Annotated in this window: 200 protein-coding genes, 1 tRNA gene and 1 pseudogene (2 of these 202 only partly in view); 119 read left to right on the top strand and 83 right to left on the bottom strand. The window is 55.6% G+C overall.

The features are described from left to right. Window positions 1-611 carry the 3' portion of a histidine ABC transporter ATP-binding protein HisP gene (gene hisP, locus AOY23_RS10265; RefSeq protein ID WP_054179305.1) on the top strand. It extends 163 nt beyond the left edge of the window, so only the last 611 of its 774 coding nucleotides appear in the window; its start codon lies beyond the left edge, outside the window; the stop codon is at window positions 609-611. A 23-nt stretch (window positions 612-634) separates the two neighbouring features. Here hisP and AOY23_RS10260 read toward each other — a convergent pair whose 3' ends face one another. The 6 genes from AOY23_RS10260 to yfcG all read right to left on the bottom strand — a co-directional run bounded on the left by AOY23_RS10260 (window position 635) and on the right by yfcG (window position 4,186). Further along, a complete protein-coding gene (locus tag AOY23_RS10260; RefSeq protein WP_054179304.1) occupies window positions 635-1,195 on the bottom strand; it encodes a helix-turn-helix transcriptional regulator in 561 nt (186 codons plus the stop codon). A gap of 14 nt (window positions 1,196-1,209) precedes the next feature. Continuing rightward, on the bottom strand, window positions 1,210-1,461 hold the full coding sequence (locus AOY23_RS21750) for a hypothetical protein (RefSeq protein WP_072170976.1): 252 nt from the start codon (window positions 1,459-1,461) through the stop codon (window positions 1,210-1,212). 209 nt (window positions 1,462-1,670) lie between these two features. Further along, complete coding sequence (locus AOY23_RS10255) at window positions 1,671-2,180, bottom strand: GNAT family N-acetyltransferase (protein WP_054179303.1); 510 nt, start codon at window positions 2,178-2,180, stop codon at window positions 1,671-1,673. Between the two features lie 57 nt (window positions 2,181-2,237). After that, window positions 2,238-3,131 (bottom strand): TIGR01777 family oxidoreductase, encoded by an 894-nt coding sequence (locus AOY23_RS10250; RefSeq protein ID WP_054179302.1) that lies wholly within the window; start codon window positions 3,129-3,131, stop codon window positions 2,238-2,240. 18 nt (window positions 3,132-3,149) lie between these two features. After that, window positions 3,150-3,512 (bottom strand): dihydroneopterin triphosphate 2'-epimerase, encoded by a 363-nt coding sequence (gene folX / locus AOY23_RS10245; RefSeq protein WP_054179301.1) that lies wholly within the window; start codon window positions 3,510-3,512, stop codon window positions 3,150-3,152. A gap of 44 nt (window positions 3,513-3,556) precedes the next feature. After that, window positions 3,557-4,186, bottom strand: coding sequence for a GSH-dependent disulfide bond oxidoreductase (gene yfcG / locus AOY23_RS10240; protein ID WP_054179300.1), 630 nt, complete (start codon window positions 4,184-4,186; stop codon window positions 3,557-3,559). A 137-nt stretch (window positions 4,187-4,323) separates the two neighbouring features. Here yfcG and yfcF point away from each other — a divergent pair, with 137 nt between their 5' ends. Genes yfcF through yfcD form a run of 3 tightly spaced genes read left to right on the top strand, consistent with a single transcriptional unit; the run spans window position 4,324 to window position 6,172 of the window. Beyond that, the gene (gene yfcF, locus AOY23_RS10235; RefSeq protein WP_054179299.1) at window positions 4,324-4,968 is read left to right on the top strand and encodes a glutathione transferase; all 645 of its coding nucleotides are present in this window, start codon (window positions 4,324-4,326) and stop codon (window positions 4,966-4,968) included. A 52-nt stretch (window positions 4,969-5,020) separates the two neighbouring features. Continuing rightward, complete coding sequence (gene yfcE, locus AOY23_RS10230; RefSeq protein ID WP_054179361.1) at window positions 5,021-5,572, top strand: phosphodiesterase; 552 nt, start codon at window positions 5,021-5,023, stop codon at window positions 5,570-5,572. Between the two features lie 57 nt (window positions 5,573-5,629). Then, window positions 5,630-6,172: an NUDIX hydrolase YfcD gene (gene yfcD, locus AOY23_RS10225; protein ID WP_152958514.1), complete on the top strand. Its 543-nt coding sequence runs from the start codon at window positions 5,630-5,632 to the stop codon at window positions 6,170-6,172. Window positions 6,173-6,176: 4 nt separating this feature from the next. Here the strand turns inward: yfcD and AOY23_RS10220 are convergent, their stop codons facing one another. Next, a complete protein-coding gene (locus tag AOY23_RS10220) occupies window positions 6,177-7,196 on the bottom strand; it encodes a LacI family DNA-binding transcriptional regulator (RefSeq protein ID WP_054179297.1) in 1,020 nt (339 codons plus the stop codon). A gap of 216 nt (window positions 7,197-7,412) precedes the next feature. On the opposite strand from AOY23_RS10220, the gene AOY23_RS10215 reads away from it, so the two are divergent. From AOY23_RS10215 to AOY23_RS10195, 5 genes are all read left to right on the top strand, one after another. Next, complete coding sequence (locus AOY23_RS10215; RefSeq protein WP_054179296.1) at window positions 7,413-7,856, top strand: PTS sugar transporter subunit IIA; 444 nt, start codon at window positions 7,413-7,415, stop codon at window positions 7,854-7,856. 80 nt (window positions 7,857-7,936) lie between these two features. Next, a complete protein-coding gene (locus AOY23_RS10210; protein WP_038156654.1) occupies window positions 7,937-8,209 on the top strand; it encodes a PTS sugar transporter subunit IIB in 273 nt (90 codons plus the stop codon). A 20-nt stretch (window positions 8,210-8,229) separates the two neighbouring features. Further along, entirely contained in the window at window positions 8,230-9,618 is a 1,389-nt protein-coding gene (locus AOY23_RS10205; protein ID WP_054179295.1) for a PTS ascorbate transporter subunit IIC, read from the top strand. Beyond that, complete coding sequence (locus tag AOY23_RS10200) at window positions 9,618-10,445, top strand: transketolase (protein WP_054179294.1); 828 nt, start codon at window positions 9,618-9,620, stop codon at window positions 10,443-10,445. The genes AOY23_RS10205 and AOY23_RS10200 overlap by 1 nt, the downstream gene beginning before the upstream one ends. Next, window positions 10,438-11,391 carry a transketolase family protein gene (locus tag AOY23_RS10195; RefSeq protein WP_054179293.1) on the top strand — a complete coding sequence of 318 codons (954 nt, stop codon included), beginning with the start codon at window positions 10,438-10,440 and terminating at the stop codon, window positions 11,389-11,391. Before AOY23_RS10200 ends, AOY23_RS10195 begins: the two co-directional genes overlap by 8 nt. Window positions 11,392-11,465: 74 nt before the next feature. Here AOY23_RS10195 and pta read toward each other — a convergent pair whose 3' ends face one another. Both pta and ackA read right to left on the bottom strand, forming a co-directional pair. Continuing rightward, entirely contained in the window at window positions 11,466-13,604 is a 2,139-nt protein-coding gene (gene pta / locus AOY23_RS10190; RefSeq protein WP_054179292.1) for a phosphate acetyltransferase, read from the bottom strand. An 80-nt stretch (window positions 13,605-13,684) separates the two neighbouring features. Continuing rightward, on the bottom strand, window positions 13,685-14,887 hold the full coding sequence (ackA, locus tag AOY23_RS10185) for an acetate kinase (RefSeq protein ID WP_054179291.1): 1,203 nt from the start codon (window positions 14,885-14,887) through the stop codon (window positions 13,685-13,687). Window positions 14,888-15,222: 335 nt separating this feature from the next. Between ackA and yfbV the strand changes: the two genes are divergently transcribed. The 4 genes from yfbV to AOY23_RS10165 all read left to right on the top strand — a co-directional run bounded on the left by yfbV (window position 15,223) and on the right by AOY23_RS10165 (window position 18,843). Further along, on the top strand, window positions 15,223-15,678 hold the full coding sequence (yfbV, locus tag AOY23_RS10180) for a terminus macrodomain insulation protein YfbV (RefSeq protein WP_054179290.1): 456 nt from the start codon (window positions 15,223-15,225) through the stop codon (window positions 15,676-15,678). Window positions 15,679-15,756: 78 nt separating this feature from the next. After that, on the top strand, window positions 15,757-16,251 hold the full coding sequence (locus AOY23_RS10175; protein WP_054179289.1) for a YfbU family protein: 495 nt from the start codon (window positions 15,757-15,759) through the stop codon (window positions 16,249-16,251). Between the two features lie 11 nt (window positions 16,252-16,262). Then, window positions 16,263-16,922: a sugar phosphatase gene (locus tag AOY23_RS10170; RefSeq protein WP_054179360.1), complete on the top strand. Its 660-nt coding sequence runs from the start codon at window positions 16,263-16,265 to the stop codon at window positions 16,920-16,922. 88 nt (window positions 16,923-17,010) lie between these two features. Beyond that, complete coding sequence (locus AOY23_RS10165) at window positions 17,011-18,843, top strand: SLC13 family permease (RefSeq protein WP_054179288.1); 1,833 nt, start codon at window positions 17,011-17,013, stop codon at window positions 18,841-18,843. A 32-nt stretch (window positions 18,844-18,875) separates the two neighbouring features. Here AOY23_RS10165 and yfbR read toward each other — a convergent pair whose 3' ends face one another. Together yfbR and alaA are read right to left on the bottom strand one after the other, a co-directional pair. After that, the gene (gene yfbR / locus AOY23_RS10160) at window positions 18,876-19,475 is read right to left on the bottom strand and encodes a 5'-deoxynucleotidase (protein WP_054179287.1); all 600 of its coding nucleotides are present in this window, start codon (window positions 19,473-19,475) and stop codon (window positions 18,876-18,878) included. An 81-nt stretch (window positions 19,476-19,556) separates the two neighbouring features. Then, entirely contained in the window at window positions 19,557-20,774 is a 1,218-nt protein-coding gene (gene alaA, locus AOY23_RS10155) for an alanine transaminase AlaA (RefSeq protein ID WP_054179286.1), read from the bottom strand. Window positions 20,775-21,717: 943 nt separating this feature from the next. On the opposite strand from alaA, the gene lrhA reads away from it, so the two are divergent. From lrhA to nuoN, 14 genes are all read left to right on the top strand, one after another. Beyond that, window positions 21,718-22,659 (top strand): transcriptional regulator LrhA, encoded by a 942-nt coding sequence (lrhA, locus tag AOY23_RS10150; RefSeq protein WP_054179285.1) that lies wholly within the window; start codon window positions 21,718-21,720, stop codon window positions 22,657-22,659. Between the two features lie 625 nt (window positions 22,660-23,284). Further along, on the top strand, window positions 23,285-23,731 hold the full coding sequence (gene nuoA, locus AOY23_RS10145) for an NADH-quinone oxidoreductase subunit NuoA (protein ID WP_038156626.1): 447 nt from the start codon (window positions 23,285-23,287) through the stop codon (window positions 23,729-23,731). Window positions 23,732-23,746: 15 nt separating this feature from the next. Further along, complete coding sequence (gene nuoB / locus AOY23_RS10140) at window positions 23,747-24,421, top strand: NADH-quinone oxidoreductase subunit NuoB (RefSeq protein WP_002913178.1); 675 nt, start codon at window positions 23,747-23,749, stop codon at window positions 24,419-24,421. A gap of 88 nt (window positions 24,422-24,509) precedes the next feature. Continuing rightward, on the top strand, window positions 24,510-26,315 hold the full coding sequence (gene nuoC, locus AOY23_RS10135) for an NADH-quinone oxidoreductase subunit C/D (protein ID WP_152958504.1): 1,806 nt from the start codon (window positions 24,510-24,512) through the stop codon (window positions 26,313-26,315). A gap of 2 nt (window positions 26,316-26,317) precedes the next feature. Then, the gene (gene nuoE, locus AOY23_RS10130) at window positions 26,318-26,818 is read left to right on the top strand and encodes an NADH-quinone oxidoreductase subunit NuoE (RefSeq protein ID WP_054179284.1); all 501 of its coding nucleotides are present in this window, start codon (window positions 26,318-26,320) and stop codon (window positions 26,816-26,818) included. After that, complete coding sequence (nuoF, locus tag AOY23_RS10125) at window positions 26,818-28,155, top strand: NADH-quinone oxidoreductase subunit NuoF (RefSeq protein ID WP_054179283.1); 1,338 nt, start codon at window positions 26,818-26,820, stop codon at window positions 28,153-28,155. Before nuoE ends, nuoF begins: the two co-directional genes overlap by 1 nt. A gap of 31 nt (window positions 28,156-28,186) precedes the next feature. Then, window positions 28,187-30,913, top strand: coding sequence for an NADH-quinone oxidoreductase subunit NuoG (gene nuoG, locus AOY23_RS10120; RefSeq protein WP_054179282.1), 2,727 nt, complete (start codon window positions 28,187-28,189; stop codon window positions 30,911-30,913). Then, complete coding sequence (nuoH, locus tag AOY23_RS10115; protein ID WP_038156615.1) at window positions 30,910-31,887, top strand: NADH-quinone oxidoreductase subunit NuoH; 978 nt, start codon at window positions 30,910-30,912, stop codon at window positions 31,885-31,887. The genes nuoG and nuoH overlap by 4 nt, the downstream gene beginning before the upstream one ends. 14 nt (window positions 31,888-31,901) lie before the next feature. Continuing rightward, window positions 31,902-32,444, top strand: a complete 543-nt coding sequence (gene nuoI, locus AOY23_RS10110) for an NADH-quinone oxidoreductase subunit NuoI (protein WP_038156613.1) — start codon at window positions 31,902-31,904, stop codon at window positions 32,442-32,444. An 11-nt stretch (window positions 32,445-32,455) separates the two neighbouring features. Further along, window positions 32,456-33,013, top strand: a complete 558-nt coding sequence (gene nuoJ / locus AOY23_RS10105) for an NADH-quinone oxidoreductase subunit J (RefSeq protein WP_054179281.1) — start codon at window positions 32,456-32,458, stop codon at window positions 33,011-33,013. Then, complete coding sequence (gene nuoK, locus AOY23_RS10100) at window positions 33,010-33,312, top strand: NADH-quinone oxidoreductase subunit NuoK (protein ID WP_038156609.1); 303 nt, start codon at window positions 33,010-33,012, stop codon at window positions 33,310-33,312. Before nuoJ ends, nuoK begins: the two co-directional genes overlap by 4 nt. Beyond that, window positions 33,309-35,150, top strand: coding sequence for an NADH-quinone oxidoreductase subunit L (gene nuoL, locus AOY23_RS10095; protein WP_054179280.1), 1,842 nt, complete (start codon window positions 33,309-33,311; stop codon window positions 35,148-35,150). The genes nuoK and nuoL overlap by 4 nt, the downstream gene beginning before the upstream one ends. A gap of 41 nt (window positions 35,151-35,191) precedes the next feature. Next, window positions 35,192-36,721, top strand: a complete 1,530-nt coding sequence (gene nuoM / locus AOY23_RS10090) for an NADH-quinone oxidoreductase subunit M (protein WP_054179279.1) — start codon at window positions 35,192-35,194, stop codon at window positions 36,719-36,721. Window positions 36,722-36,727: 6 nt separating this feature from the next. Continuing rightward, entirely contained in the window at window positions 36,728-38,185 is a 1,458-nt protein-coding gene (nuoN, locus tag AOY23_RS10085) for an NADH-quinone oxidoreductase subunit NuoN (protein WP_054179278.1), read from the top strand. Between the two features lie 45 nt (window positions 38,186-38,230). On the opposite strand, the gene AOY23_RS10080 is transcribed toward nuoN, so the two are convergent. Both AOY23_RS10080 and rnz read right to left on the bottom strand, forming a co-directional pair. Further along, on the bottom strand, window positions 38,231-39,235 hold the full coding sequence (locus tag AOY23_RS10080; protein WP_054179358.1) for a chemotaxis protein: 1,005 nt from the start codon (window positions 39,233-39,235) through the stop codon (window positions 38,231-38,233). Between the two features lie 79 nt (window positions 39,236-39,314). After that, on the bottom strand, window positions 39,315-40,232 hold the full coding sequence (rnz, locus tag AOY23_RS10075; RefSeq protein ID WP_054179357.1) for a ribonuclease Z: 918 nt from the start codon (window positions 40,230-40,232) through the stop codon (window positions 39,315-39,317). 54 nt (window positions 40,233-40,286) lie between these two features. Between rnz and AOY23_RS10070 the strand changes: the two genes are divergently transcribed. The 8 genes from AOY23_RS10070 (at window position 40,287) to menE (ending at window position 48,188) form a co-directional block, all read left to right on the top strand. After that, a complete protein-coding gene (locus AOY23_RS10070) occupies window positions 40,287-40,748 on the top strand; it encodes a GNAT family N-acetyltransferase (protein WP_054179277.1) in 462 nt (153 codons plus the stop codon). A gap of 42 nt (window positions 40,749-40,790) precedes the next feature. Further along, on the top strand, window positions 40,791-41,096 hold the full coding sequence (gene elaB / locus AOY23_RS10065; RefSeq protein ID WP_054179356.1) for a stress response protein ElaB: 306 nt from the start codon (window positions 40,791-40,793) through the stop codon (window positions 41,094-41,096). An 86-nt stretch (window positions 41,097-41,182) separates the two neighbouring features. Beyond that, window positions 41,183-42,475: an isochorismate synthase MenF gene (menF, locus tag AOY23_RS10060; RefSeq protein WP_054179276.1), complete on the top strand. Its 1,293-nt coding sequence runs from the start codon at window positions 41,183-41,185 to the stop codon at window positions 42,473-42,475. A gap of 83 nt (window positions 42,476-42,558) precedes the next feature. Next, window positions 42,559-44,229 (top strand): 2-succinyl-5-enolpyruvyl-6-hydroxy-3-cyclohexene-1-carboxylic-acid synthase, encoded by a 1,671-nt coding sequence (menD, locus tag AOY23_RS10055; RefSeq protein ID WP_054179275.1) that lies wholly within the window; start codon window positions 42,559-42,561, stop codon window positions 44,227-44,229. Then, window positions 44,226-44,987 (top strand): 2-succinyl-6-hydroxy-2,4-cyclohexadiene-1-carboxylate synthase, encoded by a 762-nt coding sequence (gene menH, locus AOY23_RS10050; RefSeq protein ID WP_054179274.1) that lies wholly within the window; start codon window positions 44,226-44,228, stop codon window positions 44,985-44,987. Before menD ends, menH begins: the two co-directional genes overlap by 4 nt. Before the next feature lie 14 nt (window positions 44,988-45,001). After that, window positions 45,002-45,859, top strand: coding sequence for a 1,4-dihydroxy-2-naphthoyl-CoA synthase (gene menB / locus AOY23_RS10045; protein ID WP_054179273.1), 858 nt, complete (start codon window positions 45,002-45,004; stop codon window positions 45,857-45,859). Next, window positions 45,859-46,824 (top strand): o-succinylbenzoate synthase, encoded by a 966-nt coding sequence (gene menC / locus AOY23_RS10040; RefSeq protein ID WP_054179272.1) that lies wholly within the window; start codon window positions 45,859-45,861, stop codon window positions 46,822-46,824. The genes menB and menC overlap by 1 nt, the downstream gene beginning before the upstream one ends. Then, on the top strand, window positions 46,821-48,188 hold the full coding sequence (gene menE, locus AOY23_RS10035; RefSeq protein ID WP_054179271.1) for an o-succinylbenzoate--CoA ligase: 1,368 nt from the start codon (window positions 46,821-46,823) through the stop codon (window positions 48,186-48,188). Before menC ends, menE begins: the two co-directional genes overlap by 4 nt. A 10-nt stretch (window positions 48,189-48,198) precedes the next feature. Here the strand turns inward: menE and katA are convergent, their stop codons facing one another. Then, complete coding sequence (gene katA, locus AOY23_RS10030) at window positions 48,199-49,647, bottom strand: catalase KatA (RefSeq protein WP_054179270.1); 1,449 nt, start codon at window positions 49,645-49,647, stop codon at window positions 48,199-48,201. Window positions 49,648-49,920: 273 nt separating this feature from the next. On the opposite strand from katA, the gene AOY23_RS10025 reads away from it, so the two are divergent. The 6 genes from AOY23_RS10025 (at window position 49,921) to yfaU (ending at window position 56,113) form a co-directional block, all read left to right on the top strand. After that, window positions 49,921-50,463 carry a YfaZ family outer membrane protein gene (locus tag AOY23_RS10025; protein ID WP_054179269.1) on the top strand — a complete coding sequence of 181 codons (543 nt, stop codon included), beginning with the start codon at window positions 49,921-49,923 and terminating at the stop codon, window positions 50,461-50,463. Between the two features lie 93 nt (window positions 50,464-50,556). Beyond that, a complete protein-coding gene (locus tag AOY23_RS10020; RefSeq protein ID WP_054179268.1) occupies window positions 50,557-51,753 on the top strand; it encodes a nicotinamide mononucleotide deamidase-related protein YfaY in 1,197 nt (398 codons plus the stop codon). A 204-nt stretch (window positions 51,754-51,957) separates the two neighbouring features. Next, on the top strand, window positions 51,958-52,740 hold the full coding sequence (locus AOY23_RS10015) for an IclR family transcriptional regulator (protein WP_054179267.1): 783 nt from the start codon (window positions 51,958-51,960) through the stop codon (window positions 52,738-52,740). A gap of 13 nt (window positions 52,741-52,753) precedes the next feature. Continuing rightward, window positions 52,754-53,959, top strand: a complete 1,206-nt coding sequence (gene rhmD / locus AOY23_RS10010; protein ID WP_054179266.1) for an L-rhamnonate dehydratase — start codon at window positions 52,754-52,756, stop codon at window positions 53,957-53,959. Window positions 53,960-54,007: 48 nt separating this feature from the next. Beyond that, window positions 54,008-55,294: an MFS transporter gene (locus tag AOY23_RS10005; RefSeq protein ID WP_054179265.1), complete on the top strand. Its 1,287-nt coding sequence runs from the start codon at window positions 54,008-54,010 to the stop codon at window positions 55,292-55,294. Window positions 55,295-55,309: 15 nt separating this feature from the next. Continuing rightward, window positions 55,310-56,113, top strand: coding sequence for a 2-keto-3-deoxy-L-rhamnonate aldolase (gene yfaU, locus AOY23_RS10000; RefSeq protein ID WP_054179264.1), 804 nt, complete (start codon window positions 55,310-55,312; stop codon window positions 56,111-56,113). Between the two features lie 40 nt (window positions 56,114-56,153). Here the strand turns inward: yfaU and glpC are convergent, their stop codons facing one another. Genes glpC through glpA form a run of 3 tightly spaced genes read right to left on the bottom strand, consistent with a single transcriptional unit; the run spans window position 56,154 to window position 60,212 of the window. Next, window positions 56,154-57,344 (bottom strand): anaerobic glycerol-3-phosphate dehydrogenase subunit GlpC, encoded by a 1,191-nt coding sequence (glpC, locus tag AOY23_RS09995; RefSeq protein WP_054179263.1) that lies wholly within the window; start codon window positions 57,342-57,344, stop codon window positions 56,154-56,156. After that, window positions 57,341-58,600, bottom strand: a complete 1,260-nt coding sequence (gene glpB / locus AOY23_RS09990; RefSeq protein ID WP_054179262.1) for a glycerol-3-phosphate dehydrogenase subunit GlpB — start codon at window positions 58,598-58,600, stop codon at window positions 57,341-57,343. Before glpB ends, glpC begins: the two co-directional genes overlap by 4 nt. Continuing rightward, complete coding sequence (gene glpA, locus AOY23_RS09985; RefSeq protein WP_054179355.1) at window positions 58,590-60,212, bottom strand: anaerobic glycerol-3-phosphate dehydrogenase subunit A; 1,623 nt, start codon at window positions 60,210-60,212, stop codon at window positions 58,590-58,592. The genes glpB and glpA overlap by 11 nt, the downstream gene beginning before the upstream one ends. Before the next feature lie 278 nt (window positions 60,213-60,490). On the opposite strand from glpA, the gene glpT reads away from it, so the two are divergent. Together glpT and glpQ are read left to right on the top strand one after the other, a co-directional pair. Then, complete coding sequence (gene glpT / locus AOY23_RS09980) at window positions 60,491-61,846, top strand: glycerol-3-phosphate transporter (RefSeq protein ID WP_054179261.1); 1,356 nt, start codon at window positions 60,491-60,493, stop codon at window positions 61,844-61,846. 11 nt (window positions 61,847-61,857) lie between these two features. After that, window positions 61,858-62,928, top strand: coding sequence for a glycerophosphodiester phosphodiesterase (glpQ, locus tag AOY23_RS09975; protein ID WP_054179260.1), 1,071 nt, complete (start codon window positions 61,858-61,860; stop codon window positions 62,926-62,928). Between the two features lie 80 nt (window positions 62,929-63,008). Here the strand turns inward: glpQ and yfaE are convergent, their stop codons facing one another. The 4 genes from yfaE to ubiG form a co-directional block, all read right to left on the bottom strand. Beyond that, window positions 63,009-63,263, bottom strand: coding sequence for a class I ribonucleotide reductase maintenance protein YfaE (gene yfaE, locus AOY23_RS09970; RefSeq protein ID WP_054179259.1), 255 nt, complete (start codon window positions 63,261-63,263; stop codon window positions 63,009-63,011). Then, on the bottom strand, window positions 63,263-64,393 hold the full coding sequence (nrdB, locus tag AOY23_RS09965) for a class Ia ribonucleoside-diphosphate reductase subunit beta (protein WP_054179258.1): 1,131 nt from the start codon (window positions 64,391-64,393) through the stop codon (window positions 63,263-63,265). The genes yfaE and nrdB overlap by 1 nt, the downstream gene beginning before the upstream one ends. 99 nt (window positions 64,394-64,492) lie before the next feature. Continuing rightward, a complete protein-coding gene (nrdA, locus tag AOY23_RS09960; RefSeq protein WP_054179257.1) occupies window positions 64,493-66,778 on the bottom strand; it encodes a class 1a ribonucleoside-diphosphate reductase subunit alpha in 2,286 nt (761 codons plus the stop codon). Between the two features lie 345 nt (window positions 66,779-67,123). Next, complete coding sequence (gene ubiG, locus AOY23_RS09955; protein WP_054179256.1) at window positions 67,124-67,852, bottom strand: bifunctional 2-polyprenyl-6-hydroxyphenol methylase/3-demethylubiquinol 3-O-methyltransferase UbiG; 729 nt, start codon at window positions 67,850-67,852, stop codon at window positions 67,124-67,126. 158 nt (window positions 67,853-68,010) lie between these two features. Here ubiG and gyrA point away from each other — a divergent pair, with 158 nt between their 5' ends. Both gyrA and rcsC read left to right on the top strand, forming a co-directional pair. Continuing rightward, window positions 68,011-70,647, top strand: a complete 2,637-nt coding sequence (gene gyrA / locus AOY23_RS09950) for a DNA topoisomerase (ATP-hydrolyzing) subunit A (RefSeq protein ID WP_054179255.1) — start codon at window positions 68,011-68,013, stop codon at window positions 70,645-70,647. Window positions 70,648-70,765: 118 nt separating this feature from the next. Further along, window positions 70,766-73,612, top strand: a complete 2,847-nt coding sequence (gene rcsC, locus AOY23_RS09945) for a two-component system sensor histidine kinase RcsC (RefSeq protein ID WP_054179354.1) — start codon at window positions 70,766-70,768, stop codon at window positions 73,610-73,612. A 51-nt stretch (window positions 73,613-73,663) separates the two neighbouring features. On the opposite strand, the gene rcsB is transcribed toward rcsC, so the two are convergent. Both rcsB and rcsD read right to left on the bottom strand, forming a co-directional pair. Further along, window positions 73,664-74,314, bottom strand: a complete 651-nt coding sequence (gene rcsB / locus AOY23_RS09940; RefSeq protein ID WP_038156553.1) for a response regulator transcription factor RcsB — start codon at window positions 74,312-74,314, stop codon at window positions 73,664-73,666. A gap of 16 nt (window positions 74,315-74,330) precedes the next feature. Further along, window positions 74,331-77,009: a phosphotransferase RcsD gene (gene rcsD, locus AOY23_RS09935; protein ID WP_081005602.1), complete on the bottom strand. Its 2,679-nt coding sequence runs from the start codon at window positions 77,007-77,009 to the stop codon at window positions 74,331-74,333. Between the two features lie 794 nt (window positions 77,010-77,803). Between rcsD and AOY23_RS09930 the strand changes: the two genes are divergently transcribed. The 6 genes from AOY23_RS09930 to mgtE all read left to right on the top strand — a co-directional run bounded on the left by AOY23_RS09930 (window position 77,804) and on the right by mgtE (window position 85,045). Continuing rightward, entirely contained in the window at window positions 77,804-78,925 is a 1,122-nt protein-coding gene (locus AOY23_RS09930; RefSeq protein ID WP_054179253.1) for a porin OmpC, read from the top strand. Between the two features lie 103 nt (window positions 78,926-79,028). Further along, window positions 79,029-80,081, top strand: a complete 1,053-nt coding sequence (apbE, locus tag AOY23_RS09925) for an FAD:protein FMN transferase ApbE (protein WP_054179252.1) — start codon at window positions 79,029-79,031, stop codon at window positions 80,079-80,081. 74 nt (window positions 80,082-80,155) lie between these two features. Further along, window positions 80,156-81,220 (top strand): bifunctional DNA-binding transcriptional regulator/O6-methylguanine-DNA methyltransferase Ada, encoded by a 1,065-nt coding sequence (gene ada / locus AOY23_RS09920; RefSeq protein WP_054179251.1) that lies wholly within the window; start codon window positions 80,156-80,158, stop codon window positions 81,218-81,220. After that, entirely contained in the window at window positions 81,220-81,870 is a 651-nt protein-coding gene (alkB, locus tag AOY23_RS09915) for a DNA oxidative demethylase AlkB (protein WP_054179250.1), read from the top strand. Before ada ends, alkB begins: the two co-directional genes overlap by 1 nt. Window positions 81,871-81,944: 74 nt before the next feature. Further along, entirely contained in the window at window positions 81,945-83,588 is a 1,644-nt protein-coding gene (locus tag AOY23_RS09910; protein WP_054179249.1) for a multidrug ABC transporter permease/ATP-binding protein, read from the top strand. A gap of 20 nt (window positions 83,589-83,608) precedes the next feature. Next, entirely contained in the window at window positions 83,609-85,045 is a 1,437-nt protein-coding gene (mgtE, locus tag AOY23_RS09905) for a magnesium transporter (RefSeq protein ID WP_054179248.1), read from the top strand. Here mgtE and AOY23_RS09900 read toward each other — a convergent pair. After that, window positions 85,008-86,255: a SulP family inorganic anion transporter gene (locus AOY23_RS09900; protein ID WP_054179247.1), complete on the bottom strand. Its 1,248-nt coding sequence runs from the start codon at window positions 86,253-86,255 to the stop codon at window positions 85,008-85,010. The genes mgtE and AOY23_RS09900 overlap by 38 nt on opposite strands. Window positions 86,256-86,511: 256 nt before the next feature. On the opposite strand from AOY23_RS09900, the gene mqo reads away from it, so the two are divergent. Further along, window positions 86,512-88,164 (top strand): malate dehydrogenase (quinone), encoded by a 1,653-nt coding sequence (gene mqo, locus AOY23_RS09895; RefSeq protein WP_054179246.1) that lies wholly within the window; start codon window positions 86,512-86,514, stop codon window positions 88,162-88,164. A gap of 42 nt (window positions 88,165-88,206) precedes the next feature. Here the strand turns inward: mqo and eco are convergent, their stop codons facing one another. The 6 genes from eco to AOY23_RS09865 form a co-directional block, all read right to left on the bottom strand. Next, on the bottom strand, window positions 88,207-88,698 hold the full coding sequence (gene eco / locus AOY23_RS09890) for a serine protease inhibitor ecotin (protein ID WP_054179245.1): 492 nt from the start codon (window positions 88,696-88,698) through the stop codon (window positions 88,207-88,209). Between the two features lie 183 nt (window positions 88,699-88,881). Next, a complete protein-coding gene (ansB, locus tag AOY23_RS09885) occupies window positions 88,882-89,928 on the bottom strand; it encodes an L-asparaginase 2 (protein WP_054179244.1) in 1,047 nt (348 codons plus the stop codon). Window positions 89,929-90,098: 170 nt separating this feature from the next. Next, window positions 90,099-90,338 (bottom strand): DinI family protein, encoded by a 240-nt coding sequence (locus AOY23_RS09880; RefSeq protein WP_054179243.1) that lies wholly within the window; start codon window positions 90,336-90,338, stop codon window positions 90,099-90,101. A gap of 126 nt (window positions 90,339-90,464) precedes the next feature. After that, window positions 90,465-90,541 (bottom strand) — tRNA-Pro (locus AOY23_RS09875). A 75-nt stretch (window positions 90,542-90,616) separates the two neighbouring features. Next, entirely contained in the window at window positions 90,617-92,377 is a 1,761-nt protein-coding gene (gene yejM / locus AOY23_RS09870; RefSeq protein WP_054179242.1) for an LPS biosynthesis-modulating metalloenzyme YejM, read from the bottom strand. 19 nt (window positions 92,378-92,396) lie between these two features. After that, window positions 92,397-92,624, bottom strand: coding sequence for a YejL family protein (locus AOY23_RS09865; RefSeq protein WP_049847909.1), 228 nt, complete (start codon window positions 92,622-92,624; stop codon window positions 92,397-92,399). Between the two features lie 133 nt (window positions 92,625-92,757). Here AOY23_RS09865 and yejK point away from each other — a divergent pair, with 133 nt between their 5' ends. Further along, the gene (gene yejK, locus AOY23_RS09860) at window positions 92,758-93,765 is read left to right on the top strand and encodes a nucleoid-associated protein YejK (RefSeq protein WP_054179241.1); all 1,008 of its coding nucleotides are present in this window, start codon (window positions 92,758-92,760) and stop codon (window positions 93,763-93,765) included. A 51-nt stretch (window positions 93,766-93,816) separates the two neighbouring features. On the opposite strand, the gene rplY is transcribed toward yejK, so the two are convergent. Both rplY and AOY23_RS09850 read right to left on the bottom strand, forming a co-directional pair. Further along, window positions 93,817-94,101, bottom strand: coding sequence for a 50S ribosomal protein L25 (rplY, locus tag AOY23_RS09855; protein ID WP_054179240.1), 285 nt, complete (start codon window positions 94,099-94,101; stop codon window positions 93,817-93,819). Between the two features lie 128 nt (window positions 94,102-94,229). Then, window positions 94,230-95,063 carry a helix-turn-helix transcriptional regulator gene (locus tag AOY23_RS09850; RefSeq protein ID WP_054179239.1) on the bottom strand — a complete coding sequence of 278 codons (834 nt, stop codon included), beginning with the start codon at window positions 95,061-95,063 and terminating at the stop codon, window positions 94,230-94,232. A gap of 97 nt (window positions 95,064-95,160) precedes the next feature. On the opposite strand from AOY23_RS09850, the gene AOY23_RS09845 reads away from it, so the two are divergent. Beyond that, entirely contained in the window at window positions 95,161-96,051 is an 891-nt protein-coding gene (locus tag AOY23_RS09845) for an SDR family oxidoreductase (RefSeq protein WP_054179238.1), read from the top strand. Here the strand turns inward: AOY23_RS09845 and AOY23_RS09840 are convergent. Beyond that, complete coding sequence (locus tag AOY23_RS09840; protein WP_054179237.1) at window positions 96,043-97,800, bottom strand: DNA repair helicase RadD; 1,758 nt, start codon at window positions 97,798-97,800, stop codon at window positions 96,043-96,045. The genes AOY23_RS09845 and AOY23_RS09840 overlap by 9 nt on opposite strands. Before the next feature lie 150 nt (window positions 97,801-97,950). Here AOY23_RS09840 and rsuA point away from each other — a divergent pair, with 150 nt between their 5' ends. The 3 genes from rsuA to AOY23_RS09825 all read left to right on the top strand — a co-directional run bounded on the left by rsuA (window position 97,951) and on the right by AOY23_RS09825 (window position 100,550). After that, window positions 97,951-98,658, top strand: coding sequence for a 16S rRNA pseudouridine(516) synthase RsuA (rsuA, locus tag AOY23_RS09835; RefSeq protein WP_054179236.1), 708 nt, complete (start codon window positions 97,951-97,953; stop codon window positions 98,656-98,658). A 15-nt stretch (window positions 98,659-98,673) separates the two neighbouring features. Continuing rightward, window positions 98,674-99,870 (top strand): Bcr/CflA family multidrug efflux MFS transporter, encoded by a 1,197-nt coding sequence (locus AOY23_RS09830; RefSeq protein ID WP_054179235.1) that lies wholly within the window; start codon window positions 98,674-98,676, stop codon window positions 99,868-99,870. A 335-nt stretch (window positions 99,871-100,205) separates the two neighbouring features. Further along, the gene (locus AOY23_RS09825; RefSeq protein WP_054179234.1) at window positions 100,206-100,550 is read left to right on the top strand and encodes a YejG family protein; all 345 of its coding nucleotides are present in this window, start codon (window positions 100,206-100,208) and stop codon (window positions 100,548-100,550) included. A gap of 3 nt (window positions 100,551-100,553) precedes the next feature. Here AOY23_RS09825 and yejF read toward each other — a convergent pair whose 3' ends face one another. The 9 genes from yejF to AOY23_RS09780 all read right to left on the bottom strand — a co-directional run bounded on the left by yejF (window position 100,554) and on the right by AOY23_RS09780 (window position 112,175). Next, window positions 100,554-102,143 carry a microcin C ABC transporter ATP-binding protein YejF gene (gene yejF, locus AOY23_RS09820; protein ID WP_054179233.1) on the bottom strand — a complete coding sequence of 530 codons (1,590 nt, stop codon included), beginning with the start codon at window positions 102,141-102,143 and terminating at the stop codon, window positions 100,554-100,556. Window position 102,144: 1 nt separating this feature from the next. Then, window positions 102,145-103,170, bottom strand: coding sequence for a microcin C ABC transporter permease (locus tag AOY23_RS09815; RefSeq protein WP_054179232.1), 1,026 nt, complete (start codon window positions 103,168-103,170; stop codon window positions 102,145-102,147). Next, complete coding sequence (locus AOY23_RS09810) at window positions 103,170-104,264, bottom strand: microcin C ABC transporter permease YejB (protein ID WP_054179231.1); 1,095 nt, start codon at window positions 104,262-104,264, stop codon at window positions 103,170-103,172. Before AOY23_RS09810 ends, AOY23_RS09815 begins: the two co-directional genes overlap by 1 nt. An 8-nt stretch (window positions 104,265-104,272) precedes the next feature. After that, entirely contained in the window at window positions 104,273-106,078 is a 1,806-nt protein-coding gene (locus AOY23_RS09805; RefSeq protein WP_054179230.1) for an extracellular solute-binding protein, read from the bottom strand. A 70-nt stretch (window positions 106,079-106,148) separates the two neighbouring features. Beyond that, window positions 106,149-107,711, bottom strand: coding sequence for a cyclic di-GMP phosphodiesterase (locus AOY23_RS09800; protein ID WP_054179229.1), 1,563 nt, complete (start codon window positions 107,709-107,711; stop codon window positions 106,149-106,151). A gap of 165 nt (window positions 107,712-107,876) precedes the next feature. Next, complete coding sequence (gene mepS / locus AOY23_RS09795; RefSeq protein ID WP_054179228.1) at window positions 107,877-108,446, bottom strand: bifunctional murein DD-endopeptidase/murein LD-carboxypeptidase; 570 nt, start codon at window positions 108,444-108,446, stop codon at window positions 107,877-107,879. A 418-nt stretch (window positions 108,447-108,864) separates the two neighbouring features. Further along, window positions 108,865-109,578, bottom strand: a complete 714-nt coding sequence (locus AOY23_RS09790) for a phosphatase PAP2 family protein (protein WP_054179353.1) — start codon at window positions 109,576-109,578, stop codon at window positions 108,865-108,867. Window positions 109,579-109,621: 43 nt separating this feature from the next. Further along, window positions 109,622-110,599 carry a CobW family GTP-binding protein gene (locus AOY23_RS09785; protein ID WP_054179227.1) on the bottom strand — a complete coding sequence of 326 codons (978 nt, stop codon included), beginning with the start codon at window positions 110,597-110,599 and terminating at the stop codon, window positions 109,622-109,624. Window positions 110,600-110,717: 118 nt separating this feature from the next. Next, window positions 110,718-112,175, bottom strand: coding sequence for a mannitol dehydrogenase family protein (locus tag AOY23_RS09780; RefSeq protein ID WP_407830014.1), 1,458 nt, complete (start codon window positions 112,173-112,175; stop codon window positions 110,718-110,720). Window positions 112,176-112,390: 215 nt separating this feature from the next. Here AOY23_RS09780 and uxuA point away from each other — a divergent pair, with 215 nt between their 5' ends. Further along, window positions 112,391-113,581, top strand: coding sequence for a mannonate dehydratase (gene uxuA / locus AOY23_RS09775; protein ID WP_054179225.1), 1,191 nt, complete (start codon window positions 112,391-112,393; stop codon window positions 113,579-113,581). 45 nt (window positions 113,582-113,626) lie between these two features. Here the strand turns inward: uxuA and yeiP are convergent, their stop codons facing one another. Further along, the gene (gene yeiP / locus AOY23_RS09770) at window positions 113,627-114,199 is read right to left on the bottom strand and encodes an elongation factor P-like protein YeiP (RefSeq protein WP_054179224.1); all 573 of its coding nucleotides are present in this window, start codon (window positions 114,197-114,199) and stop codon (window positions 113,627-113,629) included. 135 nt (window positions 114,200-114,334) lie between these two features. Here yeiP and AOY23_RS09765 point away from each other — a divergent pair, with 135 nt between their 5' ends. Beyond that, the gene (locus AOY23_RS09765) at window positions 114,335-114,601 is read left to right on the top strand and encodes a YkgJ family cysteine cluster protein (RefSeq protein WP_054179223.1); all 267 of its coding nucleotides are present in this window, start codon (window positions 114,335-114,337) and stop codon (window positions 114,599-114,601) included. 23 nt (window positions 114,602-114,624) lie between these two features. On the opposite strand, the gene copM is transcribed toward AOY23_RS09765, so the two are convergent. From copM to AOY23_RS09750, 3 genes are all read right to left on the bottom strand, one after another. Further along, a complete protein-coding gene (gene copM, locus AOY23_RS09760; RefSeq protein ID WP_054179222.1) occupies window positions 114,625-114,975 on the bottom strand; it encodes a CopM family metallochaperone in 351 nt (116 codons plus the stop codon). A 79-nt stretch (window positions 114,976-115,054) separates the two neighbouring features. Beyond that, a complete protein-coding gene (locus tag AOY23_RS09755) occupies window positions 115,055-116,518 on the bottom strand; it encodes a Cu(+)/Ag(+) sensor histidine kinase (protein WP_054179221.1) in 1,464 nt (487 codons plus the stop codon). Further along, entirely contained in the window at window positions 116,508-117,191 is a 684-nt protein-coding gene (locus AOY23_RS09750) for a copper/silver response regulator transcription factor (RefSeq protein ID WP_054179220.1), read from the bottom strand. Before AOY23_RS09750 ends, AOY23_RS09755 begins: the two co-directional genes overlap by 11 nt. Before the next feature lie 159 nt (window positions 117,192-117,350). On the opposite strand from AOY23_RS09750, the gene AOY23_RS09745 reads away from it, so the two are divergent. From AOY23_RS09745 to AOY23_RS09715, 7 genes are all read left to right on the top strand, one after another. Next, window positions 117,351-118,736 carry an efflux transporter outer membrane subunit gene (locus AOY23_RS09745; RefSeq protein WP_054179219.1) on the top strand — a complete coding sequence of 462 codons (1,386 nt, stop codon included), beginning with the start codon at window positions 117,351-117,353 and terminating at the stop codon, window positions 118,734-118,736. A gap of 31 nt (window positions 118,737-118,767) precedes the next feature. Then, the gene (cusF, locus tag AOY23_RS09740; RefSeq protein ID WP_054179218.1) at window positions 118,768-119,127 is read left to right on the top strand and encodes a cation efflux system protein CusF; all 360 of its coding nucleotides are present in this window, start codon (window positions 118,768-118,770) and stop codon (window positions 119,125-119,127) included. 66 nt (window positions 119,128-119,193) lie between these two features. Beyond that, window positions 119,194-120,471 carry an efflux RND transporter periplasmic adaptor subunit gene (locus tag AOY23_RS09735; protein ID WP_054179217.1) on the top strand — a complete coding sequence of 426 codons (1,278 nt, stop codon included), beginning with the start codon at window positions 119,194-119,196 and terminating at the stop codon, window positions 120,469-120,471. A 10-nt stretch (window positions 120,472-120,481) separates the two neighbouring features. Further along, window positions 120,482-123,649 carry a Cu(+)/Ag(+) efflux RND transporter permease subunit SilA gene (gene silA, locus AOY23_RS09730; protein ID WP_054179216.1) on the top strand — a complete coding sequence of 1,056 codons (3,168 nt, stop codon included), beginning with the start codon at window positions 120,482-120,484 and terminating at the stop codon, window positions 123,647-123,649. A 50-nt stretch (window positions 123,650-123,699) separates the two neighbouring features. Beyond that, window positions 123,700-124,467, top strand: a complete 768-nt coding sequence (locus AOY23_RS09725; protein WP_054179215.1) for a MipA/OmpV family protein — start codon at window positions 123,700-123,702, stop codon at window positions 124,465-124,467. Continuing rightward, a complete protein-coding gene (locus AOY23_RS09720) occupies window positions 124,467-125,153 on the top strand; it encodes a response regulator transcription factor (RefSeq protein WP_054179214.1) in 687 nt (228 codons plus the stop codon). Before AOY23_RS09725 ends, AOY23_RS09720 begins: the two co-directional genes overlap by 1 nt. After that, the gene (locus tag AOY23_RS09715; protein ID WP_054179213.1) at window positions 125,122-126,483 is read left to right on the top strand and encodes a sensor histidine kinase; all 1,362 of its coding nucleotides are present in this window, start codon (window positions 125,122-125,124) and stop codon (window positions 126,481-126,483) included. Before AOY23_RS09720 ends, AOY23_RS09715 begins: the two co-directional genes overlap by 32 nt. Before the next feature lie 11 nt (window positions 126,484-126,494). Here AOY23_RS09715 and setB read toward each other — a convergent pair whose 3' ends face one another. Then, a complete protein-coding gene (gene setB / locus AOY23_RS09710) occupies window positions 126,495-127,676 on the bottom strand; it encodes a sugar efflux transporter SetB (protein ID WP_054179212.1) in 1,182 nt (393 codons plus the stop codon). A gap of 372 nt (window positions 127,677-128,048) precedes the next feature. On the opposite strand from setB, the gene fruB reads away from it, so the two are divergent. The 3 genes from fruB to fruA are packed head-to-tail and all read left to right on the top strand — an operon-like array spanning window position 128,049 to window position 131,816. Continuing rightward, on the top strand, window positions 128,049-129,179 hold the full coding sequence (gene fruB / locus AOY23_RS09705; protein WP_054179211.1) for a fused PTS fructose transporter subunit IIA/HPr protein: 1,131 nt from the start codon (window positions 128,049-128,051) through the stop codon (window positions 129,177-129,179). Continuing rightward, window positions 129,179-130,117 (top strand): 1-phosphofructokinase, encoded by a 939-nt coding sequence (gene fruK / locus AOY23_RS09700; protein WP_054179210.1) that lies wholly within the window; start codon window positions 129,179-129,181, stop codon window positions 130,115-130,117. Before fruB ends, fruK begins: the two co-directional genes overlap by 1 nt. Window positions 130,118-130,133: 16 nt before the next feature. After that, window positions 130,134-131,816, top strand: a complete 1,683-nt coding sequence (gene fruA / locus AOY23_RS09695; protein ID WP_054179209.1) for a PTS fructose transporter subunit IIBC — start codon at window positions 130,134-130,136, stop codon at window positions 131,814-131,816. A gap of 67 nt (window positions 131,817-131,883) precedes the next feature. Here fruA and nfo read toward each other — a convergent pair whose 3' ends face one another. Both nfo and AOY23_RS09685 read right to left on the bottom strand, forming a co-directional pair. Further along, complete coding sequence (gene nfo, locus AOY23_RS09690) at window positions 131,884-132,741, bottom strand: deoxyribonuclease IV (protein ID WP_054179208.1); 858 nt, start codon at window positions 132,739-132,741, stop codon at window positions 131,884-131,886. 72 nt (window positions 132,742-132,813) lie between these two features. Then, the gene (locus tag AOY23_RS09685; RefSeq protein ID WP_054179207.1) at window positions 132,814-133,863 is read right to left on the bottom strand and encodes a YeiH family protein; all 1,050 of its coding nucleotides are present in this window, start codon (window positions 133,861-133,863) and stop codon (window positions 132,814-132,816) included. Between the two features lie 102 nt (window positions 133,864-133,965). Between AOY23_RS09685 and yieE the strand changes: the two genes are divergently transcribed. Further along, on the top strand, window positions 133,966-134,832 hold the full coding sequence (gene yieE, locus AOY23_RS09680; protein ID WP_054179206.1) for a DNA-binding transcriptional regulator YeiE: 867 nt from the start codon (window positions 133,966-133,968) through the stop codon (window positions 134,830-134,832). A gap of 147 nt (window positions 134,833-134,979) precedes the next feature. Beyond that, the gene (locus AOY23_RS09675) at window positions 134,980-136,449 is read left to right on the top strand and encodes an amino acid permease (RefSeq protein ID WP_054179352.1); all 1,470 of its coding nucleotides are present in this window, start codon (window positions 134,980-134,982) and stop codon (window positions 136,447-136,449) included. A gap of 96 nt (window positions 136,450-136,545) precedes the next feature. Here the strand turns inward: AOY23_RS09675 and fghA are convergent, their stop codons facing one another. Then, window positions 136,546-137,382, bottom strand: a complete 837-nt coding sequence (gene fghA / locus AOY23_RS09670) for an S-formylglutathione hydrolase (RefSeq protein WP_054179205.1) — start codon at window positions 137,380-137,382, stop codon at window positions 136,546-136,548. Between the two features lie 139 nt (window positions 137,383-137,521). On the opposite strand from fghA, the pseudogene AOY23_RS09665 reads away from it, so the two are divergent. The 7 genes and pseudogenes from AOY23_RS09665 to mglC all read left to right on the top strand — a co-directional run. After that, window positions 137,522-138,668, top strand: a pseudogene (locus AOY23_RS09665) (YbfB/YjiJ family MFS transporter); the annotation flags it as partial. A gap of 103 nt (window positions 138,669-138,771) precedes the next feature. After that, a complete protein-coding gene (gene folE / locus AOY23_RS09660) occupies window positions 138,772-139,440 on the top strand; it encodes a GTP cyclohydrolase I FolE (RefSeq protein ID WP_038154795.1) in 669 nt (222 codons plus the stop codon). 15 nt (window positions 139,441-139,455) lie between these two features. Then, entirely contained in the window at window positions 139,456-140,613 is a 1,158-nt protein-coding gene (yeiB, locus tag AOY23_RS09655; RefSeq protein ID WP_054179203.1) for a DUF418 domain-containing protein YeiB, read from the top strand. A gap of 153 nt (window positions 140,614-140,766) precedes the next feature. Then, entirely contained in the window at window positions 140,767-141,792 is a 1,026-nt protein-coding gene (gene galS, locus AOY23_RS09650) for an HTH-type transcriptional regulator GalS (protein WP_054179202.1), read from the top strand. Window positions 141,793-142,077: 285 nt separating this feature from the next. Continuing rightward, entirely contained in the window at window positions 142,078-143,073 is a 996-nt protein-coding gene (gene mglB / locus AOY23_RS09645; protein ID WP_054179201.1) for a galactose/glucose ABC transporter substrate-binding protein MglB, read from the top strand. A 99-nt stretch (window positions 143,074-143,172) separates the two neighbouring features. Next, the gene (mglA, locus tag AOY23_RS09640) at window positions 143,173-144,693 is read left to right on the top strand and encodes a galactose/methyl galactoside ABC transporter ATP-binding protein MglA (protein ID WP_054179200.1); all 1,521 of its coding nucleotides are present in this window, start codon (window positions 143,173-143,175) and stop codon (window positions 144,691-144,693) included. Window positions 144,694-144,708: 15 nt separating this feature from the next. Next, window positions 144,709-145,719 carry a galactose/methyl galactoside ABC transporter permease MglC gene (mglC, locus tag AOY23_RS09635; RefSeq protein WP_054179199.1) on the top strand — a complete coding sequence of 337 codons (1,011 nt, stop codon included), beginning with the start codon at window positions 144,709-144,711 and terminating at the stop codon, window positions 145,717-145,719. Between the two features lie 46 nt (window positions 145,720-145,765). On the opposite strand, the gene AOY23_RS09630 is transcribed toward mglC, so the two are convergent. The 5 genes from AOY23_RS09630 to AOY23_RS09610 all read right to left on the bottom strand — a co-directional run bounded on the left by AOY23_RS09630 (window position 145,766) and on the right by AOY23_RS09610 (window position 149,634). Then, window positions 145,766-146,683, bottom strand: coding sequence for an SIR2 family protein (locus tag AOY23_RS09630; protein WP_054179198.1), 918 nt, complete (start codon window positions 146,681-146,683; stop codon window positions 145,766-145,768). After that, on the bottom strand, window positions 146,683-147,405 hold the full coding sequence (gene sanA, locus AOY23_RS09625; protein ID WP_054179197.1) for an outer membrane permeability protein SanA: 723 nt from the start codon (window positions 147,403-147,405) through the stop codon (window positions 146,683-146,685). Before sanA ends, AOY23_RS09630 begins: the two co-directional genes overlap by 1 nt. A 125-nt stretch (window positions 147,406-147,530) precedes the next feature. Next, complete coding sequence (cdd, locus tag AOY23_RS09620) at window positions 147,531-148,415, bottom strand: cytidine deaminase (RefSeq protein WP_054179196.1); 885 nt, start codon at window positions 148,413-148,415, stop codon at window positions 147,531-147,533. Between the two features lie 128 nt (window positions 148,416-148,543). Next, window positions 148,544-149,239: a CidB/LrgB family autolysis modulator gene (locus AOY23_RS09615; protein ID WP_054179195.1), complete on the bottom strand. Its 696-nt coding sequence runs from the start codon at window positions 149,237-149,239 to the stop codon at window positions 148,544-148,546. Beyond that, complete coding sequence (locus tag AOY23_RS09610; RefSeq protein ID WP_054179194.1) at window positions 149,236-149,634, bottom strand: CidA/LrgA family protein; 399 nt, start codon at window positions 149,632-149,634, stop codon at window positions 149,236-149,238. Before AOY23_RS09610 ends, AOY23_RS09615 begins: the two co-directional genes overlap by 4 nt. 232 nt (window positions 149,635-149,866) lie before the next feature. Between AOY23_RS09610 and dusC the strand changes: the two genes are divergently transcribed. Then, entirely contained in the window at window positions 149,867-150,814 is a 948-nt protein-coding gene (gene dusC / locus AOY23_RS09605) for a tRNA dihydrouridine(16) synthase DusC (protein ID WP_054179193.1), read from the top strand. On the opposite strand, the gene AOY23_RS09600 is transcribed toward dusC, so the two are convergent. Further along, complete coding sequence (locus AOY23_RS09600; RefSeq protein WP_054179192.1) at window positions 150,811-151,389, bottom strand: DedA family protein; 579 nt, start codon at window positions 151,387-151,389, stop codon at window positions 150,811-150,813. The genes dusC and AOY23_RS09600 overlap by 4 nt on opposite strands. A gap of 176 nt (window positions 151,390-151,565) precedes the next feature. On the opposite strand from AOY23_RS09600, the gene AOY23_RS09595 reads away from it, so the two are divergent. Then, window positions 151,566-152,153 (top strand): Yip1 family protein, encoded by a 588-nt coding sequence (locus AOY23_RS09595; RefSeq protein ID WP_054179191.1) that lies wholly within the window; start codon window positions 151,566-151,568, stop codon window positions 152,151-152,153. A gap of 163 nt (window positions 152,154-152,316) precedes the next feature. Then, a complete protein-coding gene (pbpG, locus tag AOY23_RS09590; RefSeq protein WP_054179190.1) occupies window positions 152,317-153,261 on the top strand; it encodes a D-alanyl-D-alanine endopeptidase in 945 nt (314 codons plus the stop codon). 2 nt (window positions 153,262-153,263) lie between these two features. Here the strand turns inward: pbpG and dld are convergent, their stop codons facing one another. Continuing rightward, a complete protein-coding gene (gene dld, locus AOY23_RS09585; RefSeq protein WP_054179189.1) occupies window positions 153,264-155,000 on the bottom strand; it encodes a D-lactate dehydrogenase in 1,737 nt (578 codons plus the stop codon). Between the two features lie 187 nt (window positions 155,001-155,187). Between dld and bglX the strand changes: the two genes are divergently transcribed. The 8 genes from bglX to AOY23_RS09545 all read left to right on the top strand — a co-directional run bounded on the left by bglX (window position 155,188) and on the right by AOY23_RS09545 (window position 164,853). Further along, complete coding sequence (gene bglX, locus AOY23_RS09580; protein WP_054179188.1) at window positions 155,188-157,485, top strand: beta-glucosidase BglX; 2,298 nt, start codon at window positions 155,188-155,190, stop codon at window positions 157,483-157,485. 169 nt (window positions 157,486-157,654) lie between these two features. Then, the gene (locus AOY23_RS09575; protein WP_054179187.1) at window positions 157,655-159,640 is read left to right on the top strand and encodes an Hcp family type VI secretion system effector; all 1,986 of its coding nucleotides are present in this window, start codon (window positions 157,655-157,657) and stop codon (window positions 159,638-159,640) included. Beyond that, window positions 159,637-160,314, top strand: coding sequence for a DUF2931 family protein (locus AOY23_RS09570; RefSeq protein WP_054179186.1), 678 nt, complete (start codon window positions 159,637-159,639; stop codon window positions 160,312-160,314). Before AOY23_RS09575 ends, AOY23_RS09570 begins: the two co-directional genes overlap by 4 nt. Continuing rightward, entirely contained in the window at window positions 160,314-160,997 is a 684-nt protein-coding gene (locus AOY23_RS09565) for a DUF2931 family protein (protein WP_054179185.1), read from the top strand. Before AOY23_RS09570 ends, AOY23_RS09565 begins: the two co-directional genes overlap by 1 nt. Before the next feature lie 112 nt (window positions 160,998-161,109). Further along, a complete protein-coding gene (osmF, locus tag AOY23_RS09560) occupies window positions 161,110-162,027 on the top strand; it encodes a glycine betaine ABC transporter substrate-binding protein OsmF (RefSeq protein WP_054179184.1) in 918 nt (305 codons plus the stop codon). Window positions 162,028-162,034: 7 nt separating this feature from the next. Beyond that, window positions 162,035-163,192, top strand: a complete 1,158-nt coding sequence (locus tag AOY23_RS09555; protein WP_054179183.1) for an ABC transporter permease — start codon at window positions 162,035-162,037, stop codon at window positions 163,190-163,192. Then, window positions 163,185-164,132, top strand: coding sequence for an ABC transporter ATP-binding protein (locus AOY23_RS09550; RefSeq protein ID WP_054179182.1), 948 nt, complete (start codon window positions 163,185-163,187; stop codon window positions 164,130-164,132). The genes AOY23_RS09555 and AOY23_RS09550 overlap by 8 nt, the downstream gene beginning before the upstream one ends. Continuing rightward, window positions 164,116-164,853, top strand: a complete 738-nt coding sequence (locus tag AOY23_RS09545; RefSeq protein WP_054179181.1) for an ABC transporter permease — start codon at window positions 164,116-164,118, stop codon at window positions 164,851-164,853. Before AOY23_RS09550 ends, AOY23_RS09545 begins: the two co-directional genes overlap by 17 nt. Here AOY23_RS09545 and AOY23_RS21730 read toward each other — a convergent pair. After that, a complete protein-coding gene (locus AOY23_RS21730) occupies window positions 164,828-164,941 on the bottom strand; it encodes a protein YohO (protein ID WP_072170975.1) in 114 nt (37 codons plus the stop codon). The genes AOY23_RS09545 and AOY23_RS21730 overlap by 26 nt on opposite strands. Before the next feature lie 74 nt (window positions 164,942-165,015). Then, window positions 165,016-165,747 carry an HTH-type transcriptional regulator MlrA gene (mlrA, locus tag AOY23_RS09540; RefSeq protein WP_054179180.1) on the bottom strand — a complete coding sequence of 244 codons (732 nt, stop codon included), beginning with the start codon at window positions 165,745-165,747 and terminating at the stop codon, window positions 165,016-165,018. A 226-nt stretch (window positions 165,748-165,973) separates the two neighbouring features. On the opposite strand from mlrA, the gene AOY23_RS09535 reads away from it, so the two are divergent. From AOY23_RS09535 to AOY23_RS09525, 3 genes are all read left to right on the top strand, one after another. Then, the gene (locus AOY23_RS09535; protein WP_054179179.1) at window positions 165,974-167,662 is read left to right on the top strand and encodes a sensor histidine kinase; all 1,689 of its coding nucleotides are present in this window, start codon (window positions 165,974-165,976) and stop codon (window positions 167,660-167,662) included. Further along, the gene (gene btsR, locus AOY23_RS09530) at window positions 167,656-168,375 is read left to right on the top strand and encodes a two-component system response regulator BtsR (protein ID WP_054179178.1); all 720 of its coding nucleotides are present in this window, start codon (window positions 167,656-167,658) and stop codon (window positions 168,373-168,375) included. Before AOY23_RS09535 ends, btsR begins: the two co-directional genes overlap by 7 nt. A 102-nt stretch (window positions 168,376-168,477) precedes the next feature. Continuing rightward, window positions 168,478-168,942, top strand: a complete 465-nt coding sequence (locus AOY23_RS09525; RefSeq protein WP_054179177.1) for a YehS family protein — start codon at window positions 168,478-168,480, stop codon at window positions 168,940-168,942. A 40-nt stretch (window positions 168,943-168,982) separates the two neighbouring features. On the opposite strand, the gene artJ is transcribed toward AOY23_RS09525, so the two are convergent. From artJ to AOY23_RS09495, 6 genes are all read right to left on the bottom strand, one after another. Next, window positions 168,983-169,714, bottom strand: a complete 732-nt coding sequence (gene artJ, locus AOY23_RS09520; protein WP_054179176.1) for an arginine ABC transporter substrate-binding protein ArtJ — start codon at window positions 169,712-169,714, stop codon at window positions 168,983-168,985. Window positions 169,715-169,906: 192 nt separating this feature from the next. Next, window positions 169,907-170,575: an arginine ABC transporter permease ArtM gene (gene artM, locus AOY23_RS09515; RefSeq protein WP_054179175.1), complete on the bottom strand. Its 669-nt coding sequence runs from the start codon at window positions 170,573-170,575 to the stop codon at window positions 169,907-169,909. Continuing rightward, on the bottom strand, window positions 170,575-171,291 hold the full coding sequence (gene artQ / locus AOY23_RS09510; RefSeq protein ID WP_054179174.1) for an arginine ABC transporter permease ArtQ: 717 nt from the start codon (window positions 171,289-171,291) through the stop codon (window positions 170,575-170,577). Before artQ ends, artM begins: the two co-directional genes overlap by 1 nt. A gap of 7 nt (window positions 171,292-171,298) precedes the next feature. After that, complete coding sequence (artI, locus tag AOY23_RS09505) at window positions 171,299-172,030, bottom strand: arginine ABC transporter substrate-binding protein ArtI (RefSeq protein WP_054179173.1); 732 nt, start codon at window positions 172,028-172,030, stop codon at window positions 171,299-171,301. A gap of 19 nt (window positions 172,031-172,049) precedes the next feature. Further along, window positions 172,050-172,778, bottom strand: coding sequence for an arginine ABC transporter ATP-binding protein ArtP (gene artP / locus AOY23_RS09500; RefSeq protein ID WP_054179172.1), 729 nt, complete (start codon window positions 172,776-172,778; stop codon window positions 172,050-172,052). A gap of 233 nt (window positions 172,779-173,011) precedes the next feature. Continuing rightward, window positions 173,012-173,527, bottom strand: coding sequence for a lipoprotein (locus AOY23_RS09495; RefSeq protein ID WP_054179171.1), 516 nt, complete (start codon window positions 173,525-173,527; stop codon window positions 173,012-173,014). A gap of 114 nt (window positions 173,528-173,641) precedes the next feature. Here AOY23_RS09495 and AOY23_RS09490 point away from each other — a divergent pair, with 114 nt between their 5' ends. Together AOY23_RS09490 and AOY23_RS09485 are read left to right on the top strand one after the other, a co-directional pair. Beyond that, window positions 173,642-173,965, top strand: coding sequence for a heavy metal-binding domain-containing protein (locus tag AOY23_RS09490; RefSeq protein ID WP_054179170.1), 324 nt, complete (start codon window positions 173,642-173,644; stop codon window positions 173,963-173,965). Then, window positions 173,962-174,786, top strand: coding sequence for an N-acetylmuramoyl-L-alanine amidase (locus tag AOY23_RS09485; protein ID WP_054179169.1), 825 nt, complete (start codon window positions 173,962-173,964; stop codon window positions 174,784-174,786). Before AOY23_RS09490 ends, AOY23_RS09485 begins: the two co-directional genes overlap by 4 nt. Before the next feature lie 410 nt (window positions 174,787-175,196). Here the strand turns inward: AOY23_RS09485 and AOY23_RS09480 are convergent, their stop codons facing one another. The 4 genes from AOY23_RS09480 to poxB all read right to left on the bottom strand — a co-directional run bounded on the left by AOY23_RS09480 (window position 175,197) and on the right by poxB (window position 180,511). Beyond that, complete coding sequence (locus AOY23_RS09480) at window positions 175,197-176,210, bottom strand: NAD-dependent epimerase/dehydratase family protein (protein ID WP_054179351.1); 1,014 nt, start codon at window positions 176,208-176,210, stop codon at window positions 175,197-175,199. 87 nt (window positions 176,211-176,297) lie between these two features. Further along, window positions 176,298-177,740 (bottom strand): SDR family oxidoreductase, encoded by a 1,443-nt coding sequence (locus AOY23_RS09475; RefSeq protein ID WP_054179168.1) that lies wholly within the window; start codon window positions 177,738-177,740, stop codon window positions 176,298-176,300. Window positions 177,741-177,752: 12 nt separating this feature from the next. Beyond that, window positions 177,753-178,754, bottom strand: a complete 1,002-nt coding sequence (gene ltaE / locus AOY23_RS09470; protein WP_054179167.1) for a low-specificity L-threonine aldolase — start codon at window positions 178,752-178,754, stop codon at window positions 177,753-177,755. A 38-nt stretch (window positions 178,755-178,792) separates the two neighbouring features. Further along, the gene (gene poxB / locus AOY23_RS09465; protein ID WP_054179166.1) at window positions 178,793-180,511 is read right to left on the bottom strand and encodes a ubiquinone-dependent pyruvate dehydrogenase; all 1,719 of its coding nucleotides are present in this window, start codon (window positions 180,509-180,511) and stop codon (window positions 178,793-178,795) included. A 152-nt stretch (window positions 180,512-180,663) separates the two neighbouring features. Here poxB and AOY23_RS09460 point away from each other — a divergent pair, with 152 nt between their 5' ends. Beyond that, window positions 180,664-181,098, top strand: a complete 435-nt coding sequence (locus AOY23_RS09460) for a DoxX family protein (protein ID WP_054179165.1) — start codon at window positions 180,664-180,666, stop codon at window positions 181,096-181,098. A gap of 48 nt (window positions 181,099-181,146) precedes the next feature. On the opposite strand, the gene hcr is transcribed toward AOY23_RS09460, so the two are convergent. The 4 genes from hcr to aqpZ all read right to left on the bottom strand — a co-directional run bounded on the left by hcr (window position 181,147) and on the right by aqpZ (window position 185,647). Beyond that, a complete protein-coding gene (hcr, locus tag AOY23_RS09455) occupies window positions 181,147-182,115 on the bottom strand; it encodes an NADH oxidoreductase (protein ID WP_054179164.1) in 969 nt (322 codons plus the stop codon). A gap of 10 nt (window positions 182,116-182,125) precedes the next feature. Next, window positions 182,126-183,778: a hydroxylamine reductase gene (gene hcp / locus AOY23_RS09450; RefSeq protein WP_054179163.1), complete on the bottom strand. Its 1,653-nt coding sequence runs from the start codon at window positions 183,776-183,778 to the stop codon at window positions 182,126-182,128. 145 nt (window positions 183,779-183,923) lie between these two features. Next, window positions 183,924-184,823, bottom strand: coding sequence for a LysO family transporter (locus AOY23_RS09445; RefSeq protein WP_054179162.1), 900 nt, complete (start codon window positions 184,821-184,823; stop codon window positions 183,924-183,926). Window positions 184,824-184,951: 128 nt separating this feature from the next. Next, entirely contained in the window at window positions 184,952-185,647 is a 696-nt protein-coding gene (gene aqpZ / locus AOY23_RS09440) for an aquaporin Z (protein ID WP_054179161.1), read from the bottom strand. 403 nt (window positions 185,648-186,050) lie between these two features. Between aqpZ and AOY23_RS09435 the strand changes: the two genes are divergently transcribed. The 3 genes from AOY23_RS09435 to macB all read left to right on the top strand — a co-directional run bounded on the left by AOY23_RS09435 (window position 186,051) and on the right by macB (window position 190,899). Further along, window positions 186,051-187,709, top strand: a complete 1,659-nt coding sequence (locus AOY23_RS09435; protein WP_054179160.1) for an ATP-dependent endonuclease — start codon at window positions 186,051-186,053, stop codon at window positions 187,707-187,709. A gap of 134 nt (window positions 187,710-187,843) precedes the next feature. Continuing rightward, window positions 187,844-188,959: a macrolide transporter subunit MacA gene (gene macA / locus AOY23_RS09430; protein WP_054179159.1), complete on the top strand. Its 1,116-nt coding sequence runs from the start codon at window positions 187,844-187,846 to the stop codon at window positions 188,957-188,959. Next, window positions 188,956-190,899 carry a macrolide ABC transporter ATP-binding protein/permease MacB gene (macB, locus tag AOY23_RS09425; protein WP_054179158.1) on the top strand — a complete coding sequence of 648 codons (1,944 nt, stop codon included), beginning with the start codon at window positions 188,956-188,958 and terminating at the stop codon, window positions 190,897-190,899. Before macA ends, macB begins: the two co-directional genes overlap by 4 nt. Window positions 190,900-190,966: 67 nt before the next feature. On the opposite strand, the gene cspD is transcribed toward macB, so the two are convergent. After that, the gene (cspD, locus tag AOY23_RS09420) at window positions 190,967-191,188 is read right to left on the bottom strand and encodes a cold shock-like protein CspD (protein WP_038154727.1); all 222 of its coding nucleotides are present in this window, start codon (window positions 191,186-191,188) and stop codon (window positions 190,967-190,969) included. A 321-nt stretch (window positions 191,189-191,509) separates the two neighbouring features. Here cspD and clpS point away from each other — a divergent pair, with 321 nt between their 5' ends. Further along, window positions 191,510-191,830 (top strand): ATP-dependent Clp protease adapter ClpS, encoded by a 321-nt coding sequence (gene clpS, locus AOY23_RS09415; protein WP_054179157.1) that lies wholly within the window; start codon window positions 191,510-191,512, stop codon window positions 191,828-191,830. Between the two features lie 30 nt (window positions 191,831-191,860). Continuing rightward, complete coding sequence (gene clpA / locus AOY23_RS09410; protein ID WP_054179156.1) at window positions 191,861-194,137, top strand: ATP-dependent Clp protease ATP-binding subunit ClpA; 2,277 nt, start codon at window positions 191,861-191,863, stop codon at window positions 194,135-194,137. 124 nt (window positions 194,138-194,261) lie between these two features. On the opposite strand, the gene infA is transcribed toward clpA, so the two are convergent. The 5 genes from infA to trxB all read right to left on the bottom strand — a co-directional run bounded on the left by infA (window position 194,262) and on the right by trxB (window position 200,072). Then, window positions 194,262-194,480 (bottom strand): translation initiation factor IF-1, encoded by a 219-nt coding sequence (gene infA, locus AOY23_RS09405; protein ID WP_001040187.1) that lies wholly within the window; start codon window positions 194,478-194,480, stop codon window positions 194,262-194,264. A gap of 271 nt (window positions 194,481-194,751) precedes the next feature. Beyond that, window positions 194,752-195,456, bottom strand: coding sequence for a leucyl/phenylalanyl-tRNA--protein transferase (gene aat, locus AOY23_RS09400; protein ID WP_054179155.1), 705 nt, complete (start codon window positions 195,454-195,456; stop codon window positions 194,752-194,754). Between the two features lie 43 nt (window positions 195,457-195,499). Next, a complete protein-coding gene (gene cydC / locus AOY23_RS09395; protein ID WP_054179154.1) occupies window positions 195,500-197,221 on the bottom strand; it encodes a heme ABC transporter ATP-binding protein/permease CydC in 1,722 nt (573 codons plus the stop codon). Continuing rightward, window positions 197,222-198,988, bottom strand: coding sequence for a heme ABC transporter permease/ATP-binding protein CydD (gene cydD, locus AOY23_RS09390; protein ID WP_054179153.1), 1,767 nt, complete (start codon window positions 198,986-198,988; stop codon window positions 197,222-197,224). It abuts the gene before it with no gap. 115 nt (window positions 198,989-199,103) lie between these two features. After that, a complete protein-coding gene (trxB, locus tag AOY23_RS09385; RefSeq protein WP_054179152.1) occupies window positions 199,104-200,072 on the bottom strand; it encodes a thioredoxin-disulfide reductase in 969 nt (322 codons plus the stop codon). Window positions 200,073-200,636: 564 nt separating this feature from the next. Between trxB and lrp the strand changes: the two genes are divergently transcribed. From lrp to AOY23_RS09355, 6 genes are all read left to right on the top strand, one after another. Beyond that, window positions 200,637-201,131: a leucine-responsive transcriptional regulator Lrp gene (gene lrp, locus AOY23_RS09380; RefSeq protein ID WP_002439523.1), complete on the top strand. Its 495-nt coding sequence runs from the start codon at window positions 200,637-200,639 to the stop codon at window positions 201,129-201,131. Between the two features lie 134 nt (window positions 201,132-201,265). Beyond that, on the top strand, window positions 201,266-204,811 hold the full coding sequence (locus tag AOY23_RS09375; RefSeq protein ID WP_054179151.1) for a DNA translocase FtsK 4TM domain-containing protein: 3,546 nt from the start codon (window positions 201,266-201,268) through the stop codon (window positions 204,809-204,811). Window positions 204,812-204,917: 106 nt separating this feature from the next. Beyond that, entirely contained in the window at window positions 204,918-205,529 is a 612-nt protein-coding gene (gene lolA / locus AOY23_RS09370; RefSeq protein ID WP_054179150.1) for an outer membrane lipoprotein periplasmic chaperone LolA, read from the top strand. Window positions 205,530-205,537: 8 nt separating this feature from the next. After that, on the top strand, window positions 205,538-206,881 hold the full coding sequence (rarA, locus tag AOY23_RS09365) for a replication-associated recombination protein RarA (protein ID WP_054179149.1): 1,344 nt from the start codon (window positions 205,538-205,540) through the stop codon (window positions 206,879-206,881). Window positions 206,882-206,974: 93 nt separating this feature from the next. Then, the gene (gene serS / locus AOY23_RS09360) at window positions 206,975-208,267 is read left to right on the top strand and encodes a serine--tRNA ligase (RefSeq protein ID WP_054179148.1); all 1,293 of its coding nucleotides are present in this window, start codon (window positions 206,975-206,977) and stop codon (window positions 208,265-208,267) included. A 288-nt stretch (window positions 208,268-208,555) separates the two neighbouring features. Next, on the top strand, window positions 208,556-209,704 hold the full coding sequence (locus tag AOY23_RS09355; protein ID WP_054179147.1) for an MFS transporter: 1,149 nt from the start codon (window positions 208,556-208,558) through the stop codon (window positions 209,702-209,704). A gap of 58 nt (window positions 209,705-209,762) precedes the next feature. On the opposite strand, the gene pflA is transcribed toward AOY23_RS09355, so the two are convergent. The 4 genes from pflA to ycaO form a co-directional block, all read right to left on the bottom strand. Further along, window positions 209,763-210,503, bottom strand: a complete 741-nt coding sequence (pflA, locus tag AOY23_RS09350) for a pyruvate formate lyase 1-activating protein (protein ID WP_038154709.1) — start codon at window positions 210,501-210,503, stop codon at window positions 209,763-209,765. Between the two features lie 203 nt (window positions 210,504-210,706). After that, the gene (gene pflB / locus AOY23_RS09345) at window positions 210,707-212,989 is read right to left on the bottom strand and encodes a formate C-acetyltransferase (protein ID WP_054179146.1); all 2,283 of its coding nucleotides are present in this window, start codon (window positions 212,987-212,989) and stop codon (window positions 210,707-210,709) included. Window positions 212,990-213,040: 51 nt separating this feature from the next. Then, window positions 213,041-213,901, bottom strand: coding sequence for a formate transporter FocA (gene focA, locus AOY23_RS09340; protein WP_054179145.1), 861 nt, complete (start codon window positions 213,899-213,901; stop codon window positions 213,041-213,043). A gap of 398 nt (window positions 213,902-214,299) precedes the next feature. Further along, window positions 214,300-216,066 carry a 30S ribosomal protein S12 methylthiotransferase accessory factor YcaO gene (gene ycaO, locus AOY23_RS09335; protein WP_054179144.1) on the bottom strand — a complete coding sequence of 589 codons (1,767 nt, stop codon included), beginning with the start codon at window positions 216,064-216,066 and terminating at the stop codon, window positions 214,300-214,302. A 136-nt stretch (window positions 216,067-216,202) separates the two neighbouring features. Here ycaO and AOY23_RS09330 point away from each other — a divergent pair, with 136 nt between their 5' ends. The 13 genes from AOY23_RS09330 to kdsB all read left to right on the top strand — a co-directional run. After that, window positions 216,203-216,895, top strand: a complete 693-nt coding sequence (locus AOY23_RS09330; protein WP_054179143.1) for a DUF421 domain-containing protein — start codon at window positions 216,203-216,205, stop codon at window positions 216,893-216,895. Window positions 216,896-217,058: 163 nt separating this feature from the next. Then, entirely contained in the window at window positions 217,059-218,144 is a 1,086-nt protein-coding gene (gene serC / locus AOY23_RS09325) for a 3-phosphoserine/phosphohydroxythreonine transaminase (protein WP_054179142.1), read from the top strand. A gap of 71 nt (window positions 218,145-218,215) precedes the next feature. After that, window positions 218,216-219,502 carry a 3-phosphoshikimate 1-carboxyvinyltransferase gene (gene aroA / locus AOY23_RS09320; RefSeq protein WP_054179141.1) on the top strand — a complete coding sequence of 429 codons (1,287 nt, stop codon included), beginning with the start codon at window positions 218,216-218,218 and terminating at the stop codon, window positions 219,500-219,502. Between the two features lie 143 nt (window positions 219,503-219,645). After that, window positions 219,646-220,404, top strand: coding sequence for a metalloprotease LoiP (gene loiP, locus AOY23_RS09315; protein WP_054179140.1), 759 nt, complete (start codon window positions 219,646-219,648; stop codon window positions 220,402-220,404). Window positions 220,405-220,578: 174 nt separating this feature from the next. Next, window positions 220,579-221,265: a (d)CMP kinase gene (gene cmk / locus AOY23_RS09310; protein WP_054179139.1), complete on the top strand. Its 687-nt coding sequence runs from the start codon at window positions 220,579-220,581 to the stop codon at window positions 221,263-221,265. 121 nt (window positions 221,266-221,386) lie between these two features. Then, entirely contained in the window at window positions 221,387-223,060 is a 1,674-nt protein-coding gene (rpsA, locus tag AOY23_RS09305; RefSeq protein ID WP_038154692.1) for a 30S ribosomal protein S1, read from the top strand. A 152-nt stretch (window positions 223,061-223,212) separates the two neighbouring features. Then, the gene (gene ihfB, locus AOY23_RS09300; RefSeq protein ID WP_049848543.1) at window positions 223,213-223,500 is read left to right on the top strand and encodes an integration host factor subunit beta; all 288 of its coding nucleotides are present in this window, start codon (window positions 223,213-223,215) and stop codon (window positions 223,498-223,500) included. A 205-nt stretch (window positions 223,501-223,705) separates the two neighbouring features. Then, window positions 223,706-225,970: a ComEC family protein gene (locus tag AOY23_RS09295; RefSeq protein ID WP_054179138.1), complete on the top strand. Its 2,265-nt coding sequence runs from the start codon at window positions 223,706-223,708 to the stop codon at window positions 225,968-225,970. A 36-nt stretch (window positions 225,971-226,006) separates the two neighbouring features. Beyond that, window positions 226,007-227,755 carry a lipid A ABC transporter ATP-binding protein/permease MsbA gene (gene msbA, locus AOY23_RS09290; RefSeq protein WP_054179137.1) on the top strand — a complete coding sequence of 583 codons (1,749 nt, stop codon included), beginning with the start codon at window positions 226,007-226,009 and terminating at the stop codon, window positions 227,753-227,755. Further along, window positions 227,752-228,735: a tetraacyldisaccharide 4'-kinase gene (gene lpxK / locus AOY23_RS09285; RefSeq protein WP_054179136.1), complete on the top strand. Its 984-nt coding sequence runs from the start codon at window positions 227,752-227,754 to the stop codon at window positions 228,733-228,735. The genes msbA and lpxK overlap by 4 nt, the downstream gene beginning before the upstream one ends. A 40-nt stretch (window positions 228,736-228,775) precedes the next feature. Further along, a complete protein-coding gene (locus tag AOY23_RS09280; RefSeq protein WP_054179135.1) occupies window positions 228,776-230,005 on the top strand; it encodes a winged helix-turn-helix domain-containing protein in 1,230 nt (409 codons plus the stop codon). Window positions 230,006-230,059: 54 nt separating this feature from the next. Next, the gene (gene ycaR, locus AOY23_RS09275; RefSeq protein ID WP_054179134.1) at window positions 230,060-230,242 is read left to right on the top strand and encodes a protein YcaR; all 183 of its coding nucleotides are present in this window, start codon (window positions 230,060-230,062) and stop codon (window positions 230,240-230,242) included. Next, window positions 230,239-230,686: the 5' portion of a 3-deoxy-manno-octulosonate cytidylyltransferase gene (gene kdsB / locus AOY23_RS09270; RefSeq protein ID WP_054179133.1), read on the top strand. The gene runs 299 nt beyond the window's last position; 448 of the gene's 747 nt are visible here — the first part of the coding sequence; it begins with the start codon at window positions 230,239-230,241; its stop codon lies off the right edge, out of view. Before ycaR ends, kdsB begins: the two co-directional genes overlap by 4 nt.

Raw genomic sequence — 230,686 nt, 5'->3', positions numbered from 1 at the left:
AAAAGCCGAGCGAAGGCTCGATTGTGGTGAACGGCCAGAATATCGGCCTGGTGCGTGACAAAGACGGTCAGCTAAAAGTCGCTGACAAAAACCAGCTCCGCCTGCTGCGTACGCGCCTGACGATGGTGTTTCAGCACTTCAACCTGTGGAGCCACATGACGGTGCTGGAAAACGTGATGGAAGCGCCGGTGCAGGTTCTCGGGTTGAGCAAGCAGGAAGCCCGCGAGCGGGCGGAAAAATATCTGGCGAAAGTGGGTATCGACGAGCGTCAGCAGACTAAATATCCGGTGCATCTTTCTGGCGGTCAGCAACAACGCGTTTCCATTGCCCGTGCGCTGGCGATGGAGCCGGAGGTGCTGCTGTTTGACGAACCCACGTCTGCGCTCGATCCTGAGCTGGTGGGCGAAGTGCTGCGTATTATGCAGAAGCTGGCCGAAGAGGGGAAAACGATGGTCGTGGTGACGCACGAAATGGGATTTGCCCGCCATGTCTCCTCGCATGTGATTTTCCTGCATCAGGGGAAAATCGAAGAAGAAGGGCACCCGGACGATTTGTTCGGCAACCCGCAAAGCCCACGCCTGCAACAGTTCCTGAAAGGCTCGCTGAAATAACACACGATAGCCCGCGGGTCGGGCTATTCTTTCTGACTGCGGGAGCGGTTTCGTTCGAGTTGCTTGACGTAATGCAGAATGCTTTGCGCTTCCATCGACGAGCGCAACTGTAGCGCCAGATTGAGGCTGTCAAGTACGCGAGCATTTGCCACCAGCGGCGAGTCCTCCACAATACGGTTTTCACTCACCAGCCATTCCACCACTTTACGCCAGCTCCAGAGCGGCGAATTGCCCTTCACGCGCTGTACCGGGGCGGGAAACTGACCGCGGCCTCGTGCGCCATCTTTCAGCAATGCAACAGCCTGGCGGGAAAGCCCGGTTCGTTCTGCGATATCGCTGAGCCCGACCAACGTTGTGTCAACCGACTCCACACGGGCAGCAATGCCCGCAGATTCAATGTCATGGACAGCAGACAGAATGGCGCTGCTCAACGTTTCGCTTTCACGATCGAACTCCAGATACACTGAAGTGCCATAAAAGCACACCAACGCATCGTCACAGCCATTCGCGAACAGGGCATCTTCTAGCCCCGGGGTGCAGTTGGTCACGCCTGAAAGCGTCAGGGTGAAGTTAAACAATGGCATAGCGGATAACTCCTTTAAAATTGATAAGCCTGATGACCGGTACACGCCGGTGAGCAACGATCCACCATGCGCATGATCTGCCTGGCATGGTTGACGCAATTTCCCGGTGTGGACCAGACACTCATCATATGTTCCTTGTGCTGCGGTATGCTGCAGCATAAACGTCCAAAGCAGTGAGCGCTTTTTCCGCCGGGGTGGAAAACCCAGCCGCGAAGAATCGCATAATGAATTGCCGCCCGAATATGTTTGTCTGGATGTTCCTTCATCGTTTTGTTTCCTGCGCAGTGTGAAGTGATTGTTGACGTGTGTCAACACCGTTAGTGCAATTAATCACGCGAGAAACATTTATCGCTAAAGATTTTTAGCGTTCCGGAAACGACTTCACATTTGGTCAGAAACAACGGGAGCAATTTTGCGTTTTTGCGAGCCGTATTCCACGCGTTATCTCAGGAATACGGCGACAGTCATGAAGGGATTAAAATGCAGTACTTTCCAGGCGATACACCCAGTCGTCATAGTGCACGCCGTCAATCTCGTACGCCTTTTCCAGCATCTGCGTACGCACGAAACCGCACTTCTCCAGCACGCGCACTGAGCCAATATTATCGGCCAGCACCCAGGCATTGAGCGCCTTGATGCCCGCCTGAGTAAAGGCGTATTCGCAGAGCGCGCGCACCGCTTCGCTGGCAATGCCTTTCCCCTGCGCCTGTGGGATAAACATATAACCAATATCCGCCTCTTCACGGTACTGCGGGCTGATTTTCAGGCCGATATCGCCCAGTGCGGTTGGGTCGTCATGGGTGCGGACCACAAAGGTATGCGGCGCGTTCAGGCGGGTGGCGAACAGCAGGCGGTTATCTTTTTCCGGCGCGATGCTGGCGATATAGCGCATCACCGACGGGTCTTCGCGCAGCGCACGAAAAAAACGCCAGTCGGTGGTCTGGAAGGGTGAAAGGATAAGCCGGGTGGTGGTGATTATCGCCATAACGTCGCCATTCTGATGCGTTGGCCTTTCACTGTATCATGAGCCCGTTGCGCGCAATCAACCCACCACATCTGACAGGGCTTCTTCTAAGTCATACCAGCGGAACGCGAAGCCAGCTTCTTCCAGCCGTTTTGGCAGCGCACGTTGACCACCAAGTACCAGCACGGAGGATTCTCCCATCATCAGGCGTATTGCGGTGGCTGGCGCGCGCAAAACGGCCGCGCGGTGCAGCACATGACCCAGCGTGTGGGCGAACTGCTCATTACGCACCGGGTAGGGCGATACCATGTTGAACGGGCCACGCAGATCGTTGTCCAGCAGCCAGAGAATGCCGTTCACCATATCGTCGATGTGGATCCACGCCAGATATTGCCTGCCGTTACCCATCGGGCCGCCGAGGCCGAGTCTGAAAAGCGGTAGCATTTTCGCGAGGATCCCGCCTTTGGGGGCCAGCACCACGCCGGTACGCAGCAGGCAAACGCGGGTGCGGTCGCTTTGCGCGCCACTGGCGATTTGCTCCCAGCGGGCGCAGAGCTTATGAGTAAATTCGTTGTGCGGCGGTTCTTCTTCCGTGACCACCACTTCTCCGAGATCGCCATAATAACCGGCGGCTGAACCGCTAATCAGCACCGCCGGCGGCGTTTCGCTGGCATGAAACAGGTCGACCAGCTTCTGGGTGATGTGCCAGCGGCTGTTGCAGAGCCGTTGCTTTTGTTCGTCAGTCCAGCGTTTATCCGCAATGGGTTCACCGGCGAGATTGATAACCGCGTCGATGCCATCCAGATTCTGTCGTTCGTCGAGCCCTTTCCACAGCGCAACACGATCTCCCAGCAGGTTGTGCGCCTTTTCCGGGTTTCGTGTGACCACCGTGACATCATGCCCCAGCGCGAACAGCCGGGGGATCAGATAGCGTCCAATGAGTCCGGTACCACCGGTGATTAGAATTTTCATGCAACCTCCCGGTTGCGCTTAACGTCGCCAGCTCATCGTCATGGAAACCGAATCGGCGTACCGCAGCGCATGAAGTTTGTCGATCTCTACTTCAGCATAAGTGACCCAGTGATGTTCGCGTGCGATGTCGAGCACATCCTGAGTTAATTTTTCCAGCAATGAGAAACGGTTATCTTCAATGTGCCGGATAATACTTTTGGTGATCGTGCGGTAATTCAGCGCATCATTAATGTCTTCGCTGTTACGCGCTTTGTCGGCAGGGTAGTGGATCACGACATTGACTATCACATCCTGACGATTGGCGATCTCCTCTTCCTTGATGCCGATAAAAGTACGCAAGCGCAGGTTTTTAATACGAATCATGGCGTCTGGCTGAGACATTGCAGGCTTCCTCTGTAGCATGGTTGCCGCCATGATACATCATCTTATCCGGCTTGCGCTTTTTGCAGCGCCCGGACGGTTGCCGGTCGGGTGCGGATGCGCTCAAACCAGTTTTTTACCGCCGGAAAGTTTTCCAGATCAATACGCTGGCGCACATGCGCGTTCACCCACGGCCAGCAGGCGATATCGGCAATGCTGTACTCTTCACCGCCCATCCACGGCGAGGTTTCGAGCCGTTTGTTAAGCACGTTGTACAGGCGCTGCGTCTCGACCTGAAAACGTTCAATGGCATACGGCACCGGCTGCGGCGCGAAGTGGTTAAAGTGGTGATTCTGCCCCAGCATTGGCCCCAGACCGCCCACCTGCCAGAACAGCCATTGCAGCGTGGTAAACCGTGCGCGTGGTTCCTGACTGAGCAGCTTGCCTGTTTTTTCCGCCAGATAGAGCAGAATCGCGCCCGACTCGAACAAACTCAGCGGCGCACCGTCATCCACCGGCAGATGATCGACAATCGCCGGGATCTTGTTATTGGGCGACACCTCAAGAAACTCCGGGCGAAACTGCTCGCCTTTGCTGATATCCACCCGAATCAGGCGATAAGTCAGTTCTGCTTCTTCGAGGAACAGGGCAATTTTGTGTCCGTTGGGGGTTGGCGCGTAATACAAGTCAATCATCATCACTCCCGTGAATAAGCCGACGAGTTGAAACAAGGAGTATAGAAGCTCATTGAAGAGTGTGAGTTTTGATCAAGTGACAGCGTGCGAAAGAGGCGATATGGTGAAAGAAAACCCTATAGCCCGTTGAGGATACTATGAGCAAACCCGTCATTACGCTGTGGTCCGATGCCAGTTTTTTCTCGCCGTATGTCATGTCCGTCTACGTTGCATTGCAGGAGAAGGGCTTACCGTTCACCCTGAAAACGGTCGATCTGTCTCGCGGTGAACATTTACAGACGCAATGGAAAGGCTTTTCCGTCACCCGCCGCGTACCGTTACTGGAAGTGGATGCTTTTGAACTGAGCGAATCCTCGGCCATCGCCGAATATCTTGATGAGCGCTTTGCGCCGCCGCAGTGGGAACGTCTCTATCCTCATGATCTGGAAAAACGTGCTCGCGCCCGGCAGATCCAGGCGTGGCTGCGCAGTGATCTGATGCCCATTCGCGAAGAGCGCTCAACCGACGTCATCTTCGGCGGCGTGAAAAAACCCGCGCTGAGTGCGGCAGGGCAGGAAAGTGCGGAGAAATTATTCAGCACCGCCGGTGATCTGCTGGCGCACGGTAATCCCAATCTGTTCGGCGAATGGTGTATTGCCGATGCTGATCTGGCGCTGATGCTCAACCGCCTGGTGCTTAACGGCGACGAGGTGCCTGAACGTCTGGCGGATTACGCTACGTTCCAGTGGCAACGCGCCTCGGTACAGCGCTGGGTGGCGCTTTCCGCTAAACGCGCGGGCTGATAGGCTCCGAAAAATCCGTTAAAATAAGGCGGTTTTTGTGGAGAAAAAGCGTATGAAACTGATGTTTGCCTCGGATATTCACGGTTCGTTGCCCGCCACGGAGCGCATGCTTGACCGCTTTGCGCAAAGCGGAGCGCAGTGGCTGATATTGCTCGGTGACCTGCTGTATCACGGGCCGCGCAATGCCTTGCCGGAAGGCTATGCGCCCTCCGACGTCGCTGAAAAACTGAACGCGCAGGCATCACGCATCATTGCTGTACGCGGCAACTGTGACAGCGAAGTCGATCAGATGCTGCTGAATTTCCCCATTACCGCCCCCTGGCAACAGGTGCTGACCGGGCGTCAGCGCCTGTTTCTGACCCACGGTCATCTCTATGGGCCGGACAACCCACCGGCGCTTGCCGCTGGCGATGTACTGGTTTCCGGTCATACTCATATTCCGGTCGCGGAAAAACGCGGCGACGTCATCCATTTCAATCCCGGCTCGGTCAGCATTCCGAAAGGGGGTTTTGTCGCCAGCTACGGAATGCTGGAGGACGATTATTTGCAGGTTTTAGCACTCAATGACCAACAGGTTATTGCACAGGTAGCGATTAACCCGTAACTTACCCGCAACCGTAAAACGCGCCGTGAGAGCGCTTTGACAGAAGGTTTCCCGATGGTGGATCAGAGTTCTTTGGCAAGCACAGAATGGGTGGATATCGTGAGTGAAGACAATGAGGTGATTGCGCAGGCCAGCCGCGCACAGATGCGCGCGCAGTGTTTACGCCATCGCGCCACCTACATTGTGGTTCATGACGGCATGGGGAAAATTCTGGTGCAGCGCCGCACCGAGATTAAGGATTTCATGCCTGGCATGCTGGATGCTACCGCTGGTGGCGTGGTGCAGGCCGATGAACAACTGCTGGAATCCGCGCGTCGTGAAGCGGAAGAAGAGCTTGGCATCGCCGGGGTGCCGTTTGCGGATCACGGTCAGTTCTATTTTGAAGACAAGAACTGCCGCGTGTGGGGCAGTCTTTTTAGCTGCGTATCGCACGGGCCGTTTGCCCTGCAGGAAGAGGAAGTCAGCGAAGTATGCTGGCTGACACCGGAAGAGATCACCGCTCGTTGTGATGAATTTACCCCTGACTCACTGAAAGCACTGGCGCTCTGGATGAGCCGCAACGCCAGCAGTGAAACGGCGAAGGCCGAGGAAGCGGAGTAAACCGTCAGCAGCTATCGCGCAGACACAGTTTTGACGCGATAGGCGCACGCTGCGTCCAGTTCCCGTCATTCAGGCGCGCCAGCAGGGCGCGTCCGGCTTCGACGCCAATTTTGCGGTGCGGAACCGCCATGGTGGTCAGCGGCGGCTGGCACACCCGGCTGACGTCGCTGTCGCCAAATCCCACAATCGCTAAGTCGTCCGGCACTTTAATGCGCCGACGCTGACATTCATACAGCGCCCCACACGCCAGTTCATCCGACACGCAGACCAGCGCATCCAGTTCCGGCCAGGCCAGAATAAACTCCGGCAACTGCGCCGCACCCGTGGAGAACGTCGGCGGCTCGGCAGCGTTGATCACCCGGTTCGGCGACATATGGTGGCGCATCATGGCTTTGTACCAGCCCTGAAGATGCTGCTGGAAAATCCACTGTTCCTGATTGGCGCACAGCAGACCGATGTTCTGATAGCCGCGCTGAATGACGGTTTGTGTCAGTTCAAACATGGCGGCGACGTTGTCGATACCGATGTTCATATCGATAGGATCGGCGCGGGTCGCGCCCATTTCAATCACTGGAATCGAGGCGTTTTTCAGCCACTGGCGCACCGTGTCACTGTGCTCTACGCTCAGCAGCACCGCCGCGGCAATGTTGGACGCCAGCAGCGTCTCCAGTAGTTTTTCTTCCTGTTCGACACGATGACGCGACTCCGCCAGCATGATCTGATACCCGGCGGGCTGTAACACTTCCTGCAGCCCGGCGAACATTTCCGAGCAGCCTGACTCGCCAAGATTCGGCACCACCATTGCAATCGTCCATGACGAGGCGGAGGCGAGGGCGCTGGCGGCGAGATTGGGCATATAACCCAGCGTCTCGACCGCCGCTTCAATTTTTTCTCGTAGCTTGTCGGAGACCTGTTCAGGCGTGCGCAGCGCTCGGGACACCGTCATCGTTCCCACACCGGCAAGTTGCGCGACATCCGCAAGGGTGACTTTGCCAGTACTACGACGTTTTCGGGTAAGTGACATGCTTCATCCTGACTGAAATCACAACATAAAGTGCATGCAGTATACGCCGGAAATCCCTCTTTTTGCTGCGTAATTGCGCAATGATTGTATTTTGATAGCGCTATCACAATTTTGTGGTGTGATTTTTTGGTAGCGCTATCTTTGTGATTATCATCACGGTTAGTCGCCTCACCCTTGCATAAAGTTTGTTCACCTTGTTAGTGAAAGGAGAACGGAATGCTAAGTCAGTGGATCCATGACGGGACGATGTTACTTGAGGAGTCGGTCGCTGACTGGAAGCAGGCGGTTGAGCTCTGCGCCCGTCCGCTGCTGGATAATGGAACCATCACGCCCGACTACGTGACCGCAATCATCGCGCAGCATCAGAAACTCGGGCCGTATTACGTGCTGGCGCCGGGGCTGGCGATGCCGCATGCGCGTCCCGAAGAAGGCGCCAGAGGGATGGGATTGTCCCTGCTGAAACTAAAACAGGGGGTGTCGTTCGGGGCGGGGGAATTCGATCCGGTCGACGTGATTGTGATGCTGGCAGCGCCCGACAGTCACAGCCATATTGAAATGATCTCAGCGCTCGCCGAGTTATTCTCAAGTGAGGATGATTTACTGCAATTACATCAGGCAAAAAGCCAGGAGGAAATAAAAACAATTATTTCACGCTTCTGATTCAGACCCGTACCCGACAATGATTTCATGACGCGTTATTGCGTCGTGTACTCGTACTCTACCCAAAAAAGGTGACAATAATGAAAATCATGGCGATTTGCGGCTCCGGCCTGGGCAGCAGTTTTATGGTCGAAATGAATATTAAAAAAGTACTCAAGAAAATAAATATTGAGGCTGAGGTAGAACACTCCGATCTTTCCTCTGCCACTCCCGGTGCGGCTGACCTGTTTGTGATGGCAAAGGATATCGCCGCCAGCGCCAGCGTCCCGGACCATCAACTGGTGGTGCTCAATAATATTATCGATATCAACGAGCTCGAAGCAAAACTGAGCGATTATTTTAACAAACAATAATGTCAATAAGCGAGGCGGATATGTTTATCCTTGAAACGCTGAATTTTGTTGTTGATATTTTAAAGGTGCCCTCTGTACTGGTGGGGTTAATTGCGTTAATTGGTCTCGTTGCGCAAAAGAAATCCATTTCTGATGTCATTAAAGGCACCATTAAAACTATTCTTGGGTTTATTGTTCTGGGGGGTGGCGCCTCCGTATTAGTGGGTTCGTTAAATCCGTTAGGCGGTATGTTTGAACACGCGTTTAATATTCAGGGTATTATCCCGAATAATGAAGCGATCGTGTCCATTGCACTGGAAAAATACGGGGCATCGACGGCGCTGATCATGGCCTTCGGGATGGTGGCTAACATCATCGTCGCCCGTTTTACGCGACTGAAATACATCTTCCTCACCGGCCATCACACCTTTTATATGGCGTGCATGATTGGTGTGATCCTGACGGTGGCAGGCTTTGAAGGAGTCGGTCTGGTCTTTACCGGTTCGCTGATCCTCGGTCTGGTGATGGCGTTTTTCCCGGCGCTGGCGCAGCGTTATATGAAGCGCATCACCGGGAACGATGACATCGCGTTCGGTCACTTCGGTACCCTCGGTTACGTGCTTTCCGGCTGGATTGGCAGCCTGTGCGGCAAGGGCTCCCGCTCTACCGAAGAGATGAACCTGCCGAAAAACTTAAGCTTCCTGCGCGACAGTTCGATCTCCATTTCACTCACCATGATGATTATCTACCTGATCATGGCGGTGAGCGCCGGACGCGAATATGTCGAAGGCCAGCTCAGCGCCGGTCAGAACTACCTGGTTTACGCCATTATCATGGCGATCACTTTTGCTGCTGGTGTGTTCATCATTCTGCAGGGCGTGCGGTTGATCCTCGCGGAAATCGTTCCGGCATTTACCGGTTTTTCCGAAAAACTGGTGCCGAACGCCCGTCCGGCGCTGGATTGCCCGGTGGTCTATCCCTATGCGCCTAACGCGGTGTTGATCGGCTTTCTGTTCAGCTTCCTTGGCGGGCTGGTGGGGCTTTTCCTGTTAGGGCAGATGAAACTGGTGCTGATCCTGCCGGGTGTGGTGCCACACTTCTTCACCGGGGCGACCGCGGGCGTGTTTGGTAACGCCACCGGCGGTCGTCGTGGTGCGATGCTGGGCGCGTTTGCTAACGGTCTGCTGATCACCTTCCTGCCGGTTCTGCTGCTGCCGGTACTTGGTGCGCTGGGCTTTGCTAATACCACCTTCTCCGACGCGGATTTCGGTGCCGTCGGGATCCTGCTCGGTAATCTGGCGCGTTATCTCTCGCCACTGGCTATCACCGGGCTTGTCGTCGCGCTGTTCGTCATTCTGGTGATTTACAACGTGGTGAGAGGTAAATCTACGGGCAACGGCGCCCGACAGGACACAGGAGCGAAATCATAATGTCTGCTGAACTTATTCGACTGGCCCGGGACATCCGCGTGGCGACGCTGAAATCGCTGACGCAGCTCGGTTTTGGCCACTACGGCGGCAGCATGTCGGTTATCGAAACGCTGGCGGTACTCTACGGCGATGTGATGCGCATCGACCCCGCCGATCCGGACTGGCCTGAGCGCGACTATTTTGTTTTGTCGAAAGGGCATGCAGGACCGGCGCTCTACAGCACACTGGCGATCAAAGGCTATTTCCCGGTGGAAGAGTTGAGTACGCTCAACCAGAACGGCACGCGGTTACCGAGCCACCCGGACAGGCTGAAAACCCGCGGCGTCGACGCCACGACCGGTTCACTTGGTCAGGGAATTTCTATTGCTGCCGGAATGGCGCTGTCACACAAGCTCGCCGGGCGGCCAAACCGTGTCTTCTGCATCGTGGGTGATGGCGAGCTGAATGAAGGGCAATGCTGGGAAGCGTTTCAGTTTATCGCCCATCACAAGCTCAACAACCTGCTGGTGTTCGTCGACTGGAACAAACAGCAACTGGATGGCGAACTGGATACGATCATCAACCCGTTCGATCTGGAAGGGAAATTTCACGCTTTCGGTTTTGATGTGCACACCGTGAAGGGCGATGACATCCCGGCATTGCAGGCGATTGCTAAACCGGTGCTGGCAGCGGATGCGCGGCCACGGCTGGTGATCCTCGACAGCATTAAAGGGCAGGGCGTGCCGTATCTGGAGCAGCTAAGCAATTCTCACCATCTGCGTCTTACCGAGGAATCGAGAAAGGCGCTTAACGAGACCATTGAGCAACTGGAGGCCACGCATGATTAAGGTCGCCCCGGTCGGGGGTAAAGACGCAACCGAAATGCGCAAAGTGTACGCCGGGTTTGTCACTGAGCAGATCAAGGCGGAGAGTGGCATTATCGCGCTGGAAGCGGATCTGATGAGCTCGATGGCGATGGACGGCGTGCAGCGCCAGTTCCCGGATCACGTGATTAACTGCGGGATCATGGAAGCGAACGTGATAGGCACTGCGGCAGGGTTGTCGCTGACCGGACGGAAGCCGTTTGTGCATACCTTTACCGCGTTTGCCAGCCGCCGCTGCTTTGACCAGTTGTTCATGGCGCTGGATTATCAGCGTAATAACGTCAAAGTCATCGCCTCGGATGCGGGCGTGACCGCCTGCCATAACGGCGGCACGCATATGTCGTTCGAGGACATGGGTATTGTGCGCGGGCTGGCGCATTCGGTGGTGATCGAGGTGACGGATGCGGTGATGTTTAAAGACATCCTCAACCAGTTGATCACCCTGGAGGGCTTTTACTGGGTACGTACCATCCGTAAGCAGGCGCCGACCGTTTATGAGGAAGGCTCCAGTTTCACCATCGGCAAAGGCAATGTGCTGCGCGAAGGCGACGATATTACGCTTATCGCCAACGGTATTATGGTGGCAGAGGCGCAGGAAGCGGCACGGCGACTGGAGCGCGACGGTATCAGCGCGGCGGTCATCGACATGTTCACGCTCAAGCCCATCGACCGCATGCTGGTGAAGAATTACGCTGAGAAAACCGGGCGTATTGTCACCTGCGAAAACCACAGCATTCACAACGGGCTGGGGTCGGCGGTGGCGGAAGTGCTGGTGGAAACCTGCCCGGTGCCGATGCGGCGTGTGGGTGTGAAGGAACGTTACGGGCAGGTCGGCACGCAGGAGTTTCTCCAGCATGAATATGGCCTGACGGCGGATGATATTGTGAAGGCGGCGAGGGAACTGCTGTAAATAAAAAAGGCGACCTGATGACAGCGTCGCCTTTTTATTGCCCGGTAAGCGCGAGCGCCACCGGGCTTTTTAACTTACTGCTGAGACGACTGAATCGCGGTCAGTGCGATGGTGTAGACGATATCGTCTACCAGCGCGCCACGGGACAGGTCGTTAACCGGTTTGCGCATACCTTGCAGCATTGGCCCGATGGAGATCAGGTCGGCAGAACGCTGTACCGCTTTGTAAGTGGTGTTACCGGTGTTCAGATCCGGGAAAATGAACACGGTAGCGCGACCGGCAACCGGTGAGTTCGGCGCTTTGGATTTCGCCACGTCAGCCATAACGGCGGCATCATACTGCAGCGGACCGTCGATCATCAGGTCAGGACGTTTTTCCTGCGCCAGACGAGTCGCTTCACGCACTTTTTCTACATCGCTGCCCGCACCAGAAGTGCCGGTGGAGTAGGAGAGCATCGCCACGCGCGGTTCGATACCGAAAGCAATTGCTGAGTCGGCAGACTGAATCGCAATTTCGGCCAGCTGTTCTGCGGTCGGATCCGGGTTAATCGCGCAGTCGCCGTAGACATAAACCTGTTCCGGCAGCAGCATGAAGAACACGGAGGAAACCAGTGAGCTGCCCGGTGCGGTTTTGATCAGCTGCAGCGGCGGACGAATGGTGTTCGCGGTGGTATGAACGGCACCGGAAACCAGACCGTCAACTTCGTCCTGCTCAAGCATCAGCGTGCCCAGCACCACGTTGTCTTCCAGTTGCTCACGGGCAACCGCTTCGGTCATGCCTTTGCTCTTACGCAGCTCAACCAGACGCGCGACATAGCTTTCGCGGACCACATCCGGATCGACGATTTCGATGCCTGAGCCCAGTTCAACGCCCTGGTCAGCCGCCACGCGGTTGATAGCTTCCGGGTTACCCAGCAGCACGCAGGTTGCGATACCACGTTCGGCACAGATTGCCGCCGCTTTCACGGTACGCGGTTCGTCGCCTTCCGGCAGCACGACACGTTTACCGGCTTTACGCGCCAGCTCGGTCAGCTGATAACGGAACGCTGGCGGAGAGAGGCGACGGCTGCGTTCGGAAGTCGCAGACAGGGAGTCAATCCACTCGGCATTGATGTAATCAGCAACGTATTCCTGCACGTTCTCGATACGCGTGGTATCGTCTACCGGCACTTCGAGGTTGAAGCTCTGCAGGCTCAGTGAGGTCTGCCAGGTGTTGGTGTTAACCATAAATACCGGCAGGCCAGTGGCGAAGGCGCGCTCGCACAGTTTGGCGATCGGCGCGTCCATGTCATAGCCGCCAGTCAGCAGCAGCGCACCAATCTCAACACCGTTCATCGCGGCGAGGCAGGCGGCAACCAGCACGTCAGGACGATCGGCAGAGGTCACCAGCAGTGAGCCCGGGCGGAAGTGTTCCAGCATGTGCGGAATGCTGCGCGCACAGAAAGTCACGGATTTCACACGACGGGTCGCAATGTCACCTTCGTTGATAATGGTGGCATCCAGGTGGCGCGCCATGTCGATAGCACGGGTGGCGATCAGATCAAAGCTCCACGGCACCACGCCGAGGATCGGCAGCGGGCTGGAATCTTTCAGTTGCGCCGGATCGATTTTCACGACTTTCGCTTTGGTCGAGTCGTCAAAAATCTCGGACAGGTCAGGGCGGGTACGGCCCAGTTCATCAACCGGCGCGTTCAGTTTGTTGATAATCACGCCAGTGATGTTGGTGTTCTTGGAACCACCGAAGCTGCTGCGGGTCAGTTCGATACGCTCTTTCAGCTGTTCCGGGGTGTCGGTGCCCTGAGACATCACGAAGATAATTTCCGCGTTCAGCGTTTTCGCGATTTCATAGTTCAGAGACTGTGCAAACTGGTGTTTGCGGGTCGGAACCAGACCTTCAACCAGCACCACTTCCGCGTCTTTGGTATTCGCGTGGTAGTTCGCGATGATCTCTTCCATCAGCACATCTTTCTGATTGCTGGAGAGCAGAGATTCAACGTGGCTCATTTTCAGCGGTTCAGCTGCAGGCAGGTTCGATTTTGCCCGCACGATGGTGGTGGTCTGGTCAGGCGCATCGCCACCGGCACGCGGTTGAGCGATCGGCTTAAACACGCTCAGGCGTACGCCTTTACGTTCCATTGCACGGATAACACCGAGGCTGACGCTGGTCAGGCCGACGCTGGTTCCGGTTGGGATGAGCATAATAATACGGGACACGATTTATCCTCTTTCGTTACCGCCGACACGTTTCGGCGGGTTACAAAACAGCACCGCCAGCGTTGGCTGGCGGTGTGGAATCAGGCGGTAAGACGGCTGGCGTCTTGCGCGATAACCAGTTCTTCGTTGGTCGGAATGACCACAGCCGGACGGGTGCCTTCTTTGTTGATGAAACCAGACTTGCCGAAACGGGCAGCCAGGTTACGTTCGTGATCAACCTCGAAGCCAAGCACGCCCAGTTTGCCCAGGGACAGTTCACGAACCATCGCCGCGTTTTCACCGATACCACCGGTGAAGACGACCGCATCCAGACGACCATCCATCAGCGCTGTGTAGGAGCCGATGTATTTCGCCAGACGGTGGCAATACACGTCCATTGCACGTTTAGCGTCTTCTTTGCTCTGGTAGTTGTCTTCAACATAACGGCAGTCGCTGGTGACTTCGGTCAGGCCCAGCAGGCCGGATTCTTTGGTCAGCAGCTTGTTAATCTGATCAACGCTCATGCCCAGGGTGTCGTGCAGGTGGAACACGATAGCCGGATCGATATCACCGGAACGGGTACCCATCACCAGACCTTCCAGCGGGGTCAGACCCATGGAGGTATCGACGCATTTGCCGTTGCGGATCGCGCTGACAGAACCGCCATTGCCGAGGTGGCAGGTGATGATGTTCAGTTCATCAACCGGCTTGTTCAGCAGCTTTGCGGCTTCCTGAGTCACATAAAAGTGGCTGGTGCCGTGCGCGCCGTAGCGACGAATGCCGTGTTTTTTGTACAGGCTGTACGGCAGAGCGTACAGGTAGGACTCTTCCGGCATGGTCTGATGGAACGCGGTGTCAAACACAGCAACGTTCTTTGCTCTCAGTTGCGGGAAGGATTTAAAAGCTTCGGCGATACCAATCAGGTGAGCCGGGTTATGCAGAGGTGCGAAAGAGGCCGCATCTTTGATACCCTGAACTACGGAATCATCGATCACCACGGAGCGGGTGTATTTTTCGCCGCCGTGAACAATACGGTGACCAATTGCCGTCAGCTGTGCGGACAGTTCTGGTTTTTGTGCCAGAATAGTGTTAACGATAAAGTTCAGCGCTTCACTGTGAGCGGCGCCTGCACCTAAGGCCGCTTCTTGTTTGCTGCCGTCCATTTTCCATTTAATACGGGCTTCAGGAAGATGGAAACACTCGGCTAAACCAGAGAGGTACTCGTCACCGTTCAGCGCATCGATGATCGCAAATTTCAGTGAGGAGCTACCGCAGTTCAGAACCAGTACTAACTTACTCGACATGGAAGTACCTTTTGATACGTGGCTAAAAAAACGTCAAAGAGTCACAAAGCGTAGCGCAGGATGACATCGACATTTATGATTAACATCATGCCTTGGGTGTTTTAAGGCAGAAGGAAAATAATACTTATTGATTCTACGTCATTTTGCACAATTTTCAGCCAGCGGCAGAATGTGCGATAATTTGACAAACCTGATGCGTGGGTCTACGCCCATCTCAGGCTGGCACAGGATACCCGATCGCAGGGGACAATGACAAAATCTTTTGAACGTTGTCATACAGAGTTGTGAGTTTGCACATTTTTTTTAATGTTTGTTCGTGAAGTTGAGGTAACGCCATGTCGACACCAGACAATCGCCCGGTAAATTTTTTCAATTTGTTCCGACGGGGGCAACACTACGCGAAGACGTGGCCAATGGAAAAACGTCTCGCCCCGGTTTTTGTTGAAAACCGCGCCATTCGGGCTACGACATACGCCACACGCCTCATGCCGCCAGTGGCGGTCTTCACGCTGTGCTGGCAAATCGCGCTTGGCGGGCAGTTAGGCCCGGCGGTCGCCACGGCGCTGTTTGCGCTGAGCCTGCCGATGCAGGGATTATGGTGGTTAGGGAAGCGTTCCGTGACGCCGCTTCCGCCCACCATTTTGCACTGGTTTTATGAAGTGCGTGGCAAATTACAGGAAGCCGGACAGGCGCTCGCGCCGGTGGAAGGGAAACCGGATTACCAGGCTTTAGCTGACACGCTTAAGCGCGCCTTCAAACAACTGGATAAAACTTTCCTTGATGATTTGTAATTGAAGCGAAAAAACGCATATAAAGAAGACACAGAATATGTGTCTTTTTTTATGCCCTACGCGCAACAGGAGTCAAAAATGGAAATGACCAACGCTCAACGCCTTATCTTGTCGAATCAGTACAAGATGATGACGATGCTCGATCCAGACAATGCAGAAAAGTATCGTCGTTTGCAGACGATCATTGAGCGCGGCTATGGGTTACAGATGCGGGAGCTGGATCGCGAGTTCGGTCAACTGACCGAAGATACCTGCCGCACCATCATCGATATTATGGAGATGTACCATGCGCTGCACGTCTCCTGGGCCAATCTGAAAGATCCCAGCGTCATTGATGAGCGTCGCGTGACGTTTCTCGGTTTTGACGCGGCCACGGAAGCGCGTTACCTCAGCTACGTGCGCTTTATGGTGAATACCGAAGGCCGCTACACCCATTTCGATGCCGGTACGCATGGGTTCAACTCTCAGACCTCAATGTGGGAAAAATATCAGCGTATGCTGGCTGCCTGGCACGCCTGCCCGCGCCAGTATCATCTGAGCACCAATGAAATCGACCAGATTATTAATTCCTGATGGAGGCGTGTGTGCACTGTAAAGGTTTTCTGTTTGATCTGGATGGCACGCTGGTAGATTCTCTGCCGATTGTTGTGCGGTCATGGTGTCACTGGGCAGACCGCCACGGCCTTGCCCATGATGACGTCCTGAATTTTATCCATGGTAAACTGGCCGTCGCGTCAATACGTCACTTCTTACCCGGTAAGAGCGAGGCGGAAATCCAGGCCGAATTCACTTACCTGGAAAACATTGAAGCCACCGACACCGACGGAATTGTGCCGTTGCCTGGCGCACTGGCGCTGCTGAATCAGCTCAATGAAGCCGGTATTCCGTGGGCCATTGTCACTTCTGGCACACGCCCCGTAGCGCATGCGCGCCACAAAGCGGCCGGATTGCCGACGCCGGAAGTGTTCGTCACCGCCGAGCGCGTGAAACGCGGCAAGCCGGAACCGGATCCGTACCTGTTGGGGGCCGAGCTGCTGGGGTTGTCGCCGCAGGCGTGTGCGGTGGTGGAAGATGCGGGTGCGGGCGTGTTATCCGGGCTTGCTGCCGGGTGTCACGTCATTGCCGTTAATGTTCCTGCCAACGCGCCACGCTTACAGGAGGCCGATTTTATCTTGACGTCGCTGGAACAACTGGTTATCACCAAAAACGCTGACGGCTGGGTAAACGTGACATTAAAAGCATAATCCTATGATATAGCCCCGGATTGGCGGGGCTTTTTTATGGCACTATTTTCTTCACTACTTTCATCCCGACATCTGACAAGGACACGTTGTGAACGGTGAACTTATTTGGGTGCTGTGCCTGCTGGCGGTTGCCGTGGTGTTATTCGCCACCGGCAAAGTGCGCATGGATGCGGTGGCACTGCTGGTGATTGTCGCGTTTGTGCTGAGCGATACACTGACCCTGAGCGAAGCTTTTTCTGGCTTCAGCGATCCGAACATTATTCTTATCGCAGCGCTGTTTATCATCGGTGACGGCCTCGTGCGCACCGGTGTCGCCACCAAAATGGGGGCCTGGCTGGTCAAAGTGGCCGGAGACAGCGAAACCAAAATGCTGGTCTGCCTGATGCTGACCGTCGCCGGGCTGGGCGCGTTTATGAGCTCGACCGGCGTGGTGGCTATTTTTATCCCCGTCGTGTTGAGCGTCTCGATGCGCATGGGGATCTCCCCGTCCCGCCTCCTGATGCCGTTAAGTTTTGCCGGGCTTATCAGCGGCATGATGACGTTAGTCGCGACGCCGCCCAACCTCGTTATTCACAGTGAATTGATCCGTGAAGGATTTGACGGGTTCAGGTTCTTTAGCGTCACGCCGCTGGGGCTGGTGGTCCTGCTGATGGGGATTGTCTACATGCTGCTGACGCGCTTTATGCTTAAAGGCGAAAAGCAGGACACCGCGGGTGATGGCTGGAAACGGCCGTCGTTTCGTGATCTCATCCGTGAATACCGGCTGACCGGCCGTGCCCGGCGTCTGGCGATCCGCCCCGGCTCGCCGATGATCGGCCAGCGACTTGACGATCTGCGCCTGCGTGAACGCTACGGCGCCAACGTTATCGGTGTGGAACGCTGGCGACGTTTTCGCCGGGTGATCGTCAACGTAAACGGCGTTTCTGAATTCCGCGCCCGCGATGTGCTGTTGATTGATATGTCGGACGCTGACGTCGACTTGCGCCAGTTTTGCAGCGAGCAACTGCTGGAGCCGATGGTGCTGCGCGGCGAGTATTTCTCCGACCAGGCGCTGGACGTGGGGATGGCGGAAGTGTCGCTCATCCCGGACTCTGAGCTGCTGGGCAAAACCGTCCGTGAAATCGCCTTTCGTACCCGCTACGGCCTGAATATTGTCGGCCTGAAACGCGGCGGACAGGCGATGGATGGCGCAGTCGTGGACGAACCGTTGCAACTTGGTGACATCATGCTGGTGGTGGGGAACTGGAAACAAATTAGCCTGCTGGCGCAGAACGGACGCGATTTCGTGGTGCTCAATATGCCCATCGAAGAGAGTGAAGCCTCTCCGGCGCACAGCCAGGCGCCGCACGCCATTTTCTGCCTGGTGCTGATGGTGGCGCTGATGCTCACCGACGAAATCCCCAATCCGATCGCGGCGATTGTGGCCTGCCTGCTGATGGGGCGCTTTCGCTGTATTGACGCCGAAAGCGCCTACAAAGCCATTCACTGGCCGAGCATTATTCTCATTGTTGGCATGATGCCCTTCGCTCAGGCGCTGCAAAAAACCGGCGGCGTCGATTTGATCGTCCGTGGATTGATGGATATCGGCGGTCAGCAGGGACCGTATCTGATGCTGGCCTGTCTGTTTGTGATGTGCGCGGTGATCGGCCTGTTCATCTCTAACACCGCCACGGCAGTGCTGATGGCGCCCATTGCGCTGGCGGCGGCAAAAACAATGGGCGTCTCGCCTTATCCGTTTGCAATGGTAGTGGCGATGGCCGCCTCGGCAGCTTTTATGACGCCGGTTTCGTCACCAGTGAACACGCTGGTGCTTGGACCGGGAAATTATACATTCAGTGATTTTATGAAGCTGGGCATTCCGTTCACCGTGCTGGTGATGGTGGTCTGTGTGCTGCTGATCCCGGTGCTGTTTCCGTTCTGAGAGGAGTGCCGGGCAGCGCGCCCGGCAGCCGGTTAAAGCGGTGAATCCTGACTGATTTCGTCCAGCGAGAGATGGAAACTCGGGACGAAAACCTGCATGAAATAATCCATTTCCTCGCTGCGTCGCGACTCCAGCGTTTTCTCCAGGCGCGCTTTGGCCAGTAAAAACTCATTGTTGCCCGCAGACAACTCTTCCAGACATTTCAGGTAGGCGCAGAGCGCGTCCGCCTGCTTGACAATGGATTTCTCTTCCGCGCTGTACTGGCGGTCATCAATCAGTGGTTCGAAGATATCGCGCAACTCGGCCGGGACCATATCGACCAGCTTTTGCTGGGCAATTTTTTCGATGGCTTTATATTCCTGGGCGATTTGCGAATTGAAATACTTCACCGGGGTGGGTAAATCACCGGTGAGAACTTCTGAAGCATCGTGATACATCGCCAGCAGCGCAATGCGATCGGCATTCACCTGACCACCGAACTTACGGTTTTTGATTGCCGCCAGCGCATGCGCCACCATGGCGACCTGCAGACTGTGCTCGGAGACGTTCTCCGTGCGGACGTTACGCATCAGCGGCCAGCGATTGATTAACTTCAGGCGTGAAAGATGGGCAAAGAAGTGACTCTGGCTCATAGCGATCCTTAATCAATAACAGCGTTGGGAATATTGTGCGCAGAGATGACCGCCGGATGCAAACCCCGGCGGTCAGGAAGATTACAACTGATGATACCCGGAGAGGAAACGACCAAAGCGGGTGATAGACATTTCCAGTTCGTCGAGGCGGGGCAGGGTCACGATGCGAACGTGATCCGGCCACGGCCAGTTAAACGCCGTGCCCTGAACCAGCAGCACTTTTTCCTGTAACAGGAAATCCAGCACCAGTTTCTGGTCGTCGTGAATATTGAAGCGTTTGGCATCAATTTTCGGGAACATATAAAGCGCGCCTTTCGGCTTCATGCATGAGACGCCAGGGATTTCGTTAATCAGTTCCCATGCGCGGTTACGCTGTTCGTACAGGCGGCCGCCAGGCATGATGAACTCGCTGATGCTCTGGTAACCGCCGAGCGCGGTCTGAATGGCGTGCTGTGCCGGAACGTTAGCGCACAGGCGCATCGAGGCCAGCATCTCCAGCCCTTCGATATAGCCTTTGGCGTGTTTTTTCGGCCCGTTAAGCACCATCCAGCCCTGGCGGAAACCGGCAACGCGGTAGGTTTTCGACAGGCCGTTAAAGGTAATGGTCAGCAGATCCGGCGCCATCGCCGCAATAGAATGATGCTCGGCATCATCGTAAAGAATTTTGTCGTAAATCTCGTCAGCGAAGATAATCAGATTATGCTGACGGGCGATTTCCACGATCTCCATCAGCAGTTCTTTGGAATAGACCGCGCCGGTCGGGTTATTCGGGTTGATTATCACGATCCCACGGGTGCGTGGCGTGATTTTGGCGCGAATGTCGTCGAGATCCGGGAACCAGTCGGACGACTCATCACAAAGATAATGTACCGCTTTACCGCTGGAGAGCGACACGGCGGCGGTCCACAGCGGGTAGTCCGGCGCCGGTACCAGCATCTCGTCGCCGCTGTTCAGCAGCGCCTGCATCGCCTGGACGATCAACTCGGAAACGCCGTTGCCGATGTAAATGTCCTCAACGGTTACATCACGCATGCCACGCGCCTGATAATGCTGCATGATGGCTTTACGGGCGGAATAGAGACCTTTTGAATCGCAATAGCCCTGCGCCGTTGGCAGGTTACGAATCACATCAACCAGAATTTCATCAGGGGCGTCGAAACCGAAAGGCGCCGGATTACCGATATTCAGTTTGAGTACTTTATTGCCTTCTTCTTCAAGACGCTTTGCTTCCTTGAGAACCGGGCCACGGATGTCATAACAGACATTATCAAGTTTGCTGGATTTTTCGATGGGGGACATGAATCGTTGACCTTTTAGCTATTATTGTGACTCCCTGCCGTGGAAGTCAGCACCGAATAATGTACTCCCCGCACCGGGCTTTTTGAAGGGTCAACAGACGAAGATTTTGTGAAAAATGGTCAATTATTCTGCTCTGTTTCTCTGTTATGGCATGCGGATATGGCGATATGTGGCGTGGTATCGCCTTATGCCTGGCGTTACGTGCTAATAACTGATGATTTCATTGGATTATGTGCTGAATAAAAAATATGACGTCATTCAGACTCTGTGCCAGGATGGGAAAACGTGGTCGTAAGAGGAAAAAAGGGAATTATTACCTTTATTGCCATTTTGTCTGTTATTGCTGAAACATTGTCTGTAAAGGTAATGTTAATAATTAAATAATTAAATAATTAAACAATTAATCATCATTTATTAAATGCAACCAGTGTTGATTTGCCTGGTTATTTAGATTAAAGAACTTTGAAAACTATAAGAAAATTTGTGTTAGTATCTTCTCAATACACTTATAAATATAGTGTCTTTAGGTTAGGATACAGATGTTAATTATTCAGTCTGATGGCGTTACGCCGCGTAGAAACTGAAAGTGAACATACATAACTCTTTGTTATTGATAGTATTTTGTTTGATTGTAACTGGGGATTAGTTCTTTTCTCTTTATGGCATCATGCCTGGATTTTTTGCGAAACCTGCATGTTTACTAAAAGGTAAATGCAATTATGAAGGAACTTAAGAACTACAAAAACCACTGTGAAACAAAAAAATAGCTAAGGGGTCTGTTCACACCAGAGCAGGCAGGCATATTCAATGCAATAACGCTCTTTTCAGGCGGTCGACGGGCCAGTTTCATCGCTCGGCGACGCGATTCAAATGGAATTGCCTGAAGTTTTGAGCACAGCATTAACTGGGCAGGTCAGCACGAGCAACCTGTATGTGAAGAATCATGATAACTGCAAATCGTCCGATACTGAATCTCGACCTCGATCTGCTGAGAACGTTTGTTGCGGTCGCTGATCTGAATACTTTCGCTGCGGCAGCGTCTGCGGTAGGTCGTACTCAGTCCGCCGTCAGCCAGCAGATGCAGCGTCTGGAGCAACTTGTGGGGAAGGAGCTGTTCGCCCGTCACGGGCGTAATAAGCTGCTGACGGAACACGGCATTCAGCTTCTGGGGTACGCGAGGAAGATCCTTCGTTTTAACGATGAAGCATGCACATCGTTAATGTTTAGCAATTTACAAGGCACGTTGACGATTGGCGCATCTGATGAGTCAGCCGATACGATCCTCCCTTTCTTACTTAATCGAATCAGTTCGGTATATCCCAAGCTGGCACTTGATGTTCGCGTAAAACGCCACGCGGAAATGGCAGATATGCTGCGCAATAACGATGTGGATTTGGCGTTGACGTCGCACCGCCTGGTGCCGTTCGACAGCCATATTCTGCGCACGTCGCCGACGTTATGGTATTGCGCCGCTGAATATGTCATGCAAACCGGTGAGCCTGTGCCGCTGGTGCTGCTTGATGATCCGAGTCCGTTCCGTGACCTCATTCTTGAGGCGCTGGATGCGGCGCACATTCCCTGGCGTCTGGCTTATGTGGCCTCCACGCTGGCAGCGGTGCGCGCGGCGGTGAAAGCCGGGCTGGGCGTCACGGCGCGTCCGGTGGAAATGATGAGCCCTGAACTGCGTGTATTAGGTAAAGCCGACGGGCTTCCGGTCTTACCGGATACCGAATATTTGCTGAGCCGGAATCTGTACAGCGCGAATGAGCTGGTGGACGTTATATTTCAGTCCATTAACCAGCAGCATAATCCCTGGTATCGCTACGACTCGTATACTCCGGAAGGAGGAGACGATACCCGCGCGCTTGAGCCGGGTTTTGAGTGAGCGTCTGGCTGAATTCTGGTAACAAATTGTAATTCTCATACTGCGCCACAGTTTTGCATTTTTTGCACTGTGGCCAATTTTTTGCATGGCTTTCCTGAGCGTTTCCCATGTTTTGACGCTTTATCAAGTTGTTTCAGCGAGTTAACCCCCATCCTCCACGCTTTACGTTTCTTTATTTCACCATCTCCGTTAGAGCTGCTAATGTTAAAAAAACGGTGGGATTGTTGCTGTTTTTATTAGGCAATTAACAAAACCGTGTCACAGATCAAGAAAATACTCCTCATTAGGGGGAGGAATCGTGAAGAAATCCTGTCAAAATAGAACGGTAATTCTCGTTTACACATGGGACGGACACGATTCAACAACAGTAAATTCTGACAGCGATTCTGATTTTTTACGCAAAATCGCATTAAATGTTAATGAAATGGGTCTCGTGTAAATTAATGTGAGGATACTTTTGTTAAAGTTGACAAAAGGTTATAGAAAGGAGTAAAAACTCCAGCGTTTAGCGGCCTGAAATCACTGCAGGCATCTTAGTTGGGTTTTTTGTTCCTCCCCATGAATCGACGTGATGTTCATCTGCCAGTAAGAGCAGCGTTTTTGACGTCACCACTTTGGTTAAGCAATGCGTATGTCAACATCCACTGAAGTCATCGCTCATCACTGGGCATTCGCTATATTTCTCATCATCGCCATTGGCCTTTGTTGCTTCATGCTGATTGGTGGTTGGTATCTTGGTGGTCGCGCACGCGCGCGTAGTAAAAACACCCCCTTTGAATCGGGTATCGACTCTGTTGGCTCTGCCCGCTTACGCCTCTCCGCGAAGTTCTACCTCGTTGCCATGTTCTTCGTCATCTTCGATGTTGAAGCCCTGTATCTGTACGCATGGTCAACCTCCATCCGCGAAAGCGGCTGGGTAGGCTTTGTTGAAGCCGCCATTTTCATTTTAGTGCTGCTGGCTGGTCTGGTTTACCTCGTTCGTATCGGCGCGCTGGACTGGACGCCTGCACGTTCCCGTCGCACGCTGGTAAATCCGGAAACAGAAAGCGCCACTAACCGTCATACGCAGTAAAAGCGAGGCAATAAGATGGATTATACGCTCACCCGCATAGATCCTAACGGTGAGAACGACCGTTACCCCCTGCAAAAACAGGAGATCGTAACCGACCCCCTGGAGCAAGAAGTCAACAAGAGCGTGTACATGGGGAAACTCGAACACGCGCTGCACGACATGGTCAACTGGGGCCGCAAGAACTCAATCTGGCCGTATAACTTTGGCCTGTCCTGCTGCTACGTTGAAATGGTGACGTCATTCACTGCGGTGCATGACGTTGCGCGTTTTGGCGCCGAGGTACTGCGTGCTTCTCCGCGCCAGGCTGACCTGATGGTCGTCGCCGGGACCTGCTTCACCAAAATGGCCCCGGTTATTCAACGCCTGTATGACCAGATGCTGGAGCCGAAATGGGTGATTTCCATGGGCGCCTGCGCCAACTCTGGCGGCATGTACGACATCTACTCTGTTGTGCAGGGCGTTGACAAGTTTATCCCGGTTGATGTGTACATTCCTGGCTGCCCGCCACGCCCGGAGGCCTACATGCAGGCACTGATGCTGCTGCAGGAATCCATCGGCAAAGAGCGTCGTCCGCTCTCCTGGGTAGTGGGCGATCAGGGGGTTTATCGCGCTAACATGCAGTCCGAACGCGAGCGTAAACGCGGCGAACGCATTGCTGTCACGAATCTGCGCACACCCGACGAGATTTAACTTGCGCCTGCGGGCTGTGGATTTCCCCTTCGCAGATCACAATAAATAACGCGAAGCCACGCCCGACAGTCACCACGGACCTTTTGCAATGGTGAACAATATGACCGATTTAACCGCGCATGACGCCGCCAGCTGGCAAACTCAGGATCACCTTGACGATCCTGTCATCGGCGAACTGCGCAACCGTTTTGGGCCGGATGCCTTTACTGTTCAGCCAACCCGCACCGGGGTACCCGTTGTTTGGGTGAAACGCGAACAGTTGCTGGAAGTGGGCGATTTCCTCAGGAAACTGCCGAAACCTTACGTCATGCTGTTTGATTTACACGGCATGGACGAACGTCTGCGTACTCACCGCGAAGGTTTACCTGCCGCGGATTTCTCTGTTTTCTATCATCTGATTTCAGTAGACCGCAACCGCGACATCATGCTCAAGGTGGCGCTGTCTGAAAACGATCTGCATGTGCCCACCTTCACCAAACTTTTCCCGAACGCCAACTGGTACGAGCGGGAAACCTGGGAGATGTTCGGCATCACCTTCGAAGGCCACCCGAATCTGCGCCGCATCATGATGCCGCTGACCTGGGAAGGGCATCCGCTGCGTAAAGATTATCCGGCGCGCGCCACCGAATTCGATCCGTTTGAGCTGACGAAAGCCAAGCAGGATCTCGAAATGGAATCCCTGACCTTCAAACCGGAAGAGTGGGGGATGAAGCGCAGCACCGAAAACGAGGACTTCATGTTCCTCAACCTCGGGCCGAACCACCCGTCTGCGCACGGGGCGTTCCGTATTATTCTGCAGCTTGATGGCGAAGAGATTGTCGACTGCGTCCCGGACATCGGGTACCACCACCGTGGCGCCGAGAAAATGGGCGAGCGTCAGTCCTGGCACAGCTACATTCCGTACACCGACCGTATCGAATACCTCGGCGGTTGTGTGAATGAAATGCCGTACGTACTGGCGGTGGAAAAACTGGCGGGGATCACCGTCCCGGATCGCGTTAACGTTATCCGCGTCATGCTCTCTGAGCTGTTCCGCATCAACAGCCACCTGCTGTATATCTCCACCTTTATTCAGGACGTCGGGGCGATGACGCCGGTGTTCTTCGCCTTTACCGATCGTCAGAAAATTTACGATCTGGTCGAAGCGATCACCGGTTTCCGTATGCACCCGGCGTGGTTCCGCATCGGCGGCGTCGCGCACGATCTGCCGCGCGGCTGGGATCGCCTGTTGCGTGAATTCCTCGAGTGGATGCCGAAGCGACTGGATTCCTACGAGAAAGCCGCGCTGCGCAATACCATCCTCAAGGGCCGTTCTCAGGGCGTTGCCGCGTATAACGCGAAAGAAGCGCTGGAGTGGGGCACTACCGGGGCTGGCCTGCGTGCGACCGGTATCGGTTTCGACGTGCGTAAATGGCGTCCATACTCAGGTTATGAAAATTTCGACTTTGAAGTTCCGGTGGGCGGCGGCATTTCTGACTGCTACACCCGTGTGATGCTGAAAGTTGAAGAGCTGCGCCAGAGCCTGCGCATTCTTCAGCAGTGCCTCGATAACATGCCGGAAGGCCCGTTCAAAGCGGATCACCCGCTGACGACGCCGCCGCCGAAAGAGCGCACGCTGCAACATATCGAAACCCTGATTACCCACTTCCTGCAGGTTTCGTGGGGCCCGGTAATGCCGGCCAACGAATCCTTCCAGATGGTTGAGGCAACCAAGGGAATTAACAGTTACTACCTGACCAGCGACGGCAGCACCATGAGCTACCGCACCCGTATTCGTACGCCAAGTTTTGCGCACCTGCAGCAAATTCCGGCGGCGATCCGCGGCAGTCTGGTGTCTGACTTAATTGTCTATCTGGGTAGTATCGATTTTGTTATGTCAGATGTGGACCGCTAATTATGCACGAGAATCAACAACCACAAACCGGGGCTTTTGAGCTGAGTGCGGCAGAGCGTGAGGCCATTGAGCACGAGAAGCACCACTACGAAGACCCGCGTGCGGCGTCCATTGAAGCGCTGAAAATCGTTCAGAAACAGCGTGGTTGGGTGCCGGACGGCGCTATCTATGCGATCGCTGACGTGCTGGATATCCCGGCCAGCGACGTAGAAGGCGTTGCCACGTTCTATAGCCAGATCTTTCGCCAGCCGGTGGGTCGCCACGTGATCCGCTATTGCGACAGCGTGGTGTGTCACATCACGGGCTATCAGGGCATTCAGTCAGCCATCGAACGCCATCTGAAGATCGCTCCGGGCCAGACCACCTTTGATGGCCGTTTTACCCTGCTGCCGACCTGTTGCCTGGGTAACTGCGACAAAGGGCCGACCATGATGATTGACGACGACACGCACAGTCATCTGACGCCGGACGCCATCCCTGACTTGCTGGAGCGGTATAAATAATGAAAAACATTATTCTGACTCCTGAAACGCATCCGCTGACATGGCGTCTGCGTGATGACAAACAGCCGGTATGGCTGGATGAGTATCAGAGCAAAAACGGCTATGCCGGTGCGCGTAAAGCGCTCGCGGGCATGGCACCGGACGAAATCGTCAACGCGGTAAAAGACGCTGGCCTGAAAGGGCGTGGCGGCGCGGGCTTCTCCACCGGTCTTAAGTGGAGCCTGATGCCGAAAGACGAATCCATGAACATCCGTTACCTGCTGTGTAACGCCGATGAAATGGAACCGGGCACCTACAAAGACCGCCTGCTGATGGAGCAACTGCCGCACCTGCTGGTGGAAGGCATGCTGATCTCCGCGTTTGCGCTGAAAGCGTACCGTGGCTACATCTTCCTGCGCGGTGAGTACATCGAAGCGGCGGCTAATCTGCGTCGTGCGATTGCAGAAGCCACCGAAGCGGGGCTGCTCGGCAAAAACATTCTCGGCACCGGATTCGACTTCGAACTGTTCGTGCATACCGGGGCAGGGCGTTATATCTGCGGCGAAGAGACGGCGCTGATTAACTCCCTCGAAGGCCGCCGCGCGAACCCGCGCTCTAAGCCGCCATTCCCGGCCAGCTCCGGCGTATGGGGCAAGCCGACTTGCGTCAATAACGTCGAAACGCTGTGTAACGTCCCGGCGATTCTGGAAAACGGCGTCGAATGGTATCAGAACATCTCGAAGAGCAAAGATGCTGGCACCAAGCTGATGGGCTTCTCCGGTCGCGTGAAGAATCCGGGCCTGTGGGAACTGCCGTTTGGCACCACCGCGCGTGAAATTCTCGAAGACTACGCGGGCGGCATGCGTGACGGCCTGAAATTTAAAGCCTGGCAGCCGGGCGGCGCGGGAACTGACTTCCTGACCGAGGCGCACCTCGACCTGCCGATGGAATTTGAAAGCATTGGTAAAGCGGGCAGCCGTCTGGGTACGGCGCTGGCGATGGCCGTTGACCACGAGATCAACATGGTGTCGCTGGTGCGTAACTTGGAAGAGTTCTTCGCACGCGAGTCCTGTGGCTGGTGTACGCCATGCCGTGATGGCCTGCCGTGGAGCGTGAAGATCCTGCGCGCTATCGAACGTGGCGAAGGCCAGCCGGGTGATATCGAAACGCTTGAGCAGCTGTGCCGCTTCCTCGGCCCGGGCAAAACCTTCTGTGCGCATGCGCCAGGTGCGGTTGAGCCGCTGCAGAGTGCGATCAAATATTTCCGTGACGAATTCGAAGCAGGCATCAAGCAGCAGTTCAGCAATACCCATCTGATTGATGGGATCCAGCCGAACCTGCTGAAGACGCGCTGGTAATCAAAGCTTTATTAATTTTGGAAGCATGCTAATGGCTACGATCCATGTAGACGGCAAAGAATACGAGGTGAACGGGGCGGACAACCTGCTACAGGCTTGTCTCTCGCTTGGCCTTGATATTCCTTACTTTTGCTGGCATCCGGCGCTGGGAAGCGTTGGGGCTTGCCGCCAGTGTGCGGTGAAGCAATATCAAAACGCGGAAGACACGCGTGGCCGCCTGGTGATGTCCTGTATGACACCGGCATCTGACGGCACCTTTATCTCTATTGATGACGACGAAGCGAAACAGTTCCGCGAGAGCGTGGTCGAGTGGCTGATGACCAACCACCCGCACGATTGCCCGGTCTGTGAAGAGGGCGGCAACTGCCACCTGCAGGATATGACCGTCATGACCGGTCACAGCTTCCGTCGCTATCGTTTCACCAAGCGTACTCACCGCAATCAGGATCTGGGGCCGTTCATCTCACACGAAATGAACCGCTGCATCGCCTGCTACCGTTGTGTGCGTTACTACAAAGATTACGCGGACGGCACCGATCTGGGCGTCTATGGCGCGCATGACAACGTCTACTTTGGTCGTCCGGAAGACGGTACGCTGGAAAGCGAATTCTCCGGTAACCTGGTGGAAATCTGCCCGACCGGCGTGTTCACCGACAAAACGCACTCCGAGCGTTACAACCGTAAATGGGACATGCAGTTTGCGCCAAGCATCTGCCAGCAGTGCTCCATCGGCTGTAACACCAGCCCGGGTGAACGTTACGGCGAACTGCGCCGCATCGAAAACCGTTACAACGGTACCGTTAACCACTATTTCCTCTGCGACCGCGGTCGTTTTGGCTACGGCTATGTGAACCTGAAAGACCGTCCGCGTCAGCCGGTTCAGCGTCGTGGCGACGATCTGATCACTCTTAACGCCGAACAGGCGATGCAGGGCGCGGCAGATATTCTGCGCCAGTCGAAGAAAGTGATCGGTATCGGCTCCCCGCGCGCCAGCATCGAAAGCAACTTCGCGCTGCGCGAACTGGTGGGCGCGGAAAACTTCTATACCGGTATCGCCAAAGGCGAACAGGCGCGTCTGCAACTGATGCTGAAAGTGCTGCGTGAAGCGGGCGTTCATACGCCGTCCCTGCGCGAGATCGAATCTTACGATGCGGTGCTGGTGCTTGGCGAAGATATCACCCAGACCGGCGCACGCGTTGCGCTGGCAGTACGTCAGGCGGTGAAAGGCAAAGCGCGCGAAATGGCAGCGGCACAGAAAGTGGCTGACTGGCAGATTGCCGCCATCCTTAACATCGGCCAGCGTGCGAAACATCCGCTGTTCGTCACCAACGTCGATAACACCCGTCTGGACGACATCGCCGCGTGGACCTACCGCGCACCGGTCGAAGATCAGGCGCGCTTAGGTTTCGCCATCGCCCACGCACTGGACAACAGCGCCCCGGCGGTCGACGGTCTGAGCAATGACCTGAAAGGCAAAGTGGACGTTATCGTTCAGGCGCTGGCGGGTGCGAAAAAGCCGCTGATTATCTCCGGAACGAACGCCGGTAGCGCGGAAATGCTTCAGGCTGCAGCGAACGTTGCCAAAGCGCTGAAAGGCCGTGGCGCCGACGTCGGTGTGACGATGGTCGCCCGCGCGGTTAACAGCGTCGGTCTCGGCATGATGGACGGGGGTTCGCTGGAAGACGCGCTCGATGAACTGGAAAGCGGCGCCGCCGATGCGGTCATCGTGCTGGAAAACGATCTCCACCGCCACGCTTCTGCCGCGCGCGTTGACGCTGCGCTGGCAAAAGCGCCGCTGGTAATGGTGGTTGACCATCAGCGTACCGCGATCATGGAAAAAGCCCATCTGGTGCTTTCCGCCGCGAGCTTTGCCGAAAGCGATGGTACGGTCATCAACAACGAAGGCCGCGCACAGCGCTTCTTCCAGGTGTATGACCCGGCGTACTACGACAACAGCAACGTGATGCTGGAAAGCTGGCGCTGGCTGCATTCGCTGCACAGCACCGTAGAAAACCGCGAAGTCGACTGGACGCAGCTTGACCACGTGATTGATGCCGTCATTGAAAAACTGCCGCAGTTCGCTGGTATCAAAGATGCCGCGCCGGACGCGACTTTCCGCATTCGTGGTCAGAAACTGGCGCGTGAACCGCATCGTTACAGCGGTCGTACAGCGATGCGCGCGAACATCAGCGTTCATGAACCGCGTCAGCCGCAGGATAAAGACACCATGTTCGCCTTCTCTATGGAAGGGAACAACCAGCCATCCGCGCCGCGTTCTCAAATTCCGTTCGCCTGGGCGCCGGGCTGGAACTCCCCGCAAGCCTGGAACAAATTCCAGGACGAAGTGGGCGGCAAACTGCGTCATGGCGATCCGGGTGTGCGTCTGATTGAAGCCTCCGAAAGCGGGCTGGATTACTTCACCACCGTACCGGCAGGTTTCCAGGCGGAAGAGGGTAAATGGCGTATCGCGCCGTACTACCATCTGTTCGGCAGCGATGAACTGTCCCAGCGCTCACCGGTCTTCCAGAGCCGCATGCCGCAGCCGTATATCAAGCTCAACCCGGCGGATGCCGCGAAACTGGGCGTGAATGCGGGCGCGACGGTGGCCTTTAGTTACGAAGGTCAGACGCTCCATCTGCCTGTCGTCCTTTCTGAAGGGCTGACGGCAGGGCAGGTAGGATTACCGATGGGCATGCCGGGTATTGCGCCGGTACTGACCGGGGCGCGAATTGACAATCTGCAGGAGGCCAAAGCATGAGTTGGTTAACACCGGATGTTATCGACATTCTGTTAAGCGTCCTGAAAGCGGTTGTCATTCTGCTGGTGGTGGTCACCTGCGGCGCGTTCATGAGCTTCGGCGAGCGTCGTCTGCTCGGCCTGTTCCAGAACCGTTATGGACCGAACCGTGTTGGCTGGGGTGGTTCACTCCAGCTGGTGGCGGACATGATCAAGATGTTCTTCAAAGAGGACTGGACGCCGCGCTTCTCGGACCGCGTGATCTTCACGCTGGCGCCGATGATTGCCTTCACCTCGCTGCTGCTGGCCTTTGCGATTGTTCCGGTCAGCCCGAGCTGGGTGGTGGCTGATCTCAACATCGGAATCCTGTTCTTCCTGATGATGGCAGGCCTGGCGGTGTACGCCGTGCTGTTTGCTGGCTGGTCGAGTAACAACAAATACTCGCTGCTGGGCGCAATGCGTGCTTCCGCGCAAACGCTGAGCTACGAAGTGTTCCTCGGTCTGTCGCTGATGGGCGTGGTGGCGCAGGCGGGGTCATTCAATATGACCGATATCGTCAACAACCAGGCGCACCTGTGGAACATCATCCCGCAGTTCTTTGGCTTTGTGACTTTCGCTATCGCGGGCGTGGCAGTGTGCCACCGTCACCCGTTTGACCAGCCGGAAGCCGAGCAGGAACTGGCGGACGGCTACCACATTGAATATTCCGGTATGAAATTCGGTCTGTTCTTCGTGGGCGAATATATCGGCATCGTCACCGTGTCCGCGCTGATCGTCACGTTGTTCTTTGGCGGCTGGAATGGTCCGTTCTTACCTCCGTTCATCTGGTTTGCGCTGAAAACCGCATTCTTCATGATGATGTTCATTTTGATCCGCGCATCATTGCCGCGTCCGCGTTATGACCAGGTAATGTCCTTCGGCTGGAAAGTGTGCCTGCCGCTGACGCTGATCAACTTGTTGGTAACGGCGGCTGTCATTCTCTGGCAGGCGCAATAAGGGGTGAAAAGACCATGACCTTAAAAGAATTATTGGTAGGCTTCGGCACCCAGGTTCGCAGTATCTGGATGATCGGCCTGCATGCTTTCGCCAAACGCGAAACGCGCATGTATCCCGAGGAGCCGGTTTATCTGGCGCCACGTTATCGCGGACGCATTGTTCTGACGCGCGACCCGGACGGTTCCGAGCGCTGCGTCGCCTGTAACCTGTGTGCGGTAGCGTGTCCGGTAGGCTGTATTTCTCTGCAAAAAGCCGAGACCAAAGACGGCCGCTGGTATCCGGAATTTTTCCGCATCAACTTCTCACGCTGCATTTTCTGCGGTCTGTGTGAAGAAGCGTGCCCGACCACGGCGATTCAGTTGACCCCGGACTTTGAGCTGGGCGAATACAAGCGTCAGGATCTGGTGTACGAGAAAGAGGATCTGCTGATTTCCGGTCCGGGCAAATACCCGGAATATAACTTCTACCGGATGGCGGGTATGGCAATCGACGGCAAAGATAAGGGCGAGGCGGAAAACGAAGCCAAACCTATCGACGTCAAGAGCCTGTTACCGTAAGGAGAGGGGCAATGGAATTCGCTTTTTATATCTGTGGCCTTATCGCCATCCTGGCTACTCTGAGGGTGATTACCCACACCAATCCGGTACACGCTTTGCTGTACCTGATTGTTTCGCTGCTGGCGATCTCCGGGGTGTTCTTTTCGCTGGGCGCTTACTTCGCCGGTGCGCTGGAAATCATCGTCTACGCCGGGGCCATCATGGTGCTGTTCGTTTTCGTGGTGATGATGCTCAACCTGGGCGGTTCTGAAATCGAACAGGAACGCAAATGGCTGCAGCCGCAAATCTGGATTGGCCCGGCTATTCTGTCAGCGGTACTGCTGGCGGTGATCGTGTACGCCATTCTCGGCATTAACGATCAGGGCATCGATGGCAACGCCATCAGTGCGAAAGAGGTCGGCGTTACGCTGTTCGGGCCGTACGTCCTGGCGGTAGAACTGGCGTCCATGCTGCTGCTGGCGGGTCTGGTTGTCGCCTTCCACGTCGGGCGTGAAGATCGCGCCGGTGAAGTGCTGAGCAACCGCACTGACGATCGCGCGACGAAAAGAAAAACGGAGGAAAACGCATGATCCCCTTAACCCATGGACTGATCCTCGCCGCGATCTTATTCGTTCTCGGTCTTACTGGTCTGGTTATCCGCCGCAATCTGCTGTTTATGCTGATTAGCCTGGAAATCATGATCAACGCCGCCGCGCTGGCGTTTGTGGTTGCTGGTAGTTACTGGGGCCAGACCGACGGTCAGGTGATGTATATCCTCGCGATTAGCCTTGCGGCTGCGGAAGCGAGTATTGGCCTGGCGCTGCTGCTGCAGCTCCATCGTCGCCGCCAGAATCTGAACATCGATTCAGTAAGTGAGTTGCGTGGATGAACATGCTTGCCTTAACCATAATTTTGCCATTGATTGGCTTCGTGCTGCTGGCTTTCTCCCGTGGCCGCTGGTCGGAAAACCTGTCCGCCACGGTCGGTGTGGGTTCGATTGGCCTGGCGGCGCTGGTCACCGCGTTGGTTGGCGTTGATTTCTTCAATAACGGCCAACAGGCGTTCAGCGTTCCGCTGTGGACCTGGATGTCCGTCGGCGACTTCAACATCGGCTTCAACCTGGTGCTGGACGGCCTGTCGCTCACCATGCTTTCGGTGGTCACCGGCGTGGGCTTCCTGATCCACATGTTCGCCTCCTGGTATATGCGTGGTGAAGAGGGGTACTCTCGCTTCTTCGCGTACACCAACCTGTTCATCGCCAGCATGGTGGTGCTGGTACTCGCCGACAACCTGCTGCTGATGTATCTCGGCTGGGAAGGCGTGGGCCTGTGCTCTTACCTGCTGATCGGTTTCTATTACACCGATCCGAAGAACGGCGCGGCGGCTATCAAAGCATTTGTAGTAACCCGTGTCGGTGACGTTTTCCTCGCGTTCGCGCTGTTCATTCTCTACAACGAGCTGGGCACCCTGAACTTCCGCGAGATGGTTGAACTGGCTCCGGCGCACTTTGCTAACGGCAATAACATGCTGATGTGGGCCACGCTGATGCTGCTCGGTGGTGCGGTCGGTAAATCCGCTCAGTTGCCGTTGCAGACCTGGCTTGCTGACGCGATGGCGGGCCCGACGCCTGTCTCCGCGCTGATCCACGCGGCGACCATGGTGACCGCGGGCGTCTACCTGATTGCCCGTACGCATGGCCTGTTCCTGATGACGCCGGAAATTCTGCATCTGGTTGGTATCGTTGGTGCGGTCACGCTGGTGCTGGCAGGTTTTGCGGCGCTGGTACAGACCGACATCAAACGCGTGCTGGCCTATTCCACCATGAGCCAGATTGGCTACATGTTCCTGGCGCTGGGCGTACAGGCGTGGGATGCGGCGATTTTCCACCTGATGACCCACGCGTTCTTCAAAGCGCTGCTGTTCCTGTCGTCTGGCTCGGTGATCCTCGCCTGCCATCACGAACAGAACATCTTCAAAATGGGTGGCCTGCGTAAGTCGATTCCGCTGGTGTATGTCTGCTTCCTGGTGGGGGGCGCCGCGCTGGCTGCGTTGCCGCTTATCACCGCAGGCTTCTTCAGTAAGGACGAAATCCTTGCCGGTGCGATGGCGAACGGTCACATCAATCTGATGGTGGCAGGTCTGGTCGGGGCGTTTATGACCTCGCTCTATACCTTCCGCATGATTTTCATCGTCTTCCATGGCAAAGAGCAGATCCACGCACACGCAGGGAAGGGGATTACCCATCATCTGCCGCTGATTGTGCTGCTGATCCTCTCCACCTTCGTTGGCGCAATGATTGTGCCGCCGCTGGCGGGTGTACTGCCGCAGACGACAGAACTTGAACACGGCCGCGTACTGACTCTGGAGATCACCTCCGGCGTGGTAGCGATTGCGGGCATTCTGATCGCCGCCTGGCTGTGGCTGGGTAAACGCACTCTGGTTACCGCGGTTGCCAATAGCGGTCCTGGCCGTCTGCTGGGAACCTGGTGGTTCAATGCGTGGGGCTTCGACTGGCTGTATGACAAAGTCTTTGTGAAGCCATTCCTGGGCGTTGCATGGCTGCTGAAGCGCGATCCGCTGAATGCGCTGATGAACATTCCGGCAATTCTGTCCCGCTTTGCAGGCAAAGGTCTGCTGTTCAGCGAGAACGGTTATCTGCGCTGGTATGTCGCATCCATGAGCATCGGCGCCGTGGTGGTATTGGCGCTGTTGATGGTATTGCGTTGATTTCAAGTACTGAATTTAGAATATAAGGGACATACGCAGCTATGTTATTACCTTGGTTAATTTTAATCCCGTTTATCGGCGGCTTCCTCTGCTGGCAGACCGAACGCTTCGGTGTGAAGGTGCCACGCTGGATCGCGCTGATTACAATGGGACTGACGCTGGCGCTTGGCCTGCAACTGTGGTTGCAGGGCGGCTACTCTCTGACCCAGTCCACCGGTATGCCTCAGTGGCAGGATGAGTACAGCAGAGAGTGGATCCCGCGCTTCGGCATCAACATTCACCTGGCTATCGACGGTCTGTCGCTGCTGATGGTGGTGCTGACCGGTCTGCTCGGTGTGCTGGCGGTGCTCTGTTCCTGGCGTGAAATCGAGAAATACCAGGGCTTTTTCCACCTCAACCTGATGTGGATCCTGGGCGGCGTTATCGGCGTGTTCCTTGCCATCGACATGTTCCTGTTCTTCTTCTTCTGGGAAATGATGCTGGTGCCGATGTACTTCCTGATCGCGCTGTGGGGCCACAAAGCGTCAGACGGTAAAACGCGTATCACGGCGGCGACCAAGTTCTTCATCTACACCCAGGCGAGTGGTCTGGTGATGCTGATTGCCATCCTGGCGCTGGTGTTTGTGCACTACAACGCTACCGGCATCTGGACGTTCAGCTACGAAGATTTGCTGAAAACCCCGATGTCTCACGGTGTGGAATATCTGCTGATGCTGGGCTTCTTCATCGCCTTCGCGGTGAAAATGCCGGTGGTACCGCTGCACGGCTGGCTGCCTGATGCGCACTCCCAGGCGCCGACAGCCGGTTCCGTTGACCTCGCGGGGATTTTGCTGAAAACCGCGGCTTATGGTCTGCTGCGCTTCTCGCTGCCGCTGTTCCCGAACGCCTCTGCCGAGTTTGCGCCGATTGCCATGTGGCTCGGTGTGATTGGCATCTTCTACGGCGCGTGGATGGCCTTTGCACAAACAGATATCAAGCGTCTGATCGCTTACACCTCCGTATCGCACATGGGCTTTGTACTGATTGCCATCTACACCGGCAGCCAGCTGGCCTATCAGGGCGCGGTGATCCAGATGATTGCGCATGGTCTGTCCGCGGCGGGTCTGTTCATCATCTGCGGTCAGTTGTATGAACGTCTGCACACCCGTGACATGCGCATGATGGGCGGTCTGTGGAGCAAAATTAAATGGCTGCCTGCGCTGTCGTTGTTCTTTGCCGTGGCGACGCTGGGCATGCCGGGTACCGGGAACTTCGTGGGCGAATTCATGATCCTGTTCGGCAGCTACCATGTGGTGCCGGTCATTACCGTGATTTCAACGTTCGGTCTGGTCTTTGCGTCGATTTACTCTCTGGCGATGCTGCATCGCGCTTACTTCGGGAAAGCGAAGAGTGAAATTGCGGCGCAGGAGCTGCCGGGGATGTCGCTGCGCGAGCTGTTTATCATCCTGTTGCTGGTCGTGCTGCTGGTGCTGTTGGGTTTCTACCCACAGCCGATTCTGGATACTTCGCACGCTGCAATGGGCAATATCCAGCAGTGGTTTGTTAATTCTGTTTCTACTACAAGGCCGTAAATCGCCATGACAATAACTCCACAACAACTGATTGCGCTGCTACCGCTGCTGATCGTCGGCTTGACGGTGGTGGTTGTGATGCTCTCCATTGCGTGGCGACGCAACCATTTTCTCAATGCCACGCTGTCGGTCATTGGGCTGAACGTCGCGCTCGTGTCGCTCTGGTTTGTCGGGCAGGCTGGCGCCATGGACGTCACGCCGCTGATGCGCGTTGACGGTTACGCCATGCTCTACACCGGGCTGGTGCTGCTGGCGAGCCTCGCCACCTGTACCTTTGCCTATCCGTGGCTTGAGGGCTACACCGACAACAAAGACGAGTTCTACCTGCTGGTGCTGATTGCGGCGCTGGGTGGGATCCTGCTGGCGAACGCGAACCATCTGGCAGCGCTGTTCCTCGGGATTGAACTGATCTCTCTGCCGCTGTTCGGTCTGATTGGTTACGCGTTCCGTCAGAAACGCTCTCTGGAAGCGAGCATCAAATACACCATCCTCTCCGCCGCCGCGTCGTCATTCCTGCTGTTCGGTATGGCGCTGGTATATGCGAACTCCGGCAACCTGTCGTTCGTCGCGCTCGGTAAGAGCCTGGCGGACAACACTCTGCATGAGCCGTTGCTGCTGGCAGGGCTGGGGATGATGATCGTTGGCCTTGGCTTCAAACTGTCGCTGGTGCCGTTCCATCTGTGGACGCCAGACGTGTATCAGGGGGCGCCTGCGCCGGTCTCCACCTTCCTGGCGACCGCCAGCAAGATCGCCATCTTTGGCGTGGTGATGCGTCTGTTCCTGTATATGCCAGTCAGCGACAGCGAAGCCGTTCGCGTGGTGCTGGGCATTATCGCCTTTGCTTCTATCATCTTTGGTAACCTGATGGCGCTGAGCCAGACCAACATCAAACGTCTGCTCGGTTACTCCTCCATCTCTCACCTCGGCTACCTGCTGGTGGCGCTGATTGCATTGCACAGTGGCGAGATGTCGATGGAAGCTGTCGGCGTTTACCTGGCCGGTTACCTGTTCAGCAGCCTCGGCGCGTTTGGCGTGGTGAGTCTGATGTCCAGCCCGTACCGTGGCCCGGATGCAGATTCCCTGTTCTCCTACCGTGGTCTGTTCTGGCACCGTCCAATTTTGTCGGCGGTGATGACAGTCATGATGCTGTCGCTGGCGGGTATCCCGATGACGCTCGGCTTTATCGGTAAATTCTACGTGCTGGCGGTGGGTGTGAATGCGCACTTGTGGTGGCTGACGGCAGGTGTGGTGATTGGTTCTGCTATCGGTCTCTACTACTACCTGCGTGTCGCGGTGAGTCTGTACCTGAGCGCGCCGCAGCAACTGAATCGTGATGCACCGACCAACTGGCAGTACAGCGCCGGGGGTATCGTGGTGCTGATTTCCGCCCTGCTGGTGCTGATCCTCGGTATCTGGCCGCAGCCGCTAATCAGCATTGTCCAGCTGGCGATGCCGATGCTGTAAAAACAAAAAAACCCGCTCCGGCGGGTTTTTTAATGGGAGCTTCGGTTACGCGATTTGCCGACGACTGATCAGCGGTCCGCCGGTTTTCTGGTCAGCCCTCTCCAGTACTTCTTCAATCACTGACGACAGCTCGTTGATTTCAAATTTCGCCACGTAGCCATCGGCATGCACTTTGCGGATGTGGTCTTCGTTGGCATTACCTGACAGCGAGGAGTGGATCACCACCGGAATGTGCTTCAGCCGCTCATCGGTTTTGATTTTGCGTGTTAAGGTAAAGCCATCCATTTCCGGCATTTCGAGGTCGGTAAGCACCAGCGCGATTTTATCGGAGATTGGTATGCCAGCCGCCTGCGCTTCTTCCGCCAGCTTCTCGATTTTTTCCCATGCTTCTTTGCCGGTGACATGCATTTGCGCCGGGATATCCATCGCCTTCAGCCCTTTTTCGAGCATCGCGCGCGCCACTTTGGAATCTTCAGCGACAATCGCCGTCGCGCCCGGTTTGATCTTCAGTTTTGGCGCGTCGAGATGCGTTGCGTGGAGATCGTGATCGGCAGGGACGATGTCATACAGGATCTGTTCCACGTCGATAACCATCGCCAGATTGTTGCTGTCTTTGTCATCATCCAGACAGGCGATACTGGTGATGTACTGACCGTTAACCGCTTTTTCCGCCGTGTGGATCTGCGTCCAGTCGAGGCGAATAATGTTTTCAACCGATTCCACGGCAAACGCCTGCACGCTGCGCGCATATTCGGTAATCAGCAGAATGTTGAGTCCGTTGACGGGCTTGCAGCCAGCGACCGACGGCAGGTCGATGACCGGAATGATTTGATCGCGGATGTTTACCATGCCCAGCACGGGATGCTTAATACCGGCGGGTTTGGTGTAGGCGGGCATAGGGACGATTTCGCGCAGTTTGAAAACGTTGATGCCAAACAGTTCTGATTTTTCACCCTGCACGGTTTCACCAAGACGAAACAGCAACAGCTCAAAGCGGTTAGACAGGGTGAGATTCGCCCTGTCGTCGATATCTTTCTGGAAATTATCCATCATGCCCTCAGAAGAAAGGAAAATGCTCTACTCCTGAGTTATCGGCATACGCGGATAAAAGTGCAGCGCCTTTTACGCATTAAAGCGAAATTGTCATAAAGTCTTCCGCCAGCAGCGTGTCAGCGAAGCGTGACCGGGATTCGTCCAGTAAACGCTGGCATCCTTCGGCGTCATAGCGCGAGCTGACGTGGGTGATGACCAGCCGTTTGACGCCCGCTGCTTCCGCCAGGGCGGCAGCCTGAAACGTGGAAGAGTGCCCGCGGCTGTTGGCTTTTTCCTCCATCGCCACCTCGAGCGTGGCTTCATGCACCATCAGGTCGACGCCGCGCGCTAAATCCAGCGCCGCCGGGCAAGGGGCGGTATCGCCAAAAATTGCCAGTGTCCGGCCCGGCGTGGCGGGGCCGAGATACTGTTTGCCGTCGACAGTGCGGCCGTCTTCCAGCGTCACTGTCTTGCCCTGTTTGAGCAACTGGAACAACGGACCGGGCGGCACGCCGTCTTTCGCCAGCGCCGCCGCATTCAGCGTGCCGGGTTTGTCATGCTCCTCAATGCGATAGCCATAACATTCCAGCGGATGGTTAAGCGGAAACGCCGTCACTTTGTAGTGTTGATCATCAAACACAAGTCCGGACGAAATTTCTTCGACAGTTAGCGGGTAGTCGGTCCACGAGCCGCTGAGTCGCAGCGCCACCTCAACAAACTCTTTCAGCCCTTTGGGGCCATACAGTGTTAACGGCAGCGAGTTCCCCTGCATCGAGCGGCTGCACAGCAGACCGGGCAAGCCGAACAGGTGATCGCCGTGCAGGTGCGTAATAAAGATTTTATTCAGTTTGCCAGGGTGCAGATCCGTTTTCAGGAACTGGTGCTGCGTGCCTTCGCCGCAGTCAAAAAGCCAGGTCTCTGACACCGTAGGCTGTTGCAAATTCAGTATTATCGACGTCATATTACGGGTACGGGTCGGCACGCCGGCGGATGTCCCCAGAAAAATCAATTCCAAAACCGTTTCCCCATTACCGCATTCACGAAAGTAAACAGTATAACGGAGCACAACATGATTCAGTGGCAGGATCTTCATCATTCCCAACTTTCCGTTCCGCAACTTTACGCGCTGCTGCAACTGCGCTGTGAAGTGTTTGTTGTAGAACAAACGTGCCCGTATCAGGACATCGATGGCGAAGATCTGGTGGGAGAAAACCGACACATTCTCGGCTGGCGCGGCGATCAACTGGTGGCGTATGCGAGGATTCTGAAAAGCGACGATGAGCTGGAGCCGGTGGTCATTGGCCGCGTGATCATCAGCCCGGCCGCGCGGGGTGAAAAACTCGGTTATCTGCTGATGGAGCAAACGCTGGAAAGTTGCCGCCAGCACTGGCCGCAGAAGGCGTTGTACCTCGGCGCGCAGGCGCATTTACAGGGATTTTACGGTCACTTTGGCTTTGTGGCGGTAACCGATGTGTATGATGAAGATGGCATTGCGCATATCGGCATGGCGCGCGAGGTTGCCCCTCTTTGACTATAGTTAGCGGACAGGCTCAAAAAAATGGGAGAAAAAGTAATGTCTTATCATTCTTATGATTCACGTATTGATGATGACCTGACCCTGCTAAGTGAAACGCTGGAAGAGGTATTACGCTCCTCCGGCGACCCGGCTGATCAGAAGTATATCGAGCTGAAGGCACGTGCCGAACAGGCGCTGCACGAAGTGAAAACCCGCGTCAGCCAGGCATCGGATACCTACTACTACCGTGCCAAACAGGCAGTTTACCGTGCGGATGATTACGTGCATGATAAACCGTGGCAGGGGATCGGTGTCGGTGCCGCCGCCGGGCTGGTGCTGGGTCTGCTGCTGGCTCGCCGCTGATCGACGGAACCTCCCTAATTCGGGGTACTGCTCTTTTTCTCTAGTACCCTGTATAGTATGTGGTTTTTAGTTTTGGGGAGGTTCACGTGCAATCCATATCCGCTGCGCTGGAGGATCTGCAGGCCATCGTCGCCGCCGGTTTTCCGGATTCGCCAGGTGTGCGCGTTTTTGACGTCTCCTTCCCGCTGAATGACTCTTTCGACCCGCTCTCCTGGCTGTGCAGCCAGCGCTGCTGGCCGCAATTCTACTGGCAACAGCGTAATGGCGATGACGAAATCGCCGCACTGGGCGCGGTAAAATCCTTCACGTCACTCGCCGACGCCAGCCATTTCCTGCAGACGCCGGAACTTCCCGACGATTTACGTATTTGCGGAATGAATGCGTTCAATCCACAGCAGGGGGCATTGTTCCTGCCACGTCTCGAGTGGCAACGCAATGGTGGCAACGCATCCCTGCGGCTGGTGCTTTACAGCGATCATTCGCTGCGCGACGACGCGGCGCAGGCGCGTGAGTTTATTGCTTCCCTGCGCGAGGGGAAACTTCTGCCGCCGCTGCAGGTGACCCTGCAGACGGAACGACACCAGCCCGATCATCCGCAATGGATACAACTGGTCAGCGACGCGATCGCGACCATCGCCAGCGGCGCGCTGGACAAAGTCGTGCTCGCCAGAGCGACCGATCTTGTCTTCACCGACGCCCTCAACGCCGGATCAATCATGGCCGCCAGCCGCCGTCTGAATCTGCGTTGTTATCATTTTTATCAGGCTTTTGATGCCAGTCACGCTTTCCTCGGATCTTCACCCGAGCGGTTGTGGCGTCGCCGTGGCAAACTGCTCCGCACTGAAGCGCTGGCTGGCACGGTGGCGAGCCACCCGGACGAGGCGCAGTCGCAACTGCTCGCCGACTGGCTGATGAAAGACGATAAAAACCAGCGTGAAAATATGCTGGTGGTGGAAGACATTTGCCAGCGCTTACAGACAGCCGTGCAGACGCTGGAGGTGCTACCGCCGCAGGTGGTCACGCTGCGCAAAGTGCAACATCTGCGGCGCTGCATCTGGACGGAACTGGCGCACGCGGATGACGAGCGCTGTCTGCACTTACTGCAACCGACCGCTGCCGTCGCAGGTTTGCCCCGTACACCAGCCCGCGCGTGGATCGAACAGCATGAGCCTTTCACCCGCGAATGGTATGCCGGCTCGGCGGGGTATCTGTCCCGCCAGCAAAGTGAGTTTTGCGTGGCGCTGCGCTCGGCAAAAGTCGACGGCAAAACGTTACGTTTATACGCGGGTGCCGGGATAGTGAGCGGTTCCGATCCGGAACAGGAATGGCAGGAAATCGATAATAAAGCGGCTGGTTTGCGGACGTTACTATTTGATTGAATAATCATTGAGACGACTCATATCAAAAACCCATCCTTCCGTATTATCTATACTGAGTCGCAATATTGATACCGGACAAACTCATGTCAGTAAGCGCATTTAACCGACGCTGGGCGGCGGTGATCCTGGAAGCATTAACTCGCCACGGCGTGCAGCATGTTTGCATCGCGCCTGGCTCGCGGTCGACACCACTGACACTGGCGGCGGCAGAAAATCGCTCACTCATTCACCATACCCATTTTGACGAACGCGGGTTGGGGCATCTGGCGCTGGGGCTGGCGAAAGTCAGTAAACAGCCGGTGGCCGTGATTGTCACCTCCGGCACGGCGGTGGCGAATCTCTATCCGGCGTTGATTGAAGCAGGTCTGACCGGGGAAAAACTGATCCTGCTGACCGCGGATCGCCCGCCGGAACTGATTGACTGCGGCGCGAATCAGGCGATTCGGCAGCCGGGCATGTTCGCGTCACACCCGACGCAAGCCCTCTCGTTACCGCGTCCGAGCCAGGATATCCCGGCGCGCTGGCTGGTTTCCACTCTCGATAATGCCATCGCTCAGCAACACGCAGGCGGTGTGCATATCAACTGCCCGTTTGCCGAACCATTGTATGGTGAGCTGGATGAGACCGGCCTCGACTGGCAGCAACAACTGGGTGACTGGTGGCAAAGCGACAAACCGTGGCTGCGGGAAGATATTCAACTGGAGAGCCAGAAGCAGCGCGACTGGTTTTTCTGGCGGCAGCGGCGTGGCGTGGTGGTTGCCGGGCGAATGAGTGCCGCCGAAGGTAAGCGGGTGGCCGAATGGGCGCAAACGCTCGGCTGGCCGCTGATTAGCGACGTGTTGTCGCAAACGGGGCAGCCGCTGCCCTGCGCGGACCTCTGGCTCGGCAATGCCCGTGCGGTGGCGGAACTGGCGAAGGCGCAAATCGTGGTACAGCTTGGCAGCAGTCTGACCGGCAAACGCCTGCTGCAATGGCAGCAAACCTGCGAACCGCAGGAATACTGGCTGGTCGATAACCTGACCGGACGGCTTGATCCGGCGCATCATCGTGGGCGTCGTCTGGTCAGCAGCGTTGAGCGCTGGCTGGAACTGCACCCGGCAGAAAGTCGCAGGCCATGGAGCACGGAAATCCCGCAGTTATCAGCGCTGGCCTGGGAAGCGGTCGTGGCAAAACGCGACGCGTTCGGCGAAGCGCAACTGGCGCACCGTATCCGCGACTATTTGCCGGAGCAGGGGCAACTGTTTGTCGGCAACAGCCTGGTAGTACGCCTGATTGACGCGCTGGGCCAGCTTCCGGCCGGATACCCGGTCTACAGTAACCGCGGCGCCAGTGGCATCGACGGGCTGATTTCCACCGCGGCTGGCGTTCAGCGCGCCAGCGCCAGACCTACGCTTGCCATCGTCGGCGATCTTTCCGCCCTCTATGATCTCAACGCGCTGTCGCTGTTGCGGCAGACTTCCGCGCCGCTGGTGCTGATTATCGTCAACAACAATGGTGGGCAGATTTTCTCTCTGCTGCCGACGCCGCCAGAGGCGCGCGAGCGTTTTTACAGCATGCCGCAGAACGTCCATTTTGAGCATGCCGCCGCCATGTTTGGTTTACGCTATCACTGCCCGCAAGACTGGCAGGCGCTGGAATCCGCGCTCGAGGGGGCATGGGGCGCGCCGGTCACCACGGTTATTGAGCTGGTGGTCAACGACACGGACGGCACGCAGACGCTGCAACAGCTGCTGGCACAGGTCAGCACGCTATGACCCTGCATGCTGTCGCCCGGCGAGGCGATCCGGCGCAGCCATGGCTGGTCTTTCTGCATGGCTTTTCCGGCGACTGCCGCGAGTGGCAGGAAGTGGGCGAGCGGCTGAGCGACTACTCACGTTTGTACGTTGATCTCCCCGGTCACGGCGGTTCTGCGGCGGTGACGGCACAGGATTTCACTGACGTGCGCAAACTGCTTCACGCCACGTTAGTTAGTTACAACATACTAAATTACTGGCTGGTGGGATATTCGCTCGGCGGCCGCATTGCGATGGACTATGTCTGCCAGCCTGATGTGAGCGGTCTGGCGGGCATCATCGTTGAAGGCGGTCACCCTGGCCTGCAACAGCCTGAAGCGCGCGCGGAACGCCTGCGCTCCGACAACGCCTGGGCCGCGCGTTTTCGTACCGAGCCGTTGCGCCAGCTGTTTCACGACTGGTATCAGCAGCCGGTTTTCGCCACCCTGGCGGCGGAACAGCGTGAGGTGCTGGTGGCGCTTCGCGCGCAAAATAATGGTGTTGCGCTGGCTGCCATGCTGCAGGCCACATCGCTGGCAGTGCAGGACGATTTACGTCCGGCATTACGTCAGCGCGACTATCCTTTCTGGTACTTATGTGGCGAGCGCGACAGCAAATTTCGGGCGATTGCCGAAGAGCTGGCTGCGCCTTGCTTCCTGATTCATAACGCCGGACACAACGCGCACCGGGAAAACCCCGATGACGTGACCGAACGTCTGGCTCAGATATTGCGTCTCTGACTAAAGGACTCTCTATGATCTACCCTGATGAAACAATGCTTTACGCGCCGGTTGAATGGCATGACTGTTCCGAAGGCTACACCGACATTCGTTATCAGAAGTCGACGGACGGCATTGCCAAAATCACCATCAACCGCCCGCAGGTTCGTAACGCATTTCGTCCTCTGACCGTCAAAGAGATGATTCAGGCGCTGGCGGATGCACGTTACGACGACAATATCGGCGTCATCGTTTTGACCGGGGAAGGCGACAAAGCATTCTGCGCCGGTGGTGACCAGAAAGTGCGTGGTGACTACGGCGGTTATCAGGACGATTCCGGTGTTCATCACCTGAACGTCCTCGATTTCCAGCGCCAGATCCGCACCTGCCCGAAACCGGTGGTGGCAATGGTCGCCGGTTATTCCATCGGTGGCGGCCACGTGCTGCACATGATGTGCGATCTGACGATCGCTGCGGAAAACGCCATTTTCGGCCAGACCGGACCGAAAGTCGGCTCCTTCGACGGCGGCTGGGGGGCTTCCTATATGGCGCGCATTGTCGGTCAGAAGAAAGCGCGTGAAATCTGGTTCCTGTGCCGTCAGTACAATGCGCAACAGGCGCTGGATATGGGGCTGGTCAACACCGTTGTGCCGCTGGCGAGTCTGGAAAAAGAGACCGTGCGCTGGTGCCGTGAAATGCTGCAAAACAGCCCGATGGCGCTGCGTTGCCTGAAGGCGGCGCTGAATGCGGACTGTGACGGGCAGGCGGGGCTGCAGGAACTGGCGGGCAACGCCACCATGCTGTTCTACATGACGGAAGAAGGTCAGGAAGGGCGCAACGCGTTTAACGAGAAGCGCCAGCCGGACTTCAGCAAATATAAACGGAATCCGTAATGCGTTGCGTACAGCTTTATCGCTGGCAGATCCCCATGGACGCGGGCGTGGTACTGCGGGAACGGCGACTGAAAACCCGCGATGGTCTCGTGGTTCGTTTAACAGAAGGCGAACGCGAAGGCTGGGGCGAAATCTCTCCTTTGCCGGGGTTCAGCCAGGAAACGCTGGAAGCCGCGCAGGAAGCCGCCATCGACTGGCTGAAAGCCTGGCGACAGGGTTCAGCGCTGCCACTCCCGTCATTACCGTCGGTCGCGTTTGGCCTGAGCTGCGCGCTGGCCGAGCTTGAGGATGCACTGCCGCAGACGGCGGATTACCGTGCGGCGCCGCTGTGTACCGGCGATCCTGATGATCTGGTACTCCAGCTTGCTGATATGCCGGGTGAAAAGGTCGCCAAAGTGAAAGTGGGGCTGTACGAAGCCGTGCGCGACGGGATGGTGGTGAACCTGTTGCTGGAAGCGATCCCTGATTTGCATCTGCGTCTTGATGCCAATCGCGCCTGGACGCCGCTGAAAGCACAGCAGTTCGCCAGATACGTTAACCCGGACTACCGCTCGCGCATCGCATTTCTTGAAGAGCCGTGCAAAACCCGCGACGATTCTCGCACGTTTGCCCGTGAAACAGGCATTGCCATTGCCTGGGACGAAAGCCTGCGGGAGGCGGATTTTGCGTTCGTCGCAGAGCCTGGTGTGAAGGCGGTGGTGATCAAACCGACGCTGACCGGCAGCCTCGAGAAAGTGAAAGCACAGGTCGCCGCCGCGCATCAGCTCGGACTGACGGCAGTTATCAGTTCTTCGATAGAATCCAGTCTGGGGCTGACGCAACTGGCGCGCATCGCCGCCTGGCTGACGCCGGACACTATTCCGGGGCTGGATACGCTAAACCTGATGCAGGCGCAGCTGCTGCGTTGCTGGCCGGGGAGCGAGTTGCCCTGTCTTGACAGCACCATGCTGGAGCCGCTGTTGTGACGTTTACCGACTGGCCGTGGCGTCACTGGCGCGCGGTACAGGGCGACAGCCCGGCGTTGCGGCTGGATGACGTCACGCTGAGCTGGAAGGTACTCTGTCAGCGGGTGGATCGGCTGGCGAGCGGTTTTCAGCAGCAGGGCGTCGCGGAGGGCGATGGCGTCATGCTGCGCGCCCGCAACAGCGAGCAGACGCTGCTGGCCTGGCTGGCGCTGCTGCAGTGCGGCGCGCGCATTCTGCCGGTCAACCCTAAACTGCCCGCCGGGCAACTGGCGTCGCTGACTCCCGGCCTGACGCTGACGTTTTTGCTGGATATGGAAAACGGCGCGCAGACATACTCGCTCACGCCATTGCGACTTGTTGAACATGCGGGTGATTTCGCGCTGCCATGGCAGCCGCAACGCTTCGCCTCCATGACGCTGACCTCAGGATCTACCGGCTTACCCAAAGCGGCAGTGCATACCTGCGCCGCGCATCTGGCGAGCGCACAGGGCGTGCTGTCGCTGATCCCTTTTCAGCAACCGGACTGCTGGTTACTTTCGCTGCCGCTGTTTCATGTTTCCGGGCAGGGCATTGTCTGGCGCTGGCTGCTTTCCGGTGCACAACTGGCCGTCAGTGAGCGCCCGCTCGCACAGGCGCTGGATGGCTGTAGTCATGCCTCGCTGGTGCCGACCCAGCTCTGGCGGTTGCTAAAAGATAACGCGTCCCTGACGCTGCGCGCGGTGCTGTTGGGTGGTGCCGCTATCCCGGTGGATCTCACCGAACAGGCCAGCAGTCAGGGTATCGCGACATTCTGTGGCTACGGGCTGACGGAGTTTGCCTCGACGGTCTGCGCCAAAGTGGCAGACGGCGGAGATGATGTCGGCGTACCGTTACCCGGCAGAGAGGTCCGTCTCGTTGACGGCGAGGTCTGGCTGCGAGCGGACAACATGGCGGCGGGTTACTGGCGCGACGGGCAACTGACGCCGCTGGTCAACGACGAAGGCTGGTTTGCGACTCGTGATCGCGGTGAGTGGCGCGACGGTCGGCTGGTGATTGCCGGGCGGCTGGATAATCTCTTTTTCAGTGGTGGCGAAGGCGTGCAGCCAGAAGCGGTGGAGCGGGTGATCGCCCGTCATCCGCAGGTGCGTCAGGTGTTTGTCGTGCCGCTGGATGACGCCGAATTTGGTCAGCGCCCGGTCGCGGTAGTCGAGTGTGAATCAGCGGACGTGCTGCCTGCGCTGGCTGGCTGGGCGAAAGATAAACTGGCGGGATTTCAGCAGCCCTGTCGCTGGCTGGCCCTGCCGGAGAACATAAAAAACGGCGGGATAAAAATCTCCCGCCGTGCGTTACAACACTGGGTTGCGGCTCAGTGCCACGAAGAGTAACGGGAGCCGTTTACTGCCCGGCTTTCAGTGCCGCCAGTGCTGCGGCGACACCAGCACCGTACTCCGGATGAACTTCACTGAACAGGCCAATCTGGCGCTGCTGAATGAATTCCGGCACGTCTTTCATATCATCCGCAATACGCGCGAACATGCGTTGATGCTCTTCATCGCTCAGCAGTTCATACAGCTTGCGCGGCTGGCTGAAATAGTCAGTATCTTCACGTTGGTTCCAGTGATCGGCGGCGCCTTCCAGGCTTAACGGCGGTTCACTGAAATCCGGCTGCTCCTGGAAAACGTTGAAGCTGTTCGGCTCGTAGGTCGGGCCGTTGCCGCTATTGCCATCAATGCGCATCGCGCCATCGCGATGGTAGTTGTGGAACGGGCAGCGTGGCGCGTTCACCGGGATCTGATGGTGATTCACGCCCAGACGATAGCGGTGCGCGTCGCCGTAGGAGAAGAGGCGGCCCTGCAACATGCGGTCCGGCGAGAAACCAATGCCCGGCACGACGTTGGCAGGCGACATCGCCACCTGCTCAACTTCAGCAAAATAGTTGTCCGGGTTGCGGTTCAGTTCCAGTTCGCCGACTTCAATCAGCGGATAGTCGCCGTGCGGCCACACTTTGGTCAGATCAAACGGATTGTATGGCACGGTGGCGGCTTCTGCTTCCGGCATGATCTGCACATAAAATTTCCAGCGCGGGAATTGACCTTTTTCGATGGATTCGAACAGATCGCGCTGAGAGCTTTCACGGTCTTCCGCTACCAGGCGCTTCGCGTCGTCATCCATCAGGTTGGCAATGCCTTCCACGGATTTCAGGTGGAATTTCACCCAGAAACGTTCGTTGTGGCTGTTGATAAAGCTGAAGGTATGGCTACCAAAACCGTGCATGTTGCGGTAGGAGCGCGGCAGGCCGCGGTCGCTGAAATCGATGGTGAGCTGGTGCAGTGATTCCGGCTGATGGGAAAAGAAGTCCCATTTATAGGTCGGGTTGCGCAGGTTAGTGCGCGGGTCACGTTTAACAACGTGGTTCAGGTCAGGGAATTTCAGCGGGTCGCGGAGATAAAACACCGGGGTGTTGTTACCGACCAGATCCCAGTTACCTTCTTCGGTATAAAACTTGATGGAAAAACCGCGAATATCGCGCTCGGCATCGGCAGCACCGCGTTCACCGGCCACGGTGGAGAAGCGGATAAACAGGTCGGTGGTTTTGCCAATGTCGGAGAACAGTTTTGCGCGGGTGTAGCGGGTGATGTCATGGGTGACGGTGAATTTGCCGTAAGCGCCGGAACCTTTGGCATGCATACGACGTTCAGGGATCACTTCACGGTCGAAATGGGCCAGTTTTTCCAGGAACCAGACGTCCTGCAATAACATGGGCCCGCGCGGACCGGCGGTCGCGACGTTATTATTATGTGCGACCGGCGCGCCTGCTGCTGTGGTAAGTCCTTTCTTGCTCATCTTTATCTCCCGACAAACGTTAGAGAAAATGTTAATTTCCGTTTAATTTCGGGACTTAATTTAAGTAAAATTCCGAATCAGGTTATTGATCCTGGGCAACATGTCTGTTCTGTCGAATCCATTCCCGTTTGCTTTCGCAATGCCAAAAAAATGAGTAACTAATTACATTAGCGATGTTTTTTCGCTTTATTAGTTCATTGATTCTTCGCGTTTCAGTTGTACAATCCATCGGTTTTGGGACGTTAACTTTCTTTCTTATCCGGAATACAAAAAATGAATAAAAAAGCATTAGTTGGATTAGCTGCGCTGATGAGTATTTCAGCCGCAGCCAATGCGGTCAGCATCAGCGGGCAAGCAGGCAAAGACTACACCAACATTGGCGTCGGGTTTGGCACCGACACGTCCGGGCTGGCGTTAAGCGGCAACTGGACGCACAACGATGACGATGGTGATGTTGCGGGTCTGGGTCTCGGCCTGAACGTACCGGTAGGACCGTTCCTGGCCACCGTCGGCGGTAAGGGGATTTACACCAACCCGAACGCCGGTGACGAAGGCTATGCGGCGGCAGTGGGCGGCGGCCTGCAATGGAAAATCGGCAGCAGCTTCGGCCTGTTTGGTGAGTACTACTATTCGCCGGATTCGCTCTCCAGCGGCATTGACAGCTACGAGGAAGCCAACGCTGGTGCGCGCTGGACCATCATGCGCCCGATCACCGTAGAAGCGGGTTACCGTTACCTGAATCTGGCCGGTAAAGACGGTCATCGTGATAACGCTGTGGCCGACGGTCCGTACGTGGGCGTCAGCGCAGGGTTCTGATCCTCCGGCGCGGCGCTCTGCCGCGCCAGTTTTCTTTTTTTCCAGCCCGCTGATTGCGCTATAGTAAGCCGTCCTCTTTTGCTGGAGAAAACGATGATCAACGTGGAGATGCTGTCCACTGGCGACGAAGTGCTGCACGGGCAAATCACAGATACCAATGCCGCCTGGCTTGCAGATGTCTTTTTTAATCAGGGATTACCGCTAACGCGCCGCAATACGGTGGGTGATAACCTTGATGATCTGGTTGCAATTTTGCGCGAGCGTAGCGAACACGCCGATGTGCTGATCGTCAACGGCGGACTTGGGCCGACCAGTGATGACTTAAGCGCGCTGGCCGCCGCACAGGCAAAAGGCGAATCGCTGGTGCTGCACGAAGCCTGGCTTACGCACATGGAAACGTTCTTTTCCGAGCGTGGGCGGGTGATGGCGCCGAGCAATCGCAAACAGGCGGAAATTCCCGCCAGTGCGGAACTGGTCGATAACCCGGTCGGGACTGCCTGTGGTTTCGCGGTACAACTGAATCGCTGCCTGATGTTTTTCACCCCTGGCGTACCGTCCGAATTTAAAGTGATGGTGGAGCGCGAGATTCTGCCGCGTCTGCGCGCGCGTTTTGCGCTGCCGGAGCCGCCGCTCTGCCTGCGTCTGACCACGTTTGGCCGTTCTGAGAGTGATCTCGCTCAGGCGCTCGATCCGCTCCCGTTACCACCGGGCGTCACAATGGGCTACCGTTCGTCGATGCCGATCATCGAACTGAAACTCACGGGACCGGCGAGCGAGCGTGAAGCGATGCTGGCGCTGTGGCCTGAGGTCAAAAAAGTCGCCGGTGAAAGCCTGATTTTTGAGGGCACCGAAGGGCTGGCGGCGCAGATTTCCCGCCGCCTGCAGGAGAAACAGCTCAGCCTGACGCTCAGCGAGCAGTTTACCGGCGGGTTGATTGCTCTGCAGTTAAACCGGGAAGGTGCGCCGCTGCTGGCGAGTGAAGTGGTGCCGCCTCAGCCGGAAACGCTGGCGCAAACGGCGCACTGGACGGCGGAACGTCGCGTGAACCATTTTGCTGGTGTCGCGCTGGCGGTGAGTGGGTTGGAAACGGACCACCTTAATTTTGCGCTGTCGACGGCGGAAGGCACATGGGCGCTGCGCGTGAAGTTCAGCACTAACCGCCACAATCTGCAAACCCGTCAGGAAGTGGGGGCGATGATGGCGCTGAACATGCTGCGCCGCTGGCTCAACGGTCAGGAAATTGCCAGCGAACATGGCTGGATCACTGTCGTTGAATCCCTCTCTTTCTAATCATTCCTGCCCGCCGGGACGTTCGTCCCGGCGTGATGTTGTCCAGCCCACTGTACTCCTCATGAAAAATTCTGTGCGGACGATCGCATTTTAGCGGTGCGATCTGTCTGGCCTGCTGGAACAGACCCGCAGTTTGACGCCGCTCACAAATTAGCCGCCTGACAATCGCAACACTGATTCCAGTATTCAGGATTGGAGTCCAGTATGTTGGAATCAAGCAAAGTTCCGGCGCTCACCCGCGCCATCGAAATTCTCGATCTCATCGCTCGTCGTGGTCCGTGCAGTGCGGCAACCATCATTGATGAGCTGGGGATCCCAAAAAGCACCGCATATCTGCTGTTGGGCGAGCTGAAAAAACAGCGCTTCCTCAGCATGGACATCCAGGACAACTATTGCCTGTGGACCAAACTGGTCGAGCTGGCCGGGCATGCGGTCAGCCGGATGGACCTGCGTGAGCTGGCACGCCCACGACTGACACGGTTGATGGATGAGTGCGGACTGCTCTGCCACCTGGGGATTATCGATCGCGATAATGCCTACTACATCCTCAAAATCGAGTCTCCGGCAACCATCAGCGTTCGCTCGCATGAAGGCAAAAGCCTGTCACTGAACCGTTCCGGGATTGGCAAATGCCTGCTGGCCTGGCAGTCAGCTCAGGCGCAGGAAACAATTATCGGCGGGCTGGCGTGGGAAAAAACCACCCTGACCACCATCACCGACGCTCAACAGTTCAAAGAAGAACTGGCACGGATCCGCGCCCGCGGCTGGAGCTATGACAACGGCGAAGATTATCCCGATGTACGCTGTGTGGCGGCTCCGGTGTTTAACGCCAGCAACGAACTCACGGCAGCAATTTCTGTTGTCGGCACCCGTTTGCAAATCAACGAAGACAATCGTGATTACCTCGCCGGTAAGGCGATTGCCTGCGCAAAAGACATTTCCCGCTTGCTGGGATGGAAAAGTCATTTTGAACAACAAGCCTCATAAGAAGGAAAACATCATGACCCTACCAAAAATTAAACATGTCCGTGCCTGGTTTCTCGGTGGTGCCACCGCAGAGAAAGGCGCCGGTGGCGGCGATTATCACGACCAGGGCGCCAACCACTGGATTGACGACCACATCGCCACGCCGATGAGTAAATACAAACAGTATGAGCAGTCGCGCCAGTCATTTGGCATTAACGTTATCGGGACGTTGATCGTGGAAGTGGAAGCCGACAACGGACAGACGGGCTTTGCTATTTCGACTGCCGGGGAAATGGGCTGCTTTATCGTCGAAAAACACCTCAATCGCTTTATCGAAGGTAAATGTGTCAGCGATATCAAGCTCATCCATGATCAGATGCTTGGCGCAACCATGTACTATTCCGGTTCCGGCGGTCTGGTGATGAACACCATTTCCTGCGTGGATCTGGCACTGTGGGATCTGTTCGGCAAAGTGGTCGGGCTGCCAGTGTATAAGTTGCTCGGTGGCGCAGTACGCGATGAGATCCAGTTCTACGCCACCGGTGCGCGCCCGGATCTGGCGAAAGCGATGGGCTTTATTGGCGGCAAAATGCCAACGCACTGGGGTCCTCACGACGGTGATGAAGGTATCCGCAAAGATTCAGCGATGGTGGCGGAGTATCGTGAAAAATGCGGCCCGGATTTCTGGCTGATGCTCGACTGCTGGATGAGCCAGGACGTCAACTACGCCACTAAACTGGCCCATGCCTGTGCGCCGTCGAATCTTAAATGGATTGAGGAATGCCTGCCGCCGCAGCAGTTTGAAGGCTACCGTGAACTTAAGCGCAATGCGCCTGCGGGGATGATGGTGACCAGCGGCGAGCACCACGGCACGCTGCAATCCTTCCGGACACTGTCGGAAACCGGCATCGACATCATGCAGCCAGACATTGGCTGGTGCGGTGGCTTAACCACACTGGTGGAAATTGCCGCCATCGCCAAAGCCCGCGGTCAACTGGTCGTGCCGCATGGTTCGTCCGTCTACTCACACCATGCCGTTATCACTTTCACTAATACGCCGTTCAGTGAATTCCTGATGACCAGCCCGGATTGCTCGACTCTGCGTCCGCAGTTTGATCCCGTCCTGCTGGATGAACCGGTACCGGTGAATGGCCGTATTCACAAAAACGTGCTGGATAAACCGGGTTTCGGTGTCGAACTGAATCGCGACTGCAATCTTAAGCGTCCATACAGCCACTAATACGGTCATGCCGCGCCCGGCGCGCGGCCATCCTCTGAGGATATTGTAATGAGCACTTTACTGGACAGCGTTGTGAAGAAAAACCGGGCGCGATTGATCCCGTTTATGCTGGCGCTTTATGTGCTGGCATTTCTCGACCGTTCGAACATCGGTTTCGCTAAAGAGACCTATCAACTGGATACCGGGTTAAGCAATGAAGCCTATGCGCTGGGCGCCGGGATCTTCTTTGTGGTGTACGCCTTTCTCGGCGTGCCAGCCAACCTGCTGATGCGCAAGTTTGGCGCCCGATACTGGATTGGCGGCACCACACTGGTGTGGGGATTCTTATCTGCCGCCATGGCATGGGCCGATACTGAAAGTAAATTCCTGCTGGTTCGCACCTTGCTGGGCGCGGCCGAAGCGGGCTTTTTCCCGGGCATGATTTACCTGACTTCCCAGTGGTTCCCGCAGCAAAACCGCGCCAGCATTATGGGGTTGTTTTACATGGGGGCGCCGCTGGCATTGACGCTGGGATCGCCGTTGTCCGGTGCATTGCTGGAAATGCACGGTTTTATGGGCAATCCCGGCTGGTTCTGGATGTTTGTGATTGAGGGGCTGCTGGCGGTGGGCGCAGGGGTATTTACCTTCTTCTGGCTGGATGACACACCGCAACAGGCGCGTTTCCTGACCGCAGCGGAAAAACAGGCGCTGATAAGCCAGCTCGCCAGCGAAGAGGAGACAAAAGTCACTTCTTGTCTGTCGGACGCGGTACGCCACGGGCGTGTCTGGCAACTGGCGATTATCTATCTGACCATTCAGGTGGCGGTGTATGGCCTGATCTTCTTCCTGCCGACTCAGGTTGCGGCACTGCTGGGGACGAAAGTCGGCTTTGTGGCATCCGTGGTGACCGCGATCCCATGGGTAGCGGCACTGTTCGGTACCTGGTTCATTCCACGCTACTCAGATCGTACCGGCGAACGTCGCAACGTGGCGGCATTGACCCTGCTGGCGGCAGCGATTGGTATCGGCGTATCGGGTCTGGTTTCACCAGTACTGGCGATTGTCGCGCTGTGCGTGGCAGCCATTGGTGTGATCGCGGTGCAACCGGTGTTCTGGACGATCCCTACACAGATGCTGTCTGGCACCGCCCTGGCGGGGGGTATTGGCTTTATCAATCTGTTCGGCGCGTTTGGTGGTTTTCTGGCGCCGATCATGCGTGTGCAGGCGGAGACGTTTTTTGCCAGCAACGCGGCCGGGCTGTTGACGCTGGCTTGCGTAGCCATTATCGGCACGGTGATCATTTTCTCGCTGAGCGTTACCCGTGCTATGCCGCAACCTGACGGCACACAACATTAACGGAAAAGGATGACTATGAACGCGATTTTAGCAAACCCGTTTAAGGCCGGATTACGCAGGGGAGAACCGCAGATCGGCTTGTGGTTAAGCTCAACAACGTCATACATGGCGGAGATTGCCGCCACATCGGGTTACGACTGGCTGTTAATTGACGGTGAACATGCGCCGAACACGATTCAGGATCTTTATCACCAGTTGCAGGCCATCGCCCCTTATGCCAGCCAGCCGGTGATCCGCCCGGTCGACGGTAACCGCAGCCTGATTAAACAGGTGCTGGATATCGGTGCGCGCACGTTGTTGATCCCGATGGTGGACAGCGCAGAACAGGCGCGGGATATCGTCTCGGCTACCAGGTATCCACCCGTTGGCGTGCGTGGTGTCGGGGCGGGCGTTGCCAGGGCGGCACGCTGGGGACGAGTCGAAAACTACATGGCGCAGGCCAATGAAGAGCTCTGTTTACTGATTCAGGTGGAAAGCAAAACCGCGCTGGATAATCTGGATGACATCCTGACAGTAGACGGCATCGATGGCGTGTTCATTGGCCCGGCCGATCTCTCTGCTTCGCTGGGTTACCCGGACAATCCAGGACACCCGGATGTGCAGCGCATTATCGAACAGTCGATTCGCCGGATCCGTGCTGCCGGTAAGGCGGCAGGTTTTCTGGCGGTAGAGCCTGCGATGGCGCAAAAATGCCTGGCATGGGGCGCGAACTTCGTCGCTGTGGGCGTTGATACGCTGCTCTATACGCAGGCGCTGGATAACCGTCTGGCGATGTTCCGGCCTGCGGCACAGAATGGGACCGAAAAGGAGAGTTACTAGCAAGACTGTCCGCCAGCCTCGTGCTGGCGGACGTTTACGCTCAGGCAAGCGCCTGCGCAAGCAGCGTAATCGGATGTTCACAGCGCTTGCTGGTGGACATTTCAATCTGCCATTTACAGGTTTCGCAATCGGTGATCACCAGGTCCGCGCCGCTCTCTTCAATCTGTTGAAACAGCGGTGCGCCGATGGCCTGCGAGGTGGGGTAGTTCTCAGATTTAAAGCCGTAGGTTCCGGCGATCCCGCAACACTGCGAATCCAGCACCGTCAGTTCGAGACCGGGGATCTGGCGCAGCAGTTCCAGGGTGTACAGCGACCAGCCCATTTTTTCCATATGACACGGGGTGTGATACACCACTTTCAGCGGCAATGGCTTCAGCGGTAGCGTCTGCCCGGCGTCCAGCTTGCGCCAGATCCAGCGCGTCGCCAGCTCAATGTGCTGACGCAGCCCGCTGTTATCGACATCCAGCAGATGCGGGTATTCGTCGCGCAGGGTAAACGTACAGGTCGATGAAGTGGCAATGACCGGGATTTGCTTGTCGATGATCGCTTCACGCATTGAGGCGACGTTGGTGAGTGCCTGCTTGCGCGCTTTATCGGTAAAACCGTTGGCAATCAGCGGCACGCCACAGCATTTCTCTTTACTTAACAACTGCACGCCGGTGCCCATCGCATTGAGCACGCGGATCATGTCTTTGCCGAGTTGCGGCTGGTTGTAATTGACGTAACAGCCGTGGAAAAACGCCACCTGATCGGCAAATGTGCTCTGTTCGGCAGCCACGCTGCGATACCAACGGCGGAAGGTGCCGAAGCCGTATTTCGGCAGTGTGCGGCGGTGATCGATTTTCAGCGCGATATCCAGCAACTGACGCACCGGTTTGAGCCCGGTGGTGGCGTTGATGATCGGCGCAAAGGGCGTGGAAAGCGTACCCATTAAATCGGTATGACTGAGGATCGTGTCGCGCAGCGTCGGTTTTTGCCGACTGTACTGCGCCCGGGCGCGCTGGATGATATCGCCAATTTTCACGTCAGACGGGCAGGCGACTTCGCAGCGTTTACAGTTAATGCAATATTTCAGCGCGTCGTCATACAGCGCACCGTCTTTAATGCGCAGACGTTCACCGTCCGGGCCTGCCTGTTTTGGCCCCGGATAGCTCGGCTTGACCCGGCTTACCGGGCAGGCGGTCGTGCAGACGGTGCACTTAATGCAGCTTTCGAAGCGAGTATCGTTCATGACTGGCCTCCTGCCTGGGAAAGGATTTGTCGGGCCGCATGCTGAGCCGTGATGGCGCTGACGCCACCGCCGCAGCCGAGCTGGATGGCGTCAAAACCGCCGATCAGCGATCCCACTGCGAACAGGTTCGTAAACGTGGTGCCGTTCTGCGACGGGTGCAGATTGTCGTCGGTCACCAGACCGAAACGTTGCCAGGGCTGAGAAGCAAAGAAATCCTGTTGATACCAGTCGCTGCGGGACGCGGCCTGCTGCACATCCAGACCCAGGATCGGCTCCCGGACACCGGTGCGCGTGGCGACCAGACCATTGCTGAAAAAGCTGCCACTGGCCAGCACGGTGGAACGCGCACGCAGCGGAATGTCGTCGTGATTGCGCGTCCAGACGGCGCTGACAGTGCCGTCCTGATGGCTCACATTCACCACTTCATCACCCGCAAGCCAGGTTCCGCCCGTCTGAATAAACTGATGCTGTAATGCGCCGTGCAGACGCATGCCTGGCACCGACGGGGGAAGCGTCGGCAGCAGGCGGAGCGGGCAGGGAAGTCGCTCGTTAAGCCACTGCCACAGGCGCGAATTCTGCAGGCCAAAACAGGCGGGCATTAACAGCATGTCGCGTTGTTGCGCCAGCGGCTCCAGCGCGGCCAGCAGCACCGGCCAGGCGGGTTCGTCATCCAGCACGCGGGCAATGTTTGCGGCGCGGAATTCAGTGGGGCTGTCGCGTAGCACGTCCAGTTCCGGCAGGTCGATCTCTAATGTGTCCGTCTGCAAACCACGCTGATTCAGCGAGGCGGCGGCGAGATGCGGCTGAAAATCGAGAAAACCACTGATGCCGACGATGCCGATACGTTTGCCGGGCAACGGCATCACCGGCACTTCGGCAGGGCTGAGCCAGGCGCTGCGCAGTGTGCCGAGCGGGGTGATGCGCTGATGATGCTGCGCGGCACTGCCCTGCATCGTCACGCCACACTGGCGCAGCAGACGTTCGGTTTCCTGCGCATAGTCCAGCACGCTTTCAATGCCGATCCGGGCGTAAGGGTGTTCCGGCAGCATCGTAACCAGTTTTTCCAGCCCGCTCCGGATATCGGTGACCGCGTCGCCATCCGGCAGCGCAGAGAGCAGATCCAGCGAGCCTGATGAGAAGTGCAGCGCGCTTTGCCCGCGGCTGACGATAGCGCAGCGTAGTCCGTGCTGGTTCAGCGTCAGCCCGCAGAGTAATCCGGCCAGGCCGCCGCCAATAATCACCGTATCAAACTTCATCCTGATGCTCCTTTTGCAGGCCGCACAAACCAAGGTAAACCCAGCGGGTGAATTCGCTTTCGCGCAGCGCATCGCCCCAGGCGACCGGTTGCACGCCTTTCCAGCGCTCGTTAAGGAACTGCGACAATTGCGTCAGGGATTGTGCAGGCGTGCTGACGTTGAAGCGCTGTAACAGCCCGGCGGCGCGACAGGCGCATAGTTCGCCCTGGCAGGTGCCCATGCCGACGCGGGTGCGACGACGCAGATCAAGCAGGTTTTTCACCGCCAGATTCTCCACGGCATACTGCACTTCACCGGCGGTCACGGCTTCGCATTCGCAGACCAGACTACGGTGCTGACGGGAGTCGCCCAGCCAGACGGGCGTGCGGTCGCCATGCCGGTAAACGGCGGAACCGCGTAACGGCGTCGGCAGGGAAACAATCTTGCGCAGCGTGGTTTCCGCAGGCTCCTGCGAGCCAGGCAGCGGACGTTCGGCGGTCGTGCAGGGGGGAGTGTTGCCGAGCTTGTCGCAAATCAGGTTGGTGGCCCATTCCGCCATCAGACGGTACGTCATCAGCTTGCCGCCGGTGATGGTGATAAAGCCTTCCATGCCGTCACGTTTTGCGTGATCGAGCAGCACGATGCCGCGGCTGACGTTGCGCCCGGACGGATCGTCATCGCTGGCGACCAGCGGGCGAACGCCCGAATAGGCGCGCAGCACGCGCGTTTGCGCCATCACCGGTGCCAGTTTTTCGCCTTCGCGCAGCAAAATGTCCACTTCCGCAGGCGTAACGCGGTTGTCGTCGATATCGTCGTAATCAATGTGTACCGATGTGGTGCCGATGAGTGAAATGGTGTCGCCAGGTACCAGTATGTCGGCATCGGCCGGTTTACGGCAGCGGTTGATCACATGCTGGTTAATGCGATGGTCGAGGATCAGCAATGACCCTTTCGCCGGGAACATGCGGATTTTCAGGTCGGCATATTCCGCAATTCGTTGCCCCCAGATCCCCGCGGCGTTGATCACCACTGCCGCATACAGCGTCAGGGTTTCGCGACTGTTGTGATTCCAGAGCGTCACGCCGCGCACGCGGTCGCCTTCGCGCACCAGCCCGGTGACTTCGCAGCCGGTAAGAATGGTGGCGCCATGTTCGCGGGCGTCAAGCATATTTGCCGCGGTCAGACGGAAGGGGTCGACCGTACCGTCCGGCACTCTGACGGCGCCGGTTAAGGTCGGGTTGACTGACGGCTCAATTCGTCGCGCCTGCGCGGGCGTCAGCGCTTCCGCCTCAATACCCGCTCGCTGGCAGGCGGCAATAAATGTGCTCTGAAACGCCAGGTCATCTTCCGGCAGGGTGATAAACAGGCCGTTGGTGGGCTCAATGCAATGACGTGCAATGCGTTTGAGGATCTGGTTTTCGGCGATACATTCGCGCGCCGATTCGCTGTCGGTGACGGCATATCGCGCACCGCTGTGCAGCAATCCGTGGTTGCGTCCAGTGGCGCCAGTGGCGATATCAAAACGTTCGACCAGCACGGCCCGCAGACCGCGCAGGGCGCAATCCCGGGCTATACCTGCGCCAGTGGCGCCGCCGCCGATAATGATGACATCGCTTTCACGAGTATCAGGCATCATTGTTGTTATCCCTCATGATTTTCCTGATTTTCATTTAGCCACAAAAAAAGTGTGTATTGTTTGATTTCGAGCACATTCGAGCAAGAAACGAAAATGAAACGTGATTCCGTGCTCATATTGGAACTCTCTGTCATAAATATGTAACAATATGTGCGATATTTCACAGTAACGCTAAGTCAAATCTCTTACCATCGCGGTCATAAATTTTAACCTCATGAATTTACTTATTTTTTATGAGGTTATTATCACAAGCAAAAAGGGCCACGGAGGCTATCATGTTGAGCATTTTTAAACCCGCGCCGCATAAAGCGCGCGTGCCGGAAGCGCAGATCGATCCGCTTTATCGTCGCTTGCGCTGGCAAATTTTTCTGGGGATTTTCTTTGGCTATGCCGCGTATTATCTGGTTCGTAAGAACTTTGCCCTGGCAATGCCTTACCTCGTTGAACAAGGCTTTTCTCGCGGCGATCTCGGCTTTGCGCTGTCAGGGATCTCAATCGCTTACGGATTTTCGAAATTCATCATGGGCTCGGTGTCGGACCGTTCGAATCCGCGCATTTTCCTGCCAGCGGGTCTGATTCTTGCTGCTGCCGTGATGCTGGTGATGGGCTTCGTGCCCTGGGCCACCTCAAGTATTATGATCATGTTTGTGCTGTTGTTCCTGTGCGGATGGTTCCAGGGCATGGGCTGGCCGCCGTGCGGTCGTACCATGGTGCACTGGTGGTCGCAGAAGGAGCGTGGCGGCATCGTGTCAGTGTGGAACTGTGCGCATAACGTCGGCGGCGGGATCCCGCCATTGCTGTTCCTGCTCGGGATGGCGTGGTTTAACGACTGGCGTGCGGCGCTGTATATGCCTGCCTTTGGCGCGATTCTGGTGGCGCTTTTCGCCTTTGCGATGATGCGCGATACGCCGCAATCCTGCGGACTGCCGTCAATTGAAGAGTATAAGAACGACTACCCGGACGACTACAGCGAGAAGCACGAAGAAGAGCTGACCGCGAAGCAAATCTTCATGCAGTACGTTCTGCCGAACAAGCTGCTGTGGTACATCGCGTTTGCCAACGTGTTCGTTTACCTGCTGCGTTACGGCATTCTCGACTGGTCGCCGACCTATCTGAAAGAAGTGAAACACTTTGCGCTGGATAAATCGTCCTGGGCTTATTTCCTCTATGAATATGCAGGGATCCCGGGAACGCTGATCTGCGGCTGGATGTCGGACAAAGTGTTTAAAGGTAACCGTGGCGCAACGGGCGTGTTCTTCATGACACTGGTAACCATTGCGACTATCGTTTACTGGATGAACCCGGCGGGCAATCCGACCGTCGATATGGTGTGTATGATTGTCATCGGCTTCCTGATTTACGGTCCGGTTATGCTGATCGGCCTGCACGCACTGGAACTGGCACCGAAAAAAGCCGCAGGGACGGCAGCCGGATTCACCGGGCTGTTCGGTTACCTCGGTGGGTCGGTCGCGGCGAGCGCCATTGTGGGCTACACCGTTGATTTCTTCGGCTGGGATGCGGGCTTCTATGTCATGATCGGCGGCAGCGTTCTGGCGGTACTGCTGTTAATCATCGTTATGTTTGGCGAGAAACGTCACCATCAGGAACTGTTGGCGAAACGCGGCGAATAAGGAGATTCAACATGAAATTAACCCGTAATTGTCTGACCATCGGCCTGTTGCTGGCCGGTGCGGTCAGCAGCTTCACCGCAGTGGCGGCGGATGCGATAGTTATCGCTCACCGTGGCGCCAGTGGGTATCTGCCAGAACATACGTTACCGGCGAAAGCGATGGCGTATGCGCAGGGGGCGGATTACCTCGAGCAGGATCTGGTGATGACCAAAGATAACCGGCTGGTGGTGCTGCATGACCATTACCTTGACCGTGTGACCGATGTTGCCGAACGCTTTCCGAATCGCGCCCGTAAGGACGGGCGTTATTACGCCATCGACTTCACGCTGGACGAAATCAAATCGCTGAAGTTTACCGAAGGGTTTGATCTCGTGAACGGCAAGAAAGTGCAGGTCTTCCCGGGTCGTTTCCCGATGGGGAAATCCGATTTCCGTGTTCATACCTTTGAGGAAGAGATTGAGTTTGTTCAGGGGCTGAACCACTCGACCGGTAAAAATATCGGTATCTACCCGGAAATCAAGGCGCCCTGGTTCCACCATCAGGAAGGCAAGGACATCGCCGCGACGACGCTGGAGGTACTGAAAAAGTACGGTTACACCAGTAAGAACGACAAAGTCTATCTGCAGTCTTTTGATGCCGACGAACTGAAACGCATCAAAAATGAGCTTGAGCCGAAAATGGGCATGAACCTGAATCTGGTGCAGCTCATTGCGTATACCGACTGGAATGAAACGCAGCAGAAACAGCCAGACGGGAAATGGATCAACTACAGCTACGACTGGATGTTCAAACCAGGCGCGATGGCGCAGATTGCGACATACGCCGACGGTATTGGCCCGGATTACCACATGCTGGTGGCGGAAGGGTCAACGGCGGGGAACGTGAAGCTGACGGAGATGGCAAAAGACGCGCATGCCAGCAAGATGCAGGTGCATCCGTACACCGTGCGGGCTGACCAGTTGCCGGAGTACACCACCGATGTCAATCAGCTGTATGACGTGCTGTACAATCAGGCGAAGGTCGATGGCGTCTTTACCGACTTCCCGGACAAAGCAGTACAGTTTCTGAAAGAGAAGAAGTAAATAAAAAGCCGGGTGGCGGCTTCGCCTTACCCGGCCTACGAACGTTGTAGGCCGGGTAAGCGTAGCGCCACCCGGCAGAATTAGATCTCGATTTCGATATCGCCTTTCGCCCGGCAACAGCAGGGCAAAATTTCCCCTTCGTTGATAAGCGCCAGTGGTTCGGTGAGCCAGTCTACTTGCCCGGTGACCAGACGGCAGCGGCACGAGCCGCAGTAGCCTTCGCGGCACTGATACTCCACCTCAACCCGGTGCGACTCCAGCGTTGCCAGTAGCGATGAATGCTCGTCCTGGCACACCAGTTGGGTGCCAGACCGGCTCAGGGTAATGCGGCTCATCAGAGCTGGAAACTGCTCAGATCGTCAGTATCGACTTCAGCGTCAATCTGACCGACCAGATAAGAACTGACTTCCACTTCCTGCGGCGCCACCTGTACGTTATCAGACACCAGCCAGGTGTTGATCCACGGAATCGGGTTAGAACGCGTCTGGAACGGCAGATCCAGCCCTACCGCCTGCATACGAATGTTGGTGATGTACTCGACGTACTGGCACAGAATGTCTTTGTTCAGGCCGATCATCGAGCCGTCGCGGAACAGGTAATCTGCCCACTCTTTTTCCTGCTGCGCCGCTTCCACGAACAGTTTATAGCTTTCTTCTTTGCACTCTTCGGCAATCTCCGCCATTTCCGGGTCATCCGCACCGGAGCGCAGCAGATTCAGCATGTGCTGAGTACCGGTGAGGTGCAGTGCTTCGTCGCGGGCGATGAGGCGGATAATCTTGGCGTTACCTTCCATCAGCTCGCGCTCGGCAAACGCGAAGGAGCAGGCGAAACTGACGTAGAAGCGAATCGCTTCCAGCGCGTTAACGCTCATCAGGCACAGATAGAGTTTTTTCTTCAGCTCGTGCAGGTTCACGGTCACGGTTTTGCCGTTGACGGTGTGCGTGCCTTCACCCAGCAGATGCCAGTAGCTGGTCAGTTCGATCAGATCGTCATAGTAGCAGGAAATACCCTCGGCGCGCTTTTTGATCTGCTCGTTGGTGACGATATCGTCAAACACCATCGCCGGATCGTTGACGATATTGCGAATGATATGGGTGTACGAGCGGGAATGGATAGTTTCCGAAAACGCCCAGGTTTCAACCCAGGTTTCCAGCTCCGGGATGGAGATCAGCGGCAATAATGCCACGTTCGGGCTGCGACCCTGAATGGAATCGAGCAACGTCTGATACTTCAGGTTGCTGATAAAAATATGCTTTTCGTGTTCCGGCAGTGCCTGATAGTCGATACGGTCACGCGAGACGTCAACCTCTTCCGGACGCCAGAAGAAGGAGAGCTGCTTTTCGATCAGTTTTTCGAAAATGTCATATTTTTGCTGATCGTAGCGAGCCACGTTAACCGGCTGACCAAAGAACATTGGTTCTTTTAGCTGGTCATTTTTCGTCTGTGAAAAAGTGGTGTATGCCATTGAAGTGAGTCCTGTTAAGGTTTTATTGCCCGGCGGCACTGCGTTTGCCGGGCCTACAAACCGTAGGCCGGGTAAGCATCGCGCCACCCGGCAAATTGCTTAAATCTTACATGCGCCGCTTTCGCAGCCATCGTCCTGAATAGACGGGGCCAGATCGTCCTGCGCATCTTCAGCACCGTCGCGGGTGTTCTGATAGTACAGGGTTTTCACGCCAAATTTATAGGCGGTGAGCAGGTCTTTGAGCAATTGCTGCATCGGCACTTTGCCTGACGGGAAACGCGTCGGGTCATAGTTGGTATTGGCAGAGATCGACTGATCGATAAACTTCTGCATGATACCGACCAGTTGCAGGTAACCGTCGTTATTCGGCATTTCCCACAGCAGCTCGTAGTTGTTTTTCAGATGCTCATAATCCGGCACCACCTGGCGCAGAATACCGTCTTTCGACGCCTTGATGCTGACATGACCGCGCGGCGGCTCAATGCCGTTGGTGGCGTTAGAGATCTGCGACGAGGTCTCAGACGGCATCAGGGCAGAGAGCGTGGAGTTGCGCAGACCGTGAGTTTTGATGGACTCACGCAGGGCTTCCCAGTCGTAATGCAGCGGCTCGTTAGTGATTGCATCCAGGTCTTTCTTATAGGTATCGATCGGCAGAATGCCCTGCGAGTAAGTGGTTTCGTTGAACCACGGGCAGGCGCCTTGCTCGATCGCCAGTTCGTTAGAGGCTTTCAGCAGATAATACTGGATCGCTTCGAACGTTTTGTGCGTCAGGTTGTTGGCGCTGCCGTCGGAATAACGTTTGCCGTTTTTCGCCAGCCAGTACGCAAAGTTGATCACCCCAATACCCAGCGTACGGCGACCCATCGCACCACGTTTCGCTGCCGGGATCGGGTAATCCTGATAGTCGAGCAGGGCATCCAGCGCGCGAACCGCCAGCACCGCCAGCTCTTCCAGTTCGTCCAGATTCTGAATGGCGCCGAGGTTAAACGCGGAGAGCGTGCAGAGCGCGATTTCACCGCTTTCGTCGTTCACATCTTCCAGCGGTTTGGTCGGCAGGGCGATTTCCAGGCACAGGTTGGACTGGCGCACCGGCGCGACCACCGGGTCGAACGGGCTGTGGGTGTTGCAGTGGTCAACGTTCTGGATGTAGATACGGCCAGTAGAGGCGCGTTCCTGCATCATCAGCGAGAACAGATCAACCGCTTTCACGCGCTGCTTGCGAATGCTGTCGTCTTTTTCATATTGCGTGTACAGACGTTCGAACTCGTCCTGATCGGCGAAGAATGCGTCGTACAGACCCGGGACATCGGACGGGCTGAACAGGGTGATCTCTTCCCCTTTCAGCAGGCGGGTGTACATCAGTTTGTTGATCTGCACACCGTAGTCCATGTGACGTACGCGGTTGCCTTCCACGCCGCGGTTGTTTTTCAGCACCAGCAGGCTTTCGACTTCCAGATGCCACATCGGGTAGAAGAGGGTTGCCGCACCGCCACGCACGCCGCCCTGCGAGCAGGATTTCACCGCGGTCTGGAAGTGCTTATAGAACGGAATACAACCGGTGTGGAACGCTTCACCACCGCGGATCGGGCTGCCCAGCGCACGGATGCGACCGGCGTTAATGCCGATACCGGCGCGCTGGGAAACGTATTTCACGATGGCGCTGGAAGTGGCGTTGATGGAGTCCAGGCTGTCGCCGCACTCGATCAGCACGCAGGAGCTGAACTGACGGGTCGGGGTACGCACGCCGGACATGATCGGCGTCGGCAGCGAAATTTTAAACGTCGACACCGCGTCATAAAAACGCTTCACGTAGTCCAGACGCGTTTCACGCGGGTAGTTCGAGAACAGGCAGGCGGCCACCAGAATATACAGGAACTGCGCGCTTTCGTAGATTTCGCCGGTGACGCGGTTCTGTACCAGGTATTTCCCTTCCAGTTGCTTAACCGCCGCGTAAGAGAAATTCATATCACGCCAGTGATCGATGAACTCGTCCATCTGCCGGAACTCATCAGCGGTGTAATCTTCCAGCAGGTGATGATCGTATTTGCCAAGCTCAACCATCTTCACGATGTGGTCATACAGCGCGGGCGGCTCAAACTGACCGTAAGCTTTTTTACGCAGGTGGAAAATCGCCAGGCGCGCCGCCAGATACTGGTAATCCGGCGCGTCACGGGAGATCAGGTCCGCAGCGGCTTTGATGATGGTTTCATGAATGTCGGCGGTTTTAATGCCGTCATAAAACTGGATATGGGAACGCAGTTCAACCTGAGAAATCGAGACGTTATTAAGCCCTTCTGCCGCCCAATCCAGTACCCGATGGATTTTATCGAGATTGATGCGTTCAGTACTGCCATCACGCTTTGTCACCAGCAGACTCTGATTCATGTGGTTTTTACCTGTCCGTGAATGAATAATATCCCCCGTTTATCCACAAAAGGCCTTTGCGACTAACCCTGTGGATAAATACTACATATAGGGGTTCTTTGAATAATTAAACGCTATATGGTGAGTATTCTAGTAAGGATTCTTTTCAGTACAAGAGTTGATTTTGAGGTTAAATTGAGGTTGCGAAAGGGTAATAATCGCTAAGTCCTCGCCACATAAGGGTTGGCGGTGATGTCAATATTTTGCAAAAAAAAATGAAAATTTGATCGAGTGCTGATTTCTTCAACGAGACGGGTGAGTTGCGCAGCCGGAACTGCGCAAGTTTGATAAGAAAATCTGATGTACTTAGTCGAATTTCGCCTTAGTATGCAACATATAATTAACATCCACGCCCGGCGCTAACTTAAAGGTGTTAGTGAGCGGATTGTAATGCAGACCGATGATGTGTTGCTCCTGCAACGACGTGTCATCCACCCAATGTAACAGCTCCGCCGGTTTGATAAATTTCTTCACGTCATGCGTCCCTTTCGGCACCATGCCCATCACGTATTCCGCCGCCACGACGGCCATCAGCCATGCTTTAGCGTTACGATTGAGAGTAGAGAAAAAGACATGGCCGCCCGGTTTCACCAGTTGTGCACAGGCGCGTACCACGGATTGCGGGTCAGGGACGTGTTCGAGCATTTCCATGCAGGTGACCACGTCATACTGTTGCGCGTGTTTAGCCGCGTGTTCTTCGACGGTTTCCTGAACGTACTCGACATCAATGCCCGTTTCCAGCGCGTGCAGACGAGCGACCTGTAGCGGCTCGAAGCCCATGTCCAGCCCGGTGGCTGTTGCGCCTTCGCGCGCCATGCTTTCGGTCAGAATGCCGCCGCCGCAGCCCACATCCAGAACCTTTTTACCGAACAGGCCGCCAGCGCGTTCAGCGATATACCCCAGACGCAGCGGATTGATACGGTGCAGCGGTTTGAATTCGCCTTCAAGATCCCACCAGCGTGACGCCACGGCTTCAAATTTGGCGATCTCCTGGTGGTCAATGTTGTGTGCAACCGACGATTTTTCGGCATTCATGGGCGCTTTTACTCCTTTTTTATCCTGACCTGCGAGTATATCAGGTGACAGGCGCGAATAAAGCGCCGCGCAGGTGCTATACATTTACCTCAAACACAACGGGTGTGTTATAATTTGCGACCTTTGAATCCGGGATACAGTAGAGGGAAAGCGGTTAGATGAGCGACCTTGCGAGAGAAATTACACCGGTCAACATCGAGGAAGAGCTGAAGAGCTCCTACCTGGATTATGCGATGTCGGTGATTGTTGGCCGTGCGCTGCCGGACGTCCGAGATGGCCTTAAGCCAGTACACCGTCGCGTGCTTTACGCCATGAACGTATTAGGCAATGACTGGAACAAAGCCTACAAAAAATCGGCCCGTGTCGTGGGTGACGTCATCGGTAAATACCATCCCCACGGTGATTCCGCGGTGTATGACACCATTGTTCGTATGGCGCAGCCATTCTCGCTGCGTTACATGCTGGTGGATGGTCAGGGTAACTTCGGTTCCATCGACGGCGACTCTGCGGCGGCAATGCGTTACACGGAAATCCGTCTGGCGAAAATTGCCCACGAGCTGATGGCTGATCTGGATAAAGAGACAGTCGATTTCGTGGATAACTATGACGGCACGGAACAGATCCCGGACGTCATGCCCACCAAAATCCCTAACCTGCTGGTAAACGGTTCTTCCGGTATCGCAGTAGGGATGGCCACTAACATTCCGCCGCATAACCTGACGGAAGTGATCAACGGCTGCCTGGCATACATCGAAGATGAAAACATCAGCGTTGAAGGGCTGATGGAATACATTCCGGGGCCGGACTTCCCGACTGCCGCCATTATCAATGGTCGTCGTGGTATTGAAGAGGCCTATCGCACCGGTCGCGGTAAAATCTACATTCGCGCCCGCGCGGAAGTTGAAACCGACGCTAAATCCGGCCGCGAAACGATCATCGTTCACGAAATTCCGTATCAGGTGAACAAAGCGCGCCTGATCGAAAAAATCGCCGAACTGGTGAAAGACAAACGCGTGGAAGGCATCAGCGCGCTGCGTGACGAGTCTGATAAAGACGGGATGCGCATCGTCATTGAAGTCAAACGCGATGCGGTCGGCGAAGTGGTGCTGAACAACCTCTACTCCCAGACGCAGCTTCAGGTCTCCTTCGGTATCAACATGGTGGCATTGCACCATGGCCAGCCGAAGATCATGAACCTGAAAGAGATCCTCGAAGCGTTTGTCCGTCACCGTCGTGAAGTGGTGACCCGCCGTACCATTTTCGAACTGCGTAAAGCCCGCGATCGTGCGCACATCCTCGAAGCACTGGCTGTCGCACTGGCGAACATCGACCCGATCATCGAGCTTATCCGTCATGCGCCGACGCCTGCGGAAGCGAAAGCCGGGCTGGTTGCGCGTCCGTGGGATCTGGGCAACGTGGCGGCTATGCTGGAACGTGCTGGCGATGACGCGGCGCGTCCGGAGTGGCTGGAGCCTGAATTTGGCGTGCGCGATGGTCAGTACTACCTGACCGAACAGCAGGCCCAGGCGATTCTGGATCTGCGTCTGCAGAAACTGACCGGCCTTGAGCACGAAAAACTGCTCGACGAGTACAAAGAGCTGCTGGAGCAGATCGCTGAACTGCTGCATATCCTCGGCAGCGCTGATCGCTTAATGGAAGTGATCCGCGAAGAGCTGGAGCTGGTCCGCGATCAGTTCGGCGACGAGCGCCGCACCGAAATCACCGCCAACAGCGCCGATATCAACATCGAAGACCTGATCAACCAGGAAGACGTTGTTGTTACGCTGTCGCATCAGGGCTACGTGAAGTATCAACCGCTGACGGATTACGAAGCACAGCGCCGCGGTGGTAAAGGGAAATCTGCTGCCCGTATTAAAGAAGAAGACTTTATTGACCGCCTGCTGGTGGCCAACACCCACGATACGATCCTCTGCTTCTCCAGCCGTGGTCGTCTCTACTGGATGAAAGTCTATCAGCTGCCGGAAGCGAGCCGTGGCGCCCGTGGCCGCCCGATCGTCAACCTGCTGCCGCTTGAGCAGGATGAACGCATCACCGCTATCCTGCCGGTTCGTGAGTACGAAGAGGGCGTCAACGTCTTTATGGCGACCGCCAGCGGTACCGTGAAGAAAACCGCACTGACCGAGTTCAGCCGTCCGCGTTCAGCGGGCATCATCGCCGTTAACCTTAACGACGGTGATGAACTGATTGGTGTGGATCTGACCTCCGGTAGCGATGAAGTCATGCTGTTCTCTGCCGCCGGTAAAGTGGTGCGCTTTAAAGAGAACGCTGTGCGTGCGATGGGTCGTACCGCTACCGGCGTTCGCGGTATCAAACTGGCCGGGGAAGACAAAGTCGTTTCCCTGATCATTCCGCGTGGTGAAGGCGCTATCCTGACCGTGACGCAAAACGGTTACGGTAAACGTACTGCCGAAACGGAATATCCGACCAAGTCTCGCGGGACGCAGGGCGTAATCTCTATCAAAGTAACCGAACGCAACGGCTCTGTGGTGGGCGCGGTACAGGTAGACGACTGCGACCAGATCATGATGATCACCGATGCCGGTACGCTGGTGCGTACCCGTGTGTCTGAGATCAGCATCGTCGGTCGTAACACTCAGGGCGTGATCCTCATCCGTACTGCGGAAGATGAAAACGTGGTGGGTCTGCAGCGTGTGGCTGAACCGGTTGATGACGAAGAGCTGGACTCCATCGACGGAAGCGTGGCTGAAGGTGATGATGAAATCGCACCGGAAGCGGACACTGATGACGATGTCGCAGACGATGCTGATGAGTAATTGTCTGTAAAATGCCGTGAAAGGGCCGGTTGATACCGGCCCTTTTTGTTTCGACGTTGCGGGACATCGGTTTTGCCGCTACCTTAAGCTCATCTTTCTGTCTGCACACGGCCAAACGTTGAAATACCTTGTCTCTTTTCGCACCACATTAAAAGTTTCCCGCTACCTTTTCCGGGCGCTGGCTTTGCTGCTCTGGCTGCTCATTGCGTTTGTGTCGGTGTTCTATATCGTCAACGCGCTGCATACCAAAGAATCCGAAATCAGACAGGAATTTAACCTCAGTTCCGATCAGGCGCAGCGCTATATCCAGCGCACCGCAGACGTCATGAAAGAGCTGAAATACATTGCCGAGAATCGCCTGAGCGGCAACGATGCCGCGCTCCTGTCACGCACCAACGGCCAGGAGATCGACGTCCCTGAATTTGAGCCGCTGTTTTCGGATTCCGACTGCGCCGCGACGGGTAACACCTGGCGCGGTTCGCTGGAATCGCTGGCGTGGTTTATGCGCTACTGGCGCGACAACTTCTCCTCTGCTTACGATCTCAACCGTGTGTTCCTTGTGGGCAGCGATAATCTCTGTATGGCGAATTTTGGCCTGCGCGATGTCCCGATGGAGCGGGAGCGGGTGCTGAAAACGCTGCATGAGCGCATCGTGCAGTATCGCAACGCGCCACAGGATGAGCGCGGCAACAACCTGTTCTGGGTGAGTCAGGGGCCGCGTCCGGGCGTGGGGTATTTCTATGCGCTTACTCCGGTCTATCTGGCTAACCGCCTGCAGGCGCTGCTTGGTACCGAGCAAAGCATTCGCATGGAGAACTTCTTCACGCCGGGCAGCCTGCCGATGGGCGTCACGCTGCTTGATGAAAACGGCGAGTCGCTGATCTCACTCGTGGGCCCGGAAAACAAACTCAAAGTGGATCCACACTGGATGCAGGAGCGCTCATGGTTTGGCTATACCTCCGGTTTCCGTGAGCTGGTATTGAAAAAGAGCCTGCCGCCGTCATCGCTGAGCATTGTTTACTCCGTGCCGGTGGATCAGGTGCTGGAGCGCATCCGGATGCTGATCCTCAACGCCGTTCTGCTGAATGTGCTGGTGGGGATTGGGCTGTTCACGCTGGCGCGCATGTATGAACGCCGTATCTTTATTCCGGCGGAAAACGATGCCCAGCGGCTGGAAGAGCATGAGCAGTTCAACCGTAAAATCGTCGCCTCGGCGCCGGTGGGGATCTGTATCCTGCGCACCCAGGATGGCACCAATATTCTCAGTAACGAACTGGCGCATAACTACCTCAACATGCTCACCCATGAGGACCGGCAACGGCTGACGCAAATCATCTGCGGTCAGCAGGTGAACTTTGTCGATGTGCTCACCAGCAATAACACCAACCTGCAAATCAGCTTTGTGCACTCGCGCTATCGCAATGAGAACGTGGCAATTTGCGTGCTGGTGGATGTCAGTTCACGCGTCAAAATGGAAGAATCATTGCAGGAGATGGCGCAGGCGGCCGAGCAGGCCAGCCAGTCGAAATCAATGTTCCTGGCGACGGTCAGTCACGAGCTGCGTACGCCGCTGTACGGGATTATCGGCAACCTTGATCTGTTGCAGACCAAAGAGTTGCCGAAAGGGGTGGGGCGCCTGGTGACGGCGATGAACAACTCCTCCAGCCTGCTGCTGAAGATCATCAGCGATATCCTCGATTTCTCCAAAATTGAGTCTGAGCAGCTGAAAATCGAGCCACGGGAATTTTCGCCGCGGGAAGTGATGAACCATATCACCGCGAACTATCTGCCGCTGGTGGTGCGTAAACAGCTCGGGCTGTACTGTTTTATTGAACCGGACGTGCCGCAACAGATGTCCGGCGATCCGATGCGCCTGCAACAGGTGATTTCCAACCTGCTGAGCAACGCCATCAAATTTACCGATGTGGGCTGTATCATCCTGCATGTGCGCTGCGTGGGAGATTACCTGAGCATCAGCGTGCGGGATACCGGCGTGGGCATCCCGGCGAAAGAGGTGGTGCGGCTGTTCGACCCCTTCTTCCAGGTGGGGACGGGCGTGCAGCGTAACTTCCAGGGCACCGGGCTGGGGCTGGCGATCTGCGAGAAGCTGATCAGCATGATGGACGGCGACATCTCTGTGGACACCGAACCGGGCATGGGCAGTCAGTTTACGGTTCGCATTCCGCTGTATGGCGTGCAGAATCTGCCGGTGCTGGCACCTGACGGGCTGGAGCATAAACATTGCTGGCTGGCGGTGCGTAACGCGTCGCTGTACCAGTATCTGGCGTCGCTGCTGACGCATCGCGGGCTGACGGTGAGCCGTTATGAAGGCCAGCAACCGGATGCGGACGATACGCTGATCACCGATGACGAGCCTGAGCAGCCGTGGCCGGGCAGAGCGGCGGTGATTTTCTGCCGTCGCCATATTGGCATTCCGCTGGAGCGTTCGCCGGGCGTATGGCTGCAAAGTGTGGCGTCGCCGCACGAACTGATTGCGCTGCTCGGGCGCATCTACCGCATTGCGGTGGAAAGCACGGATACGTCGACAACGCTGCCTGCGACGGAAACCGCCACGGTCAACGATGACATGATGATCCTTGTGGTGGATGACCACCCGATTAACCGGCGTCTGCTGGCCGATCAACTCAACTCGCTCGGCTATCAGTGCAAAACTGCGAATGATGGCGTGGATGCGCTGGGTGTCTTAAGCAAAAACCATATCGATATTGTCCTGAGCGACGTCAACATGCCGAACATGGACGGGTATCGCCTCACGCAGCGCATTCGTCAACTGGGGCTGACACTGCCGGTCGTGGGCGTGACAGCGAACGCGCTGGCAGAAGAGAAACAGCGTTGTATTGAGTCGGGGATGGACAGTTGCCTGTCAAAACCGGTGGTGCTGGATGTGCTGAGACAAACGCTGGCGGTATATGCGGCGCGAGTCAGAAAGGCGAGGGAGTCTTAAGTCTTAGAGGCCCCCGGCAACTGCAATCTGCCGGGGGGACCTGAGCGGTGCTTACTCTTTATCCGCAGGCGTCAGCGTGACGGATGAGAGGTAGTTCAGCAGCGCAATATCATTTTCCACACCCAGCTTCATCATCGCCGATTTTTTCTGGCTACTGATGGTTTTGATGCTGCGGTTCAGCTTCTTGGCGATTTCAGTCACCAGGAAACCTTCAGCAAACAAACGCAGGACTTCGCTCTCTTTTGGAGACAGGCGCTTGTCGCCGTAACCACCGGCGCTGATTTTTTCCAGCAGGCGGGAAACGCTTTCCGGGGTGAATTTTTTCCCTTTTTGCAGTGCCGCCAGTGCTTTCGGCAGATCAGTCGGCGCGCCCTGTTTCAGGACGATACCTTCGATATCCAGATCCAGCACGGCGCTAAGGATAGCCGGGTTGTTGTTCATCGTCAGAACAATAATGGACAGGCCAGGAAAGTGGCGTTTGATGTATTTGATCAACGTAATGCCATCACCGTACTTGTCTCCGGGCATGGAGAGGTCAGTGATCAGAACGTGCGCGTCCAGTTTAGGCAGGTTGTTGATCAGTGCAGTGGAGTCTTCAAATTCGCCAACAACATTCACCCACTCGATCTGTTCAAGTGATTTGCGAATACCGAACAGTACAATCGGATGGTCATCGGCAATAATTACGTTCATATTGTTCATGTATTAGGCTACCTTGCTACAGCAAGCTCTTGACGTAAACGTCAATGTCGCTGATATATTTCTCTGTTCCTGGAGCATCCTTTTCACGGATAAGATGTTCCAGCGTTTCACATAACTGCTTGCCGGGTACCAGATTTAGCATGGCAAACACACCTTTAAGTCGGTGTGCGGTCTGCGCCAGCGCTGAAAAATCATGCGCTGACGCTTCAGTATACAACCTCTGCACATCATCCGGTACAGTATCAACAAACAGCGCGTAATAGCCGCTGGCGTGGAGTTCGGCGTTTTCACTTGCACCGCCGGGAGAGGCTTCCACGATCTCATCCTGAGCCAGTTGCTCTTCAATAAGTTGTAGTACAGCTTCCTGCATGGCATTACTCATATTAAAGTTTACACGCAACTGGCCTGGGCCGATTTTGCGAATGCCAGCCTCATCATCGCTTAAAAGCAAGCCTGAGGCAGTAAGATTAGACGGATTATCAGTTAAAAAGAGATCATAATCTTGACTTACGAGTCGCTCGTCGGGCGAAATGCAGGTCGCCCCCCAGTTTTCGAGCTGCCGTACTACAATCGTCCGGATCTCACTGGAAGTAATATCGGTCATCACTACTACGTCATCCAGCAGGCGCTCTTCTGATTCCACAACCTGAGCGCGTGGCGCCATTTTAACATGGACGGAATAACGGGTACCGAGACTTTCTCTGGATTTTATGTTCAGATGCCCGCCCAGCTTGCGCGCCAGTTGATCGCACAGCCAGAAGGTCAGGGCGTTTGCTTTCCCGTAACGGTCAGACTGCGTGTCGTTCAGGAACGGGAAGTGCAGATTATCAATTTCACTGTTGCTGACCCCATCGCCCGTATCGAGGATGCGGAAAGTCAGCCGATCTTCCGCTGATTCGTCGGCACTCACTTCCAGCGTGATCTTGCCGATCTGCGTCGTGGTCACCGCATACTGAATTAACAACAGCAGGATCCGCCGCAGCGCATCGCGGTCGCCATGACGCTGCTCGTTAGCGGGCAGGGCGTTGTTGATCAATAGCTGCAACCCTTTGCGTTTGATCACCGGTAAGACATCCGGCACCACTTCATCAATCAGATCCTGAATGGCGAACAGCGTCGCGTTGCCTTTCCAGCTGTCGTTTTCCAGCATGTTGGCGAGCTGGATTTCATCGACCAGGCGAACCAGTACGTCCGCACGGTTTGCCAGCTTCAGCGCCTCATCGCCGCCGATCGCCGCGGCGTCTGCCGCCAGCGATCGCACGGGTTGTTTCAGCGCCTCGCCAATGTTCTGCATAAAGGTGGCGCGACCCTGCTGGTTTTTCTCGTACAGACGCTGTGCCTGCTTGAGCTTTTTATTCACCAGCACTTCACGGTCCTGATCACGAATAATGAAAATCTGGGTGCGCGGCGCGACCTGGCTGCGGAACTGGCGGATCTCGTAGAGCTCGTTGTTAACCGTCGCCTGAATCACCCCCTGATGCTGATCCGCCATGCTGGTGATGTTTTGCAGATTCAGGTGCGGCAACAGGTGATCGGCGATTTTATTGCTGATGATGGTCCGGTTGGATTCCTGGTCGTGTACCAGCAGACCTAATGGTAGCAGGGAAACAATCTCTTCATTTATTGCCTTCAGCGCGCGCATTTCACTGCTCGCCGCCACGGGTGAGGTGGTTTCACTCTGGTTTCGGCCCGGCTGGTTGCGGAAAGTGGTGAAGCCGAACAGCGCCAGCGCCAGTAACCCAATATTGAGCAGCAGCGGTAAAAGGATGTTTTGCAGCGTATCCAGCAGCAACGTGCCGAACGGCACCCGCCAGACCAGACGCATGCCGGTGGTGTTCACCGCCGACGAAATCTCAATGCGCGAGCTGTTGAAATTGATGCTCACGCTGTCAACGGCTTCTTTATCCTGGCTACGTGCCGCGGTGTTTTGCGTCAGATCCTGCTCCAGACGGAAGCTGTCCAGCGACATGCCCGGCGGAATGAGATCGTTAATCGGCAGATCGAAAGCCACCACGGTGGCCAGATGCCCGGGCTGGTTAAAGGTGGTGCGCAACGTGAAGTAATGACCGTTCTGCCACGCCAGACGGCGCAGCGACGAGAAGGTTTCACGCTCATCCAGCGTGTTGGCCTGCTGCAGCATCTCGGCGCGACGGGAATCGACGATGTTACCGATGGTGGATTCCTTAAAGCCGGACGAGAGATCTTTCAGCGGCAGCGTGGAAATCAGGATCAGGCTGTTGTCCTGACCGTTCAGATAGTACATCGACCACGGCACGGTCTCCGCGCCCCACAGCGTATCCAGATAGCTCGACATCTTTTGCGTGATATCAAGCGTGGAACTGTCGTGGGAACCAAAAATCAGCGCTTCGGTTTTGCGGCGCGGTTTTTCCAGATAGTAAACGTCCTGCTTAAGGCGAGTTTCCTGTAGCCCGTCGCCAGACGAGGAGGGCGCGCTGGCCGCGATGTTGTCGTAGATCTGCCAGGTGGCGTAGCGCCAGGTGTCGATACGCTTATGCAGCGCGTGGGTGACGTCGACAATCTGATAGCTTCTGTCTTTCAGCCAGGCGTTGACCGCGCTCTGAATCATGACGCCCATCGTCACCAGCAGGACGATGATCATTAATAGAAAGAAACGCGTGATGCTGCCTGGTATCAAGGAGAATTTGTTTGGGATCATCGTGTCGGAGTGACTCATTATTGTGTGTAACCCATTATGGCAACAGCGCCATAAGCTGTCAGAGCCTGTGGCAAAAGCGTTCTCGCCGGGCAATGTCCTGCTGGCAGTATAAAGGCTGTTGCGCCAATTTCCAGACGCGTAAGCCGATCCTGCATCATTTTTCACCCTCTTTCAGGTGCGTTCCTGACAACGGCGTTTGAGAAGTAATATTTGTACATTTTTACAATTTTTGTACAAGAATTTGATAATGATCATTAAAAAATAGCACGAAATAACAAGCAATTAATTATCTTAGGCACCTAATGATAATTTTTATTTGCAGATCGAATTAGTTAATAGTCGTTACTATTTCTGATCGGTAGCACAAAATTATTAAAGTTGTGTAAAGAAGGGCAAAAAAAAACCGAATGCAGAGCATTCGGTGGAAATTGGGGTAAACAGACATTCAGAACTGAATGACGGTAATAAATAAAGTTAATGATGATAGCGAGGTTATTCTAGATCTCATCATGGAATTTGTTTTGGCATTCAGTGCTATAAGGTGTAAATCGTGTAACTTACTGTTTTGTATGTTATTTAGTATTTGTTTTGATTATTCGTGCTTATTTCTTTAGCTTTTCGTGTCATAAAAAGTTCCCCGAAATTTACATTTAGAAACATCTCGTGAGTGATCTGAAACACCTTAAAAGTTTTAGTATCATTTTCTTGTTGGATTATTCTGTATTTTGCAGCAAAATGAACTTGCCGACTGATTAGAGGGTTAATCAGTAAGCAGTGGCATATAAAAAGGCATATAACAGAGGGTTAATAACATGAAAGTTAAAGTACTGTCCCTCCTGGTACCGGCTCTGCTGGTAGCGGGCGCAGCAAATGCGGCTGAAATTTACAACAAAGACGGCAACAAATTAGATCTGTACGGTAAAGTTGATGGTCTGCACTATTTCTCTGATGACAAGAGTGCTGACGGCGACCAGACCTACATTCGTTTAGGTTTCAAAGGCGAAACCCAGATCAACGACCAACTGACCGGTTACGGCCAGTGGGAATACAACGTTCAGGCGAACAAACCAGAAACTGGCAACGATGATGCTCAGTCATGGACCCGTCTGGCATTCGCTGGTCTGCGTTTTGGCGAAGCCGGTTCTTTCGACTACGGTCGTAACTACGGCGTCGTTTACGACGTAACTTCATGGACCGACGTTCTGCCGGAATTCGGCGGTGACACCTACGGTTCTGATAACTTCATGCAGGCTCGTACTAACGGCGTTGCAACCTACCGTAACACCGACTTCTTCGGTCTGGTCGATGGCCTGAACTTTGCTCTGCAGTACCAGGGCAAAAACGGTAGTATTTCTGGTGAAGGCGCAACTGGTAATGGTCGTGGCTGGAGCAAACAGAACGGTGACGGCTTCGGCGGATCTCTGACCTATGATCTGGGCGAAGGCTTCAGCGTTGGTACTGCGATTGCCAGTTCCAAACGTACTACCGACCAGAACGCTCAGGCATTCGGTGAAGGCGATAAAGCCACCACTTACAGCGGTGGTCTGAAATACGACGCGAACAACATCTATCTGGCAACGCAGTACACCCAGACGTACAACGCGACTCGCTTCACTGGTAATGGCGAGGGCGACAGTGTCAGTGGCTTTGCCAACAAAGCACAGAACTTCGAAGTGGTTGCACAGTACCAGTTCGACTTCGGTCTGCGTCCGTCCGTGGCGTACCTGCAGTCTAAAGGTAAAGATCTCGAAGGCGGTTTCGGCGACCAGGATCTGCTGAAATATGTTGACGTAGGCGCGACTTACTACTTCAACAAAAACATGTCCACCTATGTTGATTACAAAATCAACCTGCTGGATGAAAACGACTTCACCCGTCGCGCTGGCATCAGCACTGATGACATCGTAGCACTGGGTCTGGTTTACCAGTTCTAATCCAACTGAATACCGTGATAAAGGGGCCACTGGCCCCTTTTTTTGTGTCTGACTTTTCCAAAACTGGTGTACCCTTGCGCCTTCAGCAAGAGGATAACAACGAATGGACTTAACCCTTTTTCGCGTCGCCGTGTTGGCGACGTTAGTATTAATAGCAGGCTGCGACACCGCGACGCCTCCCAAAGCAGCTCAGCCCGCCGCGACCGTGCTGGAAGGGAAAACCATGGGCACTTTCTGGCGGGTCAGCGCGATCGATCTCGATGAGACCCGCGCCGCTGCGTTGCGCCAGAAAGTGCAGACGCAACTGGATGCCGACGATCAGCTGCTTTCCACCTGGAAGAATGATTCCGCGCTGATGCGCTTTAATCAGTCGCAAAGCACAACGCCGTGGCCGGTCAATGAAGCGATGGCGGACATCGTCACCGAATCGCTGCGTATCGGCGCGAAAACCAGTGGCGCGATGGATATTACCGTCGGGCCGCTGGTGAATTTATGGGGCTTCGGCCCGGACAAACAGCCAGTCAAAACCCCGACGGAGGCGCAGATCGCGGCAGCGAAAGCGCGTACCGGTCTGAAACATCTTTCCGTCATTAATCTGTCCGGGCAGCAATTCCTGCAAAAAGATATTCCCGATCTGTTTGTCGATCTCTCCACCGTCGGTGAAGGCTACGCGGCCGATCATCTGGCGCGTCTGATGGAGCAGGAGGGGATCTCCCGCTATCTGGTGTCCGTGGGCGGCGCGCTGGTCAGCCGGGGGATGAACGCCGAAGGGAAACCGTGGCGCGTGGCGATCCAGAAACCGACTGATCGTGAAAACGCGGTACAGGCGATCGTGGATATCAACGGTCATGGCATCAGCACTTCCGGCAGCTATCGCAACTATTATGAGCTGGACGGCAAACGCATCTCCCACGTTATCGATCCGCAAACCGGTCGTCCGATCGATCATAAACTGGTCTCGGTCACGGTGATTGCACCGACGGCGCTGGAGGCTGACGGCTGGGATACCGGGCTGATGGTGCTCGGCCCGGAAAAGGCCAAAGAAGTGGTGCGTGAGCAGGGGCTGGCAGTGTATATGATCATCAAAGACGGTGACGGCTTCCGTACCTGGATGTCGCCGCAGTTCAGCGGATTTCTGGTGAACGGGAAAAATTAAAAAGCAAGATTGCGGGTTTTTTCTTACGGTCTGTCCGGCAAAGTAAGGCTAACCTTTACATGAAGGAGCCAACCATGAAACGTAATACGATACGCACTGAGGAGTCCCGCTGGCAGGCGGTGCTTGATCGTGACCCGCAAGCGGACGGCGCGTTCGTTTTCGCCGTACAGACCACCGGCATCTTTTGCCGTCCCTCCTGCCGTGCGCGCCATGCGCTGCGCCAGAATGTGCAGTTTTTCCCTGACGCCCAGGCCGCCCAGGCGGCAGGTTTCCGCCCGTGCAAACGCTGCCAGCCTGACAAACAAGCGCCGCAACAACAGCGGACAGAAAAAGTGGCGCAGGCCTGCCGGTTACTGGAGCAGGAGACGCCAGTCACGCTGGATGAGCTGGCACGCGAGGTCGGCATCAGTCCGTTTCATCTGCATCGCCTGTTCAAAGCCACCACCGGCATGACGCCGAAAGCCTGGCAGCAGGCGTGGCGTGCACGCCGGTTGCGTGAATCGCTGGCAAGAGGCGGGACAGTGACCGAATCCGTGTTGGCCGCCGGGTTCCCCGACAGCAGCACGTATTATCGCGCAGCCGATGCGGCGCTGGGAATGACCGCGCGTCAGTATCGTCGCGGCGGCGAAGATGCGGTAATTCATTTTGCCACCGGCAACAGCGAGATCGGGCGCTGCCTGGTCGCCGAAAGTGAGCGCGGCGTCTGTGCGGTGTTGCTGGGCGACAGCGATGATGAATTGCTTGCTGAACTGCAACAGGTTTTCCCCAGAGCGCAGTTGCAGTCCGGGGATGCGGCATTTCAGGAGCGGGTTAATCTGGTTATCGCCAGCCTCAACAATCAGCATCATCCGCTGATGCTACCGCTCGATATCCGCGGCACCGCGTTCCAGCAACAGGTCTGGCAGGCGTTGCGCGCCATCCCGCCGGGTGAAACGCGCAGTTACCGCCAGGTGGCGGCAAGTCTTGGCAAACCCAACGCGGTGCGTGCCGTGGCAGGGGCGTGCGCTGCCAACAAACTGGCGATTCTGATCCCCTGCCACCGTGTGGTGCGGGATGATGGCGCGCTGTCAGGCTATCGCTGGGGTGTGGCGCGAAAAGCCCTGCTGCTGCGCCGTGAATCATCGCATGAGGAGTCGTAATGCTGGATCTCTTTGCCGATGAACATCCCTGGCAGGAGCCGTTAGGGCCAGGCGCCGCGATCCTGCGGCGCTTCGCCGTTGCCCGTGCAGAAACGCTGCTGGCAGACATCGCAAGCGTGGCGGCTGTCTCGCCGTTTCGTCAGATGGTGACCCCCGGTGGGTACACCATGTCGGTGGCGATGACCAACTGCGGTGCGCTCGGCTGGACCACTGACCTGCACGGTTACCTTTATTCCCCGAACGATCCGCAAACAAATCAGCACTGGCCAGCAATGCCGGACAGTTTCCGCCAGCTTGCCGACCACGCCGCACGGGAAGCGGGCTACCCCGATTTCCGGCCCGACGCCTGTCTCATCAACCGTTATGGCGTTGGCAGTAAACTCTCTTTGCATCAGGATAAAGACGAGCAGGAACTGCGTGCGCCAATTGTCTCCGTGTCGCTGGGCTTACCGGCTATTTTTCAGTTTGGCGGCCTGAGCCGTAGTGATCCGCTGCATCGCGTGTTGCTCGAGCATGGCGATGTGGTGGTGTGGGGCGGGGTGTCACGTCTGTTTTATCATGGCGTTCAGCCGCTTAAAGAGGGTTTCCACCCGGCGACCGGGCGCTTTCGCTTAAACCTGACCTTCCGCCAGGTGTGTAAGAGCGAATAAAAATAAGAATTATTATTGATGTAACCGGCAAGCAGTTTACACTGCGGGCTGCGTTTTCTTTTCCGGGTTGTGTTATGGAACTTCTCCTGCTTGTCTGGCGCCAGTACCGCTGGCCCTTTATCGCCGTCATGGTGCTGAGCCTGTTGAGCGCAGCGCTGGGCATCGGGCTGATTGCCTTTATCAATATGCGACTCATCACTGTCGTGGATACCTCACTGACCGTGCTGCCGGAGTTTCTCGGGCTGCTGCTGCTGTTAATGATCGTCACGCTGGGGTCGCAACTGGCGCTTACCGCGCTGGGGCACCATTTCGTCTACCGCCTGCGTGGTGAATTCATCAAACGTATTCTGGACACGCAGATCGAGCGTATCGAAAAATTGGGTAGCGCCTCGCTGCTGGCCGGGCTGACCAGCGATGTTCGCAACATCACTATCGCGTTTGTGCGTCTGCCAGAACTGGTGCAGGGGATCATTCTGACCTTTGGTTCTGCCGCTTATCTGGCGTGGCTGTCAGGCAAAATGCTGCTGATCACCTCGCTGTGGATGGCATTGACCATCTGGGGCGGGTTTGTCCTTGTGGCGCGCGTTTATAAACACATGGCGACGCTGCGGGAAACCGAAGACAAGCTGTATAACGACTATCAGACGGTACTTGAAGGCCGCAAAGAACTGACGCTGAACCGCGAGCGCGCCGAGTACATCTACCAGAACCTCTATATTCCCGATGCCCGCGAGTATCGTCACCATATTATCCGCGCCGACACGTTCCATCTCAGCGCGGTAAACTGGTCTAACATTATGATGCTGGGCGCGATTGGCCTGGTGTTCTGGATGGCGAACAGCCTGGGCTGGGCGAATACCAGCGTGGCGGCGACCTATTCGCTGACCTTATTGTTCCTGCGCACACCGCTGCTCTCTGCTGTCGGGGCGTTGCCGACATTGCTCAGCGCGCAGGTGGCGTTCAATAAGCTGAATAAGTTCGCGCTGGCACCGTATGCGCCGGAGTTTCCGCGTCCGGACGCGCATCCGGACTGGCAGACGCTGGAACTGCGCGATGTCGCATTCCATTATCAGGACAACAGCTTTGCGATAGGGCCTGTCAACCTGACGCTCAGGCGCGGAGAACTGGTGTTTCTGATTGGCGGCAACGGTAGCGGAAAATCGACGCTGGCGATGCTGCTGACCGGGCTGTATCAGCCGGTATCAGGCGAGATCCTGTTAGACGGCAAACCGCTGTCCGCAGGGAAGCCGGAGGATTATCGCAAACTCTTTTCCGCGGTCTTCACTGACGTCTGGCTGTTTGACCAGTTACTGGGGCCGGAAGGTAAACCGGCCGATCCGGCGCTGGTCGACAAATGGCTTGAACAGCTGAAAATGAACCACAAACTGCAACTGGAAGACGGTAAGATTCTCGATCTCAAGCTGTCAAAAGGGCAGAAAAAGCGGGTGGCGCTGCTGTTAGCGCTGGCTGAAGAGCGTGACATCATTCTTCTGGATGAATGGGCGGCGGATCAGGATCCCCATTTCCGCCGTGAATTTTACCAGGTTCTGTTACCGCTGATGCAGCACATGGGCAAAACCATTTTTGCTATCAGCCACGATGACCACTATTTTACGCATGCTGATCGTCTGCTGGAGATGCGCAATGGCCAGTTGACGGAACTGACTGGCGAAGAGCGTAAAGCCGCTTCGCGGGATGCGGTCGCCCGCACGGCCTGATGACGTAAGGAAACCGACAGATGCCCGTGTTAACCAAAAACAGCCCCCGGCTGCGCGACGAAGAGCGCGCGCGGCTGATCTGGCTGCTGACCACCGACAAAGCGGTCACCTCCACCCTGTTGGGGAAACTGACTTTCGCCGAGCAGTACGACGACGGGATGCTGGCAGATGATCTCGCCGAAGTGAGCGCGCTGGTGGCTCATCTTCCGGCACCGGATCTGGCGGATACCCTCGAAGCGTTGCCTTCGGAAGAGCGCCATGCGCTGTGGCGAATGGTGGAGGACGACAAACGTGGCAAAGTCCTGCTGGAAGCCTCGGAAAACGTCTGGGACGATCTCATCGATGAGATGAGCGACAAGGCGCTGCTTGATGCGCTGACGACGCTGGACATCGACGAACAGATTTATCTCGTTCAGCATCTGCCACGAAATTTGACCGGTCGGCTGATGGCGTCATTACCTGCGGACGAGCGCGCGCGGGTTCATCAGGTGATGAACTACGCCCGGGACAGCGTCGGCGCCATTATGGAATTCGAGGTGATCACCCTTCGCCCGGACGTGACGCTGGGCGCCGTGCAGCGCTATTTGCGGCGGCTGGGCAACATGCCGGAGAACACCGATAAGCTGTTTGTGACCACGCGTGATAACACCCTGCTGGGCGAACTGGCGCTGCAAACCATTCTGCTGAACCCGGCGCAGCGGCGGGTGGACGATGTGATGAATGCTGAGCCCGTCGCGTTTCATCCGCAGGAGCGTGCGGAAAACGTGGCGCGCACCTTTGAGCGTGACAACCTGCTGAGTGCAGCGGTGGTTGATAGCGAAGGCAAACTGATGGGGCGCCTGACCATCGATGAGATCGTCGATGTGGTGTATGAAGAGACCGACAACGACATCCGTCAGATGAGCGGCCTCAGCAACGAAGAAGATATTTTTGCGCCGGTGACCCGGGCGGTAAAGACGCGCTGGGCATGGCTGGCGGTGAATCTCTGCACCGCGTTTATCGCCTCGCGCGTTATCGATGGTTTCGAACACACCATTTCACAGCTGGTGGCGCTGGCGTCGCTGATGCCGATTGTCGCAGGGATTGGCGGTAATACCGGTAACCAGACGATCACCATGATCGTCCGCGCGCTGGCGCTGCAGTATATCCAGCCAGGGAACTTTTCTTTTCTGATCCTGCGTGAAATGGGCGTGGCGTTGATCAACGGCGTGGTGTGGGGCGGGATCATGGGGCTCGTTACCTGGTGGCTGTACAACGATCCACATCTGGGTGGCGTGATGATGCTGGCGATGGTGCTGAACCTGCTGGTCGCCTCGCTGATGGGCGTGCTTATCCCGATGATCATGATAAAGTTCGGTCGCGATCCCGCGGTCGGCTCCAGCGTGATGATTACCGCGATCACCGATACTGGCGGGTTCTTTATCTTTCTGGGGCTGGCGACGCTGTTTCTGCTTTAGCGGTGTGTCTTTTGCGGATGCGGCGCGGTACCAGCCACATCGCCATCATTCCGGCCGCGACACCGATCGCCAGGTTACTGGTGGTAATAGTGCCTGCTACCGTAACCAGCATCACCAGCGTGGCGGACCACGGTGTGCTTTTCAGTACGGCGGGCTGAACGCTGTGCCAGCTAAAGGTTTTAGCCGCCACAATCACCATGATCCCGGCCAGAACCGCCATTGGAATTTTAGCCATCACCTCGCTTAACGCAGTCACTAACAGCAGTAAAACGACACCCGCCGCCACGGTAGAAACCCGGCTGCGACCTTTGCCCATCTCGACATTCACGATTGTCTGACCAATCATCGCACAACCCGCGATACCGCCGTAAAAACCCGCCAGTATATTAGCGATGCCCAGCCCGGCGCTCTCCCGGCCTTTACCGGACGGGGTCGCCGTCAGGTCATCGACCAGTCTGGCGGTCAGCAACGATTCCATCAGGCCCACGAACGCAATACTCAGCGCGCATGGCCAGATGATTTGCAGCGTCTCCAGCGTCAGCGGCACCTGCAGCGCGTTCAGCCCCGGCAGACCGCCGCCCATGGCGCCTTCATCGCCCACGGTTGGCAGCAATTGTCCGCTGGTGGCGGTAAACAGCGTCAGGATGACAATCGCGATAAGCGGGGAAGGGATGCCTTTAATGACGCGCGGCGTCCACAGTACAATCAGCAGCGTGGCGGCAAACAGCGCCAGGATCAGCGGGCTTTTGCTCCAGAAATGCGGTACCTGGGCGAAGAAAATCAATATCCCCAGTGCGTTGACGAAACCGGTCATTACCGCCTGGGGAATGAAGCGCATCAGTTTTGCCATGCCCAGCACGCCAGACAGGATCTGGATTACGCCAGCCAATACTACGGCGGGCAAAATGTAGGCCACGCCATGCTGATGGACCATCGGCCCGATCACCAGCGCCACCGAGCCCGCCGCCGCGGTGACCATTGCCGGACGACCACCCAGCACGGACATCGCCAGACACAGCACAACAGAGGCGATGAGGCTGACCTTCGGGTCGACGCCAGCAATGACCGAGAAAGAGATAACTTCAGGAATGAGCGCCAGTGCGGTAATCACGCCAGCCAGCGTTTCGCGCGTCAGCAGGGAAGGTGAGCGCAGAACCGATTTGACGGTGGTCTGGTTGGCGTGCGACAGGGTGGTTTCAGATCCGGGCATAGAGATTCGCTGATAGGGTGAGGGTTTTCGTGCGCCTCATCACAAAACGGAGGATATTACCGCTTCACGTCACCTTTTTCCAGCCCGAAAGCCTCTTTTATATCCACATTTTTTCAACATTCTCATAACATGTCTCAAAATTAAATTTAAACTTTAAACAATATTTAAATTTTTCATCGTCAGTGATAACGTGGGTTTCCCGAATCGTTTCACCTGCGCTAATACCAAACGCGAGTTTATGTAAGGCTTTCATACAATGAAAAAAAAGATGGCCGTACTCCGCTCACAGGTGTCTGTTTCTGACGTTGCCCACGCTGACGCCCGAACCCACACCCGTACCGAGCAAGAGACGGATGTATTACTGATCGGCGGCGGGATCATGAGCGCCACACTGGGCACTTTGCTTCAGGAGCTGGAGCCGGACTGGTCCATCACCATGGTCGAACAGATGGAGCGCGTGGCAGAAGAGAGTTCCAATGGCTGGAACAACGCCGGTACCGGCCACGCCGCGCTGATGGAGCTGAACTATACGCCGCAGAAAGCCGACGGTTCCATCAGCATCGAGAAAGCGATCAGCATTAACGAATCCTTCCAGATTTCGCGTCAGTTCTGGGCGCATCAGGTCACACGCGGCGTGCTGCGCCAGCCAAAAAGCTTCATCAACACCGTACCGCACATGAGTTTCGTCTGGGGCGAGGACAACGTTAATTTCCTGCGCGCACGCTACCATGCTCTGCAACAATCCGCGCTGTTCCGTGGCATGCGCTACTCCGAAGACCATGCGCAAATCAACGCCTGGGCGCCGCTGGTAATGGAAGGACGTGATCCGCAACAGAAGGTCGCGGCGACGCGCACTGAAATTGGGACTGACGTTAATTACGGTGAAATTACCCGCCAGCTCATCCGGGCGCTGCAAAGGCAGGAGAACTTTTCCCTGCAACTGAACACCATGGTGCGCCACTTTGCGCGCAATGCGGATAACAGCTGGACCGTGACGGTCTGTGATGCGAATAACCCGCATGCCAGACGTACTATCAGGGCGAAATTCATTTTCATCGGCGCGGGTGGCGCCGCGCTGAAACTGCTGCAAAAAACCGGCATTCCGCAGGCGAATGACTATGCAGGTTTCCCGGTGGGCGGGCAGTTCCTCGTTACCGAAAATCCGCAGGTGGTGAATCACCATCTGGCGAAAGTATATGGTCAGGCCTCCGTGGGTGCGCCGCCGATGTCGGTGCCACACATCGACACGCGCATCATCGACGGCAAGCGCGTGGTGTTGTTCGGGCCATTCGCCACTTTCTCAACCAAATTCCTTAAAAATGGATCGCTGTGGGATTTGCTGGCCTCCACCACCACATCAAATATTCTGCCGATGGTTCACGTCGGGCTGGATAATTTTGATCTGGTGAAATACCTGATTAGCCAGGTGATGCAAAAAGACAGCGATCGACTGGCGGCCCTGCAGGCGTACTATCCGCAGGCCAACAGCGCGGACTGGCGGTTGTGGCAGGCCGGGCAGCGGGTGCAGATCATCAAACGTGATCCGCAGAAAGGCGGCGTGCTGCGTCTGGGGACCGAGATAGTCAGCGATGACGAAGGCACCGTCGCGGCATTATTGGGGGCATCGCCGGGTGCGTCTACCGCTGCGCCAATCATGTTGCAGTTGCTGGAGAAAGTGTTCAAAGAGAAGGTCAACTCAGCGGCCTGGCAGGCGAAGATCAACGAAGTCGCGCCGACGTGGGGCGTACGTTTGCAGGACAACCCGGCGCTGATTGAGCAGGCGCTGGCTTACACCAGTGACGTGCTGGAACTGCATTATGAGCCGTCAGCCGGGTTCGACCCGGTGCCGGTGGCGCAACTGAAACCGCAGGCGACCGTCGCGAAAGAGATAGCGGATATCGCGCTGTAACGATAGCCAAAACAAACCCCGGTCAGTGCCGGGGTTTGTTGTTTAACGTACGGTTGCGTCGTTAATTATCTCTTCCGCTTTCCAGAGGCGGTATTTCACCTCCACATTGGCGGGCGTGTAGACCACGATCGGCAGCTTGCTGTTGTAGCGCAGCATGCCTTTATCACCCAGACCCGCCGTCACGAATTTCTTCTCTTTTTTGCCATCCGGGCAGGCCATCATGGTTGAAACCGGTGAGGTGACGTTACCAAAGACGTAGTAGTCATAACCCCAGCCTTCCAGCGTTTTGCTCTCCAGCTCACCGCCTAAACGGTGATGATTACAATCCATTTCCAGCGTCTGACCAATCAGCAGTTCGACCTGATAAGCCGCTTCATCCTTCTGCTCAGGCAACTGAATCACCTGACGCTTCATGCCTTTCTCCGCCTGCGGCCAGGGCGCGCTTTTTTCCAGTGGTTGATCGCTGGCAAAGGCGACGGAAGAGGCACAGGCCGCAGCCAGTAAAGAGGCGAGAAGTAAACGAGAGTTTTTCACAGTGTATCCTTGATATCCGTTATTACCGGCAAAGCGTAACACTAATGTGAAATTCATTAAGCGTAATTTACTTAATTTTTCATAATGTGTAGTGATATGTACTGGTTAAAATGAAAATAGTGGGCAGTATCGCTAAAAAAACCAGCCGCGATGGGCTGGTTTTCTGTTCGCGTGCAGACTGGATCAATACTCTTCAAAGAACGCCTGAATTTTCTGTGGATCTTTAGTCTGCGTCAGCGCCAGCTGGAGCAGCACGCGGGCTTTTTGCGGGTTCAGTGACTCAGCCGCGATGAAGCCATATTTCGCATCATCGATTTCTGCATCACGGGTCGCAGAGCCTGTTGGCACGCGGGAGGCTCGTACCACGGCAACGCCCTGATGCGCCGCGGTGGCCAGCGTATCAAAGATGGTTTTGTACAGGTTACCATTACCGACACCAGCGCTCACAATGCCCTGATAGCCATCCTGAATGAGTGCTTTTGCCGGTAAATCCGAAGCATTGGCATAGTTGTAGATAATGCCCACTTTCGGCAGTGTCGTCAGATTGCTGACGTCAAACGGCGTATTGGTGGTGTGCTTACGCGCAGGCATGCGCTGATAATCAATCTTACCGTTATGGATGTAGCCCAGCGGCCCGAAATTCACCGACTGGAAGGTCTGCACGCCGGTGGTATTGGTTTTGGTCACATCACGACCATCCAGCACGGTATCGTTCATCGCGACCAGTACACCGCGCCCCGCAGACGCCGGATCGGCGGCAGTGACCACCGCATTGTAGAGGTTAAACGGACCATCCGCGCTCATGGCGGTGGAAGGGCGCATTGCCCCGGTGAGCACCACGGGCTTGTCACATTTCACGGTTAAATCGAGGAAGTAGGCCGTCTCTTCCATGGTGTCCGTGCCGTGGGTGATGACAAATCCGTCGGTGTCTTTGCAGGTGGCATTGATTTTTTTCGCCAGCGTCAGCCAGACGTCGTCATTCATGTCCTGGGAGCCAATATTAACAACTTGTTCCCCTTTGATGACCGCAATGTCTTTCAGTTGTGGCACGGCATTGACCAGATTCTCAATACCCACCTTCCCGGCGGTATAGGCGGAATTCGTTGCAGAATCACCGCCACCGGCGATGGTGCCGCCTGTCGCCAGAACCGTGATTTGCGGGAGTGCCATTGCCGTACTGCTGCAACCTAAAACCAGAAGGGCCAGAAGAGGGTGTTTAATACGCAACATTATCAATCTCCTTATTAAGTGTCCGCCTGGATTATCCTTATGTCACAACTGAATAAAGTGAGATATTCCATGTTTATGTGATAAGGCGGAATAAAAAGTATGATTGCCGGAGCTGGCGCACAAAACGGAGGGTAACCCATAGAAAAAGAAAGAGAATAGTATCCGCGGGATCATTCAGCAACCAGCCACATATCCGCTTCTTCAAACATCTCTTCCAGCATGCGGTTCAGCTTTTCCCGGTCACTTTTGCTGGCATCGCTGTTCAGACCGTTGGCCTGCATCGGCTTCACTTTGACCTCAGCGTCGGGGAAAATCCGCTGTACACGGTGGGTCAGCTCATTGAGGATGATCTCATTTGCGCCGGGTAAACCTGCAACGTTGCGTTTGTCATAGACGAGTTCAACGAACATAACTGCCTCTTTTAACTGTATAAATAAACAGTATTTAAGCGGTTTTCAGGATAAGAGTCAAGCGGGATCGCCAGAAAGCAGGCATAAAAAAACCAACCGTAACAGGTTGGTTTTCTTTGAGAATTTTGGTCGGCACGAGAGGATTTGAACCTCCGACCCCTGACACCCCATGACAGTGCGCTACCAGGCTGCGCTACGTGCCGACACGTGCGCTAATACTACCCGTTTCAGTGTCGATTGCAAGCCAGCCTCCTGCTGAGTGATTCATAATTAATCAATCAGTTAGCGATAAAGCGTTTTTCGTCCGTGAGCACCTGCAACAGCAGACTCAACTGAGGTTTCTGGTCGCGCAGTTTCTCGCCGTCACGATCCCAGGTGGTGTATTTCCCGTTATGATCGAGCACCACAGTGATCGCCGGTGTGGTGATAGCCAGCGTGTTGTTGTTGGCGGCGGTCACCCAGTTGTGGCGACGTACCGCGGAGAACAGATCCTGGCCTTGCGAGTATTCGTTCGCTGGCGTGCTGACATGCAGCAAACGCTGCATCAGCGTGGTCATCACGTCTTTATGATCGGTCAACGAGTTGATGCGCTGGGCAGGCGTTCCCGGCCAGTGAATGATGAGCGGAACCTGCAGCGCGTCGCGCGACCATTCAAACCCATTGCGTTTATTGCCCAACGGCACCCCGTGACCGGCGGTAATAATCACCACGGTGTTATCCAGTTTTCCGGCCGCATCGAGCGTGGACAGCACCCGGGCTATCTGACTGTCAACGTCTGCCGCCGCGCGGGAGTAGCGACGCGTAAAGCCCTGTTTTTGACTGTCGTCGAGATTGGTACCGTTAAAGGCAATCCACGAGAACCAGCGGTTATCTTCCTGGGCATTACCTTCCAGCCAGTTCACCCACTGCGTCGCGGTCTGGTCGTCAGTCTGCGTCTTCGCAGGTGGTAGAGAGAAGTCGGAGAGCAGCGCCTGGCGGTACATTGGACTGTTGAAACCATCGGAAGAGAAAAGCCCTAACTGATAGCCCTGCTGATTGAGCGCGGTCACCAGCGCCGCCGGTGTGCGTGTCGACAGCACACCGTCCATGTAACCTGCGGAAATACCGTAGAACAGGCCGAAGATGCCACTGTCGACGATATCGCCTGAGCTCATGTGCTGGGTAAACTGAATGTTTTTCTGCGCAAACCCGGCCAGTTCCGGCATCAGTTTTTCATAGCGGGAATAATTCAGGCCATCGACAGTAATCAGTAATACGTTTTGCCCTGCTCCCATATCGCGGAAACGCAGATCACTTAACGGATACTGCACCGACACGGCTTCCGGATCACCTTGTTCAATCAGGCGGCGCTGGTAATCCTGCGCATCAAGCAGCCCATGTTTTTCCAGGAACCGGCGAGCGGTCATTGGATAGGAGAGGGGGAGATTCGCTCGCTGCATGGTGACCGGGCGATAGAAATTGGCATCTGCCCAGATGTACATCACGTGCGAGGCGATGAAAGAGATAAAGAACAGCCAGGCGACCGGTTTTGCATAGCGACGGCGGCGGGTCAGGCTGCGGAGCTTTTGCCAGCTCCAGGTGGCGAACAGCATCTCAATCAGCAGGATAACCGGCACGCTGATAAACATCAGCTGCCAGTCGCGCGCCATTTCATTCTGCTCCGGGTTAACGACCAGTTCCCAGACGATGGGATTAAGATGCAGGTGGAAACGGGTGAAAACTTCGCTGTCGATTAACAGCAGCGTCATGCCCGCTGTCGCAAAAATGGCGGAAAAAACCCGCATCAGCCGCTGCGACATGACGACAAACGTCAGAGGAAAGAGGATCAGCACATAGGTGGCAAAGACCAGAAAACTAAAGTGCCCGATGATCGTCAGGTATGAATAGAGGCGGCCCACGAGCGTCGTCGGCCAGTCGGCGACAAACAGATAGCGGCTACCGAGTACCATGGCCAACAGCATGTTGAACAGGGCGAACCAGTGCCCCCAGCTAACCATCTGGGAGACTTTTTCACGGTAGGACTGACGATGCGTCACCATATGCTGTTGTTCGTTTTCCTTAGTGAGCCTGGTCGTCGCTGACGGATGATTGCAGGGCCTGGGCAAAAGAACGCACAATGGCCTGACGTTGTGCCGGCGCAACGCTGGTATTGATCAGATTTGTCACCATATTGCCCAGCACCATCAGGGAAAGATCGGTTGGGGCTTTATGTTTTTCCAGTACGTTGACCAGCTCATTGAGCAATTGTTCAACGTGTTCATCACTATAGCGGGAGAGTTGCGGCATAAATCAAAATCTGTTTGTTCATGAAAGGGCAACATATTACCGTAGCACCAGCTTTTTTTCCGCTTTTTTTCTACGCTTGCGCAGTCGCGCCGCGGGTGGTTGAATACCGTCCGGTCTATAAGGAGAGTTTAACATGAGTCTGGATATCAACCAGATTGCCTTACATCAGCTTATCAAGCGCGATGAGCAAACCCTTGAGCTGGTACTGCGCGATACCTTGCTGGAACCGACGGCAACTGTCGAAGAGATGATGGCCGAGCTGAACCGCGTCTACAGCGCAAAAAATAAAGCCTACGGCCTGTTTAACGAAGAGAGCGAACTGGCGCAGGCGCTGCGTCTGCATCGTCAGGGCGAAGAAGATTTTCTCGCCTTCAGCCGTGCCGCTACCGGTCGCCTGCGCGATGAGCTGGCGAAATACCCGTTCGCCGAAGGCGGTATTGTGCTGTTTTGCCATTACCGCTATCTGGCGGTGGAATATCTGTTGGTGACGGTGCTGAACAACCTGAGCAGCATGCGCGTCAATGAACAGCTGGACATCAGCGCGACGCATTACCTCGACATCAACCATGCCGATATCGTTGCCCATATCGATCTGACCGAATGGGAAACCAACCCGGAATCCACCCGCTACCTGACGTTCCTGAAAGGGCGTGTCGGGCGCAAAGTGGCCGATTTCTTTATGGATTTCCTCGGCGCCAGCGAAGGGCTTAATGCGAAAGCGCAAAACCGCGGGCTGTTGCAGGCCGTGGACGATTTCACCGCCGAAGCGCAGCTCGATAAGTCTGAACGTCAGAACGTGCGTCAGCAGGTCTATACCTACTGCAACGAGCAACTGCAGGCGGGGGAAGAGATTGAACTGGAATCGCTGTCTAATGAGCTTGCCGGGGTCAGTGAAGTCAGTTTCCAGCAGTTTACGGCGGAGAAAGGCTATGAGCTGGAAGAGAGTTTCCCGGCGGATCGCAGCACGCTGCGCCAGCTAACCAAATACGCGGGAAGCGGTGGCGGTCTGACGATCAATTTCGACGCCATGCTGCTGGGTGAACGTATTTTCTGGGATCCGGCGACCGATACCCTGACCATCAAGGGCACACCGCCAAACCTGCGCGATCAGCTTCAGCGCCGCACTTCCGGCAGTCGCTGACAGGCATAAAAAAACCCCGCAATGCGGGGTTTTCTCTCAACTCGTCAGCGATTACGCGCGAACGAAGTCGATATGAGACAGTTTCGGCTTGAACGCGTGACGCTGAACAGCCTGAACTTTTACTTTTTCTTCTTTGCCGTCGATGACCAGAGTCAGAACGTCGCTGTAGAACTCTGCTTTATCCTGCATGTTCCACACCTGGTCCTGGTCCAGTTCGATAGCAACCGGAGCAGCTTTGCCACCGTAAACGATAGCCGGGAATTTGTTAGCTGCACGCAGGCGGCGGCTCGCACCCTTACCCTGCTCTTTACGTATTTCTGCGGTAATAGTAAACATTGATATCTCTCTGTTATGTCAACTCTGCTACAGGCGACCCAGCAGCAGAACGTTATTCTGCTTTGCGAATGCAAAAGCGGGCGGCATTATAGCCGCGAATGCGCGCCACGGCAATCAAAACCGCCGCTTCAGGCTGGCGGGTGCGACGCCATCCATTGCCGGATGCGTAATTCGCTGTCGCGGTTTGCCGGATTAAAAATCATCAGGTTGAGATCCGCGCGCCCCTCCACCGCGAAGGTCGAGAACTCCAGGTCGATGTCGCCAATCCCCGGATGATGCAGTTGTTTGATGCCTTCGCCGTGACCGGCCACGTCATTGCGGCGCCAGAGGGCATCGAACTCGACGCTGGTGTGCCGCAGGTCGCTCACTAACTGCGCCATCTCCGCCAAATCGCCCGCCCGCGCCACGTCAGCGCGAAACGCGCCAACCACCGCTTCCGCCACGCTGGACCAGTTTTTCTGTGCCGCACGGGTGTGCGAGTCGCTGAACAACCGCCGCAGAATATTGCGCTGATCGCGGGGCAGTTTTGCATAATCGGTCAGCACCACGGCGGCGGCGGGATTCCAGGCGATCACATCCCAGAAGATGTTTTTCACGATCGCCGGGCTGGCGGGCAGGGCGTCCAGCACCCGCTGCAGGCGAGGGGTGATCTCATCGGCGCCCTGGTAGTGCGATTCCGGTAAATGGCCGAAAGCGAGAATAAACACATGATCGCGTTCCGGTGCCGTCAGCCGCAGGCCAGCGGCGATGCGGTTAAGCACTTCTTTTGACGGCGTGCCGCCGCGCCCCTGTTCCAGCCACGTATACCAGGTCGGGCTGATGTTCGCCAGTTGCGCCACCTCTTCGCGGCGCAGTCCTGGCGTGCGGCGACGCTCCGGGCGGAAGCCGAAAGAGACGGGATCGAGCCGTGCGCGGCAGGCCTTCAGAAAACCGCCGAGGGCGTTAATGGTGTCGTCGGACATGCGTATCCTGTTAGTCTTTATACTACGATAATGTCACTACTTTTATAGTATAACGCCGTGGGTAAGATGTCATGACTGACTTATCAGGAGGCATCTTATGCGTGTATTTCTTACCGGAGCTACGGGGTTTATTGGTTCTCATCTTATTCCTGAGCTGCGCTCTGCCGGGCATCAGGTCATCGGTCTGGCACGCTCTGATGCCAGCGCCAGCGCGCTGACCGGCGCGGGGATTGAGGTGCATCGCGGGTCGCTTGAGGAACCCGATTCACTGCTGGCGGGCGTGGCTCAGGCCGACGCGGTCATTCATACCGCCTTCGATCACGACTTCAGCCGTTTTGTCGAAAACTGCCAGAAAGACAGCCGGGTGATCGCCGCACTTGGCGCGGCACTGAAAGGGTCGTCGCGGTCGCTGATCATCACTTCCGGTACCGGAATGGGCGATCCGGGGCATGGCGAGCTGGCGGTGGAAACGGTGTTTAACCCGGCGCATCCCAACCCGCGTATCGCCTCTGAGCTGGCGGGCAACGCGTTGCTGGAGCAGGGCGTGGATGTGCGGGTCATGCGGCTGCCGCAGGTGCATGACACCCGCCGCCAGGGGCTGATCTCGTACTATATTTCGCTCAGCCGGGAAAAGGGCAGCGCGGCGGTCATTGGCGAGGGGATGAACAGCTGGTCGGCGGCACACGTGACCGACGTGGCGCGGCTTTACCGGCTGGCGCTGGAGCAGGGTACGCGTGGCGAACGCTACCACGCAGTTGCCGAACAGGCGGTGACTTCGCGCACGATAGCTGACGTGGTCGGCGCCGGGCTGGGCGTTCCGGTGGTGTCGCTGGCTGCGGCAGAATCTCAGGCGTATTTCGGCTGGTTCTCCACCTTTGCCTCGCTCGATTTACGCGCCTCGGGCGACTGGACGCAACAGCGGTTTGGCTGGCAGCCGGTCGGTCCATCGCTGGTCGACGATTTACGGGCGATGGCGTACTCAGCGTAACTCGTTGGCCCGGCGGAAACGGCCTTCGTAATCGAAGACTTTTTCCCGCACCTGCCAGAACTGCCCTTTTTTACGGGCGACAACGAAATCAGGATGGCGCAGCAACCCCTGCTGCGCCAGAATGTCCGCGGCGGTGATCCAGCGCAGCGGAACGCCGGGCGTCCGGGTGTGCGGGCGCATAAACAACTGTTCAAACGCGGTGCGCTGCGCAGGCGTTTGCAGACGAAAACGTTCGCTGACGTCAGCACCATCTTCATCAAAATAGGTCACTTTCAGCCATTCACCTTTCTCATCTGCGCCCTGTTGCAGCACCATGCCGCTACAGCGCAACACCAGCGCGTCCTTGAGTTTCAGCGCTGCTTTCAGCATATCATCCGGATCAACCAGCACGGTGTCGCACTCGCGGCAGCGGCGGGCGGCGATGTCATTTTCCGCATTACATTGCGGGCAATTTTTGAAGCGGAAACGGTAGTCGCACTGCGCGCGGTGCCCGTCATCGTCTTCAAACCAGCCCTGACAGCGGCGGCCGAAATGTTCAATCAGCGTGCCGTCAGCGGTGGTTTTCCCCCAGAACGTATTGGCAAAGCCGCAATCGGGGCAGAAAACCTGCACCGGCACGTTGTCGCTTTTTCCTTTGGGCGTTCCCACTTCCGGCGTGTAGAGATCGTGCGGGTTTCCGGCGTAATCGAGGATCAGACAATCGGTTTTGCCCGGCGCGAGACGCAGCCCGCGCCCGACGATTTGCTGATACAGGCTGACGGATTCGGTCGGGCGCAGAATGGCGATGAGATCCACATGTGGCGCGTCAAAACCGGTAGTCAGCACCGCCACGTTGACCAGAAAGCGAAACTGCTGCGCTTTAAAGGCTTCAATTAACGCATCACGCTGCGCGCCAGGGGTTTCGCCGGTAATCAACCGCGCATTGTCGGCGGGCAGCAGACCGGTGATTTCCCGCGCATGTTCGACGGTGGCGGCGAATATCATCACCCCTTTGCGCGTTTCAGCAAACTCCACGATCTGGCTGATGATATGTGGTGTGATGCGCTGCTGTTTTTTCAGCTCGCGGTTGAGATCCGCTTCACTGAACAGACCGTTGCTCTGCGCCTGCAGACGGCTGAAATCATACTGCACGACCGGCATATCCAGCCGTTCCGGCGGTGTCAGATAGCCGTGTTTGATCATGTAGCGCAGGGGGAGTTCGTAGATGCAGTCGCGAAACAGCGCTTTTTCCGTGCCGCGCACCATGCCGTGGTAATGGAACTGGTAGATCCAGCCTTTACCGAGGCGAAACGGTGTGGCGGTCAGTCCTAACAGACGAATGTGCGGATTCACGGTTTTCAGGTGGCTGAGAATTTGCTGGTACTGGCTTTCGTCGTCATCGCCAATACGGTGGCATTCATCAACAATCAGCAGCGAAAATTCACCCTGAAAGCTTTCCAGATTACGCGCGACAGACTGCACACTGCCAAACACGACTTTGCCGTGGCTCTCTTTGCGCTTCAGCCCGGCGGCAAAAATGTCCGCCTCCAGCCCCAGCGCCCGGTATTTGGCGTGGTTCTGCGCAACTAGTTCTTTCACATGCGCCAGCACCAGCACGCGCCCACGGGCCAGTCGCGCCAGTTCGGCAATCACCAGACTTTTTCCGGCGCCGGTGGGCAGCACAATCACGGCGGGTTCAGGGTGATGACGAAAGTGGGCGAGGGTGGCGTCAACGGCTTCCTGCTGATAGGGGCGAAGTGTAAAAGTCATAAGTCTGCTGTTTTCATTTTCACGCCTACAGTATGCCACGAATCTTTTTCCTTGAGTGACGAAAGGAGCCCGTTATACTGATCACAGTTATTACTTCTTTTTCGGGACGTTTTCCCGACCCCCGGCATTCTGACAGGCTAAAAAAACCTCATGCGACTTGATAAGTTTATCGCTCAGCAACTCGGCGTCAGCCGTGCTATTGCCGGGCGTGAAATTCGCGCCAGCCGCGTTACCGTGGATGGCAACATTGTGAAAAACAGCGCGTTTAAACTGCTTCCTGAGCACGTCGTGGATTATGATGGCAACCCCCTAATCCAACAGACCGGACCGCGCTATTTTATGCTGAACAAGCCGGATGGCTACGTCTGCTCGACAGACGATCCAGATCATCCAACCGTCCTTTATTTCCTCGACGAGCCGGTCGCGTACAAGCTGCATGCGGCAGGGCGTCTGGATATCGACACCACCGGGCTGGTGCTGATGACCGACGACGGTCAGTGGTCGCACCGCATCACTTCACCGAAACACCATTGCGAAAAAACCTATCTGGTGACGCTGGAATCGCCGGTAAGCGACGAAACCGCGGCGCTGTTTGCGCAGGGTATTCAGCTACACAATGAAAAATCGCTCACCAAACCTGCTGAGCTGGAAGTGATCACCCCGACGCAAGTGCGCCTGACGATCAGCGAAGGCCGCTACCATCAGGTGAAACGCATGTTCGCCGCGGTCGGCAACCATGTTGTCGGCCTGCATCGTGAACGGATCGGCGGTATTACGCTTGATCCGCAACTGGAGCCGGGGGAATACCGCCCGCTCACCGAAGAAGAAATCGCCAGTGTCGGCATGCCTTCCCACTAATCTGAGGAGCTTTTTGTGACATCCAGGCAGAATTCTTCACTGGGTATTGTTTTTATTCTTGGCCTGCTGGCCATGCTGATGCCACTGTCGATTGACATGTATTTGCCCGCACTGCCGGTGATCTCATCGCAGTTCGGCGTTCCGGCGGGCAGCGCGCAGATGACGCTCAGCACCTATATTCTGGGTTTTGCACTGGGCCAGTTGTTATACGGGCCGATGGCGGACAGCATTGGCCGTAAGCCGGTGATCCTCGGCGGTACGCTGGTGTTCGCCGCGGCGGCGGTGGCCTGTGCGCTGTCACAGACCATCGATCAGCTGATCACCATGCGTTTTTTCCACGGCCTCGCGGCAGCGGCGGCAAGCGTGGTGATCAACGCCCTGATGCGCGATATCTACCCGAAAGAAGAGTTCTCCCGCATGATGTCTTTCGTCATGCTGGTGACGACCATTGCGCCGCTGGTGGCGCCGATGGTCGGCGGCGCGGTACTGGTCTGGTTCAGCTGGCATGCGATTTTCTGGATCCTCGCCGTTGCTGCTTTGCTGGCCTCGGTGATGGTGTTCTTTTTTATTCACGAAACGCTGCCCGTTGAGCGGCGGCAGAAGTTTCACATTCGCATCACCATCGGCAACTTCGCGGCGCTGTTTCGCCATAAGCGCGTGCTGAGCTACATGCTTGCCAGCGGTTTCAGTTTTGCCGGGATGTTCTCCTTCCTGAGCGCCGGTCCGTTTGTCTATATCGAGCTTAACCACGTCTCACCGCAGCACTTTGGTTACTACTTTGCGCTGAACATTGTCTTTTTGTTCATGATGACCATCATTAACAGCCGCTTTGTGCGTCGGGTAGGCGCGCTGAACATGTTCCGTGCCGGGTTATGGATCCAGTTTGCGATGGCGCTGTGGATGGTGGTTTGCGCGCTGCTTGGTGTGGGATTCTGGGCGCTGGTGCTGGGCGTCGCCGTGTTTGTTGGCTGCGTGGCGATGGTGTCGTCAAATGCGATGGCGGTCATTCTGGATGAGTTTCCGCACATGGCCGGTACGGCCTCATCGTTGGCGGGGACGTTCCGTTTTGGCATCGGCGCGATTGTTGGCGCGATCCTGTCACTGGCAACGTTTACCACTGGCTGGCCGATGCTGATTTCCATCATGTTGTGCGCCAGTTGTTCGCTACTTTTCTATCTCTACGCCAGCCGCCCCAGGAAAATTACGCACTGATCCTGCCTCAGAGGGGGTAAATTGGCCCCCTTTCTTGACACATATCAACGGAGTTTCTGTTCGTTGTTCTGATGGATGTTTCTTTTATGTAAAATCAATTTATGTAAAAAGTCACATCGATGTAGACAAAAAGGTTGTGTTAGATCACAGAAACGGGTACATATAGCGCAAAATACATCCGTAGCAGTTTTGTAAAACGCAGGATAATAAATCGTTAAACCTTGCCTGGTGCAGATGTAAACGTTTTCCACGCGGCTTGCAGGACGATCTGCCAGCGATGTGTTAATATAAATGTGAAATTATTGTGAAATTTTGTTTTTTCCTGGGGAAAAATCGTGAATACCATGCAGCTTTCCATCGTTCATCGCTTGCCGCAGAGCTATCGCTGGTCTGCCGGTTTTGCAGGTTCAAGAGTTGAACCGATTCCGCAAAACGGCCCGCTGAGCGATAACAACCTGGTGGGCCTCAAACTGCTGAGCCCGGACGGTGAAAAAGCCTGGCCGGTAATGCATAAGCTCAGCCAGGCGTTAACAGATATTGAAGTGGCGTGTTCCGTACTGGAATGCGATGGCGAACCGTGCCTGTTCGTGAACTGTCAGGACGAGTACGCTGCGACCTGTCGCCTGAAAAATTTCGGCGTGGCGATTGCGGAGCCGTTTTCTGGTAATAATCCTTTCTGACCGTCAGCTCAACGACAGTAGCTGGCGGGTATACTCTTGCTGCGGTGCGGCAAAGACGCGCTGACACTCTCCTTGCTCCACCACTTCCCCCTGACGCAAGACAATCACCTGATGGCACAGCGATCGAACCACATGGAGATCGTGGCTGATGAAAATGTAAGCCAGGCGATGCTTCTCCTGTAGCGCTTTGAGCAGCGCGAGGATTTGCGCCTGCACGGTTCTGTCCAGTGACGAGGTCGGTTCATCCAGCACAATCAGTTCAGGTTTGAGGATCAGCGCACGGGCAATGGCGATGCGCTGGCGCTGACCGCCGGAAAACGCCGCCGGGTAACGCTGACGGGTTTGCGGATCAAGCCCCACTTCCTGCATCACGCGGATCACTTCTTCTTCACGCTGCGCCGGTGTGAGCGCAGGCTGATGCACGCGCAATCCCTCTTCGATAATCTGCAGGACATTAAGACGTGGATTCAGCGACGAATTCGGGTCCTGAAACACCACCTGAATGCGATGACGCAGCGGCAGCATCTGCTTGCGGTTGCGCCCCTGCAACGCCAGCCCGTCAAAGACAATCGAACCTTCTGAGGCAATCAGCCGCAGCAGCGCCAGCCCGGTGGTGCTTTTGCCGGAGCCGGATTCGCCGACCAGCCCCAGCGTTTCCCCCGGACGCAGCGAAAAGCTGATCTCTTTTACTACGCGATTGCTGTCCACGACGCGGCGCAACACGCCTTTTCGCACCGGGAACGCCACGCTCAGTTTTTCAATCTGCAGCAGCGGTTCGGCGTGGCCGGTAAGCGGAACCGGATCGCCGGATGGTTCACTGTCGATAAGCTTGCAGGTGTAAGGGTGAACAGGGGCGGAAAACAGCGCGCTGGCGCGGTTCTGCTCCACGCAGCGACCGTTCTGCATCACCGCCACGTTGTCGGCCAGTTTGCGCACGATGCTCAGGTTATGGGTGATGAACAGCAGGCCCATGTTCAGCTCGTCGCGCAGTTCGCGCAGCAGTTGCAGGATTTGCGCCTGCACCGAGACATCGAGCGCGGTGGTGGGTTCGTCGGCGATCAGCAACTCTGGCCGCGTCAGCAGCGCCATGGCAATCATAACGCGCTGGCGCTCGCCGCCGGAAAGCTGATGCGGGTAATCCGCCAGTCGTTTCGGCGCATTGCGGATCCCGACGCGATCGAGGCAGTCGAGGATTTCCGCCCGTGCGGCCTCTTCACGCATACCGCGATGCAACGACAGCACTTCGTACAGCTGTTTTTCCAGCGTATGCAGCGGGTTCAGCGAAACCATCGGCTCCTGAAAAATCATTGCGATACGGTTGCCGCGAATGCCCCGCAGAGTTCGTTCATCGGCATGCAGCAAGGACTGACCGTGGAAAAGGATGTCTCCGGTCGGGTAGCTGACCGGCGGGGACGGAAGCAGTCGCAGCACCGAGAGTGCGGAAACGCTCTTCCCGGAACCGGACTCGCCCACCAGCGCCAGCGTTTCGCCCGCGTTAACCTGCAACGACAAATCACTCACCACCGTGCGGCTTTCACCGCGATCAGTAAAGGCGATGGAGAGATTTTCGATGGTCAGTAAGGGAGAGATCATCCTACACCGCCTTATTGGGGTCGAAGGCATCGCGCACGGCTTCGCCAATAAAAATCAGCAGCGACAGCAAAACTGCCACTGATAAAAACGCCGTAATACCGAGCCACGGTGCCTGCAGGTTATTTTTCCCCTGTAGCAGTAACTCGCCCAGCGACGGTGAGCCCAGCGGCAACCCGAAGCCGAGGAAATCAAGCGATGTCAGCGTGGTAATGGAGCTGCACAGAATAAACGGCAGGAAAGTGAGCGTCGCGACCATCGCGTTAGGCAGCATATGGCGGAAGATGATCCCTCGGTCGCTCACCCCCAGCGCCTGGGCTGCGCGAATGTAGTCAAAATTTCGCGTACGCAGGAATTCGGCGCGCACCACGCCCACCAGCGCCATCCAGCCAAATAAAACAGTGATGGCGAGCAGCCACCAGAAGTTGGGTTGTACCACGCTCGACAGCAGGATGATTAAAAACAGCGTCGGCATGCCGGACCACACTTCGATAAAGCGCTGGCCCCAGAGATCGACTTTTCCGCCGTAGTAACCCTGCAACGCACCCGCCAGCACGCCCATGACGCTTGAGCACAGCGTCAGCATCAGGCCGAACAGCACGGAGATGCGGGTGCCGTAGAGAATACGCGCCAGCACGTCACCGCCGTTGGCGTCCGTCCCCAGCCAGTTAGTCGCTGACGGCGGGGAAGGGAAGGGGCGATCGGTGGCGAAATTAATGCTGGTGGCGCCAAAATGAACGGGCGCCCGGATCACCCAGCCGTTATCTGCCAGCTGTTTTTGCAGCCACGGATCCTGGTAATCCGCGCTGGTTGAAAAGGTGCCGCCAAACTGCTGCTCGGTGTAATCTTTCAGAAAGGGCACGTACAAACTGCCGCGATACTGCACCAGCAACGGCTTGTCGTTCGCCAGCAGTTCTGAAAACAGGCTGCAGGTAAACAGAATGAGGAACAGCCACAGGGACCAGTAACCGCGACGGTTATGGCGAAAGCGTGCCCAGCGGGCCTGGTTGACGGGACTTAATCGCGGCATCAGCGGCCCTCAAAATCAATGCGTGGGTCCACCAGCGTATAGCTGATATCGCTGATGATATTCAGCAGCAGACCAATCAGGGTGAAGATGTAAAGCGTGCCAAACATCACCGGGTAATCGCGGGAGAGGGTGGCTTCGTAGCCTAACAGCCCCAGCCCGTTGAGGGAGAACATCACCTCAATCAGCAGCGAACCGGTAAAGAACATGCTGATGAAGGTGGCAGGAAAACCGGCGATCACCAGCAGCATCGCGTTACGGAAAATGTGCTTCCACAGAATATTATGCTCGCTCACCCCTTTGGCGCGCGCGGTGACCACGTACTGCTTGCGGATCTCATCAAGGAACGAGTTTTTGGTCAGCATGGTCAGCGCCGCAAAACCGCCAATCACCGTCGCCAGCACCGGCAGAGTAATGTGCCAGAGGTAATCGGTGATCTGTTTATACCACGGCAGAGCGTCGAAATTGGCCGAGGTCAGCCCACGCAGCGGGAAGAGATCGTAATAGCTGCCGCCCGCGAAAAAGACGATCAGCAAAATGGCGAACAGGAACGCCGGGATCGCGTAGCCGATGATGATAAACGCGCTGCTCCAGATGTCGAACCGACTGCCGTTTTGTACCGCCTTACGGATGCCCAGCGGAATCGAGACCAGATAGATGATAAGCGTGCTCCAGATCCCGAGCGAAATGGAAACCGGCAGGCTGTCTTTCACCAGTTGTAACACTGACGCGCTGCGAAACAGGCTGTTGCCGAAGTCAAAGCGCAGGTACTCACCCAGCATCTTAAAATAGCGTTCATGAATGGGTTTATCGAAACCGTAACGGTGCGTGATTTCCGCAATGACTTCCGGATCTAGCCCGCGCGCGCCGCGATACTGGCCGTCGCTGATATTACCGACGCCGGTGCGCGCATGCGTTGCGCCCATCCCTTCGCCACCCGCGCCAGGCAGGGCGCTGCGATCGCCGAACTGAATCGCCGCAATGGCCTGGTCGACCGGGCCGCCAGGCGCGATTTGCACGATAAAAAAGTTAATGGTGATGATCGCCCACAGGGTCGGGATCACCAGTAATAATCGGCGGATCAGGTACGCGCCCATAGGGTTCCTTAACGTCTGTCTGCAGGCAGCTTCGCGGCTTTATTCACGTCATACCACCAGGTATCAAAGCCGAGCGAATATACAGGGCGCATGACCGGGTGCGAAAACTTATCCCAGTAAGCGATGCGATCTTCTGCCATGTACCACATGGGTAACTGATAGTAATTCCATGTGAGGACGCGGTCCAGCGCGCGTCCGAGGGGAAGCAGTTTCTCTTTGTTTCCCTGCCAGTGAATAATGTCGGCGATGAGCTTATCGATCACCGGATTTTTAACCCCCGGGGCGTTGTAGGTGGAATCGACATACTGCGAGGCCCAGGCGATTTGCAGATCGGAACTCGGCCACGGTGTCGCCTGCCACAGCACTGGCATCATGTCGTAGTCGCGGTTACGCAGGCGATTATTCAGCTGCGCGTTATCCACCTGGCGAATCTCGAGCGTCACACCGAGACGGCTGAGGCTGTGCTGGAAGGGAAGCACCCACTGATTGTTGCCCCCGGAGCCCAGCAGCAGCTCAAAGCGTAACGGCTTGCCGGTCTGCGCGTTCACGCGTTGCTGTCCTTTCAGCGGCCATCCCGCCTCATCAAGCAGTTTGCTGGCTTTCAGCAGGTTGTCGCGGTCAAACCCGCCACCGTCCGACACGGGTGGCTGGTAGATGCTGGTGAACACTTCTGGCGGCAGGTCGGGCTTCATAGGTGCCAGCAGAACAAGCTCATCGGCGTCGGGGTAATTGCGCGCCGCGTATTCGGTATTCTGGAAATAACTGTTCGCGCGGCTGTAGGCGGAATAGAACAGGGCTTTGTTCATCCATTCGAAATCAAACGCCAGCGTAATTGCCTCGCGCACTTTGCGATCGCTGAACACCGGGCGCTGAACGTTAAACGCCAGCCAGCGGGTATTCTGCGCCGAGGTGTTCTTTTGCGCATCCATGACAATGTTGTGATTATCAAAGTTGTTGCCGATGTAACGGGTCGCCCAGTTTTTGGCGCTGCTTTCAACGCGCATATCGAACGCGCCTGCCTTGAAGGCTTCAAAGGCGACGTTGTCATCGAGGTAGTAGTCATAGCGGATGGTGTCGAAATTCCAGCGTCCGCGGTTGACAGGCAGGTTGGCGCCCCAGTAATCCTTCACCCGGGAATAGATGATGTACTGCCCCATTTTCCAGCTGGTAATACGATAGGGGCCGCTGGCGAGCGGTGGCATGGCGAGCGGGTCGCTGAGCTTGTGATCGTGCCAGAAGGATTCCGGCATAACTGGCAGGGTAAACAGGCCGAGCATGTTCTCTTTGCCCGGCTGGCCCATCTCAATGCGTACAGTAAGCGGCGCGATGGCTTTAACCGTCGTGCCTTTGTAGTACAGCCGGAACTGCGGTACGCCTTCGGTCATAAACTTCTGAAAGGTAAACGCGACGTCTTTCGCGGTGATCGGCGTTCCATCATGAAAATGGGCTTTCGGGTTCAGGGTGATTTCGGCCCAGGAAAAATCGTCCGCATAGCGTGTGGTTTCTGCGATCAGCGGGTAGTAGCTACCTGGCTCATCATCCGAAGTGGTAAACAGAGAGTCGTAGAGTGATTCGGTGCGCACCCCCGCTTTGCCGCGCAGGGCATAACGGTTGAAGTTGTCAAAGGTGCCAATTTCCGACAGCGTGACCGCACCGCCTTTTGGCGCGGCCGGGTTGACGTAATCAAAGTGGTTAAAATTAACGGCATACTTAGGTTCGCCGATCACGGCAAACGCATCGCTCTCTTTGATTGTCTGCGCCTGGACTGGCAGGCTGAGCAGGGCAATCAGTATGAGACACAGACGTAGAATCATAACCGGGCAGCATCCTTTTGCGGGCCGTTCAACGCGAACTAACCTCTTGTCCCTGAATAATAAGTGACACTCAGTCGCTTGTGAAATATTTCGCAGGTTCGTTCCAGGCAGCAAGGAAACGGTCGAGGGTGATCGGGCGGCTAATCCAGTATCCCTGCAGGAAATTCACGCCGTGATCGCGCAGCCATTCCGCCTGCTCCTGCGTCTCCACACCTTCGGCAACGGTGACCAGATCCATGCGTTTCGCCAGCGTCAGCACGGCATCCAGCACCGGTGATGTCACCGTTTCCATCCCGATGACTTTAATAAACCCACGGTCGATTTTCAGGTAATCAAACGCGTAGCGTTCGAGATAAATCAGCGCGCTGTGTCCGGTACCGAAATCGTCAATGGCGATTTCAAACCCTTCGTGATGCAGCCATTCGAAGACTCTCATGGCCTCTTTGTGCTGGAGGGTGTCGCGTTCGGTAATTTCGAGCACCACCTGGAAATAATTCGGCGGTAATGCGGCGCTTAACGCGCGCATATCATCCTGAAAACTCGGCGTATGCAAATGTCCGGGGGCGATGTTGATCCCAAGCTTCGCCCCCGGCGGCAGGATTTTCTGCAACGTCGGCGCGTCACGGGCGATCAACTCGAACAGATGCTGCGTCAGCGGCACAATCAGGTTTTGCGCTTCAGCAAAGTTGATAAACGCATCCGGGGGAATTTCACCAGCCGAGGGGTGCTTCCAGCGCAACAGCACTTCAACGCCGCGAATTTTCATGTCAATGCTGGAGACCACTGGCTGGTAAACCACATAGAACTGGTTGCGCCTGATGGCGGTAAGGATCTCTTTCCCCGGACGATTGCCGATGCTGAGAATATAAAAGCACAGCAACCCGGCCAGCAGACCCACCACAATCATCAGCAGCACCGCGTATTGCGTATCCTGTACGCTCCACGTGGTGCCGTAGAGGTAAACCTGAAGCGGCAGGTTATCAATTTTCGCAATACGCACCGGCTTGACGTCGAGCGTCGCCGGATCAACCAGCTTACTGGAAAATGTTGCCAGCGCGCGATTGTGCACCACCAGCGCAATGCCGGAAAAATTATTCTGCTTTGCCGAGTAAAGCAGGAAAGGGGTCAGGTTGGCATTCACGGAGGCAAAAACGCCGTGGTTTTTCATCAGCGGATTGCGCACCCAGATGGCGAACGCCGGGCTGGAAGGCATCATCGGCGTACCGGCTAGCAGTTGCATGTCTGACGCTTTACCGGGATCGACATCAGTGGAAAGGCTGTCAAACGGCAGATTCATGGTCCCGGTGGCGGATGAACAAACCGCGCGCTTATCGATGACCAGTAAAAAAGCGCGAACGTTGACGCTGAAGGCCGCGCGGGCGGTAAGCTCCTGTTGGATCTGGCTGCACGGGCTCATGGTCAGCGGTTGCAGGTAATCGATGGTGGTGAGAAGGTCTTTGAAATAGTTGTTCAGGTAGGAATGCAGGTTCTTGATTATCGAATCGAACTGTTCTGCCCGTTTATGATGGATCACCGTGTACTGAATACTTCCCGCCAGCAGTGCAGCGAAGAGTCCCGCCAGAAAACTGAATAACACAATCTTCCGGCCGACAGAAAAATAACGGGTAAGCATAAACGGACATTATCCCTGAAGGTTGGACATGAAGAGCACGCGGTTAAACAGAGTATAGAAACTGTCATTACCCGCGCGCTTTGCATCAGCACAAAAAAAAACACTGCCGCAGCAGTGCTTTTTTTATTCCTGCCGTCGGCCAAGGGTAACCGACAACAGAAGAAATTACGAGCGGCTCAGTATACGACGCGCTTCGTTGTAGCGCTTATTCCAGTATGGCTCATTCATGCTGGAAATCGTTACGCCACTGCTGGTCGAGGCATGGACGAACTGATCGTTGCCAATGTAGATACCCACATGGCGACCGGTTGACCCGGCGCGGAACAGAACCAGATCGCCGGTGCGCAGTTGACCGCGCTTAATGGATTTACCGGTTTCCTGTTGTTCCCAGGTCGAACGAGGCAGCTCTAAACCAAACTGTTCGCGGAACGTGCGCTGTACAAAAGCAGAGCAGTCGATGCCGCGTTTGGTATCGCCACCCAGACGGTAACGAACGCCTTTCCAGCTGGCGTATTGATCCATCAGACGTGATTTAACGTCGAGGTTACGCACCATGGATTCAAATTCATCCTGAGAGGCTTGCAGTGAAGAGGGATCTTCCATACCCACAACACGCGTCTCAGGATGCATATTCTTAGCGGTATTTGTTGAGCTACATGCAGAAAGCAGAACAGCGATTGCAACCGCGGGAATCGCCCGCAGAACATATCTCAAAATCGGTTGAGATTTGACCATTTCGTTTATTTTCCCTTGAAGTCCTTAACGAAGAAATCGTTATAAAAAACGCCAACCCTACCGAGACTAAATACCGACAGACAATGAGACAATTAGGAATCCGCAAAACTGTGGACTGACGCACAAAATTATTCACTGTGCGAATAATTAATGTCTGCACGGCAAAACGAGATTGAGGTTACCCGATCAAGGTTGGCATTGCGAGAGGTTTTGTCTCATTTTTTATAAGAAAAAGTGATACAGAAAGTGACAAACTGGCATAGCGGGAAATAGCGCTATTTTTGCTGCTTAATTAGCCAATTGATTCATTTCTAAGGCACTTTTGTGTGACGGGAAAATGACGGTATTGAATAAAAAAACACCACTTCGTATTCAGGGATCATTGCGATCCCTGATATTCGATGTTAATTAATTTCGCTTAATTGTTTATTTTTTGTTTCTTTGTATGCGGAAGGTATTTATCAAATAGATGAATAATCTTATCGCTGAGTGGCGTCATGAGTACCCATGGCAAACCTGTCAGTACCGCTGTCATTGAACCTACCGCAATATCGGTAAACCAGTGCGCGCCAATCATCACGCGAGGGAAGGCAAAAACCACCACGATAATAAGGGAAATAACGAACGCTTTTGCGCCGAAATATCGCCACATAAATCCGGCGAAAATGAGCAGCATCATTCCGTGATCGCCCGGAAAACTGTCTTTCGATGCGTCCTTAGTCGAAATATGCAGCAGATCGCTAACCCGATAAATATCGGTGAAAAAGAGCGTCGGGCTGGCGCGCTTCACGGGCATCAGATGCTGCGCCAGTTGGTTGATCACCACCGCCGCCAGCAACATGGTCAGGCCGATCATCACCACGCGGCGGCGTCCGGCGTCATCGGCCTTTCGCCAGAAGCTCAGCATCAGGCAGCCCATCGCCAGTAATGAACAGGCGTCAAAGGCGCGGTTGTTGGTGATCGCCAGCAGCCAGACGTACGCGCGGCTTTCACCCAGACCCTGGTTAAAGAAGTGGAAAATCGCGGAATCAAGCACAGACCAGCCGCCGTGATTGACCGGCAAATACCAGGATAAAAATAGCGCCACGCCTGCGATGCTCAGCAGAACATTAAGGAAATATCGGGTTTTCATCGTTGTATCATTGATAATAGTAATGGTGGCAACCATAACGGGGTTAATCTAAACGAAGCCTCAACAGAGCTGCCTGCAAGGGGTTCCAGTCGACGTCAGCGTCATTGATCAGCTCAATACGGCTGTCCGGTGGCGCGACGTTCTGTGTTTCAATATGCAGATCCTGTCCCTGACGATTGATGCGCACCAGCCCTTCCGGGATGCGCAGCACGCCTTTCACGCGGGTTACCGGCGCGAGCCGTGCCCATTCCAGCAAACCGATGGTATCGAACCGGGTGTCTGCATCAAAAATCCAGCCGCAGGCGTGATAGCCCTGACCGCTGTTGGTGCTGCGCCGCCAGCGCTGATGTTCGGGAAGACTCAGTGCCGCCAGCCCTCTGGTGACAGCATGCGAATGGGAATGCTCAGTGCTTTCCGGTAAAGGCGCCAGATTCTGGCGTGGCGCGTCCAGCAGGGAAAGTGAAATCGCGCCCTGCGTGGCGTGATGTAATTCACGACCCTCACCGTTCTGCGCCCACCAGTTTTCCAGCGTCTGCTGGCTTTCCGGGGTTTCGCGATCCTGCTTGTTGGCAATCACAATATCCGCCGCAGCAAGCTGGTCGCGGAAGTTTTGATTGTTCAGCACCTTGTCGTCCAGCAACTGGCGGGGATCAAGCACGCACAGCGTGGCGCGCAGATCGATCCACGGTTCGTAGACCGGCGCGGTCAGTATGTCGAGGATCTGTTTCGGATGACCAAGCCCGGTCGGTTCAATCAACAGCCGGTCGGGCTTGCCCTGTCTCAGCAGGGTATTGAGCCCCACCTGCATCGGCAGACCATTCACACAGCACATGCATCCGCCGGGGATTTCCTTCAGTAACGCGCCACTGTCTGCCAGCAGCGCGCCGTCGATGCCCACTTCACCAAATTCGTTGACCAGCACGGCCCACTTTTCATCGGCAGGCTTATGCGCCAGAAGATGCAGAATCGACGTGGTTTTCCCGCTGCCGAGAAAGCCGGTAATCAGATTCGTTTTGGTCACGAGCACTCCAGAAAAGGTTACAGTCATCACATAACTGACCATCCTGGCGAAAAATTATCAGAATGAGAAGTTTTCAGGCGGACAAAAGTCCCGTTAACTCGCTAAACCGCAGAAAATGCTAACTTCGCAGCGTGGTAATCAGCGCGTTCAGCGCGCCGTTATCGGCAATACGCTGCCAGGCCTGCTGCACCGCTGCCACAAATCGGGCATCGCGCGGCAGGTCATTGCCGAAGATTTCGCTCAGTGTCAGGAGCGCCGTGACGCGTTCTTCGTCGCGGCTTCCGGCAACAAGCTGGCGAATTTTTTCCGCCAGCGGGTCGCGCACGTCGATGGTATTACCGGCATCGTCCGTGCCGCTGACGTAGCGCATCCACCCGGCCACGCCGAGCGCCAGCAAGGGCCACGCGCTGTGGCGCGCCAGATGCTCGCGAATGCTGTCGAGCATGCGCTGGGGCAGTTTCTGGCTGCCATCCATCGCAATCTGCCAGGTGCGGTGTTGCAGCGCCGGATTACTGAAACGGTCGATCAGGCTGTCAGCGTACGACGTCAGATCCACCCTGGTGATGCACAGCGTCGGCGCCTGTTCAGCAAGCATCAGGCGTCTGGCCGCCTCGCGGAAATCCGCGTTCTGCATGCAGTCGCTGATATGCTGAAAACCGGCAAGGTAGCCGAGATAGGCAAGGAAAGAATGGCTGCCGTTCAGCATGCGGAGTTTCATCTGTTCCCACGGCTGCACATCGCTGACCATCTGTACGCCAGCCACTTCCCATTCCGGGCGACCGGCAACAAAATTATCTTCAATAACCCACTGGATAAACGGCTCGCCACTGATGGCACACGGATCAGCCACGCCGAGCAGGGCGGCGATTTCATTCAGTGACGCGTCTGTTGCCGCGGGCACAATACGATCGACCATGGTGCCCGGAAAACTGACCTGTTCAGCAATCCAGGCCGCCAGCGCCGGAGAGCGTTTTTCCGCCATGCCCAGCACGGCATTCTTCACCACGTGACCGTTATCCGGAATGTTATCGCAGGAGAGCACAGTAAACGGCGGCAGACCGCGCGCGCGACGGCGATACAGCGCTTCGACCAGGATCCCCGGCGCGGAGTGGGGCGCTTGCGGGTTTTCCAGATCATGCACGATACGCGGCTGGTTGACGTCGAGCTGACCGGTGGCCGGGTCGATGCAATAACCTTTTTCGGTGATAGTCAGGGAGACAATCGCCACCTGCGGCTCGCAGAACTTTTCGATAATTGCCGCCAGTGAATCCAGTTTTGCGTTCAGGCATTCATGCACCGCGCCCACCACAATGGCCTGATTGCCCGTAGCGCCTTTTTCCAGCACCGTATAAAGATGATCCTGCTCGCGCAGTTGCGTCATTAATTGATCGCCGCTGAACAGGCTGATTTCGCAAATGCCCCAGTCGCCTCCCGTGGCGTTCAGCACCCGATCGGTCAGCAACGCCTGATGGGCGCGATGAAAGGCGCCAAAGCCGAAATGCACAATGCGTGAGCGGAGTTGCTGCCGGTCGTAGGAGGGCAGTTGTACGCTGTCGGGAAGTGGTGTGGTGGCAATGTTCTTCATTCTGTATACACCTGAATAACGAAAAGTTAACAAGCGCTAGTGTAAAGTTATATGACAACAATTTAAATTGGTGTGCCTTGTTTCTGTGGTTAATGTGAGCTGGATCAATCAATCCTGCCGGGGTGTTTGACCATTATGGCTAAGCCTGTATGGTAGTCGTCATTACGTGCTTTATTATTGGTATAACAACTTTAGAGGGTGAGACCATGGAGCAAACCTGGCGTTGGTATGGGCCGAACGATCCGGTATCTCTTGATGATGTGCGTCAGGCGGGGGCGACGGGCGTCGTGACTGCGCTGCACCACATCCCGAATGGGCAAGTCTGGTCGATTGAGAAAATTAAACAGCGTCAGGCGCTGCTGGCGGAAAAAGGGCTGATCTGGTCAGTGGTCGAGAGCATTCCGGTGCATGAAGACATCAAAACTCACAGCGGGCAGTGTGAGACGTGGATTGCTAACTATCAGCAGAGCATTCGCAATCTGGCGGCCTGCGGCATTGATACGGTGTGCTACAATTTTATGCCGATCCTCGACTGGACGCGTACCGACCTCGAATATCAGTTGCCGGACGGTTCAAAAGCGCTGCGTTTTGACCAAATCGCTTTTGCGGCGTTCGAGCTGCATATCCTCAAGCGCGAAGGCGCAGAAGCGGATTACAGCGCTGAAGAACAGCGTCAGGCGCAGGCGTATTTCCACGCGATGAGCGAAGCCGATATTAATAAGCTGACGCGCAACATCATTGCGGGTCTGCCGGGAGCGGAAGAGGGCTACACCCTTGATCAATTCCGCGCGCGTCTGGCGGAGTATGACCATATCAGCAAAGAGACGCTGCGCGAGAATATGGCCCGTTTCCTGCGTGCGATTGTGCCGGTGGCAGAAGAAGTGGGCGTGCGTCTGGCCGTTCACCCGGACGATCCGCCGCGCCCGATCCTGGGTCTGCCGCGTATCGTTTCGACCATTGAAGATATGCAGTGGCTGAAAGAGACTGTCGACAGCATCAACAACGGTTTCACCATGTGCACCGGCTCCTACGGCGTGCGCGCCGATAACGATCTGGTGAAGATGATTAAAACTTTCGGAGATCGTATTCACTTCACACACCTGCGCGCCACCTGCCGGGAAGACAACCCGAAAACCTTCCACGAGGGGTCGCATCTGAACGGCGACGTCAACATGGTGGCGGTGGTGGATGCGATTCTGAGTGAAGAGCAGCGCCGTAAAAAAGCGGGTGATCTGCGTCCGATCCCGTTCCGTCCGGATCACGGGCACCAGATGCTCGACGATTTGAAAAAGAAAACCAATCCGGGTTATTCGGCGATTGGCCGTCTGAAAGGGATGGCAGAAGTGCGCGGTGTTGAACTGGCGCTGAAAATGACGAAATACCCTGATTTGCTGTAATCAGCCGCAATGAAAAAAGGACGGTGAAAACCGTCCTTTTTTTGATCAGTCAGCGCGACCCATATAGCGTTTTTCTTCGATATGGATGCGGATCTTCTCACCGGTAGTGAGGTATTCCGGCACCTGCACCACCAGACCGGTGGTCAGCGTTGCAGGCTTGGTGCGGGAGCTGGCGGAAGCACCTTTGATGCCCGGCGCCGTTTCAACGATTTCCAGATCCACCGTCTGTGGCAGTTCCAGCGCCAGTAACTGGCTGTCCCACAGCAGCACCTGCATTTCCGGCATTCCGCCTTCCGGGATGAACTGCAGCTCTTCTGAAATCTGATCTTTGGTAAAGGTGTACGGCGTGTAGTCTTCTTTATCCATGAACACGTATTCGTTGCCGTCAACATAAGAGAAGTCAACGAAACGACGGGTCAGGGTGACCGTATCCAGAATGTCGTCACCTTTAAAGCGTTCTTCGACTTTCAGGCCAGTGCGGACATCGGAGAAGCGCATTTTGTACAGCGTTGCGGCGCCACGGGCGCTCGGTGACTGAATATCAATGTCTTTTACAATCAGCAGCTTGCCATTGTAATTCAGCACCATACCTTTCTTAATTTCGTTCGCTCTTGGCATTGCAGTAATCCTGTCGGTAAAGATGTCAAAAATATCGCGTCAAAGTACTCGCGCCGGGCCTTTCAGGCAAGTGGAATTCGCGGGTTTTGTGAAAAGGTGATAAGGTGCGCAGCCAGACTCTCAGGAGATACCGTTATGAATTGCCGTCCGGACTGTGGCGCCTGTTGTATCGCGCCGTCAATTTCCAGCCCAATTCCCGGCATGCCGCACGGTAAACCGGCGAATGTCCGGTGTGTCCAGTTGTCTGACGACAACCTGTGCAACCTCTTTGGTTCGGGCCTGCGGCCAGCCGTTTGCAGCAGCCTGAAACCGTCCCTGGAGATGTGTTCAACGAATCGCGATGCCGCGATGACCTGGCTTATCACCCTTGAGGCTGAAACCTCACCTGTCTCAGCCGGATAACGCAACATCGCGGTGTGGCGGGCTTATTTGTTATTGCTCAGCCATTTATTCATCATTTCAATTTCACCTTTCTGCGCTTTAATGATGTTTTCAGCCAGTTTGCGCATCTCAGGATCTTTGCCGTATTTCAGTTCTGTCTCCGCCATGGCGATGGCGCCTTCGTGATGAGCCGTCATTCCTTTCGCAAAGGCTTTATCAGGATCCGGATCTTTCACACCTTCCATCATTTTATCGTGCATGGTCGTCATTCCGCTCATGTATTCCTGAGAGGACGCGGACGCGCCTTTATCCGGCATCGCCATTGACGAATGATCGGCGGAAATAGCGGCGCCTGTTACCATTAATAACAGGAAAAGCGATGTTTTCATTTTCATAAAGGGACTCCTTAACATAGGTAGACACGGCGTTATTATAGTTCAGCGACATGAAGTGCCCTTTCCCGGATGATTCCCGTTATCGCGGGTTTCCCAGTCGTGGCACAGATAATGTAAATCGCGTGGAGACGCTGTCGGATTCGACGCTCACTTTTCCATGGTGAGCGCTCACTATGGATTTCACAATTGCCAGACCAATCCCACTCCCTTCACCTTTTCGTTGCCGGGAAGGGTCAACCCGGTAAAAACGGTCAAACAGCCGTGTTAAATGCTCTTCAGGTATCGGTTTACCGGGGTTTTCAACAATCAGTTCAACGTTGTTTGCCTGTTCAGTGACCGACACCGTCACGGTCTGCCCTTCCGGCGTATAACGGATAGCGTTCGACAAGAGATTATTGATTGCTCTTCGGAACATCAGCGGATCGCCTTCAATCACGCAAGGCGCGCCGTTAAAGGCCAGCGTGATCCCGCGCTCTTCCGCCCAGGCTTCGAAGAAATCAAAAACTTTGGTCACTTCCGCGCTTAAATCAAACTTCACCGTCTCGGGAATTAACTGGTTATTGTCAGCCTGGGCGAGGAAAAGCATATCGCTGACCATTTTGGTCATGCGGTTGTATTCTTCCAGGCTGGAATACAGCACATCTTCCAGCTCGTTTTGCGTCCGGTGCTGGCTCAACGCAATTTCGGTCTGGGTGACCAGATTGGTAATCGGTGTCCTGATTTCGTGCGCGATATCGGCGGAGAAATTCGCCTGCCGGGTAAACACATCCTCGATTCTTTCAATCATATGGTTAAAAGAAATCACCAGTTGTTCCAGTTCAATCGGCACTCTGGAGGGTTCCAGCCGGACATCCAGATTCTCTGAGGTGATATTTTTAATCGCATCGCTCACATTGCGCAGCGGCTGGTGACCTTTACGCACGGCAATATGGATAGTGATGATAATCAGAAGGCTGATGACGACAGCAATCGCGATTAAATTCTTTTTCAGCGCCGCCAGATAATGAAGATGGAAATTGATCGACAAGCCAATCAGCAAGCGGTAAGGCTCTGGTTTCCCATTGCTGACAGCGTTGCCCGACGAGGCGATTATCCGGAACGTCTCCCTTTTCATTTCGGTGCCAGAATGCCCCGGAACCGCATGGTCATTCTCCACCGCCCAGATAAAAATCTCACCGCTCTCCTTGTTAACGGGAAATGTCACCTCGTTCAGGGCAGGGAGTAACGAGGGGCCCTGCGACGTGCTGAACAGAATTTCACCCTCTGCGTTCTGCAGCACCGCCGAAATACTGCGATAGCTGGCAAGAAATTCGCGCATTTTATTTATTTTTTGTTCATCCGTCCCGGCAGAAGATTGCAGGATGTTATTCAGCGTAAAACTGATTTGCTGCAAATCGCTGACATCCTGTTCAGCAAAATGTTTTTCAACGGAATGCAGCATAATCCAGGTAAAGGCAATAAACGCCAGAATCGTTGACAGGCTGATAAAAAACGTCAGCCGCAGGGCAAGGGAGAACGGGCGAGGGGAGAGACTACTGCGCATCCGGGACCTCTAACATGTAGCCCACGCCACGCACGGTCTGGATTAATTTCGGTTCAAAATCATTGTCGATTTTGGCGCGCAGTCGTTTCACCGCCACATCTATCGCATTGGTGTCGCTGTCAAAGTTCATATCCCAGACCTGAGAGGCTATCAGCGAGCGGGGAAGCACTTCGCCCTGATGGCGAATAAAAAATTCCAGCAGGCTGAATTCCTTGCTGGTCAGCAGGATGCGCTTTCCGGCGCGGATGACTTTTCTCGAGACCAGATCAAGCATCAAATCCGCGACCTGAAACTGGCTTTCAGAGATAACCGTATTACCACGACGCAGGAGGGTGCGGACACGGGCCAGCAGCTCGGCGAAGGCAAAGGGTTTCACCAGATAATCATCCGCACCAAGCTCAAGCCCTTTGACGCGATGCTCGACGGTACCAAGCGCGGTCAGCAGTAAAACAGGCATTCCCTTACCGGCCGAACGAAGCATACGAATAATTTCCCAGCCATTAACGTCAGGAAGCATGATGTCGAGGATCAGTAGATCGTACTCAGCGGTCATCGCCAGATGATACCCGGTCAGGCCATTATCGGCGTGATCGACGACGAACCCCGCCTCGGTCAGCCCTTTGCTGAGGTATTCGCCCGTTTTAATTTCGTCTTCGACGATCAGTATTTTCATGTGACTCCCCGGTCATCCTGTTAATGACATTCTAGTGAGCACCCGCCGCTTATCAACGGCTTAATCCCTAAATGACAATATTGTCATCATCCAGTCACCCGCCAAACAGAGTGCTTTCGTTACAGTACCGCCATCCATCCTCCGGTAAGCGTCTGCGTTATGTTCCAATTAAAACGACTTAGCATCAGCACCTTTTTCTTTCTGGCAGGCTGTGTTTCCCTGGCCCCGGACTATCAGCGTCCGGAATCGCCGGTCCCACAACAATTTTCCCTGTCACGTAACGGGCTGATGCCGTCCGTCAATGGTTACCAGGAGACCGGATGGCGCGCCTTCTTTGCCGATCCGGAAGTGGCAAGACTGATCACGGAAGCCCTGAATAATAACCGGGACCTGCGAATGGCGACCCTGAAAGTGCAGGAAGCGCGGGCGCAGTATAACGTCACGGATGCCGATCGTTATCCGCAACTGAACGCCTCGTCAGGGATCACCTACAGTGGCGGGCTGAAAAGTAACAATCCGACCACGCAGCAGTATGACGCCGGTATGGATCTCAGCTTTGAACTGGATTTTTTCGGCAAGCTGAAAAATATGAGTGACGCTGACAGGCAGAATTTTTTTGCCAGTCAGGAAGCCCGGCGTTCTGTGCAGCTCCTGCTCGTCTCGAATGTGTCGCAGAGCTATTTCAACCAGCAACTGGCTTATGCGCAACTCAGCATTGCCAGGGAAACGCTCAGCAATTATGAGCAGTCTTATGCTTTCGTTGAGCAGCAACTGATGACCGGCAGCACCAATGTGCTGGCCCTCGAACAGGCGCGTGGACAGATTGAAAGCACCCGGGCAGACATCGCTAAACGAGAAGGGGAGCTGGCGCAGGCGAATAATGCCCTGCAACTGGTTCTGGGCACCTATCGCGCAGTGCCGAAAAGCAGTCCTGATAAAGACAAAGATGTTAATCCGGTGACGCTGCCGCCGAATCTGTCATCGGACATTTTGCTGCAGCGTCCGGATATTATGGAGGCGGAATATCAGTTAAGAGCGGCGAATGCCAACATTGGCGCCGCGCGGGCGGCGTTTTTCCCGTCCATCTCCCTGACCAGCGAGCTTTCCACAGGCAGTACCGAACTCTCAAACCTGTTTAGCGCGGCAGGCGGGATGTGGAATTTTATCCCGAAAATAGACATCCCCATTTTTAATGCCGGTCGTAATGAAGCCAATCTGCAACTGGCAGAGATCCGCCAGCAGCAATCGGTAGTCAATTACGAGCAAAAAATTCAGACGGCATTTAAAGACGTGTCTGATGCCCTGGCGCTGCGCGCGAGCATCCGTCAGCAAATCGAGGCGCAACAACGCTATCTCGATTCACTCAATATCACGTTGCAGCGCGCCCGCGGGTTATATGCGAGCGGTGCGGTAAGTTATATCGAAGTGCTTGATGCAGAGCGTTCTTTATTCTCAACACGTCAGGACATTCTGGATCTTAAATATTCACAGCAGGTTAATGAAATTAATCTCTACACCGCCCTCGGGGGCGGCTGGGCAGAATAGTTTTCACCACTTAAATAAACAGGAAAATAATATGCGTAATTCAATGAAAGCCGTTTTATTCGCCACGCTGTCAGTCGTTTTTTCGGCCGGCCTGCAGGCGGCGGAACATCAGCATGACAATATGAATATGGATATGACGAATGACAGCGCAGCCGAGCAGGTTTTCCAGGGAACCGGCGTGGTGAAATCCGTTGATTATGAAACTAAAAAAGTCACCATTGACCATGAAGCGATCCCGGCGATTGGCTGGCCAGCAATGACCATGCGCTTCACCTTTATGGAAGCCAGTGACAGCATCCGCAATTTAAAACCGGGCAGCCATGTGAATTTCTCTTTTGTACAACAAGGAAATATCTCGCTGCTGAAAAGTATTGAAGAAACACACGCCTGATTAACGACGGCTTATTCATTATTGCGTTGGATAAGCCTGGGGATTATATCATTTAGCGGGAATTTTATGGTTTCTTTAAAGATAAAGTATGCGGCGGTCATTATCGGCAGTCTCATACTGGGAGGACTGGTCTCCGTTGGCGGCTACCATTATCTCACTTCTGCACAAAAACCGGAGACGGCATCGACATCTCCGGAGCGCAAAGTGCTGTTCTGGTATGACCCAATGAAGCCGGATACTAAATTCGACAAGCCGGGGAAATCTCCGTTTATGGATATGGATTTAATCCCCAAATATGCCGACGAGGAGAATGATAAAAACGACCACGGCATTCGCATTGACCCGACACAAGTGCAGAATCTGGGGCTGAAAACGGAAAAAGTCGTCAAAGGACAGCTCAATTATTCGCAGACCATCCCGGCGAATGTCAGTTTTAACGAATACCAGTTTGTTATTGTTCAGGCGCGTTCAGATGGCTTTGTCGAAAAAGTGTACCCGCTGACCATCGGCGACAAAGTGAATAAAGGTACGCCGCTGATCGATATCACCATCCCGGAATGGGTCGAAGCCCAGAGTGAATATCTTTTATTATCCAGCACCAATGGAACGGCCACGCAGCTTAAAGGCGTCCTTGAGCGACTTCGCCTGGCGGGTATGCCTGAAAATGATATTCAGCGTCTGCGTTCAAGCCGCAGCATCCAGACCCGTTTTACCATCACGGCACCGATCGACGGTGTTATTACTGCTTTTGACCTGCGCACCGGCATGAATATTTCAAAAGACAATGTCGTCGCGAAGATCCAGGGAATGGACCCGGTCTGGATCAGCGCAGCGGTACCTGAATCCATTGCGTATCTGCTTAAAGACACCTCGCAGTTTGAAATATCAGTACCGGCTTACCCGGATAAAACGTTCAATGTTGAAAAATGGAACATCCTGCCGAGCGTGGATCAGACCACCCGCACGTTGCAGGTTCGTCTGCAGGTGACCAACCAGGACGAACTGCTGAAACCCGGAATGAATGCCTATCTGAAACTCAATACCCGCAGTCAGGACATGCTGCTGATCCCTTCGCAGGCGGTGATTGACACCGGTAACGAACAGCGCGTGATTACCGTCGATAGTGATGGCCGGTTTGTGCCGAAAGTGATCAACGTCCTGCATGAGTCGCAGCAACAGGCAGGGATAGGTGCCGGGCTGAGCGAAGGGGATACCGTGGTGGTGAGCGGCCTCTTTCTTATTGACTCGGAAGCCAATATCACCGGCGCACTGGAACGGATGCGTCATGCGGAAAAACCCGCAGACGTGATGCCGGAACCTGCAAACGCGCATTCAGGTCACTGAGGAGACAGCGATGATTGAATGGATTATCCGGCGCTCCGTGGCCAACCGTTTTCTGGTGATTATGGGAGCCCTGTTTCTGAGTGTCTGGGGAACGTGGACGATTATCAATACGCCAGTGGATGCGCTGCCCGACCTTTCTGACGTTCAGGTGATTATCAAAACCAGCTATCCCGGCCAGGCACCGCGGATTGTGGAAGACCAGGTCACTTATCCGCTCACGACAACGATGCTTTCGGTGCCGGGCGCGAAGACGGTACGCGGCTTTTCCCAGTTTGGTGATTCCTATGTGTATGTCATTTTTGAAGACGGCACCGATCTGTACTGGGCGCGCTCGCGCGTGCTGGAATACCTGAATCAGGTACAGGGAAAATTACCGGCAGGCGTCAGCTCGGAGATAGGGCCTGATGCGACCGGGGTGGGCTGGATTTTTGAATACGCGCTGGTGGATCGCAGCGGTAAGCATGATCTTGCAGAGCTTCGCTCGCTTCAGGACTGGTTCCTGAAATATGAACTGAAAACCATCCCTAACGTCGCTGAAGTGGCTTCTGTCGGCGGCGTGGTCAAACAGTATCAGATCCAGGTGAATCCGATGAAACTGGCCCAGTACGGTGTCAGTCTGCCGGATGTGAAACAGGCGCTGGAGTCCTCAAACCAGGAAGCGGGCGGGTCGTCGGTTGAAATCGCCGAAGCCGAATACATGGTTCGTGCCAGTGGTTATCTGCAAACCATCGATGATTTCAATAACATCGTCCTTAAAACCGGCGATAACGGCGTGCCGGTGTATCTCCGTGACGTGGCCCGTGTACAAACAGGACCGGAAATGCGCCGGGGGATCGCGGAATTTAATGGCGAAGGGGAAGTCGCTGGCGGCGTCGTGATCCTGCGCTCAGGCAAAAATGCCCGCGAGGTGATCACCGCGGTTAAAGAGAAGCTGGAGAGCCTGAAAAAAAGCCTGCCGGAGGGAGTGGAAGTCGTCACCACTTATGATCGCAGCCAGTTAATCGATCGCGCCATAGACAACCTGAGCCATAAACTGCTGGAAGAGTTTATTGTGGTGGCCATTGTTTGTGCGCTGTTCCTCTGGCATGTCCGTTCGGCGCTGGTCGCCATTATTTCCCTGCCGCTGGGCCTGTGCATTGCCTTTATCGTGATGCATTTCCAGGGGCTGAACGCCAATATCATGTCGCTGGGCGGGATAGCCATCGCGGTGGGCGCGATGGTGGATGCGGCCATTGTGATGATAGAAAATGCCCACAAACGGCTGGAAGAGTGGGATCACCTTCACCCCGGAGAACAAATCGACAACGCCACCCGCTGGAAGGTGATCACCGATGCGTCGGTTGAGGTCGGGCCTGCGCTGTTCATCAGCCTGCTGATCATCACGCTGTCGTTTATCCCTATCTTTACCCTTGAAGGGCAGGAAGGACGTCTGTTTGGTCCGCTGGCGTTCACCAAAACCTATTCCATGGCCGGGGCCGCCGCGCTGGCGATTATCGTCATCCCCATCCTGATGGGCTTCTGGATCCGCGGGAAAATCCCGGCGGAGACCCGCAATCCGCTGAACCGCTTTTTGATAAACATTTATCATCCGTTATTGCTCCGGGTGCTTCACTGGCCGAAGACAACGCTGCTGGTCGCCGCCTTATCCATCTTCACGGTCATCTGGCCTCTGAGCCATGTCGGCGGGGAGTTTCTGCCCAAAATCAACGAGGGGGATCTGCTGTATATGCCCTCGACATTACCCGGCATTTCCCCCGGGCAAGCATCGGCGCTGTTGCAGACTACCGACAAGCTGATCAAAACCGTCCCGGAAGTGGCGACGGTGTTTGGTAAAACCGGTAAAGCAGAAACGGCAACAGATTCTGCGCCACTCGAAATGGTCGAAACGACGATCCAGTTGAAGCCGGAAGATCAGTGGCGTCCGGGGATGACGATTGACAAGATCATTGAAGAGCTTGATGCGACGGTCCGTTTACCCGGTCTGGCAAATCTCTGGGTGCCGCCGATTCGTAACCGCATTGACATGTTATCCACCGGAATCAAAAGCCCGATCGGTATCAAGGTCTCCGGGACGGTATTGTCTGATATCGATGTGACGGCGCAGAGTATTGAGACTGTGGCGAAAACGGTGCCTGGTGTGGTTTCTGCCCTCGCGGAGCGCCTGGAGGGCGGGCGATACATTGATGTGGATATCAACCGGGAAAAAGCGTCCCGCTATGGCATGACGGTCGGTGATGTACAGCTGTTTGTGTCATCTGCCATCGGCGGCGCGATGGTGGGGGAAACGGTGGAAGGCGTGGCGCGTTACCCGATTAACATTCGCTATCCGCAGGACTACCGCAACAGTCCGGAGGCGCTGAAGCAGATGCCGATCCTCACGCCCATGAAGCAGCAGATCACTCTCGGTGACGTTGCTGATGTGAAAGTGGTGTCAGGGCCGACCATGCTGAAAACCGAAAACGCCCGCCCGGCCAGCTGGATTTACATTGATGCGCGGGGCCGGGATATGGTGTCCGTCGTCAACGACCTCAAAACGGCGATCAGTGAGAAAGTCAAACTGAAACCCGGTACTAGTGTGGCTTTCTCCGGGCAGTTTGAATTGCTGGAGCACGCCAACAAGAAACTGAAACTGATGGTGCCGATGACGGTAATGATCATTTTCATTCTGCTCTATCTCGCGTTCCGTCGTGTTGATGAGGCGTTGCTTATCCTGATGAGTCTGCCGTTCGCGCTGGTAGGCGGGATATGGTTCCTCTACTGGCAGGGCTTTCATATGTCCGTTGCCACCGGCACCGGGTTTATCGCTCTGGCGGGGGTGGCGGCAGAGTTTGGGGTGGTGATGCTGATGTATCTTCGTCATGCCATCGAAGCGCAACCAGCATTGTCCCGCGAGGACACCTTCACGCCGCAAGGGCTTGATGAAGCGCTTTATCAGGGTGCGGTGCTGCGCGTGCGACCAAAAGCCATGACGGTTGCCGTCATCATTGCGGGTCTGTTACCCATTCTGTGGGGAACCGGCGCGGGCTCGGAAGTGATGAGCCGGATTGCGGCGCCGATGATTGGCGGGATGATTACCGCGCCTCTGCTCTCGCTGTTTATTATTCCTGCCGCCTATAAATTGATCTGGTTGCGCAGACATCATGCCAGCGTCCGGAAAATGCCAGTAAGTTCCCGGTAAGATTCGTCCCCGGATAATCGTGATTTCTTGATTATCCGGGGAATAATGACATGCAATATCGCCTGCAGGCCGGACGGATCACCGTCGCAGCCATCGTCAGCGCAGTGACGCTGGCCTCTTCTTCTGCTTTCGCCGCCGAATGGGGCATCGGCGCTGGTGTCGCCAGTGCGCAAAAGCCTTACAAAGGGGTGTCGCGTGATACCACACCGCTGCCGCTGCTCTATTTTGATAATCAGTACCTGCACTTTTTCGGCACCGAAGCAGAAATAAAACTGCCTGGCGTCACGTTCAGTGAAACTCAGCGGCTGAATATGGGTCTTATCGGCAGATATGATGGTTCAGGATATGACGCTGACGACGCCGACATTCTTGACGGGATGGCGAAGCGTAAAGGCGGCTTCTGGGGCGGCGCGAAAATAGAGTGGCAAAACCCCTGGGTCACGCTGACCGCTGACTGGACGCACGATCTCTCCGGCAACAGCAAGGGCCACCGCGCCAGACTGGGCGCTGAACGGCGCTGGCAGTGGGGCGACCTGTCCCTGACGCCGCGGGTGGTCGGCAACTGGCATGATAAAAAATATGTTGATTATTACTATGGCGTGCGTGCGGATGAAGCCCGTGACTGGCGACCTGCTTATCAGGGGAAAGCGTCGTTTGATGCGGAATTCGGCCTGCTGAGCGTTTATCGCTTCAGTGCCCACCATTCCGTCATGCTCGACCTGGAAATCACGCCGCTCTCGTCGGAAGTGAAAGAGAGCCCGCTGGTTGACCGTTCACGCGAAGATCGCATTTTTCTGGGGTATATGTACCGCTTCTGATGAGCAGAATACTGTTAATTGAAGACCACGGGCATCTGGCGAGGCTGGTGGTGAAAGGGCTGACCAGCGCCGGAATTTCTGTCGATACCGTCGGCAGCCGGGAAGCTGCGCTGAGCGCGTTGCAGATGGTGTCCTACCAGGCGCTGGTGCTGGATCGCGGTCTGCCGGACGGTGACGGTCTGCTTTTACTTCAGCAACTGCGTCAGCGCAACATCGCCGTGCCCTGTCTGTTCCTCACCGCCCGTGACGCGCTGCATGATCGGGTTGAAGGGCTGGAGGCGGGTGCTGACGACTATCTGCCCAAACCGTTTGCCATGGCGGAGCTGGTGGCTCGTGTGCGGGCGCTGCTGCGCCGTCCTGTTGTCAGTCAGACGCTTGAACCGACTTTCGGTGACATCATGCTGTTGCCCGATTCCGGGGTGATGCGCTGCCATGACGAGAGTATTACCCTTGCGCCAGCTGAAATGCAGATCATGCTGACGCTTATCCATAAGCAGGGTGGCGTGGTACGCCGCAGCGTGATGGAAGGCGCTGGCTGGGGGCTGAGCGATGCCGTGACGCCAAACGCTCTGGATGTCGCGCTGCACCGGCTGCGCCGCAAACTGGCGGCCATTGGTTCCGGTCTGCATATCGTTAACCAGCGAGGGCAGGGCTATGCGCTACATAAAAGCGATACCGGCGAATAGCCTGTCGCTTCGCATTCTGCTGGCTTACGTGGTCGGTACATTGCTGAGTATCGGCCTGCTGGTCGCGTTTGGCGCGATTGTGAAAGAGCGTCTGCCAGGAATGGCGTTGCCCGAACGCACGCAGGCGCTGGCGGAGCGGCTGCAATTCGATGCGCAGGGTAACCCGACGGGATTTACCGACAGCGACGAGCACCCGCTGTGGATCTACGACAGCCTGCGTCAGGAAACGGCCTGGCGGGTGCTGAACGACAAACGCCAGGTGGTACTGCTTTCAGAAGGCGCAAAGGTCTGGCCGGATCGCGAGGCGATAAAGGAGCAACCCGAACAGCGCTTTGAATTCACCCGTGATGACGTGCTGTACGACGGCGCGCGCGAAACACGGCTGCACGATGGCCGCACGTGGTTTGTCGAGCTGGCGGTCAGTTCGCGAATTGTCGATTTTCTCCATCTGAGCTTTGCGTTGCCTTTTATTCGTCTGGGGGTGATCACGTTCAGCCTGGTTCTGCTGGTGACCTTTGCCGCCTGCGTCTGCCTGAGTCTGCAATATGCGCTACGGCCGCTGCGGAAGATTTCCCAGGCTGCCACGCAAATCTCTCCCCGCTCGCTCAGCAACCGGCTTGATACCGACCATGTCCCCGCTGAACTGATCCCGCTCATCGCCAGCTTTAATCAGGCGCTCGGCAGGCTGGAGAAAAGTTTTCGCAGCCAGCAGGATTTTCTCGCCACGGCCGCCCATGAGCTGAAAACGCCGCTGACACTATTGCGTGCTGAAATGGAGCTGATGGAGGAGAGCGCCGAAGTGCGCGAGCCGCTGCTGATGCAGGTGTCGCATCTGGCGCGTCAGGTGCAGCAGTTGTTACTGCTGGCTGAAGCGAGCGAGCCGTTGAGTTACCGGTTCAGCGATGTGAACGCCGGTGACGTGGCGCGCGATGCCGCCGGTTATCTGCACCGGATTGCCGACGACGCCAGCGTCAGACTTGATATTCATGGCGACGACAACGTGGCTAAATGGCATGCTGATCGCGGCGCATTCTTCACGCTGCTGAAAAACCTGATTGAAAATGCCATTCAGCATGCGCCAGTGGGCACGGTCGTCAGCGTCGACGTGCGGGAAGAGAGCCTGAGTGTACGCGACCAGGGCGCCGGGGTTGCGCCTGAAGAGATACCGCATTTATTTGAACGTTTCTGGCGCGGGGCGCATCGCCGGGATACCGGTGCCGGGCTGGGGCTGGCGATATGCCAGGAGATTTGTACAGCGCACGGCTGGACACTGACCGCCTGTAACGGCCTGACGGGACTGACCGTCACCGTCTACCGTATTAAAAGCTGACGGTGCTGAACTTAAACATCTTTAATGCGCAGCAGACAGCTTATCGTCAGCAGGCACATGCCGAGCGCAATCCAGAACACCGTATGGTAGTTCCAGATTTCCGCCACCACACCCGCCAGCGAACCTGCAATGATCCAGCCCACGCGGGTGGTATTGGTGTACAACGTGGTTGCTGAGCCCGCCTGGCCTGGCATCAGATCCTGAAAATAGAGCATGCCGATCCCCGCCAGAATACCGATGTAAATCGCGTTCAGCAATTGCATTCCCAGCAACAATACCGGCGTGTGCACGGTCAGCATGCCGACGTAAAACAGCAGACCCGCCACGGCGGCAATGCGCATTAAGAAACGCTTACCGAAGCGTTTTGCGTAGTAACCGGCGATCAGCATCGTCGGGATTTCCAGCCCGGCGGCGGTGCCCATCATCAGTCCCGCCAGTTTTTCCGGCAGATGCAATTCATCAATGATAAACAGCGGCATGTTGATGATGTACAGGCTGTTGGTTCCCCACATCAACGTGCAAATCACAAACAGCAGCAGGGCGTCCCGGCGATGACGGCGCGGCGCTTCAAGATGGCTAGCGACCGCTTTTGGTTCCTTGCGCATGCTCGGCAGAAAAAACCACACGATGGTGGCACAGGCCACGAAGGCGACGGCAGCGCAAAGGTACATCACTGTAAAGCCGAACCCCATCGCCAGCGCGTAAGCCAGCGGCGGGCCGATAACCCAGGCCAGCGATACCTGCGCACGTAAAATCGAGCTGAACATCACCGCTTCCCGGCCAGTATGGTCAGCGTGCTCGCGGGCGAGGGCAAACATTTGTGGGTTGGCGGTGGAGCCGAAACTACTCAGAAAGACGCCGATAAACAGCAGAATAAAATAGTTGCGGTTCCAGGCGAACAGCGCGCAGGCCAGCACGCCGAGTAAACAGCAGAAGACGATCAGCGATTTGCGATCCCCTTTGCGGTCGGAACGACCCGCGAGAAACTGACTGACCAGGATGCCAATCACTGCGCTGCCGGTAAAGAAAAAGCCCACCATCGCCGGTCGGACGTGCACCTCATTGGTCAGAAACAGGCTCAGCGTCGGTGTCTGTAAGGCACCGGCAATACCGGTCAAAAAGGCAACGAGCAGAAATGAGGACGACGTAATATCAAAACCACGGCGGGTAGCGGCAGCAGAACTGTTTTGCATGTTTCTCGATCGGTAAAAAAAGGGGACGCGCGAGTTTACGTCGGTAGTCAGAAAATGAACAGTTGCTTACATCAATTTCCGCACGAAAAAATCAAAAAACCATTTCACTTCTGATTTGCGATAAAGCTGAACGCTGCTGAAATGCCGGTAAAACGACCCGTTCAGCTTCAGCAGATGTGGCGGGGATGCTAATAAAATGTGCAGTACATCTAACTTCTGCGATCAATTTTTCAGCTTTTCTTGCAGCTGCCTGCAGAAAGGCACACACTCCTTGAAACGTTTCAGCGTCATCTGACGGATGTCTGCAAGCACAGATGACGCTTTTTTCTCATGCAAGCTGAAACGATTCACTATCAGCAGGAGAGGAGAACCATGTTCCAGTTATCTGTTCAGGATATTCATCCCGGCAAGCAGGCGGGAAGTAAAGAAGAGGCCATTCGCCAGATTGCATCCGCGCTGGTTGCGGCGGGCAACGTCGCGGGCGGCTATGTCGACGGCATGCTGGCGCGCGAACAGCAGACCTCCACGTTTCTCGGCAACGGGATTGCAATCCCGCACGGCACCACCGATACGCGCGACCAGGTACTGAAAACCGGCGTGCAGGTTTACCAGTTTCCGCAGGGCGTGACCTGGGGTGACGATCAGGTGGCATACGTTGCCATCGGCATCGCCGCCAGTTCCGACGAGCATCTTGGCCTGTTGCGTCAGCTGACACATGTTCTTAGCGACGACAGCGTGGCTGAACAGCTGAAAACCGCCACCACCGCCGAAGAACTGCGTGCGCTGCTGATGGGGGAAAAACAGGGCGACGGACTGAAGCTCGATAACGATACCCTGACGCTGGACGTAGTCGCCAGTGATCTGGTGACGCTACAGGCGCTGAACGCCGGTCGGCTGAAAGAAGCCGGTGCAGTGGACACCGCGTTTGTCTCCCGTGTGGTGAGTGATCGCCCGCTTAACCTGGGGCAGGGGATCTGGCTGAACGACAGTGCTGAAGGCAACCTGAAAAGTGCGGTGGCGGTAAGCCGCGCGGCAAGTGAATTCAGTGTGGAAGGGCAACCGGCGGCGCTGCTGGTGACGGTGGCGATGGCCGATGAACAGCCGGTCGCAGTGCTGAACCGCCTGAGCAATCTGCTGATGGATAACAAGGCTGAACGCCTGCTGAACGCGGACGCCGCCACCTTGCTGGCGCTGCTGACCAGCGACGATGCGGTCGCTGACGATGTACTGAGTGCGGAATTTGTGGTGCGCAATGAACATGGTTTGCATGCGCGCCCAGGGACGATGCTGGTGAATACCATAAAACAATTTAACAGCGACATAACTGTCGCCAACCTGGATGGCAGTGGCACACCGGCCAATGGCCGTAGTCTGATGAAAGTGGTCGCCCTTGGCGTGAAAAAAGGCCATCGCCTGCGTTTCACCGCCCAGGGTGAAGATGCGAAACAGGCGCTGGAAGCGATTGGTAACGCCATCGCGTCCGGTCTTGGGGAGGGCGCGTAATGAGCAGACGTGTTGCTACCATTACCCTCAACCCGGCCTATGACCTGGTGGGTTTTACCCCGGAAATTGAACGCGGTGAAGTGAACCTGGTGCGGACCACTGGCCTGCATGCCGCAGGAAAAGGTATTAACGTCGCGAAAGTGCTGAAAGATCTCGGCATCGACGTGACGGTCGGCGGTTTCCTCGGCAAAGACAACCAGGACGGGTTTCAGCAACTGTTCAGCGAGCTGGGCATCGCCAACCGTTTTCAGGTGGTGCAGGGCCGTACGCGTATCAACGTCAAGCTGACGGAAAAAGACGGTGAAGTCACCGACTTCAATTTCTCAGGCTTCGACGTCACCCCGGCGGACTGGGAACGTTTTGTTAATGATTCCCTGAGCTGGCTGGGTCAGTTCGACATGGTGTGCGTCAGCGGCAGTCTGCCAACTGGCGTCAGCCCGGAAGCGTTCACCGACTGGATGACGCGTCTGCGCAGCCAGTGTCCGTGCATTATCTTCGACAGCAGCCGTGAAGCGCTGGTCGCTGGTCTGAAAGCCGCGCCATGGCTGGTCAAACCGAACCGTCGCGAGCTGGAAATCTGGGCGGGTCGTAAGCTGCCGGAAATGAAAGATGTTATCGAGGCGGCCCATGCGCTGCGCGAGCAGGGTATCGCTCACGTGGTGATTTCATTGGGCGCAGAAGGGGCGTTGTGGGTAAACGCCTCTGGCGAATGGATCGCGAAACCGCCGTCTGTTGAGGTGGTGAGTACCGTTGGTGCCGGGGATTCCATGGTCGGCGGTCTGATTTATGGACTGCTGATGCGTGAATCCAGCGAACATACCCTGCGTCTGGCTACCGCCGTCGCAGCACTGGCGGTCAGTCAGAGCAATGTTGGCATTACCGATCGTACCCAGTTAGCCGCGATGATGGCGCGAGTTGACTTACAACCCTTTAATTAACAGCAGGAGAGGCATAATGAAAACGCTGCTGATTATTGATGCCGGACTTGGACAGGCTCGCGCTTACATGGCGAAGACCCTGTTGAGTGCGGCGGCGCAAAAAGCACACCTCGAAATAACGGACAACCCCAACGACGCTGAACTGGCGATCGTCCTGGGAAGCACGCTGCCGCAGGACAGCGCGCTCGATGGAAAACTGGTCTGGCTGGGCGATATCAATCGCGCAGTAGGCCACCCTGAACTGTTCCTCAGCGAAGCGAAAGCGCACGCTAAAACCTACAGCGCGCCAGCCGTTGCACCGACGGCGGCCGCATCAACCGGCATGAAACGTATTGTGGCGGTCACCGCCTGCCCGACTGGCGTGGCGCATACCTTCATGGCGGCAGAAGCGATTGAAACCGAAGCCAAAAAGCGTGGCTGGTGGGTGAAAGTAGAAACCCGCGGCTCCGTGGGCGCCGGTAATGCCATTACGCCGGAAGAAGTGGAGCAGGCCGATCTGGTGCTGGTGGCGGCAGACATCGAAGTGGATCTGGCGAAGTTTGCCGGTAAGCCGATGTACCGCACCTCGACCGGACTGGCGCTGAAGAAAACCGCGCAGGAATTTGATAAAGCCGTGGTTGAAGCGAAACCGTTCCAGCCTGCGCAAACGACCGCGAAAGAGGCCAAAAAAGAGGGTGGCGGCGCCTATCGTCACCTGCTGACCGGGGTGTCTTACATGCTGCCGATGGTAGTGGCGGGCGGTCTGTGTATCGCACTCTCTTTTGCCTTTGGGATCACCGCGTTTAAAGAAGAGGGAACACTGGCGGCGGCGCTGATGCAAATCGGTGGCGGCTCGGCCTTTGCGCTGATGGTGCCGGTGCTGGCCGGTTACATCGCGTTTTCCATTGCTGACCGTCCTGGCCTGACGCCGGGTCTGATCGGCGGTATGCTCGCCGTGAGCACCGGCTCTGGCTTTATCGGCGGGATTATCGCCGGTTTCCTGGCAGGCTACGTGGCGAAACTGATCAGCACTAAAGTGAAACTGCCGCCAAGCATGGAGGCACTGAAACCGATTCTGATCATTCCGTTGTTTTCCAGCCTGATTGTCGGTCTGGCGATGATCTACCTGATCGGTAAACCGGTTGCCGGTATCCTGGCGGGCCTGACGCACTGGCTGCAGACCATGGGCACGGCGAATGCGGTTCTGCTGGGGGCGATCCTCGGTGGCATGATGTGTACCGACATGGGCGGCCCGGTGAACAAAGCGGCGTACGCGTTCGGGGTGGGGCTTCTGAGTACCCAGACCTACGCGCCGATGGCCGCGATCATGGCTGCCGGGATGGTACCGCCGCTGGCATTAGGTCTGGCGACCATTGTCGCGCGGCGTAAATTCGACAAAGCGCAGCAGGAAGGCGGTAAAGCGGCGCTGGTGCTGGGGCTGTGCTTCATCACCGAAGGGGCTATCCCGTTCGCTGCCCGTGACCCGATGCGCGTTCTGCCCTGCTGTATCGTGGGCGGCACGGTGACCGGGGCCATCTCAATGGCGATTGGCGCGAAACTAATGGCGCCACACGGCGGGCTGTTCGTGCTGCTCATTCCGGGAGCAATCACCCCGGTGGTGGGTTACCTGCTGGCGATTATCGCCGGTACGCTGGTGGCAGGCCTGTCTTACGCGGTGCTGAAACGCCCGGAAGTGGACGCTGTCGCGAAAGCGGCGTAATAAAAAGCCCGGCAGGATGTGTCGGGCCAGAAATCACATTACAGGCCGGGATCACTCCCGGCTTTTTTTATGCCGCGGCTTCAGCTTTTTGTTGCGCTTTCAGCCAGGTAATTTCTTCGGCCCAGATATCCGGGTTAATGGTTTCCAGAATCAGCGGGATCCCATCAAAGCGCGCGTCCTGCATGATCCAGCGGAACGCGTCGTGCCCGATGTTGCCCTCGCCGAGGCTGTGGTGACGGTCAACGCGGCTGCCAAACTCGCTTTTCGCATCGTTCAGATGCATACCGCGCAGATACTGAAACCCGACAATGCGCTCAAAATCGGCGAACGTTGCTTCGCAGGCCGCGGCGGTACGCAGGTCATACCCGGCAGCGAACGCGTGACAGGTATCAATGCACACGCCGACACGGGATTTATCTTCCACGCCGTCGATAATAGCCGCCAGGTGTTCGAATCTGAACCCCAGATTGCTGCCCTGACCGGCGGTATTTTCAATCACCGCGGTGACGCCTTCAGTCTTTGCCAGCGCGATGTTGATCGATTCGGCGATGCGCGCCAGGCATTCCTCTTCGGAAATCTGCACCAGATGGCTGCCAGGGTGGAAATTCAGCAACGATAACCCCAGTTGCTGGCAGCGGGACATTTCATCAATAAACGCGTCGCGGGATTTCTCCAGCGCTTCAGCAACCGGGTGACCGAGGTTAATCAGGTAGCTGTCGTGCGGCAGGATTTGACCCGGCCCGTAGTGGTATTTTTCACAGGCGGCTTTGAATTCGCTGATGATGTCGTCGGTAAGCGGGGCGGCGCGCCACTGGCGCTGGTTTTTGGTGAACAGGGCGAAGGCGGTCGCGTCAATTTCAGCAGCGCGGATTGCCGCGTTTGCCAGACCGCCAGCAGCGCTGACGTGCGCTCCAATGTATTTCATAAAAGACTCCTGTTAAGCCCGCCACGGGAAAACGGCAAGTATAGCGGGTTAACAGGAACACAATATAGTGGTTTATGCCATCAGGCCGTGCACCAGCAGGTTGATCATGGCACCGCCGACAATCAGCCAGACGAACAGCAGCAGCGCCATCAGGAGCGGTTTCGCACCGGCTTTTTTCAGCGCGCTGACGTGGGTGGTTAACCCGAGCGCCGCCATTGCCATCGCCAGCAGCACGGTATCCAGCGTCACCAGCATATTCACCACTGCTTTCGGCAGCAGATGGAAAGAGTTAAAAATCGCCACCACGATGAACAGAATGGCAAACCACGGAATAGTGATTTTACTGTTCTGGCCTTTGCCCGCAGGCGCCAGTTGTTTAACGCGTGCGGCCAGTAACAGCAGGAACGGTGCCAGCATCATGACGCGCAGCATTTTGGCGATCACCGCCGCGTTCTCCGCGTCCGGGCTGATGGCATGACCTGCCGCCACCACCTGCGCCACTTCGTGCATCGTTGAACCGATATAAATGCCGTAGGTTTCCGGGCTGAACCAGTGAGCCACCAGCGGATACATCGCCGGGTAAAGGAAAATGGCGATAGTCCCGAAAATCACCACTGTCGCGACCGCTACGGTAACTTTGCTGGATTCCGCTTTCACCACCGGTTCGGTCGCCAGTACCGCCGCTGCGCCGCAGATACTGCTGCCCGCGCCAATCAGCCAACTGGTGTGTTTATCCAGGCCAAACACTTTCTGCCCGAGAAAACAGGCCAGCAGGAAGGTGCTGGCAAGTGTCAGCACGTCGATAGCAATTCCGCTGACGCCCACGTCAGCAATTTGCGAAAACGTCAGCCGAAAGCCATAAAGGATAATGCCGAGGCGTAACAGGTGTTGTTTGGCAAACAGCACGCCGCCATCGCAGCGTTGCCAGATTTTCGGGTACACGGTGTTGCCGAGCACCATGCCAAGCAGGATAGCCAGCGTCAGCGCGCTGAAACCCGCGCCCGCCACCGCCGGAATACTCCCGCCCCACAGTGCGGCGCCGGTAATAAGGGCGCTCAGCGCCAGTCCGGGAATGAAATGCCATAACGTATGACGATGTGCATGGATGGTGAGTTCTGCCATATTCTTCTCCTTTCTCTGGCTAAAAGGTTACTCACCACTGGCTTAAAAATAAAATTGATTATATATTTATAACCTATCTGAATAACAGGTAACGAGGATCCTATGCACATCACGCTACGCCAGCTTGACGTCTTCGCCGAGGTGTTGAAAAGCGGCTCCACTACTCAGGCATCGCAAATGCTGGCGCTGTCGCAATCGGCGGTGAGCGCGGCGCTGACTGATCTGGAAGGGCAGCTCGGCGTGCAGTTGTTCGATCGCGTCGGGAAGCGGCTGGTGGTGAATGAGCATGGTCGGTTGCTGTATCCGCGCGCGCTGGCGTTGCTCGAACAGGCGACCGAAATTGAACAGCTCTTCCGCGAAGGTAATGGCGACATTCGCGTGGCGGCCAGCAGTACGATTGGCAACTATATTTTGCCGGAAGTGATCGCCCGCTATCGCCGTGATTTCCCCGATCTGCCGCTTGAACTGATCGTCGGCAACAGCCAGGACGTTATTAACGCGGTGGCTGATTTCCGCGTGGATATCGGTCTGATTGAAGGGCCATGCCATGCGGCGGAAATTGTGGCGGAACCCTGGCTTGAAGATGAACTGGTGGTCTTTGCCGCCCCGGATTCGCCGCTGCTGGAAGGGAAAGTGACGCTGGCGCGGCTGGCATCGGCGCCGTGGATCCTGCGTGAAAAAGGGTCCGGCACCCGCGAACTGGTCGATTACCTGCTGCTGTCGCACCTGCCGGAGTTTCATCTTGGGATGGAGCTTGGCAACTCAGAGGCCATCAAACACGCGGTGCGCCATGGGCTTGGCATCAGTTGCCTGTCACGGCGGGTCATTGCGGAGCAACTGGAAAACGGGACACTGAAAGAACTTTCCGTCCCGTTACCCCGGCTTACGCGCACATTATGGCGAATTCATCACCGCCAGAAACATATCTCAAATGCGTTGAATCGCTTTTTGCGTTACTGTGATCAGTAATCGGGGTGGACGGACTGGTCGATACGGACTTTACTAATAATCCCCGACCCATCATGAAGGTCTCTTATAACCGCGCATTTGAACCGGAAGGATCGGATTTCCTCTGCTACAATCGCGCCTCATTTTTTGGATGGACAGTTTTTTCACATGGTTTCCGAAACTAAAAATACAGAAGCGCCCGCGCTACGCCGCGAACTGAAGGCGCGTCACCTGACCATGATCGCCATTGGTGGTTCTATCGGTACAGGGTTGTTTGTTGCTTCAGGGGCAACGATTTCGCAGGCGGGCCCGGGCGGCGCGCTGTTCTCTTACATTGTGATCGGTCTGATGGTCTATTTCCTGATGACCAGCCTCGGTGAACTGGCGGCCTTTATGCCGGTTTCCGGTTCGTTTGCCACCTACGGTCAGAACTATGTGGAAGAAGGTTTCGGCTTCGCGCTGGGCTGGAACTACTGGTACAACTGGGCAGTGACGATCGCCGTCGATCTGGTCGCCGCGCAACTGGTCATGAGCTGGTGGTTCCCGGACGCGCCCGGCTGGATCTGGAGTGCGCTGTTCCTCGGCCTGATCTTCCTGATGAACTACATTTCCGTGCGCGGTTTCGGCGAATCGGAATACTGGTTCTCGCTGATTAAAGTCGCCACCGTCATTATCTTTATCATCGTTGGTCTGGCGATGATCCTCGGCATTTTCAAAGGTGCTCAGCCGGTCGGCTGGAGCAACTGGACGATGGGGGATGCGCCGTTCGCCGGTGGCTTTGCGGCGATGATAGGCGTGGCGATGATCGTCGGCTTCTCCTTCCAGGGAACGGAGCTGATTGGCATCGCGGCGGGCGAATCTGAAGATCCGGAAAAGAATATTCCGCGTGCAGTGCGTCAGGTGTTCTGGCGTATCCTGCTGTTCTATGTGTTCGCTATCCTGATTATCAGCCTGATCATCCCGTATACCGATCCGAGCCTGCTGCGTAATGATGTCAAAGACATCAGCGTCAGCCCGTTCACCCTGGTCTTCCAGCATGCCGGTCTGCTCTCAGCGGCGGCGGTGATGAACGCGGTAATTCTGACGGCAGTGCTGTCGGCGGGTAACTCCGGCATGTACGCCTCAACCCGTATGCTCTACACCCTGGCCTGTGATGGCAAAGCGCCGCGTATTTTCGCGAAACTTTCCAAAGGCGGTGTGCCGCGCAATGCGCTGTATGCCACCACCGTCATCGCGGCGCTGTGCTTCCTGACCTCGATGTTTGGGAATCAGACCGTGTACCTGTGGCTGCTGAACACCTCCGGGATGACCGGTTTCATTGCCTGGCTGGGGATTGCGGTGAGTCATTATCGCTTCCGCCGTGGCTATGTGCTGCAGGGGCGCGATTTGAATGATCTGCCGTACCGTTCCGGATTCTTCCCGCTGGGGCCGATCTTTGCGTTTGTACTGTGCCTGCTCATCACGCTGGGTCAGAACTACGAAGCGTTCCTGAAAGACACCATTGACTGGGGCGGTGTTGCGGCGACCTATATCGGTATCCCGCTGTTCCTGGTGATCTGGTTCGGCTACAAGCTGGTGAAAGGGACCCATTTCGTGCAATACAACGAAATGCGCTTCCCGGAACGATTCAAAAAGTAAAACCTGCTTTTGCAAAACCCTCCTTCGCGGAGGGTTTTTTTATGCCCGTCAATGCATTACCGCGTATCACAAACTCTCCTGATTCAGCAGAAGCCTTTATTTCAGCAAATGCTCCGCATGGAAGCGGAGATGATCCTCAATAAAGGACGCAATAAAGTAGTAGCTGTGATCATAGCCCGGCTGAATGCGCAGGGTCAGCGGCCAGGCCTTCTGGCGTGCGGCTTCTGCCAGCACAGCAGGCTGCAGTTGGTCGGCCAGGAACTGATCGTTATCGCCCTGATCGATAAGCGTCGGGATCGCATCGTTGACGTCGCTGTTCAGCATCAGCTGGCAACTGTCCCATTCCTGCCAGTGCTGTTCGTCTTCACCGAGATAGGCGGTGAAGGCTTTCTTCCCCCACGGCACGCGGCAGGGGTTCACAATTGGCGAAAACGCCGACACGCTGGTGTATTTGCCCGGATTTTTCAGCGCCATGATAAGCGCCCCGTGACCACCCATCGAATGGCCGCTGATGGCGCAGCGATCGCTGACCTTAAACTGAGCCTGAATCAGCGCTGGCAGTTCGTCGCGAATATAGTCGTACATCCGGTAATGACTGGCCCACGGCGCCTGACGGGCGTTGAGATAGAAACCGGCGCCTTTGCCCAGATCATAACCCTCGTCATCAGCCACCGCATCGCCGCGCGGGCTGGTGTCGGCCATCACCAGCACAATGCCAAGCTCAGCCGCCACACGCTGCGCGCCCGCTTTGGTGGTGAAGTTTTCATCATTGCAGGTCAGCCCCGACAGCCAGTAAAGCACCGGCGGTGGGGTGCTTTCTCGTGCAGGTGGTAAAAAAATGCTGAACGTCATGGGACAATTCAGGGTGGTGGAGTCGTGTCGCCAGCGTTGTTGCCAGCCGTCGAAACAGCGGTGCTCTTCCAGCATTTCCATGCGAGGCTCCTTTCGGGGATCGGGAAAATGAACATATCCATCATACAGATAATTCACAGGCGGTGAGTAACTTTCACTTCCGCATTAACTTCATATGTTGCATCATAAACATAACTTTACATTAACAATCGGAGTGTGCATGGCGCTGCGAATCGCCCTGAGTGGTTTTATTGTGCTGGTGGTGGCGATGGGGATCGGGCGATTTGCCTTCACGCCACAGGTTCCGCTGATGATCGCCGATGGTCAGATGACACTGACCGGTGCGGGCCTGGTGGCGGCGATGAACTATCTTGGCTATCTGATTGGTGCCTGGGATGCGATGCGCGCTCATCGCGGCGTGGAAGGACGCCTGTATGCCGGCATTTACGGTGCGGTCGCGCTGACATTACTCTCTGCATTTATTGATAACGCCTGGCTGCACGGCGCGCTGCGTCTGGTGATCGGCTGCATGAGTGGCTGGGCGCTGGTGCTGACGGCGGCATGGACCAACGAACGGCTGGCCCACGCCGGGAAGCCGGGGCTCAGCGCCGCCGTGTTTGCCGGGCCAGGCGCGGGTATCGCCCTGAGTGGTCTGCTGGCAGTCTGGATCCATGCCAGAGCGCTGAGCGCTACCGACGGCTGGGTGATGTACGGCCTGCTGGCGATGGTGCTGGTGGCGTTTATCGCCCGCTGGTTGCCAAAACCCGGCGAACTGCACCGCAGCGGCGTAAAAACAGAACCACTGCAACTGACGCCCAACCTGAAACGGCTGGTGTGGAGCTACAGCCTGGCGGGCTACGGTTACATTCTGCCTGCGACGTTTTTATCGCAGATGGCGGCGCACCGTTTTCCCGACAGCGTGTTTGCCCAGTTTGTCTGGCCGATTTTTGGCGCCGCCTCGGTGGTGGGCATTGCGCTCAGCATCGCGACCCGCAATGTCGGCCATAGCTATCAGCGGCTGGCGATCGTGCTGTGGTTGCAGGGCGCGGGCGTGCTGGCGGCCTGGCTGCTGCCGGGCATCTGGGGGCTGGCGGTAGGCGCGTTGCTGGTGGGCGGCGGCTTCCTGTGTGCCGTTCAACTGTCGTTGCTCTACGGGCGTGAGCTGGCGCCGGAGCACACGCGCTATATGGCAGGGCTGCTGACCACCGGATATGCCATTGGCCAGCTGGTAGGGCCGGTGACCTCGGCGCTGTCGACATGGCTCACGCAACAGCTGGAGCCTGCACTGGGCATTGCGGCGGTGGCGCTGCTGATTGGTGGCGCGCTGGTGTGGCGCCCGCAGAAATAAAAGGCGACGGCAATTACAACAATTATCGTTACGACCACTGGATTATGTGCGCCACCTCACGCAAAATGAGGGACCCTTTGACCCTCAAGGGCGAAGGTCGCCATACCCGCAGGAGAAAAAAGATGTCATCACTGAGTAAAGAAGCTGCACTTGTTCATGAAGCGCTGGTCGCTCGTGGGCTGGAAACGCCACTGCGCCCGCCGGTGCACGATATGGACAACGAAACCCGCAAGCGTCTGATTGCCGGACATATGACCGAGATTATGGAGTTGCTGAATCTTGATCTGAGTGACGACAGCCTGATGGAAACGCCGCACCGCATCGCCAAAATGTATGTCGATGAAATTTTCTCGGGGCTGGATTACGCCAACTTCCCGAAAATCACCGTCATCGAAAACAAAATGAAAGTTGATGAGATGGTGACCGTGCGCGACATCACCCTGACCAGCACCTGCGAACACCATTTCGTGACCATTGATGGTAAAGCGACAGTGGCGTATATCCCGAAAGATACGGTGATTGGCCTGTCGAAAATTAACCGTATCGTGCAGTTCTTTGCCCAGCGTCCGCAGGTGCAGGAGCGACTGACACAGCAAATTCTGACCGCGCTGCAAACGCTGCTCGGCACCAACAACGTGGCGGTGTCGATTGATGCGGTGCACTACTGCGTGAAAGCCCGCGGCGTGCGCGACGCGACCAGCGCCACGACGACCACCTCGCTCGGTGGCCTGTTCAAGTCCAGCCAGAACACCCGCCAGGAATTCCTGCGCGCCGTGCGCCACCTCAGCTAACGGCGGAGCCGGGACATGGAAAGGAACGTCACGCTCGATTTTCTTCGTGGCGCCGCCATTCTCGGTATTCTGCTGCTTAACATCAGCGCCTTTGGTCTGCCAAAGGCGGCTTATCTCAACCCGGCCTGGTACGGCGATGTCACCCGCAGCGACGCCTGGACGTGGGCGATCCTCGACCTGCTGGCGCAGGTAAAATTCCTCACCCTGTTTGCGCTGCTGTTCGGTGCCGGGCTCCACCTGTTGCTGCCGCGCGGGAAAATCTGGATCCAGTCTCGGCTGACGCTGTTAGCGCTGCTCGGGTTTATTCACGGCCTCTTTTTCTGGGACGGTGACATTCTGCTGGCGTATGCGCTGGTCGGGCTGGTGTGCTGGCGGATGATCCGCGACGCGCAGAACGTCAAATCGCTGTTCAACACCGGTGTGATGCTCTACATCACTGGCGTCGGCGTGCTGGTCCTGCTCGGCATTATCACCGGCGATTCGGTTAACCGCTCCTGGGTGCCTGACGCCGCCAACCTGCAATATGAACAGTTCTGGAAATTAAAAGGCGGCGCTGAAGCGGTCAGCAACCGCGCCAGCATGCTGGCAGACAGTCTGCTGGCGTTAGGTGCGCAGTACGGCTGGCAACTGGCGGGCATGATGCTGATGGGCGGGGCGCTGATGCGCAGCGGCTGGCTGAAAGGGCAATTCAGTCTGCGCCATTATCGCCGCGTCGGCGCGTTGTTGGTTACCGTCGGTCTGCTGATCAACCTGCCTGCGGTCGTCGCGCAGTGGTGGCTGAACTGGGATTATCGCTGGAGCGCGTTTCTGTTGCAGGCGCCGCGTGAACTCGGCGCGCCGCTGCAAACCATTGGCTATGCCGCGCTGGTGTATGGCTTCTGGCCGCAAATCTGCCATTCGCGGCTGGTGGCGGCCATCGTCTGTGTGGGGCGCATGGCGCTTTCCAACTATCTGCTGCAAACGCTTATCTGCACGACGTTGTTTTATCACCTTGATCTGTTTATGAAATTTAATCGACTGCAGTTGTTAGGTTTCATCCTTCCTGTCTGGATCATCAATCTCGCGTTCTCTGTACTCTGGCTTCGTCGGTTCCGCCAGGGGCCGGTGGAATGGCTGTGGCGACAATTGACCGCACGCGCGTCAGGTGTTTCATCGCGCCATACATCCAGATAACGATCTGGATCACAATCATTAACAAAATGAATGTAACCGCTTCCATCCTTGTGACATTTCTCACGTAGTCCACGCCTTCGCACTGACACAATGTCTTACTTGCTGAAACAGGGGGGACGGTGGGGTGCTGCATATTACAACAGGGCGGAAAGAATGATCACTATTCGTGATGTGGCCCGTCAGGCGGGCGTTTCCGTCGCCACGGTTTCCAGGGTGCTGAACAACAGCCCGCTGGTGAGTCCTGACACGCGGGAAATGGTGATGAAGGCGGTGACTCTGCTGGGTTATCGCCCGAATGCCAATGCCCAGGCGCTGGCTACGCAGAGCAGCGAAACGATTGGCGTGGTGGTGATGGATGTCTCGGATTCGTTTTTCGGTGCGCTGGTAAAAGCCGTCGATACCGTGGCGCAGCAGCATCAAAAATATGTGCTGATCGGTAACAGCTATCATGAGGCCGAAAAAGAACGCAATGCCATCGAAGTGCTGATTCGCCAGCGCTGTAACGCGTTGATTGTGCACTCAAAAGCACTGAGCGACGAGGAACTTGGGGCGTTCATGGCGCACATTCCTGGCATGGTGGTGATCAACCGTATCGTGCCGGGTTATGCGCATCGCTGCGTCGGGCTCGACAACATCAGCGGTGCGATGATGGCGACGCGGATGCTGCTCAACCATGGCCATCAGCGCATTGGTTATCTGGCCTCCAGCCACGGCATAGAAGATGATGCGCTGCGGCGTGAAGGCTGGAAACGTGCGCTGGAAGAGCAGGGTATCGCGGCGCCGGAAAGCTGGATTGGCACCGGCACGCCGGACATGCAGGGCGGGGAGGCGGCGATGGTCGAGTTGCTCGGGCGCAATCTCGGGCTGACGGCGGTCTTTGCTTACAACGATAACATGGCGGCTGGTGCGCTCACCGCATTAAAAGACAATGGCGTTGCGGTGCCACAGCATCTTTCGCTGATCGGCTTCGATGATATTCCGATTGCCCGTTACACCGATCCGCAACTGACTACCGTGCGTTACCCCATCGTTTCAATGGCCAAACTGGCGACCGAGCTGGCGCTGCTGGGGGCCACTGGCAAGCTGGATGCCGCGGCGACGCACTGTTTTATGCCGACGCTGGTTCGCCGCCATTCTGTGATGCAACGGCAATCTGTGGGGGCGATCACTAACTTGTGATTTGCGGCCATGTAACCGCTTCCAATCTGTGAGTAAATTCACAGTAACTTAACATTGCGCTGGTCTATGATGACAGCGTTTGTAAAGCTCTACCGCTATGTCACGGTGATTAATCACTTTTTGTATAGCTCAAAGCCGTAAACATTCAATTAAACGCACACTGGAGCGTTACCGAACACGGAAGATAGTCATTTATTTGATAAGTTAACTTCGGCGGTCAGTAACACTTCATTAACGTTGCGCCCGCCGAGATTACTACCCTGCATAATAAAAACCGGAGATACCATGAATAAGAAGGTGTTAACCCTGTCTGCTGTTATGGCAAGCATGTTGTTCGGTGCCGCTGCGCACGCTGCTGATACCCGTATCGGTGTGACTATTTATAAATACGACGACAACTTCATGTCCGTCGTCCGTAAAGCGATTGAGAACGACGGCAAATCGGCGCCGGACGTTCAGTTGCTGATGAATGACTCGCAGAACGACCAGTCCAAACAGAACGACCAGATTGACGTTCTGCTGGCGAAAGGCGTGAAAGCCCTGGCGATCAACCTTGTTGACCCGGCGGCGGCAGGCACGGTGATTGAGAAAGCGCGTGGGCAGAATGTGCCGGTGGTTTTCTTCAACAAAGAACCTTCCCGCAAAGCGCTGGATAGCTATGACAAAGCGTTCTATGTCGGTACTGACTCTAAAGAGTCTGGCATTATCCAGGGCGACCTGATTGCGAAACACTGGCAGGCTAACCAGGGCTGGGATCTGAACAAAGATGGTCAGATTCAGTTCGTGCTGCTGAAAGGCGAGCCGGGCCACCCGGATGCTGAAGCGCGTACCACGTACGTGGTGAAAGAGCTGAACACCAAAGGCATCAAAACGCAGCAACTGGCGCTGGATACCGCAATGTGGGATACCGCTCAGGCGAAAGACAAAATGGACGCCTGGCTCTCTGGCCCGAACGCTAACAAAATCGAAGTGGTTATCGCTAACAACGACGCCATGGCAATGGGTGCAGTAGAAGCCCTGAAAGCGCACAACAAATCCAGCATTCCGGTATTTGGTGTTGACGCCCTGCCAGAAGCGCTGGCGCTGGTGAAATCCGGTGCGATGGCCGGTACTGTGCTGAACGATGCCAACAACCAGGCGAAAGCCACGTTTGATCTGGCAAAAAATCTGGCTGACGGCAAAGAACCTGCCGCGGGCACCAGCTGGAAAATCGAGAATAAAATCGTTCGCGTTCCGTACGTTGGCGTAGACAAAGACAATCTTTCACAGTTCGTAAAATAATAATTCGGGTCGCAATTTGACGCCCGTTAACAAGCAGTACTGATACTCCCCGTGCTGAGCAATCAGCACGGGCACACACACGCGCAGCCAGGTATAACTATGGTCAGCAATAATACAGCGTCGTCAGGCGAATTCTTGTTGGAAATGAATCACATCGACAAGTCCTTTCCCGGCGTAAAGGCGCTCGATGATGTGAACTTAAAGGTGCGTCCTCATTCTATCCACGCCCTGATGGGCGAGAATGGCGCTGGTAAGTCAACATTATTGAAATGTCTTTTTGGCATCTATCAAAAAGATGCCGGCAGCATTATTTTTCAAGGGAAAGAGATCGATTTCCATTCCGCGAAAGAAGCGCTGGAAAACGGGATTTCGATGGTACACCAGGAGCTCAACCTGGTATTACAACGTTCCGTGATGGACAACATGTGGCTGGGGCGTTACCCCATCAAAGGCATGTTTGTCGATCAGGACAAAATGTATCGCGACACGAAAGCCATCTTTGATGAACTGGATATCGATATTGATCCGCGCGCCCGCGTGGGGACGTTATCCGTTTCGCAAATGCAGATGATTGAAATTGCGAAGGCGTTCTCCTATGACGCGAAAATCGTCATTATGGATGAACCCACCTCGTCATTGACGGAAAAAGAGGTAAACCATCTCTTTACCATCATTCGCAAGCTGAAAGCGCGTGGCTGCGGCATCGTGTATATCTCGCATAAAATGGAAGAAATTTTCCAGTTGTGCGATGAAGTCACGGTACTGCGCGACGGTCAGTGGATTGCCACCCAGCCGCTGGAAGGGCTGGATATGGACAAGATCATCGCCATGATGGTCGGACGTTCGCTTAACCAGCGTTTCCCGGATAAGCAAAATACCCCGGGTGAAGTGATCCTTGAGGTGCGCAACCTCACGTCGCTGCGCCAGCCGTCCATTCGCGATATTTCGTTTGATCTGCACAAAGGTGAAATTCTCGGCATCGCCGGGCTGGTCGGCGCGAAACGTACTGATATCGTGGAAACGTTATTTGGCATTCGCGAAAAATCGTCCGGTACCATCACCCTGCACGGTAAGAAAATCAATAACCACAGCGCCAACGAAGCCATTAATAACGGCTTTGCACTGGTGACGGAAGAGCGCCGCTCGACCGGGATTTACGCTTACCTGGATATTGGGTTTAACTCGCTTATCTCCAATATTCGTAATTATAAAAACAAGGTGGGATTACTGGATAACACGCGCATGAAAAGCGACACCCAATGGGTGATCGATTCCATGCGGGTAAAAACGCCAGGTCACCGTACTCAAATCGGCTCGCTGTCAGGTGGGAATCAGCAAAAAGTAGTTATCGGTCGTTGGTTATTAACCCAGCCGGAAATATTGATGCTTGATGAACCGACGCGCGGTATTGACGTTGGGGCGAAATTCGAAATTTATCAGCTGATTGCTGAACTGGCGAAAAAGAATAAAGGGATCATCATCATCTCTTCTGAAATGCCAGAACTGCTGGGAATTACCGACCGTATTCTGGTGATGAGCAATGGACTCGTCGCCGGTATTGTTGATACCAAAACGACAACGCAAAACGAAATTCTGCGTCTTGCGTCTTTGCACCTTTAAGATCAGGGGCCACTCATGAGTGCATTGAATAAAAAAAGTTTTCTTACCTATCTGAAAGATGGCGGTATTTACGTCGTTCTTTTAGTCTTACTGGCGATTATTATTTTCCAGGACCCCACATTCTTAAGTCTGCTGAACTTAAGTAACATCCTGACGCAGTCTTCGGTACGTATTATCATCGCGCTGGGCGTGGCAGGCCTGATTGTCACCCAGGGGACCGACCTTTCCGCGGGTCGCCAGGTCGGGCTGGCAGCGGTTATCGCCGCAACGCTCCTCCAGTCGATTGATAATGCGAACAAAGTGTTCCCGGATATGGCAACCATGCCGATTCCGCTGGTGATCCTGATCGTCTGCGCAATTGGCGCGGTCATCGGCCTGGTGAACGGTATTATCATTGCTTACCTGAACGTCACGCCATTTATTACCACGCTGGGTACGATGATTATTGTTTACGGGATTAACTCCCTTTATTACGATTTCGTCGGCGCATCACCGATTTCCGGGTTTGATTCGCACTTCTCGACCTTTGCCCAGGGGTTTGTGGCGTTGGGCAGTTTCAGGCTTTCGTATATTACGTTCTATGCGTTAATCGCCATTATTTTCGTCTGGATCCTGTGGAATAAAACCCGCTTCGGCAAAAACATTTTTGCCATCGGCGGTAACCCGGAAGCAGCGAAAGTTTCCGGTGTTAACGTCGGTCTCAACCTGCTGATGATCTATGCGCTGTCCGGCGTGTTCTACGCGTTCGGCGGGATGCTGGAAGCCGGTCGTATCGGCTCCGCGACAAACAACCTCGGCTTTATGTACGAACTGGACGCCATCGCCGCCTGCGTGGTGGGCGGGGTTTCCTTCAGCGGTGGCGTTGGTAGCGTGCTGGGGGTGGTGACCGGTGTGATTATCTTCACCGTCATCAACTACGGCCTGACGTATATCGGCGTGAACCCGTACTGGCAGTATATCATTAAAGGGGCGATCATTATCTTTGCTGTTGCGCTTGACTCCCTCAAGTACGCGCGCAAAAAATAAGTTTGTTCTCGTTCCTCAGGCCCGGCACGGATATTCCCGTGCCGGGCTATTTTTCAGCCTTCTGAATATCCGCAATCACGGCGACGTAATACGCTTTTTCGTCGTCTTTGCTGCGTTTGAAATACTGACCAAACTGCTTATTCACGGTGACGCCCACGCTGTCCAGCAGGGCGATTTTAGCGGTGGATTTTTCATCTTCGGCGAAGCAGGCGGGAATGTAATAGACAACCCGGTTAGTGATTTCCTTGTCACTGTTTTTCAGCAACCGGCAACGTTCGCGATAGGTTAATAACCACCACAGATCGATTTCAACAAAGTCCAGCGTCAGGCCGAAAATATACACATTGCGGCGGAAAAAATTATCGATCCAACTGTATTCTTTGCCCGGCGTCGCTAAGCGGCGGATCAACGGTTTGAGCGTGTTAAATTCTTCTTTTGCATAGCTGCTGCCAGTGGCGGTGTAGTTGCGCATCGCCTGCAAATAGCCGCTGTAATGTTCGTAACCCAGCGTAATTGAGTTGGCGACGGTGATATCACCGTGGATATGCCAGAGGCGTTTGTCGTTGATCTGATGATGGCGAAAAACGCTGTATTTTTGTTCCTTGATAATGCCGTCGTTTTTAAGCGCAGAGGCATTCACCAGACAGGTTTCCAGCGCCAGATCGTAATTGGTGGTCATGATATTCGGGCAGTCGAGCGCCATGATGTGCTGGTGAATATCATTGCTGGTAATGGTTTGAATTTTATCGGCAATAAAGCCTTTGATCTTGCGTTCCGTGTTCTTGCTTTGCTGCGCTTTTAAAATAGTGAAGTAGATTTCTTCGTAGGCGAGGGGAAAGGGTTTGTTATTGGTATCGATGGTTATGTGATATTTCAGCCCCAGGCTTTGCAGAACATCAAACCAGGAATTGCCGTCGGCCAGATTATTGATCCCGTTCCCCACCAGCAGCGCATAGTCGCCCATTACTCTTTCCTTTGTTTGTCCTGTAACTCCAGCAACTGTTCAGGCGTGACTGACGGATAACCCTGCGCATCTTCCGGGACTTCATGCTGCGACGGGATAGGCACCAGCGGCCCCAGGAAGCGCGGCTCGCGCTTGAAAAGATAGAGATCCGCCAGCGCACCGAAGCGCGCGCCAAATTCACGCAACCGCACGCTGAGCATATCCTTGGGCGACGGCACAGCGTAGCACTGCGCCTGAATGCCCATGTGCAGGGCAATAAACAGCGCGCGCTCGCAATGAAAGCGTTGAGTAATGATGATGAAATCGTTGGTATCGAATACCCGGCGGGTGCGGACGATGGAATCCAGCGTACGGAAACCGGCGTAGTCCAGCACGATGTCGGTCGGGTCGACGCCAGCGGCGATAAGATCTTTACGCATCGTCATCGGTTCATTATAGCTTTGCAGGGCGTTGTCGCCGCTCAGCAGCAGGTAATTCACTTTGCCGCTGTTATAGGCGTTGAGCGCACCCTGAATCCGGTAACGGTAATACTGATTGATGACGCCGGTGCGGTAATATTTGGCGGTGCCTAACACCACGCCGACCTGACGATAGGGCAGATCCTGTAACTCGTCATAAATGTAGGGTGCGGTTTTCCAGCTCATCCAGCGGTCAAGACCCAGCACGGTCAACAGCAGCAGGCCGATAAGGACTAACAGGCTGTATAACACACGCTTTAACATGAACTTGACTCGATGGCGGATTTTATTTCACTCAGGCTACTTTACCCGCCCGGTAAGCGCAAGAAACAGTAGGTTAATTGGGGGGATTTTCATCAGCGCGGGCGCGGGGCCCGCGCAGTGAGGGATCAGGAAAGCAGAACGCGATCGAGACTCTGGCAGCCGAGCGCCCGAAGCGTTGCGGCGGTCGCATCCCACTGGATCAGCGGCGCATCGGCGCGTTCGGCAAGAATGGCGCGCTGAATGTCCGGGTAGTCGTAACCGTTGAGGCTCAGGAGATTAAGCGCGCCCTGCAATGGCGGAAGCGTCGGGTTGAATGCCGCGTTTTCCGCATAGCTGCCGCTGAAAACCGTGCCATCGCGGCACTCCAGCGCCACCCCGGACGGCGAGTTGCTGTAGGGCATATGGCTCTTGTTCGCAGCGGTAATGGCCGCCTGCGCCAGCGCATCGCCTTCCAGTGTGTAGCCGTGATCCTGGTCATCCATCAGCAGGGTTTTGATCTCCAGATCCTTCGGCCCAAAGGCATCCGGCAGGTAATCTTTCAGCGTATGCGGCGCACGGCCCGGCAGGTTGATGCGCAGCGCCAGGCCACTGTTCAGTTCGTTCATAAACTGACGACAGTGACCGCACGGCGTGTAGTTCACGGTGATGGCCTGCAGCGATTTTTCCCCGCGCAGCCAGGCGTGGCTGATGGCGCTCTGCTCGGCGTGTACCGTCTGTTGCATGGTCGCGCCGATGAACTCCATATTGCCGCCGAAATACCAGGTACCGCTGACGCCGCGGGCGATGGCCCCGACGTTAAAATGGGAGAGATCAGCGCGGGCACAGGCCGCCGCCAGTGGCAGGAGGGCGAAAGCCAGCGCGTCTTCGTCCAGTCCGGTGGCCTTTTGTAACGCCGCGACCTGTTCCGCCGTCAGCAGTGCGGGAAAATGCTCATCCGCCAGAATCGGGGCCAGAGCTGACCGCAAATTATCTGCAAGCTGTGCAAAAGCAGAATGAAAACGTGAATGCATGGCGTTGCCTCTCAACAATGTAATGGGAGCGTAGTTTACGGGCCTGTTACGGCTTTATATGTGATCTACTTCGCACTACCTGTGCAACTGATGAAATTCAACGAAATAATGTGTGATGTATCGCCTTTTTAATGCAGAACGGCCAGTAAAACCGGAAAGATAAACGGCGCCAGAAGGGAGGTGATGATCCCGCACAGCACCAGCGCCAGCGAACTGAACGCGCCTTCCTGATAATCCAGCTCGGCGCAACGGGCGGTACCCAGTGCGTGCGACGCGGTTCCCATCGCCAGCCCGCGGGCGGCTTTAGTATGAATGTGCATTTTATTAAGCAGAGTATGACCAAAAACCGCACCGAGGATGCCGACAAAAATCACGCACACCGCGCTGATAGCCGGAATACCGCCAAGGCTGCCGCCGACGGCCATCGCAATTGGCGTCGTGACCGATTTCGGCAGCACGGATGCGGCAATTTCCGGCGTTGCTCCCATCAGCAGCGCCACCGCGGTGCCGGAGACCATCGCCACCAGGCTACCAATAAAGCAGATGGTGATAATGGATTTCCAGCGGGCGCGGATCTGGTGCAGTTGTTCATACAACGGGAAAGCGAGGGCCACCACCGCCGGTTGCAGCAGATCGTTAAGGATTTTGCTGCCCTGAAAGTAGTGATCGTAAGGAATCCCGGTCAGCAGCAGGAAAGGAATAATCACCACCAGCGCCACCAGCAGCGGGTTAAGCAGCGGCATCTTAAAGCGCGCGGCCAGCTTGCGGGCAGCGAAAAAAACCAGCAGGGTCAACGGCAACGACCACCAGATGTTCTGCATCATTCTTCCGTTCCTTTTTGCCCGACGACCTGACGTTCACCATGAAGCAGGTGTGAGCTCCAGCTCACCACCAGAAAAACCACCAGCGTACTGATGGCGCAGGAAACCACCACCGGCCCGAACTGGGCGCGCAGCAAATCAAAATATTGCATGACGCCGACGCCGATAGGCACAAACAGCAGCGCCATATAACGGATCAACACATAACAGCCGGGATTAACCCACTTTGCAGGCAAAATTTGCAGCGCCAGCAGGACAAACAAAATCAGCATGCCGATGATGCTGCCAGGAATAGTGATAGGCAGCAGAGAGGCAATGAAATTTCCCGCGTACAGACAGGCGTAGATCAGGACGAACGCCCGCAGGTACTGCCAGATGATATTTAATGATTGACTCATGGTGATTACCCTTGATGAAACGCATTCATCATACAATTAAAGTCTGAAATGTGCTACCGATCACAACATGAATTCTGAGCATACCTGTGATCCCCCTGTGGCTCATCTGGCATTCCTACAAATTTGCTGGCGAAAAGTCATGTAACTGAGTGTAGCCTGAAGCCGTTATAACAGACTTCATTCCCGCTTCCGTTAACGCTAAGATAGCGCCTCTTTTTCTCCGGGTAACGATATGCGTGTTTTACTGGCGCCGATGGAAGGCGTGCTCGATTCGCTGGTGCGCGAGCTGCTGACTGAGGTTAACGATTACGATCTCTGTATCACCGAATTTTTGCGGGTGGTGGATAAGCTGCTGCCGGAAAAATCGTTTTATCGTATTTGCCCGGAACTGCATCATCAGAGTCGCACCGGCTCTGGTACGCCGGTACGCATTCAGTTGTTAGGGCAATACCCGCAATGGCTGGCGGAAAACGCCGCCCGTGCCGTCGCGCTGGGTTCATGGGGCGTGGATCTTAACTGCGGCTGTCCGTCAAAAGTGGTCAATGGTAGCGGTGGCGGGGCGACGTTGCTGAAAGATCCGGAGCTGATTTACCGTGGCGCGAAAGCCATGCGTGAAGCGGTTCCGGCCCATCTGCCGGTGACGGTGAAAGTGCGGCTGGGCTGGGACAGCGGCGACCGACAGTTTGAAATTGCCGACGCGGTGCAACAGGCGGGCGCAACGGAACTGGTCGTGCACGGCCGCACCAAAGAAGATGGTTATAAAGCGGAACGCATCGACTGGCAGGCGATTGGCGAGATCCGCCAGCGGCTGACCATCCCGGTGATTGCCAACGGTGAAATCTGGGACTGGGACAGTGCGCAGGCGTGCATGGCGGCAACCGGCTGCGATGCGGTAATGATTGGCCGTGGCGCGCTGAACGTGCCGAACCTGAGCCGGGTCGTGAAATACAACGAACCGCGCATGCCATGGCCTGACGTCGTGAAGCTGTTGCAGACATACTCCCGCAAGGAGAAACAGGGCGACACCGGGCTTTATCACGTCGCCCGTATCAAACAGTGGCTGGGGTATTTACGCAAAGAGTACCGCGAGGCGACTGAGTTGTTTACCGCAGTCAGAACTTTACAGGATTCCGCCGCCATTGCTGGGGCCATCGAAGCTTACGCGGCGCGACGCCCTTAATCCTCCTGCGACGCGCGTTTTTTGTCGCGTCGCCTGAGCCACCAGCGCACGGCAACCACCAGACCCACTGCCAGCAGCAACCAGATCCAGTGTTTAAGATGCTTGTCGAGGTTATGCAGCCACGGGCCGATGACTTCTCCGCCGACGTAGCCCAGGGTGGTAAACAGCAGCGACCAGATTATCGCCCCGAGAATGTTAAGCGGCAGGAATATTTTCGGCGGCAACCGGCTGGCACCAATCAGTAACGGGCCAATCACCCGAAAGCCGTACATAAAGCGGGTACCGATAACGAACAGGTAAGGGCGGCGCTGGATCAGCCGCTGAGCCGAACGGATTTTAGCTTTATGCCGTTTGAAGCGCCGCAGCAGGCGACCGCCAAAACGCCGCCCCAGCAGGTAAAGCACCTGATCACCAATCATCCCGCCGAGCGCCACCGATACCACCACCAGCCAGAATTTAAGCAATCCCTGATGCGCCGCTACCCCGCCGAGCAGAGTGACGGTTTCTCCTTCCGCCAGGCTGCCAATGACCAGCGCGGCGTAGCCATACTGTGAAACCAGACTGTTGATATCCATACGAAGTAAGGACTCCCTGAACAACACCTGTGGTTAATCATATACCCTCTGACGCCCTTGCGGCGGCAAAGACGGGAAATAGCGCTAATCTGCTTTTTCACGCTGTACACAAAATAATCTATCAGTATGTCTTATACTTGAAGGGTGATTCTACGAAGCCGTGACAAGGGGGTTTTATGAACCATGTCTGGGGACTGTTTTCACATCCCGAGCGCGAAATGCACGTCATCCGTGGCGAAAACGAATCTGTTTCGCATCACTACACTCACCATGTGTTAATCATGGCGGCGATCCCGGTGATCTGCGCCTTCATTGGTACCACGCAACTTGGCTGGAATTTTGGCGATGGCACGGTAGTTAAACTGTCGCCCCTGACAGGCCTGTTTTCTGCTGTTCTCTTTTATGCGCTGATGCTCATCGGTGTCGCGGCGATGGGGCGAGTCATCTGGTGGATGGCGCGTCATTACCCGCAGCGCCCGTCGCTACGCCACTGTATGGTCTTCGCCGGATATGTCGCCACACCGCTGTTCCTGAGCGGGATTGTCGCACTCTATCCGCTGGTCTGGCTGTGCGCGCTGGCGGGGACGATTGCGCTATTCTACACCGGCTATCTGCTCTATTTGGGGGTGCCGACCTTCCTCAATATCAACAAAGAAGAGGGCCTGAGCTTTTCCAGCTCGACGCTGGCGATCGGCGTGCTGGTGCTTGAGGTTCTGCTGGCGCTGACAGTGATCCTCTGGGGTTACGGTTACCGTCTGTTCTGACCGGTTTGAATTATGCACCGTCGGGTTCTCCGGCGGTGCAGCATTTCCTCACGATTATCTGCTGGCGACGCGGGAGTTCTGCGGGGTATGATGCAGCTTCAGGAAATCCTGAAACAATCAGCTACATTAATCTTTTGCCGAAAAAATAACCAGAAATCTCACCATGCAGAAATGTCGAGTGTCCTTGCTCAGCCTTGCGCTGATGCTGGCAGTGCCTTTTGCGCCACAGGCGAGCGCGAAAACCGTTGCAACCACAGCGGCCGCGCAACCGGAGATCGCATCCGGAAGTGCGATGATTGTCGATCTGAATACTAATCAGGTTATTTATTCCAGCCACCCGGACCTTGTGCGCCCGATGGCGTCGATCACCAAAGTGATGACCGCGATGGTGGTTCTGGATGCGCACCTGCCGCTGGATGAAATACTGACGGTGGATATCAGCCAGACGCCGGAAATGAAAGGGATCTATTCGCGCGTTCGTCTGAACAGCCAGATCAGCCGCAAAAATATGCTGCTGCTGGCGCTGATGTCTTCTGAAAACCGCGCGGCGGCGAGCCTGGCGCACCATTATCCGGGCGGTTACGGCGCGTTTATCAACGCGATGAATGCCAAAGCGAAAGCGCTGGGCATGACGCATACCCGCTACGTGGAACCGACCGGGCTATCAATCCAGAACGTCTCTACGGCACGGGATTTAACCAAACTGCTGATCGCCAGCAAGCAGTATCCGTTGATCGGCCAGCTCAGCACCACGCGGGAAGATACCGCGACGTTTGCCCATCCGGCCTATACGTTGCCGTTCCGCAACACCAACCATCTGGTGTATCGCGATAACTGGAATATCCAGCTGACCAAAACCGGCTTCACCAACGCGGCGGGGCACTGCCTGATTATGCGCACGGTCATTAACAACCGTCCGGTGGCGCTGGTGGTGATGGATGCCTTCGGCAAATACACTCACTTCGCCGATGCCAGCCGTCTGCGGACGTGGGTGGAAACCGGGAAGATCATGCCGGTTCCGCCTGCCGCGCTGAGCTATAAAAAACAGCGCGAGGCACAGATGGCGAACGCCATGCTGCACGGTGAACAAACCACCCAGGCGGATTAACCTTATTCCGCCTTACTGACTGGGGTGGCGGTTTCACCCCAGTATTTCTGCTTGCTGGTTTTACCAATCCCCGGATTCATGCTGTTGGTCGGATCGTTCTGGCGATAGAACTGCTTCAGGTTGTCTGCCGCTTCATACAGATGTCCGACGTTATGCTCCGCCGGATATTGCGCCCCGCGCTCGCGCAACAATGCCAGCATCTGCTCTTTCAGCGCATGCGCATCCACCCCTTTTTTGACGATGTAATCCTGATGGAAAACGTGGCACATGAAATGACCGTAATAGAGCTTATGCACCAGCTGGCTGTCGATTTCCGGCGGCAGATGCTCAAACCATTCGCTGTCGTTACGGCGTAACGCAATATCCAGCGCCAGAATATCCTCGACTTCATCGGCATGAACCGCCTGATAACGGATGGCGGCCCCGGCGGCGGCAAAACGGTGCAAAAACGCCTTACTGCCTTCTTCCGGCGTACATTCGAAATAAGCGCCTTCAGCCTGCTGGAAATAGTCATTCAGCCAGCGTTTCGCCTCTTCAATGCCATCGCCTGCCATTTTCAGCAACAGATGATGTTCATATTTATCGCGCCATTCTTTCATGCGTGACGGCAGATGGTTGGGGAAAACGTGACCAATCTTCTGCATAAAGCGGTCGGTGAAATGCGGTTTAAACAGCGACACTTTTTCCAGCATCGCGTCGGTACGCCCCTTCAGGGTGAAAAAGAACGGCATTTTGTCGGTGCCGAGTTTGTCGATCATCAGGAAGGTGTCTTTACCGTACTGTCCGGCGATATCGTAAATATCGCGATGCATGTATTCACCGGCCACCGGCAGGTTCTCAAAGTTCGCCAGAATATGACGACGGATTTCCGTCAACACCTCCGGCTGATTGGTGCCGATGTAAAACACCTGCTGATTTTTTTCCGCCGGGAAGGTGTCGAGACGCACGGCGAACACCGCCAGTTTCCCCGCACAACCGGAGGATTCAAACAGACGATCCGGGTCGGCATTGTAGCGAGCCGGGGTATCAGCGTTGACGTCGCGCACGCGGGAGACGTAGTCGTGATCGTGCGCGTGGCGGCCGTCGTGGCGCACGTCGCTCTCTTTCACGCGATCATCGTCGAGTTTGCTTAAGATCTGCTCCGGCGTTTCACCCAGATCAATGCCAAGATGGTTAACCAGTTGCAGCTTGCCCTGTTCGTCAATGCGCGCGAATAGCGACATTTCGGTATAGGCCGGACCGCGCTGCACCAGCGAGCCGCCGGAGTTATTGCAGATCCCGCCAATCACCGACGCGCCAATGCACGACGAGCCGATCACCGAATGCGGCTCGCGCCCGAACGGTTTGAGCGCTTTTTCCAGCGAATAGAGCGTGGTGCCGGGGAAGGCGAGTACCTGTTCGCCTTTATCGAGCAGATGCAGTTTGTCGAGGCGCAGGGTGCTGATAATGACAATCTCGCGGTCATAATCGTTGCCGTTTGGCGTAGAGCCTTCGGTCAGACCCGTGTTGGCTGCCTGCATCAGGATAATTTTGTCGGCGCTGACGCAGACGCTCAGCACACGCCAGAGCTCCAGCAACGAACCGGGGAAAACCACCGCCAGCGCGTCGCCCTGACCCGAGCGAAAGCCTTTGCGATAGCGTTGTGTTTTGGCCGGATCGGTCAGCAGGTGAGTGTGACCAACCAGACGAGCGAGTTCTGCCAGAAGGGCGTTATTATCAGTTATCGTGGTGGAAGACATCTTCCCACTCCTTGTGGTGAGCTAATTTGTCGCGCTTAAGCATAGCGCTTTGTATGACAATTTGATTCGCGAATGCGGTAGAAAAATCAGAGAATAACCTTAGCATTATTCTTATCAGCCGTTTAGGCTTATGGCAAACCGCGGTTTCGCCGGGTTATCCGGCCCGAAATAGAGAGTAAAAATATAAATGAAATGGCTATGTTCTGTTGGCGTTGCCGTTAGTCTGGCGTTGCAACCTGCTCTGGCTGACGACCTGTTCGGTAACCACCCGTTGACGCCCGAAGCGCGGGATGCGTTTGTCACGGAATTGCTCAAGAAAATGACCGTCGATGAAAAAATTGGTCAGTTGCGCCTGATTAGCGTAGGCCCGGATAACCCGAAAGAAGCGATTCGGGAGATGATCAAAGCGGGGCAGGTGGGCGCCATTTTCAATACCGTCACTCGCCCGGACATCCGCACCATGCAGGATCAGGTCATGGCGCTCAGCCGCCTGAAAATTCCTCTGTTCTTTGCCTATGATGTGATCCACGGTCAGCGCACCGTGTTCCCGAACAGCCTCGGTCTCGCCTCTTCATTTAACCTTGATGCGGTGAAAACTGTGGGCCGCGTCTCCGCCTATGAAGCGGCCGACGACGGCCTGAACATGACCTGGGCACCGATGGTCGACGTCTCCCGCGATCCGCGTTGGGGCCGCGTCTCAGAAGGCTTCGGTGAAGATACTTACCTGACGGCGATCATGGGGAAAACCATGGTGGAATCGATGCAGGGTAAAAGTCCGGCGGATCGCTACTCGGTGATGACCAGCGTCAAACACTTCGCCGCTTACGGCGCCGTGGAAGGCGGTAAAGAGTACAACACCGTCGACATGAGCCCTCAGCGCCTGTTCAACGATTACATGCCGCCGTACAAAGCGGCGCTGGACGCGGGCAGCGGCGGGGTGATGGTGGCTCTGAACTCGCTGAACGGTACGCCAGCGTCGTCAGATTCCTGGCTGCTGAAAGATCTGCTGCGCGACGAATGGGGCTTCAAGGGGATCACCATTTCCGACCATGGCGCGATCAAAGAGCTGATTAAACACGGCACAGCCTCCGATCCGGAAGACGCGGTGCGCGTGGCGCTCAAGTCCGGCATTAACATGAGCATGAGCGACGAATACTACAGTAAATACCTGCCAGGGCTGGTGAAGTCGGGCAAAGTCACGATGGCGGAACTGGACGACGCGACCCGTCACGTGCTGAACGTGAAATACGACATGGGGTTGTTTAACGATCCCTACAGCCATCTGGGGCCGAAAGGTTCTGACCCACAAGACACTAACGCCGAAAGTCGTCTGCATCGTAAAGAGGCGCGCGAAGTGGCGCGTGAAAGCCTGGTACTGCTGAAAAACCGCCTTGATACGCTGCCGCTGAAGAAAACCGCTACCGTCGCGGTGGTTGGCCCACTGGCCGACAGCAAGCGCGACATGATGGGTAGCTGGTCTGCCGCCGGGGTGGCTGATCAGTCCGTCACGCTGCTGACCGGCATCAGAAACGCGGTGGGGACGCAGGGGAAAGTGATTTACGCCAAAGGGGCGAACGTCACCAGCGACAAAGGCATTGTGGATTTCCTCAACCAGTATGAACCGGCCGTGGTGGTCGACCCGCGCTCGCCGCAAGCGATGATTGACGAAGCCGTTGCCGCGGCGAAGCAGTCTGACGTGGTTGTGGCGGTGGTCGGTGAAGCGCAGGGAATGGCGCACGAAGCCTCCAGCCGCACCGACATCACCATCCCGCAAAGCCAGCGTGACCTGATTGCGGCACTGAAAACCACCGGTAAACCGCTGGTGCTGGTGCTGATGAACGGTCGTCCGCTGGCGCTGGTAAAAGAAGATCAACAGGCCGACGCGATTCTCGAAACCTGGTTTGCCGGTACTGAAGGCGGCAACGCCATCGCCGATGTGCTGTTTGGCGATTACAACCCGTCCGGTAAACTGCCCATGTCTTTCCCGCGCTCCGTCGGGCAGATCCCGGTGTATTACAGCCATCTCAATACTGGTCGTCCGTATAACCCGGAAAAACCAAACAAATACACCTCGCGCTACTTTGACGAAGCCAACGGGCCGCTCTATCCGTTCGGCTATGGCCTGAGCTACACCACCTTCACCGTATCCGACGTGAAGATGTCGGCGCCCACGATGAAACGAGACGGCAAAGTTACTGCCAGTGTCGAGGTGACCAACACCGGCAAGCGTGAAGGGGCGACGGTGATCCAGATGTACCTGCAGGACGTCACCGCCTCAATGAGCCGGCCGGTGAAACAGCTGCGTGGTTTTGAGAAGGTGAACCTCAAACCCGGCGAAACCCGGACCGTCAGCTTCCCGATCGACGTGGATGCACTGAAGTTCTGGAACCAGCGCATGAAATATGACGCGGAACCGGGTAAATTCAATGTCTTCATCGGTGTCGATTCCGCCCGGGTGAAACAGGGTGAATTTGCGTTGAAATAAAATAAGTTGCCTGCCTGGAGGAAATAATCTTCAGGCAGGCAATAAACAAAAAGAGCGTTCTTTTCCATTTTTATTGTATTAATTTTCAACATCCGTTTATAACGATGGCTGACATTAATGCCTTCGACATTAATTACATTGATTGAAGTTATTAAACGGATGTAATTCAATGAGTGATATTATTTATTTGACGCTGCGCGGTGCGCAGCAGGGCCTTATTTCGTCCGGCTGTGGCAGCGTTGATTCTGTCGGTAACCATTATCAACAATCCCATCCCGATGAGATTTTTGTTTTTAGCCTGAAGCAAAGCCTGACAAGAAATCCGCAACAGCTTGTGCCACAAGGGGTAACCTTTTGTAAGCCTGTCGATAAAAGCTCACCATTATTGATGCAGGCAATCAATCATAATGAACGGTTAACGCTCAATTTTAGCTTTTACCGTATGAGTCCTGCAGGAAGATGGGAAGCGTATTACGCGATTAACTTGCGGGGCGCATCCATACAACAGATTCAATGTCATGCTGTGGTTGATAATATTCATCAGGAATATATAACGGTCAGCTATGATTATATTCACTGTCGACACCTCGCTGCCGGTACGGAATATGATTATCTGGTCACGCCGGAAAATTATAATGAGATCTACCCACCTGAAATACCACCACAGGAAACGCCACCCGCTAAAAGAAAGTTAACGCTAACGCTGGGGATATTCTTCGATGGCACCGGCAATAATGCCGTGAATACCCGCAATATGCTGGCCGCCTGTACCGCACAACATTTTGATATCGATAACCCCGATGCAGTCAGCATTCTCGAACGTAACGCACAAATGCAACTGGGGATCTCCGGCAGCGATGCTACCAGCTACAAAGGCTATTACACCAATATTCATTGGTTGCATGAGTTGTACAAAATCGACATGCCTGCTAATAGCAAAAATGTCCAGGGACGAATTTATGTCGAAGGGATCGGTACCCGTGCAGGGGAAGCGGACAGCCAGATCGGGATGGGATTGGGGATTTCAGATACCGGAGTGATAGCGAAAACAGATGATGCGGTGCGACAGATTCCATCCGCTCTCAGAGCGGTACTTGAACGTTTGCATGAAGATATCGAAATCAACGCCCTACAGTTCGACATTTTCGGTTTTAGTCGTGGCGCCGCTGCCGCGCGGCATTTTGCCAACCGCGTACAGGAAGAAGATCGCGCCATTATCGCCGCTATCCGGCAGGGGATGGGAGATATCACTTACAGCGGCGCGCCTGCGGGTAAGACGCGTTTTATCGGCCTCTTTGATACGGTCGCAGCCATCGGTACTCCTTTAAATGGTATGAATCCGCACAGTGCGGACACCGGCGAGGTCAGGATCCGGCTGCGTCCCGGCGTAGCGGAGAAAGTTTTTCAGATCACCGCCGGACATGAGTGTCGCTTCAATTTTGCTTCAAACAGTGTCCGTCCGGGCTGGCCGGAATTGATGCTGCCCGGCGTTCACTCTGATATCGGCGGCGGTTATTTGCCGCAAGAAAGAGAGGCGCTGTTCCTGACCCGGCCGCAGACTGAAACGGTACCGCGGAACCAGCCAGGAGAGAAAACCCGGGCGTATCGATTGACGATGGCGCAATTACGGGTGATGGAGGCATCTCCGGCGATTGCGCCGATCATCCGCAATAATCCCATTATCCCGGAGGTCTGGGCTGATGATCGAATGCCCACTGATCGGTACGGACAGATGCAAAAGCGCAGTTTTGCTGCGCTGACGCTCCGCCAGCGGATCGTGCGTAATGACTGGTCGAAGGTCACTCTACGGGTAATGATTGCCGCCGCTGAAGCCGCGGGGGTGGTATTCAATAACGCAGATACCGACGACCCTGCACTGGTTTTACCTGCGGAGTTACAGCTTCTTGCGAAAAAAGCGCTCGCCCAAGGGGAAAAAGCCCGTCGTTATGACGCCGTTACCGGCTTTACCTCTGAGGAACTGGACGTGCTGGCATCGCGTTATATTCACTGTTCCGCTAACTGGAATGCCATTGAAATCAACAAACAGGGCGATATTCAGGGCGGCGCGGCACCAGCGGAAATCGTGAGTTTTGTTAATCGTCCGGATGAGGGTTGGATCCGCACTGTCTATAACATGGATGGAAAAAAAGCATGAAAAAGAAAATGTTCGCTATTTTTTTACTCTTTACGGTGATGACTGGCTGTCACAGCCCCACATCACAACCCCTGCAGTCACGTCAGGCGGCGGAGGGCGACTGGACGTTGCCCTACGGTGAATGGGGTTTTGCATTTTTTACTCCTTATGCACTACCTGCTATCACTGTTTATGCTCAGGTACTTGATACAGATGGTTATTTATATCGCTTTGGTACGCTGGATTCTACTCAGGAAAATCCTTCCAGCGTGGGAACCTGGGCGCTAAATGTGGGGCGGTATCCCCAGTTTAATAAAGTGAAAAAGCCACCACAGTATATGCTGTTCTGCTGGGATTCGGTGATCGATAAGCGAAGCTATGAAACCAGTATTCTCTTTTCGCCGGAGACCTGGCAGCGGATGAAAACTCCTGCTGATCATCGCGATCGTTTCGGCGATGTCGTCTGGTATGACACGCTTTTGATCGGACTTGCTCCTGAAGGCAAAGTGCGACTCTGGTTGGAAGAGGTCGGTCGTCACCCCAATATCCCGGTGACTCCCGCCCAGATGATCACCCGCAGCGGCAAAGAGATGAAGTTTTGCCAGGGCGTTACCCGGCACCCGAATGGATATCACTATTTCGGTGATACCCCGGAATTTATTAAGGATAAAACCTATCCGTACGGGAGCTGGTAATGCAGATAAAAAACACAATAACGCTTGCCCTTCTGATGCTGGCGCTTGTAGCGGGTTGTCACTATCCCGCTTCACACCCCCTGCAGTCACGTCAGGCGGCGGAGGGAGACAGGACGTTGCCCTACGGTGAATGGGGTTTTGCATTTTTTACTCCTTATGCACTACCTGCTATCACTGTTTATGCTCAGGTACTTGATACAGATGGTTATTTATATCGCTTTGGTACGCTGGATTCTACTCAGGAAAATCCTTCCAGCGTGGGAACCTGGGCGCTAAATGTGGGGCGGTATCCCCAGTTTAATAAAGTGAAAAAGCCACCACAGTATATGCTGTTCTGCTGGGATTCGGTGATCGATAAGCGAAGCTATGAAACCAGTATTCTCTTTTCGCCGGAGACCTGGCAGCGGATGAAAACTCCTGCTGATCATCGCGATCGTTTCGGCGATGTCGTCTGGTATGACACGCTTTTGATCGGACTCGCTCCCGAGGGCAAAGTGCGACTCTGGTTAGAAGAGGTCGGTCGTTACTCCAATATCCCGGTAACACCTGCCCAGATGGTCACCCGTAGCGGTAAAGAGATGAAGTTTTGCCAGGGCATCACAGAGCACCCCAACGGATATGTCTATTTCGGTGATACCCCGGAATTTATTAAGGGTAAAACCTATCCATACGGGAACTGGTAAAAAGGGTTGTACTCACTCAGATAATCACGCATTCTCCGGTTAAACGAACCGTTTTCGTCTACGCTTTTCATTCAAGGCTATGAAAAAGAGCGTAAATCACGAGGAAAATCGCATGACAATGACAAAGGGGTGGGCGGCGACGATGGCGCTCGTGGCGGCATTCAGTCTGCCGCTCCAGGCCGCGGAGCCGGTCAAAGTCGGATCGAAAATTGATACCGAAGGGGCGCTGCTTGGCAATATCATTTTGCAGGTGCTGGAAAGCCACGGCGTCAAAACGGTCAATAAAGTTCAACTCGGTACAACGCCTGTCGTGCGGGGTGCTATCACCTCGGGGGCGCTGGATATCTACCCGGAATATACCGGCAATGGCGCGTTTTTCTTCAAAGAAGAGAACGATCCGGCCTGGAAAAATGCTCAGCAGGGCTATGAAAAAGTCAAAAAGCTGGACGCTGAGCAGAACAAGCTGGTCTGGCTGACGCCTGCACCTGCCAACAACACCTGGACGATCGCTGTTCGTCAGGAACTGGCGAAGGAAAACAAACTCACATCGCTTGCGGATCTCAGTCGCTATCTTAAAGAGGGCGGTACATTTAAGCTGGCGGCATCGGCTGAATTTATCGAACGAACAGATGCGTTACCCGCATTTGAGAAAGCCTACGGGTTCAAACTGAACCAGGAACAACTGTTGTCGCTGGCCGGGGGCGATACCGCGGTAACCATCAAAGCGGCGGCGCAGAAGATCTCTGGCGTGAACGCCGCGATGGCCTATGGTACCGACGGCCCGGTGGCCGCGCTGGGATTACAAACCCTGAGCGATCCGAAAGGTGTGCAGCCGATTTACGCTCCCACGCCGGTGGTTCGTGAGGCGGTGCTGAAAGCGTATCCGCAGATTGGCGAATGGCTGAAACCTGTCTTCGAAAGTCTCGATGAGAAAACGCTGCAGCAACTGAACGCCAGCATCGCCGTGGAAGGGCTGGATGCTAAAAAAGTGGCCGCTGACTACCTGAAACAAAAAGGGCTGGTGAAGTAATACAACCGTGTCGATTCAATGTCATAACCGGGTCGTGCTGCTGCTGGTGCTGATTGCACTGGCAGCCGCAATGCTCCCGTTTATCAACTATGCGCCCAACCGGCTGATGTCGGGCGAGGGGCGGCAACTCTGGCAGATTAGCGCTTTCTCTTCTTACTGGCTGCTGGCGCTGCCTGCGGCTTTCATTGTGCTCAGCCTGCTGCCCGGCAGGTTCCCGCTGTGGACAACATTTTTCCTCGCCCAATTCGCGTTCATCACACTGTTCTGGTCTGCCGGACACGCGGCAACGCTGCTGGTCACCAGCGAAAGCCCGCTGGCGAGAACCTCACCGGGTAGCGGATTATGGCTATGGCTGGCGCTGTCATTGCTGATTTGCAGCGATACCGCGAAGCGGTTGTCCCGCCGTTCCGTCTGGCGCTGGTTGCTTAATGCGCAGATCTGGATCATCCCCTGCGTGCTGCTGTGGCTGGGGAAGCTGGACGATCTCTCGCTGCTGAAGGAATACAGTAACCGGCAGGAAGTCTTTAATGATGCGTTGGTGCAGCACCTGACGTTGCTGTTCGGTACGCTGCTGCCGGGGCTGGTGATCGGCATTCCACTCGGCCTGTGGTGTTACCGCCACGATTCGCGTCAGACCTCCGTTTTTACCACCCTGAACATTATTCAGACTATTCCCTCCGTCGCGCTGTTTGGTTTGCTGATTGCGCCGCTGGCCGGGCTGGTACAGCAGTTTCCGGCGCTGGCGAGCCTCGGTATTGCCGGTACCGGGCTGGCGCCCGCGTTGATTGCACTGGTGCTCTATGCGTTACTGCCGCTGGTGCGCGGGGTGGTGGCGGGCATGCGTCAGGTGCCGCCGGATATTCTCGAAAGCGCGGTGGCCATGGGGATGAGCCCTCGCCAGCGTTTCTGGCAGGTTCAGCTACCGCTGGCGTTGCCGGTGCTGCTGCGCAGCCTGCGGGTGGTGGTGGTGCAAACGGTGGGCATGGCGGTGATCGCCGCGCTCATCGGCGCAGGCGGGTTTGGGGCGCTGGTATTCCAGGGGCTACTGAGCAGCGCGCTGGATCTGGTCCTGTTGGGCGTGATCCCAACAATTGTGCTGGCGGTGGTGCTGGATGCGCTGTTTGGCCTGTGGATAGCCCTGCTGAAAGGGGAGCGAAATGATTGAATTTGAGCATGTGAGCAAAAGCTTCTCTGGCCTGGAGGCGGTAAAAGATCTCTCCCTGAACCTGCGTGAAGGGGCGTTTTCAGTGCTGGTTGGTACCTCCGGCTCCGGGAAATCGACCACCCTGAAGATGATTAACCGGCTGGTGGAGCACGACAGCGGCATCATCCGTTTTGCCGGGGAAGAAATTCGTCAGCAGCCCGTGCTCGAAATGCGTCGGCGGATGGGCTACGCCATCCAGTCGATTGGGCTTTTCCCCCACTGGACGGTGGCGCAGAACATCGCCACCGTGCCGCAACTGCAGAAATGGTCGCGCGGTAAAATCGACCAGCGCATTGAGGAATTGATGGCGCTGCTCGGTCTGGAGCCTGCATTGCGCGAACGTTACCCGCATCAGTTGTCGGGCGGGCAGCAGCAGCGCGTTGGCGTGGCACGGGCGCTGGCGGCGAACCCGGAAGTGCTGTTGATGGATGAACCCTTCGGCGCGCTCGACCCGGTGACCCGCACCGCGCTCCAGCAGGAGATGAGCCGCATTCATCGTCTGCTCGGGCGAACGATTGTGCTGGTTACGCATGACATCGACGAGGCGCTGCGCCTTGCCGATCATCTGGTGTTAATGGATGGCGGCGAAGTGATCCAGCAGGGCACGCCGCTGGAGATGTTAAGCCATCCGCGTAACGAGTTTGTTCGCACCTTTTTCGGCAACAGTGAGCTGGGCATACGGCTGCTGTCGCTGCGCGAAGTGGGGCATTACCTGCGCCGTGATGAACACGCTCAGGGCGAACCATTGCAGGAAGCGATGAGCCTGCGCGAGGCGCTGTCGGCGTTTGTGGCACAACAGCGGCTCAGCCTGCCGGTGGTGAATGCGCAGGGCGAGCCGTGCGGCGTGTTGCATTTCGCCGATCTGTTGCGTGAGGAGGAAAACGGTGCGACGGTTTCGTGACCCGCTTCTGTGGCTGATTGCGCTGTTTATCGCGCTGCTGTGGCTGTTGCCGCACAGTGGTCCGTTGTTCCGTGCGCTGTTCCCGCAGTTGCCTCGTCCGCTCTATCAGCAGGAGAGTTTTTTGATGCTGACGCTGGCGCATCTCTGGCTGGTGGGCGTGTCGAGCCTGGTCGCGGTGGTGCTCGGCGTTGGCGCGGGAATACTGGTGACGCGCCCGGCCGGGCGTGAATTTCGCACGCTGGTCGAGACTATTGCGGCGATGGGGCAGACCTTTCCGCCGGTGGCCGTACTGGCGATTGCGGTTCCGGTGATGGGCTTTGGTCGTGAACCCGCTATTATCGCGCTGATCCTCTACGGCATTTTGCCGGTCTTACAGGGAACGCTGGCGGGGCTGGCGGCGGTGCCGGAAAGCGTCAGCAGTGTGGCGAAAGGGATGGGGATGAACGGCTGGCAGCGGTTGATGAAAGTGGAACTGCCGCTGGCGGCGCCGGTGATTCTGGCGGGGATCCGCACTTCGGTCATCATTAACATTGGCACTGCGGCCATTGCGTCAACCGTAGGCGCCAACACACTCGGCACGCCGATTATCATCGGCCTGAGCGGGTTTAATACGGCGTATGTGCTTCAGGGGGCGATTCTGGTGGCGCTGGCGGCCATTATTATCGACCGCTGTTTTGAGCGGCTGAACCGCTGGCTCAGCCGACACCGCCCCGAACAATAAACGAATATCCCGCGAGCATCACGCCACTGATGCCGCCGATAGCCATCAGCGTAAAGAGAGTAATAACAGCAATTTTGGCGGGTTTCATAGCAGGCTCCTGTGTTAATACCGTTATTCTACTATGAAACCGCTTTGTTATTAAACGACAGCGTTGACGTTATCTCAGGCGCCGAGAGGGACTATCTCGTAACCCGCTTCCCGCCAGCGCGCCAGTTGTTGTGTCTGCAACGAAGACGGCGATTCACCACACCATACCAGCAACGTTTTACCTTCGAAAATGTCCGGCCGTAACTGGGTCAGCGAATGGGCGAGAATATCAACCCGCCAGCCCTGCTCCGAGGCCATCCAGCCCTCCAGCCACAGGCGGGTGGTGTCATGAATATTCCAGCCGACCACCAGCGCCTCTTTCCCCGCTTTGCGGTGGCTGCTCAGCAGGCAATGCGAAATATGGTTGATTAAGATGCCGTCGAGCATGCTTAACAGCATATGCAGAGTGGCCTGCTGGCTTTGCAGACGTCGACGGAGCGGAATGAACAGATAGGTCACCAGCGTCTGGGCGGGGTAATCGCGAGCGCGCTCTTTGATCCACAGCCGTAGCCGGTTCAGATTGCCATTTTGCAGGTAGCTGAGCAGCATCTCCTGTTGCTCCAGCCAGCCAGTATGCTGCGCGCTGGTCTTTTCACACAGCAGCGATTTGACTTTACCGACCTGAACGCCGGTGTCTATCCAGCGTTTGATCTCCCGAATACGATCGATATCTTCTTCATTGAATAAGCGGTGTCCGCCGTCCGTGCGTTGTGGTTTTAGCAATCCATAGCGGCGCTGCCAGGCGCGTAGCGTTACAGGATTGATGTCACAAAGCAGAGCCACTTCACCGATGCTGTAAAGCGCCATGTTTTCACCTTTGCCACTAGCTTCCCATTTTAACTGTAGTCACTAAATCCCGAACCAGGAAAATTTGTTCGTTTTTTGTTCAAAACTAAGCCGGAGAAGGTGAAAAAGGGGTAACAAAAGCGTGATCTTAACCGGGTTTTTCCGTTTTTATGCCTCGCTTCAAAGAAAGTTTTTCCCGGGCAGGGTAGATTACGTCCTTTCAGGCGTGGTATGGCTCAGGTCGGGTATGTACGAGTTTAATCTGGTGTTGCTGCTGCTTCAGCAGATGTGTGTATTTCTGGTCATCGCCTGGCTGATGAGCAAAACACGGCTCTTTATTCCGCTGATGCAGGTCACCGTGCGTCTGCCGCACAAACTTCTCTGTTACGTCACCTTTTCCATTTTCTGCATTATGGGGACCTACTTTGGTCTGCATATTGAAGATTCCATTGCCAATACCCGCGCGATAGGCGCTGTGATGGGCGGCTTGCTGGGCGGCCCGGTAGTGGGAGGGCTGGTCGGGTTGACCGGTGGGCTTCATCGCTATTCGATGGGCGGCATGACGGCGCTAAGCTGCATGATATCGACCATTGTCGAAGGGCTGCTGGGTGGACTGGTGCACAGCGTACTGATTCGCCGTGGCCGCCCCGACAAAGTATTCAGCCCGCTTACCGCCGGGGCGATCACCTGTTTTGCCGAGCTGGTTCAGATGCTGATCATTCTGGCGATTGCGCGTCCATTTAACGATGCCCTGCATCTGGTACAAAGCATCGCTGCGCCAATGATGGTCACCAATACCGTTGGCGCGGCGCTGTTTATGCGTATTCTGCTCGACAAACGGGCGATGTTTGAAAAATACACCTCGGCGTTTTCCGCGACGGCGCTGAAGGTGGCGGCGTCGACAGAAGGGATTTTGCGCCAGGGTTTTAACGAAGAGAACAGCATGAAGGTGGCGCAGGTGCTGATTCAGGAGCTGGATATTGGCGCGGTGGCGATCACCGATCGCGATAAGCTGCTGGCCTTCACCGGCATTGGCGATGATCATCATCTGCCGGGCAAACCGATCTCATCGTCCTACACGCAAAAAGCGATTGATACCGGCGATGTGGTCTATGCCGATGGCAATGAAGTGCCGTACCGCTGTTCTATTCACCCGCACTGCAAGCTCGGTTCGACGCTGGTGATCCCGTTACGGGGTGAGAATCAGCGCGTGATTGGCACCATCAAGCTCTATGAAGCGAAAAATCGCCTGTTCAGTTCGATTAACCGCACGCTGGGCGAGGGGATCGCGCAGTTGTTGTCAGCGCAGATCCTCGCCGGGCAGTACGAACGGCAAAAGGCGCTGCTGACGCAATCGGAAATCAAACTGCTGCACGCGCAGGTGAATCCGCATTTCCTGTTTAATGCGCTGAATACGCTGATGGCGGTGATTCGTCGCGACAGCGATCAGGCCGGGCAACTGGTGCAGTACCTGTCGACCTTCTTTCGCAAAAACCTGAAGCGGCCGTCGGAAGTGGTGACGCTGGCGGATGAAATCGAGCATGTTAACGCCTATCTGCAAATCGAAAAGGCGCGCTTTCAGTCTCGCCTGCAGGTGACGCTGTGTGTGCCGGAATCGCTGTCGCATCAACAACTGCCCGCGTTTACGCTACAGCCTATCGTGGAGAACGCGATCAAACACGGCACGTCACAACATCTCGGCGTGGGCGAGATCTCCATTCAGGCGAGCCAGCATGGTCAGTATCTGCAACTGGATATCGAAGATAACGCCGGATTGTATCAACCCAGGGGAAACGCCAGCGGACTGGGCATGAATCTGGTGGATAAACGACTTCGCGCCCGCTTTGGTGATAACTGCGGTATCACGGTAGCCTGTGAACCGGAACGGTTTACTCGTATCACTCTGAGACTGCCTCTGGAGGAGACGGCATGCTGAATGTGCTGATTGTTGATGATGAACCCCTGGCTCGAGAGAATCTGCGCATTCTGCTTCAGGAACAAAACGATATTGAAATAGTGGGTGAGTGTTCAAATGCGGTCGAAGGCATTGGCGCCGTGCATCGCCTGCGCCCGGACGTGTTGTTTCTCGACATTCAGATGCCGCGTATCAGTGGGCTGGAGATGGTCGGCATGCTCGACCCGGAACACCGGCCGTACATCGTTTTTCTCACTGCGTTCGATGAATACGCGGTAAAAGCCTTCGAAGAGCACGCGTTTGACTATCTGCTCAAACCCATTGAAGCGACGCGGCTGGACAAAACCCTGACGCGCCTGCGCCAGGAGCGCACGCTGCAGGATGTCTCAGTCCTCGGCGAAAACCAGCAGGTGCTGAAATACATTCCCTGCACCGGTCACAGCCGGATCTACCTGTTGCAGATGGAAGATGTGGCGTTTGTCAGCAGCCGGATGAGCGGCGTGTACGTCACCAGCCACGAAGGCAAAGAAGGGTTTACCGAGTTAACGCTACGCACGCTGGAGAGCCGCACGCCGCTGGTGCGCTGCCATCGTCAGCATCTGGTCAATCTGGCGCATGTCAAAGAGATCCGCCTTGAAGAAAATGGTCAGGCGGAACTGTTGCTGCGTGCCGGGCAAACCGTGCCGGTCAGTCGTCGTTACCTGAAAAGCCTGAAAGAGGCGATTGGGTTGTAGCCCGGTTGCGGTTACACTAGAGGCTTGCGTCTGATCCAGTCATCGTTTTTTGCCCGGCGGTTTGTGCTTGCCGGGTCAACATCTTAATTTTCTGAAGGCAACATGCTGAATAACGATATTTTACGTAGCCTGCGCTACGCCCTGAAAACCAACAACCAGGGTCTGGTGCGGCTGATTGCGCTCGGCGAAACGGACGTGACAGAAGCGCAGATTGCGCCCTGGTTGCGAAAAGAAGAGGAAGAGGGGTATGAACGTTGCCCTGACATCGTGCTGTCCGCGTTGCTGAACGGTCTGATTTACGACAAACGCGGCCGTGACGAAGACGCGCCGCCGCTGGCGCTTGAGCGCAGACTGAATAACAACATCGTGCTGAAGAAACTGCGCATCGCCTTTTCCCTGAAAACGGATGATATTCTGGCGATCCTCACCGAACAAAAATTCCGTGTATCAATGCCGGAAATTACCGCCATGATGCGCGCCCCGGAACACAAAAATTTCCGTGAGTGTGGGGATCAGTTCCTGCGTTATTTCCTGCGCGGCCTGACCGTACGTCTGCATCAGGCATAAAGAAGCCGGATTTCTCCGGCTTGATTCTGGCTTCGGGTTTTTAGCCCGGGAACCACTGGTCGCTGATTTTCTGATAGGTGCCATCGGCTTTGATGGCTTTCAGCGCGCCGTTCAGTTTCTCCACCAGCGCTTTGTTGTCCGGGCGAACCGCGATGCCAAGACCGGTGCCGAAGTATTGCGGATCGGTCACTTTCGGCGTAGCGGTACCCAGTTGCGGGTTGGTTTTCAGCCACTCATTCACCACCGCGGTATCACCAAACACCCCGTCGAGACGGCCATTTTTCAGGTCGATGATCGCGTTCTGGTAGCTGTCGTACGCCACGGTTTTCACTTCCGGGTGCTTATCCTGCAAATATTTCTGGTGCGTGGTGCCATTTTCCATGCCGATGCGTTTGCCTTTCAGATCGTCGAACGTCTTATAAGCGTCTTTCTTCGCAATCACCACCGCCGAGTTGGCATAGTACGGGTCGGTAAAAGTGACCTGTTTGCTACGCTCCGGGGTGATATCCATACCGGAAATCACCGCGTCGTATTTCTTAAACTTCAGTGACGGGATCAGGCTGTCAAAGGCGTGGTTGGTGAAAGTGCATTCTGCCTGCATTTGTTTGCACAGCGCCTTCGCCAGATCGATATCAAAACCGACAATCTGGTTGCTGGCGTCCAGCGATTCAAAAGGAGGGTAGGTGGCGGAAACGCCAAAACTGATTTTTTCCGCAGCGACTGCGCCGGTGGCAAAAGTGGCAAACATTGCCGCCAGAAGTAATTTTTTCATGCGAAAGCTCCCGTCTGTCAATCTTATGATGTAGTGCCATATGCGGCATGACTTTACGATGCCATTAAATGAATTTATATGCAATAAAAATGAGTAAGTATTTTTATGAAAATAAAAAAAGACGGGAAGTAAAGGTACTTGCCCGTCTGGATGATACAAAACTATGCAATTTTTGCTAATAACACCGGCAGATTATTTTCGTGTTTCAAAGGCCAGTGCTTTGCGTTCGATAAGGCGCATCATCAGTGTCAGCAGACCGTTGACGATGAGGTAAATCACTCCCGCTGCGCCGAATACCATAACATCATAAGTCCGCCCGTAGAGCAACTGCCCGTGACCCATAACTTCCATTAATGTGATGGTGTACGCCAGAGAGGTACTCTTAAAGATCAACACCACTTCGTTGGAGTAAGAGGAAAGGGCACGCTTAAACGCATACGGCAACAGGATCGCCAGCGTGTCTTTCTTGCTCATCCCCAGCGCGCCGCAGGATTGCCATTGCCCTTCCGGGATGGCGCGGACGGCACCGTAAAACAGCTGGGTGGTGTAGGCCGCACTGTTGAGCGACAACGCCAGGAGCGCGCACAGCCACGGTTCCGACAGCAGATGCCAGATCAGCGGATATTCCTGCAGCGTCGGGAACTGGCCCGGCCCGTAGTAAATCAGGAAGATCTGCACCAGCAGCGGCGTACCGGTGAACAGCGTGATATACGCACGCACAATCCACACCAGTACCGGCGTTTTCAGCGTCAGAATGATGGTGAAAATCAGCGCCAGCACCAGCGCGACGAGAAGCGACGCCACGGTCAGCGTCAGGCTGGTATGCAGCCCTTTCAGCAATTCAGGAAAATACTCAACCATCAGCCTGGTCTCCGTTCAAAGCGAGTGGCACGCAGGTCAATGCGTTTGAGAATGTACTGGCTGAAGAGGGTGATCACCAGATAAATGGCCGCCGCCACGATGTACCAGGTAAATGGCTCCTGGGTACGCGTCGCGATGCTCTTGGTCTGCAACATCAGGTCATTCACGCTGATAAGCGAAACCAGCGCCGTATCTTTCAGCAGCACCAGCCACTGATTCCCCAGCCCCGGCAACGCATGACGCCACATCTGCGGCATCACCAGACGGAAGAAAATCGCGCTTTTCGACAACCCCAGCGCCTGACCGGATTCCCACTGACCGACCGGCACGGCCTTCAGCGCACCGCGCAGGGTTTGCGAGGCATAAGCGGAATAAAGCAGCGACAGCGCAATCACGCCGCACAGGAACGGGCTGACATCGAAGTTCTCGATCTCCATCTGCACCGGGATCTGCGCCACGCCGAGATTCAGCGTGAAGCCGTCGGAGAGCATCAGCAGCAACTGAGAGGAGCCGAAATAGATAAACAGGACCACCAGAATCTCCGGTAGCCCGCGCAACACCGTCACCAGCGCGGAACCCGCCCAGGCGACCGGGCGCCATTTCGCCGACTCCCAGACCGCAAAGAACATCGCCAGCACCAGGCCGATGACCAGTGCACAAAGGGCAAGGCCGACGGTCATCCCGGCGGCGCTTGCTAAAGGAAAAAATTCGTTCATTCAGGAATTACTTCTGAAACCATTTGTTGTAGATGGTTTCGTAAGTCCCATCTTTTTTCACTTTTTCCAGCGCAGCGTTAAATTTCTGCTGCAGGTCGGTATTGCCCTGACGCACAGCGATGCCGAGGCCGGTGCCGAAGTAGTCTTTATCCGTCACTTTGTCGCCCACCGCGGCCAGTTTCGGGTTGGCCTTCAGCCACTCGGTTACCACCGCGGTATCGCCGAATACCGCATCAATACGACCGTTTTGCAGATCCAGTTTCGCATTCTGGTAGCTGTCGTAAGGCACGGTGGTGATTTCCGGATGTTTATCCATGATGAATTTCTGGTGCGTGGTGCCATTCTGCACGCCCACTTTCTTGCCTTTCAGCTGATCGATACTGGTGAATTTACCCTGCTGACCAATAAACAGCGCGGAGTTGTCATAGTACGGCGTGGTGAACAGCACCTGCTTTTCACGTTCCGGCGTGATGTCCATACCGGCCATTACCGCGTCGATGCGGCGGAATTTCAGGCTCGGGATCAGGCTGTCGAACGCCTGGTTGGTAAAGGTACAGGAGGCGTCGATCTCTTTACACAGCGCATTCGCCAGATCCACGTCAAAACCGACAATCTTATTGCTTGCATCAATAGATTCAAACGGAGGGTAAGAGGCTTCCGTCGCGAAACGAATCGTCTGAGCAGCTGTTGCAGACAGGCTGACGCTGGCAAGCAGCGCGGCAATCAGTACTTTTTTCATTGTCATTGTCCCGAAAACTTTAGTGAGAAAGGTAGTTTTTAAAAGCATCGGTCTTCGGTTCAGCGAAACAGCTCGCGTCCCCTTGCTCGATGATATGACCGTTTTCCATATAGACCACCCTGCTGGCGGTTTTACGCGCCACTTCCACTTCATGGGTGACGATCACCTGAGTAATTTTAGTTTGTGCCAGCTCGCGGATGATACTGACGATTTGCGCGGTAATTTCCGGATCGAGCGCTGCCGTCGGTTCGTCAAACAGCAGCACCTGCGGCTCCATCATCAGTGCGCGGGCAATCGCCACGCGCTGTTGTTGCCCGCCGGAAAGATGAAGCGGATAACGATCGATGAAAGGTGTGAGACGCAGACGTTCCAGCAGCTTATCCGCCCGCTCACGCGCCTGATCTTTACTCAGCCCCAGCACGCGGCAGGGCGCTTCAATCAGGTTTTGCAGCACGGTCAGATGGGGCCACAGGTTATATTGCTGAAACACCATGCCGACGTTCTGCCGCAGCTCGCGGATAGCCTTGTCGGACGGGGTTTTAGCAAAATCGAATTGGTTGCCTTCGATGGAGAGCTTACCGGAACGCGGCATCTCCAGAAGGTTAAGTACGCGTAGCAAAGAGCTCTTGCCTGCACCGCTTGGGCCAAGCAGTACCAGAGTTTCACCCTGTTGACACTCCAGCGTAATGTCAAAAAGCGCCTGATGCGCGCCATAGAAGCAATTAATGCCGTCTAATTTAATACTCATCGATACTCTTCATGCTTACAGAAAGGGCAGACATTGAGGCCGGAAATAGTAACGTTGACAGAATAGTTATGCAATATTTATGCGTTAAAACTTAAATATAAACCACATTACTTACTAAACTTAGCACAAAATAGCGATTGAGAAGGGCGGAAGGCAGAAATGTCGGCATTCATCACGGAATGCCAGACATTTTATCGGGTTTATCATTTAATGAACGGTGGCGGCGGGCATAATTACCGTTTTTCCAGCACCTGCCGCAGCGTACCGGCTGGCGCATGGGCATTGGCGCCAAGATAACGCACATCATCCACCGCCCAGCACTGACCTTCGCGGATCATCAGCACCTCATCCTGCCAGCGTTGTGTACCCTGTTTCAGCTCCACACGCAGCGGAATGTTCCGTGCATCGGTATTCGGAATGGTGGAGGCGCTGGCCACATCGGCGCTGTCCGGCAACGTGGTGCGGCTGGAGAAAGGATCGGACTGCATGATGGCGCGATCGTCAGGGTTACGGCTGGCATCGTCCAGCAGTTTTGCCAGATTGTCGCTGAGGTACGGGCGCAGACCTGTCAGGTCGTTATTCTTGTGCTGAATACGATAATCGTAAAATTGTTGAGCCACCGCGTCCGGTCCGCCATCAACACACGGGCCGCTGCGGGTGCCAATATCCTTAAATGCTGGTGTGACAGTAGTGCAGGCGCTGAGTAACAGTGCGCCGGGAACCAGAAGAGCGAGTTTTGTATAGCGCATCAGGATTTCCTTATAAACTAATGTGTAAATGCTCTTTCAAGCATAGCGTATCGATCCGATAATGCGTTTGCGTATCTGAGCTAACGCATTGAACCTAAACAAAGGAGCCTGGAAATGCAATTCTCAACGACCCCAACCCTGGAAGGGCAAACCATCGTGGAATACTGCGGCGTGGTCACCGGTGAGGCCATTCTTGGCGCCAACATCTTCCGCGACTTCTTTGCGGGCATTCGCGACATTGTCGGCGGACGCTCCGGCTCGTACGAAAAAGAACTGCGCAAGGCGCGGGAAATCGCCTTTGCAGAGATGGGCGATCAGGCAAAATCGATGGGCGCAGATGCGATCGTCGGTATTGATATCGACTACGAAACGGTGGGCCAGAATGGCAGCATGCTGATGGTAAGCGTCAGCGGGACGGCGGTCAAAACCCGCCGATGAAACGTCTTTTACTGCTGCTGGCTGTGCTGCTCGCGGGTTGTGCCGGTGAGCAGGGTATTGTCGACAAAGACGGGTATCAACTGGATACCCGTCATCCTGCGCAGGTCGCGCTGCCGCGCATCAAAGTGCTGGTGATCCATTACACCGCCGACGATTTTGACGTCTCGCTGGCGACGCTGACGGATAAACATGTCAGCGCCCATTATCTGATCCCGCAAGACCCGCCCGTGCATCGTGGTAAACCGCGTATCTGGCAACTGGTGCCGGAAGACAAACTGGCCTGGCATGCGGGGATCAGTTTCTGGCGCGGCGCCACGCGCATTAACGACACATCCATTGGCATTGAGCTGGAAAACCGTGGCTGGCAGAAAACGGGCGGAATAAAACATTTCACGCCGTTTGCGCCGGGGCAAATCAGCGCGCTGATCCCGCTGGCGAAGGATATTATCGCCCGCTATGACATCGCGCCGCAGAATGTGGTGGCGCACGCCGACGTGGCACCGCAGCGCAAGGACGATCCCGGGCCGCTGTTCCCCTGGCAGCAACTGGCGCAACAGGGCATCGGCGCCTGGCCGGATGCTGCCCGCGTGGCGTTTTATCTCAACGGTCGTTCGCCGTATGAGCTGGTGGAGACGGCCTCGCTGCTCGATCTGCTTTCCCGGTACGGGTATGAGGTGACGCCGGACATGACCGACGCACAGCAGAAGCGGGTGATTATGGCGTTCCAGATGCACTTCCGCCCGGCTCGCTGGGACGGCGTGGCGGACGCCGAAACGCAGGCAATCGCCGACGCGTTGTTAGAGAAATACGGGCAGGGGTGAGATTTTCGCGAAGCTTAACGGCATATGTGACGCTGAGCACAGGGTTCCGTTCACCTCAAGTTCACCATTCCTCTGGCAGGTCTGCGCCCGTGAACGTGTTAAGGGCGTTCTCCGCCACGCCCTTAACAATCCCGGCTCCCGGCAGGAAAATTGCCGCTTCGCGGTACCCTCCGCTTATTCCTCCAGGCTATCGGGTCGGGCGCGAGGTAACATCCCTGTAAAGCGCGCCCTAAGCCCACATCCCTGTGGGCTTCCCCGGCCTTACGGAAACGCGTCGGCAATTTTCAGCCGGACCATCCGCACATCGGCAATTGTGCAGCCATGCAGAACACCGAAAAGCTTTTATTAAAAGCCCCGAGATTTTGTCAGGCGTAACGCCCAGGCCCGTGCAAACGGAGTGCCGCCGGGCGCTAGCGGTGTAGCTTCCCGTGGTCGCGCAGCCAGGCGGCGGTGCGCACAATGCCTTCATCCACGGAGATCACCGGCTGATAACCCAGCTCGTCTTGTGCGCGGGTGGTGTCGAGGGTGAAATCAAAATTCAGCTTGGAGACGCCGTAGTGCGTCAGGGCCGGTTCTTTGGCGGATTTATTGCCGAAGTGCTCCATGCTGCGGGCGATCATGTCCAGCATCGGGTAGGGCACTGAGCGGATGCGGCATTTGATGTCCAGCTCGTCGATGAGCTTTTGCACAATGCTGCGCAGCGTACGGTGTTCGCCGTTGGTGATGTTGTACGCCCGCCCGGAAGGCAGCGCGTCACACAGCGGCTGGCTCGCCAGCCACATCGCATGAACGGCGTTTTCGTAATAGGTCATGTCTACCAGCGCTTCGCCGCCACGTGGCAACAACACGCTGCCGTAGTGGTGCATCATCTGCGCCAGACGGGGAATAAACACTTTGTCGTGCGGTCCGAACAGGCTTTGCGGGCGTAAAATCGTAAAGCGGGTATTAGGGTTGGCCTGCGCCAGCATCTGGATGACCTCTTCGCCAGCGGCCTTACTGCGGGCAAACTCATTGGCAAAGCGGTGAGGGCGAAACTCTTCCTGAATATCCCGGTGGTGGTGATAATCGAAATAGAGTGACGGGGAGGAGATATGAATAAAATTACGCACACCCCACGCCACAGCCCATTCGCCCAGACGGCGGGTCGCGCGTACGTTAGCGAGATCAAACGCCTGCTGCGTGCCCCACGGAGAGGTGAAGCTGGAGCAATGCCATAGCGTATCGACGCCCGCCAGCATCGCTTTGGCCTGAGAGGAGACCAGTTCGGTAAGATCGGCATGGACAAACTCCGCACCCATTTTCATCAGCAGCGTGCCCATCGCTTCATTGCGACCCGTCGCACGTACGCTAATGCCTTTGTTGCGCAGGTATTCCACCGCGTTGCGGCCCAAACCGCTGGTGGCGCCGGTGACCAGAACCTTCATATCCGTCCACATGATAAAAAAAGAATTTCGTGCGCATTTTTCCGTGAATTCCCGCAGTATGCAATGGGAAACATGAAAGAACTGCTGCTATTTTAAGACTTTGAGTGTGATTTGTTCTGCAGATCGCGCAATTGTCCGCGCCATGCCTCTGAAAATGAACAGATGTGCGGGGATCATCAGCAGCCAGTAAAACAGCCCCGGCATGCCATGCGGATGCCACCAGGCGCGCACGTCCAGTTCACGGTGCGTGCCTTTATCGCAAAGGGTAAAACTGAGGCGGCCGAGCCCCGGCGCTTTCATGCCGAACAGCAGGGTCAGTTGCTTCTCCGGCTCGACAATAATCACTTTCCAGCTGTCCACGGCGTCGCCGGTTTGCAGATACGGATGAGAAGGGCGGCCTTTCGCCAGTTTATGGCCGACCAGCAGATCCAGACTGGCACGGATTTTCCACAGAATATTGCCGAAGAAGTAACCCTCTTTGCCGCCGATACGGTTGATCACCTCCCACAACGCGCTGAGGCTGGCGGAGGTCTGCACGGTGCAGCCTGCCTGTTTGGCGTAATAACCATACTCCGGGCGCCAGCGGGCAAATGCCTGCGGGTCGTAACCCCAGTCGCTGGAGTTCACCAGCTTTTCTTCTTCCTTCAGTGTGCGGCGCACCGCGTCGTCAAAACGGATCAGTGGCTGGGGAATGAGGGCGCGCAGGGCGGCGTCATCGGCTAACAGATCATGCTTCAGCCCCTGGATCAGCGCTTTAGCGGTGGTCGGTGGCACTGAGGTGATCACATTGAGGAACCACACCGACACCCAGCTGGTGGGGAAGGGAATGGGGATCAGCAACCGGTGGCGGCCGCTGACCTGCATGAAATGCTCAAATTGCTGCTGATAGCTCAGCACGTCCGGCCCGGCGGCTTCAAAAACGCGGTGCTCCGGGGCGGGGTGGTTTAACAGTTCCACCAGATAAAACAGCAGGTTTTCCAGCGCGATTGGCGTGGTTCGCGAGCGTACCCAGCGCGGCGGCGTCAGCACCGGCAGGTTGTACACCATATCGCGCATCACTTCGAAGGCCGCGGAACCTGCACCGACGATGATCCCGGCGCGCAGTTCAGTTACCGGACAGCCCGCATCGCGCAGCACGTCAGCGGTGATTTGCCGGGCGCGCAGGTGTTCCGACTGCTGATTTTCCGGCGCCTGCAGCGAGCTGAGAAAGATAATTTGCTTCACCGGCGTGTCACGCAGCGCATCGCGGACGTTCAGCGCCACCTGCCGTTCATGGGCGACAAAATCGCCGCCTTCGCCCATGCCGTGCACCAGGTAATAAAGCGTCTCCACGCCGTTTAGCAGCTCAGGCAGGTTTTGCGGCCAGTTGAGATCGACCTGATGACAACTGACGCCGGGCAACTGCCGTTTTTCCAGCCGTTCGATACGACGTGCCGCCGCCCGCACGGTATACCCGCGCTGGCTAAGCTCAGTCATCAGATGTTGGCCGATATAGCCACTGGCGCCGAGCACCAGAATGGGTTGCGACACGTACGCCACTCCTTAACGCTGTAAATATGCCTGCCAGTGGCTGATAACCTGCGCCAGCTGTTCGCGGTTGACGTCGAGATGCGTGACCAGGCGTAGCGCGGGAGCCGCGTTGATCAGCACGCCACGCTCGCGCATAAATTCGCCCAGCGCGGCAGCGTGTGCGTCACCGACACGTACAAACAGCATGTTAGTATCGTGGCGCATGACGTCGACACCCATTTCACGCAACTGCGTGGCCATCCAGGCGGCGTTGTCGTGATCCTGCTGCAATCGCTGCACGTTGTTTTTCAGTGCATACAGCCCGGCTGCCGCCAGGATCCCGGCCTGACGCATGCCGCCGCCAGCCATTTTACGCCAGCGAGTCGCCCGTTTGATGTAGTCCGCGCTGCCGACCAGCAGTGAACCGACCGGCGTGCCCAGCCCTTTCGACAGACAGATGGTGAAGGAGTCGCAGTATTGCGTCACCTCGCTCAACTCGCAGCCGTAATCCACCACGGCGTTAAAGATCCGCGCGCCGTCGACGTGCAGGGAAAGACCGCGCTCGCGGGTAAATTCCCACGCCTGTTTCAGGTATTCACGCGGCAGCACTTTGCCGTTGTGGGTGTTTTCCAGACTCAGCAGGCGCGTGCGGGCAAAGTGAATATCATCGGCTTTGATTTTGGCCGCCACTTTGTCGAGCGGCAGGGTGCCGTCCGGCGCGGCGTCAATCGGCTGCGGCTGAATGCTGCCCAGCACGGCAGCACCGCCCGCTTCATAGAGATAGTTATGTGCCACCTGGCCGACGATATACTCTTCGCCGCGTTCGCAATGGCTCAGGAGCGCCACGAGATTCGCCTGGGTGCCGGTGGGGAGAAACAGCGCCGCCTCTTTTCCGCCGAGTTCGGCGGCGTAGCGCTGCAGTTCGTTGACGGTAGGGTCGTCGCCATAAACGTCATCCCCGACCGGAGCGGCCATCATAGCTTCCAGCATGGCGCGTCCCGGACGGGTGACGGTATCACTACGTAGATCGATCACGGCATTTCCTTATCAGACACAGGGTAATGCCACCATTTTTACCTGAGCCAGTTGGTTTTCGCCAGTTCGATCACTTCATCACCGCGTCCGCTGATGATGGCGCGTAACATATACAGGCTGAATCCTTTGGCCTGTTCGAGTTTGATTTGCGGCGGGATCGCCAGCTCTTCTTTCGCGACGACGACATCCACCAGCACCGGGCCATCGGTGTTGAAGGCGCGCTGGAGCGCGTCATTGACGTCCGCGGCTTTCTCCACCCGAATACCGGTAATGCCACAGGCTTCGGCGATGCGGGCAAAGTTAGTGTCGTGCAGTTCGGTACCATCAGTCAGATAGCCGCCCGCTTTCATTTCCATCGCCACAAAGCCGAGCACGCTGTTATTGAAGACGATGATTTTCACCGGCAGTTTCATTTGCACCACCGACAGGAAATCCCCCATCAGCATACTGAATCCACCGTCGCCGCACATCGCCACTACCTGACGGCTGGGATCGGTGGCTTTGGCGCCCAGCGCCTGTGGCATCGCGTTAGCCATCGAGCCGTGGTTAAACGAACCAATCAGGCGACGCTTGCCGTTCATCTTCAGATAGCGTGCCGCCCAGACGGTAGGCGTACCAACGTCGCAGGTGAAGATAGCGTCGTCATCGGCGAGCTGGCTGATTTGCTGCGCCAGGTACTGCGGATGAATCGCTTTGTCGCTCGGTTTTGCCAGGTCATCCAGCCCTTTGCGCGCGTCGCGGTAATGCTCCAGCGCTTTATCAAGGAATTTGTGGTCGGTTTTTTCTTCCACAAACGGCAACAGCGCAGTGAGTGTGGATTTGATATCGCCCACCAGCGCCATATCGACTTTGCTGTGCGCGCCAATACCGGCGGGGTTGATATCGATCTGAATAATTTTGGCATCGGTCGGGTAGAAAGCACGGTACGGGAACTGGGTGCCGAGCAACACCAGCGTGTCGGCGTTCATCATGGTGTGGAAACCGGAGGAGAAGCCAATCAGCCCGGTCATGCCGACGTCATACGGGTTGTCGTACTCGACGTGCTCTTTACCGCGCAGGGCGTGGACGATCGGCGCTTTTAGTTTCGCGGCAAACTCGACCAGTTCTTTATGTGCCCCCGCACAGCCGCTGCCGCACATCAGGGCGATATTGCTCGAATAGCGCAACAACTGCGCCAGTTTTCTCAGCTCTTCTTCGGCTGGTGTGATGACAGGTTGCGGTGCGTGATACCAGTGAGAACTGGCGGTTTCCGGTGCCGGTTTCAGCGCGACATCACCGGGTAACACCACCACCGACACGCCGCGTTTCAGCACCGCCTGGCGCATTGCGACTGCCAGCACCTGAGGGATCTGTTCCGGGTTTGACACCAGCTCGCAGTAGTGACTGCATTCGCGGAACAACTCCTGCGGATGCGTCTCCTGAAAATAACCGCTACCGATTTCACTGGAGGGAATATGCGCGGCAATCGCCAGCACCGGAACGTGGTTACGGTGACAGTCGAACAGCCCGTTGATCAGATGCAGGTTGCCCGGCCCGCAGGAGCCTGCGCACACCGCCAGTTCCCCGGTTAATTGTGCCTCTGCGCCTGCGGCAAAGGCCGCCACCTCTTCATGGCGTGTTGACATCCAGTCAATGGTGCCCATCCGGTTCAGGCTGTCGCTCAGACCGTTCAACGAGTCTCCGGTGACTCCCCAGATCCGTTTAACGCCCGCCTGTTCGAGGGTTTTTGCAATATAAGCCGCCACGGTTTGTTTCATGGTTGTCCATCTCCGTTTTGTGATAACGCTTACAAGCTTAGAAGATAGTCACTGTTTTGCCCGCTAAATCCCTGCCATTAAAAGGTGCTTTTCATGCGCAATTATTCGGCATAATCTGGTGATACCTCAAACGAAAACAGGAATCATTTCAAATGGCTGAATCATTATTACTTGCGGTTAACAAAAAGCTCTCATGCGACGATCTTGGCAAACTTTTGTTACGACTTGCCGTGGGTGGGCTGATGCTGTTTCACGGTTTACATAAGTTATTTGGGGGGATTGATGGCATCAGCGGCATGCTGGTGGCCAAAGGATTACCGGGCTTTATCGCGTATGGCGTCCTGATTGGCGAAGTGGTCGCGCCGGTACTGATTATTCTCGGCGTGCTGACACGTCCGGCGGCGCTGGTGCTGGCGTTTACGATGATCGTGGCATGGCTGATGGTTGGAATGAGTGAAACCTTCGCGCTGGATAAGGTCGGGGCGTGGGCGATTGAGAGCCTGATCTACTTCTTCATCAGCGCACTGGCAGTGGCATTTTTAGGGGCAGGGCGATACGCGGTAGTGAAAGATCCCGCATGGAAATAGTGGTTTTGTAAGCCCGGTAAGCGCTGTGGCGCCACCGGGCTTTACAGACTACGCGAGGACGAGATCACCCTGCGGATGGCAGGAGCAGGCCAGCACGTAGCCGCTGGCGACTTCCTGCTCCGTCAGGGTCATGGTACTGCTGACGGTATACTCTCCTGAAACCACTTTCGTTTTGCAACTTCCGCATACCCCGGCGCGACAGGCCGCATTGACCGGTACTTTGTTGCTTTCCAGCGCTTCCAGCAACGTGGTGCCGACACGGCCAAAAAACGTTTTCGCCGGTTGCAGTTTGGTGAATTTCAGCCCGCTGGTGGCCGCTTCCGCGACCGGCGTAAAGAATTGCTCTTTATAAAACTGCGTCACGCCCAGCGCGTTGACTTCTTCTTCAACCATCGCCATGTACGGCGCCGGACCACAGGTCATCACGGTACGGGAGGCGAGATCCGGCACGCTTTCCAGCAGTTCACGGGTGAGACGACCGGCAACGAAACCGTCCGTGGCGTTGTTTTCCGCCACCAGCGTGACGGGATACTGGCGCCACTCGTCGGCGAAAATAACATCCTGCGGTGAACGGACGTTAAAGATCACCTGCACATCGGCCTGTGGACGATTTTTCGCCAGCCAGCGACGCATCGACATCACCGGCGTCACGCCGCAACCACCCGCCAGCAGCAGGAAACGGTCAGTCGCTTTGTCATCACAGGTAAATTCACCCTGAGCGCCGGAAAGCCAGAGGTAGTCGCCGCGTTTCACGTCGTTTGTCAGCCATTGCGAACCCACGCCATCATCAATGCGACGGACCGTCAGCGTGATGTATTCACTGACCCCCGGCGTTGAAGAGAGAGTGTAAGCGCGCAGGGTTTCTGCCGAGTTACGGATACTCACCAGCGCATACTGCCCGGCACGGTACGGATAATGGTCGTGACACAGCAGCGACAGCGTCCAGACATCCGGCGTTTCCTGAGTGATGTGATGAACCTGCATCCGCCACGGACACTGTGATGTTGGCATCGTCATGCTTTCCTCCTTACGCGCACAGCAACTGCTGCATATCCTGTTCAACCGTGGTGACTGAACGCAGACCAAATTTTTCGTTCAGAACGGCCAGCAGATCCGGCGTCAGGAAGCCAGGCGCGGTCGGGCCGGTAACGATGTTTTTCACGCCCAGCGACAGCAGGGTCAGCAGAATGACAATCGCTTTCTGTTCGAACCAGGAAAGCACCAGTGACAGCGGCAGATCGTTCACACCACAACCCAGTTTTTCTGCGAGGGTCACCGCCAGAATGATCGCGGAATAGGCGTCGTTACACTGACCGGCATCCACCAGACGCGGCAGACCTTCGATGTCGCCGAAGTCCAGCTTGTTGAAACGGTATTTGCCGCACGCCAGGGTCATGATCAGGCAGTCGTCCGGGACGCTGGTGGCGAAATCGGTGAAGTAGCTGCGTTCATCGCGCGCGCCGTCACAGCCGCCCACGAGGAAGATATGGCGTAGTTTTTCACGGCTGACCAGGTCGATGAGGGTGTCTGCCGCGCCGAGCAGCGTCTGACGGCCAAAACCGACGGTGATCAGATGTTCAATTTCGCTGTACGGGAAGCCCGCCATCTGCTGCGCTTGTTTAATAATCGGCGAGAAGTCATCGCTTTCGAGGTGGCTAACACCCGGCCAGCCGACGATGCTGCGGGTCCAGATGCGATCATCATACGCGCCAACGGTCGGATCGATAATGCAGTTGGAGGTCATGACGATGGGGCCAGGGAAGCGGGCGAATTCCACCTGCTGATTCTGCCAGCCACTGCCGTAGTTGCCGACGAGGTGTTTGAATTTACGCAGCTCAGGGTAACCGTGCGCTGGCAGCATTTCACCGTGGGTATAGACGTTAACGCCGGTGCCTTCGGTTTGTTGCAGCAGGTTGTAGAGATCTTTCAGGTCATGACCGGAAATCAGAATGCATTTCCCGGCAACGGCTTTCACGTTGACCTGAGTCGGGGTCGGGTGGCCGTAGGTGTCAGTTTCACCGGCGTCGAGGATGCTCATTACCTTGAAGTTCATCTGGCCGATTTCCATTGAGCATTCCAGCAGCGCGTTCATGTCTGTCGGCCAGGTGCCCAGCCACGCCATGATTTTGTGGTATTGCGCGTAAAGGCTGTTGTCGTACTGACCCAGCACATGCGCATGCTCCATGTACGCCGCGGCGCCTTTCAGACCATACAGGCACAGCAGACGCAGACCGAGAATATTCTCGCCAATCGCTGCCTTGTCTTTATTCGGGGTAAATTCAGCGGCCTGGCGTTGTAATTCGCCGAGGTCGTCGCTGACCAGTTGCAGACCGGCCATCGGGTTATCAACAGCCGCCGCAGGATCGTTATGCAGGCACTGCGCTTTCAGCATTTCGCGTTTCGCGATGGCTTCGCGCGCATAGGCGATGATGCGGGGAGAATCAAAGTTAACGTTGGTCAGAGTGGAGAAGAAGGCGCGAGGGGCAAAGTTATCAACGTCGTGGTCGATAATGCCGTATTCACGTGCTTTTACAGCCCATGCCGACAAGCCCTGTAACGTGGCGATCAGCAGATCCTGCAGATCGGAGGTTTCCGCGGTTTTACCGCACATACCCTGCGCGTAAGAACAGCCGTTTCCTGCCGGGGTACGGATGGTTTGTTCACATTGCACACAAAACATAGTCACACCTTTTAAAGTTATATTTTAGATACATGTTTTAGGGTAAGCCCCGACTATGCGGCTGAAAAGGTATTTTTAATGCAACTTACACAGAGATTGATTTAGCGCAATTTTGGCGGTAATGGCATTACCGCCAGGAAGGTATTTACACAGTGAAGAAGGCCATTAACAGCGGCACCATCAGGCTCAAAATAAAACCATGCACAATGGCGGCGGGGACAATTTCAATTCCTCCGGAGCGTTGCAGCACCGGCAGGGTAAAGTCCATTGACGTCGCGCCAGACAGGCCCAGCGCGGTGGAACGGCTGCGGTGCACCAGCCCCGGAATCAGCATAATGGCAATAAGCTCACGCGCCAGATCGTTAAAGAAGGTGGCGCTGCCAATGACCGGACCATAGGCTTCGGTCAGTAAAATACCCGACAGAGAATACCAGCCAAACCCGGATGCCATCGCCAGACCGGTTTTTAACGGCAGGTCGAGAATAAAGGCATTAATCGCGCCGCCAGCCAGTGAACTGATAACCACGATGGCCGCGACAATCATTCCGCGTCGATTCAGGATGATTTGTCTTAATGTCATGCCGTTATTTCTTAATTGTATGCCGACGAGGAATAACAAAAAGATAAGCGTATATTCGCTGGCTTCGGTGGCATGCTGAAGAAAAGCAAGTCCGGTCAGTCCAAGTAAAAAACCGAGCACCACAACGCCGCAAAGTTTTAATGATTCCAGCGCCATCGCAATTCGCGAAGGTAATTTCTCCTGCTGGTGCTGATGACGCCAGGGCAGGACTCTTTCGAGCCACAACAGCGCCACAATATTACACAGCAAAATAATAACGATACTGACGGCAGAATAGTGAAGAATCGACAACAGATTGCTCGCCAGGTTATCAAGAAACGCCAGGCTGATCCCCATAAAAAAGAGAATGACATAAACAATCCAGCTTAACAGACGATTTATCAGTTTCAGCGTTGCGCTGTGGCGCAGGGGAATAAGGTAACCTGCGATCAGCGGCAGGAGGATAATCAGCAAGCCTGAGAACATGAACAGCCAATCCTTTGAATAAAAATAGCGCACCAGACACTACCGAATTCCCGGGACTCAGTAAATAGATGGGGAATAAAAAAACGCCCGGCGGCACGATGGTGTGCCGCCGGGCGTATGACATTCGCTTAATCGCGTTTTTCAAGCAGGGTGCGATAGAGCACGCCGCCGAGGATGCCGCCAACGATCGGCATCACCCAGAATAACCACAGTTGCTGCAGTGCCCAGCCGCCCTGGAAGATGGCGACGGCGGTGCTGCGCGCCGGGTTAACCGAGGTATTGGTGACCGGAATGCTGATCAGGTGGATCAGCGTCAGCGCCAGGCCGATGGCGATGGGCGCAAAGCCAGCTGGAGCATGTTTATCCGTCGCCCCGTGGATCACCAGCAGGAAACCACAGGTCAGGACAATCTCAATCACAATGGCAGACAGCATGGAGAAGCCGCCCGGTGAGTGTTCGCCATAGCCGTTAGAAGCAAAGCCGCTGGCCGCAGCATCAAAACCGGCTTTACCGCTGGCAATGAGATACAAAATAGCCGCGGCGATAATACCGCCAACCACCTGGGCGACAATATAACCAATCACCTCTTTTGCCGGGAAACGACCGCCAGCCCACAGGCCTAACGTCACCGCAGGGTTAAAATGACCACCAGAGATATGACCCACAGCGTAGGCCATGGTCAGTACCGTTAAACCAAACGCCAGCGCAACACCCGCAAAACCAATTCCTAATTCAGGGAATGCTGCAGCCAGTACCGCACTACCGCAACCACCGAACACCAGCCAGAATGTACCAAAGCATTCCGCTGCTAATTTTCTGAACATAGCCACCTCAATGGATAATAGTGTTTCAGTGCGCGAATAAACCGCACTGGTCATTTATTTACCGCGACAAAGGGATGCGATGAAAATAAAGACTACGTATTCTAAAAATGAAAACCATCCCTTTGCCAGTTAAATAAGTCTTATTAGTTTGATTTAAGGCAATACGGTGTCATTCCTTAGAAAATCCTGAGGTAATGTAAGTGTAGAATGCTTCAACTGAAAGTAAATGTTCAGCATAAAATATAATTACAGTTCCTGATTCATATTCTATTCATGTATTTTCATGTTTCATCCGGAAAAAAATACATGCATAACAGATACGATTCGACCGGTGTTCAGCGCCAGACTCTGCCGCTATACTGCTGATAGCAAAAGGAGAATCTGGCGACTGAGGGGAGGGGTTATGCTTCTTGAACGGGTGGAGATCGTGGGTTTTCGCGGTATCAGGCGTTTATCGCTGATGCTGGAACATAACAATGTGTTGATTGGTGAAAACGCCTGGGGTAAATCCAGCCTGCTGGATGCATTAACGTTACTCTTGTCTCCTGAACCTCCGCTCTATCATTTCGTCCGCGATGATTTCTGGTTTCCTACTGGCGATGTGCAGGGGCGCGAGCATCATCTGCACATCATTCTGACCTTCCGCGAGCTTGAACCGGGCCGCCATCGGGTGCGCCGTTATCGTCCGCTTTCTCCGGTGTGGGTGCCCTGCGATGACGGCTACCAGCGCGTCTTTTATCGTCTCGAAGGGGAACTGGCGGAAGACAACAGCGTGATGACGTTGCGCAGTTTCCTCGATGGTGACGGTGAAGCGCTGGAGCTGGACGACATTGACGACCTGGCGCATCACCTGATCCGCCTGAAACCGGTGTTGCGCCTGCGTGATGCGCGCTTTATGCGCCGTATCAGCAACGGAACGGTGCCTCATCTGCCAGACGTTGAAGTCACCGCCCGTCAGCTTGATTTTCTCTCACGCGAACTGGTGCGCAGCCCGCAAAACCTCACCGACGCCCAAATCCGCCATGGGCTTTCCGCCATGGTACAACTGCTGGAACACTATTTTTCCGAGCAGGGAACCGCCGAATCGCGCCACCGTTTGTTACGCCGACGTTCGACGGATGAACAGCGCAGCTGGCGTTATCTCGATATTATTAACCGCATGATCGATAAGCCCGGCGGTCGCAGCCATCGGGTGATCCTGCTGGGATTATTTTCCACCCTGTTGCAGGCTAAAGGCACGGTCAGGCTGGATCGCGACGCGCGGCCTCTGTTGCTGGTGGAAGATCCGGAAACCCGCCTGCATCCGATCATGCTTTCCGTCGCCTGGAATTTGCTTAATCTGCTGCCGCTGCAACAGGTGACCACCACCAACTCCAGCGAACTGCTGTCCATGACGCCGGTCGAGCAGGTGTGTCGGCTGGTACGTGAGTCGTCACGCGTGGCGGCATGGCGGCTCGGCCCGGGCGGAATGAATGCCGAAGACGGTCGCCGCATCGCGTTTCATATCCGTTTTAATCGCGCTTCTTCGCTCTTTTCGCGCTGCTGGTTGCTGGTGGAAGGCGAGACCGAAACCTGGATGATCAACGAAATGGCGCGCCAGTGCGGTCACCATTTTGATGCGGAAGGGGTGAAAGTGATTGAGTTTGCCCAGTCCGGTCTGAAGCCGCTGATCAAATTCGCCCGCCGGATGGGCATTGAGTGGCATGTACTGGTGGACGGTGACGAAGCCGGTAAGAAATATGCCGCGACGGTGCGCAGCCTGCTCAACAATGACGGCGAGCTGGAGCGTGATCACCTGACGGTACTACCGGCGATGGACATGGAACACTTCATGTACAAACAGGGGTTCGCGGGCGTTTATCACCGGGTGGCGCAAATCCCGGAAGGCGTGCCGATGAACCTGCGGCGGGTGATCACCAAAGCGATTCACCGTTCCTCAAAACCGGATCTGGCGATTGAAGTGGCGATTGAAGCCGGGCGTCGGGGGATCGATGCCGTTCCGATGCTGCTGCGGAAAATGTTCTCCCGCGTGCTCTGGCTGGCGCGCGGGAGAGCGGATTAGCATTGACGCCTCTGCCACGCTCGTCCAGACAGGCGCAGCGGTTTTTTCTGCAAACAGAGGGTTTCGTTGCGGTCAGGTTTAGATAGAATCATCCTTTATTGATATTTATGCCTGAGCATAGCGTTGGACTTTTTATGAATTTGAAGGGAAAAAGCAAAAAGGTTTATCTGCTGCTGGCCGTGCTGGTTGTCATCGCCGGGATCTGGCTGTGGCGGACGCTGAACGCCCCGCTTCCGCAGTATCAGACGCTGATTGTCCGCAAGGGGGATTTGCAACAAAGCGTGCTGGCGACGGGAAAACTGGATGCGCTGCGCAAGGTGGATGTAGGCGCGCAGGTCAGCGGTCAGCTGAAAACGCTGTCGGTCAGCATTGGCGATAAGGTGAAAAAAGATCAGCTACTGGGGGTGATTGACCCGGAACAGGCGCAAAACCAGATCAAAGAGGTGGACGCCACGTTGATGGAGCTTCGCGCGCAGCTACGGCAGGCGCAGGCGGAGCAGAAACTGGCGCAGGTGACACTGGCGCGGCAGCAAAAACTGGCGAAAACCAACCTGATCTCGCAACAGGATCTGGATACCGCGGCGACTGATCTGGCGGTTAAGCAGGCGCAAATTGGCACTATCGAAGCGCAGATCAAACGCAATCAGGCGACCCTTGATACGGCGAAAACCAATCTGGATTACACCCGCATTGTCGCCCCGATGGCGGGTGAAGTGACGCAAATAACGACGCTGCAGGGGCAGACCGTCATCGCCGCGCAACAGGCGCCGAATATTCTGACTCTGGCGGATCTCAGCACCATGCTGGTGAAAGCGCAGGTGTCGGAAGCGGATGTGATCCACTTAAAACCAGGACAAAAGGCCTGGTTTACCGTACTTGGCGACCCGCTGACTCGCTACGAAGGCACGCTGAAAGACATTCTGCCGACGCCGGAAAAAGTGAATGACGCCATCTTCTATTACGCCCGTTTTGAAGTGCCGAACCCGCAGGGCGTGCTGCGCCTGGAGATGACCGCACAGGTGCATATCCAGCTCAGCGGTGTGAAAAATGTGATGACTATTCCGCTCTCGGCGCTGGGCGATGCAGTTGGCGACAACCGCTATAACGTGCGGCTGTTGCGTAACGGCGAGGTCAAAGATCGTGAAGTCAGTATCGGCGCGCGCAACGATACGGAAGTGGAAATTACCAAAGGGCTTGAAGAAGGTGATGAAGTCATCACTGGCGAAGGCAAGCCCGGAGCCGCGAAATGACGGCACTGCTTGAGCTGAATAATATTCGGCGCAGTTATCCTTCCGGCGACGGCAGTGTTGATGTACTGAAAGGGATCACTCTTAGTATTGAAGCCGGTGAAATGGTGGCGATTGTCGGGGCATCAGGTTCGGGCAAATCGACGCTGATGAACATTCTCGGCTGCCTGGATAAGCCGAGCAGCGGTACGTATCGTGTTGCCGGTACTGATGTCGCTACGCTCGATGGCGACGCGCTGGCAAAGCTGCGGCGTGAACATTTTGGCTTCATCTTTCAGCGCTATCATCTGCTGTCACACCTGACGGCGGCGCAGAATGTGGAGATCCCGGCGGTCTATGCGGGTACAGCGCGCAAGGCACGACACCAGCGAGCGCTGGAACTGCTGAAGCGTCTGGGGCTTGATGACCGGGTTGATTATCAGCCATCGAAGCTCTCCGGCGGCCAGCAGCAGCGCGTGAGTATCGCGCGAGCGCTGATGAATGGCGGACAGGTGATCCTGGCGGATGAACCCACCGGCGCGCTGGATACGCATTCCGGCGACGAAGTGATGGCTATCCTGCATCAGTTGAAAGAGCAGGGCCACACGGTGATTATCGTGACGCATGATCCGCAGGTGGCGGCGCAGGCGGAACGCATTATTGAAATTCGCGACGGGGAGATTATTACTAATCCCCCGGCGAAAACGGTGGCGCAGGGGCGGGCGGTCAGCGAGCGACATGTGAACGCTTCTGGTTGGCGGCAGTTTACCAGCGGCTTTCGTGAAGCGCTGTCGATGGCCTGGCGCGCGCTGGCGGCCAATAAAATGCGCACGCTGCTGACGATGCTGGGGATTATTATCGGCATTGCCTCGGTGGTCTCGATTGTGGTGGTGGGCGACGCCGCCAAACAGATGGTGCTGGCGGACATTCGGGCGATTGGCACCAACACCATCGATATCTATCCCGGCAAAGATTTTGGCGACGACGATCCGCAGTATCAGCAGTCGCTGAAATATGACGATCTGCTGGCGATTCAGAAACAGTCGTGGGTCAGTTCGGCGACACCGGCGGTGTCAAAAAGCCTGCGTCTGCGCGCCAACAACATTGATGTGGCGGCGAACGCGGAAGGCGTCGGCGGACAGTATTTTAACGTCTACGGCATGACCTTCAGCGAAGGGAATACCTTTAACGATATTCAGCTCAACGGGCGCGCGCAGGTGGTGGTGCTTGACAGTAACAGCCGCCGCCAGCTGTTTCCCAATAAAGCGAACGTCGTCGGGGAAGTGATTCTGGTTGGCAATACGCCAGCCACGGTGATTGGCGTGGCAGAGGAAAAGCAGTCGATGTTCGGCAGCAGCAAAGTGCTGCGCGTCTGGTTGCCGTATACCACCATGTCAGGGCGCGTGGTCGGGCAGTCGTGGCTCAACTCGATTACCGTCAGGGTTAAAGAGGGCTACGACAGTGCGCTGGCGGAACAGCAACTGACCCGGTTACTGACGCTGCGCCACGGTAAGAAAGATTTCTTTACCTGGAATATGGACAGCGTCTTGAAAACGGCAGAAAGGACCACACATACTCTTCAGTTGTTCCTGACGCTGGTGGCGGTGATTTCGCTGGTGGTTGGCGGGATTGGCGTGATGAATATTATGCTGGTGTCAGTGACGGAACGTACCCGTGAAATTGGCATCCGCATGGCAGTCGGCGCGCGGGCCAGTGATGTCCTGCAGCAGTTTCTCATTGAGGCCGTACTGGTTTGCCTCGTGGGCGGCGCGCTGGGCGTGACGCTGTCGCTGATGATTGCCGTGGTATTGCAGCTCTTTTTGCCTGGCTGGGAAATTGGTTTCTCGCCGCTGGCGCTGCTGACCGCATTTTTCTGCTCGACGCTGACCGGCGTTCTGTTTGGCTGGTTGCCCGCGCGAAATGCGGCCAGACTTGACCCGGTAGATGCGCTGGCACGCGAATAAGCGAAAAAAATGCCAGTCATAAGGACTGGCATTTTGCCTGCGGGATGTACACAATAATGCATAAGAGCTATGCGGTCGTTTCTGCTTCGACGGGCACAATCACTGAGGCATGATTGCCTTTAGGGCCCTGGTGGACATCAAACCGAACAGATTGCCCGGCTTTTAGCGTTCTGTAACCATCCATCTGAATGGTTGAGTAATGAGCGAATATGTCTTCGCCGCCGCCCTCGGGACAGATAAAACCAAACCCTTTGGCATTGTTGAACCACTTAACAGTACCCATTTCCATACTTCGACATCCTTCGTAAATCTTATAAGTAGATGGAATGACCGGTGGTAGAGTGGGGGACTGTTCAAATCCTCGCCAACTCTCGTGAGTAGAATGTAGATAAAGCGGGTATCGCGTCAAGGGGATGGCATCGCGAAACGGCGGAAAATGAATCAAAATTTGAAGCAGTTAACGCTATTTCGGGGAATGTGACAGCTGTCGCGGATGACAACAATAGATGATAGTTATCTGCGATCTCGTGTAGATTCAATAGTGTGTAGACTCTTGTCAGCGGCGAGCCACCGGCCTGTCGGCACCTGTAAACTAAGATGATAACTGACGATGAGCAAGACCAGAGAGTGGCTGGACTTTGACCAGCTGGCAGAAGAAAAACTGCGCGATGCGCTGAAGCCGCCATCAATGTATAAAGTGATATTGGTCAATGATGATTATACTCCCATGGAGTTTGTTATTGACGTGTTACAAAAATTCTTTTCTTATGATGTAGAACGTGCAACGCAACTGATGCTCACGGTTCATTATCAAGGTAAGGCGATTTGTGGCGTATTTACCGCAGAGGTCGCAGAAACCAAAGTAGTGATGGTGAACAAATACGCGAGGGAGAACGAGCATCCGTTGCTGTGTACGCTGGAAAAAGCCTGAAGACAGGCATGAAAATTGGGGGAGGTGCCTATGCTCAATCAAGAACTGGAACTCAGTTTAAATATGGCTTTCGCCAGAGCGCGCGAGCACCGTCATGAGTTTATGACCGTCGAGCATCTGTTGCTGGCTTTGCTCAGCAACCCATCGGCCCGTGAAGCGCTGGAAGCGTGTTCCGTGGATCTGGTGGCGCTGCGTCAGGAACTCGAAGCCTTCATCGAACAAACCACACCCGTCCTGCCCGCCAGTGAAGAAGAGCGCGATACACAACCGACGCTCAGCTTCCAGCGTGTGTTGCAGCGCGCGGTTTTTCACGTTCAGTCTTCCGGTCGCAGCGAAGTTACCGGTGCGAATGTGCTGGTCGCCATTTTCAGTGAGCAGGAGTCGCAAGCGGCTTACCTGCTGCGTAAACACGAAGTCAGCCGCCTTGATGTGGTGAACTTCATTTCTCACGGCACGCGTAAAGACGAGCCGAGTCAGTCTTCTGATGCCGGAAACCAACCGAACAGCGAAGAGCAAGCAGGCGGGGAGGAACGTATGGAGAACTTCACGACCAACCTCAATCAGCTCGCGCGTGTTGGCGGCATCGACCCGTTAATCGGACGTGACAAGGAACTGGAACGCGCAATCCAGGTTCTGTGTCGCCGTCGCAAAAATAACCCGCTGCTGGTGGGTGAATCCGGCGTCGGTAAAACGGCTATCGCCGAAGGTCTCGCCTGGCGCATTGTGCAGGGCGATGTACCGGAAGTGATCGCCGATTGCACGATCTACTCGCTGGATATCGGCTCACTGCTGGCAGGCACCAAATACCGCGGTGATTTTGAAAAACGCTTTAAGGCGTTGCTGAAACAACTGGAGCAGGATACCAACAGCATTCTGTTCATCGACGAAATCCACACCATTATCGGTGCGGGTGCGGCGTCGGGCGGCCAGGTGGATGCCGCGAACCTGATCAAACCGCTGCTTTCCAGCGGCAAAATCCGGGTGATTGGCTCTACCACCTATCAGGAATTCAGCAATATCTTTGAGAAGGATCGTGCGCTGGCGCGTCGTTTCCAGAAAATTGATATCACTGAGCCGTCAGTCGAAGAGACGGTACAGATCCTCAACGGTCTGAAACCGAAATACGAAGCGCACCACGACGTACGCTATACCGCGAAAGCGGTGCGGGCGGCGGTGGAGCTGGCGGTGAAATACATCAACGATCGTCATCTGCCGGATAAAGCGATTGATGTGATCGACGAAGCAGGCGCCCGTGCGCGTCTGATGCCGGTCAGCAAGCGCAAGAAAACGGTGAACGTGGCGGATATCGAATCCGTGGTGGCGCGTATTGCGCGTATCCCTGAGAAGAGTGTTTCGCAAAGTGATCGCGATACGCTGAAAAATCTCAGCGACCGCCTGAAAATGCTGGTCTTTGGTCAGGATAATGCCATTGAGGCGTTAACCGAAGCCATCAAGATGAGCCGCGCCGGTCTGGGTCACGACCACAAACCGGTAGGTTCTTTCCTGTTCGCCGGACCGACCGGGGTCGGGAAAACGGAAGTGACCGTGCAACTGGCGAAAGCGCTGGGTATTGAGCTGCTGCGTTTTGATATGTCCGAGTATATGGAACGTCATACGGTGAGCCGCCTGATTGGCGCGCCTCCGGGCTACGTGGGCTTCGACCAGGGCGGTCTGCTGACCGATGCGGTCATTAAGCATCCGCACGCTGTGCTGCTGCTTGATGAGATCGAGAAAGCGCACCCGGACGTTTTTAACCTGCTGCTGCAGGTGATGGATAACGGTACGCTGACCGATAACAACGGCCGCAAAGCGGATTTCCGCAACGTGGTAATGGTGATGACCACCAACGCCGGGGTGCGGGAAACCGAACGTAAATCCATCGGCCTGATCCAGCAGGATAACAGCACCGATGCGATGGAAGAGATCAAGAAGATCTTTACGCCGGAGTTCCGTAACCGCCTGGACAACATTATCTGGTTCGATCACCTCTCTACCGACGTGATTCATCAGGTGGTGGACAAGTTCATCGTCGAACTGCAGGTGCAGCTGGATCAGAAAGGCGTGTCGCTGGAAGTGAGCCAGGATGCCCGCAACTGGCTGGCAGACAAAGGCTATGATCGCGCTATGGGCGCGCGTCCGATGGCGCGTGTGATTCAGGACAACCTGAAAAAACCGCTGGCGAACGAGCTGCTGTTTGGGCAGCTGGTTGATGGCGGGCAGGTCACCGTCGAGCTGGATAAAGAGAAAAATGCGCTGACCTATGGTTTCCAGAGTGCGCAAAAGCACAAACCGGAAGCGGCACATTGATTTCCTTACCGCATTAAAAAACGGGCGAAAGCCCGTTTTTTTCGTCCGTCACACCATGAAAAAGGCCGGGAAGCGCTCCCGGCCTTTCAGCATAATTCGGTTGCCGTTTCGGCAAGTAAAACAATCAGCGACTACGGAAGACAATGCGGCCTTTGCTCAGGTCGTACGGGGTCAGCTCAACAGTCACTTTGTCGCCCGTCAGAATGCGGATATAGTTTTTACGCATTTTACCGGAGATATGCGCGGTTACCACGTGTCCGTTTTCCAGTTCTACGCGGAACATAGTGTTAGGCAACGTTTCGAGAACGGTACCCTGCATTTCAATATTGTCTTCTTTGGCCATCTAGTCCTCTGGGGTATCACTACCGTAGTTTTGAACCGGCAAGATAATGCCGAAATTCAGCAATTAAGTAAAGATTTGCACGTAAAAAACGCAAAGTCGTTTTTGCGCATTGCCCTGATGCCACACGAAAAGAGCGTATGACAGCGCAAACGTAGAGAAGGAGCAGTGGTATTAACTGACTCGAACGGTCCCAAACGGCGGCGGGGCAAGATGCAGAAACGACTCTTCGGCACAATTATATCACCCTGATAAAAAAATGTTTCGAAAACATTTATGTCGCAGGGGAAAAGAGCGTTCTCGGCACCCAGCAGCGCTGGTTGAGAGAATGCACGCGTAAGGCGGAAAGATGCTCAAGGTAGACTCGCCGGGGGATCTCTGTCACGCCCAGCGACGCTGTATGGCTGTTCAGGACCTGGCAGTCGATGAGTTTGCCACCCTGACGGGCAAAATCGGCACTGAACACCAGCAGCGCGGTTTTAGAGGCATTCTCTGCACGGCTGAACATCGATTCGCCACAGAACAGCGCGCCCTGGGAAACACCATACATGCCGCCCACCAGTTCGTCCTCTTTCCAGACTTCAACCGAATGCGCATGGCCGAGTTCATGAAGACGATGATAGGCTTCAACGATTTCACGGGTGATCCACGTGCCTTCGTCGCGATCGCTGGCGCAGCCTTCAATCACGCGTTCAAATGCATGGTTCAGCGTCACGCGGTAGGGCGAGTTTTTATGGAAGCGCTTCATGCTGCGGCTGATGTGAAACTGTTCCGGCCATAGCACCGCGCGGGGGTCGGGTGACCACCACAGAATAGGATCGCCTGGCGAGTACCAGGGAAAAATACCGCGCTGGTACGCCATCAATAGCCGTGCCGGGCTGAGATCGCCCCCTAATGCCAGTAACCCATTGGGTTCACGCAGAGCCCCTTCTGGCGAGGGGAACGCAATCGAGTAACGGGATAGCTGGACCAGACGCATGCCAGGACGACCTCTTACATGGCAAACAATAAGTTATAGTGGCCTACAGACGCTGTGTGAACTGGTAATAACGCCCCTGTTTCACCAACAGATCTGCGTGACTACCATGCTCAATAATTTGTCCGTTGTCCATTACAATTATCTGATCAAAACGCGCCAGTCCGCGCAGGCGATGCGTTACCATCAGCACGGTTTTTTCCTGCATCACAATGGCAAGTAAATCAAGGATCTGGCGCTCGGTTGCCGCGTCCAGTCCTTCGGTCGGTTCATCGAGCAGCATCAGCGGCGCATCGTGCAGCAGCGCGCGGGCGATGGCCAGACGGCGCAGTTCGCCCCCCGACAACTGACGACCGCCTTCGCCGAGCCAGCTGTTAAGCCCGCTGTCCTCAAGCAGTTTATCCAGCCCGGTGCGCATTAACACCGCTTTCAGCTCATCATCCGTCGCTTCCGGCTTTGCCAGCAGCAGGTTGTCACGTAACGTGGCGCTGAAAAGATGGACGCGCTGCGGAACCACGCTCATCGACTGGCGCAGCGACGCTTCATCGAACTCGCTGATGTGACGATCGTTGAGCAGGATCTCGCCGTGCTGTGGGTTCCAGGCACGAGTCAGCAACTGCAGCAGGGTGGATTTGCCGCAGCCGGTGCGCCCGAGGATCGCCACATGTTCACCGGCCGCGATCTGCGCGGAAATGCCATCCAGCGCCGGTTGTTGCTGTTGCGGATAGCGGAATGAAACCTGTCTGAGCGTCAGGCTGACCTGCGTCGGCACCGCAGTTGCGGCTTCCGGGAAGCTCACTTCAGGCTGCTGCTCGGTTATCTGGCTGATGCGTAAAGCGGAAGCAATCACCTGACCGAGATGCTGGAAAGCGCCGGTCACCGGCGCCAGCGCTTCAAACGCCGCCAGCGCGCAGAACACAAACAGCGCAATGAGCGCGCCAGGCTGCTTGTTGCCGCCGACGCCGCCTGCGGCCATCCACAGCATCGTGATCACCGCCACACCGCCAATCAGCAGCATGACGGCCTGAGACAGGGCGGTCAGTTCGGACTGGTGGCGCTGCGCTTCATGCCAGTTCATTTCCGTCTGTTCCATCTGCTGACGGTAGCGGGTGCTGGCGTTAAATAGCGACAGTTCGGCCTGACCCTGCAGCCACGCCGTCACCTGCTGGCGGTACTGACCGCGAAGCCGGGTAAGACTTTCGCCGGTGGGTTTTCCGGCACGATAGAAAACGGGCGGCAGGATAAACAGCGTCACCAGCATGATGCCGCCCAGCGTCAGGGCCAGCGTCATGTCAAGAAAGCTCAGACCAAAGGTGACGACCAGAATGACCACCAGCGCGCCCACCAGCGGCGAGATCACGCGCAGATAGAGATGATCAAGCGTATCGACGTCCGCCACCACGCGGTTAAGCAGTTCGCCCTGACGAAAACGCGCCAGCCCGGCAGGGGAGAGCGGAAGCAGCTTGCTGAAGGTAAAGATGCGCAGGTGCTGTAACACGCGGAAGGTGGCGTCGTGGCTTACCAGCCGCTCAAAGTAACGCCCGGCAGTACGAATAATCGCCGCGCCACGCACGCCCGCGGCAGGCAGCATGTAGTTGAAACTGTAAAGCCCGGCAATGCCGACGACCGCAGAAGCCGACAGGAACCAGCCGGACAGCGTCAACAGGCCGATGCTGGCGAGCAGAGTGACAATCGCCAGCACAACACCGAGCGACAGCAGCCATTTGTGGCGTTTATAGAGCGCCAGATAGGGAAGCAGTGCGCGCATTTAAATCTCCTCCTGACGGTGAGCCAGCAGGCTGGCAAACGGGCCGTCAGCCTGCGCCAGCGTCGCATAGTGCCCCTGTTCAACCAGTCGTCCGTCGTGCATCACCCAGACGGCGTCCCAGTCGGTCAGGTTTTCCAGTTGATGCGTGACCATCAGCGTGGTCTGGCGGGTTGATGCCTGGGTTAACGCCTGCATCACGCGCAGCTCGCTGTGCGCATCAAGACTGGCGGCGGGCTCATCCAGCAACAACAGCCGACACGGCGTAAGCAAGGCACGGGCGACGGCGACACGCTGTGCCTGACCGACGGAAAGCTCTGCGGCCTGATCGCCGGTGGGCGTGTCGATACCCTGCGGCAACTGATCAATAAATTCGCTGACCCAGGCGGCATCAAGCGCGGCCTGAAGTTGTTCGTCACTGGCGTCAGGATCTGCCAGCAGCACGTTGTCACGCAGCGTGGCGGCAGGAAGTTGCGGGTTCTGCCCGACCCAGCTTATCAGGCGGCGCCAGCCTTCCGCATGCAACTCGCGCAGTTCAACGCCGTTGATGCGCAGACTGCCTTCATAAGGTAAAAAACCGGCCAGCGTATTGAGCAACGAGCTTTTCCCTGAACCGCTTTGCCCGACCAGCACCACGCGCTGCCCGGCAGCAAGTTCAAAATCGAGCGGCCCTGCCAGCGTTTTGCCTTCGGGCGATTTGATGATGAGCCCGTGCGCCTGAATGCTGACCATCTCGTCGTCAGAAAGCCGGTGCTCGCCTGGTTCAGGCTGCGCCAGCGGTGTTTCGAGAAACGTTTTCAGGCTGTCAGCCGCGCCGACGGCCTGTGCTTTGGCATGATAAAAGGTGCCGAGATCGCGCAGCGGCTGGAAAAATTCCGGTGCCAGAATCAGCGCCAGGAACCCGGCCGAAAGCGTCACGCCGAGGCCATAAGAGCCGAAATTAAACTCGCCGAGGTAGGAGAAACCGAAGTAGACCGCCACCAGCGCTATCGACAGCGAGGTGAAAAACTCCAGCACCCCGGAGGAGAGGAACGCCAGACGCAACACTTCCATCGTCCGCTGGCGAAAATCCTGTGAGGCATGGCGGATGTTTTCAGTTTCCGCCTCGCCGCGACCGAACAGCCGCAGCGTGTCCATGCCGCGCAGACGGTCGAGAAAGTGACCGCTCAGGCGAGCCAGCGCCAGGAAATTACGCCGGTTGGCGTCGGCAGCGCCCATGCCGACCAGTGCCATAAATAGCGGGATGAGCGGCGCGGTGCAGAGCAGGATCAGCGCGGCAGCCCAGTTATACGGGAAAATCGTAATCACGATCAGCAACGGTACGCAAACCGCCAGCGCCATTTGTGGCAGATAGCGGGCGTAGTAATCATGCATATCGTCGATCTGTTCCAGAATCAGCGTCGCCCAACTTCCGGCAGGTTTCCCCTGGATCCACGCCGGACCGGCCTGTTGCAGGCGGTCAAGCACCTGACGGCGGATCTCAAAACGGATAGTCTGCCCGGCATGAAACCCGACGCGTTCACGCAGCCATACCACCCAGGCGCGCAGTACCCAGGTCAGCACCAGCAGAACGAACGGCAGCAGCAGCGCTTCACGCGGGATGTTCATCATGATCATGTTATGGAGCGTGCGGGCGAGCAGCCAGGCTTGCGCGACGATCAGGAGTCCGCTGACGGCGCCCAGCAGACGAGAAATCGTCAGCCAGCGTCGGGACAGGATACTCTGCTGTTTTAACCAGCGGGTAAGCTCTTGTTGACGGGTTTTATTCATTGCGTGCTTAGCAGGTGCAGTTATGAGTTTTATTGGGCACGGCAATGTTACATCGGGGCAAAAATAAAGGCGACTTTTCGTCGCCTTCTTTACCTTTGTTACTGACTTGTAAAGATTATTTGCACGCGTCAGCCAGACCGTCGAGATAACGCTCTGCGTCCAGCGCGGCCATACAACCGGTGCCTGCGGAGGTGATCGCCTGACGGTAAATATGGTCCATCACATCACCCGCGGCAAAGACGCCTGGGATGCTGGTCTGGGTCGCGTTGCCGTGGATCCCGGACTGCACTTTGATGTAGCCGTTTTCCAGTTCCAGTTGACCGTCAAAAATCGCGGTGTTCGGGCTGTGACCAATCGCCACAAACAGGCCTGCGACGTCCAGTGTTTCAACGATATCGGTGTTCTGAGTATCGCGGATACGCAGACCGCTGACGCCCATCTGATCGCCGGTCACTTCTTCCAGCGTGCGGTGGGTGTGCAGCACGATATTGCCGCTGGCGACTTTGTCCATCAGACGGTTAATGAGGATTTTTTCCGCCCGGAATGAATCGCGACGATGAATCAGATGCACCTCAGAAGCGATATTCGACAGATATAACGCCTCTTCAACTGCCGTGTTACCCCCGCCGATGACCGCCACTTTCTGGTTGCGGTAGAAGAACCCGTCACAGGTCGCACAGGCGGAAACGCCGCGGCCTTTAAACGCCTCTTCAGACGGCAGGCCCAGATAACGTGCGGAAGCGCCGGTTGCGATGATCAGCGCGTCGCAGGTGTACTCGCCGTTGTCGCCGATCAGACGGAACGGACGGTTCTGCAAATCAACCTTGTTGATGTGATCGAACAGGATTTCGGTGTCGAATTTGGTCGCATGCTCGTGCATACGCTCCATCAGCAGCGGTCCGGTCAGGTCGTGCGGGTCGCCCGGCCAGTTTTCCACTTCGGTGGTGGTGGTCAGCTGACCGCCTTTTTCCAGACCAGTGATCAGCACCGGTTTCAGGTTGGCGCGTGCCGCATAGACCGCAGCGGTGTATCCCGCAGGGCCGGAACCCAGAATAAGCAATTTACTGTGTTTGGTCGTGCCCATGAGATCCCCATAATTGTTGGCAGACGTTTGCCGCGATTGTAGGGAATTTGTTGCAGTAAAAAAAGGGCTCAACGATGTTGTTAGCGATATGTGCAATAGAAAACGCCGATGGAAAGTCGATTTTTCTGCCACTTACTATAATAATTTCTTCTGAAAAGCGGCGTGTTATAAGGCGAAAACATGAGGATCGGCACAGTCAGTTAAGGAATATCTGGCATGTTGTACTAAAAATCGATGTTTTGCTTTGACAATCACCTGTGCTTTTGCGAAAACATTCAAGGAAGATTAAAGAAGTGTTTCGCGTGTGCAGAATTACCATGCATGCAAATACCATTTATATACACGGTTCCGTGTATACCCGGGCTAGCGCAATCCGCGCATGGCGTGGACAGACGCCATACGAGATAGCGAAAGCTGCCGACTGGCACCGGTCTTCTCAACACGTACCCTGGATTACGTGTCTCTGCTAACAGAGCAGCGCGTAAACAATGGGCGCAGACTCTGAACAGTGACGTGCTAAGAGTCCAGACAGGAGTAGGGAAGGAATACAGAGAGACAATAATAATGGTAGATAGCAAGAAGCGCCCAGGCAAAGATCTCGACCGCATCGATCGCAACATTCTGAATGAGTTGCAAAAGGATGGGCGTATTTCCAACGTCGAGCTTTCTAAACGAGTGGGACTTTCCCCGACGCCTTGCCTTGAGCGTGTGCGCCGGCTGGAAAGACAGGGTTTTATTCAGGGCTATACCGCGCTGTTGAATCCGCATTATCTTGATGCATCACTTCTGGTTTTTGTTGAGATTACTCTGAATCGTGGTGCACCGGATGTGTTTGAGCAATTCAACTCCGCTGTACAGAAACTTGAAGAAATTCAAGAGTGTCATCTGGTTTCCGGCGATTTCGACTATTTGTTGAAAACCCGTGTACCGGATATGTCAGCGTATCGTAAGTTACTGGGCGAGACCCTGCTGCGTCTGCCGGGTGTGAATGACACCCGTACTTACGTGGTCATGGAAGAGGTCAAACAGAGCAATCGTCTGGTAATTAAGACTCGCTAATACGGAACAGGTGCAAAATCGACATAGTTTGATTACACTCCTGTTAATCCATACAGCAACAGTGCCGGGGAGACCCGGCGCTGTTGTCCGTTTTAGCATCGGGCAGGAAAAGCCTGAAACCTGGAGAGCCTTTCTTGAGCCAGGAATACACTGAAGACAAAGAAGTCAGATTGACAAGATTAAGCAGCGGGCGCCGACTTCTGGAGGCGTTACTGATCCTGTGTTCCCTTTTTGCCATCTGGCTGATGGCTGCGTTACTCAGTTTTAACCCCTCCGACCCCAGCTGGTCGCAAACAGCCTGGCATGAGCCTATCCATAATCTCGGCGGTGCGCCCGGCGCATGGCTTGCGGATACGCTGTTCTTTATTTTTGGCGTGATGGCCTACACCATCCCGGTGATTATCATCGGCGGTTGCTGGTTTGCATACCGGCATCGCGCTAACGAAGATTTTATCGATTATTTCGCGGTGTCACTGCGCCTGATTGGCGTGCTGGCGCTGATCCTGACCTCCTGCGGTCTGGCGGCGATTAACGCTGACGATATCTGGTATTTCGCTTCCGGCGGCGTGATTGGCAGCCTGCTCAGCACCGCGCTACAACCACTGCTGCACAGCAGCGGCGGCACCATTGCGCTTCTGTGCATCTGGGCGGCAGGCCTGACGCTCTTTACCGGCTGGTCATGGGTCAGCATCGCCGAAAAAATTGGCAGTTGGGTGCTGAACATCCTGACTTTCGCCAGCAATCGCACCCGTCGTGATGATACCTGGGTTGATGACGACGAGTATGAAGATGACTACGAAGACGACGAAGAACAACCGTCGCCTCGCCGTGATTCCCGCCGGGCGCGTATCCTGCGTGGCGCACTGGCCCGTCGCAAACGTCTGGCGGACAAGTTCGCCAACCCGATGGGGCGCAAAACCGATGAAGCGCTGTTCTCCGGTAAACGGATGGACGATGACGAAGACGATATCCAGTATAGTGCGCGCGGCGTCGCCGCTGACGCCGACGACGTGCTGTTCTCCGGTAACAGCGCGGTGCGTCCGATGGATTACGACCCGTATGATCCCCTGCTGAACGGCCACTCTGTGACGGAACCGGTCGCAGCGGCAGCTGCCGCGACAACGGCGGCGCAGTCCTGGGCGGCACCGGCTGAGCCGGTAGTGCAAACCCCCGCGCCGGAAAGCGCGGAACCGGTCGTCACAACACCTGCGGTGGAATGGCAACAGGTACCTGGCCCGCAAACGGCGGAACCGTCCATTGCTCCGGCACCGGACAGCTGGCCGCCACAGCCTCATGCGCCGCATCCTGAAGAATATACGTATGAGCCGGAACAGCCGGAATGGCAGACAGACGCCGTACCGGAGCCGGAAGAAGAGATCAAACCGCAGCGCCCGCCACTCTATTATTTTGAAGAAGTGGAAGAAAAGCGTGCGCGCGAACGCGAACAGCTGGCGGCGTGGTATCAGCCAACGCCGGAACCAGCAAAACCCACATCAACGCCTGCGCCTTCTGTGCCGCCGGTGGTTGATCCTGTCTCAACCTTCACGCCTGCCGCTGCCAGTGTAAAAGAGGCGACTGGAGCCGCCGCCACTGCCGCCACTGCCGCGCCGATATTCAGCCTAGCAAGCGATGCGCCGCGTCCGCAGGTGAAAGAGGGCATTGGCCCGCAGTTGCCGCGTCCTAACCGTGTGCGCCTTCCTACGCGTCGTGAGCGGGCGTCTTACGGTATCAAGCTGCCGTCGCAGCGGATAGCGGAAGAAAAAGCCCGCGAGGCCGGGCGCTATCAGCATTACAACGATAGCGAGATGACCGACGATGAAGCGGATGCGCAGCAGCAGGAAGATCTGGCGCGCCAGTTTGCCGCCTCACAGCAGCAGCGCTACAGCGGTGAAGACGAGTATGACGAAGATGCCGAAGCGGAAGCCGAACTGGCTCGTCAGTTCGCTGCTACGCAACAGGCACGTTATGGTGGTTCTGCACTGGATGATTTCGACTTCTCGCCGATGAAAACGCTGGTGGATGATACACCGAGCGAGCCGCTGTTTATGCCGAGCCCGATGCAGGAAACGCCTGCCGCGGCAGCACCACACGCGCAGCCGCAGCATGCTCAGCCGGTACACTCACAACCGCCGGTGCAGGAAACTCTGCTGCATCCGTTGTTGATGCGTAATGGCGACAGTCGCCCGTTACAAAAACCGACCACACCGCTGCCGTCGCTGGATCTCCTCACGCCGCCGCCGACGGAAGTTGAGCCGGTCGACACTTTCGCGCTGGAGCAAATGGCGCGTCTGGTGGAAGCGCGTCTGGCGGATTTCCGCATTAAAGCGGACGTAGTGAACTACTCGCCAGGCCCGGTGATCACCCGTTTCGAACTGAATCTGGCGCCTGGCGTCAAAGCGGCGCGTATCTCGAACCTGTCGCGCGATCTGGCGCGTTCGCTGTCAACCGTCGCAGTGCGTGTGGTGGAAGTCATTCCAGGCAAACCGTACGTTGGCCTTGAGTTGCCGAACAAGAAGCGTCACACCGTCTATCTGCGTGAGGTGCTGGACTGCGCGAAATTCCGCGAAAACCCATCGCCACTGACGGTGGTGCTGGGGAAAGATATCGCGGGCGATCCGGTCATTGCTGATCTGGCCAAAATGCCACACCTGCTGGTGGCCGGTACCACCGGCTCCGGTAAGTCAGTGGGCGTGAACGCCATGATCCTCAGCATGCTCTACAAAGCGCAGCCGGAAGATGTGCGTTTCATCATGATCGACCCGAAAATGCTGGAGCTTTCCGTATATGAAGGTATTCCGCATCTGCTGACAGAAGTCGTCACCGATATGAAAGACGCCGCCAACGCCTTGCGCTGGAGCGTTAACGAGATGGAGCGCCGCTATAAACTGATGTCGGCGCTCGGCGTGCGTAATCTGGCAGGTTACAACGAGAAGATCGCCGAAGCGGCGCGTATGGGTCGTCCGATTCCGGATCCGTACTGGAAGCCGGGCGATAGCATGGACGCCACCCATCCGGTACTGGAAAAACTGCCGTATATCGTGGTGCTGGTCGATGAATTTGCCGACCTGATGATGACGGTAGGTAAGAAAGTCGAAGAGCTGATCGCGCGTCTGGCGCAGAAAGCGCGTGCCGCCGGTATCCACCTGGTGCTGGCAACGCAACGTCCGTCGGTGGATGTCATCACCGGCCTGATTAAAGCCAACATCCCGACGCGTATCGCCTTTACCGTGTCGAGCAAAATCGACTCCCGCACCATTCTCGACCAGGGCGGTGCCGAATCGCTGCTGGGCATGGGGGATATGCTCTATTCCGGCCCGAACTCAACCACGCCGGTGCGTGTTCACGGTGCCTTCGTGCGCGATCAGGAAGTCCATGCCGTGGTGCAGGACTGGAAAGCGCGCGGTCGTCCGCAGTACGTCGATGGCATCACCTCCGACACCGAAAGTGAAGGCGGCGGCGGTGGTTTCGACGGCGGCGAAGAGCTGGATCCGCTGTTTGACCAGGCGGTGAATTTCGTCACCGAAAAACGCAAAGCGTCTATTTCCGGCGTACAGCGTCAGTTCCGCATCGGCTATAACCGCGCCGCCCGCATCATCGAGCAGATGGAAGCGCAGGGGATCGTCAGCGAACAGGGCCATAACGGCAACCGTGAAGTGCTGGCTCCGCCTCCCTTCGAATGATTGCAAAGATGAGTAAATAAGTCATAAATCAGTATTTTCTTCTGTCACCCTGTCGGGCATTAGCCTGTAATGGTGGCAGAAGCATGACGTACACTAAGGATGAACAATGAAAAAAATCGCTATCACCTGTGCCTTACTTTCAGGTCTGGTTGCCAGCAGCGTATGGGCGGATGCCGCCAGCGATCTCAAGAGCCGTCTGGATAAAGTCAGCAGTTTCCATGCCAGCTTCACGCAGAAAGTGACCGATGGCAGCGGCAATGCGGTGCAGGAAGGTCAGGGTGATTTATGGGTAAAACGACCAAATCTGTTCAACTGGCACATGACGCAGCCGGACGAGAGCATTCTGGTTTCTGACGGTAAAACGCTGTGGTTCTACAACCCGTTTGTGGAGCAGGCGACGGCGACCTGGCTGAAAGACGCCACCAGCAATACGCCGTTTATGCTGATTGCCCGTAACCAGTCCAGCGACTGGCAGCAGTACAACATCAAACAGAATGGCGATGACTTCCTGCTGACGCCAAAAGGTGACAGCGGCAACCTGAAGCAATTTACTATCAACGTCAGCCGTGATGGCACCATCCATCAGTTCAGCGCCGTTGAGCAGGACGACCAGCGCAGCAGCTATCAGCTGAAATCTCAGCAGAACAGCGTGACTGACGCGTCTAAATTTACTTTCACCCCGCCGCAGGGCGTGACGGTAGACGATCAGCGTAAGTAGAGGCAAGTGTGAGCAACCTGTCGCTCGATTTTTCCGATAATGCGTTTCAACCTCTGGCCGCCCGTATGCGGCCAGAAAATTTAGCGCAGTATATTGGTCAGCAGCATTTGCTGGCCCCGGGCAAGCCGTTGCCGCGAGCCATTGAAGCCGGTCATCTGCATTCAATGATCCTCTGGGGACCGCCGGGAACCGGGAAAACGACGCTGGCAGAAGTGATTGCCCGCTACGCCAGCGCTGACGTCGAGCGCATTTCCGCCGTCACTTCCGGCGTAAAAGAGATCCGCGAAGCCATTGAACGCGCCCGGCAAAACCGTAATGCCGGTCGCCGTACCATTCTGTTCGTCGACGAAGTCCACCGTTTCAACAAGAGCCAGCAGGATGCCTTCCTGCCGCACATTGAAGATGGCACTATCACCTTCATTGGCGCGACGACTGAAAACCCCTCTTTTGAACTGAATTCGGCACTGCTTTCCCGTGCCCGCGTCTATTTGCTGAAATCGTTAACCGTTGAGGATATCGAGCAGGTACTCGATCAGGCGATGTCCGACAGCGCCCGTGGTTACGGCGGTCAGGATATCGTCTTGCCAGACGAGACACGCCGCGCGATTGCCGAACTGGTTAATGGCGATGCGCGCCGGGCACTCAACACGCTGGAAATGATGGCCGATATGGCCGAAGCGGACGACGCCGGGAAACGTATTCTCAAGCAGACGCTGCTGACGGAGATCGCCGGGGAGCGCAGCGCGCGCTTTGATAACAAAGGTGACCGTTATTACGATTTGATCTCGGCGCTGCATAAATCGGTACGCGGCAGCGCACCGGATGCGGCGCTCTACTGGTATGCCCGTATTATTACCGCTGGTGGTGACCCGCTGTATGTTGCGCGCCGCTGTCTGGCGATTGCGTCGGAAGACGTCGGCAATGCCGACCCTCGTGCGATGCAGGTGGCGCTCGCCGCCTGGGACTGCTTTACCCGTATCGGGCCAGCAGAAGGGGAGCGCGCTATCGCGCAGGCGATTGTGTATCTTGCCTGTGCGCCGAAAAGCAATGCGGTGTATACCGCCTTTAAAGCGGCGCTGTCTGATGCCCGCGAGCGCCCGGATTACGATGTGCCGGTGCATTTACGCAATGCGCCAACCAAACTGATGAAAGAGATGGGCTACGGGCAGGAGTATCGCTATGCCCATGACGAGCCCAACGCGTATGCTGCTGGCGAGGAGTATTTCCCGCAGGAAATGGCACAAACGCGCTATTATCAGCCGACAAACAGAGGTCTTGAAGGGAAGATTGGCGAAAAGCTCGCCTGGCTTGCCGGACAGGATCAAAATAGCCCTATAAAACGCTACCGCTAAGCCTGGCGTTGCGGTAATGTTGTCACTTATATCACTGTGGCCGCAGGCTGCGGTCTTTTTCTCTTCTTTCAATTCGATAAGCACAGGATAAGCATGCTCGATCCCAATCTGCTGCGTAATGAGCCAGACGCAGTCGCTGAAAAACTGGCACGCCGGGGCTTTAAGCTGGATGTAGATAAGCTGCGCGCTCTTGAAGAGCGTCGTAAAGTTCTGCAGGTACAAACTGAAAATCTGCAGGCAGAGCGTAACTCGCGATCGAAATCCATCGGCCAGGCTAAAGCACGCGGGGAAGACATCGAGCCATTACGCCTGGAAGTCAACAAACTGGGTGAAGAGCTTGATCGGGCGAAAGCTGAACTGGACGTTCTCCAGGCAGAAATCCGCGATATCGCGCTGGCTATCCCGAACATTCCTGACGACAGCGTGCCGGTCGGTAAAGACGAAAATGACAACGTTGAAGTCAGCCGCTGGGGTACGCCGCGCCAGTTTGATTTCGAGGTTCGCGATCACGTCACGCTCGGCGAAATGCACAGCGGTCTTGATTTCGCGGCAGCCGTGAAACTGACCGGTTCCCGCTTTGTGGTGATGAAAGGGCAGATTGCCCGTATGCACCGCGCGCTGTCTCAGTTCATGCTGGATCTGCACACCGAACAGCACGGCTATAGCGAAAACTATGTTCCGTATCTGGTTAACCACGATACGCTGTACGGTACCGGCCAGTTGCCGAAATTCGCTGGTGACCTGTTCCATACGCGTCCGCTGGAAGAAGAAGCGGACAGCAGCAACTACGCGCTGATCCCGACGGCAGAAGTGCCGCTGACCAACCTGGTTCGCGACGAAATCATCGACGAAGACGATCTGCCGATCAAAATGACCGCGCATACGCCGTGCTTCCGTTCTGAAGCCGGTTCGTACGGTCGTGACACGCGTGGCCTGATCCGTATGCACCAGTTCGACAAAGTTGAAATGGTGCAGATTGTGCGCCCTGAAGATTCGATGGCTGCACTCGAAGAGATGACCGGTCATGCAGAGAAAGTGCTGCAACTGCTCGGTCTGCCGTATCGCAAGATCATTCTGTGCACCGGTGACATGGGCTTTGGCGCGGCGAAAACCTACGATCTCGAAGTGTGGGTGCCAGCGCAGAATACGTATCGCGAAATCTCTTCCTGCTCAAACGTCTGGGATTTCCAGGCACGTCGCATGCAGGCACGTTGCCGCAGCAAGTCTGACAAGAAAACCCGTCTGGTGCATACCCTGAACGGTTCGGGTCTGGCGGTAGGGCGTACGCTGGTGGCGGTGATGGAAAACTATCAGCAGGCAGATGGTCGTATTGAAGTGCCGGAAGTGTTACGTCCTTACATGAACGGTCTGCAGTACATCGGCTAAACCCGGTTCTCTGACTCTGAAAAACGCCAGCATCCTGTGATGCTGGCGTTTTTGTCTGTGCTTCTTTCCATGAAATTTTTCGACTGTGCTTTTGCGCCCGTTTTCCTGATTAATTAGCAAAAACAATGGAATAAGCGAAAGAATAATTCCCGCTTCGCATTATTGCATAAGAAAGTTCAATCGATGCTCTGAAAACCGCGTCATTGCTGAATTCTGGTGGATTGACAATGTTTACAGCAATGGCATGATGCGCACGAAATATGAACTCGCTCACGGTTTTTTGTATCCATGTCCACCTATTCCCGGCCAGTGCTGTTATTGCTCTGTGGCCTGCTGCTGTTAACGCTGGCGATCGCAGTATTAAACACACTCGTTCCGCTCTGGCTCGCTCATGAAAATCTTCCTACCTGGCAGGTGGGGATGGTGGGCTCATCCTATTTTACCGGTAATCTGGTCGGCACTTTGCTGACGGGGCGCCTGATTCAGCGCATGGGCTTCAACCGTAGCTACTATCTCGCCTCGCTGATTTTTGCCGTTGGTTGTGTGGGCCTCGGGTTCATGGTGGGTTTCTGGAGCTGGATGAGCTGGCGGTTCATCGCTGGTGTTGGTTGCGCCATGATCTGGGTTGTCGTTGAGAGCGCGCTGATGTGCAGCGGCACATCACGTAACCGTGGCCGTTTGCTGGCGGCGTATATGATGGTCTATTACGTGGGTACGGTGCTGGGCCAGTTGATGGTCAGCAAGCTGCCGACGGACCTGATGAGCGTTCTGCCCTGGGCGGCGGCGCTGACGCTGGCAGGCATTCTGCCACTGCTGTTTACCCGCATTGTGAATCAACAGCAGGAACAGCACGAAGCCAGCCACGTCTGGTCGATGTTCAGACTGCGAGGCGCGCGTCTGGGCGTCAATGGCTGCGTGATTTCCGGCATTGTGCTGGGGTCGTTATATGGCCTGATGCCGCTGTGGCTGAACCACAAAGGCGTCAGTGATTCGAGCATTGGCTTCTGGATGGCGGTCATGGTCAGCGCGGGGATCGTCGGTCAGTGGCCGGTAGGGCGTCTTGCCGATCGTTATGGCCGTTTGCTAGTGCTGCGGGTGCAGGTTTTTGTCGTTATTCTTGGCTGTGCGGCGATGCTCAGTCAGGCAGCAATGGCGCCCGCGCTGTTTATCCTGGGCGCCGCGGGCTTTACGCTCTACCCGGTGGCGATGGCCTGGGCCTGTGAAAAAGTGCAGCATCACCAGCTGGTCGCCATGAACCAGGCGTTACTGCTGAGCTACACCATTGGCAGTCTGCTGGGGCCGACCTTCACGGCGATGCTGATGCAGAACTACTCCGATAACCTGCTGTTCATTATGATTGCCGGTGTGTCGTTTATCTATCTTCTGATGCTGCTGCGCAAGGTGGAACACCACCCGACGCCAGTGGCGCATGCCTGATACTAAAAAGCCCCGGCGGCGTTATGCGCTCCCGGGGCTTTTTGCTGTTCTGACAGTATCAGTACATCACTTTGTGACCATACTGCTCAAGGATGCCCTTAACGCGTTCCATGGTCTCTTTCTTCGGTGGTTTCACCCCATCCAGCTTGTACTCTTCGCCCATGGCCACCCATTTGTGTTTACCCAGCTCGTGATACGGCAGCAGCTCGATTTTCTCTACATTGCCCATGTCACGGGTAAATTCACCGAGTCGATGGGCAGAGTCGTCGTCATCTGACCAGCCCGGCACGACGACATAGCGGATCCAGGTATTAATGCCTTTGGCGGAAATGTACTTCGCGAAATCCAGCGTGCGGTGGTTGGAAACGCCGACCAGATTCTGGTGGATCTCGTCGTTCATCTGCTTGAGGTCAAGCATCACCAGATCAGTCACTTCCAGCAGTTCATCAATGACCGGATCATAACGACGCACGAAACCGTTAGTGTCGAGGCAGGTATGAATGCCTTCTTTTTTGCAGGCGCGGAACCAGTCACGCACGAATTCGGCCTGCAGAATGGCTTCACCGCCGGATGCCGTGACGCCGCCGCCGGAAGCATTCATAAAGTGGCGATAGGTCACCACTTCTTTCATCAACTCGTCAACGGTGATTTCTTTGCCGCCGTGGGTATCCCAGGTATCGCGGTTATGACAATAGAGGCAGCGCATCAGGCAACCCTGAAAGAAGGTGATGAAGCGGATGCCGGGGCCATCTACGGTGCCACAGGATTCAAAGGAGTGAATGCGACCAGTTACTGACATTGCGGTGTTTTCTCCAGATGTGGCCCATCCAGGGCCAGTGTATTCACAGCTCAAAACCGGCTGTGTTAAGTCTGTTTTGACAGATACCCATAGTATAGATGGCTGGCAAAGCAGGCTGGGGCAGGAGAGTGTTATTAAAAAGGCCCCACTTGCGTGGAGCCTTTATTGTACTCTTTTTAAAACCTGTTTTCAGTCAAAACCGATTACATGGTCTGAGTGAAAGTACGCGTGATAACGTCCTGCTGCTGTTCTTTCGTCAGGGAGTTAAAACGTACTGCGTAGCCAGATACACGGATGGTCAGCTGCGGATATTTTTCCGGGTGATCCATCGCGTCGAGCAGCATTTCACGGTTCATAACGTTCACGTTCAGGTGCTGACCACCTTCGATGGACGCTTCGTGATGGAAATAACCATCCATCAGACCGGCCAGGTTGGTTTTACGAACGTCGTCGTCTTTACCCAGTGCGTTCGGAACGATAGAGAAGGTGTAAGAGATACCATCTTTAGCGTAAGCAAACGGCAGTTTTGCAACGGAAGTCAGAGAGGCAACCGCACCTTTCTGATCACGGCCGTGCATCGGGTTAGCACCTGGTCCGAACGGAGCGCCTGCGCGACGGCCATCCGGGGTGTTACCGGTTTTCTTACCATACACAACGTTAGAGGTGATGGTCAGAACAGACTGCGTCGGGATAGCGTTGCGGTAGGTATGCAGTTTCTGAATTTTCTTCATGAAACGTTCTACCAGGTCAACCGCCAGGTCATCGACGCGAGCATCGTTGTTACCAAACTGCGGGTATTCACCTTCGATAGCGAAGTCGATAGCCAGACCGTCTTCGTCACGAATCGGTTTAACTTTCGCATATTTGATAGCAGACAGGGAGTCAGCCGCAACAGACAGACCTGCGATACCACACGCCATAGTGCGGATAACGTCACGGTCGTGCAGCGCCATCAGAGAGGCTTCGTAGCTGTACTTGTCATGCATGTAGTGAATGATGTTCAGCGCAGTGACGTACTGTTTAGCCAGCCAGTCCATGAAGTGATCCATGCGGTCCATGACTTCATCAAATTTCAGGACATCGCCTTTGATCGGTTCAGATTTCGGACCAACCTGCATTTTCAGTTTTTCATCAACGCCGCCGTTGATAGCATACAGCATGGTTTTCGCGAGGTTTGCACGCGCACCGAAGAACTGCATTTGCTTACCAACGATCATCGGGCTTACGCAGCATGCGATAGCGTAGTCGTCGTTGTTGAAGTCCGGACGCATCAGGTCATCGTTCTCATACTGCAGAGAAGAGGTATCGATAGACACTTTTGCGGCGAATTTTTTGAAGTTCAGCGGCAGTTTTTCAGACCACAGAACAGTGATGTTCGGCTCCGGAGACGGCCCCATGGTGTACAGGGTGTTCAGGAAACGGAAGCTGTTTTTGGTGACCAGCGTACGGCCGTCAACGCCCATACCGCCGATAGATTCTGTTGCCCAAATCGGGTCGCCAGAGAACAGTTCATCATATTCAGGCGTACGCAGGAAACGAACCATACGCAGTTTCATGACCAGATGGTCAATCATTTCCTGAGCGTCTTTCTCAGTGATTTTGCCTGCTTTCAGGTCACGTTCAATGAACACGTCCAGGAAGGTGGACACACGACCGAAGGACATTGCCGCACCGTTCTGAGACTTAACGGCAGCCAGGTAGCCGAAGTAAGTCCACTGAATAGCTTCCTGAGCGTTGGTTGCCGGTGCAGAGATATCGCAGCCGTATTTCGCTGCCATTTCTTTGATCTGGCCCAGCGCGCGATGCTGTTCAGCAATTTCTTCACGCAGACGGATAGTCGCTTCCAGATTTTCACCGCTTTCCAGTTCGCCCTGCAGAGACAAGAACTGTGCGTATTTGTCTTTCATCAGGAAGTCGATACCGTACAGCGCGATACGACGGTAGTCACCGATGATACGGCCACGGCCATAAGCGTCAGGCAGACCGGTCAGAACACCGGATTTACGGCAGTTCAGGATGTCTTTGGTATAAACATCGAATACACCCTGGTTATGGGTTTTGCGGTATTCGGTGAAGATTTTTTTCAGCATCGGGTCCAGTTCGCGGTTATACGCTTTGCAGGAACCTTCAACCATTTTGATACCACCGAACGGGATGATTGCACGTTTCAGTGGTGCTTCAGTTTGCAGACCAACAATTTTCTCCAGCGCTTTGTTGATATAGCCAGCGTCGTGAGAAGTAATGGTGGAAGCAACAGAGGTGTCAAAATCAACTGGCGCGTGAGTGCGGTTTTCCAGTTTAACGCCTTCCATCACGCGGTCCCACAGCTTGGTGGTCGCGTCGGTGGCACCGGCCAGGAAGGTTTCATCACCTTCATACGGGGTGTAGTTTTTCTGGATAAAGTCACGGACGTTGACGGCATTCTGCCATTCACCTTTCGCGAAACCTTCCCACGCAGTGGCTAACTTTTCATTAAGCTCGGACATGTAACACCTACCTTCTTAAGTGGATTTTTTATTTACTGCCTGAGAAAACCATCAGCAATGATGATCGTCGCCACGCAGGTAAATGACCCAGTATGTCAACCCGACTAACAAACCCCCGCCAATAATGTTACCGATAGTCACCGGAATCAGGTTATCAGTGATAAAGTTTATAACAGTCAGGTGAGAAAAACTGTCAGGAGTTGAACCAATTGCGGTCCAGAACTCCGGGCTTCCAAAGTGTTTGATCACGATACCCATCGGGATCATAAACATGTTTGCAATGCTGTGCTCGAAGCCGCTGGCGACAAACATCGCAACAGGCAATACCATAATCATGGCTTTATCCATCAGGCTGCGACCGGAGTAGCTCATCCAGACCGCAAGGCAAACCATCAGGTTGGCCAGGATACCCAGGCAAACGGCTTCAATAAAAGTATGGTGCATTTTGTGGTCGGCGGTTTGAAGAACGTTAAGGCCCCAGCCACCATTCGCGACCATATATTCGCCGGACAACCACATCAACAGAACAAAGAGCAGGCAGCCAATCAGGTTACCAACATAGACGTTGAGCCAGTTGAGCGCCAGTTGGCCCCAGGTGATCCTGCCGCTGGCTTTTGCAACAACGATAAGGACCGTTGAGGTGAAGAGGTCAGCGCCGCAGATGACGCAAAGAATCAGGCCGAGTGAAAAGCAAATCCCCCCGATCAGTTTCGCCATGCCAAAGGGCATTGTAGCGGTGCCGGTCGTCGCGGTGATATAAAAGACAAACGCAATGGAGATGAATACACCCGCAGTAATTGCCAGATAAAGGGTTTTCAGCGGTTGTTTGGTGGCTTTATAGACACCTGCTTCTTCAGCGACTTTCGCCATTGCTGCAGGAAGTAATAGATCAAAAGGGTTGTCAGCTTTCACACTAACTCTCTCTTTATTAAGTCGGCGACGAGATACTAACAAAGCATTATAGAAGAGAAATTGATTCAGATCATATCTCGCCAGGCTTATAGGCCCGTAAAACGCATGGATTTCCAGCAAATACGGCGTAACTGTTTGATTATAAAAGTAAAAATAAATTTTAAAAATTACTAATTGAGTTGAATTTTTTCTTTATCTCCCTGCTGAATCGGTTAATTAAAATGGAGTAAATTACATTTTATTTAACATTGCAGCGAATGTAATGAAAATATATTTCACTCACATTTAACTTTATTATCACATTTATAATAATAAGCATGAAAATAAAAAAGAGGCCTGTTAACAGGCCCCGTAATATATAGCAGAGAAATCGCTACGCCTACCAATAATGCGGCTTTTTAATGCTCTTTAGCCCACCAGGCGGCTTTGGCGCGCTGAAGTTTCTCATAGGCCTGCAATAACGACTGATGCGCAGGGAAGGCGCGCAGATCACCATCGACCGGTTGTAAACCGTAGAAGGGGGCTTCACCGCTCAGAGCCGCGCTGGCCGCTTCCACCGCGTCTGCGCCATACATCCGCACAAACGCGTTCAGGTACTGCAGCGGCTGACGCTCTTCTTCCTGCGCGAGCAGCAACAGGGTTTGCAGGCAGCGGTAGTAATTCGCGCGTTCTGCGCTAAAGATGGAGGCGTTAAATTCCATCGTCCACTCGGTCCAGATCAATGCCTGTTCCAGGTCGCCGCCAGCCAGTGCCAGCATTGCTTTCAGCTCGCCGATACGCAGCGTATACCAGCCATTGTCTTTACCGGTCGCCATACCCAGCAGTTCGCGAACGCGGGTGAAGTCGTCATGGCCTTCTTCGTCGAGTTGCTCAATCAGCGCCAGGTATTCTTCTTTTTCCCACTCACTGCCCGGTAGCGCCAGCAGGGTTTCGCGCAGATGGCTGCCCATGTTGTTGTTCGCCAGCCACAGATCTTCTGCCGGATAGATATCGGACATGCCCGGCACCAGAATGCGGCAGGCATAAACGCCCAGATGTTCGTAATCGGCGATGTACACTTCTTTATCTTCCGCCTGGAAAATGGCCATCAGCGTGGCGAATTCTTCCTGGGTCGTGCCGGAGAAGTTCCAGTCAACGAACGGATAGTCGGCATCCTGCTTAAACATATCCCAGGAGATCAGACCGCTGGAGTCAATGAAGTGAGTTTCCAGGTTAGCGTGTTCTGCGACTTCTTCATCATCAAAGGTCGGCGGCGTGAAGACGTCGAGATCTTTCAGGCTACGGCCCTGCAGCAGCTCAGTGACGGTACGCTCCAGCGCCACGCCGAAATCCGGATGTGCGCCAAACGAAGCAAAACAGGTACCATTTGCCGGGTTGAACAGCACGACGCAGATGACCGGGTATTTACCGCCCAGCGAACCATCGTAAGCAAAGATCGGGAAACCTTCCGCTTCCAGTTTGTTGATGGCTTCCACCACGCCCAGATAGCGCGCCATCACCTCCTGAGGAATTTCCGGCAGGCTGATGCTTTCCGCAATAATACGATTTTTGATATGACGTTCGAAAACTTCAGACAACCCCTGAACCCGCGCTTCGGCAGCCGTGTTACCTGCGGACATGCCGTTAGAGACATACAGGTTGCCGACGATGTTCATCGGAATATAAATGGTCTGATTATCGGACTGGCGGGTGAATGGCAGGCCGCAGATGCCACGCGCGTCGTTACCAGATTGCAGATCGACCAGCATGCTGGCGGTCAGTTGATCATCCGGATCGTAAAAGGCGCGCAGACGCGGGTCGAGCAGACCTTCCGGCACGTCATCGTCGTCGGTCAGCGGGAACCATTTTTCGTTGGGATAGTGAACGAAAGGCGCGTTAGCGAGCGTTTCGCCCAGCCAGAAATCGGCAAAGAAATAGTTGGTTGAGAGACGCTCGAAGTATTCACCAAGCGCGGAAGCGAGAGCGGCTTTTTTCGTCGCCCCTTTACCGTTGGTGAAACACAGGGCGCATGCTTTGTCGCGAATATGCACGGACCAGACGTGCGGTACCGGATTCAGCCACGAGGCTTCTTCGATGTCAAAGCCCAGGTCGAGCAGTTTTTGCTGAAAGCGAGCGATGGAATCTTCCAGCGCGGCATCTTTGCCGGGAATAAATGTTTGAGTCATGGCGATCACTTAGTTCGTACGTAAAGCGCGCAATCATACGGGTTTTGCCTGACAGGCGCTATCTTCGCGGCGCTGCCGACGAAAATAAACAACCAGGCTACGCTTAACAGCAATCACAGGCGGGGCGGGAGAAAAAATGAAAGCATTTGACTGGCAAAGAATGGCGCTGGACAAAGTGCCATTCGACTTTTTGTGGGAAGTGGCGTTGCGCAGCATCTATACCTTTGTGCTGGTGTTTATCTTTCTCAAAATCACCGGGCGGCGCGGCGTTCGCCAGATGTCGCTGTTTGAAGTGCTGATCATCCTGACGCTGGGGTCGGCGGCGGGGGACGTGGCATTTTATGACGACGTTCCGATGCTACCGGTACTGGTGGTCTTTGTTTCTCTGGCATTGCTGTACCGGTCGGTGATGTGGCTGATGTCGCGCAGCGAAAAACTGGAGGATTTACTGGAAGGGAAACCGGTGGTGGTCATTGAAAACGGCGAACTGGCATGGGAAAAACTGAACGCCGAAAATTTAACCGAATTTGAATTCTTCATGGAACTGCGACTGCGTGGCGTGGAGCAACTGGGCCAGGTTCGTCTGGCGATCATGGAAACCAACGGCCAGGTCAGCGTCTATTACTACCCTGATGACGAGGTAAAAAAAGGGCTGACGATATTGCCGGAATACTGCAATAAGCGGTTTACCGTCATACCCGAACATGATGACTACGCCTGCGTGCGCTGCAGTGCCGTCCGCCAGATGGACCCCGGCGACAGACTGGTATGTCCACGCTGCGGACATCCGGAATGGTCGAAGGCAAGCCAGGCTATTCGGGTGACCTGATAGCCATTTTGTCGGTTTTTTACCGCCGTGCTGGTGGATCCTGTTGTGTGAAGCAGGACACATTTCCCCGGCTGTCGCTATTAGCCATTGCGGCGCGTGCCACTGAATGATAAAACCGATATCCACAGGATTTTTTTATGGCAAATTAGCGTGGTGAGGGGAAATGAGTCAGGTCTACAATTTTAGTTCTGGTCCGGCAATGTTACCGGCCGAGGTACTTAAACAAGCGCAACAGGAACTGTGCGACTGGCAAGGCTTAGGTACGTCGGTGATGGAAGTCAGCCATCGCGGAAAAGAATTTATTCAGGTCGCGGAAGAGGCAGAAAAGGATTTTCGCGATCTGCTGAACATCCCCTCCAGTTATAAAGTTTTGTTCTGCCACGGTGGCGGTCGCGGGCAGTTTGCCGGTATTCCGCTGAACCTGCTGGGCGATAAAACCACCGCAGACTACGTTGATGCAGGCTACTGGGCGGCCAGCGCCGTCAAAGAAGCGAAGAAATACTGCACGCCGAACGTCATTGATGCCAAAGTGACCATTGATGGCCTGCGCGCCGTGAAGCCGATGCGCGAGTGGCAGCTCAGCGATAACGCCGCCTATCTGCATTATTGCCCGAACGAAACCATTGATGGCATCGCCATTCATGAAACGCCTGATTTTGGTGACGCCATCGTCACGGCGGATTTCTCTTCTTCTATTCTGTCTCATCCGCTTGATGTGAGCCGTTACGGTGCCATCTACGCGGGCGCACAGAAAAACATTGGCCCGGCGGGGCTGACGCTGGTGATCGTTCGCGAAGACCTGCTGGGCAAAGCACAAACCGCCTGCCCGTCAATCCTCGACTACACCGTGCTCAGCAACAACGACTCCATGTTCAACACGCCGCCGACCTTTGCCTGGTATCTGGCGGGCCTGGTGTTCAAATGGCTGAAAAAGCAGGGCGGCGTCGCGGCAATGGACACCATCAACCAGCAGAAAGCTGAGTTGCTGTACAGTATCATTGACCGCAGCGATTTTTACCGCAATGACGTTTCCCCCGCGAACCGTTCGCGCATGAACATCCCGTTCCAGCTCGCAGACAGCGCGCTCGACAAACTGTTCCTCGAAGAGTCGTTTGCCGCAGGCCTGCACGCGCTGAAAGGCCACCGTGTTGTGGGCGGTATGCGTGCCTCTATTTATAACGCGATGCCGCTGGAAGGTGTAAAAGCGCTGACCGACTTCATGCAGGATTTCGAACGCCGTCGCGGTTAATCCGATCGTCCTTTCACCCCCGCAGCCTCGCTGCGGGGTTTTTATTGACCTGTTTTTGAGAGTTCAGTTTCATGGAATCCCTGACGTTACAACCCATCGCGCGGGTGGATGGCACCATCAATCTGCCAGGTTCGAAAAGCGTTTCGAATCGCGCCTTGCTGCTGGCTGCATTAGCCAATGGCACCACCGTGCTGACCAACTTACTGGACAGCGACGACGTGCGCCACATGCTGAATGCCCTGAGTGCGCTGGGAGTTCATTACACCCTTTCTGCTGACCGTACCCGCTGCGACGTAACAGGCAACGGCGGGCCGCTGCGCACCGATCGCGCGCTGGAACTCTTTCTCGGCAATGCCGGAACGGCAATGCGCCCGCTGGCAGCCGCGCTGTGCCTGGGCCACCACGATGCGGTAGTGCTGACCGGTGAGCCACGCATGAAAGAGCGCCCGATTGGTCATCTGGTTGATGCGCTGCGCCAGGGCGGGGCGGAGATCGACTATCTCGAACAAGAAAACTACCCGCCGCTGCGCCTGCGCGGGGGCTTTACCGGTGGCAATGTTGAGGTCGACGGCAGCGTTTCCAGCCAGTTCCTGACGGCATTGCTGATGACCGCACCGCTGGCGCCGCAGGATACGACCATCACCATCAAAGGCGACCTGGTCTCGAAACCGTACATCGATATCACGCTACACCTGATGAAAACCTTCGGTGTGGAAGTGGAAAACCAGAACTACCAGCGCTTTGTCGTGCGCGGCGCGCAGCAATACCAGTCTCCTGGCCAGTATCTGGTGGAGGGCGATGCCTCTTCGGCGTCCTATTTCCTCGCCGCCGCCGCGATCAAAGGCGGAACAGTCAAAGTCACCGGTATTGGCCGCAACAGCGTGCAGGGTGATATCCGTTTCGCTGACGTACTGGAAAAAATGGGCGCAACCATCACCTGGGGTGATGATTTCATCGTCTGCACGCGGGGCGAACTGAACGCCATTGATATGGACATGAACCATATCCCGGATGCGGCAATGACCATCGCCACCACCGCGCTGTTTGCCAACGGCACGACGACGCTGCGCAATATCTATAACTGGCGCGTGAAGGAAACGGATCGCCTGTATGCGATGGCAACGGAACTGCGTAAAGTGGGTGCCGTGGTGGAAGAGGGCGAGGATTATATTCGCGTGACGCCGCCGGTTGAACTGACTTTCGCCGAGATTGCGACGTATAACGATCACCGTATGGCGATGTGTTTCTCGCTGGTGGCGCTGTCCGACACGCCGGTCACCATTCTCGATCCGAAATGTACCGCCAAGACCTTCCCTGACTATTTCGACCAACTGGCGCGCATCAGTACGCCAGCGTAATCACTCCCTCAGCGCCGACCTTTGGGTCGGCGTTTTTATGTCTGCTTCTGAACTTTTTTGCCTCCCGGCCGGGTGCTATCTTCTCCGCTGATTCAACCTGTTGATTTATATATTTTAATTATGGTTATCATTGGATGATATATATGAAGAATACAAAACTCGCCCTGGCGCTCACGATCGGCGCCGTCTTGCTGACGGGATGCAAAAATGGTGTCAACGGCGATCTGATTGCCAGTTCCGGAATGTCTGCCTATAACGCGATGACGCTGTCTGATGCGGACGTCAAATCGCTCAGCAACAGCAGCTGCAAACAGATGGACAGCGAAAACCAGTTGGCGGTCGCTTCCAGCAAATATTCAAAACGCCTGAAAAAAATCGCCAAAGCGCTGGGCAATAACATCGACGGCACGGCGGTCAATTACAAGGTCTATATGACCCGCGATGTCAACGCCTGGGCCATGGCTAACGGCTGCGTGCGCGTCTATTCTGGCCTGATGGATATGATGACCGACAACGAAATCGAAGGCGTACTGGGCCACGAACTTGGCCATGTTTCGTTGGGGCATTCGCGTAAAGCGATGCAAACGGCATATGCCACGCTCGCCGCCCGTGATGCTGTCTCAGCCACCAGTGGCGTTGCAGCACAACTTTCGCAATCTCAACTGGGTGATCTGGCGGAAGGCGTTATCAATTCGGCTTTTTCCCGCAGTCAGGAATCCGATGCCGATGACTTCTCCTTCGATCTGCTGAAAAAACGCGGCATTAAGCGCGAAGGTTTAGTCAGCGCCTTCGATAAATTCGCGACCATGGATGCCGGGCGCGCCAAATCTCTGATGGATTCTCACCCCACCTCTGCTGATCGCGCGCAGCATATTCGCGATCGCATTGCCGAAGATAAATAAAAGTAAAACTTATCATCTTTTGGGCTGGCGCGGCGTCAGCCCACTATACTTGCTTAATTCTCATACAATTCGCTACCGGTCGTCTGCATTTTGCATGCAGTAGTAACGGTCTGGTGCTTTGGCGAGTATAATGCGCGGCGTTTATGTAACTATGCCTTGCTGAAGGAGAAAAAGATGACGGCAATTGCCCCGGTAATCACCATTGATGGCCCTGGTGGTGCAGGTAAAGGAACCTTGTGCAAGGCAATGGCGGAAGCATTGCAGTGGCATCTGTTAGATTCAGGTGCCATATACCGCGTTCTGGCCCTGGCGGCATTACATCATCATGTGGATGTGGCATCTGAAGAAGCGTTAGTTCCGCTGGCGGCACACCTGGATGTCCGGTTTGTCTCAACGAACGGCAATCTGGAAGTGATCCTCGAAGGCGAAGACGTCAGCAGTGAAATTCGCACGCAAGAGGTGGCCAACGCCGCGTCGCAGGTCGCCGCGTTCCCGCGCGTACGTGAAGCGCTGTTGCGTCGTCAGCGCGCATTTCGCGAAGCGCCGGGCTTGATTGCGGATGGCCGGGATATGGGAACCGTTGTTTTCCCTGATGCGCAGGTGAAAATTTTCCTTGACGCCTCATCGGAAGAGCGGGCGCACCGCCGTATGCTGCAGTTGCAGGAGAAGGGCTTTAGTGTTAACTTTGAGCGCCTTTTGGCAGAGATAAAGGAACGTGATGACCGTGACCGCAACCGTGCGGTGGCGCCTCTGGTTCCTGCGGCCGATGCTTTAGTGCTGGATTCCACACGATTAAGCATTGAGCAAGTGATTGAAAAAGCGTTACAATACGCGCGCCAAAAACTGGCCTCCGCCGAATAACCGGCGAGACGCCTCAGAATTCTTGCAGTACCCCCGCAGCAATGGAGTGTTAGCGGGTATGTGAAACAACCCCATCCGGCATGAAGCCAGGTGGACGTTAATATTAACCTGAAGATTAAACATGACTGAATCTTTTGCTCAACTTTTTGAAGAATCCTTAAAAGAAATCGAAACCCGCCCGGGTTCTATCGTTCGCGGCGTTGTTGTTGCTATCGATAAAGATGTCGTACTGGTTGACGCCGGTCTGAAATCTGAATCCGCCATCCCGGCAGAGCAGTTCAAAAACGCCCAGGGCGAGCTGGAAATCCAGGTCGGTGACGAAGTTGACGTTGCTCTGGATGCAGTAGAAGACGGCTTCGGTGAAACTCTGCTGTCCCGTGAGAAAGCGAAACGTCACGAAGCCTGGATCACGCTGGAAAAAGCTTACGAAGACGCTGAAACTGTTACCGGTGTTATCAACGGCAAAGTTAAGGGTGGCTTCACTGTTGAGCTGAACGGTATTCGCGCGTTCCTGCCGGGCTCCCTGGTAGACGTACGTCCGGTCCGTGATACCCTGCACCTGGAAGGCAAAGAGCTTGAATTCAAAGTGATCAAGCTGGATCAGAAACGCAACAACGTTGTTGTTTCTCGCCGTGCAGTTATCGAATCTGAAAACAGCGCAGAGCGCGATCAACTGCTGGAAAACCTGCAGGAAGGCATGGAAGTTAAAGGTATCGTTAAGAACCTCACTGACTACGGTGCATTCGTTGATCTGGGTGGTGTTGACGGCCTGCTGCACATCACCGATATGGCCTGGAAACGCGTTAAGCATCCGAGCGAAATCGTGAACGTGGGCGACGAAATCACTGTTAAAGTGCTGAAGTTCGACCGCGAGCGTACCCGTGTTTCCCTCGGCCTGAAACAGCTGGGCGAAGATCCGTGGGTAGCTATCGCTAAGCGTTACCCGGAAGGTACCAAACTGACTGGTCGCGTGACCAACCTGACCGACTACGGCTGCTTCGTTGAAATCGAAGAAGGCGTTGAAGGCCTGGTTCACGTTTCCGAAATGGACTGGACCAACAAAAACATCCACCCGTCCAAAGTTGTTAACGTTGGCGATGTCGTGGAAGTGATGGTTCTGGACATCGACGAAGAACGTCGTCGTATCTCCCTGGGTCTGAAGCAGTGCAAATCTAACCCGTGGCAGCAGTTCGCGGAAACCCACAACAAGGGCGACCGTGTTGAAGGTAAAATCAAGTCTATCACTGACTTCGGTATCTTCATCGGCCTGGACGGCGGCATCGACGGCCTGGTTCACCTGTCTGACATCTCCTGGAACGTTGCAGGCGAAGAAGCAGTTCGTGAATACAAAAAAGGCGACGAAATCGCTGCAGTTGTTCTGCAGGTTGACGCAGAGCGTGAGCGTATCTCCCTGGGCGTTAAACAGCTGGCAGAAGATCCGTTCAACAACTGGGTTGCACTGAACAAGAAAGGCGCCATCGTAAACGGTAAAGTGACTGCAGTTGACGCGAAAGGCGCAACCGTAGAACTGGCCGACGGCGTTGAAGGTTACCTGCGTGCTTCTGAAGCTTCCCGTGACCGCGTTGAAGATGCAACTCTGGTTCTGAACGTGGGTGACGACGTTGAAGCTAAGTTCACCGGTGTTGACCGTAAGAACCGCGCAATCAGCCTGTCTGTCCGTGCGAAAGACGAAGCTGACGAGAAAGATGCTATCGCTTCTGTTAACAACAAACAGGAAGAAGGCAACTTCTCTAACGCAATGGCTGAAGCTTTCAAAGCAGCTAAAGGCGAGTAAGTTACTCTGAAACTTCGGGCGTAACCGCCTGAAGTCTAATGAGTAGACTTGACAGATTGCAGGTTTCGTCCTGTAATCAACAACAAAGGGCGGCTACGGCCGCCCTTGTTTAAGCTGATAGCCAACTTTCCTGAAAGGAAACCGGAGGAATCATGACCAAGTCAGAGCTCATCGAAAGACTTGCAAGCCAGCAATCTCACATTCCTGCGAAAGCGGTTGAAGATGCTGTGAAAGAGATGCTGGAACACATGGCTACGACCCTGGCCCAGGGTGAGCGCATTGAAATCCGCGGTTTTGGCAGCTTCTCTTTACACTATCGTGCACCACGCACCGGGCGTAACCCTAAAACAGGTGATAAAGTCGATTTGGAAGGTAAATACGTTCCGCACTTTAAACCGGGTAAAGAATTACGCGACCGCGCCAATATTTACGGCAGCTGAGTTAGTTTTAACCTGGCTGGAAAAAAGCACCTGCGGGTGCTTTTTTTATTGCCTGCTCCCGATGCGCTGGAATCCTCCTCGCAAAATCGTTGCGGCACCAGTGCAACACCGCCATCTTCTTACAGCGCTCGCCGCATTGCCAAAATCCTCGTCCTGACAGCCATTCCCGTTCTGCGTCACACTCGCGAAAAACAGAGGAGTGCTGATGCGTTTACCACAAGTCGCCTGGTGTGTTGTTCTCGGGATCTTACCGCTGGTCTGGCTGCCCCGGTTACCGGATTTACTGCTGACGAAGGGCATGATTGTTCTGGCTGTGTTGCTGCTCTTTTTTCACAAGCCTGGCGTGAGGGCCATCGCGCTGACGCTGCTGTTCTTCTGTTGGGGATGTCTTGCGGCGCACCAGACGTTGTGGCCGGTCAACGCCCTGACCGGGAAAAATCAGCAGGCAGAGATCGTCATCACCGCCACTGACGGGCAAACCACGCATCAGGGGGAGATTATTCGCCTGAACGGTAAGCGGCAATTTCCGGTTATCGCCGTCTCACTGTATGGCAACTATTTGCCGCAATACGTCTGTGCCGGGCAGCGCTGGGAGATGACCATCCGCATGCGGCCCGTCCACGGGCAGCTCAATGAAGGCGGGTTCGACAGTCAGCGCACGGCGCTTGCCCGGCATACGGCGATCTCTGGTCGTTTCCTGTCGGCGACGGCGCTGGATGCCTCATGTAGCTGGCGCGCACGCTATCTGGCATCGCTAACGGCAAGCCTTGCGGATCTCCCGTGGCAGCCGGTCATTCTGGCGCTCGGCGCTGGCGAGCGGATGGCGCTTCCTGCAGAAGTGAAACGCCTGCTGCAACAAACCGGCACATCACACCTGATGGCTATTTCTGGTTTGCATATCGCGCTGGTCGCCTCGCTGGGCTGGCTGCTGGTTCGTGCCCTGCAGTTTTTCCTGCCATGTCATTACATCAACTGGCGAGCGCCATTGCTGGCGGGTTTCGGTTGTGCGCTCGGTTATGCCCTGTTTACCGGGCTACAACCGCCAGCGTTACGCACAATCGCCGCGCTGGCTGTCCTGTACGGTTTACGGCTCCGCGGACGGCACTGGTCACCGTGGTCGGTCTGGATCTGCTGCATTGGCGCGATACTCTTTGCGGATCCGCTGGCGGTTCTTTCACAGAGTTTATGGCTGTCGGCTTTCGCGGTTGCCACGCTCATTTTCTGGTACCAGTGGATACCTTTTCCCGTGCAGGTGTTACCGGCCTGGAGCCGGTGGCTGGCGGGGCTGCTGCATCTGCAACTGGGGTTAATGCTGTTATTGATGCCGTTGCAGGTGGCGCTGTTTCATGGCATCAGTTTAAGTTCGATGGTGGCGAATCTGGTGGCGGTGCCGGTCGTCACCTTTGCGGTTGTGCCACTGATTCTCGCCGGTATGCTGCTGCATCTTATCGGGCCTGCAGTTGCTGAAACGGGTATCTGGTTGCTGACCGATCGCGTGCTGGCGCTGCTGTTCGGTTTTCTGACCCGTTTACCCGATGGCTGGCTGGATCTGGATATGCGATGGCTGCCCGCCACGGTACTGCCCTGGCTGGGGCTGATCGCCTGGAAACTGCGTGGCTGGAAATCTGCGCCTGCGCTGTGTGTAGCCGCGATTGTTGTACTGACGTTTCCGCTCTGGTCGCATAAACCATCAGATGAATGGCGGGTGACGATGCTGGATGTCGGGCAGGGGCTGGCAGTGGTGATTGATCGTCATGATAAAGCGATTCTGTATGACACCGGGCTGGCGTGGCCGGGCGGTGACAGCGGGCAGCAGCTCATTATTCCCTGGCTTCGCTGGCATCATCTGCAACCGGAAGGGATTATCCTCAGTCATGAACATCTTGACCATCGCGGCGGGCTGGATTCACTCACCCGGGCCTGGCCGCAGGCGTGGATCCGCAGCCCGCTGGGGTGGGGCGGTCATCAGTCCTGTTTTCGTGGCGACCACTGGCAATGGGAAGGGCTGACTTTCCGGGTACTCTGGCCGCTGCCGGGAACGCAAACACAGGGGAACAACCGCTCCTGTGTTGTCCGGGTGGACGATGGCAAATACAGTATTCTGCTGACCGGAGATATTGAATTATCAGCCGAATTTTCCATGCTCAGCCATTACTGGCAACATCTAACGTCTACACTTATTCAGGTGCCTCACCATGGCAGCAGCACCTCTTCGGGCGTGGCGTTGTTGCAGCGGGTCGGCGGGCAGGCGGCGCTGGCATCGGCTTCCCGGTATAACGCCTGGCGACTGCCGTCGGAAAAAATAGTGAAACGCTACCGTCAGCAGGGTTATCAATGGTTCGATACGCCTCATCAGGGGCAGCTTTCCGTGCTGTTTCAGCACGACAACTGGCAAATCCGTAGCTTACGAGATCAAATTTTACCTCGCTGGTATCATCAGTGGTTTGGCGTGTCTCGTGATAACGGGTAGAATATGCGGCTATTTCAACATAAGCTGGTTTTTTGAATGCAGAACGACAAAGATCTCTCCACGTGGCAGACCTTCCGCCGACTCTGGCCAATGATTGCGCCATTTAAAGCAGGGCTGATCGTGGCGGGTGTTGCGTTAATCCTCAACGCAGCCAGCGATACCTTCATGCTATCGCTTCTTAAACCGTTACTGGATGATGGTTTTGGTAAAACGGATCGCTCAGTGCTGCTGTGGATGCCGCTGGTGGTGATCGGGCTGATGATCCTTCGTGGCATAACCAGCTATATCTCAAGCTACTGCATCTCATGGGTATCGGGAAAAGTGGTGATGACCATGCGTCGTCGTCTTTTCAGCCACATGATGGGCATGCCAGTGTCGTTTTTCGACAAGCAATCCACCGGCACACTGCTGTCGCGCATCACTTATGACTCTGAGCAGGTGGCGTCGTCGTCGTCCAGCGCGCTGATTACCGTCGTGCGCGAAGGCGCGTCGATCATCGGCCTGTTCGCGATGATGTTCTGGTACAGCTGGCAGTTGTCGGTGATCCTCATCGTACTGGCGCCAATCGTGTCGATTGCCATTCGCGTCGTATCGAAGCGTTTTCGTAATATCAGCAAAAACATGCAGAATACGATGGGCCAGGTCACGACCAGCGCAGAACAGATGCTGAAAGGGCATAAAGAAGTGCTGATGTTTGGCGGCCAGTCGGTCGAAACCAAACGCTTTGATAAGGTCAGCAACAAAATGCGCCTGCAGGGGATGAAAATGGTCTCTGCATCCTCCATTTCCGACCCCATCATTCAGCTCATCGCCTCGCTGGCGCTGGCGTTCGTTTTGTATGCCGCAAGCTTCCCGAGTGTCATGCAAACCCTGACTGCCGGTACCATCACTGTCGTGTTCTCGTCGATGATTGCCCTGATGCGTCCGCTGAAATCGCTGACCAACGTCAACGCGCAGTTCCAGCGCGGGATGGCCGCCTGCCAGACGCTGTTTGCCATTCTCGACAGCGAGCAGGAAAAAGATGAAGGTACCCGTGTGATTGATCGCGCTGAGGGGCATGTGGAGTTCCGCAATGTCTCCTTTACCTATCCAGGCCGTGAAACAGCGGCGCTGCGCGACATCAACCTGGACATTCCGCAAGGGAAAACCGTGGCTCTGGTCGGGCGTTCGGGTTCAGGGAAATCGACCATCGCCAGCCTCATCACGCGCTTTTACGACATTGATGCAGGCGAAATTCTGCTCGACGGGCATGATCTGCGCGAATACAAACTGACCTCCCTGCGTGATCAGGTCGCGCTGGTTTCTCAGAACGTACATCTGTTTAACGACACGGTGGCGAACAATATCGCTTACGCCCGTACCGAAGAGTACAGCCGTGAGCAGATCGAACAGGCCGCACGCATGGCGTATGCCATGGACTTTATCAACAAGATGGATAACGGCCTCGACACCATCATTGGTGAAAATGGCGTGATGCTCTCCGGTGGGCAGCGTCAGCGTATCGCTATCGCCCGTGCGTTGCTGCGTGACAGCCCGATCCTGATCCTCGATGAAGCCACCTCGGCGCTGGATACCGAATCTGAACGCGCGATTCAGGCGGCACTGGATGAGCTGCAGAAAAACCGCACTTCACTGGTTATCGCGCACCGCCTTTCCACCATTGAACAGGCGGATGAAATTGTGGTGGTGGAAGATGGCCGTATCGTTGAACGCGGCAGCCATGCCGATCTCCTGGCCCACCGTGGCGTTTACGCCCAACTGCATAAGATGCAATTCGGCGAATGATTTCACGCATCTGGTCCGGCGAATCACCGCTCTGGCGGCTGTTGTTACCGCTCTCCTGGCTCTACGGCCTGGTGAGCGGACTCATTCGTCTGAGCTATCGTCTGGGGCTGAAATCGTCCTGGCGCGCGCCGGTACCTGTGGTTATCGTCGGCAACCTGACCGCAGGTGGCAACGGCAAAACGCCGGTGGTCATCTGGCTGGTTGAACAGCTCACGCAGCGCGGTATTCGAGTTGGCGTGGTGTCGCGCGGTTATGGCGGCAAAGCGGCTCACTATCCCTTACTCCTTTCAGAAAAAACCACCACCGCGGAAGCGGGCGATGAACCGGTATTGATTTTCCAGCGTACCGGCGTGCCGGTTGCGGTATCCCCGGTGCGACGTGATGCGGTCAGCGCATTGCTGGAAAAGCACGATCTCCAGATCATCATCACGGATGACGGGTTACAGCACTACCGTCTGGCGCGGGATATGGAAATCGTGGTCATCGATGGCGTTCGCCGTTTCGGCAATGGCTGGTGGTTACCTGCGGGCCCGATGCGTGAACGTGCTTCCCGGCTGAAAACCGTTGATGCGGTGATCACCAATGGCGGCGTTGCCCGTGCCGGTGAAATCGCGATGCAACTGCGTCCGGGAAACGCCATCAACCTTCTGACCGGTGAGCAACGCGATCCCCGCGAACTGTCGCAGGTCGTCGCGATGGCGGGAATCGGCCATCCGCCGCGTTTTTTTGCCACCCTCGAAAGCTGTGGTGTGCAACCGGTTAAAACCGTGGCGCTGGCTGATCATCAGGCGCTTGTCGCTTCTGAGGTTGACGCGCTGCTGGAGCGTGGGCAAACGCTGATCATGACGGAGAAAGATGCCGTCAAATGCCGGGCGTTTGCCCGGGAAAACTGGTGGTATCTGCCGGTCGACGCCTGTCTGGAGGACGACCGTGCTCAGCCATTGCTTCAGGCGCTGGTGGCGCTGACGCAACGACAGTAATATCGCCGCACATCGTCTGCGGCTTTGACGAGGGACTGCTATGCCCGAATTGCACCTTTCGCTTACCGCTGCACGACATCTGCATCTCGCCGCTCAGGGGATGCTCAAAAAACCCCGCCGCCGCGCTCAGCCACAGGACGTGCTGAATACCATCGAACGCATGTCTTTATTGCAAATCGACACCATCAATGTGGTGGCCCGCAGCCCTTATCTGGTGCTGTTCAGCCGTCTGGGCGATTACCCTCAGACCTGGCTCGACGATGCCCTGCGCCGCGGGGAACTCATGGAATACTGGGCGCACGAAGCCTGTTTTCTTCCGCGCAGTGATTTCTCGCTGGTGCGCCATCGCATGCTGGCGCTGGACAGCATGGGCTGGAAATACAACAGGGCGTGGATGGACGCGCATGCCAGCGAAATAGAAGAATTGATTGCCCATATTGCCGAAAATGGTCCGGTACGCTCGGCGGACTTTGAACATCCGCGCAAAGGCGAATCCGGCTGGTGGGAGTGGAAACCGCATAAACGTCATCTGGAAGGGCTGTTTACCGCCGGAAAGGTCATGGTCATCGAACGGCGTAATTTTCAGCGTGTTTATGATTTAACGCACCGGGTGATGCCGCACTGGGACGATGAACGGGATCTGCTGGCGCGGCCTGAAGCCGAAGCGCTCATGCTGGAAAACAGCGCCCGTAGCCTGGGGATTTTTCGCCCGCAGTGGCTTGCGGATTACTACCGCCTGCGCCAGCCGTCGTTGCCTGCGCTGCTGAGTCGCTGGCTGGAAGAGAAGCGTATCATTGCGGTTGACGTTGAAACGCTCGGTGAAATGTGGCTCGACAGCAACTTACTGCCTTATCTGGACGCGGCAGTGGACGGAAAACTCACCGCCACGCACAGCGCCGTGCTGTCTCCGTTTGATCCGGTCGTCTGGGACAGAAAGCGCGCTGAGCAGCTGTTTGGCTTTACCTACCGGCTGGAGTGTTACACGCCCGCGCCTAAGCGCCAGTATGGCTATTTCGTTCTGCCATTGTTGCATCAGGGCAAACTGGTGGGGCGAATGGACAGCAAAATGCACCGCAAAGAGGGTGTTCTGGAAATCTTTGCGTTATATCTGGAAGACGGTATACGCGTCAGCGCCTCGCTGGAGAAGGGGTTAACCCAGGCGATCAACGACTTTGCGCGCTGGCAAGGGGCAACCCGCGTCCGGCTGGGGCATGTGCCGTCGTCCCTGTTTGCGACGAAGGTCGAAGGTTGGGAAATTGACGCCGACTGATGCGTCAGTGTGATATGCTGGCGGGATGATTTAGCCGGCCCATCTGGAGGAAGTATGGATCACCGTTTACTCGAAATTATTGCCTGCCCGGTCTGTACCGGAAAGCTCTATTACAGCCAGGACAAACAGGAACTGATTTGTAAAATCGACAGCCTGGCGTTCCCGCTGCGCGACGGTATTCCGGTATTACTGGAAAACGAAGCGCGTACTTTAGCTGCGGAAGAGAGCCATCCATGAGTTTTGTCGTTATTATTCCAGCCCGCTTTGCCTCCACACGTTTACCCGGAAAACCGCTGCAGGATATCAACGGCAAGCCGATGATTGTGCATGTGCTCGAACGCGCGCGCGAATCAGGCGCTGAGCGGATCATCGTGGCGACCGATCATGCGGACGTCGCCCGTGCGGTGGAAGCCGCGGGTGGGGAAGTGTGCATGACACGTGCTGATCATCAGTCCGGCACTGAGCGTCTGGCCGAAGTGGTGGAGAAATGCGGCTTCAGCGACGATACCGTGATCGTCAACGTGCAGGGTGATGAGCCGATGATCCCGGCGGTCATCATCCGTCAGGTGGCGGAGAATCTCGCCAGCAGCCACGCCGGTATGGCGACGCTGGCGGTGCCCATCCATGACGCGGAAGAAGCGTTTAACCCGAACGCCGTCAAAGTGGTGATGGACGCAAACG

Origin of the sequence: Trabulsiella odontotermitis (assembly GCF_001297775.1) — a bacterium.
Taxonomy (GTDB): Bacteria; Pseudomonadota; Gammaproteobacteria; order Enterobacterales; family Enterobacteriaceae; genus Trabulsiella; species Trabulsiella odontotermitis.
The sequence above is the reverse complement of the archived record's forward strand: the minus strand, read 5'-3'. Positions and strand labels throughout refer to the sequence as shown.

Coding starts and splice junctions, on each gene's coding strand:
- AOY23_RS10260 (WP_054179304.1), bottom strand. CDS start 1,195: ATGCCATTGTTTAACTTCACCCTGACGCTTTCAGGCGTGACCAACTGC.
- AOY23_RS21750 (WP_072170976.1), bottom strand. CDS start 1,461: ATGAAGGAACATCCAGACAAACATATTCGGGCGGCAATTCATTATGCG.
- AOY23_RS10255 (WP_054179303.1), bottom strand. CDS start 2,180: ATGGCGATAATCACCACCACCCGGCTTATCCTTTCACCCTTCCAGACC.
- AOY23_RS10250 (WP_054179302.1), bottom strand. CDS start 3,131: ATGAAAATTCTAATCACCGGTGGTACCGGACTCATTGGACGCTATCTG.
- folX (WP_054179301.1), bottom strand. CDS start 3,512: ATGTCTCAGCCAGACGCCATGATTCGTATTAAAAACCTGCGCTTGCGT.
- yfcG (WP_054179300.1), bottom strand. CDS start 4,186: ATGATTGACTTGTATTACGCGCCAACCCCCAACGGACACAAAATTGCC.
- yfcF (WP_054179299.1), top strand. CDS start 4,324: ATGAGCAAACCCGTCATTACGCTGTGGTCCGATGCCAGTTTTTTCTCG.
- yfcE (WP_054179361.1), top strand. CDS start 5,021: ATGAAACTGATGTTTGCCTCGGATATTCACGGTTCGTTGCCCGCCACG.
- AOY23_RS10220 (WP_054179297.1), bottom strand. CDS start 7,196: ATGTCACTTACCCGAAAACGTCGTAGTACTGGCAAAGTCACCCTTGCG.
- AOY23_RS10215 (WP_054179296.1), top strand. CDS start 7,413: ATGCTAAGTCAGTGGATCCATGACGGGACGATGTTACTTGAGGAGTCG.
- AOY23_RS10210 (WP_038156654.1), top strand. CDS start 7,937: ATGAAAATCATGGCGATTTGCGGCTCCGGCCTGGGCAGCAGTTTTATG.
- AOY23_RS10205 (WP_054179295.1), top strand. CDS start 8,230: ATGTTTATCCTTGAAACGCTGAATTTTGTTGTTGATATTTTAAAGGTG.
- AOY23_RS10200 (WP_054179294.1), top strand. CDS start 9,618: ATGTCTGCTGAACTTATTCGACTGGCCCGGGACATCCGCGTGGCGACG.
- AOY23_RS10195 (WP_054179293.1), top strand. CDS start 10,438: ATGATTAAGGTCGCCCCGGTCGGGGGTAAAGACGCAACCGAAATGCGC.
- ackA (WP_054179291.1), bottom strand. CDS start 14,887: ATGTCGAGTAAGTTAGTACTGGTTCTGAACTGCGGTAGCTCCTCACTG.
- yfbV (WP_054179290.1), top strand. CDS start 15,223: ATGTCGACACCAGACAATCGCCCGGTAAATTTTTTCAATTTGTTCCGA.
- AOY23_RS10175 (WP_054179289.1), top strand. CDS start 15,757: ATGGAAATGACCAACGCTCAACGCCTTATCTTGTCGAATCAGTACAAG.
- yfbR (WP_054179287.1), bottom strand. CDS start 19,475: ATGAGCCAGAGTCACTTCTTTGCCCATCTTTCACGCCTGAAGTTAATC.
- alaA (WP_054179286.1), bottom strand. CDS start 20,774: ATGTCCCCCATCGAAAAATCCAGCAAACTTGATAATGTCTGTTATGAC.
- lrhA (WP_054179285.1), top strand. CDS start 21,718: ATGATAACTGCAAATCGTCCGATACTGAATCTCGACCTCGATCTGCTG.
- nuoA (WP_038156626.1), top strand. CDS start 23,285: ATGCGTATGTCAACATCCACTGAAGTCATCGCTCATCACTGGGCATTC.
- nuoB (WP_002913178.1), top strand. CDS start 23,747: ATGGATTATACGCTCACCCGCATAGATCCTAACGGTGAGAACGACCGT.
- nuoC (WP_152958504.1), top strand. CDS start 24,510: ATGGTGAACAATATGACCGATTTAACCGCGCATGACGCCGCCAGCTGG.
- nuoE (WP_054179284.1), top strand. CDS start 26,318: ATGCACGAGAATCAACAACCACAAACCGGGGCTTTTGAGCTGAGTGCG.
- nuoF (WP_054179283.1), top strand. CDS start 26,818: ATGAAAAACATTATTCTGACTCCTGAAACGCATCCGCTGACATGGCGT.
- nuoG (WP_054179282.1), top strand. CDS start 28,187: ATGGCTACGATCCATGTAGACGGCAAAGAATACGAGGTGAACGGGGCG.
- nuoH (WP_038156615.1), top strand. CDS start 30,910: ATGAGTTGGTTAACACCGGATGTTATCGACATTCTGTTAAGCGTCCTG.
- nuoI (WP_038156613.1), top strand. CDS start 31,902: ATGACCTTAAAAGAATTATTGGTAGGCTTCGGCACCCAGGTTCGCAGT.
- nuoJ (WP_054179281.1), top strand. CDS start 32,456: ATGGAATTCGCTTTTTATATCTGTGGCCTTATCGCCATCCTGGCTACT.
- nuoK (WP_038156609.1), top strand. CDS start 33,010: ATGATCCCCTTAACCCATGGACTGATCCTCGCCGCGATCTTATTCGTT.
- nuoL (WP_054179280.1), top strand. CDS start 33,309: ATGAACATGCTTGCCTTAACCATAATTTTGCCATTGATTGGCTTCGTG.
- nuoM (WP_054179279.1), top strand. CDS start 35,192: ATGTTATTACCTTGGTTAATTTTAATCCCGTTTATCGGCGGCTTCCTC.
- nuoN (WP_054179278.1), top strand. CDS start 36,728: ATGACAATAACTCCACAACAACTGATTGCGCTGCTACCGCTGCTGATC.
- AOY23_RS10080 (WP_054179358.1), bottom strand. CDS start 39,235: ATGGATAATTTCCAGAAAGATATCGACGACAGGGCGAATCTCACCCTG.
- AOY23_RS10070 (WP_054179277.1), top strand. CDS start 40,287: ATGATTCAGTGGCAGGATCTTCATCATTCCCAACTTTCCGTTCCGCAA.
- elaB (WP_054179356.1), top strand. CDS start 40,791: ATGTCTTATCATTCTTATGATTCACGTATTGATGATGACCTGACCCTG.
- menD (WP_054179275.1), top strand. CDS start 42,559: ATGTCAGTAAGCGCATTTAACCGACGCTGGGCGGCGGTGATCCTGGAA.
- menH (WP_054179274.1), top strand. CDS start 44,226: ATGACCCTGCATGCTGTCGCCCGGCGAGGCGATCCGGCGCAGCCATGG.
- menB (WP_054179273.1), top strand. CDS start 45,002: ATGATCTACCCTGATGAAACAATGCTTTACGCGCCGGTTGAATGGCAT.
- menC (WP_054179272.1), top strand. CDS start 45,859: ATGCGTTGCGTACAGCTTTATCGCTGGCAGATCCCCATGGACGCGGGC.
- katA (WP_054179270.1), bottom strand. CDS start 49,647: ATGAGCAAGAAAGGACTTACCACAGCAGCAGGCGCGCCGGTCGCACAT.
- AOY23_RS10025 (WP_054179269.1), top strand. CDS start 49,921: ATGAATAAAAAAGCATTAGTTGGATTAGCTGCGCTGATGAGTATTTCA.
- AOY23_RS10020 (WP_054179268.1), top strand. CDS start 50,557: ATGATCAACGTGGAGATGCTGTCCACTGGCGACGAAGTGCTGCACGGG.
- AOY23_RS10015 (WP_054179267.1), top strand. CDS start 51,958: ATGTTGGAATCAAGCAAAGTTCCGGCGCTCACCCGCGCCATCGAAATT.
- rhmD (WP_054179266.1), top strand. CDS start 52,754: ATGACCCTACCAAAAATTAAACATGTCCGTGCCTGGTTTCTCGGTGGT.
- AOY23_RS10005 (WP_054179265.1), top strand. CDS start 54,008: ATGAGCACTTTACTGGACAGCGTTGTGAAGAAAAACCGGGCGCGATTG.
- yfaU (WP_054179264.1), top strand. CDS start 55,310: ATGAACGCGATTTTAGCAAACCCGTTTAAGGCCGGATTACGCAGGGGA.
- glpC (WP_054179263.1), bottom strand. CDS start 57,344: ATGAACGATACTCGCTTCGAAAGCTGCATTAAGTGCACCGTCTGCACG.
- glpB (WP_054179262.1), bottom strand. CDS start 58,600: ATGAAGTTTGATACGGTGATTATTGGCGGCGGCCTGGCCGGATTACTC.
- glpA (WP_054179355.1), bottom strand. CDS start 60,212: ATGCCTGATACTCGTGAAAGCGATGTCATCATTATCGGCGGCGGCGCC.
- glpT (WP_054179261.1), top strand. CDS start 60,491: ATGTTGAGCATTTTTAAACCCGCGCCGCATAAAGCGCGCGTGCCGGAA.
- glpQ (WP_054179260.1), top strand. CDS start 61,858: ATGAAATTAACCCGTAATTGTCTGACCATCGGCCTGTTGCTGGCCGGT.
- yfaE (WP_054179259.1), bottom strand. CDS start 63,263: ATGAGCCGCATTACCCTGAGCCGGTCTGGCACCCAACTGGTGTGCCAG.
- nrdB (WP_054179258.1), bottom strand. CDS start 64,393: ATGGCATACACCACTTTTTCACAGACGAAAAATGACCAGCTAAAAGAA.
- nrdA (WP_054179257.1), bottom strand. CDS start 66,778: ATGAATCAGAGTCTGCTGGTGACAAAGCGTGATGGCAGTACTGAACGC.
- ubiG (WP_054179256.1), bottom strand. CDS start 67,852: ATGAATGCCGAAAAATCGTCGGTTGCACACAACATTGACCACCAGGAG.
- gyrA (WP_054179255.1), top strand. CDS start 68,011: ATGAGCGACCTTGCGAGAGAAATTACACCGGTCAACATCGAGGAAGAG.
- rcsB (WP_038156553.1), bottom strand. CDS start 74,314: ATGAACAATATGAACGTAATTATTGCCGATGACCATCCGATTGTACTG.
- rcsD (WP_081005602.1), bottom strand. CDS start 77,009: ATGAGTCACTCCGACACGATGATCCCAAACAAATTCTCCTTGATACCA.
- AOY23_RS09930 (WP_054179253.1), top strand. CDS start 77,804: ATGAAAGTTAAAGTACTGTCCCTCCTGGTACCGGCTCTGCTGGTAGCG.
- apbE (WP_054179252.1), top strand. CDS start 79,029: ATGGACTTAACCCTTTTTCGCGTCGCCGTGTTGGCGACGTTAGTATTA.
- ada (WP_054179251.1), top strand. CDS start 80,156: ATGAAACGTAATACGATACGCACTGAGGAGTCCCGCTGGCAGGCGGTG.
- alkB (WP_054179250.1), top strand. CDS start 81,220: ATGCTGGATCTCTTTGCCGATGAACATCCCTGGCAGGAGCCGTTAGGG.
- AOY23_RS09910 (WP_054179249.1), top strand. CDS start 81,945: ATGGAACTTCTCCTGCTTGTCTGGCGCCAGTACCGCTGGCCCTTTATC.
- mgtE (WP_054179248.1), top strand. CDS start 83,609: ATGCCCGTGTTAACCAAAAACAGCCCCCGGCTGCGCGACGAAGAGCGC.
- AOY23_RS09900 (WP_054179247.1), bottom strand. CDS start 86,255: ATGCCCGGATCTGAAACCACCCTGTCGCACGCCAACCAGACCACCGTC.
- mqo (WP_054179246.1), top strand. CDS start 86,512: ATGAAAAAAAAGATGGCCGTACTCCGCTCACAGGTGTCTGTTTCTGAC.
- ansB (WP_054179244.1), bottom strand. CDS start 89,928: ATGTTGCGTATTAAACACCCTCTTCTGGCCCTTCTGGTTTTAGGTTGC.
- AOY23_RS09880 (WP_054179243.1), bottom strand. CDS start 90,338: ATGTTCGTTGAACTCGTCTATGACAAACGCAACGTTGCAGGTTTACCC.
- yejM (WP_054179242.1), bottom strand. CDS start 92,377: ATGGTGACGCATCGTCAGTCCTACCGTGAAAAAGTCTCCCAGATGGTT.
- AOY23_RS09865 (WP_049847909.1), bottom strand. CDS start 92,624: ATGCCGCAACTCTCCCGCTATAGTGATGAACACGTTGAACAATTGCTC.
- yejK (WP_054179241.1), top strand. CDS start 92,758: ATGAGTCTGGATATCAACCAGATTGCCTTACATCAGCTTATCAAGCGC.
- rplY (WP_054179240.1), bottom strand. CDS start 94,101: ATGTTTACTATTACCGCAGAAATACGTAAAGAGCAGGGTAAGGGTGCG.
- AOY23_RS09850 (WP_054179239.1), bottom strand. CDS start 95,063: ATGTCCGACGACACCATTAACGCCCTCGGCGGTTTTCTGAAGGCCTGC.
- AOY23_RS09845 (WP_054179238.1), top strand. CDS start 95,161: ATGCGTGTATTTCTTACCGGAGCTACGGGGTTTATTGGTTCTCATCTT.
- AOY23_RS09840 (WP_054179237.1), bottom strand. CDS start 97,800: ATGACTTTTACACTTCGCCCCTATCAGCAGGAAGCCGTTGACGCCACC.
- rsuA (WP_054179236.1), top strand. CDS start 97,951: ATGCGACTTGATAAGTTTATCGCTCAGCAACTCGGCGTCAGCCGTGCT.
- yejF (WP_054179233.1), bottom strand. CDS start 102,143: ATGATCTCTCCCTTACTGACCATCGAAAATCTCTCCATCGCCTTTACT.
- AOY23_RS09815 (WP_054179232.1), bottom strand. CDS start 103,170: ATGCCGCGATTAAGTCCCGTCAACCAGGCCCGCTGGGCACGCTTTCGC.
- AOY23_RS09810 (WP_054179231.1), bottom strand. CDS start 104,264: ATGGGCGCGTACCTGATCCGCCGATTATTACTGGTGATCCCGACCCTG.
- AOY23_RS09805 (WP_054179230.1), bottom strand. CDS start 106,078: ATGATTCTACGTCTGTGTCTCATACTGATTGCCCTGCTCAGCCTGCCA.
- AOY23_RS09800 (WP_054179229.1), bottom strand. CDS start 107,711: ATGCTTACCCGTTATTTTTCTGTCGGCCGGAAGATTGTGTTATTCAGT.
- mepS (WP_054179228.1), bottom strand. CDS start 108,446: ATGGTCAAATCTCAACCGATTTTGAGATATGTTCTGCGGGCGATTCCC.
- AOY23_RS09790 (WP_054179353.1), bottom strand. CDS start 109,578: ATGAAAACCCGATATTTCCTTAATGTTCTGCTGAGCATCGCAGGCGTG.
- uxuA (WP_054179225.1), top strand. CDS start 112,391: ATGGAGCAAACCTGGCGTTGGTATGGGCCGAACGATCCGGTATCTCTT.
- yeiP (WP_054179224.1), bottom strand. CDS start 114,199: ATGCCAAGAGCGAACGAAATTAAGAAAGGTATGGTGCTGAATTACAAT.
- AOY23_RS09765 (WP_054179223.1), top strand. CDS start 114,335: ATGAATTGCCGTCCGGACTGTGGCGCCTGTTGTATCGCGCCGTCAATT.
- copM (WP_054179222.1), bottom strand. CDS start 114,975: ATGAAAATGAAAACATCGCTTTTCCTGTTATTAATGGTAACAGGCGCC.
- AOY23_RS09755 (WP_054179221.1), bottom strand. CDS start 116,518: ATGCGCAGTAGTCTCTCCCCTCGCCCGTTCTCCCTTGCCCTGCGGCTG.
- AOY23_RS09750 (WP_054179220.1), bottom strand. CDS start 117,191: ATGAAAATACTGATCGTCGAAGACGAAATTAAAACGGGCGAATACCTC.
- AOY23_RS09745 (WP_054179219.1), top strand. CDS start 117,351: ATGTTCCAATTAAAACGACTTAGCATCAGCACCTTTTTCTTTCTGGCA.
- cusF (WP_054179218.1), top strand. CDS start 118,768: ATGCGTAATTCAATGAAAGCCGTTTTATTCGCCACGCTGTCAGTCGTT.
- AOY23_RS09735 (WP_054179217.1), top strand. CDS start 119,194: ATGGTTTCTTTAAAGATAAAGTATGCGGCGGTCATTATCGGCAGTCTC.
- silA (WP_054179216.1), top strand. CDS start 120,482: ATGATTGAATGGATTATCCGGCGCTCCGTGGCCAACCGTTTTCTGGTG.
- AOY23_RS09725 (WP_054179215.1), top strand. CDS start 123,700: ATGCAATATCGCCTGCAGGCCGGACGGATCACCGTCGCAGCCATCGTC.
- AOY23_RS09720 (WP_054179214.1), top strand. CDS start 124,467: ATGAGCAGAATACTGTTAATTGAAGACCACGGGCATCTGGCGAGGCTG.
- AOY23_RS09715 (WP_054179213.1), top strand. CDS start 125,122: ATGCGCTACATAAAAGCGATACCGGCGAATAGCCTGTCGCTTCGCATT.
- setB (WP_054179212.1), bottom strand. CDS start 127,676: ATGCAAAACAGTTCTGCTGCCGCTACCCGCCGTGGTTTTGATATTACG.
- fruB (WP_054179211.1), top strand. CDS start 128,049: ATGTTCCAGTTATCTGTTCAGGATATTCATCCCGGCAAGCAGGCGGGA.
- fruK (WP_054179210.1), top strand. CDS start 129,179: ATGAGCAGACGTGTTGCTACCATTACCCTCAACCCGGCCTATGACCTG.
- fruA (WP_054179209.1), top strand. CDS start 130,134: ATGAAAACGCTGCTGATTATTGATGCCGGACTTGGACAGGCTCGCGCT.
- nfo (WP_054179208.1), bottom strand. CDS start 132,741: ATGAAATACATTGGAGCGCACGTCAGCGCTGCTGGCGGTCTGGCAAAC.
- AOY23_RS09685 (WP_054179207.1), bottom strand. CDS start 133,863: ATGGCAGAACTCACCATCCATGCACATCGTCATACGTTATGGCATTTC.
- yieE (WP_054179206.1), top strand. CDS start 133,966: ATGCACATCACGCTACGCCAGCTTGACGTCTTCGCCGAGGTGTTGAAA.
- AOY23_RS09675 (WP_054179352.1), top strand. CDS start 134,980: ATGGTTTCCGAAACTAAAAATACAGAAGCGCCCGCGCTACGCCGCGAA.
- fghA (WP_054179205.1), bottom strand. CDS start 137,382: ATGGAAATGCTGGAAGAGCACCGCTGTTTCGACGGCTGGCAACAACGC.
- folE (WP_038154795.1), top strand. CDS start 138,772: ATGTCATCACTGAGTAAAGAAGCTGCACTTGTTCATGAAGCGCTGGTC.
- yeiB (WP_054179203.1), top strand. CDS start 139,456: ATGGAAAGGAACGTCACGCTCGATTTTCTTCGTGGCGCCGCCATTCTC.
- galS (WP_054179202.1), top strand. CDS start 140,767: ATGATCACTATTCGTGATGTGGCCCGTCAGGCGGGCGTTTCCGTCGCC.
- mglB (WP_054179201.1), top strand. CDS start 142,078: ATGAATAAGAAGGTGTTAACCCTGTCTGCTGTTATGGCAAGCATGTTG.
- mglA (WP_054179200.1), top strand. CDS start 143,173: ATGGTCAGCAATAATACAGCGTCGTCAGGCGAATTCTTGTTGGAAATG.
- mglC (WP_054179199.1), top strand. CDS start 144,709: ATGAGTGCATTGAATAAAAAAAGTTTTCTTACCTATCTGAAAGATGGC.
- AOY23_RS09630 (WP_054179198.1), bottom strand. CDS start 146,683: ATGGGCGACTATGCGCTGCTGGTGGGGAACGGGATCAATAATCTGGCC.
- sanA (WP_054179197.1), bottom strand. CDS start 147,405: ATGTTAAAGCGTGTGTTATACAGCCTGTTAGTCCTTATCGGCCTGCTG.
- cdd (WP_054179196.1), bottom strand. CDS start 148,415: ATGCATTCACGTTTTCATTCTGCTTTTGCACAGCTTGCAGATAATTTG.
- AOY23_RS09615 (WP_054179195.1), bottom strand. CDS start 149,239: ATGATGCAGAACATCTGGTGGTCGTTGCCGTTGACCCTGCTGGTTTTT.
- AOY23_RS09610 (WP_054179194.1), bottom strand. CDS start 149,634: ATGAGTCAATCATTAAATATCATCTGGCAGTACCTGCGGGCGTTCGTC.
- dusC (WP_054179193.1), top strand. CDS start 149,867: ATGCGTGTTTTACTGGCGCCGATGGAAGGCGTGCTCGATTCGCTGGTG.
- AOY23_RS09600 (WP_054179192.1), bottom strand. CDS start 151,389: ATGGATATCAACAGTCTGGTTTCACAGTATGGCTACGCCGCGCTGGTC.
- AOY23_RS09595 (WP_054179191.1), top strand. CDS start 151,566: ATGAACCATGTCTGGGGACTGTTTTCACATCCCGAGCGCGAAATGCAC.
- pbpG (WP_054179190.1), top strand. CDS start 152,317: ATGCAGAAATGTCGAGTGTCCTTGCTCAGCCTTGCGCTGATGCTGGCA.
- dld (WP_054179189.1), bottom strand. CDS start 155,000: ATGTCTTCCACCACGATAACTGATAATAACGCCCTTCTGGCAGAACTC.
- bglX (WP_054179188.1), top strand. CDS start 155,188: ATGAAATGGCTATGTTCTGTTGGCGTTGCCGTTAGTCTGGCGTTGCAA.
- AOY23_RS09575 (WP_054179187.1), top strand. CDS start 157,655: ATGAGTGATATTATTTATTTGACGCTGCGCGGTGCGCAGCAGGGCCTT.
- AOY23_RS09570 (WP_054179186.1), top strand. CDS start 159,637: ATGAAAAAGAAAATGTTCGCTATTTTTTTACTCTTTACGGTGATGACT.
- AOY23_RS09565 (WP_054179185.1), top strand. CDS start 160,314: ATGCAGATAAAAAACACAATAACGCTTGCCCTTCTGATGCTGGCGCTT.
- osmF (WP_054179184.1), top strand. CDS start 161,110: ATGACAATGACAAAGGGGTGGGCGGCGACGATGGCGCTCGTGGCGGCA.
- AOY23_RS09550 (WP_054179182.1), top strand. CDS start 163,185: ATGATTGAATTTGAGCATGTGAGCAAAAGCTTCTCTGGCCTGGAGGCG.
- AOY23_RS21730 (WP_072170975.1), bottom strand. CDS start 164,941: ATGAAACCCGCCAAAATTGCTGTTATTACTCTCTTTACGCTGATGGCT.
- mlrA (WP_054179180.1), bottom strand. CDS start 165,747: ATGGCGCTTTACAGCATCGGTGAAGTGGCTCTGCTTTGTGACATCAAT.
- AOY23_RS09535 (WP_054179179.1), top strand. CDS start 165,974: ATGTACGAGTTTAATCTGGTGTTGCTGCTGCTTCAGCAGATGTGTGTA.
- btsR (WP_054179178.1), top strand. CDS start 167,656: ATGCTGAATGTGCTGATTGTTGATGATGAACCCCTGGCTCGAGAGAAT.
- AOY23_RS09525 (WP_054179177.1), top strand. CDS start 168,478: ATGCTGAATAACGATATTTTACGTAGCCTGCGCTACGCCCTGAAAACC.
- artJ (WP_054179176.1), bottom strand. CDS start 169,714: ATGAAAAAATTACTTCTGGCGGCAATGTTTGCCACTTTTGCCACCGGC.
- artM (WP_054179175.1), bottom strand. CDS start 170,575: ATGGTTGAGTATTTTCCTGAATTGCTGAAAGGGCTGCATACCAGCCTG.
- artQ (WP_054179174.1), bottom strand. CDS start 171,291: ATGAACGAATTTTTTCCTTTAGCAAGCGCCGCCGGGATGACCGTCGGC.
- artI (WP_054179173.1), bottom strand. CDS start 172,030: ATGAAAAAAGTACTGATTGCCGCGCTGCTTGCCAGCGTCAGCCTGTCT.
- artP (WP_054179172.1), bottom strand. CDS start 172,778: ATGAGTATTAAATTAGACGGCATTAATTGCTTCTATGGCGCGCATCAG.
- AOY23_RS09495 (WP_054179171.1), bottom strand. CDS start 173,527: ATGCGCTATACAAAACTCGCTCTTCTGGTTCCCGGCGCACTGTTACTC.
- AOY23_RS09490 (WP_054179170.1), top strand. CDS start 173,642: ATGCAATTCTCAACGACCCCAACCCTGGAAGGGCAAACCATCGTGGAA.
- AOY23_RS09485 (WP_054179169.1), top strand. CDS start 173,962: ATGAAACGTCTTTTACTGCTGCTGGCTGTGCTGCTCGCGGGTTGTGCC.
- AOY23_RS09480 (WP_054179351.1), bottom strand. CDS start 176,210: ATGAAGGTTCTGGTCACCGGCGCCACCAGCGGTTTGGGCCGCAACGCG.
- poxB (WP_054179166.1), bottom strand. CDS start 180,511: ATGAAACAAACCGTGGCGGCTTATATTGCAAAAACCCTCGAACAGGCG.
- AOY23_RS09460 (WP_054179165.1), top strand. CDS start 180,664: ATGGCTGAATCATTATTACTTGCGGTTAACAAAAAGCTCTCATGCGAC.
- hcr (WP_054179164.1), bottom strand. CDS start 182,115: ATGACGATGCCAACATCACAGTGTCCGTGGCGGATGCAGGTTCATCAC.
- hcp (WP_054179163.1), bottom strand. CDS start 183,778: ATGTTTTGTGTGCAATGTGAACAAACCATCCGTACCCCGGCAGGAAAC.
- AOY23_RS09445 (WP_054179162.1), bottom strand. CDS start 184,823: ATGTTCTCAGGCTTGCTGATTATCCTCCTGCCGCTGATCGCAGGTTAC.
- aqpZ (WP_054179161.1), bottom strand. CDS start 185,647: ATGTTCAGAAAATTAGCAGCGGAATGCTTTGGTACATTCTGGCTGGTG.
- AOY23_RS09435 (WP_054179160.1), top strand. CDS start 186,051: ATGCTTCTTGAACGGGTGGAGATCGTGGGTTTTCGCGGTATCAGGCGT.
- macA (WP_054179159.1), top strand. CDS start 187,844: ATGAATTTGAAGGGAAAAAGCAAAAAGGTTTATCTGCTGCTGGCCGTG.
- macB (WP_054179158.1), top strand. CDS start 188,956: ATGACGGCACTGCTTGAGCTGAATAATATTCGGCGCAGTTATCCTTCC.
- cspD (WP_038154727.1), bottom strand. CDS start 191,188: ATGGAAATGGGTACTGTTAAGTGGTTCAACAATGCCAAAGGGTTTGGT.
- clpS (WP_054179157.1), top strand. CDS start 191,510: ATGAGCAAGACCAGAGAGTGGCTGGACTTTGACCAGCTGGCAGAAGAA.
- clpA (WP_054179156.1), top strand. CDS start 191,861: ATGCTCAATCAAGAACTGGAACTCAGTTTAAATATGGCTTTCGCCAGA.
- infA (WP_001040187.1), bottom strand. CDS start 194,480: ATGGCCAAAGAAGACAATATTGAAATGCAGGGTACCGTTCTCGAAACG.
- aat (WP_054179155.1), bottom strand. CDS start 195,456: ATGCGTCTGGTCCAGCTATCCCGTTACTCGATTGCGTTCCCCTCGCCA.
- cydC (WP_054179154.1), bottom strand. CDS start 197,221: ATGCGCGCACTGCTTCCCTATCTGGCGCTCTATAAACGCCACAAATGG.
- cydD (WP_054179153.1), bottom strand. CDS start 198,988: ATGAATAAAACCCGTCAACAAGAGCTTACCCGCTGGTTAAAACAGCAG.
- trxB (WP_054179152.1), bottom strand. CDS start 200,072: ATGGGCACGACCAAACACAGTAAATTGCTTATTCTGGGTTCCGGCCCT.
- lrp (WP_002439523.1), top strand. CDS start 200,637: ATGGTAGATAGCAAGAAGCGCCCAGGCAAAGATCTCGACCGCATCGAT.
- lolA (WP_054179150.1), top strand. CDS start 204,918: ATGAAAAAAATCGCTATCACCTGTGCCTTACTTTCAGGTCTGGTTGCC.
- serS (WP_054179148.1), top strand. CDS start 206,975: ATGCTCGATCCCAATCTGCTGCGTAATGAGCCAGACGCAGTCGCTGAA.
- AOY23_RS09355 (WP_054179147.1), top strand. CDS start 208,556: ATGTCCACCTATTCCCGGCCAGTGCTGTTATTGCTCTGTGGCCTGCTG.
- pflA (WP_038154709.1), bottom strand. CDS start 210,503: ATGTCAGTAACTGGTCGCATTCACTCCTTTGAATCCTGTGGCACCGTA.
- pflB (WP_054179146.1), bottom strand. CDS start 212,989: ATGTCCGAGCTTAATGAAAAGTTAGCCACTGCGTGGGAAGGTTTCGCG.
- ycaO (WP_054179144.1), bottom strand. CDS start 216,066: ATGACTCAAACATTTATTCCCGGCAAAGATGCCGCGCTGGAAGATTCC.
- AOY23_RS09330 (WP_054179143.1), top strand. CDS start 216,203: ATGAAAGCATTTGACTGGCAAAGAATGGCGCTGGACAAAGTGCCATTC.
- serC (WP_054179142.1), top strand. CDS start 217,059: ATGAGTCAGGTCTACAATTTTAGTTCTGGTCCGGCAATGTTACCGGCC.
- aroA (WP_054179141.1), top strand. CDS start 218,216: ATGGAATCCCTGACGTTACAACCCATCGCGCGGGTGGATGGCACCATC.
- loiP (WP_054179140.1), top strand. CDS start 219,646: ATGAAGAATACAAAACTCGCCCTGGCGCTCACGATCGGCGCCGTCTTG.
- cmk (WP_054179139.1), top strand. CDS start 220,579: ATGACGGCAATTGCCCCGGTAATCACCATTGATGGCCCTGGTGGTGCA.
- rpsA (WP_038154692.1), top strand. CDS start 221,387: ATGACTGAATCTTTTGCTCAACTTTTTGAAGAATCCTTAAAAGAAATC.
- ihfB (WP_049848543.1), top strand. CDS start 223,213: ATGACCAAGTCAGAGCTCATCGAAAGACTTGCAAGCCAGCAATCTCAC.
- AOY23_RS09295 (WP_054179138.1), top strand. CDS start 223,706: ATGCGTTTACCACAAGTCGCCTGGTGTGTTGTTCTCGGGATCTTACCG.
- msbA (WP_054179137.1), top strand. CDS start 226,007: ATGCAGAACGACAAAGATCTCTCCACGTGGCAGACCTTCCGCCGACTC.
- lpxK (WP_054179136.1), top strand. CDS start 227,752: ATGATTTCACGCATCTGGTCCGGCGAATCACCGCTCTGGCGGCTGTTG.
- AOY23_RS09280 (WP_054179135.1), top strand. CDS start 228,776: ATGCCCGAATTGCACCTTTCGCTTACCGCTGCACGACATCTGCATCTC.
- ycaR (WP_054179134.1), top strand. CDS start 230,060: ATGGATCACCGTTTACTCGAAATTATTGCCTGCCCGGTCTGTACCGGA.